This is a genomic window from Acinetobacter sp. (genome assembly GCF_036666595.1).
Classification (GTDB): Bacteria; Pseudomonadota; Gammaproteobacteria; order Pseudomonadales; family Moraxellaceae; genus Acinetobacter.
In genome coordinates this window covers 312,818-517,282 of sequence record NZ_JAVWVO010000001.1, presented here as the reverse complement: position 1 = coordinate 517,282, position 204,465 = coordinate 312,818, and the positions used below count along the sequence as shown (strand labels likewise).

The 204,465-nt window shown below is 41.5% G+C and carries 175 protein-coding genes, 9 tRNA genes, 1 other RNA gene and 2 pseudogenes (1 of these 187 running past the window's edge); 105 read left to right on the top strand and 82 right to left on the bottom strand.

From position 1 onward, the window contains the following. Positions 1-3: 3 nt before the first annotated feature. Positions 4-79 (top strand) — tRNA-Val (locus RR876_RS02450). 85 nt (positions 80-164) lie between these two features. Beyond that, the gene (locus RR876_RS02445) at positions 165-626 is read left to right on the top strand and encodes a DUF2750 domain-containing protein (RefSeq protein WP_004694470.1); all 462 of its coding nucleotides are present in this window, start codon (positions 165-167) and stop codon (positions 624-626) included. A gap of 17 nt (positions 627-643) precedes the next feature. Here RR876_RS02445 and RR876_RS02440 read toward each other — a convergent pair whose 3' ends face one another. The 4 genes from RR876_RS02440 to yccS all read right to left on the bottom strand — a co-directional run bounded on the left by RR876_RS02440 (position 644) and on the right by yccS (position 7,174). Beyond that, entirely contained in the window at positions 644-1,423 is a 780-nt protein-coding gene (locus tag RR876_RS02440) for a YdcF family protein (RefSeq protein ID WP_332481876.1), read from the bottom strand. A 95-nt stretch (positions 1,424-1,518) separates the two neighbouring features. Then, positions 1,519-4,182, bottom strand: a complete 2,664-nt coding sequence (locus tag RR876_RS02435; RefSeq protein ID WP_332481875.1) for a sulfite reductase flavoprotein subunit alpha — start codon at positions 4,180-4,182, stop codon at positions 1,519-1,521. A gap of 171 nt (positions 4,183-4,353) precedes the next feature. Continuing rightward, positions 4,354-4,914 (bottom strand): hypothetical protein, encoded by a 561-nt coding sequence (locus RR876_RS02430; RefSeq protein WP_332477436.1) that lies wholly within the window; start codon positions 4,912-4,914, stop codon positions 4,354-4,356. Positions 4,915-4,999: 85 nt separating this feature from the next. Next, the gene (gene yccS / locus RR876_RS02425; RefSeq protein WP_332477437.1) at positions 5,000-7,174 is read right to left on the bottom strand and encodes a YccS family putative transporter; all 2,175 of its coding nucleotides are present in this window, start codon (positions 7,172-7,174) and stop codon (positions 5,000-5,002) included. A gap of 141 nt (positions 7,175-7,315) precedes the next feature. Between yccS and RR876_RS02420 the strand changes: the two genes are divergently transcribed. Beyond that, positions 7,316-8,515: a multidrug effflux MFS transporter gene (locus RR876_RS02420; RefSeq protein ID WP_332477438.1), complete on the top strand. Its 1,200-nt coding sequence runs from the start codon at positions 7,316-7,318 to the stop codon at positions 8,513-8,515. 55 nt (positions 8,516-8,570) lie between these two features. Here the strand turns inward: RR876_RS02420 and RR876_RS02415 are convergent. Continuing rightward, positions 8,571-9,138, bottom strand: a pseudogene (locus RR876_RS02415) (nitroreductase family protein); the annotation flags it as partial. 496 nt (positions 9,139-9,634) lie between these two features. On the opposite strand from RR876_RS02415, the gene RR876_RS02410 reads away from it, so the two are divergent. The 3 genes from RR876_RS02410 to RR876_RS02400 all read left to right on the top strand — a co-directional run bounded on the left by RR876_RS02410 (position 9,635) and on the right by RR876_RS02400 (position 13,921). Next, positions 9,635-10,906 carry a DcaP family trimeric outer membrane transporter gene (locus tag RR876_RS02410; protein ID WP_332477439.1) on the top strand — a complete coding sequence of 424 codons (1,272 nt, stop codon included), beginning with the start codon at positions 9,635-9,637 and terminating at the stop codon, positions 10,904-10,906. Between the two features lie 234 nt (positions 10,907-11,140). Further along, entirely contained in the window at positions 11,141-12,370 is a 1,230-nt protein-coding gene (gene gltS / locus RR876_RS02405; RefSeq protein WP_332477440.1) for a sodium/glutamate symporter, read from the top strand. A gap of 75 nt (positions 12,371-12,445) precedes the next feature. Next, positions 12,446-13,921, top strand: a complete 1,476-nt coding sequence (locus RR876_RS02400; protein WP_004981107.1) for an alanine/glycine:cation symporter family protein — start codon at positions 12,446-12,448, stop codon at positions 13,919-13,921. A 54-nt stretch (positions 13,922-13,975) separates the two neighbouring features. Here RR876_RS02400 and chrA read toward each other — a convergent pair whose 3' ends face one another. Continuing rightward, the gene (chrA, locus tag RR876_RS02395; protein WP_332477441.1) at positions 13,976-15,163 is read right to left on the bottom strand and encodes a chromate efflux transporter; all 1,188 of its coding nucleotides are present in this window, start codon (positions 15,161-15,163) and stop codon (positions 13,976-13,978) included. 138 nt (positions 15,164-15,301) lie between these two features. Between chrA and RR876_RS02390 the strand changes: the two genes are divergently transcribed. Both RR876_RS02390 and RR876_RS02385 read left to right on the top strand, forming a co-directional pair. Next, on the top strand, positions 15,302-16,300 hold the full coding sequence (locus RR876_RS02390; RefSeq protein WP_332477442.1) for a patatin-like phospholipase family protein: 999 nt from the start codon (positions 15,302-15,304) through the stop codon (positions 16,298-16,300). A gap of 302 nt (positions 16,301-16,602) precedes the next feature. Next, complete coding sequence (locus tag RR876_RS02385) at positions 16,603-17,124, top strand: acyl-CoA thioesterase (RefSeq protein ID WP_058869179.1); 522 nt, start codon at positions 16,603-16,605, stop codon at positions 17,122-17,124. A 251-nt stretch (positions 17,125-17,375) separates the two neighbouring features. Here RR876_RS02385 and RR876_RS02380 read toward each other — a convergent pair whose 3' ends face one another. After that, the gene (locus RR876_RS02380) at positions 17,376-17,579 is read right to left on the bottom strand and encodes a hypothetical protein (protein WP_332481874.1); all 204 of its coding nucleotides are present in this window, start codon (positions 17,577-17,579) and stop codon (positions 17,376-17,378) included. Between the two features lie 474 nt (positions 17,580-18,053). On the opposite strand from RR876_RS02380, the gene RR876_RS02375 reads away from it, so the two are divergent. The 4 genes from RR876_RS02375 (at position 18,054) to RR876_RS02360 (ending at position 22,046) form a co-directional block, all read left to right on the top strand. Continuing rightward, on the top strand, positions 18,054-19,058 hold the full coding sequence (locus tag RR876_RS02375) for a GTP-binding protein (RefSeq protein ID WP_332477444.1): 1,005 nt from the start codon (positions 18,054-18,056) through the stop codon (positions 19,056-19,058). Positions 19,059-19,126: 68 nt separating this feature from the next. After that, complete coding sequence (locus tag RR876_RS02370; RefSeq protein ID WP_004981095.1) at positions 19,127-19,657, top strand: YaeQ family protein; 531 nt, start codon at positions 19,127-19,129, stop codon at positions 19,655-19,657. Positions 19,658-19,706: 49 nt separating this feature from the next. Then, on the top strand, positions 19,707-20,045 hold the full coding sequence (locus RR876_RS02365; protein ID WP_004981094.1) for an FKBP-type peptidyl-prolyl cis-trans isomerase: 339 nt from the start codon (positions 19,707-19,709) through the stop codon (positions 20,043-20,045). Positions 20,046-20,171: 126 nt separating this feature from the next. Next, positions 20,172-22,046 carry a diguanylate cyclase gene (locus RR876_RS02360; RefSeq protein ID WP_332481873.1) on the top strand — a complete coding sequence of 625 codons (1,875 nt, stop codon included), beginning with the start codon at positions 20,172-20,174 and terminating at the stop codon, positions 22,044-22,046. A gap of 33 nt (positions 22,047-22,079) precedes the next feature. Here RR876_RS02360 and RR876_RS02355 read toward each other — a convergent pair whose 3' ends face one another. Continuing rightward, positions 22,080-22,526 carry a GNAT family N-acetyltransferase gene (locus tag RR876_RS02355; protein ID WP_332477446.1) on the bottom strand — a complete coding sequence of 149 codons (447 nt, stop codon included), beginning with the start codon at positions 22,524-22,526 and terminating at the stop codon, positions 22,080-22,082. 337 nt (positions 22,527-22,863) lie between these two features. On the opposite strand from RR876_RS02355, the gene RR876_RS02350 reads away from it, so the two are divergent. Next, complete coding sequence (locus RR876_RS02350) at positions 22,864-23,340, top strand: hypothetical protein (RefSeq protein ID WP_228276916.1); 477 nt, start codon at positions 22,864-22,866, stop codon at positions 23,338-23,340. Between the two features lie 9 nt (positions 23,341-23,349). On the opposite strand, the gene RR876_RS02345 is transcribed toward RR876_RS02350, so the two are convergent. Genes RR876_RS02345 through RR876_RS02335 form a run of 3 tightly spaced genes read right to left on the bottom strand, consistent with a single transcriptional unit; the run spans position 23,350 to position 25,699 of the window. Beyond that, positions 23,350-23,934: a TetR/AcrR family transcriptional regulator gene (locus tag RR876_RS02345; protein ID WP_332477447.1), complete on the bottom strand. Its 585-nt coding sequence runs from the start codon at positions 23,932-23,934 to the stop codon at positions 23,350-23,352. Continuing rightward, complete coding sequence (locus RR876_RS02340) at positions 23,916-24,848, bottom strand: alpha/beta fold hydrolase (protein ID WP_332477552.1); 933 nt, start codon at positions 24,846-24,848, stop codon at positions 23,916-23,918. The genes RR876_RS02345 and RR876_RS02340 overlap by 19 nt, the downstream gene beginning before the upstream one ends. A gap of 53 nt (positions 24,849-24,901) precedes the next feature. Next, entirely contained in the window at positions 24,902-25,699 is a 798-nt protein-coding gene (locus tag RR876_RS02335) for a crotonase/enoyl-CoA hydratase family protein (protein WP_332481872.1), read from the bottom strand. 199 nt (positions 25,700-25,898) lie between these two features. Here RR876_RS02335 and pnuC point away from each other — a divergent pair, with 199 nt between their 5' ends. The 3 genes from pnuC (at position 25,899) to RR876_RS02320 (ending at position 27,396) form a co-directional block, all read left to right on the top strand. Beyond that, positions 25,899-26,474 (top strand): nicotinamide riboside transporter PnuC, encoded by a 576-nt coding sequence (gene pnuC / locus RR876_RS02330; RefSeq protein ID WP_332477449.1) that lies wholly within the window; start codon positions 25,899-25,901, stop codon positions 26,472-26,474. An 8-nt stretch (positions 26,475-26,482) separates the two neighbouring features. Continuing rightward, on the top strand, positions 26,483-26,752 hold the full coding sequence (locus tag RR876_RS02325; protein ID WP_332477450.1) for a hypothetical protein: 270 nt from the start codon (positions 26,483-26,485) through the stop codon (positions 26,750-26,752). Positions 26,753-26,886: 134 nt separating this feature from the next. Further along, positions 26,887-27,396: a DUF2505 family protein gene (locus RR876_RS02320; RefSeq protein ID WP_004694421.1), complete on the top strand. Its 510-nt coding sequence runs from the start codon at positions 26,887-26,889 to the stop codon at positions 27,394-27,396. Positions 27,397-27,466: 70 nt separating this feature from the next. On the opposite strand, the gene RR876_RS02315 is transcribed toward RR876_RS02320, so the two are convergent. Beyond that, positions 27,467-28,744: an MFS transporter gene (locus tag RR876_RS02315; RefSeq protein WP_332477451.1), complete on the bottom strand. Its 1,278-nt coding sequence runs from the start codon at positions 28,742-28,744 to the stop codon at positions 27,467-27,469. Between the two features lie 216 nt (positions 28,745-28,960). Here RR876_RS02315 and def point away from each other — a divergent pair, with 216 nt between their 5' ends. Beyond that, complete coding sequence (gene def, locus RR876_RS02310; RefSeq protein ID WP_004694417.1) at positions 28,961-29,446, top strand: peptide deformylase; 486 nt, start codon at positions 28,961-28,963, stop codon at positions 29,444-29,446. Positions 29,447-29,460: 14 nt separating this feature from the next. Here def and RR876_RS02305 read toward each other — a convergent pair whose 3' ends face one another. After that, positions 29,461-30,243: a helix-turn-helix transcriptional regulator gene (locus tag RR876_RS02305; RefSeq protein WP_279739591.1), complete on the bottom strand. Its 783-nt coding sequence runs from the start codon at positions 30,241-30,243 to the stop codon at positions 29,461-29,463. Between the two features lie 104 nt (positions 30,244-30,347). On the opposite strand from RR876_RS02305, the gene RR876_RS02300 reads away from it, so the two are divergent. Beyond that, a complete protein-coding gene (locus tag RR876_RS02300; RefSeq protein WP_332477452.1) occupies positions 30,348-31,568 on the top strand; it encodes an MFS transporter in 1,221 nt (406 codons plus the stop codon). A gap of 136 nt (positions 31,569-31,704) precedes the next feature. Continuing rightward, entirely contained in the window at positions 31,705-32,163 is a 459-nt protein-coding gene (locus tag RR876_RS02295) for a hypothetical protein (protein WP_332477453.1), read from the top strand. Positions 32,164-32,165: 2 nt separating this feature from the next. Here RR876_RS02295 and RR876_RS02290 read toward each other — a convergent pair whose 3' ends face one another. Then, positions 32,166-32,369, bottom strand: coding sequence for an amino acid transport protein (locus RR876_RS02290; RefSeq protein ID WP_332477454.1), 204 nt, complete (start codon positions 32,367-32,369; stop codon positions 32,166-32,168). An 83-nt stretch (positions 32,370-32,452) separates the two neighbouring features. On the opposite strand from RR876_RS02290, the gene RR876_RS02285 reads away from it, so the two are divergent. After that, a complete protein-coding gene (locus RR876_RS02285) occupies positions 32,453-32,821 on the top strand; it encodes an endonuclease domain-containing protein (protein ID WP_332477455.1) in 369 nt (122 codons plus the stop codon). A 102-nt stretch (positions 32,822-32,923) separates the two neighbouring features. On the opposite strand, the gene RR876_RS02280 is transcribed toward RR876_RS02285, so the two are convergent. Together RR876_RS02280 and metH are read right to left on the bottom strand one after the other, a co-directional pair. Continuing rightward, positions 32,924-33,925, bottom strand: a complete 1,002-nt coding sequence (locus tag RR876_RS02280) for a DUF2971 domain-containing protein (RefSeq protein ID WP_332477456.1) — start codon at positions 33,923-33,925, stop codon at positions 32,924-32,926. 253 nt (positions 33,926-34,178) lie between these two features. Next, positions 34,179-37,865 (bottom strand): methionine synthase, encoded by a 3,687-nt coding sequence (metH, locus tag RR876_RS02275; RefSeq protein ID WP_332477457.1) that lies wholly within the window; start codon positions 37,863-37,865, stop codon positions 34,179-34,181. Positions 37,866-38,292: 427 nt separating this feature from the next. Between metH and RR876_RS02270 the strand changes: the two genes are divergently transcribed. Then, positions 38,293-39,912, top strand: a complete 1,620-nt coding sequence (locus tag RR876_RS02270) for an inorganic phosphate transporter (RefSeq protein WP_332477458.1) — start codon at positions 38,293-38,295, stop codon at positions 39,910-39,912. Positions 39,913-40,000: 88 nt separating this feature from the next. On the opposite strand, the gene RR876_RS02265 is transcribed toward RR876_RS02270, so the two are convergent. The 3 genes from RR876_RS02265 to RR876_RS02255 form a co-directional block, all read right to left on the bottom strand. After that, positions 40,001-41,548: a hypothetical protein gene (locus tag RR876_RS02265; protein WP_332477459.1), complete on the bottom strand. Its 1,548-nt coding sequence runs from the start codon at positions 41,546-41,548 to the stop codon at positions 40,001-40,003. A 142-nt stretch (positions 41,549-41,690) separates the two neighbouring features. Then, the gene (locus tag RR876_RS02260) at positions 41,691-41,858 is read right to left on the bottom strand and encodes a hypothetical protein (RefSeq protein WP_332477460.1); all 168 of its coding nucleotides are present in this window, start codon (positions 41,856-41,858) and stop codon (positions 41,691-41,693) included. Between the two features lie 129 nt (positions 41,859-41,987). Further along, positions 41,988-42,605, bottom strand: a complete 618-nt coding sequence (locus RR876_RS02255; protein WP_026056446.1) for a rhomboid family intramembrane serine protease — start codon at positions 42,603-42,605, stop codon at positions 41,988-41,990. A 160-nt stretch (positions 42,606-42,765) separates the two neighbouring features. Here RR876_RS02255 and nfuA point away from each other — a divergent pair, with 160 nt between their 5' ends. The 3 genes from nfuA to RR876_RS02240 all read left to right on the top strand — a co-directional run bounded on the left by nfuA (position 42,766) and on the right by RR876_RS02240 (position 47,189). Beyond that, entirely contained in the window at positions 42,766-43,404 is a 639-nt protein-coding gene (gene nfuA / locus RR876_RS02250) for a Fe-S biogenesis protein NfuA (protein ID WP_332477461.1), read from the top strand. 224 nt (positions 43,405-43,628) lie between these two features. Further along, positions 43,629-45,659, top strand: coding sequence for a TonB-dependent receptor (locus RR876_RS02245; protein WP_332477462.1), 2,031 nt, complete (start codon positions 43,629-43,631; stop codon positions 45,657-45,659). A gap of 282 nt (positions 45,660-45,941) precedes the next feature. Beyond that, a complete protein-coding gene (locus RR876_RS02240; RefSeq protein ID WP_332477463.1) occupies positions 45,942-47,189 on the top strand; it encodes a class I SAM-dependent methyltransferase in 1,248 nt (415 codons plus the stop codon). A gap of 73 nt (positions 47,190-47,262) precedes the next feature. On the opposite strand, the gene RR876_RS02235 is transcribed toward RR876_RS02240, so the two are convergent. Beyond that, positions 47,263-48,264 carry a hypothetical protein gene (locus tag RR876_RS02235; RefSeq protein ID WP_332477464.1) on the bottom strand — a complete coding sequence of 334 codons (1,002 nt, stop codon included), beginning with the start codon at positions 48,262-48,264 and terminating at the stop codon, positions 47,263-47,265. Between the two features lie 15 nt (positions 48,265-48,279). Continuing rightward, positions 48,280-49,311, bottom strand: a complete 1,032-nt coding sequence (locus RR876_RS02230) for an alpha/beta hydrolase (RefSeq protein WP_148826457.1) — start codon at positions 49,309-49,311, stop codon at positions 48,280-48,282. Between the two features lie 310 nt (positions 49,312-49,621). On the opposite strand from RR876_RS02230, the gene RR876_RS02225 reads away from it, so the two are divergent. Further along, positions 49,622-50,236: a carbonic anhydrase gene (locus tag RR876_RS02225; protein WP_004981036.1), complete on the top strand. Its 615-nt coding sequence runs from the start codon at positions 49,622-49,624 to the stop codon at positions 50,234-50,236. Between the two features lie 30 nt (positions 50,237-50,266). Here RR876_RS02225 and RR876_RS02220 read toward each other — a convergent pair whose 3' ends face one another. After that, complete coding sequence (locus RR876_RS02220; protein WP_332477465.1) at positions 50,267-50,908, bottom strand: arylesterase; 642 nt, start codon at positions 50,906-50,908, stop codon at positions 50,267-50,269. Positions 50,909-50,919: 11 nt separating this feature from the next. On the opposite strand from RR876_RS02220, the gene RR876_RS02215 reads away from it, so the two are divergent. Beyond that, positions 50,920-51,648, top strand: a complete 729-nt coding sequence (locus tag RR876_RS02215) for an ABC transporter ATP-binding protein (protein WP_332477466.1) — start codon at positions 50,920-50,922, stop codon at positions 51,646-51,648. A gap of 1 nt (position 51,649) precedes the next feature. After that, positions 51,650-54,139 carry an FtsX-like permease family protein gene (locus RR876_RS02210; RefSeq protein ID WP_332477467.1) on the top strand — a complete coding sequence of 830 codons (2,490 nt, stop codon included), beginning with the start codon at positions 51,650-51,652 and terminating at the stop codon, positions 54,137-54,139. A gap of 30 nt (positions 54,140-54,169) precedes the next feature. Here RR876_RS02210 and RR876_RS02205 read toward each other — a convergent pair whose 3' ends face one another. Further along, on the bottom strand, positions 54,170-54,985 hold the full coding sequence (locus tag RR876_RS02205) for a rhomboid family intramembrane serine protease (protein WP_332477468.1): 816 nt from the start codon (positions 54,983-54,985) through the stop codon (positions 54,170-54,172). A 77-nt stretch (positions 54,986-55,062) separates the two neighbouring features. Here RR876_RS02205 and mtgA point away from each other — a divergent pair, with 77 nt between their 5' ends. Together mtgA and ppk1 are read left to right on the top strand one after the other, a co-directional pair. Further along, complete coding sequence (gene mtgA, locus RR876_RS02200; protein WP_004694386.1) at positions 55,063-55,737, top strand: monofunctional biosynthetic peptidoglycan transglycosylase; 675 nt, start codon at positions 55,063-55,065, stop codon at positions 55,735-55,737. Between the two features lie 110 nt (positions 55,738-55,847). After that, on the top strand, positions 55,848-57,932 hold the full coding sequence (ppk1, locus tag RR876_RS02195; protein ID WP_332477469.1) for a polyphosphate kinase 1: 2,085 nt from the start codon (positions 55,848-55,850) through the stop codon (positions 57,930-57,932). Positions 57,933-58,016: 84 nt separating this feature from the next. On the opposite strand, the gene oxyR is transcribed toward ppk1, so the two are convergent. The 4 genes from oxyR to rubA all read right to left on the bottom strand — a co-directional run bounded on the left by oxyR (position 58,017) and on the right by rubA (position 61,340). Continuing rightward, positions 58,017-58,919, bottom strand: a complete 903-nt coding sequence (oxyR, locus tag RR876_RS02190) for a LysR family transcriptional regulator OxyR (protein ID WP_004981021.1) — start codon at positions 58,917-58,919, stop codon at positions 58,017-58,019. A 13-nt stretch (positions 58,920-58,932) separates the two neighbouring features. After that, the gene (locus RR876_RS02185) at positions 58,933-59,871 is read right to left on the bottom strand and encodes an alpha/beta hydrolase (protein WP_004694383.1); all 939 of its coding nucleotides are present in this window, start codon (positions 59,869-59,871) and stop codon (positions 58,933-58,935) included. Between the two features lie 57 nt (positions 59,872-59,928). Continuing rightward, the gene (locus tag RR876_RS02180; RefSeq protein ID WP_332477470.1) at positions 59,929-61,107 is read right to left on the bottom strand and encodes an FAD-dependent oxidoreductase; all 1,179 of its coding nucleotides are present in this window, start codon (positions 61,105-61,107) and stop codon (positions 59,929-59,931) included. Positions 61,108-61,175: 68 nt separating this feature from the next. Continuing rightward, positions 61,176-61,340: a rubredoxin RubA gene (gene rubA / locus RR876_RS02175; protein WP_004694381.1), complete on the bottom strand. Its 165-nt coding sequence runs from the start codon at positions 61,338-61,340 to the stop codon at positions 61,176-61,178. A 515-nt stretch (positions 61,341-61,855) separates the two neighbouring features. On the opposite strand from rubA, the gene RR876_RS02170 reads away from it, so the two are divergent. After that, entirely contained in the window at positions 61,856-62,398 is a 543-nt protein-coding gene (locus RR876_RS02170) for an adenine phosphoribosyltransferase (protein WP_332477471.1), read from the top strand. 36 nt (positions 62,399-62,434) lie between these two features. Here RR876_RS02170 and RR876_RS02165 read toward each other — a convergent pair whose 3' ends face one another. Further along, entirely contained in the window at positions 62,435-62,941 is a 507-nt protein-coding gene (locus tag RR876_RS02165) for a YqiA/YcfP family alpha/beta fold hydrolase (RefSeq protein WP_004981014.1), read from the bottom strand. A gap of 277 nt (positions 62,942-63,218) precedes the next feature. Between RR876_RS02165 and lysS the strand changes: the two genes are divergently transcribed. The 4 genes from lysS to RR876_RS02145 all read left to right on the top strand — a co-directional run bounded on the left by lysS (position 63,219) and on the right by RR876_RS02145 (position 68,333). Next, positions 63,219-64,745: a lysine--tRNA ligase gene (gene lysS / locus RR876_RS02160; protein ID WP_332477472.1), complete on the top strand. Its 1,527-nt coding sequence runs from the start codon at positions 63,219-63,221 to the stop codon at positions 64,743-64,745. A 489-nt stretch (positions 64,746-65,234) separates the two neighbouring features. Beyond that, positions 65,235-66,149, top strand: coding sequence for a sulfate adenylyltransferase subunit CysD (gene cysD, locus RR876_RS02155; RefSeq protein ID WP_004694369.1), 915 nt, complete (start codon positions 65,235-65,237; stop codon positions 66,147-66,149). Positions 66,150-66,300: 151 nt separating this feature from the next. Then, the gene (cysN, locus tag RR876_RS02150) at positions 66,301-67,917 is read left to right on the top strand and encodes a sulfate adenylyltransferase subunit CysN (protein WP_332477473.1); all 1,617 of its coding nucleotides are present in this window, start codon (positions 66,301-66,303) and stop codon (positions 67,915-67,917) included. Positions 67,918-68,060: 143 nt separating this feature from the next. Beyond that, positions 68,061-68,333 (top strand): hypothetical protein, encoded by a 273-nt coding sequence (locus RR876_RS02145; protein WP_332477474.1) that lies wholly within the window; start codon positions 68,061-68,063, stop codon positions 68,331-68,333. Positions 68,334-68,452: 119 nt separating this feature from the next. Here the strand turns inward: RR876_RS02145 and RR876_RS02140 are convergent, their stop codons facing one another. Beyond that, the gene (locus RR876_RS02140; RefSeq protein WP_332477475.1) at positions 68,453-69,616 is read right to left on the bottom strand and encodes a sterol desaturase family protein; all 1,164 of its coding nucleotides are present in this window, start codon (positions 69,614-69,616) and stop codon (positions 68,453-68,455) included. A 242-nt stretch (positions 69,617-69,858) separates the two neighbouring features. Here RR876_RS02140 and RR876_RS02135 point away from each other — a divergent pair, with 242 nt between their 5' ends. From RR876_RS02135 to RR876_RS02110, 6 genes are all read left to right on the top strand, one after another. After that, positions 69,859-70,380 carry a PadR family transcriptional regulator gene (locus RR876_RS02135; protein WP_332477476.1) on the top strand — a complete coding sequence of 174 codons (522 nt, stop codon included), beginning with the start codon at positions 69,859-69,861 and terminating at the stop codon, positions 70,378-70,380. A 9-nt stretch (positions 70,381-70,389) separates the two neighbouring features. Beyond that, positions 70,390-70,698, top strand: a complete 309-nt coding sequence (locus RR876_RS02130; RefSeq protein ID WP_332477477.1) for a DUF3861 domain-containing protein — start codon at positions 70,390-70,392, stop codon at positions 70,696-70,698. 22 nt (positions 70,699-70,720) lie between these two features. Next, positions 70,721-70,981 carry a DUF2798 domain-containing protein gene (locus tag RR876_RS02125; RefSeq protein ID WP_332477478.1) on the top strand — a complete coding sequence of 87 codons (261 nt, stop codon included), beginning with the start codon at positions 70,721-70,723 and terminating at the stop codon, positions 70,979-70,981. Between the two features lie 218 nt (positions 70,982-71,199). After that, positions 71,200-72,192 carry an NAD(P)H-quinone oxidoreductase gene (locus tag RR876_RS02120; protein WP_332477479.1) on the top strand — a complete coding sequence of 331 codons (993 nt, stop codon included), beginning with the start codon at positions 71,200-71,202 and terminating at the stop codon, positions 72,190-72,192. A gap of 233 nt (positions 72,193-72,425) precedes the next feature. After that, on the top strand, positions 72,426-72,626 hold the full coding sequence (locus RR876_RS02115) for a hypothetical protein (RefSeq protein ID WP_332477553.1): 201 nt from the start codon (positions 72,426-72,428) through the stop codon (positions 72,624-72,626). 146 nt (positions 72,627-72,772) lie between these two features. After that, complete coding sequence (locus tag RR876_RS02110; RefSeq protein WP_183176273.1) at positions 72,773-73,678, top strand: WYL domain-containing protein; 906 nt, start codon at positions 72,773-72,775, stop codon at positions 73,676-73,678. Positions 73,679-73,815: 137 nt separating this feature from the next. On the opposite strand, the gene RR876_RS02105 is transcribed toward RR876_RS02110, so the two are convergent. Both RR876_RS02105 and RR876_RS02100 read right to left on the bottom strand, forming a co-directional pair. Next, a tRNA-Leu gene (locus RR876_RS02105) sits at positions 73,816-73,901 on the bottom strand. 10 nt (positions 73,902-73,911) lie between these two features. Beyond that, positions 73,912-73,985, bottom strand: a tRNA-Cys gene (locus tag RR876_RS02100). 152 nt (positions 73,986-74,137) lie between these two features. Between RR876_RS02100 and folD the strand changes: the two genes are divergently transcribed. Both folD and RR876_RS02090 read left to right on the top strand, forming a co-directional pair. Further along, positions 74,138-74,986, top strand: coding sequence for a bifunctional methylenetetrahydrofolate dehydrogenase/methenyltetrahydrofolate cyclohydrolase FolD (folD, locus tag RR876_RS02095; protein WP_332477480.1), 849 nt, complete (start codon positions 74,138-74,140; stop codon positions 74,984-74,986). Positions 74,987-75,251: 265 nt separating this feature from the next. Next, positions 75,252-75,938, top strand: a complete 687-nt coding sequence (locus RR876_RS02090) for a 50S ribosomal protein L11 methyltransferase (protein WP_332477481.1) — start codon at positions 75,252-75,254, stop codon at positions 75,936-75,938. Positions 75,939-75,963: 25 nt separating this feature from the next. Here RR876_RS02090 and RR876_RS02085 read toward each other — a convergent pair whose 3' ends face one another. Both RR876_RS02085 and RR876_RS02080 read right to left on the bottom strand, forming a co-directional pair. Beyond that, the gene (locus RR876_RS02085; protein ID WP_114837914.1) at positions 75,964-76,392 is read right to left on the bottom strand and encodes a hypothetical protein; all 429 of its coding nucleotides are present in this window, start codon (positions 76,390-76,392) and stop codon (positions 75,964-75,966) included. 171 nt (positions 76,393-76,563) lie between these two features. After that, the gene (locus tag RR876_RS02080) at positions 76,564-77,883 is read right to left on the bottom strand and encodes an MFS transporter (RefSeq protein ID WP_332477482.1); all 1,320 of its coding nucleotides are present in this window, start codon (positions 77,881-77,883) and stop codon (positions 76,564-76,566) included. 537 nt (positions 77,884-78,420) lie between these two features. Between RR876_RS02080 and glpD the strand changes: the two genes are divergently transcribed. Beyond that, positions 78,421-79,938, top strand: a complete 1,518-nt coding sequence (gene glpD, locus RR876_RS02075; protein ID WP_332477483.1) for a glycerol-3-phosphate dehydrogenase — start codon at positions 78,421-78,423, stop codon at positions 79,936-79,938. Positions 79,939-80,009: 71 nt separating this feature from the next. Here glpD and RR876_RS02070 read toward each other — a convergent pair whose 3' ends face one another. Continuing rightward, positions 80,010-80,378, bottom strand: coding sequence for a hypothetical protein (locus RR876_RS02070; protein WP_332477484.1), 369 nt, complete (start codon positions 80,376-80,378; stop codon positions 80,010-80,012). Positions 80,379-80,482: 104 nt separating this feature from the next. Continuing rightward, a complete protein-coding gene (locus tag RR876_RS02065) occupies positions 80,483-82,315 on the bottom strand; it encodes a phosphoenolpyruvate carboxykinase (GTP) (RefSeq protein WP_332477485.1) in 1,833 nt (610 codons plus the stop codon). 415 nt (positions 82,316-82,730) lie between these two features. On the opposite strand from RR876_RS02065, the gene RR876_RS02060 reads away from it, so the two are divergent. From RR876_RS02060 to RR876_RS02035, 6 genes are all read left to right on the top strand, one after another. Then, the gene (locus RR876_RS02060; protein WP_332477486.1) at positions 82,731-83,654 is read left to right on the top strand and encodes a diacylglycerol kinase family protein; all 924 of its coding nucleotides are present in this window, start codon (positions 82,731-82,733) and stop codon (positions 83,652-83,654) included. Then, on the top strand, positions 83,651-84,427 hold the full coding sequence (locus RR876_RS02055) for a metallophosphoesterase (RefSeq protein WP_332477487.1): 777 nt from the start codon (positions 83,651-83,653) through the stop codon (positions 84,425-84,427). Before RR876_RS02060 ends, RR876_RS02055 begins: the two co-directional genes overlap by 4 nt. A 194-nt stretch (positions 84,428-84,621) precedes the next feature. Continuing rightward, positions 84,622-84,912, top strand: coding sequence for a co-chaperone GroES (locus tag RR876_RS02050; protein WP_010326285.1), 291 nt, complete (start codon positions 84,622-84,624; stop codon positions 84,910-84,912). A 67-nt stretch (positions 84,913-84,979) separates the two neighbouring features. After that, the gene (groL, locus tag RR876_RS02045; protein ID WP_332477488.1) at positions 84,980-86,614 is read left to right on the top strand and encodes a chaperonin GroEL; all 1,635 of its coding nucleotides are present in this window, start codon (positions 84,980-84,982) and stop codon (positions 86,612-86,614) included. Positions 86,615-87,390: 776 nt separating this feature from the next. Continuing rightward, on the top strand, positions 87,391-88,656 hold the full coding sequence (locus tag RR876_RS02040; RefSeq protein WP_332477489.1) for an anaerobic sulfatase maturase: 1,266 nt from the start codon (positions 87,391-87,393) through the stop codon (positions 88,654-88,656). A 341-nt stretch (positions 88,657-88,997) separates the two neighbouring features. Continuing rightward, entirely contained in the window at positions 88,998-90,353 is a 1,356-nt protein-coding gene (locus RR876_RS02035; RefSeq protein ID WP_332477490.1) for an arylsulfatase, read from the top strand. A 111-nt stretch (positions 90,354-90,464) separates the two neighbouring features. Here RR876_RS02035 and RR876_RS02030 read toward each other — a convergent pair whose 3' ends face one another. Then, positions 90,465-90,941, bottom strand: coding sequence for a copper resistance protein NlpE (locus RR876_RS02030; protein WP_332477491.1), 477 nt, complete (start codon positions 90,939-90,941; stop codon positions 90,465-90,467). Between the two features lie 277 nt (positions 90,942-91,218). On the opposite strand from RR876_RS02030, the gene RR876_RS02025 reads away from it, so the two are divergent. Continuing rightward, positions 91,219-91,815 carry a 1-acyl-sn-glycerol-3-phosphate acyltransferase gene (locus RR876_RS02025; protein ID WP_010326291.1) on the top strand — a complete coding sequence of 199 codons (597 nt, stop codon included), beginning with the start codon at positions 91,219-91,221 and terminating at the stop codon, positions 91,813-91,815. Positions 91,816-91,886: 71 nt separating this feature from the next. Here RR876_RS02025 and RR876_RS02020 read toward each other — a convergent pair whose 3' ends face one another. The 4 genes from RR876_RS02020 to mrdA all read right to left on the bottom strand — a co-directional run bounded on the left by RR876_RS02020 (position 91,887) and on the right by mrdA (position 95,932). After that, a complete protein-coding gene (locus RR876_RS02020; protein ID WP_332477492.1) occupies positions 91,887-92,222 on the bottom strand; it encodes a hypothetical protein in 336 nt (111 codons plus the stop codon). Between the two features lie 164 nt (positions 92,223-92,386). Further along, positions 92,387-93,121, bottom strand: coding sequence for a sulfite exporter TauE/SafE family protein (locus tag RR876_RS02015; RefSeq protein WP_332477493.1), 735 nt, complete (start codon positions 93,119-93,121; stop codon positions 92,387-92,389). A gap of 196 nt (positions 93,122-93,317) precedes the next feature. Beyond that, complete coding sequence (gene rsmD, locus RR876_RS02010) at positions 93,318-93,884, bottom strand: 16S rRNA (guanine(966)-N(2))-methyltransferase RsmD (protein WP_332477494.1); 567 nt, start codon at positions 93,882-93,884, stop codon at positions 93,318-93,320. A gap of 2 nt (positions 93,885-93,886) precedes the next feature. After that, a complete protein-coding gene (gene mrdA / locus RR876_RS02005) occupies positions 93,887-95,932 on the bottom strand; it encodes a penicillin-binding protein 2 (RefSeq protein WP_332477495.1) in 2,046 nt (681 codons plus the stop codon). Positions 95,933-96,173: 241 nt separating this feature from the next. Between mrdA and RR876_RS02000 the strand changes: the two genes are divergently transcribed. The 4 genes from RR876_RS02000 (at position 96,174) to RR876_RS01985 (ending at position 99,089) form a co-directional block, all read left to right on the top strand. Further along, positions 96,174-96,692 carry a hypothetical protein gene (locus RR876_RS02000; protein WP_004980918.1) on the top strand — a complete coding sequence of 173 codons (519 nt, stop codon included), beginning with the start codon at positions 96,174-96,176 and terminating at the stop codon, positions 96,690-96,692. 63 nt (positions 96,693-96,755) lie between these two features. Further along, positions 96,756-98,072: a hypothetical protein gene (locus tag RR876_RS01995; protein WP_332477496.1), complete on the top strand. Its 1,317-nt coding sequence runs from the start codon at positions 96,756-96,758 to the stop codon at positions 98,070-98,072. A gap of 77 nt (positions 98,073-98,149) precedes the next feature. Further along, positions 98,150-98,809, top strand: a complete 660-nt coding sequence (adk, locus tag RR876_RS01990) for an adenylate kinase (RefSeq protein ID WP_004980915.1) — start codon at positions 98,150-98,152, stop codon at positions 98,807-98,809. A gap of 82 nt (positions 98,810-98,891) precedes the next feature. Further along, entirely contained in the window at positions 98,892-99,089 is a 198-nt protein-coding gene (locus RR876_RS01985; RefSeq protein ID WP_332477497.1) for a hypothetical protein, read from the top strand. Positions 99,090-99,100: 11 nt separating this feature from the next. On the opposite strand, the gene nth is transcribed toward RR876_RS01985, so the two are convergent. Beyond that, a complete protein-coding gene (gene nth / locus RR876_RS01980) occupies positions 99,101-99,811 on the bottom strand; it encodes an endonuclease III (RefSeq protein WP_332477498.1) in 711 nt (236 codons plus the stop codon). Between the two features lie 3 nt (positions 99,812-99,814). Then, positions 99,815-100,609 carry an RnfABCDGE type electron transport complex subunit B gene (locus RR876_RS01975; RefSeq protein ID WP_332477499.1) on the bottom strand — a complete coding sequence of 265 codons (795 nt, stop codon included), beginning with the start codon at positions 100,607-100,609 and terminating at the stop codon, positions 99,815-99,817. A gap of 346 nt (positions 100,610-100,955) precedes the next feature. Between RR876_RS01975 and gdhA the strand changes: the two genes are divergently transcribed. Then, on the top strand, positions 100,956-102,299 hold the full coding sequence (gdhA, locus tag RR876_RS01970) for an NADP-specific glutamate dehydrogenase (RefSeq protein WP_332477500.1): 1,344 nt from the start codon (positions 100,956-100,958) through the stop codon (positions 102,297-102,299). A 77-nt stretch (positions 102,300-102,376) separates the two neighbouring features. Here the strand turns inward: gdhA and RR876_RS01965 are convergent, their stop codons facing one another. The 3 genes from RR876_RS01965 to rlmH all read right to left on the bottom strand — a co-directional run bounded on the left by RR876_RS01965 (position 102,377) and on the right by rlmH (position 104,668). Continuing rightward, positions 102,377-103,159: a DUF4377 domain-containing protein gene (locus tag RR876_RS01965; protein WP_332477501.1), complete on the bottom strand. Its 783-nt coding sequence runs from the start codon at positions 103,157-103,159 to the stop codon at positions 102,377-102,379. 141 nt (positions 103,160-103,300) lie between these two features. After that, complete coding sequence (locus RR876_RS01960; RefSeq protein WP_005399833.1) at positions 103,301-104,077, bottom strand: class III extradiol ring-cleavage dioxygenase; 777 nt, start codon at positions 104,075-104,077, stop codon at positions 103,301-103,303. A gap of 108 nt (positions 104,078-104,185) precedes the next feature. After that, on the bottom strand, positions 104,186-104,668 hold the full coding sequence (gene rlmH / locus RR876_RS01955; protein ID WP_332477502.1) for a 23S rRNA (pseudouridine(1915)-N(3))-methyltransferase RlmH: 483 nt from the start codon (positions 104,666-104,668) through the stop codon (positions 104,186-104,188). A 146-nt stretch (positions 104,669-104,814) separates the two neighbouring features. Between rlmH and RR876_RS01950 the strand changes: the two genes are divergently transcribed. Beyond that, positions 104,815-105,756, top strand: coding sequence for a M20/M25/M40 family metallo-hydrolase (locus tag RR876_RS01950; protein ID WP_332477503.1), 942 nt, complete (start codon positions 104,815-104,817; stop codon positions 105,754-105,756). 245 nt (positions 105,757-106,001) lie between these two features. On the opposite strand, the gene RR876_RS01945 is transcribed toward RR876_RS01950, so the two are convergent. The 4 genes from RR876_RS01945 to RR876_RS01930 all read right to left on the bottom strand — a co-directional run bounded on the left by RR876_RS01945 (position 106,002) and on the right by RR876_RS01930 (position 110,150). Continuing rightward, entirely contained in the window at positions 106,002-106,382 is a 381-nt protein-coding gene (locus tag RR876_RS01945; RefSeq protein ID WP_332477504.1) for a VOC family protein, read from the bottom strand. A gap of 132 nt (positions 106,383-106,514) precedes the next feature. Beyond that, a complete protein-coding gene (lon, locus tag RR876_RS01940; RefSeq protein WP_332477505.1) occupies positions 106,515-108,944 on the bottom strand; it encodes an endopeptidase La in 2,430 nt (809 codons plus the stop codon). A 148-nt stretch (positions 108,945-109,092) separates the two neighbouring features. Then, entirely contained in the window at positions 109,093-109,683 is a 591-nt protein-coding gene (locus RR876_RS01935; RefSeq protein WP_332477506.1) for a 5-formyltetrahydrofolate cyclo-ligase, read from the bottom strand. A gap of 71 nt (positions 109,684-109,754) precedes the next feature. Beyond that, entirely contained in the window at positions 109,755-110,150 is a 396-nt protein-coding gene (locus RR876_RS01930) for a MerR family transcriptional regulator (RefSeq protein WP_332477507.1), read from the bottom strand. Between the two features lie 82 nt (positions 110,151-110,232). Here RR876_RS01930 and RR876_RS01925 point away from each other — a divergent pair, with 82 nt between their 5' ends. From RR876_RS01925 to RR876_RS01895, 7 genes and pseudogenes are all read left to right on the top strand, one after another. Then, entirely contained in the window at positions 110,233-113,187 is a 2,955-nt protein-coding gene (locus RR876_RS01925) for a heavy metal translocating P-type ATPase (protein WP_332477508.1), read from the top strand. A gap of 342 nt (positions 113,188-113,529) precedes the next feature. Further along, positions 113,530-114,441, top strand: coding sequence for a LysR family transcriptional regulator MumR (gene mumR, locus RR876_RS01920; protein ID WP_332477509.1), 912 nt, complete (start codon positions 113,530-113,532; stop codon positions 114,439-114,441). A gap of 345 nt (positions 114,442-114,786) precedes the next feature. After that, positions 114,787-116,041 (top strand): annotated as a pseudogene (locus RR876_RS01915) (NRAMP family divalent metal transporter). Positions 116,042-116,076: 35 nt separating this feature from the next. Continuing rightward, entirely contained in the window at positions 116,077-116,859 is a 783-nt protein-coding gene (locus RR876_RS01910) for a 5-oxoprolinase subunit PxpA (RefSeq protein WP_332477510.1), read from the top strand. Beyond that, the gene (locus tag RR876_RS01905; RefSeq protein ID WP_332477511.1) at positions 116,852-117,658 is read left to right on the top strand and encodes a putative hydro-lyase; all 807 of its coding nucleotides are present in this window, start codon (positions 116,852-116,854) and stop codon (positions 117,656-117,658) included. Before RR876_RS01910 ends, RR876_RS01905 begins: the two co-directional genes overlap by 8 nt. Before the next feature lie 33 nt (positions 117,659-117,691). Next, entirely contained in the window at positions 117,692-119,275 is a 1,584-nt protein-coding gene (locus tag RR876_RS01900; protein ID WP_332477512.1) for an urea amidolyase family protein, read from the top strand. Continuing rightward, positions 119,275-120,996: a biotin carboxylase N-terminal domain-containing protein gene (locus RR876_RS01895; RefSeq protein ID WP_332477554.1), complete on the top strand. Its 1,722-nt coding sequence runs from the start codon at positions 119,275-119,277 to the stop codon at positions 120,994-120,996. Before RR876_RS01900 ends, RR876_RS01895 begins: the two co-directional genes overlap by 1 nt. Before the next feature lie 285 nt (positions 120,997-121,281). Here the strand turns inward: RR876_RS01895 and ssrS are convergent. The 3 genes from ssrS to RR876_RS01880 all read right to left on the bottom strand — a co-directional run bounded on the left by ssrS (position 121,282) and on the right by RR876_RS01880 (position 122,403). Beyond that, positions 121,282-121,465: non-coding RNA, 6S RNA (gene ssrS, locus RR876_RS01890), on the bottom strand. Between the two features lie 99 nt (positions 121,466-121,564). Next, positions 121,565-121,849, bottom strand: a complete 285-nt coding sequence (locus RR876_RS01885; RefSeq protein WP_004694243.1) for a cell division protein ZapA — start codon at positions 121,847-121,849, stop codon at positions 121,565-121,567. Positions 121,850-121,851: 2 nt separating this feature from the next. Then, positions 121,852-122,403 (bottom strand): hypothetical protein, encoded by a 552-nt coding sequence (locus RR876_RS01880; RefSeq protein ID WP_332477513.1) that lies wholly within the window; start codon positions 122,401-122,403, stop codon positions 121,852-121,854. A 64-nt stretch (positions 122,404-122,467) separates the two neighbouring features. Here RR876_RS01880 and RR876_RS01875 point away from each other — a divergent pair, with 64 nt between their 5' ends. The 8 genes from RR876_RS01875 (at position 122,468) to RR876_RS01840 (ending at position 134,342) form a co-directional block, all read left to right on the top strand. Beyond that, on the top strand, positions 122,468-123,100 hold the full coding sequence (locus RR876_RS01875) for a UPF0149 family protein (RefSeq protein WP_332477514.1): 633 nt from the start codon (positions 122,468-122,470) through the stop codon (positions 123,098-123,100). Between the two features lie 80 nt (positions 123,101-123,180). Next, positions 123,181-124,503 (top strand): Xaa-Pro aminopeptidase, encoded by a 1,323-nt coding sequence (pepP, locus tag RR876_RS01870; protein WP_332477515.1) that lies wholly within the window; start codon positions 123,181-123,183, stop codon positions 124,501-124,503. A 669-nt stretch (positions 124,504-125,172) separates the two neighbouring features. Next, positions 125,173-128,721 (top strand): ESPR-type extended signal peptide-containing protein, encoded by a 3,549-nt coding sequence (locus RR876_RS01865; RefSeq protein ID WP_332477516.1) that lies wholly within the window; start codon positions 125,173-125,175, stop codon positions 128,719-128,721. Positions 128,722-128,796: 75 nt separating this feature from the next. Next, positions 128,797-129,594, top strand: coding sequence for an OmpA family protein (locus RR876_RS01860; protein ID WP_332477517.1), 798 nt, complete (start codon positions 128,797-128,799; stop codon positions 129,592-129,594). Between the two features lie 594 nt (positions 129,595-130,188). Then, complete coding sequence (locus RR876_RS01855) at positions 130,189-131,304, top strand: tetratricopeptide repeat protein (protein ID WP_332477518.1); 1,116 nt, start codon at positions 130,189-130,191, stop codon at positions 131,302-131,304. A gap of 161 nt (positions 131,305-131,465) precedes the next feature. Further along, positions 131,466-132,674, top strand: coding sequence for a 2-octaprenyl-6-methoxyphenyl hydroxylase (ubiH, locus tag RR876_RS01850; protein WP_332477519.1), 1,209 nt, complete (start codon positions 131,466-131,468; stop codon positions 132,672-132,674). Then, positions 132,671-133,915 carry an FAD-dependent monooxygenase gene (locus RR876_RS01845; protein ID WP_332477520.1) on the top strand — a complete coding sequence of 415 codons (1,245 nt, stop codon included), beginning with the start codon at positions 132,671-132,673 and terminating at the stop codon, positions 133,913-133,915. The genes ubiH and RR876_RS01845 overlap by 4 nt, the downstream gene beginning before the upstream one ends. Positions 133,916-134,090: 175 nt before the next feature. After that, positions 134,091-134,342, top strand: coding sequence for a hypothetical protein (locus RR876_RS01840; RefSeq protein WP_004694228.1), 252 nt, complete (start codon positions 134,091-134,093; stop codon positions 134,340-134,342). 131 nt (positions 134,343-134,473) lie between these two features. On the opposite strand, the gene RR876_RS01835 is transcribed toward RR876_RS01840, so the two are convergent. The 6 genes from RR876_RS01835 to RR876_RS01810 all read right to left on the bottom strand — a co-directional run bounded on the left by RR876_RS01835 (position 134,474) and on the right by RR876_RS01810 (position 139,801). After that, positions 134,474-135,130, bottom strand: coding sequence for a DUF2238 domain-containing protein (locus RR876_RS01835; RefSeq protein WP_332477521.1), 657 nt, complete (start codon positions 135,128-135,130; stop codon positions 134,474-134,476). A gap of 96 nt (positions 135,131-135,226) precedes the next feature. Further along, positions 135,227-136,615 (bottom strand): adenylosuccinate lyase, encoded by a 1,389-nt coding sequence (gene purB, locus RR876_RS01830; RefSeq protein WP_332477522.1) that lies wholly within the window; start codon positions 136,613-136,615, stop codon positions 135,227-135,229. Between the two features lie 57 nt (positions 136,616-136,672). Further along, positions 136,673-137,404 (bottom strand): high frequency lysogenization protein HflD, encoded by a 732-nt coding sequence (gene hflD, locus RR876_RS01825; RefSeq protein WP_332477523.1) that lies wholly within the window; start codon positions 137,402-137,404, stop codon positions 136,673-136,675. Between the two features lie 13 nt (positions 137,405-137,417). Then, the gene (gene mnmA, locus RR876_RS01820; protein WP_332477524.1) at positions 137,418-138,551 is read right to left on the bottom strand and encodes a tRNA 2-thiouridine(34) synthase MnmA; all 1,134 of its coding nucleotides are present in this window, start codon (positions 138,549-138,551) and stop codon (positions 137,418-137,420) included. Positions 138,552-138,555: 4 nt separating this feature from the next. Beyond that, complete coding sequence (locus RR876_RS01815; protein ID WP_058869272.1) at positions 138,556-139,041, bottom strand: NUDIX hydrolase; 486 nt, start codon at positions 139,039-139,041, stop codon at positions 138,556-138,558. Positions 139,042-139,324: 283 nt separating this feature from the next. Beyond that, entirely contained in the window at positions 139,325-139,801 is a 477-nt protein-coding gene (locus RR876_RS01810; protein WP_332477525.1) for a GNAT family N-acetyltransferase, read from the bottom strand. Between the two features lie 121 nt (positions 139,802-139,922). Between RR876_RS01810 and RR876_RS01805 the strand changes: the two genes are divergently transcribed. After that, positions 139,923-140,327 (top strand): MarR family transcriptional regulator, encoded by a 405-nt coding sequence (locus tag RR876_RS01805; RefSeq protein WP_332477526.1) that lies wholly within the window; start codon positions 139,923-139,925, stop codon positions 140,325-140,327. A 118-nt stretch (positions 140,328-140,445) separates the two neighbouring features. Here RR876_RS01805 and RR876_RS01800 read toward each other — a convergent pair whose 3' ends face one another. The 5 genes from RR876_RS01800 to RR876_RS01780 form a co-directional block, all read right to left on the bottom strand. Next, on the bottom strand, positions 140,446-140,988 hold the full coding sequence (locus RR876_RS01800; RefSeq protein ID WP_332477527.1) for a gamma carbonic anhydrase family protein: 543 nt from the start codon (positions 140,986-140,988) through the stop codon (positions 140,446-140,448). Between the two features lie 95 nt (positions 140,989-141,083). After that, entirely contained in the window at positions 141,084-142,232 is a 1,149-nt protein-coding gene (gene dacC, locus RR876_RS01795) for a D-alanyl-D-alanine carboxypeptidase PBP5/6 (RefSeq protein WP_332477528.1), read from the bottom strand. 117 nt (positions 142,233-142,349) lie between these two features. Further along, positions 142,350-142,736, bottom strand: a complete 387-nt coding sequence (locus RR876_RS01790) for a hypothetical protein (protein WP_332477529.1) — start codon at positions 142,734-142,736, stop codon at positions 142,350-142,352. Between the two features lie 190 nt (positions 142,737-142,926). Next, positions 142,927-143,301, bottom strand: coding sequence for a hypothetical protein (locus RR876_RS01785; RefSeq protein WP_317111719.1), 375 nt, complete (start codon positions 143,299-143,301; stop codon positions 142,927-142,929). Positions 143,302-143,648: 347 nt separating this feature from the next. Next, positions 143,649-144,137 carry a MerR family transcriptional regulator gene (locus RR876_RS01780; RefSeq protein ID WP_332481871.1) on the bottom strand — a complete coding sequence of 163 codons (489 nt, stop codon included), beginning with the start codon at positions 144,135-144,137 and terminating at the stop codon, positions 143,649-143,651. Positions 144,138-144,477: 340 nt separating this feature from the next. Here RR876_RS01780 and RR876_RS01775 point away from each other — a divergent pair, with 340 nt between their 5' ends. Further along, positions 144,478-145,242 carry a hypothetical protein gene (locus tag RR876_RS01775; protein WP_332477531.1) on the top strand — a complete coding sequence of 255 codons (765 nt, stop codon included), beginning with the start codon at positions 144,478-144,480 and terminating at the stop codon, positions 145,240-145,242. 183 nt (positions 145,243-145,425) lie between these two features. Here the strand turns inward: RR876_RS01775 and RR876_RS01770 are convergent, their stop codons facing one another. Both RR876_RS01770 and RR876_RS01765 read right to left on the bottom strand, forming a co-directional pair. Continuing rightward, entirely contained in the window at positions 145,426-145,701 is a 276-nt protein-coding gene (locus RR876_RS01770; RefSeq protein ID WP_332477532.1) for an antibiotic biosynthesis monooxygenase, read from the bottom strand. A gap of 8 nt (positions 145,702-145,709) precedes the next feature. Further along, positions 145,710-146,864 carry a catalase family protein gene (locus RR876_RS01765; protein WP_332477533.1) on the bottom strand — a complete coding sequence of 385 codons (1,155 nt, stop codon included), beginning with the start codon at positions 146,862-146,864 and terminating at the stop codon, positions 145,710-145,712. A gap of 247 nt (positions 146,865-147,111) precedes the next feature. Here RR876_RS01765 and RR876_RS01760 point away from each other — a divergent pair, with 247 nt between their 5' ends. The 4 genes from RR876_RS01760 to RR876_RS01745 all read left to right on the top strand — a co-directional run bounded on the left by RR876_RS01760 (position 147,112) and on the right by RR876_RS01745 (position 151,056). Beyond that, positions 147,112-147,816, top strand: coding sequence for a DUF1003 domain-containing protein (locus tag RR876_RS01760; RefSeq protein WP_332477534.1), 705 nt, complete (start codon positions 147,112-147,114; stop codon positions 147,814-147,816). Positions 147,817-148,288: 472 nt separating this feature from the next. Further along, positions 148,289-149,059: a 5'/3'-nucleotidase SurE gene (gene surE, locus RR876_RS01755; protein ID WP_332477535.1), complete on the top strand. Its 771-nt coding sequence runs from the start codon at positions 148,289-148,291 to the stop codon at positions 149,057-149,059. A 153-nt stretch (positions 149,060-149,212) separates the two neighbouring features. Then, positions 149,213-150,031 (top strand): peptidoglycan DD-metalloendopeptidase family protein, encoded by an 819-nt coding sequence (locus RR876_RS01750; protein ID WP_332477536.1) that lies wholly within the window; start codon positions 149,213-149,215, stop codon positions 150,029-150,031. Between the two features lie 95 nt (positions 150,032-150,126). Further along, positions 150,127-151,056, top strand: a complete 930-nt coding sequence (locus RR876_RS01745; protein ID WP_178896125.1) for a LysR family transcriptional regulator — start codon at positions 150,127-150,129, stop codon at positions 151,054-151,056. Between the two features lie 212 nt (positions 151,057-151,268). On the opposite strand, the gene rsmI is transcribed toward RR876_RS01745, so the two are convergent. After that, a complete protein-coding gene (gene rsmI, locus RR876_RS01740; RefSeq protein ID WP_332477537.1) occupies positions 151,269-152,114 on the bottom strand; it encodes a 16S rRNA (cytidine(1402)-2'-O)-methyltransferase in 846 nt (281 codons plus the stop codon). Between the two features lie 329 nt (positions 152,115-152,443). On the opposite strand from rsmI, the gene RR876_RS01735 reads away from it, so the two are divergent. From RR876_RS01735 to RR876_RS01725, 3 genes are read left to right on the top strand one after another with little or no spacing between them, the layout of a single operon-like run. Further along, positions 152,444-152,851: a YraN family protein gene (locus RR876_RS01735; protein ID WP_332477538.1), complete on the top strand. Its 408-nt coding sequence runs from the start codon at positions 152,444-152,446 to the stop codon at positions 152,849-152,851. 60 nt (positions 152,852-152,911) lie between these two features. Then, a complete protein-coding gene (locus RR876_RS01730) occupies positions 152,912-153,595 on the top strand; it encodes a BON domain-containing protein (RefSeq protein ID WP_005399779.1) in 684 nt (227 codons plus the stop codon). Then, positions 153,585-154,469, top strand: a complete 885-nt coding sequence (locus RR876_RS01725; RefSeq protein ID WP_332477539.1) for an alpha/beta hydrolase — start codon at positions 153,585-153,587, stop codon at positions 154,467-154,469. The genes RR876_RS01730 and RR876_RS01725 overlap by 11 nt, the downstream gene beginning before the upstream one ends. A gap of 41 nt (positions 154,470-154,510) precedes the next feature. Here RR876_RS01725 and nudC read toward each other — a convergent pair whose 3' ends face one another. From nudC to dnaQ, 3 genes are all read right to left on the bottom strand, one after another. After that, entirely contained in the window at positions 154,511-155,287 is a 777-nt protein-coding gene (gene nudC / locus RR876_RS01720) for an NAD(+) diphosphatase (RefSeq protein WP_332477540.1), read from the bottom strand. Then, positions 155,287-156,930, bottom strand: a complete 1,644-nt coding sequence (locus RR876_RS01715; protein WP_332477541.1) for a chemotaxis protein — start codon at positions 156,928-156,930, stop codon at positions 155,287-155,289. The genes nudC and RR876_RS01715 overlap by 1 nt, the downstream gene beginning before the upstream one ends. A 126-nt stretch (positions 156,931-157,056) precedes the next feature. Next, positions 157,057-158,478, bottom strand: coding sequence for a DNA polymerase III subunit epsilon (dnaQ, locus tag RR876_RS01710; protein ID WP_332477542.1), 1,422 nt, complete (start codon positions 158,476-158,478; stop codon positions 157,057-157,059). 209 nt (positions 158,479-158,687) lie between these two features. On the opposite strand from dnaQ, the gene RR876_RS01705 reads away from it, so the two are divergent. The 6 genes from RR876_RS01705 (at position 158,688) to RR876_RS01680 (ending at position 168,858) form a co-directional block, all read left to right on the top strand. Beyond that, positions 158,688-161,957 (top strand): LysM peptidoglycan-binding domain-containing protein, encoded by a 3,270-nt coding sequence (locus RR876_RS01705; RefSeq protein WP_332477543.1) that lies wholly within the window; start codon positions 158,688-158,690, stop codon positions 161,955-161,957. A gap of 35 nt (positions 161,958-161,992) precedes the next feature. After that, a complete protein-coding gene (locus tag RR876_RS01700) occupies positions 161,993-163,834 on the top strand; it encodes an extracellular solute-binding protein (RefSeq protein ID WP_332477544.1) in 1,842 nt (613 codons plus the stop codon). A gap of 21 nt (positions 163,835-163,855) precedes the next feature. Beyond that, the gene (gene yejB / locus RR876_RS01695; RefSeq protein ID WP_332477545.1) at positions 163,856-164,917 is read left to right on the top strand and encodes a microcin C ABC transporter permease YejB; all 1,062 of its coding nucleotides are present in this window, start codon (positions 163,856-163,858) and stop codon (positions 164,915-164,917) included. Continuing rightward, on the top strand, positions 164,917-165,930 hold the full coding sequence (locus RR876_RS01690) for an ABC transporter permease (RefSeq protein WP_332477546.1): 1,014 nt from the start codon (positions 164,917-164,919) through the stop codon (positions 165,928-165,930). The genes yejB and RR876_RS01690 overlap by 1 nt, the downstream gene beginning before the upstream one ends. Beyond that, entirely contained in the window at positions 165,905-167,494 is a 1,590-nt protein-coding gene (locus RR876_RS01685) for a dipeptide ABC transporter ATP-binding protein (protein ID WP_332477547.1), read from the top strand. Before RR876_RS01690 ends, RR876_RS01685 begins: the two co-directional genes overlap by 26 nt. A 119-nt stretch (positions 167,495-167,613) precedes the next feature. Beyond that, a complete protein-coding gene (locus RR876_RS01680; protein ID WP_332477548.1) occupies positions 167,614-168,858 on the top strand; it encodes an NADH:flavin oxidoreductase/NADH oxidase family protein in 1,245 nt (414 codons plus the stop codon). A gap of 8 nt (positions 168,859-168,866) precedes the next feature. On the opposite strand, the gene RR876_RS01675 is transcribed toward RR876_RS01680, so the two are convergent. Further along, positions 168,867-169,532, bottom strand: a complete 666-nt coding sequence (locus RR876_RS01675; RefSeq protein WP_332477549.1) for a glutathione S-transferase — start codon at positions 169,530-169,532, stop codon at positions 168,867-168,869. A 63-nt stretch (positions 169,533-169,595) separates the two neighbouring features. On the opposite strand from RR876_RS01675, the gene RR876_RS01670 reads away from it, so the two are divergent. Next, positions 169,596-170,204: a YiiX family permuted papain-like enzyme gene (locus tag RR876_RS01670; RefSeq protein ID WP_332477550.1), complete on the top strand. Its 609-nt coding sequence runs from the start codon at positions 169,596-169,598 to the stop codon at positions 170,202-170,204. Between the two features lie 76 nt (positions 170,205-170,280). Here the strand turns inward: RR876_RS01670 and RR876_RS01665 are convergent. From RR876_RS01665 to pyrC, 10 genes are all read right to left on the bottom strand, one after another. Continuing rightward, positions 170,281-170,356, bottom strand: a tRNA-Glu gene (locus RR876_RS01665). A 47-nt stretch (positions 170,357-170,403) separates the two neighbouring features. Continuing rightward, a tRNA-Glu gene (locus RR876_RS01660) sits at positions 170,404-170,479 on the bottom strand. 24 nt (positions 170,480-170,503) lie between these two features. Beyond that, positions 170,504-170,579, bottom strand: a tRNA-Glu gene (locus RR876_RS01655). A 132-nt stretch (positions 170,580-170,711) separates the two neighbouring features. Further along, a complete protein-coding gene (locus RR876_RS01650) occupies positions 170,712-171,617 on the bottom strand; it encodes an alpha/beta hydrolase (RefSeq protein WP_332478479.1) in 906 nt (301 codons plus the stop codon). 80 nt (positions 171,618-171,697) lie between these two features. Further along, complete coding sequence (locus RR876_RS01645) at positions 171,698-173,110, bottom strand: amino acid permease (protein WP_004694026.1); 1,413 nt, start codon at positions 173,108-173,110, stop codon at positions 171,698-171,700. A 109-nt stretch (positions 173,111-173,219) separates the two neighbouring features. Beyond that, positions 173,220-173,295 (bottom strand) — tRNA-Glu (locus RR876_RS01640). Positions 173,296-173,470: 175 nt separating this feature from the next. Next, a complete protein-coding gene (locus RR876_RS01635) occupies positions 173,471-174,901 on the bottom strand; it encodes an amino acid permease (protein WP_332481837.1) in 1,431 nt (476 codons plus the stop codon). 380 nt (positions 174,902-175,281) lie between these two features. After that, a tRNA-Glu gene (locus RR876_RS01630) sits at positions 175,282-175,357 on the bottom strand. Positions 175,358-175,377: 20 nt separating this feature from the next. Beyond that, a complete protein-coding gene (rnt, locus tag RR876_RS01625) occupies positions 175,378-176,037 on the bottom strand; it encodes a ribonuclease T (RefSeq protein WP_005399764.1) in 660 nt (219 codons plus the stop codon). Next, positions 176,022-177,056, bottom strand: coding sequence for a dihydroorotase (gene pyrC, locus RR876_RS01620; RefSeq protein WP_286407435.1), 1,035 nt, complete (start codon positions 177,054-177,056; stop codon positions 176,022-176,024). Before pyrC ends, rnt begins: the two co-directional genes overlap by 16 nt. 151 nt (positions 177,057-177,207) lie before the next feature. On the opposite strand from pyrC, the gene RR876_RS01615 reads away from it, so the two are divergent. Next, positions 177,208-178,470, top strand: a complete 1,263-nt coding sequence (locus tag RR876_RS01615; protein WP_332478426.1) for a GGDEF domain-containing protein — start codon at positions 177,208-177,210, stop codon at positions 178,468-178,470. A gap of 51 nt (positions 178,471-178,521) precedes the next feature. Here the strand turns inward: RR876_RS01615 and argG are convergent, their stop codons facing one another. Then, positions 178,522-179,865 carry an argininosuccinate synthase gene (gene argG, locus RR876_RS01610; protein WP_004694013.1) on the bottom strand — a complete coding sequence of 448 codons (1,344 nt, stop codon included), beginning with the start codon at positions 179,863-179,865 and terminating at the stop codon, positions 178,522-178,524. A 626-nt stretch (positions 179,866-180,491) separates the two neighbouring features. Between argG and lldP the strand changes: the two genes are divergently transcribed. The 14 genes from lldP (at position 180,492) to RR876_RS01540 (ending at position 199,292) form a co-directional block, all read left to right on the top strand. Beyond that, on the top strand, positions 180,492-182,159 hold the full coding sequence (lldP, locus tag RR876_RS01605) for an L-lactate permease (protein WP_171054209.1): 1,668 nt from the start codon (positions 180,492-180,494) through the stop codon (positions 182,157-182,159). A gap of 32 nt (positions 182,160-182,191) precedes the next feature. After that, a complete protein-coding gene (gene lldR / locus RR876_RS01600; RefSeq protein ID WP_010326372.1) occupies positions 182,192-182,935 on the top strand; it encodes a transcriptional regulator LldR in 744 nt (247 codons plus the stop codon). A gap of 2 nt (positions 182,936-182,937) precedes the next feature. After that, complete coding sequence (lldD, locus tag RR876_RS01595) at positions 182,938-184,092, top strand: FMN-dependent L-lactate dehydrogenase LldD (RefSeq protein ID WP_116762315.1); 1,155 nt, start codon at positions 182,938-182,940, stop codon at positions 184,090-184,092. Between the two features lie 332 nt (positions 184,093-184,424). After that, the gene (gene dld / locus RR876_RS01590) at positions 184,425-186,122 is read left to right on the top strand and encodes a D-lactate dehydrogenase (protein WP_332478427.1); all 1,698 of its coding nucleotides are present in this window, start codon (positions 184,425-184,427) and stop codon (positions 186,120-186,122) included. A gap of 190 nt (positions 186,123-186,312) precedes the next feature. Next, positions 186,313-188,349, top strand: coding sequence for an NADPH-dependent 2,4-dienoyl-CoA reductase (locus RR876_RS01585; RefSeq protein ID WP_332478428.1), 2,037 nt, complete (start codon positions 186,313-186,315; stop codon positions 188,347-188,349). A gap of 87 nt (positions 188,350-188,436) precedes the next feature. Beyond that, positions 188,437-188,527, top strand: a tRNA-Ser gene (locus RR876_RS01580). 440 nt (positions 188,528-188,967) lie between these two features. After that, entirely contained in the window at positions 188,968-189,915 is a 948-nt protein-coding gene (locus RR876_RS01575) for a LysR family transcriptional regulator (protein WP_332476941.1), read from the top strand. A 382-nt stretch (positions 189,916-190,297) separates the two neighbouring features. Beyond that, entirely contained in the window at positions 190,298-191,050 is a 753-nt protein-coding gene (locus RR876_RS01570; RefSeq protein ID WP_332476942.1) for a TorF family putative porin, read from the top strand. Between the two features lie 333 nt (positions 191,051-191,383). Next, a complete protein-coding gene (locus RR876_RS01565) occupies positions 191,384-192,643 on the top strand; it encodes a Zn-dependent hydrolase (RefSeq protein WP_332476943.1) in 1,260 nt (419 codons plus the stop codon). 82 nt (positions 192,644-192,725) lie between these two features. Further along, a complete protein-coding gene (locus tag RR876_RS01560; protein WP_332476944.1) occupies positions 192,726-194,126 on the top strand; it encodes an aminotransferase in 1,401 nt (466 codons plus the stop codon). Between the two features lie 191 nt (positions 194,127-194,317). Continuing rightward, positions 194,318-195,733 carry an aldehyde dehydrogenase family protein gene (locus tag RR876_RS01555; protein ID WP_332476945.1) on the top strand — a complete coding sequence of 472 codons (1,416 nt, stop codon included), beginning with the start codon at positions 194,318-194,320 and terminating at the stop codon, positions 195,731-195,733. Positions 195,734-195,855: 122 nt separating this feature from the next. After that, positions 195,856-197,202 carry an APC family permease gene (locus RR876_RS01550; protein ID WP_332476946.1) on the top strand — a complete coding sequence of 449 codons (1,347 nt, stop codon included), beginning with the start codon at positions 195,856-195,858 and terminating at the stop codon, positions 197,200-197,202. Between the two features lie 73 nt (positions 197,203-197,275). Beyond that, complete coding sequence (gene aguA / locus RR876_RS01545) at positions 197,276-198,379, top strand: agmatine deiminase (protein ID WP_332476947.1); 1,104 nt, start codon at positions 197,276-197,278, stop codon at positions 198,377-198,379. A 445-nt stretch (positions 198,380-198,824) separates the two neighbouring features. Further along, positions 198,825-199,292, top strand: coding sequence for a surface-adhesin E family protein (locus RR876_RS01540; RefSeq protein ID WP_332476948.1), 468 nt, complete (start codon positions 198,825-198,827; stop codon positions 199,290-199,292). Positions 199,293-199,310: 18 nt separating this feature from the next. Here RR876_RS01540 and RR876_RS01535 read toward each other — a convergent pair whose 3' ends face one another. Beyond that, the gene (locus tag RR876_RS01535) at positions 199,311-200,192 is read right to left on the bottom strand and encodes a LysR family transcriptional regulator (protein WP_332476949.1); all 882 of its coding nucleotides are present in this window, start codon (positions 200,190-200,192) and stop codon (positions 199,311-199,313) included. A 169-nt stretch (positions 200,193-200,361) separates the two neighbouring features. Here RR876_RS01535 and RR876_RS01530 point away from each other — a divergent pair, with 169 nt between their 5' ends. The 3 genes from RR876_RS01530 to RR876_RS01520 all read left to right on the top strand — a co-directional run. Beyond that, positions 200,362-201,879, top strand: a complete 1,518-nt coding sequence (locus RR876_RS01530) for a CoA-acylating methylmalonate-semialdehyde dehydrogenase (RefSeq protein ID WP_332476950.1) — start codon at positions 200,362-200,364, stop codon at positions 201,877-201,879. An 11-nt stretch (positions 201,880-201,890) separates the two neighbouring features. Next, positions 201,891-202,781, top strand: coding sequence for a 3-hydroxyisobutyrate dehydrogenase (gene mmsB / locus RR876_RS01525; RefSeq protein WP_332476951.1), 891 nt, complete (start codon positions 201,891-201,893; stop codon positions 202,779-202,781). A gap of 85 nt (positions 202,782-202,866) precedes the next feature. After that, positions 202,867-204,465 carry the 5' portion of an AMP-binding protein gene (locus RR876_RS01520; RefSeq protein ID WP_332476952.1) on the top strand. Its footprint extends 57 nt past the window's final position, so the window shows 1,599 of its 1,656 coding nt (coding positions 1-1,599); its start codon is at positions 202,867-202,869; its stop codon lies beyond the right edge, outside the window.

Below are 204,465 nucleotides of genomic sequence, written 5' to 3'. Positions count from 1 at the left end.
CAAGGGCGCTTAGCTCAGTTGGTAGAGCGTCTGCCTTACAAGCAGAATGTCGGCGGTTCGATCCCGTCAGCGCCCACCATATTCCCTTATCGTAAAAACCTTGCTTATCTCAAGCTGTTTTCATACACTTCTGTGCAATAATAATTTTAAAATATGACAGATTTATGAGAAACCCATATCAACGCAAAGCTGCGTCTAAAAATCAAAATACTGCTTACGATCCTCTTGAAATCTATCGTCTTTTTATCGAAACTATCGTGCATCAAGGCCATGTTATTGCCTTATATCAAGATGGCTGGGCTTTATGTGCTACGCCGACCGGTCAACGTTCTTTTGCGATGTGGCAGAGTAAAGGTTTAGCACAGCTTTTGGTGAAAGATAATTGGGCGGGCTACGAAATCCAGAGTATTGGTCTCAGCGATTTAGTAGAAAAAGTGATTCCATTCTTGCGTTCAGAAAAAACTACGGTCTCTATGAACTTAAGCCCCGAAGGGCAAAATGTGTTGGTTGCACCAGAAAAATTATTATTAGATATCAAAAACTATTTATATCAATTTTCAATGCAGAAGCCTGAATTATTTAAACAATTACAATTACCATCGCCACGAACAATCCGCCTTCATTAATACATGATGACTTCATTTTAGTATTCATTGAGTAGCCAACCACTCCAATACGCAAAATATTCACGTAACCATGCATTATAGCGAGTGGCAAGAGGTGTCTGAGCGCTGATCATGATGGGCGTTTGATAACCCTGACGTATGGCTATAGCACGGCTACGAGGGATATGAAAATCGCTGGTCACAATAGCAATCGGTTGCTGGAGAGAAATATGCTGTTTGGCTAAAATCTTTTTGCTATTGATCAGATTTAACTCAGTACTGGTGCTTTGATCTTCGGTGTAAATACGCTGTGCTGGGATATGGTGTACATCAATCAGATACTGCCGCATTGCTTCAGCTTCACTATTTTTTTGCTGAAAAGATAGGCCACCACTGACGACCATAATACTGTTGGGATATAGCTTAGCATAGCTTGCCGCTTGATCTAAACGGCTGGCCAATGTTGGACTCGGTTTGCCATGCTTCAGGCCACTCCCAAGAACTAAAATAGCGGGTGCACTGACATGAGGGGTATTTTGTTGATTTGAAAACCCTAAAAAGACGAAGAAAATGACTAAGCTAAAAACCCAAACAAAGAAAATAGCCCAAGTCCAACGCCATATTGATTGTCTGATTGTATTGGTTTGAATATAGGCGATAAGTTTAGGATAGGCCAGTGCATAAATGATTAGACCTAGTCCAATCAATAAGGGCAAGAGGGTGCCAAAATTAAAGCGGAGTTGTAAAACAAAATATAAGCCGTCTGCGAACAGTAATGACCCGATAATAAAACTAATGACTCTTTTTGATTTTTGCATACAGGCTTGTGGGTTATCGTTTACATGGATTCTAGCAAATTTATTCATGAAAAAACCGAGCACTGTGGCTCGGTTTTTTCATTTAGACTTAGTGTTTAGTAAACATCGCGACGGTAACGACCTTCTTGACGGAGTTGATCTAATTTTTCTTCGCCTAAGATTTCAATTAGCGCCGCATCGACATCGCTCGCCATCCCATTAATGCTACCGCAGACATAAATTACGGCACCATTTTCAACCCATGTTTTAAGCTCAGTGGCTTGTTCACGTAGTTTATGGTGTACATAAACTTTCTCTGCTTGATCTCGTGAGAACGCTAAATCTAAGCGTTGTAGCATGCCTGTGGTTTGCCATGCTTGAATCGTACTTTGATAGAAGAAATCATGTTCACGTTGACGCTCACCAAAGATCAACCAGTTTTGAGTGTAGTCTAGGCGTGTACGTGCATGGAGTAGACTCATTAAACCCGCGATGCCTGTGCCATTACCAATACAAATGATAGGACGGTTGTCATTGATCAAGTGGAATGATTCATTGGTACGAATACGTAGTGCGATAGGTTGCTGAAGCTCTGCATGTTGGGTTAACCAACCAGAACCTAAGCCCAGTTCACCTTCTGAATCTTGCTGTTGGCGTACGACCAAACGTAACACTTGTTGAGTCGGTACACTTGCAATCGAGTATTCACGTGTAGGTAAAGGGCTCAATTGTTCCAGTAAATGTTCCAAATTGGCAAAAGGTTCAACTTCTGTGTTGAGGTTCTTATCCCAAAGCGCTTGCTCAATCGAAATGGCTAAAGACTCAACGATGCTCTGTGCTGCAATATGATGCTTGTGCATAAAGGCTTGGATACGTGCTGTGCTGTTACCTGGTTGAACTTCAGCAATATCACCTGCTTGCCATGTTGCATCGAAGTTGGTTTTTAGCTCAATATTATAAGCATGTGCTCCGACACTATTTGGATTGAGCACTTCACGGTGTGCCAAAGTCCATTGATCAAAGGTTTTGTCAATATTCATGGCTTGAAGCTCAAGCTTGGTTGCAGAGGCAAGGGCATTGTTCCAACGTTGAATATCATTGTTATCTGCGTTGTTGACTTCAATGGTTGCAAACAAAGCATGTGCGCCATTGGCTTTTAACCAACTATCAATGCGATGCCCAAAACTACAATAGGAATCAGGATACTCTTGAGAGCCTAAAGCCAACACGGCATAGTGAAGGTGTGACAAATCCAAAGTTGTATTTAAAAATTTCTTTTCAAAACTACTAGCTAAGTCAGGTGCTTCACCGGTGCCATAAGTACTTGCAACAAAAAGCACTTGTTCAGCAGTTTTTAAGTCATCCTGTGTTAAGTGTTGTACAGCTTTAACGCTTACAGGTTGTTTTGCTTCTTGTAAGCTGGTTGCAGTACGCCAAGCGATTTGCTCAGAAACACCTGTTTGTGTTGCATAAGCAATGAGCCATGGTTTCGCATGTGGATCAATTGGAACATTCAACGCTCCACCACGGGCTTGCTGAGTGAGTTTCTTCTGCTTACGACGTTTTAGATACAGCATCCAACCCGTTACAAAGAACAGTGGCATCATCAGTGATGCAAACATGGCAAAGAATTGATAAATGGGGCCAAAGAAGCTACCGCGGTGCACAGGAAGCATACTGCTCATGATTTTTTCATTCAGCTTCTTCTGCTCATACAACTCCATTTTTTCAATTTTTGCAGTTTGATAATTGAAGACTGCTGAATTTCGCGCCCGCTCATGTTGTGGAATTGCATCTACAAATGAAAGCTCAAGTGTACCATCAGGCTTTTTCGGAATATTTAGGGTCAGGGTTGAATAGTCACGACCAACTTGTGCGTTAAATCCTGTCCACGTTTGGGTTAAAGCAATTTGTACTTGTTCTGGAGATAAGCCTTTACGCTCACCATGTTGTTCGCCTTGTCCACGTTCGCCACGTGCAGTGTGCTCACCTTGTGGGCCGCCACGACCTTGCTCACGTGATTCGCCACCACGAGCACCAGCCTGTTCGCCACGTGGGCCTTGAGCTACACCATTTGGACGGGCTCCTTCTTGCATTTGGGCCTGCGGACGTTCAACGCCGAGGACTTTAAACATGCCATCGCGCCACCAATCATAAGACCAGTACAGTCCTGTACAGGCCAAGATCAGATAAAAAATCACCACCCAAGTACCAACAACAGCATGTAAATCCCAAATGAAGTTGCGTCCTTTCAATTTAGGTTTAATAAAAAACCATTGTTTGATGGAATGACGCTTTGGCCAGCGTAAGTAAAGACCACTCAACACAAAGAAAATAAGCATGAGGGTACAAGCGCCGGTAATTTGTTTACCGACAGGACCGACAGTTAAATTACGGTGCAGCTGTTGAATAAAGTTAAAAAACTCACGGCCTTTAATTTCTGGTAAGACTTCAGCAGTATACGGGTTCACCATCATGTTATAACCACGACGTGCACCTTCTTTCTCGATATTAACTGTACTTGAAGTGGTTGGCTCTTGAGCAATCGTAATACTATTGATTTTGATGGCAGGATCTTGTTTTTGGAAATGTAGATACAGCTCAGCAGGGGTTAATTTATTGTTTTGTGTTGCTTGAACGGTATAGCTGTCTGGGTTCATCCATTTTAAGATTTGTTGTTCATAAGAATAGATGGCCCCTGTGACGCCCATAAGCGACAGGATAAGACCCGCAGTGATTCCCAAAAACCAATGCAATTGGAAAAATGTTTTTTTAAACATGGCGATACTTAATGGTGAGCGATTTGTTGTGCGGAAATTATACCTGAAGATTGAGAAGATAATATGGATTTAGAAATTAATATTTATTCTCATTATCATTTGTATTTGAGGGTTGAAGATGTAAAAAACCTCCAAAAGTTGGAGGTTTTTTACATAGGAGAAAGGCAGGACTTAAAGTGGCTGCGCTTCACCGACTGTTTCTTTTAAATGCTTACGAATCGTATTAAACGAGAAGTTTTTGCTATCCATACGTTTTGGCAGAATGTATGCACCTTCTTCGCCTTTTACTTTGAATTTAATCAACAAAAACTCAGGTGTGTTATACCATTCGTAGATGTCTTTCCAACCGATTGCACCGACACCTTCTTGCATGCCCATTTTCTGGCGCATAATCAGGCCGTGAGGTTGTACGCCTAAACGAATGCCTTTAATTTCCTGTACTGGAAATTCATTCATTTTGCGTTTCACATACCATTCTAAGCCGAACTTACGGACTAAAAGATAAGTTAGGACACAGGCGAGAGCAACCCAACAAAAAATGGTTGAATAATTTTTTAACAAAACTAAGCCAAGAATCGAAAGGGCTGTAACCACAGCCATGATGATCCAAGCTTTCATGCTAATTTTGTTTGTGCTACGCCAAATTTTTAATTGAGCATCGCGTTGTTCAGCCTCGGTGATTTCATAGGTCACAGGCTGTAAAGTATAAGCGTATAAATTTTTCGCGGTCATAGTGAAAGTAACAGATCTAAAACTGCAAAAAGTTTAGCATTATTTAGAGCATTTCAGTGAGTATATTGTTCCAAAATCATCCATATTATAATGAAGCCAATTCTGTGGCCTCATGATCCCGTTCGTGGCTTAAACTTTGCTTCAACCGACTGAACTGATTCAAGATGCTAAACATCAATGAAAGCTGCTGCAAAATAATCAGTGCCTTTTGATCTTCCTCATTATTTTGGCTTAAACGCTGACGTATGGTCTGTAGCATATTTTGCGCCGTTAAATCAGGCATTTCATCACGCAGTAGCGCACCTTGGATATTGTCAAAAGCGCGATCCATCAATTCTAAAATTTCTGGATCGTCAATTTTTTCACGATGAGCCCCCAAAGCAGCAATATAGCTAATAAAGGTATGATTGAGACACAAGAATTCAAACGCCAAACTTTTTTGCGTTGGGTCAAAGTCGGGCTCGGTGGCTAAAGTTGAAATGAGTGAAGCAACTTCGGCATCGGTATTGTGCGCCGCACGACGTACCACGCGATAATTCAGGCCGTTGTTGCGTCCAGACTTGTATTGTTCAATCACCTCAGCCAAATAATCACATTGAGCGGAAAGCGAACGGTAAATTGTGCGGGGTAAGCGACGAAACTTCCAGTCTGGGAAAATGAAACTCACGCCTAACCATGCCAGTCCACAGCCAATTAGGGTATCCATCATACGCGGAAGAGCAGCTTCGTATCCCATCCCATCTAAGTTGAAATTAATCAGCGCCAAGATGGTGATAAAAGCGGTGGCTTGTGCATATTGCTTACTGCGGAGCTCAAAGAACAGCACACCACTGATGACCAATACTAGAAGTTGTCCTTCAATCGAAGGTACAAAGTACAACACGGCATACCCTAAAATGATCCCGACCAACGTCCCTACGATACGTAAACGTAAACGACGTTTGGTTGCGTTGAAATTGGGCTGACTGACAAAGAGTGCTGTAAGTAGAATCCAGTACCCATATTCAATGTTGGTGACTTGAACAAAGATATACCCGACTAATAGCACGATAGATAAACGAATCGCATGTCGAAATAACACCGATTCTGGGGTGAGATGTTGTTTAATCCGAATCTTAATGTCATCCCAGCCTTTCAGGTCATCATCTTTGAGCTGGCTTTCGATATGCTTAGCTTTCTCAAGTTTAATATTGCGTTCAGTTTCTAAGTTACGTAGCTGTGCATCAATAGACTTTAAGTTTTGATACAACGAAAACAGAGCATTGACCCAAATTTGGTCGTATTGTTGTTCGTCTCTGAGCTTTTCTAATGATAAACGGAGGTTTTCAAAAGCATGTTTAAAGCGTTTATTATGGGTGTAGCTTTGACGGTTTAAAATGCTGCTGCTTAAGTCCTTACAGGCTTTGGCTTGTATAGATAGAATTCGTTGAAAGCGGAATAAGATATCGCTGTGTTGAAAAATTTTCGCCAGTTTTTGATAGTCAATATGTGCTGAATCTGCACGCTCGTGAATATCTTGCGCCACAAAATAATATTGCAGACTGCGGCGTGTATCCCGTTGTCCACGGTCACCTTTTAAACGGGTGAGTAAGGCGGTTTTCATGTCGTTGAAAATTGAAATTAATTTGCCATTTTCCAACGACAGTTCAATCATGCTCTGTTGATAGCTGTTGGCTGTCATATCGACATCAAACAGGTTGGATTTGGCAAACAGAAAATCGGCGAGTGAGGAATAACACTTCGATAGATTGTCTTGAACCTGACGAACGGGAAAGAGCAGAAAGCTAATGGTTGAAATAAAGCTATACCAAATTGCCCCAATCACCAGCAGAGACGGTTGTGTATACCAGTTGTCAAAAAGTCCGACGCCGAGCATGGAGTAAACGGAAACCACTAAACAGCCATAAGATATGGTGGCATAACGACGCCCCAATGAGCCCAGTAAAATCAGGCCAATACACGAAACTATCAGTCCCAGTGCAAATAAAATTGGGTGCGGGAATAAAAAGTAAATCGACGTTGCAGTAATGAAAAAGCCAATATAGGTAAAAATTAAATTCATGATCCGCACGGAAAAGCGGTCATCAATATCACTTAAACCCGCAGCAACTGCGCCGAGTGTCAGCGGAATAGTTGCCAGTTGAAAACCCATAAAATATGGAACAAAAGCAGTCCCTGCAAAAGTAATGACCATGCGGAGGTTATACATGAAGGTTGTATTATAAGTAGCCTGTTTTAGACTGGTCAGCCATGCTTTCAAAGGGCACCTTTGTTTGTCGCCTAGGGTTGGACAATTTTCAAATATGAGAATATGTGAAATTTCACCTGCTCTGGTATAAATCATACTATGGAGCGTGTAAACTTGTCTGCAAACTCTCCTTCCAAAACATAAATTAATCCTATGCCGACTACACAGGAAAAAGCGGTCTATTCCAACGCTTGGATTCTCTTACTTGCTTCACTGACTGCACTCGGTCCACTATCGATTGATATGTATTTGCCTGCTTTGCCACAAATGGCGAATGATTTTGGGGTAAGCACACAAATGGTGGCCAATAGCTTACCTGCGTACTTCTTGGGCTTGGCTATTGGACAACTGATTTATGGACCTGTAAGTGATCGAATTGGGCGGAAAAAACCGCTGTATTTTGGACTGAGTCTCTACATTATTGCCAGTTTACTGTGTGTGTTTGCAAACAGTGAGTGGAGTCTCATTGCCGCTCGGGTTTTGCAAGCCTTAGGCGGTTGTGTGGGCGTGGTGATTGCCCGTGCTGCGATTCGTGACCGTTTAGATATGCAAGCCTCAGCCCAAGCATTTGCCAGTATGATGATCGTGACCACCATCGCGCCGATTATTGCACCGAGTTTAGGCGCGTTGGTACTGAGTTTCAGTAGTTGGCATAGTATTTTTGCCTTTTTGATGGTCGTAGGCTTGGGAAGCCTGTGCTGCGTACATTTTTTCTTTGAAGAAACTTTAGATCCGAAGCGTCGTTTAAAGCTTAACTTTAATCAAGTTTTAAACCTCTACGGGGCGATTCTGCAAGATTCGAGCTTTAGACGCCCGATGTTTGTTGGATGCTTTGCTGGGGCTGTACTCTTTTGTTATATCAGTGCTTCTGCTGCCATTCTGATGGATGGTTACGGCTTAAGTCAGCAAGTTTTTGCCTATGCCTTTGGTGCCAATGCAGTTGGGATTATGCTGTTCTCAACCTTAAATAAGCGCTTGGCACAAAAGTTAAGTGTTTTTCAGCGCTTAAAATTAGGCAGTTTTTTGCAGTTGGCTGGTGTGGGGCTGCTGTTGGTAGCGGGTAGCATGACGCATGCGCCCTTATATATTGTATGTGCAGGGATGTTTCTCGCTGTTGCAGCAATCGGTTTTACAGGGCCAAATGCTATGGCGATTGCAATGTCTGAGCAGGGTGCACGTGCAGGAACAGCCAGTGCGATTATGGGCAGCATGCAATTTGGTTGTGGTCTACTTTGCGGCGTGATTCTTAATTTTCTACTCTGGTCGCCACTTTTGAATATGTCAATAGTCATGGCCATTTTTGTAGCTTTGGCTTTGTATTATGTGTTTAAGCTTGAGCAAGAAAAGGTTTAAAAAAAATTAAGTAATTCCAATGTATGAAAAAAGAGGCTGATTCTAGTCTCTTTTTTTATTTGAATGTATGCTTTAAATCGTAGTCATTGTTTAAGAATACTGCAAAATCTTCAACTGGCACGCGTGGTGTTATAAAGCGATTGACGATCTGCTCAGGATCCATATAACCCAATGCTATGCCACAGATCAATTCTTCTTTCTGTGCAGCACCAACTATATTCAGCACGATTGTTTGAAAATGATTCCATGCGGCTTGTGGCAAGTGCCTGAACCTCGTGCTTTGGCTACAATCATGACATTTTGCATCATCATGGCAATATCCATTTTCGCACCGATGCTCATGGCTTGATTGACTGTGAAAAATAGTTCGTCAGGTGCATCAAAAAAATTGCTCATTCCAAAGTTGCTGCTGTACCATTTTCGCTTTTTCACCTTTTTGAATATTAAGTCCGCCATACAACCTCAACCATTTTCACTGCGGCGCTCAATAAAAGCTGAAATCTATTTTTCAGGATGATGTGTAAAATTTACTTGTTATTCGATGTTTTTTCAGGATGTTCAGACAGTCTAAAAAGAGCATGATAGACCCGCTCAAGTAATTCGTTGGGCTTTTTCCCTGCGATCACACGTACTTTTTATGTAGTTGTGTATTGGTGCCTTAAGGCATTCAATGCACCATGCTCAATAATCGTCTGAATAGTTACACTTTTTTGGTGCAAAGGTGTGATTTTGACCCATCACTGAGCATAGGTGGTTATCGATTAGACTAAGACTTTAGTTATAAGAAAAAAGTATAGATCTCAAATAAAACTCAGTCTATATTTAAGAAAATATGAAGAATTGTTACTTAATTATTGCAAAAGTCTGGCTAAATTGTAATTTGATGCTTCAAAGCCAATCGCGAATAACATCAATTATCGTTCAAAATTGCTGGTATTAGACTTTAGTGGCAAGAGTAATAAAAGGTCATATCTTAAAACATCGAAATGTGCGATTTTTCATCTTTATAAGATTGTTCTATACATAAAGTGACCGAAATGGAATGGTTTTTGTATAGTAAATTTTACTGAAATGGAATTTTTGATTCACCACTAACAATGTAATAAAGGAAGTTTGTGTATGCGTTTAGCCCTCAATAAAAAGCCATTTATCGCTCAAAGCCTAGCACTTAGCGTGGCTGCTCTGATGATGACAACAACTCATGCTGCAACCAAAGAACAACAAGAACTCTCGCAATTACGCGCTGAAGTTGCAGAGCTAAAAGCATTGATGCAACAACAGCAACAAGTTCAACAACAGCAAGCAGTTCAGATTCAACAAGTGAAAGCACAGCCCGCTCCTGTAAAAGCTGAATCTCCACTGTCTTCGTTCAAATCTAAGTCTGGCGCAGACATTAACCTATATGGTTATGTACGTGGCGATGCAAACTACATTATTGAAGGTGCGGATGATGACTTCAACAAAGTTGCAAGTTCAGATGGTAAAACTAAAGACAAACTTCGTGCAACAGCAAAAACTACGCGTTTAGGTTTAGATTTCAATACCAATGTTGGTGGCGATAACAAACTTGGCGGTAAAGTAGAAGTGGACTTCGCTGGAACAAATGAAGCACTGCGTATTCGTCATGCATATTTGACTTATAACAACTGGTTGTTTGGTCAAACTACATCTAACTTCTTGTCTAACCATGCGCCAGAAATGATTGATTTCGGCACGAACGTGGGTGGTGGTACAGCACGTATTCCACAAGTACGTTATGGCTTTAATTTAGCACCTGCAACGAAATTATTTATTGCTGCGGAAGAAGGAAATAGCAATAGTGGTAGTTCAGATGCGGCAATTAAATATAGTGTACCTAACTTAACTGCGAAGTTGACGCAAGGTTTTGCTGATGGTAAAGGTTCTGTATCTGCACGTGCTTTGGTCGAAAACTACAAGTCTGCTAACGATTCTGATACTGGTTGGGGTGTGGCAGCAGGTGTAAATTATCAAGTAATGGATCCGCTAAAACTAAGTGCTGATGTGTCTTATGTTGACGGGAACAGTAACTACTTGTATGGCAGTAACTCTGCATACGTGGTTAATGCTGCAAATGACAAGATTGCACAAAATGAAGCATTCGGTGTACAAGTGGGTGGTACGTATAAATTCAACGAAAAATTACGTTCGACTTTAGCGTATGGCGCACTCTTTGCTGATGATGGTACTGATTACGCGCGTTTAAACACAGCTGCAAACGAAGAAGTTTACCAAGCATGGATTAACTTCATCTATTCACCAGTTAAGCCTTTGGACTTAGGTGTTGAATATATCAATGGTAAACGTGATACATTTGCTGGTGATAGTTACAAAGACAACCGTGTTGGCTTAATGGCGAAATACAGCTTTTAATTAATAAACTGTTTATAAAAACTTAAGATGCATGCATAATTCGCTTATGTATGCATTTTTTTGCTTGAACAAGAGTTAAATGTATTTGTTACAGGCTTAGATCTTACTCCAATCATATTTATCCAACAAAACCACTGTAAGAGACGATAAGTTTTTTGCGGTGTTGTGACATTTGATAAAGCTGAGTTATCTAATTTACAAATACGAGAGTGATTTATCACTTAAGGGTTTTTTATGGATTTAATATTAAATCCAACATATACGCTTATGTTAGCGGTGTTGGTGCTCTATGTGGGACGTATTTTAAATAAGTACATCCCATTTCTAACCAAATACAACATTCCAGAACCAGTTGCAGGTGGTTTAGTTGGAGCGGTTTTATTTTATCTAATTCATCAGTTTTTAGGTTATACCATTTCTGTAAATAAACCAATGCAAGATACATTTATGTTAATGTTTTTTGCGTCTATTGGTTTAAGTGCAAACTTTGCCAAACTGAAAGAAGGCGGTAAGCCATTATTTATTTTTCTAATCGCTATTTCGGTTTTCGTTTTGATTCAAAACGGTGTCGGTATGGCTGTAGCTTCAGCATTGGGCTTAGATCCTTTGATGGGCGTGATTGCAGGTTCAATTGCTTTGGTTGGCGGTTTGGGTACTGCTGGCGCTTGGGGACCAATCTTTGAGACCAAGTATGCTGTTGAAGGTGCACTACCAATGGGTATCGCGAGTGCGACATTCGGTATGGTTGTCGGCGGCTTAATGGGCGGCCCATTAGCACGTTACTTAATTCGTAAGCACAGCTTAGCATCACCATTAAATGCTGATGTACGCCAAGAAAATAAAGATGCTCCATTGACTGAAGGCGAATATGCTTTTGAAGCGCCTCAGAAAGTACGTCTAATCACTGCAGATAATGCGATTGTGACGCTGGGTATGTTTGCATTTGCTTTAGCATTTGCAGAGGTGTTGAAAAACCTTACGGTCGGTACGGCATTTGAATTGCCAACATTCGTTTGGGCATTAATGGGCGGTATTATTTTACGTAATGTCGTTGAGTCGGGTTTCAAACGAGAAATTTTTGACCGATCAATTGATGTCTTTGGTAATACTGCTCTAGCTTTATATTTAGCGATGGCACTGGTTTCACTGAAATTATGGCAGTTAGCAGACCTTGCAATTCCAATGATTGTATTGTTGGTTGCGCAATCGATTGCAATGTGGGTGTTTGCAGTATATGTATCATTCCGTGTAATGGGTAAAAACTATGACTCTGCGGTACTTGCTTCAGGTCTATGTGGCTTCGGTATGGGAGCAACGCCAAATGCAATTGCAAACATGCAAGCCATTACCAACATGTATGGCCCTTCACACAAAGCATTTTTGATTGTTCCTCTTGTAGGCGCATTCTTTATTGATTTGGTGAACGTTGTTGTGATCCAAACGATTTTGCAATTTTTTGGTTAATTTTTATTAACCTTTGGCCCTAGGAAACTAGGGCTTTTTTGCTTTTAAGCCTCTCACAATAATTAGGATATCGAGATGAATGATCAATTAAATGAAACATTACTCGGGTGGGTGAATACACTGAATGGACCTCTGTGGGACTTTTTGGTGATTTTCCTTGTTGCTGTCGGTGTGTTTTATACCCTGATTACAGGTGCAGTACAGGTTCGCTTATTTTTGCACAGCATCAAGGTCATGAAATCAAGCCGTAAGGAATGCGATGATGATCATGGCATTACACCTTTTCAGGCTTTTGTCACTGGGCTTGCAAGTCGTGTAGGTGTGGGTAATGTCGCGGGCGTTGCGATCGCAATTGCGATTGGTGGACCAGGTGCAGTATTTTGGATGTGGGTCACTGCATTTTTAGGCATGAGTTCGGCTTTTGTTGAATCATCTCTCGCGCAGTTATTTAAGGTGCGCGACCAAGAAAATAAACAGTTCCGTGGTGGACCTGCGTACTATATTACCCAAGGCCTGAAACAAAAATGGTTGGGTGTAGTCTTTGCCGTTGCGCTTATTTCAACCTATGGTTTTGTGTTTAACGCAGTACAGGCCAATGCGATTACTGGTGCGACAGCACATGCATGGGGATGGGATAAAGCCAATCTAGCATTTGAACTCGGTGGCATTCATATTGTGGTGTCTTGGGTTGGACTAGGTCTAGTCTTGCTGACCGCGATGATTATTTTTGGTGGGATCAAACGTATTGCCAAAGTGGCAGAAAGTTTTGTGCCATTGATGGCTTTGTTGTATTTGGCAGTTGCTTTATATATTGCCGTAATTAATTACGCTATTTTACCTGATATCTTCCAGCTCATTTTCTCGAAAGCTTTTGAGTTTGAAGCTGCTGCTGGCGGTTTCTTCGGTGCGATGGTTTCTATGGCAATGATGATGGGGATTAAACGTGGTTTATTCTCTAATGAAGCAGGTATGGGTTCAGCACCGAATGCGGCAGCTGCATCGGATGTAAAGCACCCTGTAAACCAAGGTTTGGTACAAATGCTCGGTGTATTTGTGGATACCTTTGTGGTGTGTTCATGTACAGCGATTATTATTTTGGCCTCAGGACTTTATCATGATGCGGGCTTTGAAGGCGTAGCGCTCACCCAAATGGCTTTAGAGAGTCAAATTGGTTCTTGGGGTGATGACTTCCTTGCAACGATTTTATTCATGTTTGCCTTTTCATCAGTCATTGGTAACTATGCCTATGCAGAAGGGAATGTGCAATTTATCAATAACAATGCCAAGGTGATGTTTGTCTTCCGTATCTTTGTTTTGATTATGGTGTATCTCGGTTCAGTGATGAGCGTGCCTCTCATTTGGAATACTGCGGATTTGTTCATGGGCATCATGGCCACCATTAACTTGTTTGCTATTTTGCTGTTAACACCATTTTTATTGATGCTGTTAAAAGACTATTTAGCACAGCTGAAACAGGGTGTGAAAGAGCCTGTGTTTAAATTGGATAACCATCCTAAATTTAAAGACAAAGTGAAATCAGACATTTGGTAATCTTTTAGCACATTAAAAAAGCCTCTACATTGATAGGGGCTTTTTTATGGCTATTTAACCGCTAAAGTAAAAGAACAGCTGATAGAGTGCAAAACTTAAAATCAGGCTTAGCCAAATCGGGAGTTTGGTTCGAAGCATTAAAATAACAGCGATTACAAAAACTAAGTCAGTCCAATGCTTGAAATAACTTTGTCCCATTTGTATCACTAAACACAGCAGTAAACTTACCACTGCCGCATTGATCCCAATCACGGCTTTCCGGATCGCAGCTTGCTGCATAAGCCAAGACCAATAGGGCAAGGTGGCAAATATTAAAAAGAATGAGGGTAGAAAGATTGCTAAAGTGGCTAGAATCGCATTCAGCCAAACAAATGGCGTTAAAGGTAATAAAGCACCTAAGTAACTGGCGAAACTAAATAAGGGGCCGGGCATGAGTTGAGCCAGCGCATAACCTAAGTCAAATTGTTCGGCAGATAAAATATGGCTGACGACGAAGTCTTGATGTAAAAGTGGCAAAATAATATGCCCGCCACCAAAAACCAAAGATGCTGCTTGGTAAAAACTAAACAGGCTCTGTGAGAAGAGTGAAGAAGATGAATGCCACACCATAAAAACTACAAAAGGCAAAACAAAGGCAATCAGCCAAAAATAAGCCTGCTTTGCTTGGACTTTTGCCTTTAAGCTGCTGTCCTGAAGCTTTGATGTCGAATCTGATGCGAAATAAATACCGACCAGAGCAGCAACTAAGATGACAATGGCTTGGCTGAATGACCATGGGGCAAAGTAAAGAAACAAGGTGCTAAGTAACATCAGCACATATTGCCAAATAGTTTGGCAGAAACTTGTCAACATTTGCCAACAGGCCCAAATCACCACAGCAAAAACGATCAACTGAATGCTATGTAATGTCGTTGCACTGAGTTGATTGAAGTACTGTTGACCCAGTACCGCAAGACCTGCCATGAGAAGCATAGACGGTAAGGTAAATCCGAGCCACGCCACACACGCACCGCGGTAGCCTTGGAGTTGATAACCAATGGCAATACCCACTTGGCTGCTGGTCGGCCCTGGGAGCAATTGTGCGAGAGCAACCAGTTGGGTGTATTCAGCATCACTCAACCACCCAAGTTGCTGTACAAAATGTCGGTGAAAAAACACCAAATGAGCAGCAGGGCCACCAAAAGACAAGCAGCCCAATTTTAAAAAGTGCAGAAAGATGCAAGTGAGATGCTGAGTGCGCATGTTGAATTATGCTGACAAATTGAAACAGATTATAATAGGCGAATATGACGCTTTTACGAAAAACAACAGTACTTAGAGTGCCGATTTTCATACACTATACTGCTGGAAAATTTCGCGCTATCTCAACTTCGGTGAATCATGTTGAACATTAAACTTAGCCTTATGTCGTTTACATTGCTCGCTTTAGCAGGCTGTCAAAGCATGCCCAAAGTTGCTCAAGAAACGCCGAGTCAGGCTTTTTCAGCCGAAACTGAGTCAGGGGAAGCCCAAGAGAGACTAAACCAGATCAATTTTAAACAGCTCAAAAAAGAACAGAACCGTCCAATTATTGCCTTGGTGTTGGGGAGTGGTGGTGCACGTGGTTATGCACATATTGGCGCAATTCAAGTTTTAGAGCAGTCGGGGATTCGTCCTGACTTTATCGTAGGAACCAGTGCCGGTAGTATCGTCGGCTCACTGTATGCCAGCGGAAAAAATGCCAATCAAATTCGTGATATTGCGCTGAATATGAAAGCAAATGACGTGCGCGATATTCGTTTGGACATGAAAGGTTTCTTTGATGGTCAAAAAGTTGAAGATTATGTTAATGAGCAAGTAAGCGATGTTCCACTTCAGCGCTTACCTATCCCGATGTATGTGGTGGCGACGCAGTTAAAAGAAGGCAAAAAAGTTGTCTTTAACTATGGCAATACTGGTCAAGCGGTTCGAGCATCGGTATCGATCCCGAGTATGTTCATTCCAACTAAGATTGGTGCTGATGAATATGTGGATGGCGGTTTAGTCAGCCCAGTACCTGTTGATGTAGCACGCAAGTTAGGAGCAGATATTATTATTGCGGTCGATATTTTGGCGCAGCCGATGTATACCGAAACCTCAAATGTCTGGGGGCTGTTTAACCAAAATATCAATATTATGCAAAAAAACCTTGCACAAATTGAGCTAAAAAATGCAGATATTGTGATTCAGCCAGACTTGCGCGAGAAAGTCCATATTTTTGATGTCAGCGGACGTGAGTTGACCATGCAAGCTGGGGCCGATGCAACCGTTGCGCAGTTAGGACAGATTCAAAAAGTTTTTACGCAGAAAAATTATAAGCAGAAATTGAATATTCCAAGTATTCAAGCACGAACGCATTGATCTGGCGCGATGTAGAAATAAAAGCCTGAATGGGCTTTTATACATCTCTATAACTTTAAATACAGTGAATCAGACTAAAAGCCATTTATGTGCTGCGAAAATATCACAACGTCAAGGTTTTTGAATAAATTAAAATTTAAAGAAGGCCTATAGATTCAAAAGCTTAGTCTTCTTTATATATTTTTTTTGAATGATACTTAAATCACTATAAATAATAATGATGGTTTTGTTACCAAATTTAGCGTTCAAAACCGATATAATAAATGTCACATATCCTATTATCTTACCAATTAGAGAACGCGATGTCCCCATTAGATCAAATTGCTGCGGCTGCGGATGACCAGTCTGAACTCACTATGTCGGTCTTAATGACACCTGATATGGCGAATTTTTCAGGAAATGTGCATGGTGGCACCATTTTGAAACTGTTAGACCAAGTGGCATATGCGTGTGCGAGTCGTTTTTCAGGAAGTTATGTGGTGACTTTATCGGTTGATAAAGTTAATTTTAAAGAGCCGATTCATGTGGGCGAGTTAGTGACTTTCTTGGCAAGCGTGAACCATGTCGGTCGTACTTCGATGGAAATTGGTATTCGTGTTGAAGCACAAAATATTCAAAAGCGTACAGTACGCCATACCAATAGTTGTTACTTCACCATGGTTGCGGTAGATGAAAATGGTAAGCCAAAACAAATTCCTGCGTTGAATTTGGACAATGACTGGAAGCGTTGCCGTTTTGAAGCCGCTGAACAACGTAAGGTCGCGCGCTTACAAGAGAACCATCATCCTTCGTGCAGTATTTATAAAAAAACATCACATAGTTAAGTTTTAAAAAAAAGATCTCCTACATAGGGGATTTTTTTATGTCTGACGTTTATGTTTTGAATAGAAGTCGATATGGGCAAACTACGCAAATTTGGCTTTTCTGCACTCGATGATTTCGAACTTTTATAGTGTACGTGCATATGCAAAAATAAAAAGAAACCAAGACAGGATATATCTTGGTTTCAAGTGACGCTAAAAAGTTGTTGCGATCCAGCAGGAGAGTAAAGCTACTAGATCTCGCAATATTTCAATTATTTAGCGGCTTTTTCTTGATTCGGTTGCTCTGCTGATGCTTCAGAAGCAGGTGCATTTGCACTTAAGTCCGTGGTTTCAGCTGTTTCTTGGGTTGATACAACAACTTTGTCTTCTTGAGCTGGCGCTTGCTGAGGTGCAGCAAAAGTTGCAAAGCTCACAGCTGTTAAAGATGTTGCAATAATTAAGCGAGAAAGTTTCATGGTTTTGGCATCCTTATATTTTATAGATAAAAATAGTTCAGACTGATCATCACATCAATTTGAACTGAGCTTCATGCTATCGCCTGAATATCTACGGTTCAATCGAAGCAACAATGTGAAAAGTGCACATTACCTAAAACTACAGATGATGAAAAAATGGTGAGCTTTAAGTAACAAGTAGAAGCTTTTTGTGAACAGATTGAAAGGAAATGAAGAATTAATGATCAATGAAGATGTTTGAAAACTCACATAAACTGTACAAAGCATGCGAATTAAGTGCAAAACCCTGATTTAGGTGTTGAGTAAAATGTAAGGAAGTTTGTCCAATACGGTGTAAATGAATGAAATGTCAGCCGATTGAATGCTGAGTGTTCGATGCCATGGATTTGAGATGAGAAAGTTGGCTATTTAAATTAAGATGGATGTCTATTTTATTGTGCTGTTTTTGTCATATTCCATGCTAGGTATAAAATTTTGAAACTGATGTCGATGCCGCAGGCGGTTCCTACGCATATTATTTCGGGCTTTCTCGGTGCGGGTAAAACCACTTTGCTCATGCATTTGTTAGGTCAGAAACCTGAACATGAAGTTTGGGCGGTTCTGATGAATGAGTTTGGGCAAATTGGCGTAGATCAACAGCTCATGCCGAAAACGGAAGGCTATGCGGTGAAAGAATTACTCGGTGGCTGTTTATGTTGTAGCAGCCAACTACCGATGCAAATTGCACTGTCTCGGTTGCTCTCAGAACAAAAGCCTGATCGGCTGTTTATTGAACCCACAGGCTTGGGACATCCAGCACAGTTACTGGAGCAACTGACCGAGCCACATTGGCACTCGACCCTACACATGCGTGCGCCGATCACGGTGCTGGATGGTTCGCGTTTACATGGTCATACATGGACAGCACAAAATCTCTATCAGGATCAATTAAAAGCGGCGCAGATTGTGGTGGTTTCTCATCAAGCTCAAATGCAAAAAGCAGATCAAGATGCTCTTGAAAAACTGCAAACTGAATATCAGCCTTATGCTCAGCAGTGGTTGATGGCAGAGCAGGGCAAGATTGAGCTTACGCAAATCGATTTTGAGTACATCGGAACAAAACGATTCAAACAGCCTTTACTGAACGTTCAGCAACAGTTGAAAGCGACTCAACAAGATTTTCCAGAGATTAAACAGTTGCCGTATCACTATGTAGAAACGGCACAAGGTTATAGTGTTGCAGGTTGGAAAATGCCGAAGCGTTGGGTTTTTGACTTTTACGATTTATTAGATTTGCTTTGCGAACAGCAAGATTGGCGACGGATTAAAGGAATTTTCCATACCAATCAGGGGTGGAAGGCATTTAATTTCAATCCTGAACAATTCAACTATCAAGATGTCGAAGAAGGGATTGATAACCGAGTTGAATTGATTGTTCAAAATGAAAGAGATTGGATGGGTTTTGAAAGCGCACTTTTTGCATGTCGCATTGAGCAATGACTTAAATTGTTTTAAGCAAAAAAAGCCGAAATCTTATATGCTAGTCGGCAAATTTGAGGATGGTATGTATGGCGCTTAAAGCTACAATTTATAAGGCAGATTTGAATATTGCCAATATGGATGTTCACCAATATGGGGACTATCAACTGACTTTGGCATTGCATCCTTCAGAAACTATCGAGCGTTTGATGGTGCGTTTGTTGGCGTTTGCACGTTTTGCGGATGAAGCTTTAGAGTTTACCAAAGATTTATTTGAAACCAATGAACCTGCGCTGTGGGAAAAAGATCTAACGGGTCAGCTAGTGAAATGGATTGAAGTGGGCAGCCCAGACGAAGATAAAGTGAAAAAAGCCAGTGCACGTTGTAAGCAAGTGGCGATTGTCACTTATGGCACAGCGGTCGATGAATGGTATAAGCGCAACAGTAAGTTGAAAACATTGAACAATGTTGAAATCTGGCAATTGTCGACTGCAAGTACTGAAGCGGTTCAAGCCCTGTGTGAGCGTACCATGCAACTTCAGTTGAATGTGATGGATGGTGAGTGGACCTTAATTGGTGACCATGCTCAAGCCATTATTGAATGGACGCAATTGCAATAAGCATGCAGTTTAACTAGATTTATTGATTGAATAGGTTGGGAGCGAAAACATGAGCGCAGAATTAGAAATTATTGATTTGGTTGTCGGTGAAGGCAAAGAAGCAGTCAAAGGTGCTTTAATCACCACGCATTATACGGGCTGGTTAGAAGATGGCACCAAGTTTGACTCATCTTTAGACCGTGGAAACTACTTTGAAACCGTGATTGGTACAGGCCGTGTCATCAAAGGTTGGGACCAAGGTATTATGGGCATGAAAGTGGGCGGTAAACGTAAACTCATCGTGCCGTCACATTTGGCTTATGGTGAGCGTAAAATGGGTAATATTATTCCTGCCAATTCAAATTTGATTTTTGAAATTGAATTGTATGATGTAAAAACACGCGATTAATCAGAATTAGTAATAATGAGTCAATTACAAGGATGTATTTGATTCATTTGTAAAAACACTTGGTTTTTAAGAAAAACATTTGTAGATTAATTCTTAGGCAGAGCGTATTTAAGGGAAGAGTCGCTTTTGTATAGCTCATTAAGCAAACAGCCGTTTATCTGGTTTATTCTCAGCTGTTTGCTAGTTTTAAGTTTGATACCTTCGACGTGGGCGCAATATGAAGCCGAACCCGCAGAGTATTATTTACATCAAAAAAATGTCAATGATATTCAATTTAGTGAAAAAACCACTAGTTATTTAAAAGGGACGTGGTTGTATTATGACCATGAACTGATTACTCGGGCCAATCCCAAATTAGTTTCAAAAGCAACGGAATTGCCGGTTTCGTTTAAGGAACTTACTGGCAGTAATATTGGTTACGGTACCTTTATTGCACATTTTAAAATTCCTGAACAATTTATTGGGCGAAGGCTCGCCATTCACATCCCCAACCAATCTGGAGCTTATCGGGTTTATCTCAATGGAGACTTTTTAGTCCGTTTGGGAGATGTTGCCGATAATGCAGAAGCACAACAAACAGAAAATGCACCGCGGATTGCTTATTTTGTTCCCGATCAGCCTTATTTCACCCTGAGCATACAAGCCTCAAACTTTAATAAGTTAGGTGGCGGACTTGAAAGCCCAATGCATATTGGCATTGCTAAAACGATTAATCGGCATTATCAGCAACTGATGATGAGTATCGCCATGATCTGCGGTGCGGTATTTGGTGTGGGTTTGTTCACCACCATGTTCTCTATTTTCCGTGGTTCGGATGAACGGAATAGTAAAGGTATTTTTGTCTTTGGCATTTTTATTCTATTTCTTGCCTTACATAATCTCTTTACAGCACCATATGCCTACACGACTTTCTTAGATATCAATTGGTTGTGGGGCATCCGCTTAGAATATTTATTTATCTATTTAGCGGTCATGTTCTTTTTGAGCTATATGTATTTGCTCGATCAACATTATTTACAGCATTGGATTTATACCATTTCCATGTTGGTTTTGACCTTGAATATCGTCATCACTTTATTATCCGAGCAGGAAGTTTTTGAGCAGTTGGCTTTTTATAGTGCATTTTTCAGTATTATTATTTTACTGAATTTTGCCTACGGTTTTTACATAACCTTAAAGACCAAACAAAAGTATTCGAAGCTTAATTTTTGCGCCGTGATCGTGTTATGTATGTCGTTTATCCATGACTTTTTGCTAACGCTACATGTGATTGATTCGATTCATCTCTCTTTTATCTCTACCAGTCTGTATGCACTTTTGGTGATGTTCCAACAATCACGTAACTATGCCTATCAGACCTACCATACCGAACGTTTAAATAATAATTTAATCGAATTGAATGATTCACTAGACCAAAAAGTGCAACAACGCACCTCTCAATTACATGATTTAAATGAAAAACTTGAATATCAAATTCAAATTGATGCTTTAACAGGCGCCTATAATCGGCGTGCATTGAATCAAGAAATACAGCAGCGCTTTGTTGAAACACAACAAGATAGTCATGCAACTCTGGTTTTTGCCATGATGGATGTTGATTATTTCAAAAATTATAATGATTACTATGGGCACTTAAAGGGCGACGAAGTTCTGCAAAATTTAGTGAAAGTGATTGGTGCAGTACTGCCACATAATGCCTACTTAGCACGCTATGGTGGGGAAGAGTTTGCCATTGTTTTATATAATGTCCCGATTGTAATTATTAGTCAGATTATGCAAACCGTTTTAGATGCGGTGCGTAGTGCGCGCTTTGAGCATCATAACCGCCTAGATGGCAAAGATTATGTGACTTTGAGTATGGGAGTATCGTGGATGGATCGTGAAACGAGTTATGCCAATATTCACGACCTTATGAAGGCGGCCGATTTAAAACTGTATCAAGCCAAAGAAGCGGGCCGTGATCAGATGAAAATGCCCAATGAATCATATGAAAATGAGTGATTTTTAGGTGAGTCATGCTTCGGTCAATCACCCTTAGCATATGAGTTTAACCATAGTCACCATTTTGGGATTTGAGATGTCTTGGACGTGGATTTGAAAGCCATGTTTTTGATAAAAAGAGCATGCCGTTTGGGTGCTTTCTAAACTCATTTGACGAATTTTTTTACGTTTAAGATGTTCAATAACGGTTTCTAATAAGGCTTTCCCAATGCCGCGCTGTTGTTCAGCGGATGAAATATAATTGAGTAAAATACGACCTTGATCACTGACCATAATAAACCCCACTACGCGCTGATTGAGTACATAGACCCAGCTGTCGTTATAGTGCATCCACATAATCAGGTTAGATTGGGTTTTATTTTCTAGCCAAATTTGAATCGTACTTTCATGGCGATGGTGGTCTTTGATACATGATCGAATACTGTCGTGCACGACATTTAAAATTTCAGGAATGTCCTGAAGTTGGGCTGCCCGTATCATCTTTTCTTCTTAGAGCTATAGAAACAGCTATTTCATGCTAGCGACTGTATTTATTAAATTGAATTACTGTTAGTACCGATGTAACTTTGTTGTTCAATCACACGAAGTTAATTATTTTTTATAGTGATTTTGTGAGTGAAAAATCACATATCGTGATGCCTTTCACATTCGTGCGAATATGTGTTGAATCACCAGAATTGGTCTGAGAATCAATATTCATTCACAATTCATCGAATTGAGCATTTTAGTTCATATGTAGTCTGCTTTAATTATTTTGATGTTTATTTGAGCGATAATGCTGTATTTTAAAAGGGAATATTTGTTACGAGAGCAGGGCATGGCGACATTTTTACTGATGATTTGCATACTCATTGCTTTGGTTGCGGCATCTATTATTGTAATCAAAATTCAAAAAAAGCACCGCTTTCTGAAGCGACAAAAAAAAGCGGTTGAATCGGAAGCAGCATCTGTGCAAATGGCAACGCATACCAATATAGCACCTCAGGTTGAGCGTGTTATTGAAGTTGAGGCTTATGAACAAGAGCTGTTCGATGACGTGGCGACTCTATTTCTAGATCAAGCGATATTGCTCACGGTCGAAGAAGATGCAACGCTGATGCAAAGCACCTTATTGGTCAAAATGCCTGCGAAAACCCAGACGCAAATTCGCAAAATGGATTTAAATGAATGGTCTATTTTTTGGAGTTTTTATGATCAGTCGCTTGAATACTATGTAAGTCGTTATGGTATGTTTTATACGCATATCGACCGTAGCGGATGCGAGCATAAAAAAAGCTATCGTACTCGGGATTAATCTCTTCGCTTAAGCCTCCACAGCATCCATCACAGCCATGGATAACTGTTTAAGAATTCGCTCTGCAACATGAGTTAGATAGAAGTCATCCTGTTTTAAGCGTGTCATTAAAATTGCGCCCTCATAATCGGCAACACTGATTTTAGCCAGTGCCTCAGCTTGAGCAATAGGCATCACTTGCTCAAAGTAGTGTAACAACGCCAACTCCCAATCTTGAAAAATCGATTGAATTTTGAGATGAATTTGTTCGGATAAATGTGGGACTTCCAAAGATAGCATCCCGACTAAACATCCTTGAACACCCGCACTAAAAAAGCTGACAGCTTGCTGGTGCAAGTGTTCAAAGCGCACGCAATACTCTAAGTGCGTATCACACAAAATGCTGAACAGTTTATGGTTTAAGTATTGCTGGCTGACTTGCAAAATATCTAAAACCAAAGCTTCTTTATTGGGATAGTAATAATAAAATGCTGCTTTACTGAGCCCACAAGACTTTGCTAGTAAATCCATACTGGTGCCTGCATAACCATGGGTTTTAAAGGTTTGCATGCAATGCAACTGGATTTGTTCTTTACTCAGTTTTTGTGGGCGCATAGAGCTTTAACATTCCGTAGGGTTGGTGATGATAAATAGCCATCAAAAGTGTTCAGCATATCTTCCCAGATGGCTTCGGCTCCCTGGCGGAAATATCCCATGTGTCCAATTTCTTTCAAGCCGTAGTCATTGGCTTCAATATTGAGGTAATGCATGTTCGCATGCCGATAATGCTGCATAAATGCATGCCTTGAGTTCGGTAAAGCCCAGTCATCATCCAGTGCTGAAACAGCATAGATTGGAGTTTTGACCTGTGCATATTGTTCCAGTAAGTGTTGTTGCTCTGGATCTGCAAAAAAGTAGGTTGGATTTTTACACCATTTTCGCCACTGTGTGTAGACATCCACAGGTAAATCGGTGCCCATTTTCAGCAGGCTCCAAGGCAGATAGCCCTTTAGTGCAACCATCGGCGGGAAAATAAGATTCCACATGACATGTACTTTCATTTTCTCCCGAAACGGCATATAGCCATGCCAACCCGCACCTGTGCCAAAGCAATACATCGCAGTGACTTGGTCATGGTTGCGGGTTAAACCGAGTGCTTGGCCTCCATAAGAGTGTCCAACCACAAAAATAGGTTTGTCATCTTTGCGGATAGAGTCAATGGCAGCCGACAAGTCTAGCTGCCCCCAGTCCAAATAGGACATGCTAAAACCTTTGAGTTGCTTCGGTGCAGAAAGCCCCACACCACGATAATCAAAAGTTAGGACTTGATAACCTAGAGCTACTGCATACTCAGCAAAGCGACGATAGAACTGCTGTGGTACTCCTGTTGCACTGGCAACAATGATGTTGGCTTTGATCGGCTCAGATGAGCGATAACGTGTGCCAACGATTACATAACCATCGGTTGCTGAGAATTTTACAGTATGTTTCTCTATTTGAGTCGAATCTAAATGGGCTGTGGCTTGCATCATCGTTTCTTCTTTTTGTTAAATCACTAAAGTGAGTTTCAAACTTTTGAGCTTTACTGTCCTTTAAACTGAGCAGGGCGGCGTTGTAGCATCGCCATGACACCTTCTTGGACATCTTGGGTTTTGAGTAGCGGGCTGAGGTGCTCTTGTAAATGTGCAAAGGCATAGTCTGCGCCGTGTTGTACGGCTTGTTGCGCAGAAGCCAGCGTGGCTTGAACGGCGAGTGGTGCTGCTTCTGCAATCGATTCTGCAAGGTTCAATGCTCGTTCTAATGCAGCGTTTGGCGTGGATGCTTCTACGACCTCGGTAATTAAATTGAGATCGAGAGCTACTTGCGCATTGAAGCTGTCACCTGTGAGTAAATAGCGCATAGCCTTGTTCCAACCCGCCGCTTGTATAAAGCGAACCGTTGCACCGCCAAAGGGTAAAATGCCTCGCTGTACTTCCATTTGGGCAAATTGTGTATTGGCATCGGCAATCACTATATCGGCATTGAGCATCAGTTCAATTCCGGCGGTAAAGCAAAAGCCTTGGACTGCCACAACCACGGGTTTGGTGCGAGGTCTGGAACTGGTGCCCCAAGGGTTAATTTGTGACGCGGGAAAGTCGAAAACGCCTGCAGTGAGTTTGGGTTGCAACTCAACCAAATCAAGCCCAGCGGTAAAGTGTTCTCCGTGCGCAAAAATTACAGCACAGCGCAGTGAAGGATCTTCCTCATATTCGCTAAGGGCCAGTGATAAGTCATGAATCATATGACTATCGAAAGCATTGCGCTTGGCTGCGCGGTCTAAACCAATTAAAAATAATGAACCGCGAACTTCGCGACTGACACGACCTTGTTGTTCTGACATTTTGATTATTCCTGCATCGTTTTATAAGTTTTTAAACGATTGTTAGAAAACTGTCAAAACTTATGCGTATTCGTTCTGTGACTCGACAGTTTGATCCGATTCCCCGAAAAAAGATCGACGTTTAGATTGAGTGGAATTGTCTTGCCTTTATTGAGTTTTTTTTCATAATAGCAGCACTTCTTTGAATACCAGTTGAACCATGTCTAGCCTTGAAATATTTGCAGTCATCATTAGCTTAATCGGGGTGACGTTGACCATTAAGCGCAATATGTGGTGTTGGTGGTTTAACTTCGCTGCTTTCTTGTTATATGCCTATTTGTTTTATACCTATAAGTTGTATGGCGAAACCATTTTGCAGTTTTTCTTTGTGGTGGTGAACTTTTATGGTTTTTATCACTGGTTCAAAGGTAAACAACAAGATCATGACATTCGGATTGAACCGATTACAGCTCGGCAAGTGATTTTGCAAATGCTACTTGCCGCTGCGGCTGGCGCAGTATTTGGCCTGAGCTTAAAGTATTTGACCGATGCTGCTGTACCGCTATTGGATGCGCAGCTCGCAGCGTTTAGTCTGTTGGCGACCTATTGGACCAGTCGTAAACATATTGCGACATGGGTGCTGTGGGTATTTGTCGATATTGTTTATGTCGGTATGTTTATCTATAAAGATTTGTTCTTGACCGCTGGCTTATATGCAGGCTTTGTTGGCTTGGCGGCTTTTGGATGGTGGCAATGGACACAGGTACGTCATAAACAACAACTGAAAAGTGTTTAGGCTGGGCAATGTTGATTGACTTTAAATACACACAGTTGGCTCAATTTGAGTCGGTCATCGAACGGTTAAAGGGAAGTCCACAGCAATATTTGGACTTTGCTTCGGTTGCAGATTTTTATCAGGCCACTTGGCTGGGTGATTTACCCAATAGTGCAAGTTGGACGGTCACAGGACTGGATGATGGGGCCGAGCATTTTGACATTCGCTTGGCCTGTTTTGAGCGCGTGGTTTTTATTTATATTACAGATGATATTGTCATACAGAATGGCGCATATTGATATCTAGATCAAGGTATAGTCGGTGCTGGAACATCGTCTATATTTGACCCTTCTACAGGATGACGAGATCCAGTTTTTCAGTCCTGATCAGGGCATGGATGTTTACAAAAACAAAAAATAAAGGATTTAATGCTATGGCACATCAGTTTGTAGTCAATGCCACCATCAACGGTGTTTCATTGGATGACTTCCGTCGACTCGCAGCTAATATCAGCTTACATGAAAATGTTTGTCGTCGTATTCCCGGTGAGAAGTTGGAAATTTTGGAGTCGAATAAAGTCGGCGATATTTATACCCTTAAGCGCGCGTATAATTTGGATGTCAATATTCCCGATATTGCGAAGAAATTTCTAAAAGATGCATTTCGTTTACAACGTACCGACGTCAGCAATTTAGTTGTGCTGAGCTCAGAAGTCCGTTTAGATCCCAACTTACCTTTAGAAGCTGTGTGTCAACGTAGTGTATCGGGTAATGATGAGCAGATTCACTTTCAACTGGAGTGGACGGTAAAAGTGAAAGTGCCATTAATTGGCGGCATGTTAGAAAAACATGCTGAAGGCGAAATCCGTAAGTTTAGCCAAATCGAGCTGGATATCGTAGAAGATGAACTGCGCCAAAATCTGCACGCAGAAACCTTAAGTTAAAGGTTTTGACATCGTATTTTCAAAGTAGCTTGCATAAAAAGAAACCCTTCGATTGAAGGGTTTTATCATTTTAGTGCTTCGTCTCGAACTGAGCTCGATAAACCAAAGCTGTGAAGAAGCAAACCAAACAGACCAGCCAAATATAATACATCGCGCCAATGTTGCTATAGAGGCTGAGCCATTGAACCAAAGGCAGTGTGATGCCTCCTGCAATGGCATAGGCGACATTGTAGGAAAACGAAATGCCCGAAAAGCGGATCGGAGCAGGGAACATTTTGACCATGCTATAGGACACAAGCCCTACCGTGCCTGAAAAGAATCCCAAAAGCATATACAGTGCAAACACAGTAGTTGGACTGACCGCACCTAAACTGTGATAGAAAATGGTTGCGATAGCGGCGACACCGAGCGAGCCAAAAATCAAGACCTTGGCTGCACCAAAGCGATCTGCCAATGTCCCAGCGAGTATACATCCCAGCATTTGCATGATGATTGCAGCACTTTGCATTTGAAAAGCATCGCTACGTTCAAATCCAAAGGTGCCTGTCAATAAGTTTGGCATGGCTAAAATCAGAACCACCACACAAGCAGTTAAGAACCAGGTCAAGAGCATGCCAATCACTACGGCAGTTTTATGACGGGCTAAGACTTGTTTCACTGGCATTTCTTTAGACAATTCTTTACGTGCTTGCATGGCTTTGAATACAGGCGTTTCTTTCAAATAACTGCGTAAATACAAGGCCACTAAGCCAAAAATACCGCCCACAATAAAGGGAATGCGCCATGCCCAATCATGTATAGCTGCTTCACTAAACTGAAGAGAAATGAACAGTGACATTAAAGCACCGAGCAAGATGCCGAGAGACAAACCTGCCGTAAGTAAGCCATTGGCAAAACCAATTTTTTCAGAGGGGACATGTTCAGAAACAAATGTCCATGCCGCTGGAATTTCTCCACCAATCGCGATGCCTTGTATTACCCGCATAAAGAGTAAGAGCAGCGGCGCAGCATAACCAATCGTTTCAAAGGTCGGCATGACCCCGATCATGAGGGTAGGTAAAGCCATGAGCAAAATAGACAAACTAAAGAGACGCTTGCGTCCGATGAGGTCGCCAAAGTGCGCCATGACTACACCGCCAAGTGGACGGAAGAAGTAACCTGCAGCAAAAATACCGTAAGTATTCAGCATGGCCCAAAATGGGCTGAGTCCTGCGGGGAAGAACAACTCAGAAATAATTTTGGCGTAAAAAACATAAATAACAAAGTCATAGAACTCAAGTGCACCACCGAGTGATGACAGCCCAAGGGTACGTTTGTCTTCTCTGGTCAAACGTGGTGTTGCATCCATGCGTATATTTCCAAAGCTGAATAAAGGTTTATATTTGATTTTAAAGAAGTCTTTTTTGAATGAATAATCAATCTTTCTTTACTGGGTGTGAACTAAAAATTATACATGAATCAACATCGTTGATTTGATGGTCAACGTAAATATATAACGCAGGCGAGATAAAAAGCTTATGATATAAAAAGAATAATAAATAGGTATAAAAATTAGGATTTGTGTATGAGTGTCATTTTACCTGTTGCACAACGCGGTGAAGATATTTTAAGACTCAAAGCTGCTCGCGTCGCAGATGCAGAATTTAATAGCGACTGGCTCATGCAGTTGGCTTCTGCCATGATTGCGACCATGTTGGAGCGGAGTGGTGTGGGCATTGCTGCACCACAAGTCTATATTTCAAAGCGGGTCATTATTGTGGCTTCACGGCCAAATTTACGCTATCCCGATGCACCTGAAATGGACGCCGTGGTGATGGTCAATCCTGAAATTTTAGAGTTTTCTCAAGCAACGACCTTAGGTGAAGAAGGCTGTTTAAGTGTGCCGAATGAACGCGGTCAGGTACAGCGTGCGCAAAGCATTAAGGTGCTGTATCACACTTTGACTGGTGAGGTAATGGAAAGCACTTTTGAAGGTTTTCCTGCGCGCATAGTGCAGCATGAAATCGACCATCTAAATGGCATTTTATTTGTCGATCGCCTGAGTGCTTAGGTGCGAGTGTCATTTTATTCATCTTTATATTTAAACTGTTGCGGGGTCTGTCCCAAATGACGTTTAAACATGCTACTAAATGCGCTCGGATTGCTATAGCCAAGAGATCTTGCAATCTGCGCAACGGATTCACCGCTGGCAATTTTACTTAAGGCATGGGCAATATGCATTTGCTGAACCCATGCCCGATAAGACAGCCCGGTTTCCTTTTGAAACATGCGCATCAAGGTTCTGGAACTGGTGCCAATTTCATCTGCCCAAGTGCTTAAATCTTTTAACTGATCGGGTGTACTTAACAGCGCTTGGCAAATATTCATCAAGCGTCGATCTTGCGGCCATGGAATTTGAATCGGCAACAGATTGGCTTTATGAATTTCATCAAAAATTAAAATCTGTAGAGATCGTGACAGTTCATCAGAGCTGATCAGCTCGGAAGGTGGAATGTGTTCAATCGCATTGAGACGGATGAGCAGTTCATGCAATAACTTGCTGACCCGAATAATAAAACAATGTTGCCCTAGCAGTGCAGCTGCATCTGCTTGAACCAATGCGGTATTGAGCTTAACTCGACTTAATGAAATCACACTGTGTTCGACATGGGTCGGAATCCATAGTGCACACATCGGTGGCACGATCCAAACGTGGTTTGGGGTGAACACTTGAATCATCCCTGTCGAAGCATATAGAAACTGCGCCCGCGAATGTGTATGCGCTGGGGTAATTTCCCGATAGGTATGCTCAGAAGAGAGTCCAATCACCAATTCGGACATTTCGGTTTGAATCAGAGAATTTGGCATGTGTGGTTTAAAATTGTCAGTTATACAATGATTATTGGAAGATAGTCTTATGAATGACAATTTACAATCAATGCTTGATGAAAAATACATGGAGTTTGCGAGGTATGTCGTCTTCAATTCAAATGAAAGAGGGTATGGGCGAAGCTACGATCAATGAGCAACCGCAAGGCATGATCATAAAAGTGGTGGGGGCTGTGGCGGTTGCGCATCTGCTCAACGACTTGATTCAAGCTGTTTTGCCAGCCATTTACCCAATGCTGAAAACCAATTTTTCCCTAAGCTTTGCGCAAGTCGGACTGATTTCATTGGTTTATCAAATTACGGCATCGCTACTGCAACCTTGGATTGGACTCTATACCGACAAACATCCGAAACCTTATTTGCTACCACTCGGCATGGTGGTGACTTTTAGCGGTATTTTACTGTTGGCATTTTCACCGAATTTTATCGTACTACTTATGGCCTCGGCATTGATTGGTGTGGGTTCCTCGACCTTTCATCCTGAAGCCTCACGCGTGGCGCGAATGGCTTCGGGCGGGCGCTTCGGCACAGCCCAATCGACCTTTCAGGTCGGTGGCAATACAGGTACAGCCATTGGGCCTTTATTGGCCGCGCTGATTATTGTGCCGTTTGGACAGCATGCCGTGGCATGGTTGATTGTATTTGCCTTACTTGCGATTTGGGTGCTGTTTGGTGTTAGTCGTTGGAGCATCAGCCACAGTAAGAAACAGTTAGCGGCACGGGCGCAACAAGTCCAAAGCAAACTACATGGACGTCAACTCGTCATCGCGCTATCGACTATTTGTGTGTTGATGTTTGCCAAATTTACTTATATCGCCAGCATCAGTAACTATTTTACTTTTTATTTAATGTACAAGTTCCATCTCAGTTTACAAAGCGCACAGTTGCATCTATTTGCCTTTTTGGCTGCTGTAGCTCTGGGTACATTTGCAGGTGGGCCGATTGGAGACCGAATTGGGCGTAAAGCGGTGATTTGGGTGTCTTTTGTTGGCATGGCACCGTTTGCTTTGATGATGCCGCATGCCAATCTATTTTGGACGACCGTCCTTTCGATTATTACTGGTTTAGTAATGTCCTCTGCCTTTGCAGCCATGGTGGTCTATGCGCAAGAAGCCGTTCCTGGGCGGGTAGGGATGATTGCAGGGTTGATGTTTGGTTTAATGTTCGGTGTGAGTGGCATCGCCGCAGCAGGTTTAGGATATTTGGCTGACGTCAAAGGCATTGAATGGGTGTTTGGTGTGTGTTCATTATTGCCTTTACTCGGTTTGGCAACTTTCTTTCTACCGAAGACTCAAGCAAACTAACTGAATATTGCTGACCTTCAGTTTTAATCGCGTTATCTTATCAAACGAAGATGGCGCGATTGCATTTTGGCCTGATGATTATTGTTATGTATAAATGCACTGGGGTTGTGTGTTTCGATTTTAGAGGATTGAAGTGATGACTGATCTTGATGGTGTACTCAAATTTTCATTCGGCGTAGATCAACTTTCATTTGAAATGGATGGACAGCATATACAGCTAGATCAAGGTTTAAGCTATATACAATCAAACAGTATGCGCCATGGGCTACTGGATGAGCTTGCGATTGAGTCGATGATTTATGTGATTGAAGAGCTGTTAGAATCCGTTCAGATGAAGTATGCCCAACCCAAGATTGCTACCACTTCAGATGTCTTATTCCAAAGAGTTCTAGCATTATTCTTTCCAGATCAGCAGCAAATTGACCGCGTGCAACTTGAAAGTGCTTTTAATACCATTGTTGAGCGAAGGGAATACTATGTGTCGAAGGTAGCCGATAACGGTCTTTCTAGTTTGATTTACTTTATTGTGCTGCGGGAGATGATGCATCACTGGAATGTGTTGGAGATTCAATTAAAACAGCTTGATTTTGAGTGAGATTAAAAGCGTAAAAAATAGGGAATAGCCGATAAAAGTAAGCCGATACCACCTAACAAAGCATTACTTTCAATAAAATAAGGGAAAACCATTAAAACGAGGCCTACAGTCAAAGGCACGGTCATTTTTTGCTTTTTGCTATAGAGAAAATAGCCTAAACCAATTGAGCTAAAAATTACGCCTAGAAAAAGTTGAGTGCTGTTCATGATGATGCTTCGTGCATTGTTATTCTCTGGCAGATATTATGCTAAGGTTATTATAAGAAGATATAAAAATTAAGAGCGTCGTAATGCAACTGTATAATAAAAACTTAAAACAGCCATCTCGTGATTTACGCAACAATATGACCGATGCTGAACAACTATTATGGCAAAGATTACGCCGTAAGCAAATTTTAGGATTGCAGTTTTATCGGCAGAAACCGATTCTTAACTTTATCGTGGATTTTTATTGTTCCGCAGCAAATCTCGTTATTGAGTGTGATGGCGGGCAGCATTATACAGCAGAAGGGTTGGAGGCTGATCGGGCGAGGAATCAAGCTTTGGCGCAGTTGGGGTTGAACGTGCTGAGGTTTGATAATAGGCAGATTTTGACTGAGATTGATGCTGTGGTGGAGCAGATTTATTGGATTGTGAAACAGAGGTTGGAATCCCCCTAAATCCCCCTTTGGGAAAGGGGGACTTGCCGTGAATTTGAGGGTGGTTTTTGATTCAAGGTACTTACCTCCTTTTTAAAGGGAGGTCAGGAGGGATTAATTCTTTTATAAATCATCTATTAATGAAAAATTTTCATTAGCTTCTTTTAGGTTGTAGTAATCTGTTTGATATAAACCTGTATCACTATTAATGTATTGAACATAAAAAATAGGATGATGTGGCGTACTTTTTGATGGGCTTAAATAAAGGTCGAGAACTTCATTACAGTTTGGTTCTCTTCTAGCAATTTCAGCTAGTTTTTGCAAATATGGTGAATATTTTTCATATTCTTGTTCGGAAATTTTTATAGTTGAAAGATGCTCAGCTATTGGTGCAATTGAATATTTGTATTTTATATTAGTTGGAAATTTATCTTCTATCTGTTTAGCTTCTAGTTCAAAAGAATTAGGTTTTAAATGCATTTGAAAATACTTTATTCTACGCCCTTGTAAGGTTTTCATTGTTTTAGAAATTGTAGATTTTGGTGTTTTGAGACCAAAATATATGGCTTTTACAGCCCTATAGTCATAAGTATTTATACCTTGATTCTCCGTGATGATTCTTAATTCTTGTTCGTACTCCCACCTCTGTGATTTATAACCAAGTATTTTTTTAATTAAAATATCAGGATCATTTTGACCTAAAAATTTAGAAAAATCTAAATTTGGAATTTTATCTGAATATTGAATATCAAAAAATCTATGTTTTGGATTTTGTTTTGACAAGAGTTGATCTAAATCATATTCAATACAAAACCCTTTATGACTATTTGCATAATGTGCCCAAAGAAGCTCATCATCATAACGTTTACTTAAAGAAAGTATTCCAAGTTTAGTATCTTTCATATCTATAATATTTTTTAAACTTTGTTCTATTAAAGTCAAATTAGTTCTATGTTGAGAAAAAATATTCTTAAGGTTATTAAATTGTTGCTGATAATCTTTAATGGATATAAACCCTTCGTAAGGATCATTGAGTTGTTTTGTATTTGAAGCCCAAAATGTATCATTTTTTAATGATTGTAAATCTCTTTTGAAAGAACCACCGCGATATTTGTACACAAGCATAAGCTAATTTCTTTTAGATTATATATTCGTATTTATATAATTGTTTTATATGAGATTACAAGAGTGGTATTTGTTCAACAATCCCTCCCAACCTCCCTTTGAAAAAGGGAGGAGCTGTCACGTAACAAATTGAATCACATGACATCCCCCTCTTTGAAAAAGAGGGGTTAGGGGAGATTAATTTTAAAAAAATCCCCTCAATCGAGGGGGGTATTCCCTCCTTTGAAAAAGGAGGGTGAGGGAGGATTCCTAATTAAGAAATCGAATCATCCAAATTCGGCGCTAACCAACGCTTCGCTACATCCAGTGTCCAGCCTTTACGCTTTGCATAATCCTCAAGCTGATCTTGAGAAATCTTACCCACATTAAAGTATTCACTTTCAGGGTGTGAGTAATAGAAACCACTCACAGAAGAAGGCGGCATCATTGCAAAGTGTTCAGTCAGTTTCGTACCGATTTTGTCTGTAGAACCTAACCAGTCAAATAACACCGCTTTTTCAGAATGCTCTGGGCAAGCAGGGTAACCTGGTGCAGGACGAATACCGACATACTTCTCTTTGATCAACTCTTCATTACCCAAAGTTTCATCGGCTTTATAGCCCCAGAACTCTTTGCGGATACGCTCATGCAAATGCTCAGCAAATGCTTCGGCAAAACGATCGGCCAAAGACTGAACCAAGATTGCAGAATAATCATCACCTTTGGCTTTATATTCATTCGCCAATTCTTCTGCACCAAAGATCGACACAGTGAACCCACCGAGATAGTCAGTATTGTCTTTCGAGGTGCTAATAAAGTCGGCTAAAGATAAATTCGGCTTGCCTGTGACTTTGTCAGACTGCTGACGCAAGTGTTCAAAAGTATGCGTAACCTTCTGAGCTGTTTCATCAAACACGCTGACTGTATCTGCACCTGTACGTTGTGCAGGGTATAGACCAAATACAGCACGAGCATCGAAACGGTTATTCTCAATCACATCTTTGAGCATGGCTTGTGCTTGATTATACAAATCCGTTGCCGCTTCACCGACAATCTCATCTTCTAAGATTTTCGGGAATTTACCAGCCAAGCTCCAAGAAATAAAGAATGGTGTCCAGTCAAAATACTCCACCAATGTTGCAAGTGGATAGTTGGTGAGGACATGTGTACCCATTGTATTTGGAATTGGCGGTACATAATTCACATCGACTTTAAAGCCATTTTCAACCGATTCGGCATAACTGAGTTTGGCTGCCTTCGGTTGCTTATTGGCTAAACGTTCACGAATCTTGGCATATTCAGCACGATGTTCTGCTATAAAATTACCACGCATTTCTTTCGAGAGTAGTGTGGTTGCCACACCGACTGCACGAGAAGCATCTGCAACATAAATTACTGCATCATTTGAATATTGCGGATCAATTTTTACGGCAGTATGTGCTTTCGAAGTGGTTGCACCACCAATCAATAAAGGAATGTCAAAACCTTTACGTTGCATTTCTTTGGCCACAAACACCATTTCATCTAAAGATGGCGTGATCAAACCTGATAAACCGATGATGTCACATTTTTCATCAATTGCGGTTTGCATGATTTTTTCCGCAGGAACCATGACGCCAAGATCAACGATGTCATAGCCATTACAACCCAAGACCACGCCAACGATATTTTTACCAATATCATGTACGTCACCTTTTACCGTTGCCATCAACACACGACCTTTAGATTGTGCATTGCCTTTTTCGGCTTCGATGTACGGATTCAACCAAGCCACAGCTTGTTTCATCACACGCGCAGATTTTACTACTTGCGGTAGGAACATTTTACCCGAACCGAATAAATCACCTACCACGTTCATACCATCCATCAATGCGCCTTCAATCACATCAAGAGGACGTTTGGCTTTTAAACGGGCTTCTTCAGTATCTTCATCAATATAAGTGGTGATGCCTTTGACCAGCGCATATTCGAGACGTTTTTCAACCGTTTCATTGCGCCATTCAAGATTTTCAGCTTCACGTTGCGCGCCAGTATGACCACGGAATTTTTCTGCGACCTCAAGTAGTTTGTCTGTGGCATTTTGACCTGACTCACCTTGGTTTTGGTTCAGTACAACATCTTCAACCGCATCTTTGAGTTCTTTTGGAATATCGTCGTAAATCGCCATTTGACCCGCGTTGACGATACCCATGGTCATGCCTTGCTTAATGGCATAGTAAAGGAACACAGAGTGAATCGCTTCACGTACAGGTTCATTACCACGGAATGAGAAAGATACGTTAGAGACACCGCCTGAAATCATGGCATGTGGTAGGTTCTGTTTGATCCAACCTGTGGCTTCAATAAAATCGACGCCATAGTTATTATGTTCTTCAATCCCTGTTGCTACTGCAAACACGTTCGGGTCAAAAATAATATCTTCGGCAGGGAAGCCAACATCATTGACTAAAACATCATAAGAACGTTTACAGATTTCACGTTTACGTTCTGCGGTATCTGCCTGACCTGTTTCATCAAATGCCATGACAATAATCGCAGCACCATACTGGCGACATAAACGTGCTTTTTCGACAAACTCGTCATAACCTTCTTTTAAGGAAATTGAGTTCACGACAGGCTTACCTTGGACGCATTTTAAGCCTGCTTCAATAATTTCCCATTTTGATGAGTCAATCATGATCGGCACACGTGAAATATCAGGTTCAGATGCCACGAGATTTAAGAAATGCACCATCGCATTTTGAGAATCGAGCATCCCTTCATCCATGTTGATGTCGATGATCTGTGCGCCTGCAACGACTTGTTGCTGAGCTACTTCCAACGCTTCGGCAAACTTTTCTTCACGGATTAAGCGTAGGAACTTTTTTGAGCCTGTAACGTTGGTACGTTCACCGACATTAACGAATAATGAATCATCATAGATATTAAATGGTTCTAAACCACTTAAACGACATGCAGGTCTAGTTTCTGGAATCTGACGTGGTTGAATGTCTTTAACCGCATTGTAAATGGCACGAATATGATCAGGCGTCGTACCACAGCAACCGCCTGTAATATTGATCAAACCACTTTCAGCAAATTCTTTAATGAAGGCTGCGGTTTGTTCAGGCGTTTCGTCATATTCACCAAAGGCATTCGGTAAACCTGCGTTTGGATGGGCAGAAACAAAGGTGTCTGCAACATCAGCAATGGTTTTCACATGCGGGCGCATCGCATCCGCACCCAAGGCACAGTTAAAGCCAATTGACAATAAATCACCGTGGCGAACCGAGTTCCAGAACGCTTCTGCGGTTTGACCCGTTAAGGTACGACCTGATGCATCGGTAATGGTACCTGAAATCATCAACGGCAGTTCATGACCGATTTGCTTAAATACTTCCTTGACTGCAAAAATCGCGGCTTTACAGTTTAATGTATCAAATACGGTTTCAATCAAGATGATATCTGCACCACCTTCGATCAGCGCATGCGTTGCTTCAATGTAGTTTTCTTTGAGTTCGTCAAAGGTGATATTACGGAACGCTGGGTCGTTAACATTGGGCGAAATTGAACAAGTACGCGATGTTGGGCCCAATACACCTGCAACAAAACGAGGTTTGTCTGGAGTTGAATATTTTTCACAAGCAGCTTTAGCCAAGCGTGCTGCTTCGCGGTTAATCTCGGGAACGAGGTCTTCCATGTGGTAATCCGACATTGAAACCCGTGTGCCGTTGAAGCTGTTGGTTTCAATAATGTCTGCACCTGCATCGAGGTAAGCTTCATGAATGCCTTGGATAATTTGTGGCTGAGTCAACACCAAAAGGTCATTGTTGCCTTTGAGGTCAGAAGCCCAATCTACAAAGCGCTCACCACGATAATCTTCTTCTTCGAGCTTGTGACGCTGAATCATGGTACCCATTGCACCATCGATAATAAGGATGCGCTCGGCAAGAAGTGCTTTTAAGGTGGCAAGTGTAGACATTCAAAACTCACAAACAGGTTTTCAAAACGTGCAATATTTTAGCAGAAAAGCAGGTTGATTGATGCCTAATTCAAGTGGTATTGGCTATATGGCAAATAAAAAAGGCTGATTTAGCTTTAGTTTTCACGAAAGTGAAATATAGACCCGCTATGTTAATAGATCAGAATAAATAGAGATGAAAAAATATTGATTGGAGCAGATTGTTACAGACAGCACAGCCAAATGTAAGAAAATAATTCAGCGTAATCCGCACCGAAAAATTAAATTTTGAGCCAGCACAGTGCGTTCAAGGCCTATAGGTGATTTACTGCTGATCTAAAATAAGCCAATTATGAAAAAATTGGCTTCATGTGACACGCATTTGTCATATAATTGTCACAATTAAATTGAACAATAGGGGATATTGATATCCTCTTTAGCCGTCTGCATGAATTCTAATATTCCTCCCGTCCAAGATCAGGTGCACGTGACACAGGTCAAGTCGACGAATGTGCACGTACCTACACCGAAATTTTTTATGCCGGTGTTTTTAACGGTCATTATTTCAACGCTAATTTATATTGGCTTTCAGCTTTCTGCTGACTTATCGCATGTTCCTGCACTGAATCTTTATTCTTTAATCCTTTTAGCGACGGCATTGTTCATTGCTTTGGGTTTTGAGTTTGTAAATGGCTTCCACGATACGGCCAATGCTGTTGCAACGGTCATTTATACCAATGCACTGTCTGCACCTGTTGCGGTGATGTGGGCAGGTTTCTGTAACTTCCTTGGGGTTATGGTCGCAAGTGGTGCAGTGGCTTACGGTATTATTGCGTTGCTGCCCGTTGAGTTGATTATGAATGTCAGCTCAGGCGCAGGTTTTGCCATGGTGTTTGCCATGTTGATTGCTGCGATTTTGTGGAACTTGGGCACATGGTTCTTGGGTATTCCAGCATCGAGTTCACACACTTTGATTGGTTCAATCTTGGGTGTGGGCATTATGAACTACCTGATGCATTCAGGCGGTGGTGCTTCGGGTGTCGATATGGATCAGGTGATTAAAGTCGGTAAAGCTTTACTGTTTTCACCAATGATCGGTTTTGCTTTTGCAGCAGTGTTGTTCTTATTGGTGAAAATAATCTTTAAGAAACAACTAGAACTGTTCCAACCACCTGAAGGCAACAAACCACCACCGCCACTGATTCGTGCCATTTTGATTTTCACCTGTACTGGTGTGAGTTTTGCGCACGGTTCAAATGACGGTCAAAAAGGTATGGGTCTAATCATGCTGATTTTGATTGGTATCGTGCCTTTGGCTTATTCTTTAAATAAGAATTTAGATTCACAGCACATTCAGTCATTTGCTCAACTTTCGGATCAAACTGCGGCTGTGATTTATCCGAATCATAACGATATTGCAGATGAAAAAGCCCGTACGGTGATCACGCAGTATATTCAAACCAAAGAAATGACCCCAGAAGTCGTACCTGCTTTAGCAAGTTTGACAGATCATTTAGGCGAGCGTGTTGGCCATTATGGAGATCTTAAAGATATTCCTGAAGCTGAAGTTTCTGCACTACGTAATGACATGTACTTAAGCACGACAGCATTCAAACGTTTGGATAAAGCGGATCAATTGCCAGTGATGTCGGAAGTGGACAAAAAGACAGTAAAAGAATATCGTAGTAACTTAGATTCATTCTTGCAGTACATCCCAACATGGGTGAAAGTGGCTGTGGCATTGGCTTTAGGTCTAGGTACGATGGTGGGCTGGAAACGTATTGTCGTGACTGTAGGTGAGCGTATTGGTAAAAACCATATGACTTATGGTCAAGGCATGTCAGCCGAGTTGGTGGCGATGACCACAATTGCAGCCGCGGATGGCTTTGGTATGCCCGTATCGACCACACACGTGTTGAACTCTGCGGTTGCAGGGACCATGGTGGCAAACAAGTCAGGTCTGAATTTTGCGACAGTGAGAACCATTCTTTCGGCTTGGATCTTTACCTTACCAGCAACAATCTGTTTATCAGGTGGTTTGTTCTGGTTGTTTCTACAGTTCGTTTAATCTGATTGGTAAAAACCAATGATAAAAAACGCTACTCAAGGTAGCGTTTTTTTAGCTCTGTATTTTATTGAAGTGGGTATTTAAGGTCTTACTTTTTCAGTAAAGCAAATACTTTGTTGAGTGGTAGCTTGTCTGCGGCAAAACCATAAAGTGCTGCAAAAGGCAGGGCAGTTCTAGCCAAGTAAGCTACACGCCATAAGCCACCGTGGTTGGCACCATGCATCATCAGCTCTAAAGGATGTTCAAGTTTGTTCTCTGGATTGGCTACAGACTCAGGATTACGCAGGTCATGGATCCATAAAGCCGCCATAATGGCATTGGTGGTTGCTGGCTTAAAGGCTTCAACATCAAACAAGCTCGCCCCATTAAATGCGGCTTTGAGCAGTGGATTTTTGGTGACTGAGTGTGTGGTGGTTGATGGTGCAATATTAATGCTGACCCGCTGACCTTCTGAGCGAGCAAGCGTTGCACGCCACTGCTGAATACGTTTAGCCAATGCATAGTTCGGCCCTTGTTCAATGACTAAGCAGTCGGTGATGCCATAAGACTTGTCATTATCCGACTCGACGAGCTCATGTAGGTTTTTCTTAAAAAATAGTTGTCCGCTGAGGGTTGAAATACTTTTGCTAATCATTTGCTGCGTTTTAGAGCGCCCACTGAACTTTTGCTCAGACGCTGTAATGACTTCCTCTGGAACTGCATAGACATCGGTAGGTGTACACATATACATCAAACTGGTATCTGCTTTTTGTGCACTGACATATTGCATGATCGCATCCATTGCAACGGAAACGCGGACATGTTTTTCACCATCCAAATAAGCAATCGCAGCCAAATCTAACTGATGTGGGTTTTGTACCAACCATTGTGCAATTTCAGGTACTTGTGTCAGTAGGTTTGCACCGAGTTTTTCTTTTAAAACAGCGACAGATGTTTCTGCACTCAGCGCTTCAACCGATGGGGCATATAGCGTGGCATTGCCGTGTTGAATGGTGTCTAAAATTTTGCTCCACACGCGTCTATTGGGTAAATCAACCGCCACAATATTGGCTTTCCATTGGGCTAACCATGTGAGTGGACCAGCTTCAGATGCCGCACCGAACAAAACCAGAGTACGGTCAGATAAATCAAACCATTCAGGATGCTCCACACAGGCAATCAGTGCTTCAGCGTGACTGGGTTCAATCACCCCAGCATCTAACCATGTTTGGATTTGTGCGAGTAAGGCGTCACCTTTGAGTTGTTGGCCTTTATAAGGCACTGACCACTCAGGTGCAGCATCACTTTCACCTTTGAGTTTGATGGTATGCAGCGCTGTAGTTTTAAGTGACATCACATCTTTGAGGAGATGTTTTTGCCCATCCCGATAAAACTCAAACACATTGTGTGCTTTGTTGAGTCCATCTTGCGCAATTTGAATTGGCGCAATTTGATTGCGAATCCCAAATTCAACTAAGGATTTAAAATAGTGTGGATAAAGTTTACGCCAGTTTTTTTCTGTAAGTGCGGCCACAGAGGTTTGGTGGTCAACATTGGCTAAAGCCTCGGCAATAATCTCTTTCCCTGTGCGTGATGTACTGACTTTTTTTGTTTTCGAGTAAATTGGAAATTGAAGACCGTCTAATGGATTGGACATGCAAGAAATCTCACTCAATTTTGCTATTTATATACAGTTGTAAACATTATCTATGCCAAATCAAATTCCTGCTTAGCATTTCATGACAAAATTGTGTGAATGTATGTAATAAAAAGCCTTCTCATAGAGAAGGCTTTTAAGTTTAGCAGCGACCTTTTTTGGCTTGTCCCGGGGGGCAGAAATCGCCTTGGCCATGAGGATAATAAGAACGATCAGGATCGACCACGATACTCCCTTCAGGGGTGTGTACCGCACAGGCTGTAAAACTGAGGCTGATCATCAAGGTTGCCAATATAGACATTATTTTCATCGCAATTTCCTTGGTTTATAGCTGTCCTGATGTTTATTGTAAAAATCAGGACCACCCATTGCTGTGAAAAAATGTTACTGAGCCAGTATGCATATTGATGCAAGCCATTTGAAACCTAGGGGCTCAGCTTTAAAAAGGTAACTGGGTTAATTTGCTCAGAAAGTGGGGGATAAGACGCGGCTCTAAAATTAAGGTCATGATGACCCCATAAGCAGCTCCCCAAAGGTGGGCGCTATGATTGATGTTGGAGTTGCCTTTTTTACCTGACCAGATGCTATAGGCCACGTACAACACTGCAAAAATAATCGCAGGCACGGGAATAAAAAACACAAAAATCAGCTTCCAAGGTTCAAACAACACATAAGCGAACAATACCGCAGAGACCGCACCAGAAGCACCAAGGCTTGCCCAGCGCACATCATTTTTATGTTTTAAATAACTGGGTAAAATGGCAAAAATTAAACCACCCAGATAAAACAAAATAAAGCCTAACTCATAAAAGTATTGGCGGTAAAAACTTTCAATAATGCTGCCAAAGAAAAACAAGGTAAACATATTGAACAGAAGATGCATACCATCGGCATGAATAAAGCCATGTGTAATAAAACGATCGTATTGTCCACGTTGCATCGCAGGAGGCCAGAAAATCAGACGGTTCATCACGTTCTGATTTGAAAAAGCCACCATAGAAATAATGACAGTAATAATAATGATCGTAACTGTATGATTAAAAGGTAAATCCAACATTTCTGAGATGTTCTGCATATAACTATCTTGTGGTCATAATGCCATTAAATTGAGCGAAAAGATGAACTTTCACAATAAATCCGACAATTTTGGTTGATTTTTTTTAATTACCCCGCATCTTCAGTTAAAATAGCAACTTCAGCTTGAGGAAATGATTGTTATGTCGACTGAGAACAGCAGCACTGCAGTTGCAGAGGAAATTCCAAACTTATTGATTACTCCAACTGCACAAGAGTATTTACGTGATTTATTAGAAAAACAAAATACACCAGGCATTGCTGTACGTGTATTTGTTGAAAATCCGGGTACACCACGTGCTGAATGTTGTATGGCATATAGCGCGCCTGAAGAAGTGATCCCAACCGATTACCGCCAAGATTATCCAGACTTTCCTGCATATATCGATACACAGTCTATTCCATATTTATTAGATGCAGTGATTGATTACAACAAAGACCGTTTTGGTGGGCAGTTAACTTTCCGTGCACCAAATTCGAAAGTGCCACGCGTAGGCCCTGATGCATCGATTGAAGAGCGTATTACGTATATTCTTCAGTCTGAAATTAACCCAGGTCTAGCAGGACATGGGGGTAACTGTGCATTGGTTGAAGTTGTTGAAGATGAAGAACATGGTTTAACAGCTGTACTGAAGTTTGGCGGTGGTTGCCAAGGTTGTTCAGCAATTGATGTCACGTTGAAACAGGGTGTTGAAACGACTCTGCAACAACACATTCCTGAGTTACGTCGTGTTATTGACCAGACGGATCATACGCAGGCAGAAGGCGCGTACTTCAAATAATTTTAAACCATTTTACTAAATAGCCTCCTTAAATTAGGAGGTTATATTTTATCTAAAGGTAAAATGTAACTGAGAATAATTATCAATATACATTGCAATATGTTTATCATTTGTTAAGATACCCTACGAAATTTACACAATCTCTCCTTCTTTTGTATTTGGGTGTATACGTTATGGGTAAGAATTTGACGAAATCAGCTCTGGCTTTGGCTGTGGTAGGGACAATGAGTTCATTAGCAATGGCAAATGAGGCCGAGGAAACTACAAAAGAAAAAGAAGCAGCACAGCTACAAACGATTGTTGTTTCTGCAACAGGTTCTGAGCAAAATATTGCTGATGCACCTGCGTCAATTTCTGTGATTACGGCTGAAGAACTAGAAAAAAAATCTTATAGTGATGTCACAGATGCCCTTAAAAATGTCCCTGGGGTTAATATTATCGGAAATGGTCCAGATAAAAGTATCTCTATTCGGGGTATGGGGGCTGACTACACACTATTTTTGATTGACGGAAAACCTGCGCAAGGTGGAGATGCATATAAAATTCGAGGTGGATATCCAGGTGCTCAAGTAAGCTATATGCCACCAGTTGAAGCCATTGAAAGAATTGAGGTCATTCGCGGACCCGCATCTGCATTGTATGGTTCTGATGCAATTGGTGGGGTCATCAACATCATCACGAAAAAGCATTCAGATAAACTTATTGCAAGTTTAAGAACAGAGTATATCAAAGCTGATTCTTCAAATATTGTAAATAATGATACCAAAAATACAACCGTTTATGTAAATGCTCCACTGATTGATAAAACGCTATCTTTCCAATTTAATGCTGGATTGATGGATCGAGATGAAAAGGATAATGCAGGTAAAACAACTTCAGTAAGTGGTGCAGATTCTGAATTTAAACGAGAAAATGTCAGTGGTAAATTTATATTTACGGCAAATGAACATAATACGATTAGTGCTGGATACTCTTATAGTTTACAGGAAAGGAATACAACTCCTGGCAAAAGTATTGCAGAAGGCACGCTCAATGCTATGACTGGTGTTATTACACCAAATACTGCAAGTGGTACAAAAATCGAAAGAACCAATGTCAATATTGATCATCAATTGAAATATGATGAGTTTGCTATTAACTCTTATATCACACGTGATAAAGATAAAAGTTTCACACAAGGCAACGAATTTGAAACGCTTGTAGCAAATACTCAAGGTGTATATTACTTTGCTAATAACTCTTTGACTGTAGGCGCAAACTATAAAAAAGAAAAAATTCATACTGATGGACAGCACAATGCAAGTAAGATAACAACAGACTTAGAAAGATATCAATGGGCATTATTTGCAGAGGATACTTGGCAAGCTACAGATGATTTGGCTTTAACATTCAGTGGACGTTATGATCACAACGAAGTATTTGGGGGTGAATTCTCTCCAAAAGCGTATGCCGTTTATAAATTGACTGATGGCTTAAACTTGAAAGGTGGGGTGACAAGCGGATATAAAGCACCTAGTCTTAGAAACTCATTCCCTGATTTTGCAGAAGCATCTATGGGCGGGGCGATGATTGGAAATCCTGATTTAACGCCTGAGAAAAGTCTAAACTACGAAGCTGGTGTTGCTTATGAGAATCATGATATTGGATTATCTGGAAGTTTTATGGTCTTCAAAACAGATTTTAAAGATAAAATCATGAGAACACCTACGCTAGATGGAAGTACAACAGCTGGAAGTGATTTTTATTTAAAATACCCGCAATTCCCTGTTAATACAGCCGGTTATACTACATATTATAATGTTGGTGAATCTGAAAGTAAGGGGATAGAGCTTACAACGGAATACTACATTTTAGATAATTTAAAATATAGACAGGCTTATACATATAATAAGACCGAGATCAAAGATGGTGCACGAAAAGGTGAAGCATTTACAGACTCACCTAAACATATGTTTAATGCTGGCTTAGATTATGATGTGAATGATCAAGTATTATTGTGGACACAAGTAAATTATAACGGTAAAACAGGCGGTAGTGAAGTAGGTGCACAAGGAAGTCTTGGGCTAGAGAAGAGAGCTTATACGACTCTTGATTTAGGTGCAGTGTATAACTATGATAAAAAACTACAATTTTTAGCTGGTGTTTATAATATAGCAAATGAAAAAAATAAAGAAGCTGATTTAACACTGAATAGAACAGATGAAAGGGATATAGATGGGAGACGATATAGCATTGCTATGAATCTTAAGTTTTAAAAGACCACTCGTAAAATATTAGTTTTAGCTTTTATTTACCCTATAAATCAAGAATATTTTTTTTGGTTTATAGGGGGGGTAAATTGTAATCTATATCAATCTTTCTAAATAAATTACAATTTCTTGAGATACAATGTTCCTCGTAGTAAATACTGTTCATCACTACATCTCTCATATTGGCTTATAGTGGTAGGTAGTATAAGTCGACTTTTATGATGCTAATCTTAATTTGATATTCTGAATTGGTATTCTCTCACTAACCAGCACTGAAATAGGACGACAATGAATAAGCAAAATGGTTATGTTTTGGATACCACATATCCAGTTTTCTTTTATAAAGAAATGCAACCACTTTGGTTAAAAACCATTGTTAGTTTTTTAGGCTTTCAAACACCAGATATTACAGAAGAATTTTCATATTTAGAATTAGGCTGTGCAACAGGAGTTAATTTAATCGTTGCAGCTATAAATAACCCACATGGAAATTTTGTGGGCATTGATTTTAATCAACAACATATTGAGAAAGCAAAACAATTAGCAAATTCAATTGGGGCTAAAAATATAAAATTTATTCATACTGATTTTGCACGTTTTTTGGTAGAAAATAAGTGTAAATTTGATTTTATTGTCAATCATGGGACATTTTCCTGGGTTTCGCCTGAAGTTCAAAAAAATATTTTAGACATCGTGGCACATTTTTTAAATAATACAGGTTTATTTTATTTACATTATATGTGCTATCCAGCAAGTGCTTCATTGCATTCAGTACAAAAGCTATTAAGTTTGGTAGATCATCATACAGATAATTCATCCTTAAAAAGTATAGAGCTAGGAAAAAAATTATTCGATGAACTCAATCGTGCAGATGCTTTTATTGATAATTCAAGAATAGATGCTATTGTAAGGACTTTAAATCAAGATCACTCATATTTAGTACATGAGTTTTTAACTGATTATTGGCAGCCCTTATATAGTGTTGATGTACACCAAATGGTTTTTCAAGCTACGCAAAGCAATTATATCGGTAGTGCAAATAGCATTGAAAATTTGGAAAGTTTAAGTATTCCTGCAAAGCTGAAAACAATTGTCGAAAATATTAACGCACCTGCATTGAAGGAATATGTAAAAGATTTGGCAAGAAATGCAAAACAGCGCATGGATGTTTTTCAATATCAACCACATATATTGAATAATGCCGAGCATTCAGAAATTATCAATCAGATAGAATTTAAACTTCTACCTGATGCACCCAAAAATAGCGATGTTACTTTCCGCACACCCATCGGTGATATTAATGCCCCACAAGAAGTTATTTCTCCAATGTTTGAGAGTCTGGTAAAAAAAGACATGCGATTTGATGAATTGTTAGATTTATCTGCTTTTAAAGATCAACCAATGTTCTTAATCGAAACAATTTTTCTTGCCATGAATGCAGGTTATTTACACCCAACTTTAACCCATATAGATCAAAATCAGGTGAGAAAGTTTAATGAGATGATGCAAAAGGAAGGGATTAAGATCAGAATGTAACGCTATTTTTAATGATAGAGTTTAATGTACAGGTCTTTGTAAATCTATTCTTAGATTAACTGATGGCACTTTTTTAGAGCTTTAAAATCGCTTGTGCTTGGTCAGAATAATAAAACTGTTCTAAATAATAACGTGCTCGATCACGTAAGTAATGTGATCGGATGAGCTCTTGAATAATAGGATTCAACAAATCTTGAAGTTCATTTTGAATTAAAGCTTCGTCGATATTTAAGTCACGTAGGAGTAAATCAAAAGGTCGTTCTTGGTTACGAATGTACCAAGCGTAAACACCATCATGCACCTGTTGCTGCAGATAGTCTGTTTGACGCATATGCTCCCAAATTTCGTGCCCCATAGCGACGGTTTGAGGCAAGTCCTGTACTTCAATATAATTTTTCAAAACTGATAAAGGCATATCTTTGATTTTGTGCCAGATGTTGGCTTGAAAGTGATATAGCTTTTCATCATTAAAGTTTTGATTTAACACCTGTTCGCTCATTTGACTGAGTTTTAAGATGTTCTTTTGCAAATAATGTCCGATGGTGTCATTTAGGTTTGAGTCTGTGACGGTTTCGAGTACCGATTTCCCCATTTTCATAAAACTAGAAACACCCGGCACACGTTTAGTCATCACCGAGTTGTTTAAATAGTCTTGAATCGAGTGCTGAATCAACTGGGTAATCATGGCTGAAAAAGCTGGGTTATTTACCACGGTTTTAATCAGGCGTTGACGGTGCCCACTTTTACTCGCGACATACTGCGCAATTTTATCGATGGTGAGTACAGGAATCACATCGGCAATTTTTGTTGATTCATTGACGGGATGAATTAAAGAAAACTTAATGTGCTCAGCAATTTGTGAGATTAGATGATCGGTTGCAGGTGTGGCTAGGATTTGTTTTTGCAACAACGCATTTATGTCTTCAAAGCTCCACAGTTGCTGCAAAGTTTGTTTTCTAAACCAGTGATAAAAGAGGGTGAATTCATTTTGTACGGTACTTGCTTGCGAAAACTCATGATCTAAAAAATTAAGATGAGCTTCAATGAGCTGCTCAATCATCGGGTGTTTCTGCATACGTACTCAACAAAATTAATTTAGTGGAATCAGTTTATCAGCCAATGGATTTTTTAACTTTTGTGTTTTTGCAAGAAAAGGCAGGTAGTGCTGTGCAACTGCTTGTTCTGCCTCCAAAAGTGGCATATGACCAACATTGTTAAGGATGACAGGAGCTTCAGCGCGTTTCAATAAGGATTTGAGCTCATTCGCCACTTCCACATTGATAATTTTGTCCTGCTTACCCCACAAAATGAGGGTGGGCGCTTCAATATTTCGGGTCACTCGAGCAAAGGAGTCAGTGGTATAAATTCGGTTCAAGGTCACCAATTGATCAATCACTTTACTGTTTTTTTCAGCCTGAGTAATTAACTGTTTTTCTTGGGCGCGTTTTAAATAATAGGGCATTTTGATTGGGGTTTGCATGACACGTTGCATCACGTCATCTAAATCGCCTGGTTTGCTCACAATCAAGTGTTTTAAGTATTGCGGGTCTTTGGCATAGTTGGTGTTTGCATTTTTATAAATGCCTGCACTGTTTAATAAAAACAAACTTTGCGTGTCAAAAGGGTATTGCGCGGCATATAGGGTTGCAATTGAACCACCGATGGAATGTCCTGCAACATTCAGCTTATCTTGTATGTGAATGGCCTCAACAAAACGACGGAGTCGCTCTGTGACATTTGGCATAGAGAGATCAAAATCATCAGGGACTTTGGTATCGCCGTTGGTCGGAAGGTCGGGGATGACTACGTGGTAATAGGGGGTTAGAAACTGTGCCACTCGGTTCCAATTGTCCCGATTTCCAGCAAAACCATGAATCAGCAAAATAGTCGGTTTATCAACTGCACCGCCTTCGTTATAACTCCAAACGATGTCATCCACTTTAAGTGTTTTGGTTTTTAAGCCAGCGGTGACGCGTTCTTGTAGAAGGTAGCTTTGTAAACTGAGTTTGTCTTTGATGATGGTATTTTCGACCGCATGGCTGGCGAAAGAAAATGACAAAGCTAAGGCGAATAGACCGGCCTTTAGACTTTGTTTCAAGACGGATTTTGAGCGCATCATCATGGTTCATCCTTAAACGGAGATGAATGAAAAAACTGACCGAATAAGATAAAAATGCTCTGATTTTGAATAGTTTTTATGTTTATTTACAGGTCTGTTTGATTCTAATAGCTTTCATGCAAATGTCATTAATTATTTATTTGAAAGGATATACTGCATTTGGATAAAGTGTGAACTGTATAACGATTTGTTTGAGATAAAATGCAAATTTAAAATCAAGCAAAAAAAGAAGCTGCTATGTTTTTTGCAAGTGACAATCAATTTCGCTGGGATTAAACTAGTCCAACTTAATAACAACCGAGTGGGAAAGGGAATGCTAACAGCTCAAGAAGCTTTAAGCCGTCTAAAACAAGGTAACCAACGTTTTGTCGCGGGTGAGACAACCCACCATAAGCAATTGTCTCACCAAGCACGAGCAGAGATGGCGGAAGACCAAAATCCATTTGCCATTGTACTGGGATGTTCTGATTCTCGTGTGCCTGCAGAAATGGTTTTTGACCAAGGTTTGGGCGATCTGTTTGTGATTCGTGTTGCAGGAAATGTAGTTGCACCTTCACAGGTTGGCAGTGTTGAGTTTGCGGCTGAGCGTTATGACTGTGCGGTAGTTGTGGTACTTGGTCATAGCCACTGTGGCGCGATTCAAGCCACCATTGACACTCTGATGAACCCAGATAGCCCACCTTCTGCAAACTTGATGTCGATTGTAAACCGTGTCCGTCCTTCGGTTGAAACTCTGATGCAAACTGAACTGAAACATGACTTATGCAAACTGTCTAAACATGCGGTACGTTCAAATGTATTTGCCTCTGTAAATCAGTTACGTCATGGCTCAGCTGTGCTTGAAAGCTTGATTGCCAAAGGCAAGTTACAAGTGGTTGGCGCTGAGTACTCACTTGAAAGTGGTGAAGTGGTTTTTTTTGACTTCTGATCAGCGGATATGATCAGAATAAAAGGCGCTTTATAAAGCGCCTTTTATGTAGGGATAAGCTAAATTTAATAAAATAGGCTGTGCTTTGCCATTTGGATGGACCAAATCTTTTTGCATCAAGCTGTTATTTCCCGCTACACCTTCCAAAAAGAAAGGCAGTAATTTCACTTTGTATTGTTGACTGACCACTTTGTAATTATTTTCAAATGCCTTGCTATAGGCTGTGCCATAGTTTGGTGGCATTTTCATTCCCAAGACAACCACGGTGGCATTGGCTTTTTGACTCTGTTGAATCAATTGCGCTAAATTTTTTTGAATCATCTGAGGTGGCTGACCCCGCAGTCCATCATTCCCGCCAAGTTCAATCACCACTACATTTGGCTTGTGTGTTTGCAACAGTTTGGGTAAACGAGCCAAAGCGCCACTGGTGGTTTCACCACTCACACTGGCATTGACCACTTTATGCTGTTTCGGATACTGTTGGTCTAACCGTTTTTGCAGTAAATTTACCCATGCTTGCTGTGGTTCTATGCCATAACCTGCACTAATGCTATCTCCTAAAACCATCACGGTTTTTGCCAAAACCCAAGTGGGGCTTAAGCACAGTGCAAGCAAAACCAAGTATGAACTGATACGTTTTTTAAATTTACGATTTTGCACGAATATTTGCATATAGGGATGTTATGACCCAAGTTCACAGTGATGTAAGCATCATGCCACAAGTGATTATTTCTGCCCAGCAACTGACACAAAAGATTAAACTTCCGCAAAAAGAACTGACCATTTTCTCAGATTTGAGTCTGAGCATCGCAGCAGGTGAACAAGTCGCGATTACAGGACGTTCAGGCTCAGGAAAGTCTACCTTACTGGGTATTTTGGCGACTTTAGATCAGGCCAGCAGTGGTGAGCTAATCGTTTGCGGTGCAAGTATTTCCAAGCTCAATGAAGAACAGCGTGCGAATGTGCGTTTGAAGCATATTGGCTTTGTGTTTCAGTCCTTTCAACTGCTGCCACACCTGACTGCGGTTGAAAATGTGATGCTGCCGTTACGGCTTCATGCATCCTTTAACTTCGCTGAAGCGGAGCAACGCGCTTTGAGTTTGTTGCAAAAGGTTGGATTAGAGCGACAGGCCACCCAAACACCGAAGGTACTTTCGGGTGGGGAGCAGCAGCGCGTCGCAATTGCCCGTGCGCTTATTGCTGAGCCAAAAATTATCTTTGCCGATGAACCAACAGGAAATTTAGACAGTCAAACTGCGCGAGAAATTGAGCAATTATTATTTCAATTGAACCGTGAGTTGGGTACGACCCTCATTTTAGTGACGCATGACCATACGCTTGCAGAACAGTGCCAGCGTCATTTTGAATTACTCGATGGTCAGTTGATCGAACATCCTCGAACGGGAGGATAAAATGAATTCTCTATTTCAGCCCTTACTGAAGCAAAGTTTTAAAAGTAGCGGCGTGTATTTATTGATTATTGCGTTGATTCTCGCGATCAGTGCAACGACCGCGCTGAAGTTTAGTAACGAGCAAATTCAAAATGCTGTAGCTCTGCAAGCCGCCGAGATGCTAGCAGGGGATTTGGTGCTAACAGACAGCCAAAAACTCGACCCGAAATGGAAAGCACAAGCGACAGCTCTTAATTTAAAACAATCCGAAGTCACTGTCTTTAGTTCAATGGCATATACAGATGATCAGTTTGTTATGGTCAATGTCAAAGCCATCGATCAAGCTTTTCCACTGCGTGGTGAGTTACGCATTCAGCCTGCGGCGAAGCATATTGCTTCAGGTGAAGTTTGGTTGAGTCAGCGTGCTAAGGATTTGCTACAGGTTAAACTGGGCGATCAGCTGAATATTGCAGATGGTACTTTCAAGGTGACAGGCTTGATTGAGCATGATTCCAATCAAGAGTTAGGCTTTTCTGGGTTCTCGCCGACGGTGATTATTTCTGAAGCGGATATTGCCAAGACCAATGCCATACAAGTCGGTAGTCGTATTGACTATCGTCTACTGATGGCAGGTACAGCACAAAATACCCAGCAGTTTGAAGCAAATTTTAAGAAGCAAAATGTAGCACCTATGGACGTAGATGCGGCAGCTCAAAGAGTCAATGCTGAAGAGCCACAAAACAGCTTACGCCTACGCAATGCCAGTGAGGGCAATACCCGTTTAATGAAACCAATTGCAAATTTGGACACTTTTTTGCAGTTGGCGAATATCTTAACGATTTTGCTGTGTGGTATTGCGATTGCTTTGACCAGCCAACGCTTTGTGCAACAAAACCAAGATCACATTGCCTTATTACGTTGTATGGGGGCTGCGAAGTCACAAATTCTCTGGGCTTACCTCAGCTTATTAGGTGTGGTGTTCTTGCTCGCTATGCTGGTCGGGAGTGCAGTAGGGGTGGGGCTGGGTTATGGCTTGTTACAGTTGATGTTACAACTGATTCCACACTTAAGTATTGCATTTTCAGCGTGGGATATGCTGCTCGGGCCGATTCCGATTGCCATGTTGACCAGTGCCGTAGTGCTACTGGGTTTTGTCTTACCGAGTTTTTGGGAGCTTTTGAATACGCCGCCGATCCGTGTCATTCGCAGTCAAGAAAAATCGGTTTCGTCTATGTTTTGGATGCTGCTCGCAGGAACGGCAAGTCTGGTGCTGTTTAGTATCGTTCTGACTGAAAACATGGTACTGACAGCCATGGTCATTGGTGCGATTATTATTCTGTGTGCAGTGCTATACAATGTGGTCTGGCTGAGTTTGAAGTTTATCCGTAGCTTGAAAAATGCGGTTTCTGCCTATGTTCGCACACCTTATCAAACTGCATTTCAGATTACCGCTTTGGCTTTGGGACTTAGTTTAATTACGGTCTTAGCCGTGCTACGCACTGATTTGCTAGAACGTTGGCAGCAGCAAATTCCTGCGGGAACGCCCAATCAGTTTGTATATGGTTTACCGCCTTTTGACATGCCTGAGTTAAAAGCACAAATTGAGCAGAACCACTGGAACAGTACGCCGCTCTATCCCAATATTCGAGGTAGACTGATTGCCAAAAATGGACAGCCTTTTGCTGCGGATTTGGTCAAGCAAAATAACTCCTTACGCCGCGAGTTAAATTTAACCCAAGCAGACAGTTATCCTAAAGATAATGTAATTGTCTCTGGAGCATCAAAACTCGCAGCAAAAGGACAAGTTTCGGTAGAAGCCAATACCGCAACAGAGCTTGGGATAAAAGTGGGGGATCAACTGACCTTTAGCTTACCTGAGGGTGTCATTCACGCCAAAGTGGCGAACTTAAGAATTGTAGAATGGGAAAGTTTTAGCCCAAACTTCTTCTTTATTTTTGCACCTCAAACTATGGATGAAAATGCGGGCAGTTATTTGGGCAGTTTCTATGTGCCTGAGTCTGACAAAGCGAAATTGGTTAGCATTATTCAGCAATTTTCCAATACCGTCTTTATTGATGTCAGTTTAATTTTAGATGAAATTAAGCGCATCGTGACGGTGCTGGTGCAGATTGTCACGATCCTTGCAGTTTTAGTGAGTATTTCAGGTATTTTGGTTTTAATTGCTTGCCTGAACTTACTTATGGATGAGCGTAAACGTGAAGTCGCATTGTTACGTTCATTTGGTGGTTCCAAGCAAAAACTCAGAACCATGCTCAGTCTAGAAATTGGCTTTATTGGTTTTATGGCAGGTGTGGTTTCTTGTTTATTTGCTGAAGCGATAAGTGCTGTCGCATGTTATCGCATGGGATTAGCCATTCAGCCACACTGGGAAATCTGGCTCATTTTACCACTGTTCATGACCTTACTCTGCGCGCTGATTGGGCGTTATCGCTTAAGTTATCTCAGTGATATTCCACCTTTACAAAGTTTAAGAGAGATCAATCAATCGTGATTGATCTCTTAATATGTTAAGTGTTGAATCTTAGAAATTGAGCTGTTGACGCATCATCATTAACACTTCTGACCATACGGGTTGAATATAGACCACAAGGTTTTGGCAGTGTAAGTAAAACCAATACGAACCGCAGGCTGCCAAAACAAGGCTCAGCGGCATAATCCAACGCTGCTGCGTTTTTTGGGAGAGATACCAAAGTGCCGCCAAAACAGCACCCATCAACATGCCGCCAATATGTGCGGCATTATTAATACCTGAAATCATAAAGCCCATGGCTAAGTTGATGCCCATCACAATGAGCAAAGTCTTTTTATCTAAAATAAAACGTTGCTGTGGGAGCATCGGCAGTAGCGATAGAACCGTCAGTGCTGCCCCCAGTCCCATGACCGCACCTGAAGCCCCTGCACCGACACGCGGCAAGAGTTCAGGGTTTGCTAAACCCACACGAATTAGTTCATAACTGTCTTGGATGGCGATATAACCACTGAGCAAGCTACCCATCAGGCCCGCAAGGACATATAGCGCAAGAAAATAGACACGTCCAAACATTTGCTCTAGCACACTGCCAAAAATATACAGCGCCCACATGTTCAACATGAGGTGAACCAAGCCAAAATGAAAGAACATACTGCTCAATAAACGCATTGGTTCAGCCAAGAAGGTGAGCGGTGCATAGTCTGCTCCCCAGCGTATGGCATCAGCCGTACTTGGATTGCTGACATCCATGCCATGCAGGACTTGCCAAAAAAACAGCCCAACATTCACGGCAATAATGACAGCGGTAATCCACCATAAATGTACGTCAAATTTTGTTTTGATTTGCGGAGGTGTAAGCTCGGTCATGCTATTCTTGCTAAAATTTTGCTATATTTGCCCAAGCTTAGCATGAATAAAAATGATTTTTGGAGTAAGCCACTGGCATGAAAGCTTTTATTGTTCGTAGTTTGTTAGTCGTTGTCAGCTTCGTGCTTTTGGTACAGTTGTGGATTTTTGCAAGCCTAGCGTGGTGGCGTTACAAGCCAGTGGAAACCACTATGTTTATGCGGATTGATTATTGGTCTGAGCCATCTAAGCCTATTCAACATGAATGGCGTGATTATGACGAGATCAGTGAGTACATGAAAAAAGCCATTGTTGCGGCTGAAGACGGCAAATTTATGCAACATCATGGTTTTGACTGGGATGGGATTCAAGCGGCGCTCGAACGTAATAATGACACGGGCAAAGTGGTTGCGGGTGGTTCCACGATTTCTCAGCAGTTGGCCAAAAACTTATTTTTATATAACAAGCGTTCATTCATTCGTAAAGGTCAAGAGGCTGTTGCAACTTGGATGATGGAACGGATGTGGAGCAAAGAACGCATCTTAGAGGTATATCTGAACTCGGTGGAGTTTGGCGATAATATCTATGGCGTGGAAGCTGCAACCCAACACTACTTTGGTAAAAGTTCACGTAGCTTAAGCCGTGAGCAGGCAGTCTTTTTAGCGGCCATTTTACCCAATCCGAAATACTACCAAGACCATCAAAATGACCGTAAGTTGCAAAACCGTGAGCGCATGATTCGAAAGTATATGCGCTATAGCGATATCCCTTAATTTGATTGATGTGAAAAAGCCTAAATTTATGGGCTTTTTTTTATGAAATTGTCACAAAATTGAAGCATACTTATCATGATAAAACGCATTCAAATAATCAAAGGTTAGCTATGAATACGGCAGCAAGCACATCTCCGATACTACAACCTGAATACGCGTATAACGATCGCTATATTAACCGTGAGTTATCGATATTAGATTTCCATTTACGTGTATTGGAACAAGCCGTAGATCCTTTACATCCGCTGTTAGAACGGATGAATTTCTTACTGATTTTTTCACGTAACTTAGATGAGTTCTTTGAAATTCGTGTTGCGGGCGTCATGGAACAGTTGGATCTGGGTAATGAAAGCCGTAGCCCCGATGGCTTAACCCCACGCCAAGTCCTCGACCAAATTTCGCAAACCGCACATGCCGCAATTGAACGTCAGTATCGTATTCTCAATGATGAAATTCTGCCGAAACTACGTGAAGAAGACATTTGCTTCTTACGCCGTGGGGAACTGACACCTGCACAGTCTTCATGGGTGAAGAAATATTTCCAAGAACAGGTCGCACCTGTCTTAACACCGATTAGCCTTGACCCTGCGCACCCATTTCCGCGTTTAGTGAATAAAAGTCTCAACTTTATTGTGACTTTGGAAGGGAAAGACGCATTTGGTCGTCAGATTGATTTGGCTGTTGTGCCTGCACCACGTTCATTGCCACGTGTGGTTCGTCTACCTGATGAACTCACAGGTGGAAAAGAGCATCATGTGATGCTTTCAGCCATTATCCATGAGCATGTTTCTGACTTGTTCCCAGGGATGACAGCGACAGGCTGTTATCAGTTCCGTGTGACCCGTAATGCCGATTTGGCGCTCAATGAAGATGTGGAAGACTTAGCCAAAGCACTGAAAGGTGAGTTAAGTTCACGTCGTTTTGGACGAGCAGTACGTTTGGAAGTCACACAAAACTGTCCAGAACATATCTATAACTACTTGCTAGATGAGTTTGATCTGCATCAAGAGCAGTTGTATAAAGTCGAAGGGCCGGTGAACTTGGCGCGTTTATTGTCCAATTTTAAACGCCCACATCTACGGTATGACGCACATATTCCTGTTATTCCTAAAGTGTTGAAAAAGTCGGAAAGCATGTTCTCTGCAATGCAGAAACAGGACATTTTACTACATCATCCGTTTGAGTCTTTCGCACCTGTGATTAACTTGTTACGTGAAGCGGCACGTGACCCACAAGTGTTGGCGATTAAACAAACCCTATACCGTAGTGGTGCAGACTCTGAAATTGTACAAGTCCTAGCAGAAGCGGCGCGTAATGGGAAAGAAGTTACCGCGGTGATTGAGCTGCGTGCGCGTTTTGATGAAGAGTCAAATATCGAAGTGGCGAATGTGCTGCAAGAAGCGGGTGCAGTGGTTGTTTACGGCATTGTGGGCTATAAAACTCATGCCAAAATGATTCTTGTGGTACGTCGTGAAAATAATAAACTCGTTCGTTATGTGCACTTGGGAACGGGTAACTACCATGCGGGTAATGCACGAATTTATACCGACTATGGCTTGCTCACGACCGATAAAGAGTTGTGTGAAGATGTACACCGTATTTTCCAAGAATTGACAGGTATGGGGAAAATGGCGAAGCTGAAAAAGCTACTTCATGCGCCATTTACGCTCCATGCACAACTGATCAATTTTATTGATGATGAAATTGCCAATGCCAAAGCGGGCAAGAAAGCACAAATTATTGTGAAAGTGAATGCACTAACCGAAGTGCAACTGATCAATAAGCTGTATGAGGCATCACAAGCAGGTGTGCAAATTGATCTCATTATTCGTTCAATTTGTTGTCTACGCCCAGGTTTGCCAGGGCTTTCGGAAAACATTCGTGTACGTTCGATCGTGGGGCGTTTCTTAGAACATACCCGTGTTTTCTATTTTAGTAATAATGGCGATGCGCGTATTTATGGCTCAAGTGCCGATTGGATGGACCGAAATCTATTTAATCGTGTTGAGGCCTGTTTCCCAATTGAAGATCCTGCTTTGAAAAAACGTATTTATCAGCAAGGTTTGTTGACCTATTTGCAGGATAATCAACAATCTTGGTTACTACAGGGTGATGGAACTTGGCTTCGTGCGACGCCAGCTGAAGGCGAAACCGAGCATAATGCACAGCGTTATTTGTTAGATGTGATTAAATAATTTTAGGGGTGCTTGGGTCTAAAAAAGATTCAGGCACAAAAAAAGGAGTCATGTTTGACTCCTTTTTTATGCACAAAAATAAGCTTAGTGCAGATCTTGAGTAATTTTTTGCAGGATTTGTAATAGCACATCAAATTCGCTTTGTAGTGGGGTGCTTTTACGTGTCACCAAAGCCAAGATACGGCTTGGAGCAGCTTCAATTTGTTTGACCATCAAATCTGGATTCGCTTTAATCATATTGGTATGAATTGCGATTTCAGGTAATAAAGTAAAACCAAGATCAGCCGATACCATTTCCACAAGGGTCGGTAAAGAACTCGCTTTTAAACGATGGTCATTCTTACGTTCACCAATTGGGCAGGCACTTAGAGTGTGGTCACGTAAGCAGTGGCCTTCTTCAAGCAACATTAAGCGTGAAAGGTCTAAGTCATCCAGCGATTTGGCTTGGCTTGCGATATCTGATTTATTGCAGACCAAAAACAAACTTTCTTTTGCGACTTCAGCAACTTTTAAGCCACGTGTATCAAAAGGTAGAGCCAAAACGACCATGTCTAAATTGCCATGTTCGAGTTTTTCTACAATTTTCTCACTTTGCGCTTCGTGTAAATGCAGTTGAATTTTAGGGAGTTGCTTATGCACTTCATCTAACAATTGTGCCAGAATAAATGGCGCAATGGTTGGAATAACACCTAGATGTAAATCACCAGTTAAAGGCTCGCTCATTTCTCGGCTTAAACGCATCAGGTCTTGAGCATCTGCCAGTAGAACACGAGCACGAGCAACGACTTGCTCGCCTAGAGGAGTTAAGCGCACATTTTGGCGATCACGCTCTACAAGTACGCCACCGAGTAGGCGTTCAAGCTCCATAATCCCGCCCGACAAAGTCGATTGGGTTACAAATGAACGTCGTGCAGCTTCAGTAAAATGCAGCGTTTCTGACAGTGTAACGAGATATGACAGCTGTCTTAAGGATGGTAATGCAGCCATAGTGTCCTAATGATTATGATTTAAAGTGTTGTGCAAATAATTCGCTAAGATTTGGAATGAAGTGCGGTGGGATATCATGCCCCATTCCATCAATTAATTCAAATTTAGCGCCCATAATTGCCTTTGCAACGGCCTTTCCGTGACTAGGCGGGAGTAAACGATCTCGCGAACCGTGTACCACAAGGGTCGGTTGTTGAATCTGTTTGTCCAGTTGCAATAAAGAACCTGTACATAATATTGCTAAAAACTGTTGAAGTACACCCGCAGGGTAATAACTTCGGCGATATAATTTGCGAGAAGTCTGAATTGACTCGATTGGATTGTGATAATCAGGCGAGCCAATGATCTTAAATACTTTCAAAGAGTGGCTCACAATTCCTTCTTCATCGGTCGATTCAGGTCGACCAATTAGACTAAAGAGTTGCTTTGGAAAAGGCGGTGGCAGTAAAGGTTGGTTGTTACTGGTGAACATCAGGCCGAGCTTTTTGACCTTCTGTGGATGACGCGCTGCTAGAATTTGCCCAATCATACCACCCATGGATGCACCAATCACATAACTTTCATCTAAACCTAAACGGTCTAAAAGCAGTGCCACATCGTCAGCCATGTCATATAAGTCATAAGGTGCACCACGGTTATCTAAACCTAAAGCAAAACGACCCATCAGTTTGAGGGTGTTTAAGCGTGGACCTTGATGTTTAATTTTTGAAGATAAACCAATATCTCGGTTATCAAAGCGAATGATACGAAAACCTTGATCAATCAGAGATTTACAGAAGAAATCAGGCCAAAATAACAGCTGTGCTCCTAAGCCCATGATTAAAACAATGGTCGGATGATGGTCTTCGCCACCGATTTCGACATGGAGTTCAATACCATTGCCTAAGTCGACTTTGGTTTCGCGCATGAAAGAGGTATAGGGTGAAAGATTATATTGGAGTGCGCTATTCATTATTGTAATCCTCACATAAAGGACATCTATTGTTATAAATGTCCTTTTATTTAAACTCTAAACCTGTGCTGGAATCAAGTCTGGAACCAGTTTTGTTAATGCTAAACGTTGTTTCGCTGCGGTTGCACCGAGCAGTACGAAGCCGCGAAGTGTACCTTGACTGTCTAGGGCTTTGGCAATCATGCCATCGTCTAATTCGTCAGTTTCCCAGTTCACCTCTGCATCGATTGGCGCAGGCAAAACAGTGAGCGGCGCAGCAGGAGTTTTTACTGCTACAGGCATAGCAGGGTAATGCACCGCAGTGATCTCGCCATTTAAGGTTTTGGCTAAAGCGCGTGCTTGCTGCATGATCGGCATGACATAAGGCAGCAAGAGTCCGTTCACTTCAGCACAATCTCCTACAGCGTAGATATGCGGCTGATTGGTCTCGAGTTGTGCATTGGTCAAAATCCCACGGCTGGTTTGAATATCTGCTTCTTTTGCCAGAGAAATGCTCGGTTGTAAGCCAATTGCAGATAAGACTACATCTGCAACTAAAGATTGACCATTGGCCAAGGTCACAACGTAGTCACCATTTTCAATTTTAGACACTTTTTCAACTGTGGTGCCAAGGACAAAATGAATACCCGTTGCTTCAAGGTTTTCTTTAAAAGCATTTGAAACATGCGCTGGCAATAAACGGCCCAAAGGCTGGTTTGCCAAGTCGATGACGGTAGCTTGATGGCCTGTATGTTGTAAATCATTGGCAAATTCGCAGCCGATGAGACCTGCACCTAAAATGACTACACGCTTGTCTGCACGTTTTTCAAGTTCTGCACGGAAGGCTTTATAGTCGTCTAGATTGTTTACAACTTGAATGTCATTGCTTCCATCGCCCGCAATGGCTAAGCGAATTGGGTTTGCACCTACCGCTAAAACTAATTGAGAGTAGGGCTGTGTAGATTCAGCACCATCTTTAACAAGAGTTAACTGCTGTTGTTCAGCATGAATCTCTTTCACCCAAGTATGCGTGGCAATTTGCATTTTCAGTTGCGTTGCCATTTTCTCTGCATCACCCAAAGCAATTTGTTCAGGTGCTTTGTTAGCAACAAAGGCATTGGACAAAGTTGGTTTTGCGTAGTTAGTCGCATCATCTGCACATAGCATAAGCAGCTCTTGTTCAGGGTTCAGCTTGCGAAATTCACGTGCTACAGCATAGCCTGCCATACCTGAGCCAATGATGACGATGGGATGCATAAGGTTCTCCAGAGATTATTTTAAAGACGTAAAAAAAGACCATGCTGCATGGTCTTTAACACTATGAATTAGATTTCAACCATTTCAAAATCGATTTTTGACACGCCGCAATCTGGGCAAGTCCAATCGTCAGGGATATCGTCCCATTTTGTTCCCGCCACGATGCCATCTTGTGGCCAACCTTCTGCTTCGTCATAAATCCATCCACAAACGATGCATTGATACTTCTTCATTTGACTCTCCAAAACGCTGAACAAGAAAGGGTTCAGCAAAATAATCCATTACGCAAGCTGCTATTCATTTGAGTGGTTAGCATACTTCGCTAATCTAAATTTTTACGCAGTTCTAATACGAATGTAAAGTAAATATCGGAGTTTAATGATTGAATCTATCGGCTAAAAGCGATGATCAGGACAAAACGTATCATTTAAAACCAGATCGTATTTTGCAAAAGTGTGCAAGATATAGATGATTGCATGTCAAAAAGATGTGTTTTTTCAATCGGCTAGTCTTTTAAAATCCTTAAAAATATAGACTATGGTCGTGATGCAAATGTAGAATTAAATTGCTATTTTAACATTGGGTGAATCTATACCTAATATTTATTAAAAAAATGATTTAATTAAAAACAATAGCTTACACAAATACTTGGGTTGTTCAGTCGGCTGCATAGCCAGTGCTTGACTGTTTTTTTAACAGATAAAGCTGTAAAATTCATCTATTCCTTTTCAAATTTTATTGATCTCCTATGAACAACTTGTCTACAACGTTGTGGTCGCACATTCGTACGGTCCAAGATTTTCCAAAACCTGGGATTTGCTTCTTCGATTTAACACCATTGTTTATGAGCAATATTGAGCCTTTAACCGACGCGTTAATTGCAAGTATTCCTGCTGAGCAGTTGGCGGAAGTAGACAGTTTTGTTGCTGTAGAAGCGCGTGGTTTTGTCCTTGCGAGCTTATTGGCACAACGCTTAGGTAAAGGTTTATTGTTGGTGCGTAAAGCAGGCAAGCTGCCACCACCAGTGGTGGGTGTGGGTTATAGTTTGGAATATGGATTAGACCGCTTAGAAATGGCAGCCAATACCCCGTCGCAAAAAGTGATTATTGTGGATGATGTTTTAGCGACAGGTGGGACATTAAAAGCCGTTAATCAGCTGGTGGCAAAATGTAATCATGAAGTGCTCGGTGCTAGTATTTTTCTTGATTTGCCTGATTTGCATGCTGACTTAGGTTTACAGATTTGGTCAGTGTTAGATGACAAATCGAAACCAGAATCTGTTGCTGCATAAGCACATTAAAAAGCCTTGGCATATCCAAGGCTTTTTTTATTTATATAAATATTGTTGTTCTAGATGTTCAATCAGTTGATTAATATTTTCAGGTTTAAGTAGTCGGTGATGTCCACCTTCAACCGCTTGAATCAACATATAATTTTCTAAAATTTCCTGTGCTGCATACATATCAATTAATTCATCTCCCAGCTCCAAGTAGGCCACTTGCGGTACATTGTGGTCTAAGTCAGTCTCATTAATACTCGGGTAATCATCACGAAAGTCAGGGGCTAAGCGTGGGTTGGCAATCACACATGGAATTTGATGTAGCAGCGACATTTTTAATGCCCAATATGCACCAATACAATGTCCAACAATAATCTCAGGTTTTATTTTTTCAATAATATCGTCGTAGAAGCTGGCTACGGTAGAAAAATTGAGATAGCGATAATCGATATCGATACAAAATTTCTGCTTTGCATCAATGGCATGGAACTTAGTGGACTCACGTGAGGAGTCTAATCCATGCAAAAACAAAATTTTAGATTCGCATCTGCTCATGATTTATCATTCAATTAAAAAACTAAATTATTTTATGAGTGGAGAAAAGTTTACTTTTCCACGATTTATAATGTCCATTGTAGAGGGATTGATCGTGAAATGAAGTTAGCTTTTGGTCTAAGAAATAGACAGACCTTTTATAGGGTGGGCGTCTAAGCTCTGAAATAAACAGGATGTATACTTTTTTATATACCGCGTGGTTTTTGATGATGCTCATTCGTCTGGAATTCTGCTATGCTATGCAACTTCCGTTTTTTAATACATATACGAGGCAGAGATGACGCAACAAAACGCTCAATCGACTTCTGAACAAGCCATTTCCGAAAACGATTTAATTGCACAGCGTCATGCCAAGTTAAAGCAGATTGAAGATCAAGCCAAACAAACGGGCACTAGCCCATGGCCAAACACGTTTAAACGTGAACATTATGCGCAAGACTTACAAGATCAATTTGCAGACAAAAGCAAAGAAGAAATTGAAGCAGCAGAGCGTGTTTATGTGTCTGTAGCGGGGCGTGTGATGTTGAACCGCGGTTCATTCATCGTGATCCAAGATATGACGGGTCGTATCCAGTTATATGTGGCGCGTAAAGAATTAGCACCAGAAACCTTAGAAACTATTAAGAGTTTAGATCTTGGCGATATTATCGCGGTGAAAGGTTATATTGGTCGTTCAGGTAAGGGTGACCTTTATGTGCATATCGAACATTTTGAGCTTTTAACCAAGTCGCTTCGTCCACTTCCAGATAAATTCCATGGTCTAAATGACACTGAAGTTAAATATCGTAAGCGTTATCTTGACCTGATTGTGAACGAAGAAACACGTAAGACTTTTGAAATCCGTGCCAAAGTGGTTTCAGGCATTCGTGCGTTCTTAACTGAACAGCGCTTCATGGAAGTAGAAACACCTATGATGCATGTGATTCCAGGTGGAGCGTCAGCGCGTCCATTTGAAACGCATCATAATGCTTTGGATATGCCACTTTTCTTACGTATCGCGCCTGAGCTTTACTTAAAACGTTTGGTGGTCGGTGGTTTTGAGCGTGTGTTTGAAATTAACCGTAACTTCCGTAACGAAGGTGTTTCGACGCGTCACAACCCAGAATTCACTATGATTGAATTCTATCAAGCTTATGCAGACTATAAAGACTTGATGGAACTTACCGAAAACATGCTTGAACGCTTAGCGCTGGACATCTTGGGTTCAACTGATGTGCCTTATGGTGAAGAGGTGTATAGCTTCAAAGGGCCATTCAAGAAAATCTCGATGTTTGATGCCATTCTTGCGCACAATCCACAGTTCACGCCTGAAAATGTCAATGACCGTGAATTCTTGGCAAAATTTGTACAAGAAGAACTGAAAGAACAGGTGAAACCAGGTTTTGGTTTGGGCAAACTTCAAACCATCGTATTTGAAGAAACTGTTGAAACTCAGCTACGTCAACCGACTTTCATTACAGAATATCCAGCTGAAACTTCGCCATTGGCACGTCGTAATGATCATAACCCACACATTACGGACCGTTTTGAGTTCTTTATTGGTGGCCGTGAACTTGCGAATGGTTTCTCAGAGTTGAATGACCCGATTGACCAAGCTGAACGTTTCCAAGCTCAGGTTTCAGAAAAAGATGCAGGTGATGATGAAGCAATGCACTACGATGCAGACTTTGTTGAAGCACTTGAGTACGGCTTGCCGCCGACAGCGGGTGAGGGTATTGGCATTGATCGTTTAGTCATGTTATTCGCTAATGCAGCAAGTATTCGTGATGTGATTCTGTTCCCACACATGCGTCATAAAAACTAAGTTTGATATGAACATAAAAAGCCCGCATTTATTGCGGGCTTTTTATGTTTTACGAATTAATCTCGAAATAATTGGAATCCAAACTTTTGGATATCATGTTTATATATAAAACAAACAAGATGGCCTGCATAGAGTTTGTTTTTTAGTCTTCTAGGTTGAGAGTTTGGTAAGTCACATACATAGAATCTAAATGAAACCGACTTTAGGGATTTGTAAATGTATTGCCAAGCAGAAACATAGATGAAAACTCGAAGCATGGAAGGGTGAACAGGCTGAATACTTTGAATGAAGTTGATGTAATATTTGAGTTTATTTAGGGATTTATGATTGTTGAATAAAACTTATAGATCTTATCAATTTTGTTTTATATGAGGTTTTTGCATATAAATATAATAAAACAAGCAATAGTGTGTATAACTAAATCTTTATAATGAATATATATTTTTAAAAGTGTAATAAGTACACGATTTTTGTGAGTTGGTGCTGTCAATGTCATTAAATGAGGAAAGACTTACTCATCTTAAACAGCTTGAAGCTGAGAGTATTCATATTATCCGCGAAGTAGCTGCTGAGTTTGAAAACCCAGTGATGCTTTATTCTATTGGTAAGGATTCAGCAGTGATGCTGCATCTGGCGCTCAAAGCGTTCTATCCTGCCAAACTTCCATTTCCGCTTCTACATGTAGATACGGGCTGGAAATTTAAAGACATGATTGCTTTCCGCGACAACATGGCAAAAACCCATGGCTTTGATTTGATCGTACATCAAAACAAAGAAGGGAAAGATGCGGGCATTAACCCATTTGACCATGGTAGCTCAAAATATACCGACATCATGAAAACTCAAGGCTTAAAGCAAGCACTTGATAAATACGGTTTTGATGCGGCATTTGGTGGTGCACGTCGTGATGAAGAAAAATCACGTGCGAAAGAACGTGTCTATTCATTCCGTGACTCGAAACACCGTTGGGACCCGAAAAACCAACGTCCTGAGCTTTGGAATCTTTACAACGGTAAAGTGAACAAAGGTGAAAGTATTCGTGTATTCCCACTATCAAACTGGACTGAGCTTGATATTTGGCAATATATCTACTTGGAAAGCATTCCATTGGTTCCACTTTATTTAGCTGCAGAACGTCCTGTGGTTGAGCGTAGTGGCACCCTGATTATGGTTGATGATGAACGTATGCCTTTAAAAGAAGGTGAAGTTCCACAAATGAAATCGGTACGCTTCCGTACACTTGGTTGTTACCCACTTACGGGTGCAGTTGAGTCAACGGCAAATACCTTGCCTGAAATTATCCAAGAAATGTTGCTTGCAACCAGCTCTGAACGTCAAGGTCGTATGATTGATCATGATGAAGCGGGCTCAATGGAGAAGAAAAAGCAAGAAGGTTATTTCTAACTGTTTATAAATCTCTCCCGACCTCTCTTTTTCTCAGAGAGGGGAAAAGCCCTTCTTTTGTAAAGGGGAAAGTCTCCCTTAACAAAGAGAGATTTAGAGGGGTTACAGAGATTAAAAACCGATTTCTAAAGAATATGTGGAGTTTTGAGCAATGTCTCATCAATCAGAACTGATTAGCCAAGATATCTTGGGCTATCTAAAACAACATGAAAATAAAGACCTATTGCGTTTTTTGACTTGCGGTAATGTCGATGATGGTAAGTCAACTTTAATTGGTCGTTTGCTTTACGATTCAAAATTGATTTATGAAGATCAATTGCAAGCGGTGACTCGTGACTCTAAAAAAGTTGGTACAACAGGCGATGCACCTGACTTGGCACTCCTTGTCGATGGTCTACAAGCTGAACGTGAGCAGGGTATTACCATTGATGTTGCTTATCGTTATTTCTCAACTGAAAAGCGTAAGTTCATCATTGCCGATACACCGGGACATGAGCAATACACGCGGAACATGGCCACTGGTGCGTCGACTTGTGATCTTGCGATTATTTTGATTGATGCACGTTATGGTGTACAAACTCAGACACGTCGTCATACTTATATTGCAAGCTTACTTGGCATTAAGAACATTATTGTTGCGATTAACAAAATGGACTTAGTTGAATTTTCTGAAGCGCGCTTTAATGAAATTCAGACGGAGTATGCAGGTTTTGTGGCGCAATTGGGTGACCGTAAGCCAAACAACATTATCTTTACGCCTATTTCAGCATTGAATGGTGATAACGTTGTCAATAAATCACCAAATACGCCATGGTACACAGGCGAAACTTTGATGGGTACGCTTGAGTCTGTGGAAATTAACCGCAGTTCGGTGACTAACGATTTCCGTTTCCCTGTGCAATATGTAAACCGTCCAAACCTCGACTTCCGTGGTTTCTGTGGCACGGTTGCGTTGGGTGATGTATCGGTAGGTGACAAAATCGTGGCTTTACCATCAGGTAAGTCATCGACCATCAAAGAAATTGTCACTTATGATGGTAATTTAGAGCGTGCTGTTGCAGGTCAAGCGGTAACCTTGACTCTGAATGACGAAATTGATATTTCGCGTGGTAACGTGCTTGTACGTGCGGATCAAGCTGCGCCAGAAATTTCACGTTCGGTCAATGCCACTGTGGTCTGGATGGCAGATCAACCGCTGGTGATTGGTAAGTTGTATAACTTAAAAGTAGGTACGCAAACTGTTCCTGCAAAAGTCACTGCAATTAACTACCGTACCAATGTCAATACATTGGAAAAGGTACAAGTCGATAGCCTTGAGCTGAACGCCATTGCTAATGTCACCGTTGAGTTTGATGCGCCTGTCGTATTTGATCGTTACCAAGACAGTCGTTATACAGGTTCGTTTATCTTTATCGATCGTTTAAATAACGTGACGATTGGTGCAGGGATGGTGGAAGAGTCTGTGGAATGGTCTGCACACAGCAACCCTGTCACAGCAGAAGACCGTGCTGCACGTTTAGGTCAAAAACCTGCTGCGGTAACTGTATCTGTGAAAGCACTTGAAAATGCACAAGTACTTGAAAACTTGTTAATTCAACAAGGTGTGGTTGCGATAGCGAAAACTGGTTTAACGGCAGATCAGGTGGCGCTAGTACGTGAAACAGGTGTGGTTGTTGTGACTGATCTTGTCGGCGGTACAGATGTCGCATTCACTCAAGATGCGGTTGAAGAGCTAGCTGATAAAATTGTGGAATTGGTTCGTCTATAAGAGATTGAGCTGATTTGAAGGAACCCACCCTAAGGTGGGTTTTTTTAATTCTATGTTAGGTGTTTAAATATTATTCAAATAAATAATGTGATATTTCAATAAAAATTCAGTGCTATAGAATGCCTCTTTTATAGAGGGGCATTATGAAAAAAATATTATTATTTATTGGTTTAACTTTAACTTTTGGTGTTGATGCCAAACAGGCCACGCAAAGTGATGAAGCGATTAAGCAGAAAATTATTCAACAATCGATACAAGCGTATTCTGGGAATTGTCCTTGTCCTTACAATACTGCAAGAAATGGAAGTCGGTGTGGTAAACGGAGTGCTTACAATCGAGTCGGTGGTGCTGCGCCACTTTGTTATCCAGAAGACGTGAGTGATCGTATGGTCAAAGAGTTTAAAGGGCGAGCGTAATTTAAGTTCGATTTACAAGGCTTGGAAAATGAAAGAAAACCTGCGGAGATACAGGTTTTCTATTTTGGTGAGGGATTAGACAAGCTTCAATTATTGAGATTGTTAATTGATTGGTTTGGTTAGGAAGTCTCATTATCTTTGTTTAAGCGCTTTTTCAGTTTATTCACATAACGTTTAAATGGCCAAGTAAACTGCTTCACAAAACTGTTTGGAATTTTATAGCCGACTGTGCCATATACACTGGCCAAATGATTAGGCATATAAATCGATTTAAAAATCACGTCATAAAGTGGAATAAAGGCTGCATAATTTTTATCAATCGCTGGCTTCTCAGAAGAATGATGCCAGTGATGAAATTCAGGTGTTGCGATTAGCCAGCGCAGATAGGGAAAGCGGAAACGTACATTGGAGTGAATAAAAATGGCATGGAAAGAAATAAAGACCAAATAAGCAAACACTGCAGACGTATGAAAGCCTAACAAGAAAATTGGTAAGGTTGCGATAAAACGGGTCATTAACACTTCAACGATGTGTAAGCGTGAAGAGGCTAGCCAGTCCATTTGTTCGGTTGAATGGTGAATGGCATGAAAGCGCCATAAAAAGTTCACTTCATGCATCGCACGGTGTAACCAATAGGTGGTGAAGTCCACCACAATTAATAACTCAATAAACTGAAACCAAATTGGCTGCGCCTGTACATAAGGCACAATCGGGTTGTTGGGAATGTGCGTGATCCAATACTGAATAGGCATGACCGTTAAAAACGAAAAAAGCTGAATGCCAATATGGCTAAACATGAAATATTTCATGTCTGTGACCCAGCCAACGCGCAGAATTTTCTGTTCAGTGTTCTTTGCAAAGAATCCTTCAAGTGGTATGAAAACTAAAGCAAGGATGATTAAGGTAATAACGAAATAATCAAAACCTGCATAAAAGGGTAGGGCAGGCAATGTCGGTGCTTTGATCAGTCCACAGCCTAAAATAGCTGCTAAAATGGTGATACACAAACCATAAAAACCATATTTATTCTGTTTAATGATCGCACTATAGGTACCAAAGCCAGCACTGATTACAATGCCAAACAGTAAGGTATAGTAGAAAACATCATAGTGTTTGCTATATAGCGGGCGTAGCTCTGGTGTGGTAAGCACAGTGGGAAATAAAAAACATAAAGCAGCAAAAATACCCAAAAAGCCTAAGGAAACAGAAAGAAATGCACTGATCTTGCCTTGCCCAGCATTGAGTTGTAGGTTTTCAAATTTTTTTCTAAGTTGATCTGTCATTTTAATTTAATTCTGAATTTTAGGAGTTTTGTCAAAGTTCACTTGAGGATGTGAGCATGCAAACATAGGTTAAATTTTAACGGTATTGCAACTGTTCAGCAATCTTATCTAAAAATATCAATTAATCCTTCACGTTTATCCATTTGATTTTAAATTTTGATGTTCTATTTCAGGACTTGAGGTTGCAATCATTAAAAAAATAACTAAGATATATCTTAATAATTTAAAGTTGTATCTTGTGTATGTCTAAAGCACAAAAAGTTGAACCCTTTACTGATTTGGAAATAGTGCCAGTGTTACGTAAACAGCGCCTATTTGAAGCGGGTCAGATGAAAATTTTAGCCTTACATCTCATTTCATTCGCGCCTAAATATGGCTATGACCTTATTAAAGAGGTGGGTGAAATTGTGGGAGGGGGTTATTGCCCAAGTGCAGGAACGATCTATCCAACCTTGAATTATTTGGAAGAGCAACAGTTTGTTCAGGTCGCGTTAGATGGCGCTGAACGCAAGCAATACCGGATAACAACCTTGGGTTTGAAGCATCTTGAGGCTGAGCAAGCAAGTGTGGAAAAGATTTTATCTCGTTTTGATACGCGTAAAAAAATTCAAAATAATGAACAATATCTTGATATTAAACGTGCGATGGAAAACCTCAAAGCTTCCTTAAAGCTCAAGATACAACACAGTGAGCTGAGCGCTGAACAAATTCGTGCTATTGCAGAACAAATCGATCAAGCAGCAGTGAATGTTGCACGTGTCTAGGAAAACAGAATGAAACAACATACTTATGAAGTCACACTCAAACACATTGCAGATGCTCAAGGCAACCCGTCGACCTATACCGATACTTTGAGTTTCAACACTTATAACCATGACGATATTTTTAAAGTGTTAGATGCGATTCAAAACAGTCAAATGCTGGATGATGAAGCAGCGAAATCATTTGCTGTTGGTTTAAAGCTCTTTAGTGAGGTGATGCTAGAGCATAAAAACCTTCCGCTCTTTAAAGATTTTATGCCACATTTTGGGCAGTTTATGAAAGCTTTAAAACAAACCGTTAAAGCGCAAAGCCAAAGCTAATTTTTATTTACTCAGGTCGATTATGTTCAACACGCTCCCAAAAATTCATATCAAACACTTAAATTGGTTAACGCCTTTATTGCTTTCAGGTCTAATGAGTGGTTCTATTTCTGGTTTTAACTTACTGCTAAATAAAGGCCTAGTGCATAATTTCTTCCATCTTTGGCTCAAAAGCTGGAGCTTATCTTGGTTGATTGCATTTCCTCTGATTATGGTGTTTTTGCCTTTGGTTCGTAAATTTCTAATGCAGTTTGTGTCTTTGCCTGATCAGCCACGCAACTGAATACCTGTGTTTTTCATCTGGCCCTAATCGTTCTAAGTAATGTTTGAGAGGGATGTTAAGTGCAGTCGCAGCTTGCTTTTTTATCAATGATCAGCGCTATCACGCAGCAAAATAGTCTTCAGACTATACATAAGTACGGTGTTCTTCATTTCAATTTATTTCTATGATCAAATAGGTCTATGAAACTTGAAAAATATCGTAAGAGTTAGGAATAAATCATGTCACAAGAAACGATGCAACAGGTCATTATTACAGAGCCAGGTGGTGTGGATAAGCTGGCATATGAAACAGTGACTATCCCTGAAGCAAAAGAAGATGAGGTCTTGGTTAAGGTACATGCGTTTGGTATTAACCGTCCAGATATTTTACAGCGTCAAGGTTTATATCCAATGCCGCCTGGGGTAACACAAGTACCAGGGCTTGAGGTTGCAGGTGAGGTCGTTGCAGTTGGAGCAGAAGTTACGCAGTTTAAATTGGGCGATAAAGTTTGTGGTTTGACCAATGGTGGTGGTTATGCGGAGTATTGCGTGGTTCCACAAAGTCAAACTTTACATATTCCAGAAAATGTAAGCTTTGTGGAAGCGGCGGCTATTCCCGAAACTTTTTTCACAGTCTGGGCGAATGTGTTCCAAATGGGTAAAGCCAAAGCAGGGGAAGTGGTGTTAATACATGGTGGAACCAGTGGTATTGGCACCACCGCACTCATGCTATGTAAAGCATTAGGTATTAAAACCTTTGCAACCGTAGGCAGCGATGAAAAAGTACAAGCCATTGCGAATTTGACAGATGCCATCAATTATAAAACACAAGACTTTGAACACGAGATCTATGAAAAAACGGAAAATGCTGGTGTTGATGTCATTTTAGATATGGTGGGTGCACCGTATTTAGAAAAGAATTTGAACTTGCTCCGCCGCGATGGACGTTTGGTTTATATTGCCTTTTTAGGTGGTGCAAAAGCCAAAGAGGTTAAGTTGGGGCAAATTATGATGAAGCGCTTAACCATCACAGGCTCGACCATGCGTGCACGAAATACGACTGAGAAAGCTGAGATTGCACAAGGTTTACAAGATCATGTAGCACCGCTATGGGCCAAAGGCGAGTGCTTGCCAATGATTTATCGAACTTTTGAGTTCGATCAGATTCAAGCAGCGCATGCGTGCATGGACACGGGTGAGCACGTGGGTAAAGTTGTGGTAAAAATTCTGTAATATTTCTATCGTATAAGAAGTAGAGCTGACGTCATGTTGGCTTTTCTTTTGTCTAAAAGTTTTCCAAACAATAAAAATAATGTACTGAAAACAGAAAATAATTTCACAAAGATTAAAAAATGACAACTGTTCGACACAACCTGTCAAAACTGCGGTGTAAATTTGCAACTAAATTTAAACCTGACAAATTTACGTGGTTTTAAATGAAAAATAAAACAGAAAAGAGGGTTGTCATGAAAATTGTCTCGACATCATATACACATGCACATGGTTTCCGTGCGCTTAAGCGCTTGCATAAGGCGGTTATCTATAATAGTGTTTTACCTGATGAGGTACATAAGCTATATAAAGCCTTGATTCATTTTGAGCGTTATATAGAGCGTTTAGCGCATCAGAAAACTGCAGTAAAGAAGAAGAAATCTAACAAACATTGATCACTTTTTTTGATAAAAACATGACATAGCTTGAAAGCTGATCATTTGTCTTTTACTTAATATTATTCAAATATTTATCTTGAATATAATGCTTAGGCATTTAACTATAAATAAAGACACAACATTGATTGTGCAGCGAGGGCAATATGAAGCGTAAAGCTTCAACACATGAACGCCTTGCGGAGCGTTTAGCAAATATTTTGACTAAATTAAATACTGGATATCAATTGGGGGTTGCTGAACTAGCACACGAATTTCAGGTGAGTACGCGAACGATAGAGCGAGATTTTGATCGCCTTAATACGTATTTGCCTTTACTTCAAGATGAATATACCAAGAAGTACTTTTTAGATCCTGTTTATCTTGGGCGCTTTAAGCTACAAGACATTCAAAACTTTGCTCAGCTTTCTGGGATCAGTGAGCTCTATCCATCTCTAGATATGTCTTTTCTACGTGGTCTGCTTGATGAGCGAGCCAATCAAGTGTTCTCTGCCAAAGGTTATTATTATGAAAATGCACAGCAATTTGCTGAACATTTTCAGGTTTTTGCGGGCGCGATTCATAAGCGTCAAAAAATCAGTTTTATTTATAATGATCGTTTGCGCCATGTTGACCCGTATCGCTTAATTCATCATCAGGGAAGTTGGTATTTGGCCGCAGCTGTAGCTGATGAATTACGAGCTTATCGTTTAAGTAAAATAGATCAAGTGGTTGTACATGAGTCGGAGCTTTTCGAACACCATTTAGAGGTTTTGACCCAATTAGAGCTCAGTGAGGGGATTTGGTTTGCAAAGCATAAGCAAACAGTGAAAATATCGGTGCGACCTGAAGTTGCCTTATATTTTAAGCAACGTTTGTTATTGCCAGAGCAACAAATCGTACTAGAAGATGCATCGGGTGGTTTGTTAATTGATTGTCAGATTTGTCATGAAATGCAACTTTTACCTTTGGTGCGCTATTGGATTCCATACATTAAAATTATTGAGCCAGCTCACTTTCAAGAAAAATTAGAACAAGATCTGCAACATTATTTATTACCACCCTTATCGTGATAAACGAATGAGATATTATTTTTAAGAGAGTCAATGTGCTCTCTTTTTTGTGGATTGTATTATGACTTTTCTGTAGGCATAAAAAAACCAGCTTAACGCTGGGTTCTTTATATGCACCATACTTAGAAGTATAAGAATGGTGCCCGAGGCCAGACTCGAACTGGCACGCTTTGTGGGCGGGGGATTTTAAATCCCCTGTGTCTACCGATTTCACCACTCGGGCTTTAACAAGATGGAGGCGGAGGTCGGAATCGAACCGGCGTCCACGGAGTTGCAGTCCGCTGCATGACCACTCTGCCACCCCGCCGCGTCTTGTTGATGCGTATATTAGCAAGCTCTGAAAAAAAAACAATAGTGCTTTCATTCGTATGCGCATAAAAACAGCATATAGCGAAAAATATTTAAAATTATCATGTATTATGTGCAAAATTGATTCATATCAACACTTGGAGATGTGCCGTGGCATTAGTTTTAGATGGTCGTGCATTGGCAAAACAAATTGAAGCTGACTTGTTAACTCGCGTTGAAGCGCTCAAAGCAAAATCAGGTCGTACCCCAATTCTTGCGACAATTTTGGTGGGTGACGATGGTGCATCTGCAACTTATGTACGTATGAAAGGAAATGCCTGCCGCCGTGTTGGTATGGACTCACTTAAAGTTGAACTGCCAAAAGAAACCACCACTGAACAATTGTTGGCTGAAATTGAAAAACTGAATGCAAATCCAGATGTTCACGGTATTTTGCTTCAGCATCCAGTGCCTGAACAAATTGATGAGCGTGCATGTTTTGATGCAATTTCTCTTGCAAAAGATGTGGATGGCGTAACGTGTCTTGGTTTTGGTCGTATGGCTATGGGTGAGGCAGCATATGGTTCTGCGACACCTGCAGGCATTATGACTATTTTGCAAGAAAACAATATCGAAATTGCTGGAAAGCATGCCGTTGTTGTAGGGCGTTCTGCAATTTTAGGTAAACCAATGGCTGCGATGTTACTTCAAGCCAATGCAACCGTAACGATCTGCCACTCACGTACTCAAAACTTAGCTGATTTTGTGAAACAAGCCGATATTATTGTAGGTGCGGTTGGTAAGGCTGAATTGATTCAAAAAGATTGGATCAAACAAGGTGCAGTGGTTGTTGATGCTGGTTTCCATCCACGTGATGGCGGTGGTGTGGGTGATATTCAATTGGTTGATATTGAAGATGTGGCATCTGCGTACACACCAGTTCCAGGTGGCGTAGGTCCAATGACCATTACCACGTTGATTCGTCAAACAGTTGAAGCTGCTGAAAAAGCTTTAGCTTAATTATTTTAAGTGGTCTAATGCTGCCTTGAAGCCAGTATTAGATACACGAAAACGTCATTCGCTGTTGTTTGAGTTAAGACTTTATTGTTTATTGAATGTTTCTGCGACTTTTTAAATAGATGGTGGTGTTTAACGAGTTCAGCGAATGACCATGGTTTTGCCTACTTTTGCCAAAACAAAAGTAGGTCTAGCCGAAGGCTAATTCCTCAATCCAAATCTTAGCTGCAAGATCCTGCAGTAAAAGCATAAAAATACTCAATAACTTATGAGCTGTACTTTCCAATTTCCCAGAGCCCCAGATCATTTACTTCAAGCCCTGCATGAAGTGATTCCACACTGTGAATTGCTTGCGCAACAGCTTCCTGAAACATCTATTTCTCTTTGGCTCATCCCTCCCGTATTTCCAACCGATAAACTGGATGATGAAATCATTCGCCGTATTTGGAATGAAACGCCATATTGGATCTTTTGTTGGGCTTCAGGCCTAGCCATGGCGCAGTGGTTACTGGCGGAGCCTCATCATGTCAAAGATAAGGTAGTGTTGGATTTTGGCGCAGGTTCAGGTGTGGTGGCGATTGCAGCCAAAATGGCGGGCGCAAAACGCGTGATTTGTTGCGATATTGATGCAGTTAGTTTAGATGCTTGCCGTGCCAATGCAGAGCTGAATAGCGTAGAGCTAGAGTATTTAGATGATTTATATCAATCAGAATTGGTTGATGTTTTATTGGCTGCCGATGTTTTATATGATCAATGCAATCGTTTCTTTTTAGATGAATTTTTAAAGTTTGCACCTGAAGTTTGGGTGGCGGATAGTCGTGTTAAAAATTTTAGCCATCCGAAGTACATGAAGCTCGATGAGCGTAGTGCCACAACTTGGCCAGATCTAGATGAGTCACCAGAGTTTCGCAATGTGAGTTTTTATCGAACTTTGAATGTTCAAAAAGGGCGCTAAGCCCTTTTTTATATATCAGAAGGTCTTAAGAGCAGGTATAGCGTACAACATGTAGTGTGCTTGGTCGTGCTTCAAGTGACTCACGTGTTGCAAAGTTTTCACCTTGGTGTAAGTCTGGTGTATTACTTAAGCCAAAAGTGGCCCGGGTTTGACCAATTTGGCGGCCATATTCGGGAACATCTGCTGCGGTGTTTGGAATTTCATTAATACTTAAAATTGCCAATTTATAATTTTTTTGTGAACCTAAAACTTTTTGGCAAGCACGTTGTAATTTATTTTCATCGAGTTGCTGGTTCTTACGAGCAGCAAGCGTATAAGCAAGGGTAGCACTCGATTCGGATTGATGTTCAATTTGATAGCCAACATTGCCATTGTATTGGCGAGGCGTGCTTTGACATGCAGATACTGCTAAAACGATACAGCTTAAGCCTAAAAGTTTATACGTATTTTTCATATAAAAAGTTCCTAACATTATTCTTGTTCTTAGTATGCCATACACAGGTGTAATTCACGATATTTCAATCGATCAAGTTTCGGCAAAAAATTGATCAAACATAAAAAATGCCTTCATTTGAGAAGGCATTTTTTATGTCTAGTTTATTAGCTTACACGCTTACTTTAAGCATCAATGATCGGTAATCATGCTGTGCTTTTTGGTGTCTTTCATAAAGATGTAAGTCAGTAGAGATAAACCAATCATGAAGGTGATGTAGTAAAAGAAGTAGTTTTCATGTCCTGCGTTTTTAAAACTCAACGCCACAAGTTCTGCTGTACCACCAAAGATGGTATTGGCAATCGCATAAGGCAGAGCAACCCCTAGTGCACGAATATGCGCTGGAAAGAGCTCTGCTTTGACGACGGCATTAATTGCGGTATAACCCGTTACAATCACCATACCGCTCATACATAGCATAAATGCGGTTGTTGGGCTGCTGGTTGAACCTAGACCGTTGAAAATTGGAATCGTGAACAGTACACCCAATACACCAAAAGTGATCATAATTGGTTTACGCCCAATTTTGTCAGACAGTGCGCCCACCGCAGGTTGTAATAGCATGAAAACAAAGATTGCTGCTGTGGTGATCTCTGTTGCTGTAGTTTTCTCAAAACCTGAGGTGTTGACCAAGTATTTTTGTAAATACGTCGTAAAGGTGTTAAATGCCAGTGTTCCACCCGCAGTCAGCATAATCACAGTGAACGCTTGCTTTGGATATTTAGTAAATAAAGCAAGTGCACTTGATTTTGGGCCACCATTTTTAGCCTGTTCTTGTGCATCTTTTGAAGATTGGGTTTCAACCAAACCACGACGAATCCAGAACACCACAATGGCAAGTACAGCCCCAATGAAGAAGGGAATACGCCAGCCCCATTCAGATAACTGTGCTTCGCTCATGGTGCGTTGTAAAATGATCAACACACACAGTGCCAAGAGCTGACCAGAAATGAGGGTCACATACTGAAAACTAGAGAAGAAACCACGATGGTTTTTACCAGCCATTTCCGTTAAATAGGTTGCGCTTGAACCGTATTCTCCACCGACACTTAAACCTTGTAATAAACGGGCAAAAAGCAATAAGGCAGGTGCGAGCATACCCACACTGGCATAGGTGGGTGCACAGGCAATAATCAAAGATCCCACACACATTAAAGATACAGACAGAGTAAGACCTGATTTACGTCCTTTACGGTCTGCATAAATGCCCATGATCCACGCGCCAATAGGACGCATCAGGAAGCCCAGTGCAAAGACGGCTGCAGCTTGTAAGAGTTTTACCGTGTCATCCCCTTCAGGGAAAAACTGTGGCGCGAAATATAAGGTAAATGCGGCATAGACATACCAGTCATACCATTCAACTAAGTTGCCAGCTGAACCACCGAGAATCGATTTTAAGCGGGTCTTTTTATCGATGCTTACTGGAGCAGCTTGGGGAGATAGATCAGTCACAAAAATTTCCCAAAGAGAAGTTCGGAAAATACATCTTTTAACTTTTTAAGTAGAAAAAGTTAAAACAATATATTTTAAGATTAAACAAAAAATTCTGTTTCGTTATACGCCCCTTATTCTTGGACTTCATTCGACTTTAGTCTAAATGTTGGTATGATTTATATGCTGTTAAGTTTTTCTAATGAATATCTTTATTTTAATGGGAAATTATAATTTTACTTATCTAAAACAAAGTCTTGTAAATTTTTAATGTGTGAATAGTCAATTAAAATACAAGGGGTTATGACGCTTTTTCTTTTGTGAAGAATGTTGTTTTTTTAAAGAGAAAATTATTTTTTAGCTTGGAAATTGGTCGATTTTTCACTGAATAGTCAAAATAAAAAATTAAATTGTAAAAACAGATGCGGTGATTAATTTATTTAAAGCAACGAATTTTCTCTGGTTTGACTGGCTTTGGAATATGACAAGATTGGATTTTGATGTTAAGTTTAGTGGGAAGAACAAAAATAACACAATAACTCAACGAGAGAGGTGAATATGCAAGACACAGATGCCATTTATGATATTGCCGTTGTGGGCGCGGGCATCAATGGGGTGGGCATTGCAAATGATGCTGTAGGCCGTGGTTTAAGTGTTTTCGTCTGTGAAAAAGATGATTTAGCCAGTCATACGTCTTCAGCCAGTAGCAAGCTCATTCATGGTGGATTGCGTTATCTCGAACAGAAAGAATTTCGTTTGGTGCGTGAAGCGCTATTAGAGCGTGAAGTACTGTTAAAAAAAGCCCCACATTTGATTCATCCTATGCGTTTTATTATGCCGCATTTACCTTATTTGCGTCCGGCATGGCTGATTCGTTCAGGCTTGTTTATCTATGACTATTTGGCAAAACGAGAAACATTGGAGGGTTCGGAGCTTGTTCATTTTAATGTCGATAGCCCCTTAAAAGATACGATTAAACGTGGTTTTGAATATTCGGACTGTACTGTGGATGACGCTCGTTTGGTGGTGGTTAATGCAATCCAAGCGCATGAGCTAGGGGCTCAAATTCGGTCCCAAACGCGATGTGTTTCTGCGGTTCAGCAGGAGGGTGTGTGGTGTCTAACGTTAGAGCATCAAAAACAACATTACCAAATTAAAGCTCGAACTTTAGTTAATGCAACGGGTGCATGGGTCACAGATTTTATTCAACAGCAACTGTCCCAAACCCCAAAGGCAGGCATTCGATTGGTTCAGGGTAGTCATATCATTGTGAAGCGTTTATACCCTGAACAGCATGCGTTTATTTTACAAAATGACGATCAACGCATTGTGTTTGTGATTCCTTATTTAGATGAATACAGCCTGATTGGTACTACGGATGTAGAGTTTGAGGGGGATGCAAATCATGTCCATATTACCGAGCAGGAAACGGCTTATTTGATTGATGTGATTAATGACCATTTCAAGCTTCAATTACAGCAAGAAGATGTGATCTCAAACTTTGCAGGTGTAAGGGCGCTGTATGATGATGCAAGTGCACAAGCCTCTAAAGTGACACGTGATTATGTACTGGCAATGTCTAAACCTGTTGCGGGTGAAGCGCCATTGTTATCTGTTTATGGTGGAAAGTTAACGACTTATCGCAAGTTGGCAGAAGCGGCTTTGCTACAGCTGAAACGTTATTTTCCACACATGAAAGCGGAATGGACGGCTGAGGCAAAACTCCCAGGTGCAGAAGGTTTTAGTTCAGTCGAGGTTTTATGTGCGGAGTTGATGCATGAAATCAAAGGGCTAGAGTCTCAAACAGCGCATCGTTGGGCAAACAGTTATGGTAGTCGAGTGTGGCATATGCTCGGTGAGAACAAAGATGTACAAACTTTAGGGCAGTCTTTTGGCCATGGTTTGTATCAGCAAGAAGTGGATTATGTGGTGAAACGTGAGTGGGCTGTCAGCAGTGAAGATATTTTAAAACGACGGACTAAACTGTATTTAAAATTTGATGCACTAGAAACTCAAGCTTTAGACATCTACTTGCAGGATTTACACCTGCGTCGTATGCAAGAAGATGCTGCATAGTGTTAAGTATGTGTAATGGATACAGTTGATTTCGTTCTATTAAAAAAGCCGCTATCGCGGCTTTTTTAGATTTAAATTTCGATACCACCGAGCTGTTTACAGTCTACAGGTGTTTTCCATTTTACAGCCGTTCCCCAAATGACTGGGCGGACAATACGCCAAGGCCAAAAGCCAAATCGTTGGCTGGCATTATAGTTGATGACGACATTACCACCGACTTGATGTGCACGCTCAGCAAAACGCGGATAGAGTTCAACCACGCTGCCATAAGTGCCTTTAGCGACTTTGATGCGCTTTTTGATTTCAAATTGAGTTGAATCAGGTGTGCCTTTGATTGCGCAAACATGAAGTGCTGGCTGAGTTGTTGCTACTTCTGTTTGAGCCATGACTAAGCTTGATAGACCCAGTAGACCAATTGTGAGTGTGAGTTTTTTAAGCATGAATTACCCCTTGATAAGTTTTTGTTGAGTTATAAAGTTTTAAAATTATAAATAGATTAAAAAAAGACCGCTTACGCGGTCTTTTTTTTGGCTTAATTTAAAGATTAAGCAGATTGCTTAACAGCATCTAAAAGTTCGTTTTGGCGAGCTTTAAGAGCAGCTGGTAGGCGTTCACCAAGTTTGTCGAATAGTTCAGTATGGCTTTCAAGCTCTTTGATCCATTGATCTTTGTCTTGAGAAGTCACAAGGTCAAACTGTGCTTTAGTGAAGTCAGAACCTGTCCAGTTCAACTGTTCATAAGTTGGAACTAAACCAATTGGTGTTTCAACTGCATCAGCACGACCTTCACAACGGTCAATAATCCACTCAAGAACACGCATGTTTTGACCGAAACCAGGCCATACGAAGTTGCCTTCAGCATCACGACGGAACCAGTTCACGTTGTAGATACCTGGAAGTTTGTTGCCCGCAGCTTTAGCTTTCGCTGCAACTTCTTCACCAAGCTCTAACCAGTGAGAGAAGTAATCTGCCATGTTGTAACCCGCAAATGGAAGCATTGCGAATGGGTCACGACGAACGATACCTTGTTGGCCAACAGCAGCAGCAGTTGTTTCAGAGCCCATAGTTGCAGCTTTGTAAACACCATCTACCCAGTCAAATGCTTCTGAAATTAGAGGCACTGTGTCTGCACGGCGACCACCAAAGATGAACGCTGAAATTGGAACACCTGCTGGATTCTCCCAGTCAGCATCGATAGAAGGACATTGACCTGCTGAAACAGTGAAGCGCGCATTTGGATGCGCTGCTTTTTCACCAGCAACATGGGGTTGGCCTTTCCAGTTTGTTAGGTTGGCAGGTGCTTCTTTAGTAAGACCTTCCCACCATACTTCACCGTTGTCAGTTACCGCAACATTGGTATAAATCACATCTTTAGTCAATGTCGCCATGCAGTTCGGGTTGGTCTTGGTATTTGTACCAGGTGCTACACCGAAGAAACCTGCTTCTGGGTTGATTGCGTATAAGCGACCATCTTCACCTGGTTTGATCCAAGCAATATCGTCACCTACAGTTTCAATTTTCCAACCTTCGTAGCCTGCTGGCGGAATCAACATCGCGAAGTTTGTTTTACCACAAGCAGAAGGGAATGCAGCAGCGATGTAATGTTTTTCGCCTTGAGGATTAGTCACACCAAGGATCAACATGTGTTCAGCCAACCAGCCTTGTTGACGACCCATAGACGATGCAATACGTAAAGCTAAGCATTTTTTACCTAACAATGCGTTACCGCCGTAACCAGAACCGTAAGACCAGATTTCACGCGTTTCTGGGTAGTGCACGATGTATTTTTCAGGGTTGCAAGGCCATGCAACGTCTTTTTCGCCGATCGCAAGCGGCGCACCAACAGTATGTACGCAAGGAATAAATTCACCGTCTGTACCAAGAACGTCATAAACAGCTTTACCCATGCGAGCCATTTTAGACATGCTAACTGCTACATATGGAGAGTCAGTTAATTCGATACCAATGTGCGCAATATGAGAACCTAATGGGCCCATAGAGAACGGTACTACATATAAAGTACGACCTGCCATTGAACCGTCAAACAAACCATTTAGGCGAGCACGCATTTCAGCAGGCTCTTCCCAGTTGTTTGTTGCACCAGCATCTTCTTGTTTTTCAGAGCAGATGTAAGTACGACCTTCAACACGAGCAACGTCAGAAGGATCAGAATTAGCAAGATAAGAACCAGGATGCGTTTCTTGGTTAAGCGCTTGCATTGTGCCGTTAGCGATCATCAAGTTGATATAACGTTGATATTCTTCTTCGCTGCCGTCACACCATTCAATTTTCGCTGGTTTTGTTAACTTTGCAATTTCTTCCACCCACGCAATAAGCTTAGGGTGACGAACGAATTCTGGTGCGTTCACTTGGGTCATGGTGAGGCCTATCTCAAATATGTACACGTTTGTACAAAGTACAATCTCAGCAATAAAATTTACTGCGGAGATGAAAAGATGAAAAAAAAGTGGCTGTATTAAAGCATAATTTGATAAAAAAAATAAGACCAAAGGCGTATCTAAATTATGAACAGTTCGATGGGGTTTCTTCATTTTAACGTTTAAAAAACAATAGTTTGATTTAATTTTTGGCTTTTATTTTGTGTATTTATTATATTTATGAGGATTATTCATTTAAGATATTAGTATTAAAATCAAATGCTTGTATTTATTTTGTGATTGAGATTTATTATTGATTAAATAAATGGTAGTCATTTGAATTTTACATAACAAAACTGTTAAGTGTTGAATATTTGGACAAAAATAGAGCAATTACTTCAAATTTAGGTGCAAAATGTCAGAGCAACTCAAACCTTTATCACTTATTTATAATAAAAAATCAGGTTTTCATGCCGCAAATAAAGATGAGGTGTATGAACAGTTGGTAGCAGATCTGAGTACCGCGGGTTTTGAAATACAGTCATTTGAGTTAAGTGAGTGCATGAACTTTGATCAGATGATGCAAGAGATTTTATTACGCCATCGTCAAGCGGAAAATGTAGGGGTCGTGGTTGCTGCGGGTGGGGATGGCACTTTAAATGCTGTTGCATCTAAATTGATGGGAACGGATATTCCCATGGGGATTTTGCCTCTAGGCACATTTAACTATGTTGCACGAGTGTTGAATATTCCGCTGGATTTATTAGAAGCAGCCAAAGCCATTAGTGAAGGCCAGCCACGTTCTGTACATGTGGCACAGCTGAATCAACATATCTATCTGAACAATGCCAGTTTAGGACTTTATCCTTTATTTATTCAAAAAAGAGAACAGTTTAATAAGCATTTTGGACGTTTTCCACTGCATGCGTATACCTCAGCATTGGATGTTCTCATCCGCGACCGTAAAGAGTTAAAACTTGAAGTAGAAGTCGATGGGCAACGCTATCCAGTGAAAACGCCACTGATTTTCTTTGGAAACAATCAACTTCAACTGGCTGAAATGAAACTACGTATTGCTGAGGCGGCTGAAGCTGGGAAAGTGGCGGGGGTGGTGGTGGCAAAAAGTGATAAGCGGACTTTGTTCAAGACCTTATGGCAGCTGATTAAAGGCAATTTGGATCAGGCTTCCGATGTCTATAGTTTTGCAGCAGATGAAGTGATTGTTCATTCAAAGCATAACAAGCTCACAGTTGCTGTAGACGGTGAAATTGTCACGATGACACCACCGCTGAAAATTACAGTACGTAAGCATGCACTGAATATCATGGTTCCCGCATGATTTTACATTTGTCGGATTTACACTTTGGGACTGAACGCGAAGCCTGTTTACAGGCCATTCGTTGGTTATGCGAGGAACATCCTTTTGAAGCGGTGGTGGTCAGTGGGGATTTGACGCAGCGCGCGCGGTTTATTCAGTTTTATGCTTGTCGACAGTTTTTAGACAGTTTAAAGCTGCCATATTTGGTGGTGCCGGGTAATCATGATATTCCGCTGTACCATGTGTGGAATCGTTTTTTCAGCCCCTTTGCACGTTATCAACTGTTTTTTGGGGGGATGGAAAACACCTTAGAAACTGAACACTTTTATGTTGTTGGGGTGAATAGTATTCGTCGGCGTTACCATACGCGTGGGCATATTTCACTGAGCCAAATTCAAGAGATTGACCTGAAGTTGCAGCAAGCACCAGCGCACAAAATTAAACTGATTGCCGCGCATCAGCCTTTTTATACGCCACCAGACCATAGTCATGGTGTGAAAGACTGTCCAATGCTTGGTCGTATTGCGTTGGAGCAATGGAGCCAGCATGGTTTAAATGGACTCTTACATGGGCATTTACACGACGCTGCTGTTTATGATTTGAATCAGATTTATCAACTTGGGGTATCGCATCCGGTGCTGGATATTCATGCAGGAACGGCAACGTCTTATCGTTTACATGCGGGCTTGCCCAATAGCTTGAATATTATTTTGCCGAATGCTGATGTACAACATTTGAGCTTTAACTCTGCTACCAATCGCTTTGAGTTGATGCAGCAAAATACCTCAGATTGAATTGAGTATCTAAACTTTGATGAGGTTTGCTTAAAAAGAGCGCAAAAATATAAAAATATTTTGTGTTTGCCCTTGAAGCGTTTTATTCCATCCCCACAAAAGTGTCATATCAAAATTTTGTTGATGGCCTAGGAATAAGAAGCCATCTTCACATCGTAAACAACGACATTTTGAAAATGTCTATGGAGCAAGAAATGAGCAAAATTCGTCCTTTACATGACAACGTTGTGATTCGCCGTGTAGAAAAGGAAACTAAAACTGCAGGTGGTTTAATTTTAAGTACTTCTGCTGCTGAACAGCCAGCTCAAGGTGAAATCATTGCAGTAGGCAATGGCAAAATTACAGACAATGGCGTTCGTGCTTTAGACGTAAAAGTGGGCGACAATGTACTGTTTGGTGCATATGCAGGCACTAAAGTTAAAGTTGAAGGCGAAGAACTTCTTGTGATGAAAGAGTCTGATATTTTAGCGGTTCTTGAAGGTTAATTCAGAACATTCATTTGCTGTTTAAGCAATACAATTGATTAAAATTTAAGAATATTTGGAGTTAAACATGTCAGCTAAAGACGTAAAATTCGGTGATTCAGCTCGTTCTAAAATGATCGCTGGTGTAAACACACTTGCAGACGCGGTAAAAGTAACTTTAGGCCCTAAAGGTCGTAACGTTGTGATCGACCGTTCTTTCGGCGCACCGCACATCACTAAAGATGGTGTAACTGTTGCGAAAGAAATTTCTCTAAAAGACAAATTTGAGAACATGGGCGCTCAATTGGTTCGTGAAGTATCTTCTAAAACCAATGACATCGCTGGTGACGGTACAACAACAGCAACTGTACTTGCTCAAGCAATTTTAAATGAAGGGATCAAGTCTGTAACTGCGGGCATGAACCCAATGGACTTGAAACGTGGTATTGACCTTGCTGTTAAAGCATTAGTTGCTGAAATTAAAGCAACAGCAAAACCTGCTTCTGATACCAAAGCGATTGAACAAGTGGGTTCAATCTCTGCAAACTCTGACGAAACTGTAGGTAAACTCATTGCACAAGCAATGGAACGCGTAGGTAAAGAAGGCGTGATTACCGTTGAAGAAGGTTCAGGCTTTGAAGATGCTTTGGACGTTGTTGAAGGTATGCAGTTTGACCGTGGTTATATCAGCCCGTACTTTGCAAACAAACCAGAGACATTAACGGCTGAACTTGAGAACCCGTTCATTTTGCTTGTTGACAAAAAAATCAGCAATATCCGTGAATTGATTACTGTGTTAGAAGCAGTTGCTAAAACAGGTAAACCACTTTTAATCATTGCTGAAGATGTTGAAGGTGAGGCTTTAGCTACACTTGTTGTCAACAACATGCGCGGCATTATCAAAGTATGTGCGGTTAAAGCACCTGGTTTTGGTGACCGTCGTAAAGCAATGCTTCAAGATATCGCAATCTTGACTGGCGCGACTGTGATTTCTGAAGAAGTCGGCATGACTTTAGAGCAAGCCTCTCTTCAAGATTTGGGTACTGCGCACAAGATCACTGTATCTAAAGAAAACACTGTAATTGTTGATGGTGCGGGTGATGCAGCTCAAATTGCTGAACGTGTTACTCAAATCCGTGCGCAAATTGAAGAATCGTCTTCTGAATACGATAAAGAAAAACTTCAAGAACGTGTTGCTAAATTGGCAGGCGGTGTAGCTGTGATCAAAATTGGTGCTGCAACTGAAGTTGAAATGAAAGAGAAGAAAGACCGTGTTGACGATGCACTTCATGCAACGCGTGCTGCAGTTGAAGAAGGTGTGGTTGCTGGTGGTGGTGTTGCACTGGTACGTGCTGCAGCTGCGCTTGATGGCGTAAATGGTGCGAATGACGATCAAAATGTAGGTATTAACATTTTACGTCGTGCAATTGAAGCACCACTTCGTCAAATCGTTGCCAATGCGGGTGATGAGCCTTCAGTTGTGATCAACGCAGTGAAAAATGGCGAAGGTAACTTTGGTTATAACGCTGCTACTTCTGAGTATGGCGATATGCTAGAAATGGGTATTCTTGACCCTGCGAAAGTAACGCGTTCTGCACTTGAGCATGCTGCATCTGTAGCAGGTTTAATGTTGACAACTGAATGTATGATTACTGACGTTCCAGAAGACAAGCCCGCAATGCCTGATATGGGCGGCATGGGTGGTATGGGCGGAATGATGTAATTCTGCCCCTAATTAAATAAGTGTTTGTAATTTATTCATAGTTACTCACATATATTTGAAAAATAAAAAGGTCGCTCAATGAGCGGCCTTTTTTATTGTACTTTTTGATGTTTCTGACTGTGTTAAAAAACAAAAGATAAGACGGAGAAGAGTTAGTGCATTAGGTATGAATGGAGCATTTAAAAATTCATTATCCAGCTTCGCTATTTATTAAAGTAGTCTATGTTGAAGTTCTAAAAGTGAAGCTTCACTTTTTATAAAATACGTCTTGTTTAGGTTCAACTGAATGGGGAGAGATTCGAGCGATTAAGTAGTTCAAGGATATAACGACCATAAAAAATTCAATTACCATTCTTTTGAGTGGTTTCTCTATTTTCAAAGTTTGATAACGTGCTCTACCAAGCGATGGGACTGTGTGAGATGGGTCGGTATTTTTCAGCATGCCTAAATTGGAATTAGCTGTTGATTTTTACTCTTACACAGTAGCTTTGCTGATGAAAATTAAGCTTAGGGATAAGACGAGAATGAATTATAAAACATTGAAACTATCAAAATATCCGCAAGGTCATCTAATAGCCTCCTTCCTGTTGCATGTCTAGTGGCAATAGTCACTCGGGTTAATCTATTCAAAATACAAAACGGCTCTAGTCTTTAGCAGATTTCATGCAGTGAATGGAATGAAATCACCAGATCTCTTTTCGCAAAATAACTTGTGTACATAGTTTTGTACAGTTGTGAATTTGTGCCCGAACGCTGAAAAAATGAGGACTTTAAAAATGCGAATGATACCTTTACAAGCTGAATATCCGCCTTTAAGAAGCCTGCAAGTGCAGGGACAAACCTATCGCTATCACGTGATGATCAAACCCACTGGGGCACAGTGCAACTTAGATTGTAGTTATTGCTTCTATTTGCATAAACAAGACATGTTACAGCAACCCAAAGTTCCGCGTATGTCTGAGTCGATGCTTGAGTTACATATTAAGCAATATATCGAAGCGCAAACGGGCAATGAAGTGGTTTTTAGTTGGCAGGGTGGTGAGCCGACGCTTATGGGGTTGGAGTTTTTTCAGCGGGTGGTTAAGCTGCAAAAAAAATATGCGAAACCTCATCAGCGTATAGAAAATGATTTGCAGACCAATGGCACGTTACTGGATGATGACTGGTGTGCATTTTTAAAACAGCATGATTTTTTGGTGGGTTTATCTATAGATGGGCCTGCCGAGTTGCATGATATCCATCGCTATAACAAAGGTGGAAAACCGACGCATGCCAAAGTCATGCAGGCTGCTGCGTTATTGCGCCAGTATCAAGTCCCCTTTAATGCCTTATGTGTGGTGAACCGTGATAATGCGAAACGACCGTTAGAGGTTTATCGTTTTATCCGCGATCAGGTGCAACCGCGTATGATTCAACTGATTCCAGGAATGGAAAGTGCCCAGTTTCAGCAGACGGCACCAGGCCATTGGAATCCTCAAGATTTACCTAAATTGGGCAGTTCAGCAGCGCATCCGGGTAGTTCAGACTCTGTGGTGACAGACTGGTCGATTGCTGCCGATGATTGGGGTATATTCCTTTCAACTGTGTGGAAAGAATGGTTACAGAAAGACTTTGGACAGGTTTTTATCGACCAGTTTGAAAACATGGTTTCGATGATGTCTGGTTATGGGGCGCAGAAATGTGTGTCGGGTCAAATTTGCGGGAAATCCTTGGCGGTCGAACACAATGGCGACCTCTTCTCTTGTGATCATTTTGTTTATCCCGAATATAAATTGGGCAACATTCACGAGATTCACCAAGGCGATTTAGTTTTTTCTGAGCGACAAAAGAAATTTGCATATGCCAAATCCAAGTCACTGCCGGAATACTGCCAAAAATGTCCATATCTTCAATATTGCTGGGGTGATTGCCCAAAAGACCGTTTCCTCAAGACCCCTGATGGAGAGGCCGGTTTGCATTATCTTTGCTCAGGCTTAAAACGTTTTTTTCATACTGCACTTCTATCTAAAAATGAAATCGCTAAACGGATACGACCGCATTAGGAAACTGTTGTCACTGGTTTTTAGAAAATGCTTTTTCTAAAAAATAAATGTGTAAGGCACTGATATTGTTTTACGTTTAGTGCCAATTGGGTTTGAAACAAGGATGAAAATTCGTTTTATACGAATGTGTTTAAGGAAAATACCATGCAAAAAAACTTAATTTCTCGCTCTTTAGCTTTGGTAGGTGGAGCATTACTTTCAACAGCACTTATGGCGAAACCACCCAATATTTTAGTGATTATGTCCGATGATGTGGGTTGACAGAACGTCAATGTTTATAGTCATGGTGTGATGGGATATAACACGCCAAATATTGTGACCGTATTGCTAAAGAAGGCATCATGTTTACTGACCATTATGCGCAGCCAAGTTCGACTGCTGGGCGTGCAGCATTTATTACAGGTCAGTATCCAATTCGTTCAGGTATGACCACTGTGGGCCGCCCAGGTTCACCTTTAGGGATTAAAGCTGCAACGCCGACTTTGGCAGAAGTGCTCAAACCGCTGGGTTATATGAATGGTCAGTTTGGTAAAAACCATTTAGGTGATCGCAACGATAGTTTACCGACGGTACACGGTTTTGATGAGTTTTTCGGTAATTTATATCATTTAAATACGGAAGAAGATTCGGAACAGTATGATTATCCAAAAGATCCTGAGTTTCAGAAGCAATATGGAACGCGTGGTGTATTGCATTGCTATTCGTCTAATGATGACGATGAAACTGTAGATCCGCGCTTTGGCGTAATGGGTCAACAAAAGTGTAAAGACTCAGGTCCTTTAACCCGTAAGCGTATGGAAACGGTAGATGATGAGTTTATTGCAGCCAGTGTCGATTTTATGAAGCGCAGCAAGAAAGCAGATAAACCGTTTTTCGTTTGGTTGAACCCAAGTCGTATGCATATGTTTACCCATTTACGTGACTCACATCGTTATTTGGCGGCGAAAGCTACTTCAGAAGACGATTTATACGGCAGCGGTATGATTGAGCACGATATGCAAGTCGGTGCATTGTTGGATGATATGAAGAAGATGGGTGTATTGGATAACACCATCATTGTTTATACCACCGACAATGGCCCTGAACACAGTGCCAAAAATCATGGTGGAACGACACCGTTTCGTGGTGAAAAAATGACGACCTATGAAGGGGGAGTCCGTGTTCCAATGATGGTGCGATGGCCGGGACATATTCCTGCAGGACAAGTGAAACACGGCATTCAGTCGCATATGGATCTGTTTACAACTTTGGCGAATGTCGCAGGGAATAAAAATGTTGTAGAGGAGATGAAAACCAATCGTAAGCAAATTATTGATGGTGTGAATAATCTTGATTATTGGACGGGTAAGACTACAGAAAGTAAGCGTAATAATTTCTTGTACTATCATGAGTCAACCGTACGTGCAGTTCGTATTAACCAATGGAAAGTTCACTTTGAAACCAGTGAAAATTATTACGACCAGTATCAAAAGCAAAAATTTCCAGTGATGTACAACCTTCGTCAGGATCCATTTGAGTCTTTTGATAGTGTGAGAGATCGTTCAGATATTCTTCAAACCAAACAATGGATCAATGAACCATTGCAGAAATTGCTTGGTTCACACATCAAATCATTGATGGACTACCCACCTGTACAAAAAGCTGCAACCTTTGATTTTAGCGAAATCATTAAACAAATGCAGACGCAAAAGCAGTAAATTATGAAAAAAGGTAGCTGAAGTAATTTGGCTACCTTTTTTGATGCTTGGGGAGTTCATGCTGTAACCTATAAATACGCAATTTAAATCATGCATCATGTTGTGAGAATTTTATTCTAGGGATTTGGTGAGTTTAAAGTTGAACTCAGGTTGATCCAGCACTTGGCCTTTATCGCCACGCATTTCAATAAATTGCGCACCAATATAATAAATACGGCTATCACCTGATGAGTCGAGCTGTATCAGTTGATCAGAGCCATTCAAAAATTGAAATGAGCCTTTCACTTCATTGACATAATTATTATTCGATTTGCCTAAAAATTTTTGTTTCAACACGAAATGACGATCTAAGGTCAGTTCAAGTTCAGTGTCGATCCCAGAACAATCGTGACAGGGCAGAATCCCTTGATATGTACCTACCCAATCTAAGGCATTTGCTGTGTCTGATGTATCTAACACGGTTGCGCTGGCACTGTCGTCCATAGATGCCGTGACGTTGTGATCTGGGGGTGGATTGTTTTCATTCGGTTTTGAGCATGCGGCTAACATGGTGAAAGATAGGCATAGTGCTAAAAAAGTCTTTTGCATATACAGCACCCGATATTATTCAATGTTTAGTTTTACATTACAGTAGTGCTGGAGACGAAACTGTGAAGATCTGTGAGTGCGTCTGTATCTTCAATAAAGAATACTATTCACGTATTTTTGTGTTTAATCTCAAAGGTTCTGTTTTTTCTTGAAATATTTGGAATTAAATAAAATATACGTTTATAGATTAATTGTTGTTTTATTGATCGTCTCGCCGTGTATTTGATCAGCAGCATTGCTAGAATCGGCGCGGATTTTCAGTAATGTGGTATTTTTTGTGTTCGAAAAGCTTGCAGAACAAAGTTTAGCCTTAATGGGGTGGCAGATTGATAATCATTGGGATTTGAATATCGATCAATGTGTGATGATTGCAGCGCCACATACCAGCAATTGGGATGCGTTGTACGCGCGTTTGGCATTAAAAGCCTTAGGTGTGCATGTCCGTATCACTATTAAAGACAGCTATATGAAACTGCCATTTGGGCCATTTGTTCGTGCAATGGGCGGGATAGGTATTGACCGTCGTCCAAAGCATGAAGGTGAACCACGTCCAAGTATGGTACAACTCATGAGTGATCTTTTTAAAGAACACCCTAAGTTGGTTATGTTGGTCACCCCTGAAGGGACACGTGCTAAGCAGGAACAGTGGAAAACAGGTTTTTACCATGTTGCAGTCAGCGCAGGTGTTCCGATTGCGCTGGCCTATATGGATTATGCGAAGAAAAAAACTGGAGTGGGTAAAATTATTTACCCTACTGGTGACTATGAAAAAGATATGGCTGAAATTATGGCATTTTATGCGCAAATTTCTGCTAAATTTCCTCAAGATTTCAGTGTCGATACTCGCTATCACAACGACTCAACTGTGTCTTAACTTCAAATTTAAGTCATATGAAATTAAAAAAGACAGCTTTCGAGCTGTCTTTTTTTATTGTTAACCGTATTTTAAGGGCTCTGCTGAGGATTGGGTAAAACCCCACCTAGCGATTGGCATGCGGCTGTATAACTTTGTAGCTGTGTTTCAATCACTTCAGGCAGTGGCAGGTCAAAAATTTGATCGCCCTGTTGATAGCTTTCTACATAGGCTTGAGCTTTTTGTTTACTGCTGGCAAGCACTTGTTCATGATAACTGGTCATGCTGCTGTGGTCGGCCTGATCGCGCTCTATATTTTGACAGTCAAAAGATTGGAGAAGTTTTTCGGCTTGTTTTATTTCTTTGGATGAGCTTATGGAGCAAGCACTGATAAAGCAAAGACTCAGTAGTGCAAGAGGCAGTTTCATATATGGTGAGCGGTGGGTTTGAAGGTGCGCCAATTGTATAAAGATTTTTGAACTTGGAGGAAGTCCAGTAGTGCCAAGTTGTTTAAAGATAAGCCTATTTTGACACAAAACACACAATTGCTGACCCAAGCCATTGCCAAAGTTCAGAGTCAGGTTTTATAGCACTACAGAAAGCGATAGCTGATACATAGAAAACAGCCTGAACTAAACAATAAACCCAGTACCGTATGTTTGAACTGCCGCTCAGAAATTTTATAAAACAATTGCGCGCCGAGCATGGCCGGTAGGCTCACACTCAAAAGTAAGATGCCCATATAGGGTAAATGTTGCAAGTTTAAATTTCCGCGGAGCAGATAGGTGAGCAGGGTGAATAGCTGAATGGCGAAATTAAAATGCCTTAAAATTGAGCGCTGTTGCTCTTTAGGAAGGTTTTTTAACATGACCCAAGCTGAAGGCAGTGAGCCACAAAAGCCTCCTAACCCACCCAATACACCCCCAAGAAAACCAATACTGCTATCGGCGTATTTTCCAGAGTTTTGAATGAAGCGAATCTGGAGATTAAGTAGCATCAATGGACACCAAAGAATCAAAAAAATCCCTAGAACCAGTTTAAAGGTAGATGCTTGAATGATGTCTAACAGATAGGTTCCCAATGGAACGCCAATTAGACCTGCAAGGATATAAGGTGCAACGAGGCTTTTATCAAGTTGAAAGGCAGATTCTGACTTTAAGGAAATTAGGTGACTCCAGACCGAGGCAAAAACCACCAAGGGCGCTGCGAGCTGAGGTGCCAAGATCCAGACCCAAAATGACATGGCGATTAAGGCAAATGCAAAGCCTGTGAGCCCCTGTACAAAACCCGCCACCATTGCACCTAAGATAAAGATCAACCAAGTCATATGCGATATATTTAAAATTTTAGCGAGTGTACGATTTTTCGTTTGGTGTACATAGTTTTTAGGCGTGAAAAATGACTGAAGCTTTAGCTTGATTTTGAATATGTATATTGATCTTCATGCATAGCGTAGCTCAGAACCACACTAATATGTGCTAAGGCAGCCTGATAAAGTCATTCAAAAGAGCGTAAAGTCCTAATTATGGACAAACCGCCACTTTCTTTTGATATAAGCTCGCGCGAACAGTCCCAGCTTTGGTACTCTTTATTTGCACCCACGACGTTGGAAGTTTTAACTGATTCAAATCTCGGTCGGCTTCCACATAAATATAGCCATTATTTTGAATCAGAGGATCAGCCAAGAGGGCCAATTCTTCCCATAGCTCTAGGCTATACGGCGGGTCTAAAAAGACCAAATCAAACTGTTCTTTTAAGGTGGGTAATGTTTGCTGTGCAGTCGCTACTTTTAACTGGGCACGGGACTTAGGTACTTTAAGGAGTTCCAAGTTTTGCGTTAAAAACTGTGCTTGACTGCGGTCAGGTTCAATCATCACTACTTTTGATGCACCACGTGATAAGGCTTCAAATGCCAACGCACCCGAACCTGCACAAATATCCAAAACATTACTATTTTGCACATCCCACATGAGCCAATTAAACAAAGTCTCACGTACGCGATCAGGCGTAGGGCGTAAACCTTCAATACTGGCAAAAGGCAGTTGACGACGTTTCCAGTCCCCTCCAATGATGCGGAGTTGATTTTTCATAGTTAGTCTGACTCCACAGGTGCAGAAGACGGTGTAGCTGAATGGCTTGTATTTGCCGCCGTTGATGCGGGTGCTGTATTTGGAGTACTGGTCGGTGCTGCTGCACTTGTCCCAGTTGTGATCGCTGGTGGAGTGCTACCACTTGGTAATTCACCCGGTTTAATCCCCGCCGTCATCAAACCACCACTAATTTGATGGTTTTGTGGACGAATTGGGTTTTTATGACGAGTGAGTAGCCAGTAGTCTAAGATCGGACGAGCCAGCTGTGCCGCAGAACCACCATGACGACCATTTTCCCACACTACTGCAATCGCAATTTCAGGGTTTTCCGCAGGTGCAAAGCCCACGAATAAACCGTGGTCTAACTGACGTTCGGTCAATAGGGCTTCATTGTAGCGCTTACCTTGAGCAATACTTTTGACCTGTGCCGTACCAGTTTTACCTGCAATTTTATACATTGGCGTGCGAATACCACGTCCAGTCCCTGTTTCAATGACATCGACCATGGCATCACGCATTTGTATCCAGTCTTGATCTGTGCCATTGAACTGGATTCTACCATCAGGCGCATTTAAGTCTTTATGTGGTTTCGCACCTTTACTGGTTTGTAAAACATGCGGAATCACATGTGAACCATGGTTAGCGGTAATGGCGGTTGCCATGGCCAATTGCAGCGGTGTTGCAGTAAAAGCACCTTGTCCAATACTCACTGAAATGGTTTCACCTTTGAGCCATTTGGCATCTCGGGTACGCATTTTCCATTCAGGGTTCGGGTAAAGGCCTGTACTTTCACTTGGTAAATCCACGCCAGTTTTTTCACCAAAGCCAAACTGCCGCATCCATGTGTTCATTTTTTCAATGCCCATACGGAACGACAGAATGTAGAAGAAGGTATCACAAGAGACCACTTGAGATTTATGCAAGTTGACTACGCCGTGGCCTGATTTTTTCCAGTCACGGAATTTATGCGAATCGCCCGGAAGGGTGAAATAGCCGTGATCGGAAATGGCCGTGCCCCAATCAATTAAGCCATAATGAATGCCACCTAAACCAAACATTGGTTTAATGGTCGAGCCGGGCGGATAAGCGCCTTGCACAGCACGATTATATAGCGGTTGATCGAGGTTATCGCGTAAACCACTATAGTCTGTATGACTAATGCCGGTGACAAACAGGTTAGGGTTAAAACTTGGACTTGAGACCAAGGCAAGAATTTCACCTGTACGTGGATCCATCGCCACGATTGCACCACGACGACCTGCAAGCTGCTCTGAGGCAACCGTCTGCAAGCCATAATCTAGTGAAAGATATAAGTCATTACCACGAACGGGTTCCTTGCGACCTAAATGGCGCAACACGTTACCGTGCGCATCAGCTTCGACAGACTCATTTCCTGGCACACCATGCAGCAAATCTTCATAGGAGTTTTCTACCCCAATTTTACCAATCAGGTTAGTGCCCGCATACAAATCTTTATTGATGCTTTTTAATTCTTTATCGTTAATTCGACCCACATAACCAATCACATGGGCAAACAGTTCACCATGTGGATAGTAGCGCGTCATCTGGGTTTCGATATTAACCCCAGGGAATTGATATTTAACTTCGCTAAAGCGAGCAATATCGTTTTCATTGAGATTAAGTTTAATGGAAACGCGTTCAGTTTTACGTGAGGCTTTAATACGACTGTTAAAGCGCTCAATATCATCAGGGGTGAGTTCTAAGATTGGCGTTAAACGTTCAATCGTGGCATCAATATCCGTCACATCCGCTCGACTCATCGTCGCGGTAAAGACAGGATAGTTATCTGCCAGCAGCACGCCATTGCGGTCATAAATATAACCCCGCGCAGGGGCTAAAGGTTGTAGGCGGATACGGTTTTGATCGGATGCAGTTGAAAACTCGTCAAATTGCACCAGCTGCAAATAGGCATAGCGAGTGACTAAAATCAGCAAGAAGAAAACCACAATACCCATGGAAATAAAGGTACGATTTCGAAAAATGCGCTTTTCTTGTTGGACATTTTTTAAAGGAAAGTGCTGTTTCATACCAAATCGACTTAAACACATGGATAAAGAGGAAAATACCTGCGCGCTATTCTAACGCATGTCACACTGTTTTGATATTTGTAATCGCGGCTTCTGCTTTTCATTTTTGCCTAAATTTTGACTTTATAGACATCAAAAATATAAATTGCTGTATATAAGTGTTTTATAAATTCTGCTACAGTCAAAATCCTGTAAAAAGGGACCAATTACTAAAATAACATTACGGATAATGGTGACAATAATGACAAGAATTTATCCAGTGTTGGCACTTGTTGCCTGTGCAAACGTAGCCTACGCTCAAGATAATTCCTTTTTGCCAGATGCAAAAATTCCTGCTGGCAGTGCTCAAACATGGAATGTAGGGGCTGGTGTAACGCAGAAATTACTGCACACCAATTTGGAATGGGTGAATCCTTATGGCATTGCATATGCAAAAGCTGGGGTATTTATCAATGATGATTACCCTGTAGGTGGTCAGCTGGGCTTTAGATTTCCAGTTCATTTTACTGGTAAAGATAAAAATGGTTATTATCTCGGTGTTTATGCGGGGCATATTGACAGCAAGAAAGTGGATGGCGAGTACGAATCTCGCCTTGGTGGTGGTGTAGATCTTGCTTATGTGTTACTGAGTCCTGAGCGAATCAGCACTTTCAGTGTGGGGATTGGTGCAGGGGAAAAACTCGAAGCCAAATCGGGCTACGTGGTTGCAGAAACTGAACCGAGACTACAATTTTCCTATACTCTAAGTTTCGGTTTATAGACACAATATCTTTTTTAAAACGCTATATAATTCAGTTAATAAAATTAAATATGGAAGTTATGCATGCTTGAGTACGTCAATCAGTTGTGGCAAACCTTTTTGAATCGACCCGATTTTTGGGCTGTACTCAGCATTATTCCTGTGACTGCTTTTGTGACTTGGGCGCACGTTTGGATGGCCCTGAAAATGGTCTTTTACCCGATTACTTTTTGGGGTTTTCATATTGGACCTTTGCCTGTGGGTTGGCAGGGCATTGTGCCCAGAAAAGCGGGGCGTATCTCAGGCATCATTACCGATAACACTTTATCCAAACTCGGTTCTTTGCGTGAATTTTTAGATGCAATGGATCCTGAGGATATGGCGCGAATCATTGGTGAGCAAGTTGGTTTTGAACTTGAGCACCTGATTGATGAAGTCATGATTGACCGCAATGCCGTACTTTGGGAAAACTTACCTTATTCGATTAAGCGTCGAATTTATGCACAGGCACACAAACAGCTTCCGGCTGTGCTCAGAGAATTAGTGACCGAACTGACTATGAACGTCGAGTCACTTGTGGATATGCGCGATATGGTGGTCAGCCAAATGGAAGGTGACCGCAGACTGATGGTGCGTATGTTCTTGAAAGTGGGTCAGAAAGAAATCAACTTTATTTGGCATATTAGTGCCCTCATTGGGATGTTCTTTGGTATCTTCCAAATGATTGTTTGGTTTGTGGTGCCATGGCATTGGACGGTCCCATTTTGGGCAGCGGTATGGGGCTTCTTAACCAACTGGATTGCGATTTGGATGGTGTTTAATCCAATTGAGCCACACTATGTTCGATACTTGCAACTGACTGAATTAACAAAAGATCGTAAGTTTCCATGGATTAAGCCTGTGATTCCACGCATTGGGACTTATAATGTGCAAGGCGCTTTCATGAAACGCCAAGAAGAAGTGTCTGATGTGTTTGCAAGTGTAGTCACAGAAGACCTGATTACGTTAAAATCCATCATGACTGAAATGATGTATGGCAATAAAAAAGACAAGACGCGTCGTATTGTTAAACGTCATATCAATCAAATCATGGAAACACCATTGGTGAGAACATCTTTACAACTGTCTTTAGGTCCACGTGAATACGCAAAACTGAAGACGGACTTGATTGATCGTTCAATTGAAATTACGATGGTGCCTGTATGCGACCCAGCGTTCAATGCGAGCCGTGCACAGAAAATCTATCAAATGTTTAGAGACCGTATTCGTGAGCTAACACCGAAAGAGTTTCAAAACTTATTACGTCCTGCATTTCAGGAAGACGAATGGATTTTGATTTTATTGGGTGGGGTAACAGGCTTCATTGCGGGTACAATACATTTGTTTGTAGCTTTCTTATAATTAGATGCTAAAAATATGTCGAATTTGTCGGCATGTATAAAGCGTCAAATATATTGTTTAAATGAGGATGTTTTTTTATGCGCATTATCTTACTCGGACCACCTGGAGCAGGTAAAGGTACACAAGCTCAGTTGATCTGTAAGCGCTACAATGTCCCACAAATTTCAACCGGTGATATGCTCCGTGCTGCAATTCGTGAAGGAACTGAACTCGGTCTACAAGCTAAAAGCGTGATGGACAATGGTGGTCTTGTATCTGATGAACTGATCATTGGTTTAGTGAAAGAACGTATTGCGCAACCTGACTGTGTAAATGGCTGTATCTTTGATGGTTTCCCACGTACCATTCCTCAAGCCGAAGCGCTTGAAAATGAAGGCATCAACATTGATCACGTGATTGAAATTGATGTTCCTGACGAAGAAATCGTACAACGTCTTTCTGGTCGTCGTCAGCACCCTGCATCGGGTCGTGTTTATCACATCGTTTATAACCCACCTAAAGTGGAAGGTAAGGATGACGAAACTGGTGAAGAACTGGTACAACGTCCAGATGACCAAGAAGCAACGATTCGTAAGCGTTTAGGTTCATACCACACTGAAACTGAACAGTTGGTTGGTTTCTACCAAGGTCGCGCAGCGTCTGGTGAAAATGCACCAACCTATGACAAGCTGAATGGCTTACGTCCAATTGACGAAGTACAAGCAGATTTGTTTGCGATTCTTGATCAAGACAAATAATTGCATGTTTTAAACATGGCAATGTTTTGACATTGAAAGAGCTCTAAGTCATATTAGGGCTCTTTTTCTTGATCCTGTTAAAATGGAGTCGCGTGTGGCACAAGTTGGAATCATTGTTTTAATTATTGTTGCTGCGGCGGTATTAGTGGGTTTGTTTTATATCAGCGTAAAAATGCTACGCGATGTCAGTAAACAAGAAAAAATGTCGAAGAAGCAACCAGAACGTCAGTTGCATCCGAAATTGCAGCAAGATTTAAAAGATAAATCCAATCAAAAATAAAAAACTGAACTTTACTGTTCAGTTTCTATGGTAATTGTGGAAATACGTGCTGCGCCAAATTCAAAACGATCTGGCCAGTTACACACATCTGAGACGATGCATTCATGACATTTCGGTTTACGTGCGATACAGCAGTATCGACCATGTAAAATCAGCCAGTGATGCGAGTCGACAATAAATTCTTTCGGTATGACTTTCACTAAACGGTGTTCGACTTCAAGCACATTTTTGCCGACAGCCAATCCCGTACGATTGCCTAAACGAAAAATATGCGTATCGACCGCCATGGTCGGTTGTCCAAAAGCAGTATTCAGCACCACATTGGCAGTTTTTCGCCCAACACCAGGCAAAGCTTCTAAATCGGCACGGTTGTTTGGCACGATACTGTTATGTTTTTCAATCAGTATTTTACAGGCTTTAATGACATTTTCGGCCTTCGCATTATATAAGCCTATGGTTTTAATATAGGTTTTTAAACCATCTACACCTAAGGCATAAATAGTTTCAGGTGTATTGGCAACTGGAAAGAGTTTATCGGTGGCTTTGTTGACACTCACATCCGTCGCCTGAGCAGACAAGGTCACAGCCACCAACAGCTCAAAAGGACTCGAATAATTTAATTCAGTTTTGGGATTTGGGCGTTGTGCACGTAAACGTTCAAAAAAGATTTGAATTTGCTTTTTGGTCATGTTTTTTACAGGTTTTCCGCTTGTCGTTAGCATGCTTTACGCTCCCTGTAACTGATGAAGCTGTTGGGTTAAGTCATCCAACAACAGACGTTTTTTTGCATCTTCACGAACGCTGAGTTGCTTTTCTAATTTTTTAATTTGTACGCGTAATTTTGCCAGCTCAATGGTGGATTTTGCATCAAGCTTTACTGCCATTTCTAGTTCTTTTTCAATAATCTGAATATCGGGCACAGCATCATTTTGGGCTGAAAATTGGGCAAATAATGCCGTATCAATTTCCGCACGAACCACTGGACCTTTACGGTGTAGACGCTGTTTTTCTTCACGTTGAATATGTGCGTAATAGCGTTGTCTTAAATCATCTTGCTCCGCCTTACGCAAGGTTTCCGTTGGTATGCCGTCTACATCTGGAATAAGGTCAATACAGTCGACAGGACAAGGCGGAATACATAGTTCACAGCCTGTACATAGGTCAGTCAAAATACTGTGCATAAGTTTACCTGAGCCAATAATGGCATCTACAGGACAGGCACTAATACATTTGGTACAACCAATGCATTCATCCTCACGAATGATTGCTTTCATTCTCTGTGGACGACCATCGGCTTGAATAGGCCAAACACTTTCTTCTGCAATTAATTCTGGCCGGTTTAGCAACTGAGCCAATGCATCGGCTACAGGCTGCCCGCCAGGTACACATTTATTGGCTGCTTCACCTTCGCTGATGGCTTGGGCATAAGGCAGACATCCATCACGATGTCCGCAGAGTCCACATTGGGTTTGGGGAAGGAGAGCATCGATATTTTGGATCAGGGAAATGTGCGAATTCATGCGTAAACCAATCCTGCAGATGAATTTGCAGAGATATTAGAAGAAATAGGTAGATCACTGAATTTTACCATGTTTTTTTTGATTAATCCTGTGTTCTAAAATGGTTCATTAACTGCATCATTTTTGAGCAAAAAAAGATTTTAAGCCTGTGTTTTCATTGGTGTTTTTTTATAAAAAATTCTAGGTATATTTTATATAAATAATTGTTATATAAATGATAAATATGTTTTTTGATAGAAATGTGTTGTGAATTGTTGGTAAAAGATATTTAATTGTTTGCGCCAAAAATTAACATTGTTTATAAAATTTGACCAATTTTGATCCATTTTCTGCTGAGGATTAAGCGTTGAAATATAACAGCCTTAATGAGTTTTTAGATTACGTGAAAACACGTGATGAACATCAACCCGAGTTTCTACAAGCGGTAGAGGAAGTCATGACCAGCCTTTGGCCGTTCATTGAAAAAAATCCTCGTTATGCAGATCACGGTTTGCTAGAGCGTTTGGTTGAGCCAGAGCGTGCGATTCAATTCCGTGTTTCATGGGTGGATGATCAAGGTCAAACCCATGTAAACCGTGCTTTCCGTGTTCAATACAACTCGGCGATTGGTCCATTTAAAGGTGGTATGCGTTTTCACCCATCGGTAAATCTCTCGATCCTAAAATTTTTAGGCTTTGAACAAACCTTTAAAAATGCGTTAACAACACTGCCAATGGGTGGTGGTAAAGGCGGTTCAGACTTTGATCCTAAGGGGAAGTCTGAAGGCGAAATTATGCGTTTCTGCCAAGCGCTAATGATTGAGCTATACCGTCATCTGGGTTCAAATACAGATATCCCTGCGGGTGATATTGGGGTGGGTGGCCGTGAAGTGGGTTATATGGCTGGCATGATGAAGAAGCTGAGTAATGACACTTCATCTGTGTTTACGGGTAAAGGTTTAACCTTTGGTGGTTCTTTGGCGCGTCCTGAAGCAACGGGCTACGGCACAGTGTATTTTGCTGAAGAAATGCTGAAAACACGTGGCGACTGCTTCCAGAGCAAAACAGTCACGATTTCTGGTTCTGGTAACGTAGCACAGTACGCTGCTGAAAAAGCAATGTATCTAGGTGCAAAAGTCGTGTCATTGTCTGACTCTGCGGGTACGGTATATGTAAAAGCAGGTTTTACCGATGCTTTACTTGCTGAAGTGATGGAACTGAAAAATGTGAAGCGTGGTCGTATTTCTGAGTTTGCCTCTAAGCATGGCTTTGAATACTTAGAAGGGCAGCGTCCATGGTCTATTCCATGTGATATCGCACTGCCATGTGCAACTCAAAATGAGTTAGATCAGGCGGATGCTGAAGTACTTCTTGCAAATGGAGTGATCTGTGTCGCTGAAGGAGCGAACATGCCTTCTACTTTAGATGCAGTAGAAAAATTCGTTGAAGCGAAAATTTTATACGCACCAGGTAAAGCATCGAACGCGGGTGGTGTTGCGACTTCTGGCTTAGAAATGTCACAAAATGCTTTGCGTTTGGGTTGGACTTTTGAGGAAGTCGATGAGCGCTTACATGCGATCATGAAAGAAATTCACCGTAACTGTGTGAAATACGGTACACAAGCAGACGGTACTGTGAACTATGTAAATGGTGCCAACATTGCAGGCTTTGTAAAAGTTGCAGATGCAATGCTTGCTCAAGGCGTATTCTAAGTTTATATACACTTAGAAAAATCCCAATAAAAAACCGAGGCTTTAGGCCTCGGTTTTTTTTCTAGGTCATTGAACGATTACAATGAACCTTTTACCGCTTCACGTTCAATAATCATGTCTTGAACATAAGCATATTTTGATTGGTCAGCCGCAGGGTTGGCAATTTCAAAACGTTTAACACGTACGATTTGACGCTCTTTCGGATTGTGGGTGAAACCATCAATGTGGTTATAGAATAAAGTCCAGTCTTTATCGACCTGTGTCTTTACTCCATTTTCAGCATATTTAATTTCACGAACTTGTAGGCATTCCATACGGGCAACACCTGTAGAACATGTTTTGGTTTCTGGTGAAATTTCTAAGAAAACAGTTTCACCTTGGCTTTGATATTTCGATTCAGCGGTTTGTTTACCCGTGAATACAATTTTTTCACCTTTTGCCGATACCACGGTCAGTGTTGGTGCATCAGGATCATTTAGGTTTAAAACAAACGGTGCTTTACGGTTGTCAAATAAATCTGCTGCGACACCTTCTTGAGCCATGGCTTTGGGTTCACATGCCATTTGAGTCGCCATCAGGTTACCCGTCACGATTTGATTATTCTCAACTTTCCAACTGGTACCCATACCGTTACAACTGGTTGCAATGCCTAAGCGGCCTGTTTTTTTGTCAAAGTTTAAAACCAAAGGTTTAGGAGCATCTGCGGTGTTCGCGCTCCAATGGTAGTTTGCGAGTGTTTGATCTGCATTTTGTTGTTGTAGTACAGACACAGCCAAATCTCCTACTTTTTGAATATCAGATGATTGGCAAGCAGCCAGTGCGAGTGGGAAAAGGGCAATCGCTAAATATTTTAATTTCATGGGTTACAAGTTCTTGATTTAAAATAACAAGATATATGATATCCGAAGTTCTTTTTAAAAGAATGAATACATTCGGTTCTTTTGGGTTTCAAAATGTATCCATAAATATTTTTTTGTTAATATATAAGTAAAATTTATACATTAATCGAAGCGGTAAATGTCCATGCCCAGTGCACCCATGGTAAAACTGCTATGTACAATATTAAAACGATGACCTGTACCCATCGCAAAAAATATTGGGGCAAAGTGTTCTAAGGTTGGGTGGTTACGACGGACAAAAGGAATCGATTCCCAGTCTAAAATGGCGTCAAAGTCCTGATGGCTAAGTTTCGCGACGACATGATTACGAAACGTCGATGCCCACTCAGGTACCGCTTGTGACTGACCATGCCAAGACAACTCGGCTAAGTTATGGGTAATACTCCCTGAGCCAATGAGCAAGACCTGCTGCTCGCGTAGTGGCGCAAGGGTTTGTCCAATTTTATAAATCTCCTCTGCCGACAGATTCATCGGGAGTGAAATTTCCACCACAGGGATGTCTGCATCTGGATACATATGGAGTAAAGGCATCCAAACGCCATGATCACGCGGACGAGTACTGTTTGCATGAGCTGAAAAACCCGCTTCTGCCAATAAATGTAGAATTTCTTCAGCTAGAACAGGTTGACCGGGTGCTGGGTAGCGAATGTCATAAAGCTCAGCAGGAAAGCCTCGAAAGTCATGCCATGTCTCAGGACGGACTCCAGTACTTACTTCAAGTGAGTTACTTTCCCAATGAGCGGACATAATCACAATTGCTTGTGGTGTCGGTAAGTTTAGGCCCAAACGATGTAACGCAGGCCCAACTTGCTCTGGATTCAACGCAAGCATGGGTGAGCCATGAGAAATGAATAAGCCGGGTAGCGTTTGTAAGTTCATTGTGAAAGCCTAATAGGAGAAGATGAAAAGAATTTTGTCAGATTCTTATCATCTGTGTAATGGGGGAAATATCAACGTATTGTTCCAAAAAAAGAACAATACTTGAGCTTAACCTGCACGATGATAAGGATGATTGTGGTTAATACTCATCGCACGGTAGAGTTGTTCAATCAGCATCACGCGAACCATCGGGTGTGGTAAGGTCAGTTTGGATAAAGACCAATGCCAAGCAGCTGCTTTGCGTACTGTTTCAGAGTGACCGTCAGGCCCACCAATAGCAAGCACAATATCATTGCCCTCCAGCATCCAGCCTTTCATGGTTTCTGCCAGTTTTTCGGTGCTAAACTCACGACCACCGACTTCTAAAGCAATCAACACTTCGTTGCCTTTCATCGCATTTAAAATGCTATCACCTTCAATTTGACGGTATTTTAAAATATCTGCTTCTGAATCATTTTTACCGCGCTTTGCCATTGGCAGTTCAATAATCTGCGTTTGCACAAAAGGTTGAATACGTTTGAAATAATCTTCAAAACCAGTCAGTACCCATGCAGGCATTTTTTGACCAATGGTCAGAATACGGATTTTCATAATGGGTCATGTATAAGGAGATGATTCATTATAACGGTGAAAGCAAGGCTTTGCAGTGAGACGAAACAAAATGCAATTGAATTCACTGAGCTAATGCTGCTTAATTCAACAGATGAGAGGAATAAGAAATACTTGGAATAATAACAATGTGGCTCAAAACTTTAAAAAAACAGGCTTTTTTGTTGATTGTTGTACTGGGTACTTTCACAGGGCAGGTATTTGCAAGCAACGTCAAAATGGCTGATGAACAAAACCTACAAGTTTATTTGGAGCAAGTGATTGGTCAGGGCAAAGCACGTAACTATAAAAACCTTGATGAACTGAACCGTGTCTCTGCATGGATCAAAGAACAAATGCGCTTATTGGGCGTTCCGTGTCACTATCAAAACTTTACTGCCAATCAGCAAATCTACCGAAATGTAGTGTGTAGTTTAAACGTCGGGCGTGCAGACCGCGTGATTGTCGGGGCGCATTATGATGTCTTTGGCGATCAAGATGGTGCAGATGACAATGCTTCTGGTGTTGCCGGCGTGATTGAAACGGCGCGTATTTTGGCAGAGCAAAAGGCTAAACTACCCAACAATGTGGACTTTGTGTTCTATAGTTTAGAAGAACCACCGTTTTCTAAAACTGAACAAATGGGCAGCTATGTGCATGCGAAATCGGTTCAGTCACAAAAAGATAAGATTAAAGGTGTGTATATTTTAGAAATGATTGGGTTCTTTAGCGAACAACCAATCCAAAGCTATCCTGTTGGCTTAAAGTGGATTTATCCAAGCCATGGTAATTTTATTGCGACAGTGAGTAACGTGAGCTCACGTGACTTAGGCGCAGGATATTGTGCAGCGATGCAGCAACTTGATCAGTTAGAATGTCAGCGTTTGGTTGCTCCGAACTTTGCCAATGCTTTTGATTTTTCAGATCATTTGAATTATTGGGAGTTTGATATTCCCGCAGTCATGATTACCGATACCGCATTTTATCGAAATGGTCACTACCATACCAAAGCAGACCGCTTAGCGACGCTGAATTTGACCAAAATGGCGAATGTGATCGATGGGTTGGCACAGCATTTATTGAAACCTTAATGTATTTTGAGCAATAAAAAACGCAGTTCCCAAGTAGCGAGAACTGCGATAAAAGGTCATCCGTCTGGAGAATCAGATGACCATGCAATTTCAAATCATCAATAAAAAGAAACATACAGCGCGTATCTGTTCTTATTATTTATATCGGGCTTTTTATCGATTTTTCAAGTCTGATGGATGATAGTGGAAAGGTTTAATACAAAAATTCAAACAACCTAAGCAAAAATTTGGGGGTTTCATCCGTTTTATGTCATGGAATGTAGGCCAATCATATTTCCTTCGCTATCAAAGGCCAGCACAATAAAACCATATTCACCAATGGCCGTTTTTGCTTCATGAATTTTTCCACCAGACTCAACAAGTCGGCTCGCTTCATTCGCACAATCATCACATGAAAAATAGATTAAGGTACTGTTTCCTCCTGCGGATAAGCCTAGCATTTTCACCAGTGCACCTGAAGCGCCATAGGCTTGCATGTCTGAGGGGAAAGCCCACATTTGCAGTGAATTATCATCCGCTGGTGGAGTTAATTCAGTTAATTGAATATTAAAAACAGATTCATAAAATTGTTTGGCACGAGATAAGTCATCCACATAAATTTCAAACCAGCCAATCGGGTTTTTCATTTTAGTTGTCCTACATGTATCCCTTGATCAAATTATTGTAGGAAATAAAAGCATAAAGATGTGTGGTGTTATCTACAGTAAATTGTAATAAAAAAGAGAGCCGAAGCTCTCTTTTTTATTAAAGATGCAGAATTAGTGGCGTGCAGCTTTTTTGCCTTCATCAACCGCTTTCACAATGGGCGCTTTGACCAAAGGCTCAGGCATAGAGGTCAACGCCAGTGGTAAAATCTCATCAATCGATTTCACCGCTTTAATCTCTAAACCTTCTTTAACATTATCAGGGATTTCGGATAAATCACGGACGTTGTCTTGAGGAATGAAGACCAGCTTAACTCCACCACGGTGTGCAGCCAGTAGTTTCTCTTTCAAGCCACCAATGCGCATTGCACGACCACCGAGACTGGTTTCACCTGTCATGGCAATATCTGGACGAATTGGGATACCTGTGAAAGCAGAAACCAATGCAGTTGTTAACGCTAAACCTGCAGAAGGGCCATCTTTCGGTGTTGCACCTTCTGGTAAGTGGACGTGAACATCGGTTTCTTCGAAACGTGTCGACTCGATACCCAATTCATCTGCACGGGTACGCACGACAGTCATAGCAGCGGTAATCGACTCTTTCATTACATCACCGAGTGAACCCGTGGTAATGAATTTACCTTTACCTTTGACCGCTGCAACTTCAATGGTCAACAACTCACCACCGACTGAAGTCCATGCTAAACCATTGACACGACCCACTTGGGCTTCATCTTCCGCCATACCAAAGTCAAACTTATGTGGACCTAAGTAGTCTGGAAGATTGGCCGAAGTCACATCAACTTGCAGGTTTTTCGCCTTTTTGCTGACCGCTTCTTTTACCACTTTACGGGCAATTTTAGAGACTTCACGTTCTAAGCTACGCACACCGGCTTCACGTGTATAACGTTGTACGATGTCACGAATGGCTTCTTCATGAACAGTCAATTCTTTCGCACGTAGGCCATTGTTCTTGATTGCTTTCGGAACAAGGTAACGCTCAGCAATATTGACTTTTTCATCTTCGGTATAACCCGGTAGACGAATCACTTCCATACGGTCAAGCAATGCTTCTGGAATATTCATGCTGTTGGCAGTACAGATAAACATCACTTCAGACAAGTCCAGATCAAGATCTAAATAGTGATCGTTAAACTTGCTGTTCTGTGATGGATCGAGTACTTCAAGCAATGCAGAAGCAGGGTCGCCGCGGTAGTCTTGTGCCATCTTGTCGATTTCGTCGAGCAAGAACAATGGGTTCTTCACACCAACTTTCGTTAAAGATTGCACAATTTTACCCGGCATCGCACCGATATAAGTACGACGGTGACCACGGATTTCCGCTTCGTCACGTACGCCACCGAGTGCCATACGTACAAACTCACGACCTGTTGCTTTGGCAACCGATTCACCGAGTGAAGTTTTACCTACACCTGGAGGGCCAACCAAACAAAGGATTGGGCCTTTGAGTTTTTTCACGCGAGATTGAACTGCTAAATATTCCACGATACGATCTTTCACGTCATCTAAGCCGTAATGATCGGTATCCAAAATTTCTTGCGCTTTGCTTAAGTTAATGCTGACTTTGCTGGCTTTATTCCAAGGCGTATCTAAGATAGCCTCGATATAATTGCGCACCACAGCCGCTTCACTTGATGCAGGTTGCATTGCTTTGAGTTTACGGAATTCGCTTTCGGCTTTTTTACGTACGTGTTCAGGTAAATCCGCTTCAGCAAGACGTTTTTCAATTTCAGCAACGTCATCTTCCGCGCCGCCATTCATGTCAGAAAGCTCACGCTGAATGACCTTCATCTTTTCATTGAGGAAGTATTCGCGTTGATTTTTCTCCATTTGGCGTTTCACTGAGTCGTGTAAAGTTTGCTCAATCTGTTGTTCTTCAGATTGTTGCAATAAATACGTCATCAGTTCTTGTAGATGTGCTTCAAACTCATCGTGCTCGAGGAATTTTTGCTTCACATCAATATTCAGTGGAACACGGGTCGCTACGAAGAATAACAATTGGAGTAAATCGTCAATCTTATTCGCAGCAGCAATCAATTCACGTGCATTGCGCAGCTTTGCTTCAGCATATTGAGCAAACAGGGCACGTAATTCTTGAACACGTGTTTCTTGCGTTGTTTCGTCAATGTGGACTGACATTGGGCTAAGCGCATGTTCTGCGGTTAGATAATCATTTTCATCAATGATTTTTTCTAGCTTTGAACGATGCAAGCCTTCAATTAATACTTTTATACAGTTTTCATCATTTTCATGATTCACAACTTGCACAATCTTCGCGACAGTACCGTATTGATATAAGTTGTCGTGATCAATTTCTTCTGAAAGAGAATCTTTTTGAGCAACTACAAATACTAGATTGTCACTGTTACGAGCCACATCAACTGCATTGATCGATTTTTCACGACCTACAAATAGCGCGATTTGCATGTGTGGATACACCACCACATCACGTAACGCTAAAAGTGGTAATACACTTGGAACCTGAGGCTCTAAGGTTTCTTGATTCATAATAATTTCAGACATGGGCACTCCTAATGAGTGACAACGGTGTTGCCATGTTTTTTATAGTGATGGGTATTTTAAAAAATACAAGGGCAGGTCAAAATAAATTGTATAAAAAATGACTAAATATGTGATTTTTAAGTATTCTCAACAGTCAAAAATGTCAATTTTAGCGCTTGAAGCGTAAATGTTGTTGAGGGGTAAGTAGTCCATCTAAAGGTTGATCCCATGTTTCTCGAATCAAGCGCTGTGGTACCAACTGGAAGTGATGAGCCAAACCAAGGCGAAATGGACGGTGATAGGGTGCAGAAGCCAAGGTTTTATCATAAAAACCTCCGCCCATGCCAATGCGTGTGCCATAAGGATCACAAGCCAATAAGGGCATGAGTAGCAGGTCTAAATGTGAAACGTGCTGACCACGTGTTGCCATAGGCTCTTGCATACCCAACGGATGGTGGGAAAAGCGTTTATTTTGGAATTGATTACGTGAAATTTTGACCCACACCAAGCGCTGGTTCATATTGCAAATCATCGGTAAATACACCGACTTTTTTTGATGAAAACAATATTCAATGATTTTACGGGTCTGAATTTCCCCAAAAGCATGTAGGTAGATCCCGACACGGGTGGCATGTTTGAATTCAGGCACAGGTCTTAGGCGCTGTAAAATTTGCAGTTCGGACTGCTGCTGTTGATAGGCGGAAACTTGTCTGCGTTGTTTGCGAAGCTGTTTTCTGAGTTGGGCAAGTTCAATCGACATGGTGAACGCAGTCCTGAGTATCGAAAAGGTGAGTGTTAAAGTGAGCGCCAAAGTTAAAAGATGGCATCTGTTTATGGCGTAGTCGTTGAACCTTTTTTCAGTTCTTGCAAAATTGGGCAGCAACTGTCTGTGGTGGTTTTACATTCAACCACCCAACTTGAAAGGCGTTGTTTTAATGCATTCAGCTCTTGAATCCGTTGATCAATTTTTTCTAGTCGTTGCTGAATCACTTCACGGACTTTTTCGCGATCATCCAGTTGTAAATGTAGTAGATCTTGAATTTCACTGAGCTGTAAGCCCGCATCTTTACCTTTTTGAATAAAGCTTAAAGTTTCAATATCTTGCTGACTATAATAACGATAGTTTTGTGTGGTTTCAGGAATGCGCATCAGACCAATGCGTTGATAATAACGAATCGTTTCCACATTCACCTGACAGTGTTTTGCCAGCTTGCCGATAGTGAGCATAAAATAATCTCCAAAAGGCTTGACTCAGTACCTAGGTACAGACTTTATGCTAACACAATCAAAAAATAAAAGGTGAGTCAGAATGAGTGAGCAACACAAAACGTCTTGCTGTTCTAAACAGAAATTAGCGCCGATGGTGGTGAATATTGATCCTGTCTGTGGGATGACGGTGGCTGAGGACTCTCCTCATGTGTATGAGCATCAATCAGTTCGTTATTTGTTTTGTTGCTCAGGCTGTTTAAAGAAATTTTCGGCCAATCCAGAGGCTTACTTAACATCAGAAAAAGCGCCCAGTGCTTGTTGCAGTCAATCCCAAACAGATATAAGCGATGCTTCATCTCAGGCGAAAGAGGAAAGTGCTGTAGTTACTTCCAAAGGTTGTGGTTGCGGATCAAAACCTGTGTCAGATGTAGAGAAGACCACATTTATTGATCCAGTATGCGGTATGACCGTAAAAGATTTAAGTAAACCGCATACCGAGTGGCAGGGGCAGGACTACTATTTTTGTAGTGAAAAATGTTTGCAAAAGTTTATTGCAACGCCAGAGGCTTATGTAAAGGCTGATTCTTCAAATTCGGCAGTGAAAGCATCAGGTTGTTGTGGTTCAACTCCGAAAGAGGTCGAGAAAAAGGTAGCCTGTTGTGCGCCCAAACCGCAAATAGAACCAGATACCAAATCTAGTTGCTGTACACCCAAGCCGAAAGCAGAAGCTGCCAAAAGTAGTTGCTGTGGGGGAGGAAAGCATGAACATAGTGCTCCATCTGGATCAACTGAGTTTATTGACCCTGTCTGTGGCATGTCGGTTGACCCAAATACAGAGTTAAAAACTGACTATCAAAAACAGACTTATTATTTCTGTAATCCTTCCTGCCTAGATAAGTTTAAAGGGGATCCTGAGTTTTATCTGATTCCACCCGATCAGCGTCCTGTGCCTGAAGGCGCTGCGGATATGGACTATACCTGTCCGATGGACCCTGAAATTGTACAAAAAGGACCGGGGACATGTCCGATTTGTGGTATGGCACTCGAACCGATGCAACCGACTTTAGATGATGCACCGAACCCAGAGTTGGTGGACTTTAGCCATCGCTTTTGGATGACCTTGCCGCTGACGTTGATTGTGTTTGTACTGGCGATGGGTTCACATATTCACAGTTTTATTTCACCGCATATTCAGCCGTGGATTGAGCTAGTGCTGGCGACCCCAGTGGTGCTGTGGGCAGGTAAACCTTTTATTGAGCGTTGCTGGACCTCATATAAAACCCGTAACTTAAATATGTGGAGCCTCATTGGTGTTGGGGTCTTGGCAGCTTATATTTATAGTGTAGTGGCAACGATTTTCCCAAGTGTGATTCCAATGGAAGCCAAAACTGGGCACGGCGTTGCCGTGTACTTTGAGGCGGCTTGTATGATCGTGTCTTTAAGTTTGCTCGGTCAAATCATGGAACTGAAAGCGCGTGCCAAGACCGCAGACTCACTGAAAGCCTTACTGAAACTGCAAGCTAACACGGCCAAGTTGGTTCAAAACGATCAAGTGGTAGAAGTTGATATTGGCATGGTCAAACAAGGCGATATTTTACAAATTTCGTCGGGTGAGCAGATTCCACTAGATGGTGTGGTGGTGGAAGGCAAAACCTATGTCGATGAAGCCATGATGACAGGTGAACCTGTACCTGTGAAAAAACAAGTGCATGACACGGTGATCGGCGGTACGGTCAATCAACAAGGCAGTATCCGTATTCAAACTACGGCGGTTGGGGCGAATACGACTTTGGCGAAAATGATTCAAACGGTGGCAGAAGCACAGCGTTCAAAAGCACCGTTACAACGTTTGGCCGATGTGTTTGCCAAGTATTTTGTGATTGTGGTGTTACTGATTAGTGTGTTGACCTTTGCCGCTTGGATGGTGTTTGGTGGTGCGCAATTTGACTTGGCACTGATGTGTGCGGTAGCAGTACTGATTATTGCCTGCCCATGTGCGCTGGGTTTGGCGACGCCAATGTCCGTGATGGCCACGACAGGGCGCGCGGCACAAAAAGGGGTACTGTTTAAAGATGCGGAAGCGATTGAAGCCTTAAGTAAAGTGAATACCCTGATTGTCGATAAAACAGGGACTCTGACGGAAGGTAAACCGAGTCTTAAAGAAATTCAGTTGCTCAGCCCACATGTAGAACAAACGCAAGTGGAACAGTGGATTGCCTCGATTGAGCAGTATTCAAGTCACCCGATTGCTCAAACTCTGACTCAAATTGTTCCTGCACAACAGTTGCTGAAAGTGGCAGACTTTGAGGATGTGACTGGCTTTGGTGTCAAAGGTCAGATTGGCGAGCAAACCCTCTATATTGGTAGCCAAAAGCTGCTTGAGCAACTCGGCATCACCTTAGATGATACTTTGCAAAGCCAGTTGAATCAGCAGCGTGCGACAGGCAATGTGATCAGTTTCTTAAGCAATAGCCAAGAAGTGCTGTCTTATATTGCTATTCACGATGCGATTAAGGTCAATGCTCATCAAGTCATTCAACAGTTGATTGATGATGGTATTGAAGTGGTCATGGCAACAGGTGACCATGAACAAAATGCCCAGTTGGTGGCTAAGGAATTGGGTATTCAACAAGTCTATGGTAACTGTACACCAACAGAAAAACTGGACATTGTGAAGAAATATCAGGCTCAAGGTAAGATTGTCGCGATGGCGGGAGATGGCATTAATGATGCACCAGCCTTAGCACAAGCCAATGTCGGAATTGCCATGGGCAATGGAACTGATATTGCTAAACAAACCGCACAAGTCACCTTGGTGAAAGGTGATATTCGTGGCGCAGCCGATGCGCTACATATGGCGAAACTGGGTGTGCATAATATGAAACAAAACCTTGCTTTTTCCTTTGTGTATAACGGTTTAGGTGTACCTGTGGCAGCAGGAATTTTCTATCCATTAACAGGGTTATTACTCACCCCAATGTTCGCTGCGGTGGCGATGTCATTGAGCTCATTGTCCGTAGTCTTAAATGCTTTACGTCTACAAAAGAGTAAATAAGCGCTTTTAGATTTTTACGGTCTCTTTTTAAGTTGAGTTTTTAAAAAAGCATCTTTTCAACAAAGGTGCTTTTTTTATGATAATTCGTGATGGAATGAAGCGCAGCGCGAATAAACATTGATTTTACAAGCGTCTTTTTTTGATTCAACTTGATTTAAAGAGCCTTGATCCGGTTAGACCGAGTAAGGTTGTAAAAGACGCAAAATTGATGTATTTGGGCAATGCATAGCGCTTGAATGAGCGTCATCTTGTGAGTCATTTTGAAATTATATGAAACAGGAACTTAAAAAATAGTGGCAACTGCCGTACTATAAGCGGGATGTAGTAAAGGCAGGGTTCAGGGTGAATTTAAAAAATCTAGAAGCGTTTTATTGGGTTGTGACTTTAAATAGTTTCAATAAGGCTGCTACAAAATTACAAACGACTCAGCCTGCCGTTTCACAAAAAATCACCTCTCTTGAAAATGATTTAGGTTTTAAAGTTCTCGATCGCAGCTTTAGACAGCTTAAACCCACCCATAAAGGCATGACCCTGTTTAAATATGCTGAAAAGTTTATGCGTTTGGAAACCGATTTGGTGGCTGAGTTGACTGAAAACCAACACCTCACAGGAACAATTCGTTTAGGTGTTTCTGAGACGATCGTTTATACGTGGTTGGTTGAATATATCGAAAAAGTACAAAAAGAGTTTCCTAAAGTTTCTGTGGAAATTGTGGTGGATTTAACCCCAAATTTGCAAGAAGGTGTGCGTACTGGGGATTTGGACATGGCCTTTTTGCTGGGCCCCACTTTGGCTTTTGAGTGTGTAGAGCAGGCACTGTGCGACTTTGAACTGAGTTTCTTGGCAGCTCCATCTTTTAAAGGTGGTGTGGGTCAAATGTCGTTTAAGGCATTAATGTCTCATACCATTTTAACTTACCCGAAAATTACCTATCCCTATAAAGAGCTCAAGGCCAAAATGAAAGAGCAGGCACTGGATGAGCCGCTGTCTATTACCAGTTATTCGCTTGCGACCTTATTGCGTCTTGCGGAGCAAGGTTTGGGGATCGCCGTTGTGCCGACCTTAACGGCCTTAAAGGAAATTACCGGTGGTCGTTTGGAAATTTTAAATACCCCGATCCAGCTCAAAACCTTTCATTTCACCTCGATTTATATGCAAGGAAATGATGCTGCCTTGAAAGAAAAACTAACCGATGTCGCAGTCACTGTTTCTGAAAGTGCAATGAAAAGACTGCTTGAGAAAATTAAAAAATAATTGAGGCACGCGCAGCCTTTTTACAAACAGTGTTGTTCTATCTCAAAACGTAATTTGTTTGAAAAACTATAAAAGCAGCTTATCGTGCGTGATAAGTAAAATTTATCATTAGATTTTTAATAAATAAAAAATAATAAAATACAGTTATTTAGTTTTAATAATGGATGTAAAAAGTCGTATTGTTCATCGTGCTTGCCTATGTTCTTATTTCAAATAGAAGATTTGATCCGCCATGGCTTTGGTTGGGCAACAGGGAATCTTTGTCAGTTAAAGGGATTTAAGAACAGAATTTGCAAACGAAATGATGTTCTTGGTTCAACTTGAAAATAGCGTTATTAAGCTCAAATGGACGAGGAACGCATTAAATATGTCTTTATTAAAATCTTCTTTTTTATCAGATCGCCAATGGGCCATTGTTGCTTCAATCTTCATGATGGCAACCTCCGCAATGGGACCTGGTTTTCTAACTCAAACCGCGGTCTTTACTGTGAAATTGGGTGCGGCGTTTGGCTTTGCCATTCTTGTGTCTATTTTGATTGATTATGTGGTTCAGCAAAATATTTGGCGTGTCGTAACACTGACGCAAATGCGTGCCTCGGATATTGCCAACAAAGCCTTGCCAGGTAGTGGTTACTTACTGGCTTTTCTGGTCATTTTGGGTGGCTTCTTCTTCAGTATTGGTAATATTGCAGGTGCGGCTTTAGGTCTCAATGCCTTATTTGGGTTAGACACCAAATGGGGCGGCATTTTAAGTGGTGCTTTGGCCATTTTAATTTTTGCTTCAAGAAAAGCCACGTTGGCCATGGATAAAAGCATGATCGTTTTGGGGTTGCTCAAAATCATCTTGATTATCATTGTTGCTGTCATTGTGATGCCACCTGTGGGCCAAGCTGTTCATCAAACGTTTGCACCCGACCAGATTGATTTTGCCATCATCACTACGATTGTTGGTGGAACGGTCGGCGGCTATATCTGCTATGCAGGCGCCCATCGTTTACTTGATAAAGGTGCGGTTGGCCCTGAAAATATTGATGAAGTCGCAAGAGCTGCAACCAAAGGTATTGTGGTTGTGGGCATCATGCGTTATGTGCTGTTTTTAGCTTTCTTGGGTGTAGTGGTGAGTGGTGCAAGCATTGATTTAGCCAGCCATGATGCCAATCCAGCAGCGCAAGCTTTTCAATATGCCGCAGGGACTTTTGGTTATAAATTATTTGGTCTGATTTTCTGGGCAGCAGGGATCAGTAGTACCATTGGTGCCGCTTATACTTCGGTTTCATTCTTTACGGCATTTAAGAAAAACCTCAGTCCAAAACAAACCAATTACACCACCATTACATTTATCTCTTTAGCTTTATTACTGTATGTCGTACTGGGCGCAACCCCTGCTGGACTGTTGATTTTTGTTGGTGGCTTTAATGGCTTGGTACTGCCAATTGGTTTGACTATTTTTGTTTATGTTGCCGCTTGCCGTAAAGATATGATGGGGAATTATAACTATCCAAAATGGTTACTTATTTTGGGTGTACTCACATGTATGTTGACATGGTGGATGGGCTATATGTCCTTTACCACAGTCTTTAATTATTTAACCAAACTTTAAGCCAGTAGACGGTGAAGTGATAAAGGAATTAAGCCATGTTTGTAGATTTAAATAGTGACTTAGGTGAAAGTTTTGGTTCGTGGAAAATGGGCAATGATGACCAAATTCTACCTGTGGTGACAAGTGCCAACATTGCATGTGGCTTTCATGCAGGAGATCCGCTGGGGATTTTAAAGACACTGCGTAAAGCTGTTGAATTAAATGTCACGATTGGCGCGCATGTATCTTATCCAGACCTCGTCGGTTTTGGTCGCCGCAATATGGATGTGTCACGTGATGAGCTGATTGCAGATGTGCTGTATCAAATTTCCGCGCTGGATGGTTTAGCCAAAGTGGCTGGTTCTCAAGTGCAATATGTGAAACCACATGGTGCACTGTATAACACCATTGCACACGATCAAGCTCAGGCCGCTGCGGTGATTGATGCCATTAAAATGTATAACCCAGAACTGGTTTTGGTGGCACTGGCAGGTTCCCACTTGGTTGAGCAAGCACGTGCAGCCGGCTTAAAGGTTGTATCTGAGGCTTTTGCAGACCGTGCTTATAACAGTGATGGCTCATTGGTTTCACGTCGTTTGGATGGGGCTGTTTTACATGATTCGGCCTTTGTGGCACGCCGTGTGGTGTCTATGTTGAAAAATGGCGGTGTTGAGTCGATTGATGGGGTATTTACTGCTATTCAAGCGGACACGATTTGCTTACATGGAGACACCGCGGGTGCTTTAGAGATGTCGGCTGCGATTAAAGCTGAACTGTTAAATCATCATATTGAAATTCGTCCCTTTGTTTTAAAGCATGAGGAAGTAGGCAATGTATAAGGATATCCAAGTCGATTCAGCGCAGCTTGAAGCCGCTTTAGCGGCACGTTTAAAAATCCGTGCAGGCTTTGACAAACCAACGGCGGGTATGGCTGCGGGCATGACACAGGTCAATATGATTTCGGTGCCTAAAGATTGGGCTTATGATTTTCTACTGTATGCACATCGCAATCCGCAAAGCTGTCCTGTTTTAGATGTGCTAGAGGAAGGTGTTTATGCCACAAGACTGGCAGAAAACTCAGATATACGCACCGACTTTCCACGTTATCGCATCTGGAAAGAGGGTGAAATGGTCGATGAAGTAACGGATGCGAGTGACATTTATCATGCGCATCCTGACTTGGTAACGTTCCTCATTGGCTGTAGTTTCTCTTTTGAAACAGCACTGCAAGAAGCGGGCATTGAAGTTCGTCATATCCAAGATCAGACCAATGTACCGATGTATTTGAGTAATATTCAGTGTCAGCCTGCGGGACGTATTTCGGGCAACATGGTGGTGTCTATGCGCCCAATTCCATCCCATCAAATTGCGGATGCCGTCAAAATTACAGCACGGATGCCAAGTGTGCATGGAGCTCCCGTGCATATTGGACATCCTGAAGGTTTAGGCATCCGTGATGTGAATCAGCCAGACTTTGGCGATGCTTCACGTATTGAGGCTGGGGAAATTCCCGTGTTTTGGGCTTGTGGTGTAACCCCACAAGCAGCGGTGATGAACTCAAAAATTCCTTTTGCCATTAGCCATGCACCCGGTCATATGTTCATTACTGACATTCCTGATCGTGCATGGATGGGTTAAGCGGCACTAAAGAACAATTAAAAGGATAGGCATATGCGTTTTTTATCGGTAAACGCGGATTGTTTTCTCATAGAGCTTGCCAGCCTAGAGGAAACATTGGCGTTGTACAATAAATTGCACACGATGCAATTGAATGGAATTAAAGACTTAGTCCCTGCTGCAAAAACGATTTTGGTATTTTTTAATGAAATCGAGACCAGCTTTAAAACACTGGTTACTTCGATTCAGACTGTAAAAATTGGTTCAGGCGGTGAGCGTAATGTCCAAGAGCTGATTATTCCTATCTGCTATACGGGCGAAGATCTTGCTCAAGTTGCAGAGTTACAAGGGCTTTCAATTGCCGATGTGATTTTGAAGCATCGTCAAAGTGTTTGGAATGTGGCTTTTATTGGCTTTGCGCCGGGCTTTGCTTATATGAGCAGTCCCGATCGACCTTTTACAGATATTCCTCGTTTAGCTGTGCCACGTAAAAAAATACCGTCGGGTTCTTTGGGACTGGCAGGACAATATTCAGGGATTTACCCGAAAGATAGTCCGGGGGGCTGGCAGTTGATCGGTACGACTGCTGAAAAAATGTGGGATCTAGAGCGTAAAAATCCAGCGCTACTGTTACCGGGGATGACAGTACATTTTGAAGATGTCACACATCAACCGACCACGGTTAGCGTACCACAGCAAGTCACTCGTACAGTTGAGCCCAAACACTCCATGCCTTTGTTTACGGTAACTGCACCAAGTTTACAGATGTTGATCCAAGATGAAGGGCGTTTTAACCAGACCAAGATTGGGGTTGGTGTTGCAGGGGCGATGGATGTATCGGCGATGCACAGTGCAAATCGAATTGTCGGTAACCCAACTCCGATGCCTGTGATTGAAGTTTTAAATGGTGGTTTGAAAGCCAAAATGCATCAGTCCGCAGTCATTGCGGTTACGGGAGCGATTTCAAATATCCACGTGAAATTTAGTGATGGACAAAAGACTGACTTTGGCAGTTATCAAGCGATTGCTCTTGATGAAGGTGATGAATTTCAGATTCAAGCACCGACGGCAGGGCTGAGAAATTATCTGGCGATTCGTGGTGGTATCGATGTGCAGTCTGTGCTGAATAGTGCCTCATTTGATAGTTTGGCCATATTAGGACCAGAACCTCTAAAAATGGGGGATACGGTTTATCAAGGACAGGTTGAAGTTTCAAATATCAGTAATACTGAAATTGCGAAGTTACACTTGCCCAAAGTCGGCGATGTAGTAGAGCTCGACATTGTGATGGGACCGCGAACGGATTGGTTCGAAGCGGAGAGCATTGAGCGCTTATGTCAGCAAGCTTGGCTTGTGACGAATGAAAGCAATCGGGTTGGACTGAGACTTTCAGGTGAGCAGCCGTTGCAACGCAAAATTACCCATGAGTTGGAAAGTGAGGGAACTTGTATTGGTGCCTTACAGATTCCACCCAGTGGTCAACCTGTACTGTTTATGAATGACCATCCTTTAACTGGTGGCTACCCCGTTATTGCGGCTGTGGCGAAGCACCATTGGGACTTGGTGGCACAGATTCCCGCAGGGTGCCAAATCAAATTTAAAAAAATGACCGAATTTACAGATTTTGAGAATGAATGATGATTACTGAAAAATTATTAATTGCAAACCGTGGTGAAATTGCCGTTCGTATTATTCATGCTTGCCGCGATATGGGTATTAGCTCAGTTGCGTTATATGCCGATGACGATATGGACAGTATGCATGTCGAACTGGCGGATGAAGCATGGGGTTTAGCGGGTGCAACTGCACGTGAAACTTATTTGAATATTCCAGCCATTCTTGAGGTTGCTAAAAAATCCAAAGCGACCATGGTTCATCCGGGTTATGGCTTTTTATCTGAACGTGCTGAATTTGCACAGGCAGTGATTGATGCAGGCTTAAAGTGGGTCGGGCCATCGCCAAGCGCCATTGAAAAATTGGGTGATAAAATTGAAGCACGTAAGATAGCTGCTTCAGTGGGTGCACCTTTAGTTCAAGGAACACAAGACCCCTTAAATAATGCTGATGAAGCCCTCGAGTTTGCAAAGCAGTTTGGTTTACCTATTGCGATTAAAGCCGCGTTTGGTGGTGGTGGTCGCGGTTTAAAAGTCGTTTGGAAACTGGAAGATGTAAAAGAGCTGTATGATTCGGCTGTACGTGAAGCGCAAGCTGCCTTTGGCCGCGGTGAGTGTTTTGTTGAGCAATACTTAGATCAACCCCGCCATGTCGAAGCGCAAGTGATTGCCGATCAACATGGCAATGTAGTGGTTTTAGGTACACGCGATTGTTCACTACAGCGTCGTAATCAGAAGCTGATTGAAGAAGCGCCAGCGCCTTTTATCAGTGATGCAATTTATGAGGAAATTTTAACTTCGGCTAAAAATATCTGTCAGGCAGCCAACTATGTCGGTGCAGGTACCGTAGAATATTTGCTGAGCCGTGATGGAAAGCTTTCTTTTTTAGAGGTTAATACCCGCTTACAGGTGGAACATCCTGTCACGGAAGAAACGGCCAATGTCGATTTGGTGGTTGAGCAAATTCGTGTGGCTCAAGGTCATGAACTTTCAATCAAAGAAACCCCGAAAGCACAAGGGCATGCCATTGAGTTTCGTATCAATGCTGAAGACCCTGCTCGTGGCTTTATTCCTGCATTTGGTGTATTGAGTTTATTTGAAGCATCGTTTGGTCAGGGCGTACGCGTAGACACAGGTGTTCGTACAGGCTCTTTGGTGTCGAGTCATTTTGATTCGCTTATGGCCAAACTGATTATCACAGGTCCAACCCGTGAAATTGCTATTGCCCGCGCTAAACGTGCGCTGAAGCAATTTAAAATTGAAGGGGTTGCATCAGTTTTAGACTTTCACCGTGCTGTATTAAATGAAGCTGATTTTACCGACACATTTAATGTCCATACTCGTTGGATTGAAAATGATTTTAAACAGGACTTAAAGCCAACGAAACGCAGTATTCCGAATCATCAACAGCCGATGTTACTCAGCTATATTGAAATTGATGGGAAATTACATCGTTTAGGCTTACCTGCGGGCATGTTTGCACAAAACCCTACAATGACGTCTCAAGACCAACCAGCTACAGAAACAGCAGTGAGTGCTGAACACTTACTTGCACCAATCAATGGCGTGATTAGCGCTTGGAAGGTAGAAAGTGGGGAACAGGTCGTAGAGGGGCAAGTGGTGGCAATTATGGAAGCCATGAAAATGGAAGTCCCTGTACTTGCACATCAAAGCGGGGTAATTCAGTTGATAGCTCAGCAGGGAGTGACCTGTCACGTAGAGCATATTATTGGATCGATTTGCTAAAAAATTAAATCATGTGAATGAACCTGATGCAGTATCCAGCTAAGTCAGGTTTTTCGTTTTGGAATTCTTAAAAATTGAGGGGTGGTTAGCTTTGTTTTATGGACAAATGAAGTAGAAAAATGGTTCGATAAAGATTTAATAGTCCAATAAAAGCGCTATTTAAAAGGATAGGGGGATTCAAGAATCACTTTGGTTAAGTTGGATAGTAGTGGGACTAAATTAAAATAATAAGCTTAAAAAATAAAAGTATTAGGGATGTATGTAATTATTATTTTTAACTAAATAAAGTACTCCGAAGATGCCGCTGCATGTGTCGTTACCCTGAACCCGATGAGTTCAAGGTGGACGCGACGTATACTTGCTGGGTTTCCCACATGAAAGTGGGCATACACTCTAAATATACAGAACACATCCATAAGTTTAAGTATCGGCAGGGGAATAGACCCGCTGGCGAACACCTCAGAGTTGCCTTAAGTATAACGAATCTCACGCTGATGGCAACTCATACACCGCTACGAACTGTAAACAACTGGAGTAAGTGTTGATACTTTATTCAATTCAGTCGAGTTTAAACAAGTTCTGCAACGTCATCGATAATATTTGCCAGTAATCGTTCTGCGTGTGCATACTCTTGCAGTGTTTTATTCATCGACAACACTTCTTGCATTAACTCTAGTGCCACCATAATGATAATTTTACTGGGTTCTACCCGTGGCGCTTTACGGCGAAATTCATCATATTTATCATTTAAAAGCAGAGCTGCACGTTCAAGGTCGGCTTTTTCTTTTTCCGTTGTGACTAAACGAAAGCTATGACCTAAGACACGTAATTCAACGGTAATTGGTTCGCTCATGATTAAACTTCCTCGCCAGCTTCAGTAGGGTGGGCAAGTTGTTGAATTTCTTGCGCGTGATGATCTTGCTCTGTACCTAAAATAGCCAAACGTTGGATAATGGCTTCGACTTTAGTTTTGGCATGCTCATTTTTTTGTAACAATCTTTCACGTTCTTGCTGAAGTGCTTGGATTTCTTGCTGAGCTTGACGCTGATCATTGTTCATTTTTTCTTTAATTGCACGTAATTCATTACGTTCAGCCAAGATTTCCTGAAAGCGATTTTTTAAATCCGTACAACTTTTTTCCAAACGACTATAACGATCGGCCAAAGCAGTCGCATCAGTATTTAAGTGTTGATATTGGGTCTGAGCGCTGCTTAATTGCTCAGTTAAGTCATCAATTTGTTCTTGTTTCTGGGTAATTAAGCCATTTTTTTGCACAACTTGAGAACGATGCTGTTCTTCAGCATCCAGTTTAGCTGCATTTAAAGTGCTATTTTCACTTTCAAAATGAGCAAGTCGCGTTTTTAAAACGCCAATATGCGCCTGTAGACGCTGTAATTCTTCTAACATATCGTGGTCGCACAGTGCTGCAAACAAAGGTAATATATAAGAAGTATAGAGATTGGATAAACGAATGCAAGACGATATTTCAGGTTGGTCAGAATGGCAGCCAAATTTTTCTAAAATTGAAGAGATTTCTAGCCCAAGTGAGTTACATGGTTTACTCACAGGTATCATTTGTGTAACTCAAGCGCCGAGCCGTGAAGAGTGGCAACACATCCTCACGACTTTGGAAATTCCAGAGTTAAGCGAAGAAGCTTTGGCTTTGTTAGCCGATGAAGCAGAAGATGTCGCACATGCACTTTCTGACGATGAGTTGGACTATTTACCGTTACTTCCCGATGATACTCATACGTTGGCAGACCGTGTACAAGCTTTGGCGGATTGGTGCGCAGGCGTAGTGCTGGGCTTTGGTTTGGCGTCTGGTCATATTCGCCCGGATGAAATGGAACTGATCGAACATCTACAAGATGTGGCGGCAGTTGAGTTTGAAGAAACTGATGATGATGAAGAGGGGGAAGAGAGCTATCAAGAGCTATACGAGTTTGTACGTTTAATTCCTGTGAGCTTATCTGTAGGCCGCAAAAAGATTGCGGTAGAGGAAAGTTCTCTGCTGAAACACTTTCATAACAAGCAAAAAATTGATCGTTCTGTAACAGAAGCGAACAATGTTGTAGAAATGTTTACGCCGCATCGCCCAAGCTGATTGGCATAAGACTTGCTGCGCGTACATGATAAGGTGCGCGTGGCACTTTTATTCTTTGGTATAAAAAAGACAGATCAAACATGAAACTAACGCAAGTGGATTTTCAGGAACGCCGTGACCGTTTGGCTGCACAAATGGGTCCGAACAGTATTGCTATTATTGCAACCAGTCCAGTGGCGATGCGTAATCGTGATGCAGACTATAAATACCGTACCGATAGCAGCTTCTTTTATCTAACTGGTTTTGCTGAGCCGGAAGCCGTAGCGGTTATTGAAACCTTTGCCGAAGACGATGAAGATGGGTACAGCTACAGTTTGTTCTGCCGTGAGCGTGACCGCGAGATGGAAATCTGGAATGGTTACCGCGCAGGTGTGGATGGTGCGGTAGACGACTATGAAGCTGACGAAGCGTATGCGATAGATTTGTTAGATGAAGAAATCATTGAAAAACTCTTAAGCAAAGAAAAATTATTCTATCGTATTGGGCAACAACCTGAATTTGATGCGCGTGTAGCAAAATGGATCACGACGGCCAATGGTGAGTCACGTCGTGGGACTGCTGCACCTGCACAAGTGATACAGCTAGACCGTATTTTAGATGAAATGCGTTTGTTTAAATCAGTACAAGAAATTGCATTGATGCAAACAGCTTCTGATATTTCTGCACAAGCGCATACTCGTGCCATGCAAACTGTTAAGCCGGGTATGATGGAATATGCTCTAGAAGCTGAACTGAATTATGTGTTTGGTCAAAATGGCTGCGTGCCATCATATAACAGCATTGTTGGTGGTGGTGAAAATGCCTGCATTTTGCACTATGTAGAGAACAACAAAGAGCTGAAAGATGGCGATTTGGTGTTGATCGATGCAGCGTGTGAATATGAATATTATGCTTCAGACATCACCCGTACTTTTCCTGTCAATGGAAAGTTCAGCCCTGAGCAAAAAGCACTTTATAATGTAGTGCTTGATGCGCAACTTGCCGCAATTGACGCAGTGCGTGTAGGGAACTCGTATAAAGAACCACATAATGTTGCTGTGCGCATCTTAGTGAAAGGTCTACTTGATCTGGGGATTATGCAAGGTGATATTGAAGAGATAATCCAAAAGGAAAGTTTCCGTCAGTTTTATATGCATGGTACAGGACACTGGCTGGGGATGGATGTGCATGATGTAGGTGCATACAAACAAGAAGGTGTATGGCGTGCTTATGAAGAAGGCATGGTGGTGACGGTTGAACCAGGCTTGTACATTGCGCCTGATGATGAAACGGTTGAGGCGAAATGGCGTGGTATAGGTATTCGTATTGAAGATGACATCGTAGCAACCCAAAACGGTCCACTGAATTTGACTGCGAAAGTGGTGAAGTCGGTAGACGAAATTGAAGCGTTAATGGCGCGATAAATATAATTTACTGTATAAAAGCCGATCATGTGATCGGCTTTTATTTTTTATAAGGTGTTTATCTTAAATAGGCTGAATTGTTAGCTTTAAAATCAGCATTAATTCGATGAATAGTCGATTTTATTATACTGTTATTTATGTCAAAAAATTAATCGTTTAAAATACAATCTTTGAAAATTCAGTTATTAATATCTAGTTTATGTCTAATCAAATCTCCAATAACCTCACCCCGAAAGGTAATATTTATTTACCTGGTTTGAGTTAAATAATAGATTTTTAAAAAAATGCGAATATAGAAATAATAAATTTAAAACAATAATATAGTTTGTTTTAAATAATCTTTTGGTACTAATTATCCCCAGAATTTCATTGGATGCCAAATGTTCCAGAATGAATTTTAAATGCTCATGATCTTTTATGATTTGAACTGCATCTTTTATTTTGATTAAGCATTCCTAAAATTAACAAAATATCCGTTATATGAAAGATCTGGTTTATGGGCTTGATGGTATTCATAGCCAGCTTTAACTTGGCAGCACTAGGGATTAAATAGCTTTTATGCAAAAAAAGATTAAAAAATTATATCTCAAGTATAGATAAATTATAAAAAATGAATATAATGCCCACCTTCTGCATATTTTGTCTCTTTATTATTTATTAATGTGACTTATGTCACAATGGCGGGTTGGTGTGAATAAAATTTATAAAGTAATTTGGAACGCTGCAATCGGTGCATGGGTTGCCGTTTCTGAGCTAGCAACAGCGAAAGGGCATTCGTCAACTCGTAGTAAAGCGGTTGCAAGCTCTAGTACTGAATTAACAATAGTGAAAACAAAAAAAACGATTAATTTAAGTCTATTAGCTGCAGCTTTACTTTCACTTTCACCACAACTGTATGCGGTGAAAGTAGGCAATGGTGATGATTCTTCAGCTTATTCTATTGCTATATCTGATCCAAATTGTGGTTCAGCAGTGACCAACATCTCAACCTCCATTGCAATTGGCTGTTCTGCTAATGTTGCTGCTGGTACTGGACAACAAGGTGGTATTGCCATCGGTGAAAATGCAAATGTGATCAATGATGGTATTGCGATTGGCCGTAATGCAAATGCAAATAGTGGCGATGACAAAGGTGGTGTTGCCATTGGTAATGACACTTGGGCGTGGGCGCACAGTGTTGCTATTGGCACAGGGGCAATTGCCGATCAAGCGCAAACAGATGTGGATAATGCATCAGTTGCAATTGGTGCAAAAGCCAATTCAGGCAATTCTGACGGTGGTGTTGCAATCGGTATTGCTTCTAAAATTGGAGATAATACTGGAGATACTGTCGCGATTGGCCGTAAGGCATCTGTTGAAGGTGGTGCTGAGAAAAGTTTAGCCTTGGGCTCAAACTCTTCTATTGCTGCCAATGCAAAAGAATCCACAGCTTTAGGTTTTGGTTCAAGAGTAGAAAAAAGTAGTGGTGTTGCTATTGGTAATGCCTCTAAAGTAACAAAAACGAATGCTGTCGCAATTGGTTCAAAATCAAATACCGATACCGATGCAACAAAAGAAACAGAAGCAACCATTGATGGCATAAAATTTGGATCATTTGCGGGTGCTGCAAGTCAGGCGGGTGATCAAGTTTCTTTAGGATCTGCCGGAGCTGAACGTCAGCTTAAAAATGTTGCAGCTGGTCAAATTAGTGCTGCAAGCACCGATGGTATTAATGGCAGCCAACTTTACAGAACCAATGTGGTATTGGGTAATGTTGCAAATAGCGCTGCAGATATTATTGGCGGTGGCGTTACTGTAGGTGATAATGGCAAGTTAACTGGGCCATTTAATGTCGCTGGTAATGACTATGCGTCTATCGCAGAAGCAATTGAAAAAAATGCTGGATCTGGTACGAAAACTAGCGTTGTGGAAGGCGACAACATCACAGTTACCGATGTCACCAACGCAGACGGCAGCAAAGAATATAAAGTTGCGACGAAGAAAGATGTCAGCTTTGATTCTGTGAAGCTGGGTGATACGACGATTAATAATGCTGGCCTCAGCATTAAAGACGGTCCAAGCATTACGGTTCAAGGCCTTGATGCAGGCAAGAAGAAAATCACCAATGTTGCCAATGGTGATATTAACAGTACATCGCAAGATGCAGTGAATGGTAGCCAATTAAACAGCACCAATCAAAATGTGACTAATTTGACCCAAACTGTGACCAAACAGGATGAGCAAATTACTAGCAATACGGGTGATATTGCCAACTTGCAAAACCAAACTTGGAAGATCCAAGCGAATGGTGATACTGCAAGTGCAGTAAAAGCCTCAGATACTGTTCAATTCTTGGATGGTGAAAACATTGAGATTAAGCGTGAAGCGAATAACCTAACAGTTGCGACGAAGAAGGACGTTAAATTTGACTCAGTCACACTTGGTGATACGCTCATTAACAATGCTGGCTTAAGCATTAAAGACGGTCCAAGTATTACGGCTCAGGGCATTGATGCGGGTAAAAAGAAAATTACCAATGTTGCCAATGGCGATATTAACAATACATCGCAAGATGCAGTGAATGGTAGCCAACTTCATAATACTGCAAACAGCATTAAAAACAGTATTGGTGGTAATACATCACTAAATGCTGATGGTGGTGTAACGACTTCAAATGTGGGTAATACGGGCAAGAACACCATTCATGATGCGATTGACTCAGTTAATAAAGCTGCAGCGGCGGCTAAAACTAGCGTTGTTGAAGGCGACAACATCACGGTTACAGATGTCACCAATGCTGATGGCAGCAAAGAATATAAAGTTGCGACGAATAAAGACGTTAAATTCGACTCAGTCACGCTTGGTGATACGTTCATTAACAATGCTGGCTTAAGCATCAAAGATGGTCCAAGCATTTCAGCGCAAGGCATTGACGCAGGTAAAAAGAAAATTACCAATGTTGCCAATGGCGATATTAAGAGTACATCACAAGATGCAGTGAATGGTAGCCAGCTTCATAATACTGCAAACAGCATTAAAAACAGTATTGGTGGTAATACATCACTAAATGCTGATGGCAGTGTAACGACTTCTAATGTCGGTAATACGGGCAAGAACACCATTCATGATGCGATTGATTCAATTAATACTAAAGTAAACAATGCTAATCAAGGTTGGAATTTAACAGCAAATGGAGAAAATTCAAGTGCTGTGAAATCTGGTGATACTGTTGATTTTACAAACACTGATGGCAACATCCAAGTGAGTAAAAACGGTAATCAAATTAAGATGGATTTGGCTAAAGATCTTAATTTAGGTAAAGACGGCAGTATTCAAACTGGTGATACAACGGTCAATAATGATGGCTTAACCATCAAAGGTGGTCCAAGTGTAACCAAAGATGGTATCGATGCTGGAAGCAAGAAAGTTACAAATGTCGAAGATGGTACGATAGCTAAAGGTTCAAAAGATGCTGTGAACGGTGGTCAGTTACATGATGCGATTAATAACGTGAATAACAATGTAACTAAAGCTAAAACTACAGTTTCAGAAGGCGACAACATTATTGTCAGCCAGTCTACCAATCAAGATGGTAGTACTAACTATAATGTTGCGACCAAGAAAGACGTCAACTTCGACTCTGTAAATACCAATAAAATTAGCGTTGGCGATGTTTCTATAGATAAAGATACAGGCATCAATGCTGGTAATAAGAAGGTGAGTGGAGTTGCTGATGGGTCTATTAGTAAAGATTCAAAAGATGCTATTAATGGATCTCAACTTCATACAAGTAATACTAATATTTATAACCACTTAGGTGGTGGCGCAAATTATGAAACCAATACCGGTCCGACTTATAACGTCGGTGGGGGTTCTCATAATAATGTGGGCGATGCTTTAAGTGCATTGAATAATCGGGACAATCAACTTGATCAAAAAATCACAAATCTAGGTGATCAACTAGAGCAAGTATTTACTAGCACAAATCAACGTATTGATAGTGTAGAAAAACGTGCAAATGCTGGTATTGCTGCTGCTATGGCATTAGAAACAGCTCCTTATGTAGCAGGTAAGTGGACTTATGCAGCTGCTGCAGCTCATCATAGTGGTGAAAATGCGGTAGGTGTGACTTTAAGAAAGACTGCTGATAATGGACGTTGGTCATTAACTGGTGGTATTGCTGCTGCTTCTGAAGGCGATCCGAGTTTCCGTATCGGCGTCAGCGGTGTAATTGATTAATACATAATCGATGAAAACTAAGGAAGGTTATTTTCAGCCTTCCTTATATATTTAACTTTAGAGATTCAATGATTTATGAAAAAAATTGTTAAAAGCATCATCGGTGGTGTATTGCTTGTAACTACAATGTCAATTTATGCTGAGATTGAACCAGTACAAACCCAGCAAGAAGTGGTTTTTCCAGAAATTGAAAATAGTTATTTGGAACAAGTCCAACGTTATGAGTATGCAGATGTAGCGCGTTTAAGTACTGATTTGACCAAGGATCAATTCCGCCATATTTTAGGAAATCCACATTTTAGTGAAGGGCTTTTCTTTGTTAAAAAATGGAATTATGTTTTAGATATCCGCAAGCCGAACACACAAGATTATAAGCGCTGCCAATTGCGTATCGATTTTGACAAAAAAGGCTTATCTGAACGTTTAAGCTGGAAAGGTGAAGCTTGTGAAGAGCTTATGTTGCGTTCTGAAAATATAGCCCCTGTTCCTGAGACGCAAATTGTTGATAAGACAGTTTCGCAGCGAAATGCTAATGTCCTTTTTAACTTTGATCGTTTTGATGAGCAGGCCATTCTTGAAGGTCCTCAAATTCTGGAGGGTATAGTTACAAATATCAAAGCTACGGCATCTCAAAATCCTGTGGTAATTACAGGTTTTACTGACCGTTTAGGTAATGTCGGCTATAACCAGAAACTATCACAAAAACGTGCTTCAACGGTTGCTGATTATTTAGTTAGATCAGGCATACCATCTGAGCGTATTCGTATCGAAGCAAAGGGTGTAACTGAAGAATATCAAAGCTGTGCAGTATCTGCACAGATGGAAATGGTGCCATGCTTAACACCAAATCGACGTGTGAATATTAGTTGGTAAGCCTTATATAGGACCAGATTTTAATTGAAGAATAGTGATGTTATTAAATTCTTTAATTGAAACCAAAAATTACCCCATCCTGTGATGGGGTAATTTTTTCTAGGCTAATGAATCGCGCTATTCAAAAAAACGTACTGAAGAGAACCGCTTTAATATTCTATATAGCTATAAAGTCGCTATTTAGTTACAGGACTATACAGCTAAGAGGACTAGTTTTATTTTGTACTTCGTGAGCAAGAGCTCTACGGAAAATATAGCGGCGGGATTGCATAAAAATTGGAATATAGATGACTGATAACTCATCTCGTATGGTTAAATTTATGGCTCAAGATTTATGAGCTTTTATTAATATAGAAAACTTATAAAGGCTGGCAGTCTAAGCTCTCATTAAATAAATATCTGAAATATTGATCCCACATCACATCTCTTGTGTGAAATAAAAGTTTAAGAAACTGTCATCTGCATAACTTTGGCAACAGGGCCTTAGGGTGGAAATACGTAAAAATATCCATTTCATTATAAAAAAGAAAATCTTTGAAGTAATATAAAATTAATTAATTTTATAGTGTAAAAATAAAAAATATGGGTACTCGAATGACAGGAATGGTGTTTCCATTCCAAGGTGATATTAAAGAAGTAAAAGCTATTATTTATAAATGGATGCAGCATGAAGTTGAAATTATTGATTCGTGTACAAATATTCGTATACACGAAATTGGTGGAAATTTCATTTTTGTCGATAACGTAGATATTTTTTATTCTGCTTACAATGATCCTGAGTTATGGCAAGAATTATTAGAAGATTTGCCCTCAAATGATTGGGTGGTTTTTTTTGAATGTGTAGATAGTTGTGATGGTTATAGTTATTTGATTTATAAAAACAATATGGAGGTTAGAAGGGTTTCGCAGGAAGAAGATGAGGATTTGTATTTTGAAGGAGAGATACAAGACTTTGAAAAGGAATGGCTTAATTTTTCAATATTTTATGAACATGAATATTTAGAAAAGGGTAAATTAAAGAGAGAAAAAATAATAGATTACGATTCTTCATCCAACTTTACAGAGGACTATTTTAAGTACTATCACATTGCTTCAAAGAATCAGTCAATGTATCACACAGCCTTGGCTCGCAGATTGTTGGTTGAGTTATTCGAAAGCTATTTAGGTTTTGATGTCATTGATTGTGATTATAAAAAGATTCCTGCATATGACCGAATTTTAAAGTGTGCACAAAGTGGAGATGTGTTAGCTCAGAATGAGCTTGGAAAGATGTACGAAAATGGGGAAGGGTTGATTCAGGATTATGCTCTAGCACAATTTTGGTATCAACAGGCTGCTGATAAGAAAGATCAATTTGGGCAACTTAATTTAGGTCTACTCTATCTTGGTGGTAAAGGTGTGCAAAAAGATTATCTGCAAGCATTGTTTTGGATAAATAAATCCGTCGCTCAAGGCAATGCTGATGCACAAACTGTTCTTGGTGAAATGTATGAAAAGGGCAAAGGGGTTGAACAAAGTTTTACGGAAGCTTCAAATTTATATCGGAAAGCAGCAAAGCAAAGAAATGCTGTCGCACCTTATAGGCTTGGCTTGATGTATGAGTATGGAAATGGTTTTGATATAGATTTAAAAATTGCAAAACGTTGGTATTATCAAGCTGCTAGTAATTTTAATGAAGATGCGCAAAAACGGTTGAATGAGCTTCCATGAAGTTTGGATTAATTTGAATAATGTATCATTCTAGTTCAACTCCAACCAACAATTGCCTATTTCATTATAAAAAAGAAAATCTTTGATGTAATATAAATCCATTAAAACTTATAGGTATTTGAAGTTTTTGACTTTAGGTACGCCATAAAAAGGATAGAAGCATGCAACAAGAAGTCATCATAGTCGGTGGTGGTATGGTCGGACTGAGTCTGGCGTTGATGTTAGCCAAAAAAAACATTGCGGTGAAACTTTTAGAGGCGATCAAATACCCAAATTATGATGATGTAAACCTTGCGCCATACCATTCTAGCTTTGATGCACGAAACAGCGCACTGTCTCGTCGTACAGTTCAAATTTACCAAGAACTGGGTTTATGGAACGCTTTACAAGAACATGCAACGCCTATTTTAGAAGTAAATATCACCGAACAAGGCAGCTTTGGTAAGGCTCGACTCAAAGCAGAACAAGAAAAAATCGAAAGCTTCGGGCAGGTCATAGAAAACGCATGGCTTGGTCGTGTACTACTGACGGAAGTTCAAAAACAACCATTCATTGAGCTGATTGATGGTGTACAAGTCACTCAACTGACCCAAGATGCCGATATGGCCTACATAAAAGCGAGTCGTGGAGAAGAACAACTGTCACTGCAAGCAAAACTTGTCATTGCTGCAGATGGGCGTGATTCATTCTGCCGTAAAGCCTTAGGAATAGGTGCTTCAGAACATGATTATGATCAGGTCGCTATCGTCACTACAGTGCAAACTTCAAAACCGCACAACCATGTGGGTTTCGAGCGCTTTAGTAGTTTAGGACCATTGGCACTGTTGCCGCTTCCAGGTGAATACCGTCGTTCAGTAGTTTGGCCTGTGAAAAAAGGCACAGAAGGTGAATGGTTGGGCGATGAAAATGACCAGCATTTCTTAGATGCTTTGCAAGAAACCTATGGCGACCGTGCAGGAAAGTTCCAAAAAACAGGTAAGCGTTTTAGTTTTCCATTATCACAAGTATTAGCAGAAAAGCAGGCCGTAGGACGCGTGGTCTTAATGGGCAATGCCGCGCATACCATTCACCCTGTTGCGGGGCAAGGTTTTAACCTGTGTATGCGAGATGCGCACGTCTTAGTACGTTATTTAACGGAGCAAATTGCGCAAAATACCGACTTGGGCGATGCCGCAATGCTGCAAGCCTACGAGGCTTCACGTTTGACCGATCAACAACGCGTAATTAAGTTCTGTGATTCAGTGGTACGAGGCTTTAGCAATAGCAATCCAATCTTAAAGTTTATTCGGAATACTGGTCTGGTCGCATTTGATACGATTCCAGGTATTAAACCCCTCGTTGCCAACTATGCCATGGGGCTAAAAGCATGAGTCATGTTCAAACTGATGTTTTAGATGTCGTGATCATTGGTGGTGGCTTGGTCGGTGGACTGACCGCTTTGCTTTTAGCACAAGGCGGTGTGCAAGCTACCGTACTGGATGCTGCACCTATTTTGGATGAACAAAAGACCTTAAGTGTTGCAAACCCACGGGTTTTGGCACTCAGTCAGGCGACGATACACCTACTTAAAACCGTTGATGTTTGGGACAAAATTGCCCGCCAGATGCCGTATAGCGGCATGAAGGTGTGGAATAAAAATGGCTATGGTGAAATTAACTTTGGTCATGAGTCCAAGCAGGAACCACAAGGCGAACAAGCACTCGGTTCTATGGTTGAGCCAAGTTTACTTAATTTAGCGATTCAACAGCAGATGCTTGCTGTACTCAACGATTACCGAACTCAGGTTAAAGTTGCTCGTGTCGAAGAAGGTGTTGGGCTATGGTATATCCATTTGGCCGATGGTACGGTGTTGAAAACCAAACTGGTGATTGGTGCAGATGGTGCAAACTCTTTTGTACGGGAACAAGCGTTTATCGATATCGATGTGTTGGACTACAAACAGGCTGGTTTAAGCTGTGCCATTCGCACTGCACAGCCTCATCAACACGTTGCACGTCAGATTTTTTTAGAAACGGGGCCTTTGGCCTTTTTACCAATGGCTAGTTTAAAACCAGAGCAAGCAGGGCATTGGCAGTCTATCGTATGGACGCTCCCCGATGATTATGCAGAAGAATATGCTGCACTTTCAGATGCTGAATTTACCCAGCTATTAACGCGAGAAAGTCATCACATGTTAGGCGAAGTGTTGGAAGCGACACCTCGTGCCACTTTCCCACTCAAAGCACGTGCTGCACAGCAATATGTTAAAGCAGGCTTGGCTTTAATTGGTGATGCGGCTCATGTGATTCATCCGTTGGCGGGGCAAGGTGTGAATATTGGTTGTCTTGATGCGGCTGTACTGTGTGATGTATTACTACATGATTTAGCACGTGGCGTGTGGGCACATGAGCAAACACTGAAGCGTTATGAACACCGCCGTAAAGGACAAAATGATGCCATGATGCATAGCATGTCTGCCATCGGTTGGATGGAAACCACACAACTCTTTCCTGTGGTGTGGGCGCGAAACTTTGGTTTGAAACAAGTTGAAAAACTGCCTGTATTAAAAGATGCTTTTATGGCACAGGCCAATGGTTTAGGCTTACTCAAAGAGACGCGTTATGCTGTCTAAGAAAGGAAGTGTTAATTTTTAGCCAGTCGTAAAATAAGATTACGATTTTGATTAAAAAAGATACGATTTTCCGTTGAATAAGACTATGCGAAAGGCTGAGAGCTTGTTAAATTTCAACATAATTGGAAACCAGTAATTCATGGGAACCTAAAATGTCATTTGTGGGGAGATTAAGATGACTGATTCAAATGATTATGATGATGTAGAAGACTCAGCAGTCGACGAAGACGAAGCTCAAGCAGCGGAAAAAGGCGCATCAGATTCTTCTGATAATGCTGCAAGTGATGGTGATGTTGCCGAAGCTGAAACACTGACGGTGACTGCAAAATTAAAACAACGCCAAGCACTTGAAGACGAAGTTGCGGCATTCCTTGCTCGCGGTGGCCGAATTACTGAAGTGCCAACAGATGAGTCTGCGAAAGACTAATAGAGTTAAAACACCACGTCTGACGTGGTGTTTTTTTATTGTGTTTTTAAAGCTGATGAACAAGTTACTTATGCTTAAATGAGTCCTGTAATAGTCGTGATTTGTTGTGTTATAGGGATGGCAGCAAAGGACTACTTTTTCAATAGGCAGGCTATGCCTGTGATGATTGCGCCAACTGTGGCTAAAAGCATGTCTTGATGCGCGTCCCAAATATCACCTTGTTGCCCATTGTAGTTTTCAGCATCTTCAGGCGATAAGCCCATCGCAATAAACCATTCAATCCATTCGTAAATGAGGCTACTTGCCATCACAAATTGAATGACCAGCAAGAATAGGGTGAGTTTAGAAAGTTGGGGTAACCACACTTGAAACAGACGATAGAAAAATGGGTATAGCAGTAGGCCATACGCTAAATGTACAAAGCGATCATACATATTACGCGTCCAACCTAAACTCTGGTTGAGGTCTAGGTTTAAATATTGGATTGACCATTCATTATAGGGTACATAAGAATATAGATAATGTGCACCGAGTATATGAATCAGCAAAAACCCAATATAAAGCATAAAGCTGATTAAGCTGAGCCCCAATTTATAAAGACAAATGATCAGCGTCACCAACATGAATACGGTTCCGACCTGATGCAAAATATAAGAGCTGAGTTCAAGGGGATGGATCGATGCGAAAGCAATGCCGACAGCGAGTACAGTGAGAGCAATCCAATGCGGCTTTTTCAGTTGATAGTCAATGTGAGCTTTCGTTGTTGTACTTTTCAGGATTGTCATCATTTTTATTGGTTTTTCAATTATGCATATGGGAGATTCTTGTTTGCATTATAGATAAAAAAGCGAAGCCGAAGCTTCGCTTTTTTCAATTTCTAAAAATTAGATTTTAGAAATTAAGTCAGCAACTTGTTTTGCTTGTTCAGCTGCATTACCTGTATAGGTTGCAGGTGTCATTTCCGCCAAACGTGCACGGTCAACAGCAGGAACAGCTTCAAGTTCATTACCATTGACGAAGTCAACCATCATGTCACGTGTCATAGCTTGACCACGAGTTAATGCTTTTAGTTTTTCGTATGGTTTTTCAACGTTGTAACGACGCATTACGGTTTGAATTGGTTCAGCGAGAACTTCTTGCGCATTGTTCAAGTCTTCATCAATACGTGCAGCATTGAGTTCAAGTTTCCCAATGCCTTTTGAACAAGCTTCAAAAGCGATCAAGCTTTGTGCAAAACCAACACCCATGTTACGTAGTACAGTTGAGTCTGTTAGGTCACGCTGCCAGCGAGAAATAGGAAGTTTTTCGCCAAGGTGTGCCAGTACAGCATTAGCTAAGCCTAAGTTACCTTCTGAGTTTTCAAAGTCAATAGGATTCACTTTGTGTGGCATCGTTGAAGAACCCACTTCACCATCTTTGAGTTTTTGCTTGAAGAAACCAAGCGAGATATAACCCCAAACGTCACGGTTAAAGTCGATCAAAATCGTATTGAAACGACGTAAAGCATCAAACAGTTCCGCCATATAGTCATGCGGTTCAATTTGAGTGGTGTACGGGTTAAAGCTCAAACCTAAAGATTCAACGAATGCTTGTGAGTGTGCAGGCCAGTTGATGTCTGGGTAAGCAGAAAGATGAGCGTTATAGTTACCTACTGCACCGTTAATTTTGCCTAAAAGCTCAACTTGTTTGAATTGTTTGATTTGGCGCGCAAGACGATATGCTACGTTTGCCATTTCTTTACCCAAAGTGGTTGGGCTTGCCGTCTGGCCATGTGTACGAGACAACATTGGTTGGTCAGCATGCTTTTCAGACAATGCCACGATTGAGTCAATGATTTGCTGCATAGATGCAACCAATACATCACGACCACTTTTCAGCATTAATGCATGAGACAAGTTGTTGATGTCTTCAGACGTACACGCAAAGTGAATGAATTCACCCGCATTTTTAAGCTCTTCGATGCCTTCAATTTTTTCTTTCAAGAAGTACTCAACCGCTTTGACGTCATGGTTCGTGGTACGTTCGATGTCTTTAATACGGTTGGCGTCGTTTTCAGAAAAGTCAGCAACAATTGCATCAAGTGCAGCATTGGTCTCAGCACTGAAAGCAGGCACTTCAGTGATTTCTGGACGGTTTGCAAGCGCTTGTAACCAACGCACTTCAACAGTCACACGAGCATGGATTAAACCAAACTCAGAGAGGAAAGGACGAAGCGCATCACATTTGCTAGCGTAGCGTCCATCTAATGGAGAAAGTGCGGTTAAAGCGTTCATAGCGATTCCTTAAACTTTGGAATTAAACGTAAAACTAAAAAGCCCGTCGATCATGTGTTAAATCACCTGATACTGTAAACGAGCGAGATCTTGAATATCTTTAAGCAACTTGCGTTTGCTAAACAGCATGCCCCATGAACTTCCACCGAGCTGACGCCATAAATGTGCCATTTGTAAGCCAGTGAAGAGGGAAGCGCGAATGCGGTTGGTATGCGATGAATCTTTAAATGCTTCTGCATTGCCCCGCACCATAATGCGAGGGTTAATTTGTCCTGCGGTGTCGACGTAGGTTTGTGCTAAGTTGGCAATGATGCTTGGATGTAAATAGTTGTTATCGAAAAAAGAAAGCTGTCTTAATATTTTTTGTTGGGACTGTTCAATAATTTCAACGAATTTGGGGTTGCTATACACTTTCTTTTCGAGTTGTAAGAGTGCCATGGCATAGGTCATGGGAAGTTTAGCAGTACATAATTTGGGAATTCGAGTTTTGGGTGAGGTGTTAAAGGGTTGGGTAATGCTACTTTCTAAAGTTTTTAGTCCTAAGGATATGTCCGCCAGCTGATGAAAGAAGTCTAAAGTTTGTCCGCTTTGGTTGCCCTTCGGTCGGATATTTAAACTGGCTTTAATCAACTGCTCTAAATAGAAGTTACCGCTTTCCCCAATACTTTGTTGACCGCTCAAGGCTGTCATATGCGTCAGTTGCGCGGACTGAAAAACAGCCGCCAACGCCAAAGCTCGGTTTTGGCGTTCGTTCAAAGTTTGAGGCTGTTGAAACGGTAACTCAGCCATGTCTTAAAATCCTTTAAATAAAATCAGGTTTAGGAGCATTGGTATGATGAATCACGCCACCGCCTAAACAAACTTCACCTGAGTAGAATACGACACTCTGACCCGGAGTCACAGCACGTTGGGGTTCATCGAACTCAACACGTACGCCACCTGGGGTAGTCGGATCATTAAAGATCACACAATCTTGGTCATCTTGGCGATAGCGCGTCCGAGAGGTACAACGGAAACCTGTTTCAGGAATATTCATTTCACCTGCGATCCAGTCAATCGTTTCACTCCAAAGTGTAGTACTTTGCATGAGTGGATGTTCATGACCTTGACCAATCACCAAACGGTTGTTTTCAATATCTTTATGTAGAACGAACCATGCGCCTTCAGCTACACCTTTCAAACCACCAATACCAATACCACCGCGTTGACCGAGCGTATAGTACATTAAGCCGTGATGTTCACCAACCTCTTTGCCATCATCTAAGACGATTTTTCCAGCTTGTGCAGGTAAGTATTGTTTTAAGAAGTCATTAAAACGACGTTCACCAATAAAACAGATGCCCGTTGAGTCTTTTTTCTTCGCTGTGACTAAGTCGTATTGTTCAGCAATCTTACGTACTTCAGGCTTTTCAATTTCCCCTACAGGGAACAACGTCTTATTAATTTCACGGCCATGCACAGCATGTAAGAAATAGGTTTGGTCTTTGTTTTTATCTAAACCACGCAGTAAAGGTGCGTATTCCTCACCTTTAGAGTTAGTCATAGTTTCGCCGCGACGTGCATAGTGACCAGTCGCAATAAAGTCCGCGCCCAATTGCATAGCATGATCTAAGAACGCACGGAATTTGATTTCTTTATTACATAAAATATCTGGGTTTGGAGTACGGCCCGCCGCATATTCCGCTAAGAAATGCTCAAATACGCGATCCCAATATTCCATAGCAAAGTTAGCGGTGTGTAGTTTAATCCCTAGTTTGTCACAGACCGCTTGAGCATCGGCTAAGTCTTCCATCGCCGTGCAGTATTCCGTGCCGTCGTCTTCTTCCCAGTTCTTCATGAAAAGACCTTCAACTTGATAACCTTGTTGAAGAAGAAGAGCAGCAGAAACAGATGAATCTACACCACCCGACATACCGACGATGACACGTTGTTGCATAGGACTAGGCATCCAAACTTGAAATAAGGGGAGAATTTTGGTGCTCATAAACGAGCGATAAAGGATATTTTTGACCCGCGAGTGCGTCTTGAACCGCTTTAATCACCAATGGACTACGTGCACGGGCTGTTTCGAGTAGTTCATCCAAAGTCATCCATACTGCACCCACGATACCTGTATCGAGTTCGGCGGTTGGATGGTGATGAAGCGACTGTGCTAAAAAGCAGAAACGATAATACGTGCGGTCTGGAAACATAGGTGGTGTATAGGTATAAATGCCTAATAACGCATCTATAGACACTTCATGTCCAGTTTCTTCCATAGTTTCACGAATGGCAGCTTCGATGAGTGTTTCACCTGATTCAACATGACCCGCAGGTTGGTTAAATACAGTGTGTGTCACACCCGCAGTATGCTCTTCTACAAATAGAAATTTTCCGTCTTTTTCAACAACAGTTGCGACGGTGACGTGAGCTGTCCAAGCGGTCATGTAAAAGCACCATGGGGTAAAAGGAGTATTCTACAAAATTTAGGCGGTGGTGGCTATGTTGAAAGCTTATTTCTTTGAGCGTTTGAAATAGGGAATAACTCACTATAAATGTTAGCTTATCCAGCTTGTGAAATAATGGTTAAATAATAGGTGTGTAACGTGAGCAATCCATAAAAAAGCCAAATCGGGTACGATTAGGCTTTCTTGGAAATTTAAGCGAATGATTTATATTAAAATAATAAATGGTTTTGCATAAACTGTATTATTTTGCTTTTTATTTTAGTTAAAGTTTTAAGCGAAAAATGAGTGAGTTGCGATCTGGGTATTGGTACACAACAGGTAGTTGTTGCTTAGGAATCTCCTCAAATCCTGCTTTACGATAAAATTGATGGGATTGAGTTGCTTTAGATGGAGTATCTAGAAAAATTTCTAAAAAATTATTTATTTCAGCAAAATTTAATAGCTCATCATATAAAGCCTTTCCAACTTTATGACCTCTATATTCAGAATTAACAAAAAACTTTTTTAAGATAGCCATTTGGGGTGTAAGTGCTTGAAGACCAATTGTTCCTATGAGTTTTCCATGATCGTCCAGCGCTAACCAAAAGTTCCCACCTGCTGTAGTAAAATATTGATGAATATCTTGAATGTCAGGTTGTTCCTCTAGCTGAATATCTACGTCAAATTCAATATTTTGAATATTGAGAATTAAATCAATAACGTCATCTTTAAACTTATCTGTATATTCAACAATTTTCATAGATCAACCAAAATACTAATAAATAATACGGGTATATACCCTTATATTAATGAAATTATATTCTTTCTACAAGACTTATACTTTATGTCAAACTAGATTCAACCTGATAAGACTAATTGGAATGATGATTTTACCCTGTTACAGTGCAATGCTACGTAGTGCTTCCCGACGCTTAGGGCATCGTTATAATTCTGCACTAGCTGAATTTGGAATCAATATTACTCAATTTTCTCTTTTATCAATGATTAAGAGAATAGAGCCGATCAGCCTAACGACTTTAGCAAAAATGATGGAGTTAGAGCGTTCTACAGTTGGAAGGAATGTAAAAGTTCTAGAGAAAATGGAATTTGTTGAACTTTCACAAGGTGATCAAGATCAAAGAGAAGTGATTTTAAAATTAACTCAAAAAGGTCATCAGCTTTTAACAAAAGCTCTTCCTCATTGGCAGAAGGTTCAAAAGGAAATCGAGGACAAGATAGGACAAGATAAGATTTTGGTTCTAACGGATATATTGAAGCATCTTTAATTGAGATCTGTTTCTCTAGAAAAGCGATATAAAGTCAAAATACCTAGATGCAAGATCTAGGTATGATTCATCATTCAATAGAAGTTCAACTTATGTACTTAATGAATATTCATAACGATCAGTCAGTGGAATGGCTATAATTACCTGAAACTTTGACATAGTTCTGTGCCGAATAAGGTAAAAATGCCAGTTCTTTTTCTGTCAGTGGACGAACTTTTTTGGCAGGACTACCGACATATAAGTAGCCACTCTCAAGTACTTTCCCTGGTGGAACCAGTGTTCCTGCACCAATCATGACATCGTCAGGGATGATGACATCATCCAAAACAATGCTATTGATACCGATCAAAACCCGATTGCCGATGGTACAGCCATGTAAGGTGACATGGTGCCCAATGGTGACATCTTCGCCAATGATTAAAGGCGAACCATTTGGTTTATCTGCTTTTTTATGGCTAACATGCAGCATAGCATGGTCTTGTACATTTGAGTTTTTACCAATCCGAATATGGTTTACGTCACCACGAATCACGGCAAAAGGCCATACAGAAACATTTTCAGCCAATACAACATCACCAATCACTATCGACATTTCATCGATATAGCAGTTGTTGCCAAGCTGTGGCGTGCTGTTCAAATAAGGGCGAATATTTTTAGCCATGTTGGTGTTCTGCTTTTATGTAGGTGCCCATTATAAAATAAAAAAGCACCCAGACCGAGGTGTGGATGCTTTAACTTAAGTCTAAGTGTTACTGCTTAGAATAAGTTTGAGAAGAATTGTTTGATGTGGTCAAGCATACGTGCAAAGAAACCTGCTTCTTCAACATCTTTTAGCGCCACAAGTGGTTTTTCAGCAATCACTTTACCATCAAGGCTTGCTACATATTTACCAACCACTTGACCTTTTTTCAAAGGTGCAGTCAGTTTCGGTTGAACCACCAGTTGTGTTTTGATTGCGTTGGCTTGGCCTTTAGGCATCGTTACGTTGAAGGTTTCAGCTAAACCAATTTGTACGTCACTTTCTTTACCAAACCATACTTTTGATTTTGCTAAAACTTGGTTCGCAGCTTGAACATTTTTAGTTTCAAAGTTTGCATAACCCCATGCTAAAATTTCACGTGTTTGCGTTGCGCGTTCTTGCATGCTTGGCGCACCAAAAATCACAGAAATCAAACGCATTGGGCCACGTTTAGCCGAAGTTGTTAAGCAGTAACCCGCTTCGTCAGTATGACCAGTTTTTAAACCATCCACACTTGGGTCAGTATAAAGCAGGGCATTACGGTTGCCTTGTTTGATACCGTTAAAGGTAAATTCTTTTTCAGAATAAATCGGATAATATTTTGAACTGTCGTGAATGATGTGCTGTGCAAGCGTTGCCATGTCTTTAGCGGTCGAGTAGTGACCTTCAGCAGGCATACCTGTTGAGTTCATGAAGCTGGTATTGGTCATGCCAATACGTTTTGCTTCAGTGTTCATCATGTGAACGAAAGTACCTTCGTTCCCAGCAATGTGCTCAGCCATAGCTTTAGATGCATCATTACCCGATTGAATGATAATGCCGCGTAACATCTCTAATGCAGTCGCTGTACCATTTAATGGCACATACATACATGATTCTGAACTACTACCACGACACCAAGCAGACTCGTTCATCCGAACTTTTTCATCTTCGGTTAGCTCACCTGTCAACAACTTTTGCTCAATAATGAAACTCGTCATCATTTTTGTCATTGATGCTGGTGCTAATTTTTCATTTTCATTTTTAGATGCGAGGATTTGCCCAGTCTCATAATCCATCAGCACATATGATTTATTATTTAGTTCTGGTGGTGAAGATAAGACAGTTGCTGCAAATGAAATGCTTGGTACGAGTAATGCCGCAGCAAGGGCGCTTTTTTGAATCATTCTAAGGGGTTCCGATTTCTTTAGTATAAGCACGAGAGCTTTGCATTTTAGGACAAAGTTCTGCCGACTTCTACGGGAGAAATCGGCTTATTTCAAAGATATTGTAACCAATTGGTATTATTTGCTGTAAGTGCTCAATTCTTTACAAATTTCTTGGTTTTTCGCTTTGCCTGCTTTTTTCGCATCGGCTTGAGCTTCGGCTAAAATAGGCTTAAATTTTTTCTCTTTGCTGAGACTTTTAAGGTATTCAGTCGGGTTTTTCTGTTGTGGTAAATACTCTTTGGCCAAAGTATTGTAGCCATTTTCAAACTGAGTCTGGTCTGAAACGAGACTTGGACAAACTTCTGACAGAACATAAATTGCAGCCAACTCTTGCTGCGTCACTTGTTGCAGTGGAGTCACTTCAATATTTTCGTCTTTATTGGCTGCATGAGCCGAACTGATAGCAATCAAAGAAGAACCACAAACTGCCAAAATTACTTTTTTCATTACATTCAAATTCATTCTAAACCCTAAGTGCATACATGTTGTTGCCATAATAGGATGAGCTTAAACAAATTTTAAGTAAATGTAAGCGCAAAAATGTATAGAAGCTGTTGAAGTCGCTTCATCGTTTTTACATTTTTCAGTCCAATAAAAAAGGATGAATAACCCTATTATTCATCCTTTTTGCGATGCAGATGTAGAACTTGAATTAACCTTCAAAGTTTACAACATCATCACACACTGACTTTTGTTCTGCTTTGTCTGTACCTTTTGCATCCGCACGAGCTTCTTTCAGAATCGACTGGTATTCGCTGTCTGACTGTAATTTTGCATACGTCATCGACTTATCTGAGTAGTCTTGTAAATAGGTTTGAATTAAAGTTTGAATGTTGCTTTCAATTTTAGGGCCTTGACCCACCAAAGCAGGGCAAAATTCGGTCATGACTTGTGCTGCTGCAATATCTTCTTTCACGATGGTGTTGGCTTCTTCTGTGCTTAATCCCTCTAGTGCAAAAGCAGATTGAGAGATCATGATAGCCATGCCTAATCCGAAGAAATTACGTAATGTTAAGCTTTTAATCATTTTTAAAATCACATATTTATGGTGGATGCGGAGACTCAATATATATATTTTCAGTTAGAATTCAATGAAAAGTTCTGACCAGTCATTTTTTGAATAAAGATTTTTGTTTTGGACCTTTTAATCGCCAATGATCATCACCCAAGAGATGTTAACTATTTTTAATCTTTCGTTTGGGCGGTCTTTAGGATGATCTGCTTGTTGGTGCAGGAATAATATTTAGGATAAAAAACGCTTACGATAGGTAAGCAGTGAACCAAATAGCCCTTAGATGAGGGCTATTGGACTTGATGTTCAAATGTTCAAATGTTCAAATGTTCAAATGTTCAAGAGTGGAGAGCTAAAAAGCACTATAAGCTTCGAATAGCTGTAATTTCATCTTGTGTAATGTCGAGTGACTCTAAGAATTTTTGATGCCACCTAACCATATCTTCTTTTGATAAACCCGCTGCGATCATAATCTCTACCCATTTGGCTTTATTCACGAACTTTTCTTTTAATAAAATGGACTTTTTCAATAACTCAATGATGGCTTTTTGATGAGCTCTTAAGTTATTGATCTCTTGTTCCAATGCACGAAAATGATTTTCCAAGATCTGCCCTTGGGATATGCTAAGTGGTTCTAAAAGCAAGCGTATATCTGAAATGGATAGTCCGTAAGAACGGTAAGAGATGATGCTTTTAAGACGCTCAATTTCACTTTCACCGTACCACCGGTATCCATTTTCAGCGATTAAGCTTAGTTTTAATAAACCCTGTTTCTCATAATAGAGAATAGTCGTTCTGGATAAACCGAGTTTTTTCGCTAAGCGAGATACAGTAAGCATAGTTTCCATCATTCGTTCATTGTTCCATTAGGCTAAACCCTTTACTTATAGACGGGTCAATCAGAAAAATATCGAAAATATCGCAAATTAAATTGATGCGAACAGAACATTTGTCATGGTTTATTTTACAGCTGTCTTTACGGGTAGCGAGTAACAACATGAGCTTAGGTGTTTAACTCAGCTCAGCTTTGTTTCAAGTCCATTTAGAAAGCGGATGAATAAGTCTATGGATGTTGTGTTATTGAAAGCCATAAACAGCCTCTATAGGAGAGGTCTTTGAAATTTAAGATTGGTTTCAGTTGTGAACACTATTATTCAGCATAGACAAAATAATAAGGTTTGGGTGTGTATCATGACTGAAGAAAAAACACTGCATAAGGTGCTGAGCAAGGTGCCTGAAGTCACTTTGCTGTTTTGGATCATTAAAATTGCGGCAACAACACTGGGTGAAACAGCGGGGGATGCTTTATCCATGTCGTTTAATCTGGGATATATCGTAAGTACGGGCATCTTTGCCGTTATTTTTGCAATATTCGTCGCAGCACAGATTAAGGCCAAAAAATATAATGCATTTTTTTATTGGTCTACAATTATTGCAACAACAACTCTAGGGACAACTATAGCGGACTATGTTGATCGTACCTTAGGACTAGGCTATTTAGGTGGCAGCTTAATCCTATTTGGCCTGCTTATTTTATCTTTATTGGTGTGGTACTACAGCAGCGGGTCAATTGCGGTACAGAGTATTCAATCTTCTAAAAGTGAAGCGTTTTATTGGCTGACCATCATGTTTTCTCAAACATTGGGCACAGCGCTAGGGGATTGGACAGCAGATACGCAAGGTTTGGGCTATACCAGTGCAGCACTTATCTTTGGCGGTTTGCTTTTATTGCTGACGATGCTTTATATGTGGACCAAAATTTCTAGAACTTTCTTATTTTGGGCTGCATTTGTACTCACACGACCATTAGGTGCCGTACTGGGGGATTTCCTAGATAAGCCCATTAGCCATGGAGGACTAGATCTGAGTCGATTTGGCGCTTCCTTTGTTCTATGTGCTTTTATTGTCTTTTGTTTGGTGGCTTTTAAACCCAAAGCAGCAGCTATCGCTCACTAAAAAGCTCTCAGCTTTAACACCTGCTCAATGCATGATGATCAATACAAAAACTGCTATTCTTCATCATGTTTTTTAGTACAGAACATTTTCAAAATTTATGATCTGAATAGAGATAGCTTTCATTTGAGGGCTATTTCAAGTTCTAGTCATAGAAGTGTCATTTTATAGCTAGAAACTTAAACCTTATTCACCCTCAGATATTTTGTACTGCCGTTTAATATTTTGCGTTTTCACTCCCCAAATGGATGAGGCTGTTCTACTTTGGTGATGCTTAAAACTTTTCATGCTATCAAAAACTTCTAGCACCTCCCAGATAAAAGGGTCGTGGCTTTGCTTGACCTCAAAAGAAATGCAGCCTTCTTCTTGATGAGTTAATTCAATATGTTCTGGAAGGAGTTTCATCACCAGATGGGCTTCTTCTTTAGACACACAGATTAACAGGCCATTGAGTTTAACCATAGGACTCCTTATTGATCTCCGACATTGTTAGCGTTTGTTTGTTTAGCCGAATTCATCTCATGTCTGACGCGACTAATCTGGTCATATATGACTTTGCGCATTCGGTTTATCGCACCCAGTGGCTTATGTTCAGCTAATGCATGCCATGGTGTAAAGGAAAGATTTTCACAAAACTTATTTTGCTCAGGGGTATCAAAAACTTGCTGAGGAATACGAATTGTGGCTACTTTATAGAAAGGGGCTTTATCTTCTTTCCATTCCGTCATCGAGTCTTCAACAGACATTGAGTTGGATGTTCGAGGTTGTACTAAAAACTCCATGCAGGCATCACGGTCTTGTAAGGTCGTTCGAAGTGCCTCTCTTAAAAAGTCCTTTTGAGGAGTAACTGGAATCGGGCTAACAACGCTTGAACATGCACGAGCAGAGTACTTTACTGCTTGACGATGATCGCCAACTCCTAACTGATAGGGCACCATAGACCAGTATCTGGTTTTCAGTGGATTTGAAATTTTATTTCTAGTGTTCAAGGCAATCCAAGTTCCTTTAGCTCCTAATGCAAAAGGGACATGCAGTTTTTTTAGAAATCGATCGCTATTGATATCTTGCATAAATGATAGATAACGAGCAGGGTCATTGGCAAAGAATACAGGGTGATTGATCATGATAAAATCTTGCGTAGGCGCAGGTTCATCTAAAAGGTTTTTCTCTGGCACGGCTAAAAGTTTGATCGCCATGCCGCGTGCATCTTTTTTTATATCCGCCTGTTTTGCATTACTCGATCCATTCGAAAAACGAATCCATGCTTGATAAGTTTTCCCCGGAATAAAAACACCATAAGCCATATTTGGAGGCAATGTCTCGTTTATCTTAAATTCTGCGCGTACGCAACCATGTGCTTTAGGGTGTGCATCACGTAGTGCGATATCTGTGGCATATTGTTTTCGGATCGTCATTTCAATGATATTCGCGATTTCTTTAGCAGTGGCGGCCTCATTCGGATAAAGACTTTCACTTAGACCATGATCTATATCTGGATACATAAAATTTTTGGAAGAACTCAACACTACAGAGGGTGTATTCGCATCTACATTAGCTGCGACACCTGTGAGTAATATGGCGTGAAAAAGTAGACCTAAACGCATAGGCCTTGCGGAGTTAGGCATTGATTGTCTCCTTGCTCTAAAGCTGGATTTTTTTTAATTTTTAGCCTGATGATATGAACTTGTTTAGCCTTATTTAAGACACAGAATCATGATTATATCTGTGGCATTTTTTTATTCATGGCTACTGTCTAGAAAAATCTTAATGAGGAGCTAATCTTAGAGGTGCTGAAAATTTGACATTGGTTCAAAATTTGTTCGATGATGTTTATCTCCCCAAAACCAATAATGATTATAAAAGAGAACGAGCATGAGCGAAAAAATTCAAAGTCATGAATGTTTAGTCTGTGGGCAGAAATTCCTCATTAAAAACCTCATTCCTATGGGGGCAATACGAAAATCTATTACCGAAGAAATTTCACATGATTTTCCAGAATGGTCGCCTCAAAGTTATATATGCCAAGCAGACTTAACCAAATATCGAATTCAGTATGTTCATTCCCTGTTAAAGTCTGAAAAGGGGGAAGTGACTGATCTTGAATATGAGGTGATTAAAAGTTTGCAACAACATGAAGTGATCACCAAAAATGTTGAAAATCAGTTGGATCAAAATTGGACTTTAGGGAAAAGGCTGGCAGATAAAATTGCGACCTTTGGCGGTAGTTGGGTTTTTCTCATGTGCTTTGCGACTTTCCTAGCCATTTGGATTATTGTCAATACAGTGGTCATGGTTACGCACCCTGCCGATCCGTATCCCTTTATTCTATTAAATTTAATTTTATCCTGTATTGCAGCGATTCAAGCTCCTGTGATTATGATGAGCCAAAATAGACAGGAAGCCAAAGACAGATTGCGCTCGCAAAATGATTATAAAATTAATTTAAAGGCAGAGTTAGAAATTCAACATTTAAATGAAAAACTAGATCATCTACTGATGCATCAGTGGAATAGGTTAGCCCAAATACAAGAAATACAACTGGATTTGTTATCCGAAATGAGTAAAAAACGCGAATAACTTGGTTCAACATACTCATACTTAAAGCGTGTTTTTATAATAGTGAGTCATAGCTAGACTCGCTCTCTTAGATTTTTTAACTCATTGCTTTATAATTCTTTTTTAAGTAATGGGGAAGTGGTTTTATAGGATCGAGAGATCTATATTTTTGAAGACGTACTCTCCAGTAAACACTTTAAAAGTGTGCTTAGCTTCTTCTGTTTTTAGGCTCTCTCTTTTTTGCACTCTGCTCATGCAAGATTAAAGTACTCACCCAGATCAATGATTTCATCTTTTCAGATTGCCTGATCTCAATGTATAGTCTTTCTGCATCGAGGACTCTATAGCTTTTTCTTTTCGCTTTAAAAATTTAGTTTTTTCAAGCTACCCGTAAATCTACCTGTTTTAATTGCAAATTAAAAAGACGAAGACGAGTATAAATTAGGTGTATAAAGCTTTTTACCGACTCATATAGATTTAAGAAGATCCATCAGTGAATATTTTAATAGCCAATGACGATGGTGTTTTTGCACCAGGTATTCAAGCGCTCGCACATGCTTTACGTCCATTAGGTCGCGTGGTGATTGTAGCACCCGAAAGTGAACGTAGTGGTTTTTCTAGTGCTTTGACTTTAGATCGACCCTTACGCCCAATCGAAATTGCACCGGATATGTGGGCAGTCAATGGTACACCCGCGGACTGTGTCTATTTGTCCATGAATGGCTTATTTGACTTTGAGTTTGATCTGGTTGTTAGTGGCATCAATAGCGGGGCAAACTTGGGTGATGATGTACTCTACTCAGGTACAGTTGGAGCAGCTTTTGAAGGGCGACTGATGAAACAACCAGCCATTGCGGTATCACTTGCGGGCCCTGAAGTGCGATCGTACAACCACCTAGAAGATTATCATCATGCCGCACAGTGGGTGCATGATTTTGTGAAGCAAGGTTTGCCCGCACTACCACCACGCCATATTTTAAATATTAATATTCCTGATGTAGCTGAGTTACAGGGCGCTAAAATTACCTATCAAGGACGTCGTCGTCAGTCTAAGCCGATTAGCAGTCATGTTGACCCGCGTGGTCGTCAAGTGTACTGGATTGGGCTTGCAGGTGAAGCAGTGATAGAACCGAAAAGAGGCTATGATGAGGTAGAGTCAGACTTTTTCGCCGTAGCGAATGGTTTTGTCAGTATTACGCCTATTCAGATGGATGCAACCAATTATGAAGTTTTGCATGCATTACAAGGGCAAATAAGTGCTTAAAAGACGCTACAGCTGAGCAATACAAGGAATGTATTGAGCTGTTTGTTATAACTTTGTGAAAATACGCGCAGAGATACTATTTTCACATACTTTTTTGCTAATCTTAGCGCAAATTAAACTTATTATTTTTTGTATTTTTAGAGAGTAAGATAAATGTCTGTGTTGGCTCAAATTCGTTTCATTGCAATTCCTACAGCACTGCTGAAAACTGTCGTGTTATCCACAGCTGTAGTTTCAACTGTTATTTTGAGTGGTTGTGCTTCTAAACCACAGGTTAACAATGCAACACGTTTTGCGAAAGCACCAGACTATTATACAGTTCGTTCAGGCGATACGCTGAGCGGTATTGCAACTCGTTATGGGCTGAGTTATACCTCTGTTGCAGACATGAATGATATTGCTGCGCCGTATCGTATTTATGTGGGGCAGTCATTACGTTTAAAAGGCTCGGGTAGCCCACGTACAACTACAACGCAACCTATTACACAAACCGCTCCAATTCAACGTCAAAATGTTGGTCTCCCGAGTCAAAATACGACCACCACAACCACAACAACTCCTGCTAAAGTACCGACCGCACCTGTTGTGAGCTCGAAAAGTTCAACTTTACGCTGGGTAAAACCAAGTAATGGCGCTGTTTTGCAAGGTTATAATTTAGCAAATAATGTAAAAGGTATTCGCTATGCTGGTAACCAAGGTGATCCAATTTATGCAGCAGCAGATGGCCAAGTGGTGTATGCAGCAGACGGATTGAAAGAATATGGGAACTTAATTTTGGTTAAGCATATTGATGGTTATATCACAGCATATGCACACAACAGTGCGATGAATGTGAAGAGCGGTCAAAATGTGACGGCAGGACAGAAAATTGCTGAAATGGGCTCCACAGGTGCAACGCGCACCATGTTAGAGTTCCAAGTACGCTTAGATGGCAAGCCAATCAATCCGACTATAGTTTTACCATTAAATTAAAAAATCTGGATGCAACGCAAAAAATTCACCGTATAATACAATGAGTTGTTTTTATCAAATAGATGAAAACTTCTCATGAATCCAGAGAGAATTTTATGTTAGATCAACTACGGGCAATGGGTGTTTTTGCTTGTGTTGTTGAAAAGAGTTCATTTAGTGGTGCTGCGCGTGAGTTAGGCATCACTACAAGTGCTGTGAGTCAGCAAATTCGTTCTTTAGAGCAAGAGATGGAAGTTGTTCTTTTACATCGCTCAACAAGAAAGTTGAATTTAACTGAAGCAGGCCAAGCTTTTTTCCACAGCTGTCAAGAAATGCTCGCCGCTGCTGAACGTGGCAAAATACGTATCAATGAATTGCGCGATGATCTCGTGGGTGAGCTGCGAATAGCCACTACGCCAGAGTTAGGTGCCAATCATGTGATTCCTGCTTTGTCGCATTGGATGTCTGCACATCGCGGATTATCTATTCATATTGAAGCAGATAATCATTATGTGGATTTGATGAATGGGCGAATTGATATTGCCTTAAGAATGAGTCCAACGGTTGACGATCAAAGCGTACATGTCGTGCCATTGGCGCGTGTGGAACAGATTTTGGTTGCATCACCGAGCTATTTGAATCAGTCTGCACCAATTTCACGACCTGAAGATTTGAAAAATCATGATCTTATTCCGATCACGATTATGAAAAATAATCATGATTTTGATTTTAAAAATGTGGTGACAGGTGACGCAGTTAAACTTGAGATGAAATCAAGAGTAGCCAGTAATAATATTCTAGTGACAAAGACTTTATGCCAACATGGGCATGGGGTTGCACGTATTTTATATTTGGATGTGCAAAAAGAATTGGTTAACGGTTCTTTAGTGGAAGTTCTTCCAGAGTGGAAGCTCCCTAACTTTACGCTATATGCCATCATTTCAAAGCATGAACAACAACCGATGAAGATCCATCGTTGTTTGGATGCATTGAAACAATACTTTTGCCAACTACCTGGCGGTCGTATTTACCAAGACGCGAGCTAATTCGATAGAGATTGTAATTGACGATAAGTCAACCCATACAAATGCTTATAAATTTTAAATGATATAACTACATAATTTGAGTTAAGCGGTTCACATGGATCCGCTTAACATGGAGAGCAGCAGAGAAAGGCCAAAGCACTTACGTCTGTTGCTCTTTATTTTTTTCCTTCAAAAAAAGCAATACTTTTATTTCAAGCTCAAGCTATCGAAGCCTATTCGGCCTGATCTTGTGTTAATTCTAAAGCACGTTGGTAAGCAATTTTCTTTTTGATGCCGGTCAAATCAGCCGCTAATTGTGATGCAGCTTTCACTGACAAATCTTGTAAGAGACGCGTTAAAAGTTGGTCGAGTTTTTCTTGCGCCATATCTTTCTCAGTGGTCGCGCCACCGACAACCAGCACAATTTCACCTTTTTGTTGATGATGATCGTTTGCAATAAATTCAACCAACTCACCTAAAGTCATCTTCTTGATGGTTTCAAAGGTTTTGGTAATTTCACGTGCAAAACCGACAGGGCGGTCCGCACCAAAGACTTTGGCCATGTCACTGACACTGTCTAAAATACGATGCGGTGCTTCATAAAAAATCAGGGTTTGCGTTTCGTCTTTGAGCTTTTCCAAACTTGCCAGTCGTTGGGTTTGTTTAGAAGACAAAAAACCTTCAAAGCTGAAACGGTCACTTGGTAAGCCCACTGAGCTTAAAGCAGCAATCGCAGCACAAGCGCCTGGTACAGGGATTACGCGGATATTATGCTCTTGTGCGGCACGAACCAATTTAAAGCCTGGATCACTGATAAGAGGTGTTCCTGCATCACTGATAAGCGCCATCTCTTCACCTTTCAACAAACGCTGAATAAGGATGTCAATTTTGTTGCTTTCGTTATGATCGTGGCATGCAGTAAGTGGAGTTTGAATATTAAAGTGTTTCAGTAATTGTGCTGAAGTTCGTGTATCCTCAGCAGCAATGATTTTGACTGATTTTAGTACATCAATTGCGCGGTAAGTCATGTCATCTAAGTGCCCAATAGGGGTTGCGACTACAAATAACTGGGCACTCATGGGTTTTCTCCGCGCTGCAAAATAATAAAAGGATGGGGTGAGTCGAGTGCTTTGGTGCATTCAACCGATACCGCGTAAGCATTCTACCTGAATTGTCCGTCGTGGCGTGAGCTAGAATGTAGTCTGCGATGGATTTGCAGGAGTCAGTAAGACATTCGGCTGAAATCTAAACGCCAAGAAGGCTTTAAAACACTGAATGAAGCGATATGATTGGTTCGGGAGATTCACAGCAGTGGTTTTAAACATCAAAAACTGAGATTTTTGATCGATATTGAGTTTTTCGAAATGTGCTCATTAAAAAATAAAAACAAAGTAGGGAAGATAAAGAGATGAAACTGGGACAATGGGCAGAGCAACAAGCTTTGGTTGTGCTAGAAGAACAGGGTTATGTTCATGTACAGTCAAATTATCACTCGCGCTTTGGCGAAATTGATCTGATTGTACAAAAAGGTCAGGAATTGGTTTTTGTTGAGGTCAAAGCACGTTCAAAAACGCGTTTTGCGCAGGCTGCTGAAACAATTTCCTATTCAAAACAACGCAAAATAGCAAAAACGGCCATGTTATTTTTACAAGATCATCCACATTTCCAGCAATATTATTGCCGCTTTGATGTGATTTGTTTTGATTTTTTTAAAGAAATTGCAAAAACCATACAGCAAGATTTTTCAAAATTCACTTATGATCAGCAATGGATAGAAAATGCTTTTACTTTTGATCAAGACTTTATTAATCTTTGAACAAAATCAAAGCTGAAATGCTGAATTAAAATAGTTTGAAAAGTTGAGGAGTCTTGCTGAGTGTTCAATCGTATTGCAATGACCGTATTATGCGTCGCAAGTTTATCTGGATGTGCAAGTTTCATTTCGGGTGGGACAGGAACAGCCGCTGTAGGAACAGAAAGTGGTGCACGTTCATTAGGGCAGGTATTTATTGACTCTTCAATTGAGCGTACTGCAAAAATTAACTTATATAAATTGGACAGTCGTTTTAAACAGTCACGTGTCAATATCGAAAGTTTTCATGGTAATGTCTTGTTAACAGGACAAGTACCTGATCAACACTTACGTCAGTTGGCTGAAGACAATGTACGTGCGATGTCGGATGTCAAAACCGTGCATAACTACATTACAGTTGGAAACCAAATTAGTTATAGCACCATCATGCAAGACACCTCAGTTACGGCAAATACACGTGGCTTGATCATGAAAGCTGCTGTTGTTTCAGATGCGAAAGTCCGTATTCACACCGAAGATGGCGTATTATATGTGATGGGACGTTTAAATGGTGCTGAAATTACCGATTTAAACCAAGTTTTACAGCAAGTGGGGAATGTGACTAAAATTATCACACTGGTGGATAATATAGAGCAACAGTCCCAAACGACCAGTGCGTTTGCGTCACCAATGATCAATTCAACACCGACAGAGCAAACGCCTGTTGCGATAGACCCAGACCAAGTTGAGCCAAATAATGTTCAATAAGCTTCAGCCTTTTGTTCAAAGACTGAATCGTTCGGTAGAGTATGCAAGATTACTCTATCGTGAGTTTCGTATTTATGATGTCGGTAGTTATGCCTTAAACCGTTTAACGCCGCGTAAGGGTTATTCGGTCCAAGAAAATGTAGCCTATGGGTTACGCGCGCGACACCGTTTAGATCTGTTTCGTACACAAACACCGCGCGAACACCGGCCTTTGATTGTATTTGTGCATGGCGGCGCGTGGATGCATGGTGATAAAAAAGATTATCGCTTTATTGGCGAAGCCTTTGCCAAAGAAGGCTTTGATGTGGCGGTGATTAACTATCACTTGGCGCCTGAGCATATTTTTCCTGCCTCTATTGATGATCTCAGTTTGGCTTTAAATTATCTCAATGTGCATCAGCTTAAATATCAAATTTCGACTGAAAAAGTGGTGTTGATGGGGCATTCTGCTGGCGCGTTTAATGTGATGTCTGCGCTCTATCATCCGAAACCGTATGAAATACAATGCCGTAGTCAAATTACCGCCATTATTGGTTTGGCAGGCCCTTATCATTTCGACTATAAAGGCGATCCAATTTGTGCAGATGCTTTTGATCAGAACAGACCTTATCAAGAAGTGATGCCATATTATTTCGTCGAGTCGAATACGGTTAAACATTATCTGTTGGTTGCAGAGAATGATGATGTCGTCGGGTTGAGCAATGCCGTTGATTTGGATCGTAGGTTGAAAGAAAAAGGCAACTACAGTCAACTTTGGACGGTGCCGCGCATCGGTCATATTTCAATGATTGGTTCGGTATCGAGTTTGTTTAGTCGTTACTTCACGACCAAGCAAAAAATTATGCAGGCGCTCGAGGATGCGCTTAAGCACTAATTGGGTTTTAAAATGAGTATTTGTAGGTATGGTGAGTGAGCTTAGAGCCACTCACGTGTATCATCTGCGACTGTTGTGCCTTGTGTCGCATGCATGATCATGGCATGTGCAATGCTGCCTTTGAACGGAATTTCAGGCAGTTGATCAAACTTAAAGAATTGAGCATCACTGATTTCTTCTTCTTGTAAGCAAAGCTCACCCGACGCGTATTCCGCTTTAAACGCAATCATTAAGTTACTTGGGAAAGGCCAAGGCTGACTCGCCAAGTATTGAATATTTTGAACTTGAATGCCGACTTCTTCCAAGGTTTCGCGGCGTACCGCTTCTTCTAAGGTTTCACCGACTTCAACAAAGCCTGCAATCAAACCATACATATTGCTACGGGTATTACGCGCATTTTTTGCCAGCAGAATTTCATCTGCACCTCGTGTAATGACGGTGATGACACAGGGTTGTAGCCGTGGATACTGATGATAACCACAGGCAGGACAGATCATGGCATATTCACTGGCATGCGCTTCTGTGGCGTGGCCGCAATGACTACAAAATTTATGATTGCGACGCCATTCTAGCAGTTGAATAGCTCGGCTGGCCTGTTCGAATTGTTCGGTACTCCAGAGTGGAAGCAACTGACGAATTGGGACGAGTTCTAAGCCTTCAGGAATCGGCTCATTGTCTAGCAGGTCTCGGGCAATCACTTGATCACCCGAGTGAAAACTTAAATCACTTGCTAGCTTTTCTACACGAGGCAATTGAAAGTTATGATCCACCAACAGTTGTTGTTGTTGGAAAATATAAGCAAGTGAAAGTTCTGACATTAGGCAACAGTCTTTAGTTTTTGGCTACTGTCCAATGCTACATCAAACATACTATGTAATACAGGCTGTTTGTTTTTTAAGTTATCAATCAGCATATCTGCACTTGCGAGTGCGTCCAACACATGATTCACCTGAGCGGCAGTGAGCGCAGTTTCAGCTGTGATTTGTTGTTGCACAAAATCTGCTGAAATATTCAGAGCAGTTTGACCATTTTCAGCGCCTAAGAACAGCATTGCGCCCGCAACTTCACGTAGTTGTGCAGAGGTGTTCTCAAGTGCAGTTAAATCTTGCTCTTGTTGATATTGCGCCAACGCTTGACTACTTAAGTCAATAGACGTTTTAGCCTCTGTCAACAACGCAGCATGGGCTTCATCTAAACGGTCTAGTGAAATATTCATGTTGTTGACACGAAGCTGTAGGCGGCTTGAAGTATGGTGACGTTCTAGCACTCCAATGGAGTTCATTGCCGATAAGATCACATTCATCAACTGTTGCGCAAAACCCTCATCTTTCAGCATATCTGCTTGACTAAGTGATGCTGCTTGACGATTTAAGTCATTATGCGCTTCATTTAAGTTCAACACTCTGAAGATGTTCGCCAAATCGACCAGTTTTGTTTGGAGCTCTTGGGTCTTTTCAGGCGTCATGTTTTGATAGTTGTACTCAATGTCATTGCGGATTTGCGACATTTCGGTGGTCACCAAATCACTAATGGTATGCATCGTGTCGAAATCAGGGCCATACAGATGACGACTGAAAACTTGAAGCTGCGTATCTGTGAGTAGGTCGTCACCAATATTGAGTTTGCCACGGATGTGTTGAGACACTTCGTCTTCTTGGCTGATACACAGGCTTAGAATGTTGGCAAAATCTGTGAGGCTGGCTTTAAAGCCTTCTGGCGCAGTAAAGAACTGTGCAATGTTACGTTCGATGCTAATCAGAGTACGTAAGCGTGGTTCATTAATGAGCAATTGTTCAATTTGATTGAGTGCAACATAGACCAAGTTCCAATACTGTTTACTCGGTGTTTGTTCTGCTAGACCCGCTAAATAAGTTCCCACCAATTTCATTGCTTGTAAATCAAGTTCGCTTTCTTCTTGCTTCAGCATTTGACTTAAAGACAGCTTGTACAGGCGGTGAACATATTGTGATTTTTCAAGACTTGGCGCTTGAGGGAGGCTAAAATCTGGGGTGATACAGTCCAGTAAGGACTCGATGTGTTGACCTTCTTGCGTTAAAGGCTTTGCCAATGCAATTTCAAGACGGTTTAAGGTATCGAGTAAAAACTGTGGAATTTTCACTTCTCTTAAGCAAATAAACTCAATATAGCGCTTCAGCATGGTTGTGCCTTCGCTGAGTGCAATTACATCTTGTGTATTAATTTGTGCAGGATTCCCCATGATCTTGCGCATAAGCTCTGCGGAATATTCAGCAATTTTGGCCAAGCTCGACATATCAATCAATGCAAGCACTTGAGCACATTGCTCAAATTGGTTTAATGCATCGTCAATCCCAAAAGGTAAAGTCTGATCTTCTGCTAAGGTGCTCACAGCTGATTCAACCAGCTTAATGGAGTTATCCACTTCATTTTTTATTATCAGCAGCGCCGTTGGATCAAAATGAATAGAGGTTTGGTAAGACATTGATCTGCACCTATCCTAGTGTTTTATCGTGTTTATATGCGGCCCAAAGAAGGCATAGCAACTTGTTCATCACTATAGCCTAACTGAAAAATCTTGTAATACAAAAGTTAACAAAAACTTTAGAATTTATTTGGCAAAAAGGCAGGGTGTGCCATGTTTTTCTTGGTATTGTTTGACCCAAGTCTCATGTGCTTCAAGCTCTTCTGCAGAAGGGTGAATTACCGCCAGTTCAATATTCAGTGCTTGACGCTGACTTTGCCCATTTTGTTGTTCACTATGCGATAGGGCATCCATATCAAAGGAAACCTGACCACCCGTCATAGCCAGGTAAACGTCGGCTAGAATTTCAGCATCCAGTAAGGCACCATGGAAGGTACGGTCACGCTGTGGAATTTCGTAACGGCGAACTAAGGCATCAAGTGAGTTTTTTTGCCCCGGATGCTTAGATTTGGCCATCGCGAGGGTATCTGTCACCGCACAAACTTCAGAAAGCGCAACAAATCCTGCACGCTTGAACTCCATGTCTAAGAAGTTCATATCGAAGCTTGCATTATGCGCAATGATTTCCGCACCTTTGAGATAGGTGAATAAGGTGTCAGCAATCTCTTGATACAGCGGTTTATCTTTTAAAAAGTCATCAGAGATACCGTGGACATTTTCAGAATCGCCCACAGGTTTTTTCGGGTTGATGTAGATATGAATAGAGCTGCCTGTGAGCTTTCGATTGACCATTTCAATCGCACCAACTTCAATAATGCGATCACCATCTTGATAATAAAAACCTGTAGTCTCTGTATCGAGGATGAGCTGTCGAGGTCCAAAGACCTCAACCTTACGTGGAGTAATCACAATTTGTGGATGTTGTTTGAGTTGTGTTAAATCCACACTTGCCACAACTTCAGGCGTTTGTTCAATAGAAGGCACTGTTGTAGCAAGTTCTGGTTCAGCGACTAAACTTGGCTCTTGTTCTGCAACGTCTATTTCACTTTCGGTTAAATCTTCGCTGTCATCGGCTTCTTCGTCATCAAAACCCAAACCAAAAGGGTCGTTTAACAACCAGTCGGGTTCAACTTTTTTTTTATCTACAGACGGTTCTGTTGTCGTTGTTTTAGACTGACGAAGTTGAGCCTGTGTTTGATCGGCACCGAGGTTTGCCAATTGATCTGCCATTTCATTACCTTCATGACCTGCATGGCCTTTGACCCAGTGCCAGTCGATATCACGGCCTTGGCAGGCTGCATCGAGTTTTTTCCACAAATCTGGATTTTTAACGTCTTTCCAGTTTTTCTTTTTCCAACCTGTAATCCACTCGGTAATGCCGCGTTTGACATAGGTTGAATCTGTCCAGACTACCAACTTCGCGTCGGTTGGACAAAAAAGAATGCCTTCAATGGCCGCGGTGAGTTCCATACGGTTGTTGGTGGTGTTGTCTTCACCGCCACACAGTTTATGTTCTTCAGTTTCTGTAATAATGTACGCGCCCCATCCCCCAAGACCAGGGTTTCCACGACAAGCACCATCGACATACAGGGTAATTGTTTGTGACATACACAACTTCCGTAAACTGAAAATTAAAACTAAGCGGGCACCATTGTATAACGCAAATGCACTAGAGAAGTGTATAAGATGCAGCTTTTTTAATTTCTTGTAACATTTATACTGATTTCAAGTTAAATTAACGCCTTGTGTCTGCGGCGTGCTTTACTACAATGGCAGATCTAAAAAATAAATTTTATACGAGTTGTTTGGATTTTCTTATGTATAAGTCAGCTGCCATTTTTGGCCAACCGATGTTACCGACATTATTTAAAATTACAGTACTCGGTTCAGCACTCGCGACACTTGGACTGGCTGGTTGCTCCTCGACGCAAAGTGCAACGCAAACATCTAAATCCAAACAAGTCGGATCGAACTACTTAGACGCAAATAGCCTAGATTCTTTAGAAGATTTACTTTCTGCAACCGACATGCGTGCGGTGGAAGGGGATCGACTGTTGGTGTTAAAGCACGGTGACGTTTGGAAGCGTATGACCGTGGGCTTTAAAATGAACAGCGATCATTGGAATCCGCGTATTGATGCACAGCGTGGTTGGTTCATTTCACGCCAACCGTATTTGGATCGTTTAAGTGCACGTGCTTCACGTTATTTGTATCACACTGTTAAAGAAGCGGAGCGTCGCGGTTTACCAACAGAGCTGGCTCTACTGCCTGTGATTGAAAGTTCGTATGACCCTGCTGCAACCAGTAGTGCGGCTGCTGCGGGCTTATGGCAGTTTATTCCAAGTACGGGACGCATTTATGGCTTAAAACAAAGTAGCCAATACGACGGTCGCCGTGATGTGGTGGAGTCAACGCGTGCCGCGTATGAGTTCTTGGGCAGTTTATATAACCAGTTTGGTTCGTGGGAACTTGCACTAGCGGCTTATAATGCAGGTCCAGGCCGTATTCAACAAGCGATTAATCGTAATAAAGCCGCAGGTTTGCCGACAGATTATTGGTCGCTAAAACTGCCTGAAGAAACCATGAACTATGTGCCACGGTTCTTGGCGGTTGCACAGATCATTAAAAATCCAAATGCCTATAACATCAATTTACCGCCGATTGCGAACCGTCCGCACTTTAGAGAAGTCACTGTGGGCGCGGTGAGCCTAAACGAAGTCGCGTCGATTACTGGTTTAAGTCGTGCTGAGTTATACCAGCTAAACCCCGGGCACAGAGGTGAATCAATTGATGGCACGAGTCCGATGCGGATCTTAATTCCTGCAGATTTGAGTCCTTCAGTGGATGTACGTTTGAAAAAATTACAGGGTGGTTCAGGCGGCTTGTGGGCATCTGCAAATACCAAATTGCCTGAAAATAACCAAACGATTCAACCAAGCAAAGTTGAACCGCCGACCTTAAACACCAAATCGATCACACCATCGAAAACTACACCACCTGTTTTAGCGACGACTACAACAAAAACTATAGCAGCGAAGCCTGCTACTTCGTCTACAGTAACGTCGTCAAGCAGTGCAGCTATCTCTACACCGCCTCGTGGTTCAACACCTAAGGGTTCTAATGCCCTGGCTGCTTTTGCTGCCAATAGCGATATTCCAAGTGCGCCGCGTATTCCCGTTGCGGTGACGCCAGAGACCCCTGTGAAACCAGTTTCCGTTGAACCACCAATTTCAGCAGCAGAGCGTGAGCAGTTAACCGCAGCAATTCAAGCTGAAGGTCAAAGCAAAACTGTCGATGAAGTTCTGAAGCCGATTGCAACACAGGCTGAACAAGCTGAAGTGGTTGCTGAAATTCAGGCTTTAGCCCCTCAAGGGACAGAAATTGTAGATCCTTTGGATGGTAAAATTAAGCTCACCGCAATTCAAACCAGTCAGTCTGTGGCTGAGCTGCAAGGCAAAGAGTTAACCAAAGGTTTTGCTTATCCAAAGTCTGTGGCTGACAATACCCGCTTAGATTCAGATGAAGTGAAACGTAATCAAGGCAAGAACTTTGTTAAGACTGACTCTGAAATCGTAATTGTGCCGCCAAAAGGTAAACGTTCAACCTATACCGTACAACCAGGCGATACTTTGGCGCTGATTGCTGCCAAAAATGGGGTGAACTGGCGTGATGTGGCGAAATGGAACCAAATGGATGCCAATGCCACACTTTATGTCGGTACATCGATTTATTTATATGATGCAAAACCACCAGCTGAAAAAGTTGAAGTGCGTTCTACCGTGAAAGCTGAGACTAAACCCGAGAGTTATACCGTTCGTGCCAATGATACCTTAACAGGCATTGCGGATGAGTTTGGTTTAAGCTTAAAACAGTTGGCCGACTATAACGGTTTAAGCGTGACGAGTGGTGTACGTGTGGGACAAAAGCTTTCTTTGAAAGAAACAGCTCAATCCCGTACTAAATTCAACGATGAAAAAACCAGCAGTCCAACCAAAGTGGCAACCCAGTCTTATACCGTGAAACGTGGTGAATATCTGAAATTGATTGCAGACCGCTATGCGCTGTCAAATCAAGAATTGGCAGATTTAACACCGGGTTTAAATGCTGGCAGCAACCTGTTGGTTGGACAAAAAATTAATGTGCCACTCAATGATGTCAAAAGCTTAACGACAAGTAGTGCCAAAGCATCTCCAGTTAAAGCCGAGCCACAATTCAAAGTTGAAAGCTATAAAGTACAACGTGGTGATACTTTGTATAGCATTGCATCACAGTCGAAGATGAGCCTGTCGGAGCTGGCTGATCTCAACAATCTTTCAAGCAATAGCGGCCTGCAAGTAGGTCAAAGTATTAAGATCCCTGCAGGTTCAACCGTGCCAGATACTTATACCGTTCAGTCGGGGGACTCATTAACTGCAATTGCTTCGAAATATAATTTGGGTATGGATTATATTGCTGACCTCAACAATATGAGTCGTACAGCGGGCTTACGTGCAGGTCAAAAGCTCAAATTAACGGGTGAAATGCCTGCTGTTGAAACGCCGAAAACGGTCGAAAAACAAACTACTTCAACTAATAACTCAACCGATATTCACGTGGTGAAATCGGGTGAAACCCTAAATAGCATTGCGCGTAAATATCACTTGCAACTGAACTATTTGGCTGAATTGAACAACCTGAGCCGTACGGCGAATGTTCGTGTTGGTCAGCGTTTAAAAATTGAAGGTGATGTTGATTCAGCTCCAATCAAAACAGAAACAGTGGCAGCAAAACCACCAGCAACTTCAGGTCGGGCAACTGAAGCTTATAAAGTGAAGTCAGGTGAGTCGTTAAACTCAATTGCAAGCCGTGCTGGGATGTCGGTGTCAGAGCTTGCCACTTTAAATAACCTGAGTCCGCGTGCGGGCTTACAAGTTGGGCAGACCATTCAAATCCCAAAACTTATTTCGCAGTACACAGTGAAACGTGGTGATACCTTAATTGGACTGGCAAGTCGTTATGGTATGGACACTTCGCAATTGGCTGAGCTCAATGACATTAAACCGAATACGCAGTTGCGCATTGGCGATGTAATTAAGGTGCCGAACTAATATTGAGTTGAAATGCTATTTCAGAGAAAGCCCCGATGAAGGTTAGAACAACACTCTTGCTGTTCAGCCTTGTAGCGATTCCATTAAAGGCATGGTCTGCACTGCAGACCATGCCTTTTATTGCACCTTATGGTACGCCTAAATACAGCCAATTGGATCATCTGCCTTATGCCAATGTGCAGGCGCCAAAGGGTGGCGAATTAACACGTGCAGTCATTGGGAGTTTTGATAACCTAAACAGCATGAATGGTCGCGGTACTGCGGTTGAGGGAACCAACTATTTATTTGACTCACTTATGAGTAGTTCTTTGGATGAGCCTGCGGTGATGTATCCGTTGCTGGCAGAAAAGGTCAGCTATGACCCGAAAAACTTTAACGCGATCATTTTTCATTTAAACCCGAAAGCACGGTTTAGTGATGGCAGTATTGTTACCGCAGCCGATGTAAAGTTCAGTTTTGATATCTTTCAAACCAAGTCCAATTTTGGCTTACAGATGTATTTGTCAGATTTAACCAAGACAGAAGTGTTGTCCAAATACAGCGTCAAAATGCATTTTAAAACACGAAATAATGTGGAAATGCCTTTGATTGTGGCCAGAATGCCAATTTATTCAAAAAAAGACTGGCAAGGCAAAGATTTCAGTCAAACTTCAGTCAAACCGATTTTAGGTTCAGGCCCTTACCTCTTAGAAAAAATCAATGCAGGGCAGCGAGTTGTTTATAAGCGTAATCCAAATTATTGGGCCAGAGACTTAAAGGTCAATCAAGGGCGCTATAATTTTAACCGCGTGGGTTATGTGTATTATCGTAGCAAAGATATTGCTTTTACTGCGTTTAAGGCGGGTTTATATACTTTGCATGAGGAAGAGTCCGCACGACAATGGGTGACTGCTTATAACTTTCCCGCAGCGAAACAAGGTCTCGTTAAAAAATATCGATTTAAGCATTTCAATCCGATACCGACGCAAAGTTTTGTGTTTAATACCCGCCGTCAGCCTTTTCAAGATATTTATTTTCGCCAAGCTTTAACCTATGCCTACGATTTCGAATGGCAAAACAAGGCGATGTTCTATGGGCAATATCAACGCCTGCAAAGTTATTTCTCTAACAGTGAATTGGAGGCCAAAGGTGAGCCTTCGGCTGCGGAAATCAAAATCTTAAAGCCTTATTTAACGAAATTACATCCTGTGCAGCGCGATGGTGTTTTAAAGAATTGGCGTTATTCAGCTTCGGATGGATCGGGTTATAATCGAAATAATTTGCTTATCGCACGACAGATTTTATTAAAAAACGGCTATACATATAATGCCAAAGGGCAATTGTTGGATCGGAAGAACAAGCCGATTCAGTTTGAGTTTCTGATTCAGCCGAGTGATGCTGTGCGTGAAATTACGCCTTTTGTTCGCCATCTAAAGCGCCTAGGAATACAGCTGAGGATTCGACAGGTTGACACACCGCAGTATTATGAGCGGATGCGTACTCAAGATTTTGATATGACCCTACAAACGATGCCACAGTCTTTGACACCGGGCAAAGAACAGGTGCAACTGTGGGGCAGTGCTTCAGCCCATCAGGTGGGAAATTATAATTATTCGGGTATTCAAAATCCGGTGATTGATCAGATGATCCAACAGTTGATTCAAGCGCCTGATCGTAAGCAAGTGGTCGTTCAAACGCGTATTTTAGATCGCTTGTTGCGTGCGGGTTATTATCAGATACCGACCTATGGTAAAGCTGATCAATGGTATGCCTATTGGAACATGTATCAAAAACCGGCACGGAGTCCACAGTTGCATGTCGGTTTGGATTATTGGTGGAGTGATGCCAAACAGGCGAAAAAGGTGAGTCAGTATTTAGGTCGGGCAGCCAAGCCATAAGCAGACATAGGGGTTTTTGAGATGCGTATGTATATATTCAAAAGGCTGTTGCTGATCGTTCCGACCTTATTTCTGATTTTGCTGATCAATTTTGCTGTGATCCAAATTGCACCCGGTGGTCCTGTTGAGCAAGCCATTCAACAAGCGGAAGCTATGCAAACTTTGGGTAATCTGGGCGGTGCGGGTGGAGGCTCAAATGTCTACCAAGGCGCGCAGGGACTCAGTGATGAAATGCTCGCAAAGATCAAAGCACATTATGGTTTTGATCAGCCCATGCATATACGCTTTTTTGAAATGGTGAAAAATTATGCGCAACTGGACTTTGGCACGAGCTTTTTTAAAGACCAACCTGTTACAGCATTGATTAAGGATAAATTACCTGTATCCGTGTCCTTGGGGCTGTGGAGTGCTTTGCTAATTTATCTGATTTCGATTCCTTTAGGCATCAAAAAAGCCCGATTCCACGGTACGGTGTTTGATCAGTCTACATCGCTACTGTTGGCAATGGCCTATGCGGTTCCTGCGTTTATTTTTGCAATTCTCCTGATTGTCTTTTTTGCAGGCGGTTCTTATTTCCAATGGTTCCCCTTGCAAGGTTTGGTCTCGGAAAATTTTGCGGATTTGCCGCTATGGGACAAAATTAAGGATTATTTTTGGCACATGTCTTTACCGCTTTTGGCGATGGTGATTGGTGGTTTTGCCACAGTGACTTATCTCACCAAGTATTCGTTTATGGAAGAGCTCAGCAAGCCCTATGTGCTGACGGCACGTTCTAAAGGTCTGACTGAGACGCAAGTGTTGTATGGCCATGTTTTTCGCAATGCGATATTGATTGTTGTCGCGGGTTTACCAGAAGCTTTAATCGCTTACTTCTTTGTGGGCAATTTATTTATTGAGATCATTTTTAATCTGGATGGTTTAGGCCTATTGGGCTTTGAGGCTATTGTGCAGCGTGACTATCCTGTGATTTTTGGCACCTTATTCATTTTTACTTTGTTGGGCTTGCTGCTGCGTCTGATTGGCGATGTGTTGTATCAGTTGATTGATCCGCGAATACATTTTGATTCGCAAGGGAGAGGCTGATGTCCCCCATTTTACAGGCAGGTTTCAAACGATTTAAGCAAAATAGGCTCGGTCTTAGTTGTTGTATTTTATTTATCTGTGTTTTTGTACTGTCTTTAGCCTCAGAGTTAATCGCGAATGATAAACCACTATTGGTCAAGTATGAGCAGGATTTGTATTTCCCTGTATTGAAACACTATCCTGAGACGACTTTCGGCGGTGTTTTTGAGACTGAAACTGAATATAAAGACCCAGTAGTACAACAGCTGATTCAGGCAAAAGGTTGGGCCATTTGGCCGTTGATTCGATATTCATATCAAACACCCAATGTAGACTTGATAGTTCCTGTACCGTCACCGCCCACGATGCAAAATTGGCTCGGGACAGATGACCAAGGTCGTGATGTTTTGGCGCGAGTATTATATGGCTTACGTGTCTCATTGCTGTTCGGTTTTATTTTGACTTTCAGTTCAGCTGTATTGGGCATTGTGATTGGAGCAGTACAAGGTTATTACGGTGGTTGGGTCGATTTAATCGGGCAGCGTATTTTAGAAGTCTGGGGTGGTTTGCCCATGCTGTTCATGGTGATGATTTTAGTCAGCATGTTCAGCCCAAATATCTACTGGTTATTTTTAATCATGCTGTTATTCAGTTGGACGATTTTAGTTCCACTGGTACGTGCTGAGTTTTTAAGGGCCCGTCAGCTGGACTATGTCCGTGCCGCGCGAAGTTTGGGTGTGACCAACCGAGCTATTATTTTTCGGCATATTTTACCGAATGCGATCAGCTCTAGCCTGTCACAACTGCCTTTTATCTTAACTGCCAATATTACAGCGCTAACCGCACTGGATTTCTTGGGTTATGGCCTACCGCCTGATGCGGCATCATTGGGCGAGCTTTTGTTACAAGGCAAGAATAATTTAAATGCGCCATGGTTAGCACTGTCAGGCTTTTTCAGCTTGGCCATTGTGCTTGCATTGTTGATGTATATCGGGGAGGCTTTGCGCGATGCATTTGACCCTAGACGCCAATAGAACAGCCTCCATGCTTGAAGTGAATGCACTGTGCATTCAAAGTGCAGAACGGGTATTGGTCGATCAGCTCAGTTTTGAAGTACGTGCTGGGCAGACTTTAGCACTGGTTGGAGAGAGCGGTTCAGGAAAATCGGTCAGTGCTTTAGCCTTGATGGGGTTATTACCGAAAGCATTGCAAGTACATGGCTCAGTGCTGTTAGACGGAAAAAATCTCTTAAAGTTGAGCGATGTGCAACTTAGGTCGATTCGTGGGCAAAAAATCGCGATGGTTTTTCAAGAGCCAATGACCGCTTTAAATTCTTTGCATCGGGTGGAAAAGATCATTGCCGAGACTTTATGGTCACAGGGTTGGTCTAAAAAGAAAGCGCGGCAACGAGTGATTGCCTTGCTAGAGGATGTGGGTATTCCAAATCCAGAAAGTGTGTTACAGCGTTTTCCTTATGAGCTGTCTGGCGGGCAGCGTCAGCGGGTCATGATTGCCATGGCATTGGCACAAGAACCTGATATTTTGATTGCTGATGAGCCCACTACAGCACTAGATGTCATGCTGCAAGTTCAAATTTTAGATTTGCTAAAGTCTTTACAACAGCGCCATCGCATGGCCATGATTTTGATTAGCCATGACCTCAATTTGGTGAAACATTATGCTGATGATGTCGTGGTCATCCATCAAGGCAAGGTCGTAGAGCAAGGGGCTGTTGCGCAGATTTTTGAGCAGTCGCAGTCTGCTTATACTCAAAATTTACTCAATCATTCTTTTGGTCAAGCTATTAGCATACAAGATGCAGTACCTTTGCTCCGCTTAAAACAACTTGAGGTCAAATTTTCGATTAAAAAAGGCTGGTTTAATCGAACGACCCAGTATCTTGCTGCGGTTGAAGCTTTGGATTTGAGCTTGGCTCAAGGGCATTCTTTGGGAGTGGTGGGGGAAAGTGGTGCAGGCAAAAGTTCTTTAGCACTGGCTGTAGTAAGGTTGATTAAAAGTCGAGGGCAGATCCAGTTTGGAGAACATGATTTAAACCAACTCTCGCAAAAGGCATTACGTCCGCTACGTCGTGATTTTCAAATCGTGTTTCAAGACCCATTCGCAAGTTTGAACCCACGCATGAGTGTTGAACAAATCATTGCAGAAGGTTTGACTTTAAAGCCTTTGTCTTCGTTTGAGAGGACACAGCGTGTTGAGAATGTCTTAACTCAGGTGGAGTTGCCAGTCGCATTTAAAAGCTATTATCCACATGAGCTATCCGGTGGACAGCGGCAGCGTGTAGCTTTGGCACGAGCTTTGGTGCTTCAACCTAAACTATTGATTTTAGATGAACCGACTTCGGCTTTAGACCGAAGTACGCAGCGTTCAATTGTGGCGTTATTACGCCGTCTACAACACGAGCAGGGCATCAGCTATTTGTTTATTAGTCATGACTTACAAGTGGTGCGAGCACTCTGCCAACAGGTTTTGGTCTTGCGTCATGCCAAAGTGGTAGAGTTGCAAGCCACTGAACAACTTTTTGAGCAACCGCAGTCTGACTATACGCGTCAATTGATTCAAGCCAGTCAGTATCAGTAAAATTATTTTGCTAAATAAAAACTTAGATAATTTGACAAAATCAATTGTCAAATTATCTTGACTGTAGCTAAAAAATACATAGAGTAAAAACACTAAAAAATATTAAAGGATGAATTTTCATGAGCCAGCTTGCAAGCGCAATCGACATTGGGCAGGTCCATTTTAAAAATAAGATGATTAAAGGGGCGATGAGTGAAGCACTGGCCAATCATGCAGGCCAGCCCAATCATTTGCACTTAGGGTTGTATGAGGCTTGGGCAAAAGGAGGCCTAGGCTGTGCCATTACAGGCAATGTGATGGTGGACTTCCGAGCTAAAAATGAGCCGGGCGTGGTGGTGATTGAAAATGAGCGAGATTTAGAGCAATTAAAGCAATGGGCTGCGATTGGTAAACAATATGGCATGGTGCAGTTGGTGCAGTTGTCTCATCCGGGCCGTCAATGTCCTAAGGGCTTAAACAAAGAAACCGTTGCACCTTCAGCAGTACCGTTTAGTCCAGCTTTATCAATGAGCTTCGGAACACCGCGTGAGCTACGTGAAGACGAAATTTTAGATATTATCCAGCGCTTTGCAACTTCAGCTGCAGTCTGTGAAAAAGTGGGCTTTGAAGGCGTGCAATTACATGGAGCGCATGGTTATCTCATCAGTCAGTTTTTATCGCCGTTGACTAATAAACGCCAAGATCAATGGGGTGGCTCTGCTGAAAACCGTATGCGTTTTTTATTGGAAATTTATAAAGCGGTGCGTGCGGCAACGTCAGCGCAGTTTATTATTTCGGTGAAACTTAACTCGGCAGACTTTCAGCGTGGCGGAATCTCGGAAGAAGATGTAATCGCGACATTTAAAGCGATTGATACTGCTGGGATTGATTTGATTGAAATTTCAGGGGGCAGCTATGAAGCACCTGCAATGGCTGGGGTCAAACAAGAAAAACGTAAGGCATCGACCATTGCTCGTGAAGCTTACTTTTTAGATTTTGCTGAGAAAATTCGTGAGCAAGTCCAGTGTAAGTTGATGGTGACAGGCGGTTTCCGGACTGCGGCGGGTATGAATGCGGCACTGGAAAGTGGAGTATGTGATTTTATTGGAATGGCACGTCCATTTGCGGTAGAACCAGATATTACAGATCGTTTAATTGCAGGACAAGATGTACGTTATGCTGTCGATAAGATCAAAACAGGCATTTCAATGATCGATAAAATGGCGATTATGGAAGTGATCTGGTATGCCGCACAATTTAAGGATATCGCAGAAGGCAAACAACCGAACCCGAAACTATCACCGCTTAAAGTGTTTTTTAATTATTTAAAAGGCAATGTGAAAGCCGTGATTAAAGGGCAAGTCAATTCTAGGAAGTCCGCTTAGGTCAAGCCTCACTGCGTGATAGACCAATACTGTTCAAAATAAGAAGCAGACCATTGCCCATGTGCCATAGCAGCATTGAAGGCAGGTCTGCTTTGTATTTTGGTGAAATAGTGTTGAATGGCCTGATACTGAGCAAACTGCGGTGTGGCATAACTGGCCGCATAGAGTGGAAACCACATTAAGATATCGGCATAAGTAAACACATCGCCTGCAAAGTATGAATGCGTGCTTAAGTGAGTATCAATTTCTTTAAGTTGTCGATATAGCTCAGGGTTTAAATAAGCGTGATTGAACGTGCTTTGAAAGGTTAAACTCACAAAGCGCACAACAAAAGGTGTTTGTTGCTTAATGTGTTGGAAAACTTGTTTCAATGCCAAATTGGGCATGAGACTAGCATCGCTATAATGGCTATAAAAACAAAAGTTCCAATACTGTGTATGATCATGGGGAATAATCAACTTCTGGTGTAGTTGGCATAAATATTCTACGATTGCACTGCTTTCCGTAAGTCGTATCGTCTGAGCATCATGTGGAATGTCGAGCGTTGGAAATTTCAGATTCGTTTGTCTAGCTTGTGTTGCATCATACAGCTTGAGTTCATAAGACAGCTCAAGTTCCTCAATTAGCCAAAGAATACGCTGTGAACGTGAGTTCTGAAGATGATGTAAGATCATAAATATTTTTTAGCTCTAAGTGATTGGTTGGATCTATAAAAAGAAGAATAAAGGAAATCTAGGATGAAAAATAGAAATGTTGTGATTTTAAGTGCTGTTTCACTGTTGGTAAGCCCTCAACTGCTATGGGCGAATATGTCCTATCAAACAGGGGATATTATTTTTCACGTCTCAAAGTCTCAACAAAGTTTAGGGATACAAAAAGCGACCAAGTCTCGTTATAGCCATATGGGTTTAATTGTTCATAAAAATGGAAAAGCATGGGTTTTAGAGGCAGTTCAGCCTGTGAAATATACGGCACTTCAGCAGTGGATTGATCGCGGGGTTGAGCGGCATTATGTGGTGAAGCGCTTTAAAACGAATTTGACTGTTCAGCAAAAGCAGACGCTAATCAAAAACGCAGAACAATACTTAGGTCGGCCTTATGATCTTTATTTTGAGTGGGACAATCGTGCGCTATATTGCTCAGAAATAGTCTGGAAGGCCTATCATGATGCTTTAGGTATTGAGTTGGCTCCGTTATCCAAACTGAAGCAATTTGATTTAAGTTCGTCTGAAGTCAAGCAACTCATGCAACAGCGATATGGGCAAAACATTCCCTTGAATCAAACTGTGATTGCACCACAGGCTATTTTTGCCTCGACCGCTTTAGTTGAAGTTGATCGTAAATAGACCGGCAATAAAAAAGCCCAAGTCATAATGCTTGGGCTTTTTTATGAGATGATTTTAGAAAAATCAATCTCGAATATGGCGTCCCTACGGGGATTCGAACCCCGGTTACCGCCGTGAAAGGGCGATGTTCTAGGCCTCTAGACGATAGGGACAGTACAGAAGTGATGTTTTAAAACCGATTACTTTTGATCTTAAGTAATGGCGTCCCTACGGGGATTCGAACCCCGGTTACCGCCGTGAAAGGGCGATGTCCTAGGCCTCTAGACGATAGGGACTTAAGAAAACTTTACTTCTGAAATTGGCGTCCCTACGGGGATTCGAACCCCGGTTACCGCCGTGAAAGGGCGATGTCCTAGGCCTCTAGACGATAGGGACGTTTCAGAGGTGGGCGTATATTAGGGCGAAAACAGAGGGGTGTCAAACGCTTTTCTCTAAATAATTCTAGTTTTAAGTGTTGAGTGCATAAATTTAAAACAATCTAGATAAAATGATTAAAAATCATATAATTTAAGTCGATTTTTTAAGCAACTTAAGCAAGTTATTGATGAACTCGGGGTGACGTAAATAGCCTTCGATCAGATGAGGATGAGCAAGATCGGTGGTGATTTGCTTGTTGATAATGGCGGGAGTAAAAGCAAACGGTTTTTGGTTCAGTGGAAAAGCACTCAGAAAATCAGCATCTGAATAAAAATTGATCCAATCGCCATATAAAACAGCAGGCCGTTGAATAGGTTGCTGTAAATGACACTGGATAACGCGAAAGGCCAGTGGTGAACCGAGGGTAATCAGTGTTTGAATCTTAAGTTCAGTGTGTTGAATTAAATAATTATAGGCAATCACGCTGCCTAGAGAATGGGCAATCACAATATTGGGTTTTGGACCGTGTAAGTGCTCATGCAGACGTGTATGCACGGTGTGGATGAAGTGTGGATTGGATAAATATAGATACGCTTCCATCAAAAAACGATGAATAAAGCTACTATGCAGCTCTGGAAAGTGGTTAATTAAACTGGCTAAGTCACGTAAGGCCAAATCTTTGCCGAGGAGGCTAATGTATTTAATTTTATTATTGAATGAGAGTTCGTCTGAAATGGTGAGCTGAGGGTTTTTAGAAATTTCAGCTTGATGTTCGATATTGGGTGCAGTGGTGTGCGTCAGGTGAATAGGATGTAAAAAGGAAAAAGGAGACCAATGTTGTGGCATGAGGGTGCTGGCGTTGAGGGTGTTTTCTAAATGCTGACGTGTTAGAAGATCTCCATAAAAGGCCAGTCGACTGTGCCGCTGAAGATAAGGAAGGTCATCTTCACGGCCAAGTTCACTCAGTACTTGTTGTAAGATCACAAGCCAATGTTGAAGCAGGGTACGTGCAGTCTTGTGCTGCTGATTCATCCCATGAATCCATACAATATTCATCAGGCATGCACCGATGATGTACTTGATAAAAACAGTATAAAAAAAAGAGCGACCGAAGTCGCTCTTTTTAACAATACGGATTAAGTTTTCTTGTGATAAAAGGTGTAATAACTCGCATAACATACTGCAATAAACAGTAAACAACCAAAGAAGCTAATACGCATACTTGGATCAAACACCATGCTGACGCAGGTGATAAAGCAGAAGATAAAGCCAAGGATTGGCACAATAGGAAACAGGGGTGCTGCAAAACCTAATTCTTCTTTTTTACGTCCTTGTTTATACCATTGGCGACGGAAGTTAAATTGGCTTAAGCAAATACTCATCCAAACTACGACCATGGTAAACGCTGCTATACCCAGTAAATTGGTAAAAATGGCTTCAGGTGCAAACTGCTCAGACAGTAAACCCGGCATACCGCCAATCATGGTCACGGTGACTGCCACATAAGGGACACCACGTGCATTGATTTTTGAGAATACTGCTGGCAATTGCTTTTGATAAGACAACGACCACATCATACGCGAAGCAGCAAATAGTCCAGAGTTCGCAGCAGATAGCAACGCAGTGATAATCACAAAACGAATGATATCTTCAGCATAAGGAATGCCAATGTGTTGGAATACGGTCACAAATGGACTGCTACTCACGCCTTCAGCTGCTAAACCTGCTTCTTGATGCGGAAGGAGCGAAGTCACGACTAAGATGGTACCCACAAAGAAAATCAATAAGCGGAAAATCGCAGTATTGATGGCTTTGGGTACATTCTTAGCAGGATCTTTGGTTTCACCTGCAGCAACACCAATCAGCTCTGTGCCAGAAAATGCAAAGTTCACGATCAACATGGTGGTAAAGATAGGGAACAAGCCTTCTGGGAACCAACCCTGAGCCGTTAAGTTGCTAAATAAAGGTGCAGCTTCATAGCCTCTGTAGCCAATCACGCCAAAAATAGCGAGTAGACCCAATAAAATAAAAATAACAACGGTGATAACTTTGACTAAAGCCAACCAAAACTCAGATTCAGCGAACCATTTGGTCGAGATCATATTTAAACTAAATACAAAAGCACCAAAAATTAGAGTCCACATCCACATTGAACTATCTGGAAACCACTCCTGCATGAGCAGTGCGGCAGCTGTAAATTCGGTTCCTAGCGTGACCGACCACGTTAGCCAGTACAGCCATGTGATGGTATAACCTGTACCTGGTCCGATATAGCGTTTGGCATAAGCACCAAATGAGCCAGACTCAGGCATATGAACAGCAAGTTCCCCTAAACACAGCATGACCATATATGCAATGATCCCGCCGAGGAAATAAGAAATAATGGCACCTACAGGCCCCGTTTGTGCAATGACTTCACCCGATCCTAAAAATAGGCCAGTCCCGATTGCGCCACCAAGCGAAATCATAACTAGATGTCGAGTACTCATAGCGCGTTTTAAAGGCGCAGAATTGCCCTGATGCGAAGCATCATTCGGAGATGAGTGCATAAGCGTTAATAAGTTCAGGAATGAAGCGGGCTATTGTAGTGAAAAACTGCAAATCTGCAATGAAATAATAGTAATTATGAATAAGTGTTGATCGGATAAGATCAAGAGATGGCGTCCCTACGGGGATTCGAACCCCGGTTACCGCCGTGAAAGGGCGATGTCCTAGGCCTCTAGACGATAGGGACGTTGCGAGGTGATGCGTATATTAAGGATTAAAGGCCTATTTGTCAAAAGGGTTTTTGCTCTGTGATGGTTGAAAGTTCAAACATTAGGCAAAACAAGTAATTAAATTGAAGGAATTTTTTATTGTTGCAAAAGTGAGCCCAAAAAATAAGCTTAAGCTCACTTTGCTGAAGGTGCTTAGTTTTTATTGTGATAGAGCCAATAGTAACTGGCATAGCAAGCCACCATAAAGAGCAAGCAGCCAATAAAGCCTGAAAGCATTTCAGGGTCGGCCGCCATACTTAAGCCTGTTGCTGTACAGCAGATAAAGCCTAGGATCGGAACCAACGGATACCAAGGGGTACGGAATTTCAGCTCCGATAAAGCCCGACCTTGCTTTAACCATTGGCGACGAAAGTTAAACTGACTCCAGCAAATACTCATCCAGACAATTACCATGGTAAAAGCTGCAATACCCATTAAGTTTTTAAAAATGACATCTGCACCAAATTGCTCAGAGAGCAAGCCCGGCAAGCCACCAATCATGGTGACCCAAATGGCAATATAAGGCACCCCAGATTTACTTACTTTAGCAAAAAGCTTGGGCAATTGGTTTTGTGAGGACAGGGCCCACATCATGCGTGATGCAGCATATAAGCCTGAGTTTGCGGTTGATAATAATGCCGTGATAATTACAAAACGGATAAAGTCTTCAGCATAAGGAATGCCCATTTGGGTGAATACTGTCACAAAAGGACTGCTGCTTAAGCCACCATGCCCGCCCACTTGCAAGCCGGTGTTGCTATAGCTGAGCAGTGAACTGATGACAATGATAGTACCAACAAAGAAAATAATGAGGCGCCAAACCGCGGCATGAATGGCTTTGGGCACATTTTTTTCTGGGTTTTCAGTTTCACCTGCGGCAATGCCAATCATTTCTGTGCCATTAAAGGCAAAGTTCACAATTAATAAGGTGGTAAACAAAGGAATAAGGCCATTTGGTAGCCAGCCTTGTGCGGTTAAGTTGTTAAATAAGGGTGCCGATTCATATCCCTGAAAAGGGATGATACCGAAAATACAGGCAAAGCCTAAAAGAATGAAAATGAGTACAGTTGCGACTTTAATCATGGAGAGCCAAAACTCAGACTCTGCAAAAGCTCGGGTTGAACTGAGGTTTGAAATCAGAACGCCACTGGCAAAGATTAACGTCCATAACCAGATCGATGTTTGTGGGAACCATTCCTGTACCAAAATGGCTGCTGCGGTAAATTCGGTGCCGAGTGTTGCCGACCAGCCGAGCCAATACATCCACGACACCATATAACCTGTGCCAGGGCCAATATAACGTGTTGCAAAGGCACCAAATGAACCAGAAACAGGTAAATGTACTGCAAGCTCCCCGAGGCAAAGCATGACCATATATGCGATCAACCCCCCAATAATATAAGCCAGCACAGCACCGAGAGGGCCTGCTTGAGAAATCACTTCGCCTGAGCCCATAAACAGGCCTGTACCAATGGCACCACCAAGCGATAACATGATTAGGTGGCGTGTGCTCATGGCACGTTTTAATGAGGTATTTTGAGGTGAATCCGTTGAAGACTGCGAAGGCGGCGTTGCAGATTGCATAGAAAATCAAACAATGGGCTTAAAGTTATATTCTAGTTTTTAATAAGATGAAAAATCACGTGAATTGAAATTTTCTGATGAACTATCGGTATTAATTTAAAAAACAAATGTTTAAAGTCAATTTTTTTAGTGGTCAGGTGTTGGGTAAGAAGAGCTGTTTTCAGCACTTGAATGTAGTTCTTGTCCAATAGGGGCTTGTTTGGTGTTATTGGTCCCTTGTTGGACAAACCATAGGTAAAAAATAGAAGGCGATAGAATCAATAAAAAGATTAAAAATTTCTTAAGCATGGCAATCAACTTTGAAAAGCACGAAGCATCGTATAGCGAGTGCATGGTTAAAATTGAAATGAAAAGTAGTGTTTTCTAGAAATAGAATAAGATGGCGTCCCTACGGGGATTCGAACCCCGGTTACCGCCGTGAAAGGGCGATGTCCTAGGCCTCTAGACGATAGGGACGTTGCGAGGATGGCGGTATCTTATTGATCCGCCACCAGAGTGTCAAGTAGGTGTGGCGCGAGTTTGTTCAAAATATAACAGAACAGTTCAGCGGTCTTTTGAGTGTCGTATAAAGCCGAGTGAGCCTCTCTACCATCGAACTCAATCCCTGCTTGAATACATGACTTCGCAAGAACAGTTTGACCAAACATCACAGCACTTAAGGTGACGGTGTCAAATACAGAGAAACTGTGAAATGGGTTTTGATTTTTAGTCCCTGTACGTGCAATCGCTGCTTGTACAAAGCCTAAATCAAAGTGGGCGTTATGACCAACCAAGACCGCATGTGTACAGTTCTGTTGGCGACGGACTTCATTGACGGCTTTAAAAATACGTTTTAATGCTGTTTTTTCGTCTTCAGCCATGGCCATGCGCATGGGATTAAAGGGATCAATACCAATAAAGTCCAGTGAGCGACGGTCTAGATTTGCACCTTCAAAGGGGTTGATATGCGCATGATGTGCAGGACCCGGTACAAATTGACCTTCTTCATTATAAATAATCGGAATTGCAGCAATTTCCAATAAGGCATCGGTCTGTGCATTAAAACCTGCTGTTTCGACATCGACAACAACAGGTAGAAAACCACGGAAACGCTGACCAATTATTGGCAATGTTTCATTTGTCACACTTTTCTCCATTGAATGGTTTTACCCGCATACAGCGGAATAATTTGTTCACCATCCAAATAGTCTAAACTCTCAGGGATGACTTGGTCTTCTTTTACCAGTGTAATTGTTGAAGTATTGCGCGGTAGACCGTAAAAATCTGCACCAAAGTGGCTGGCAAAACCTTCAAGGCGTTCAAGTTTACCCACTTGATCAAATGCTTGAGCATAAAGTTCAATTGCCGTTGGTGCGCTGTAGCAGCCTGCACATCCACATGCATTTTCTTTGGCATTTTTAGAGTGTGGTGCACTGTCTGTGCCTAAGAAAAACTTAGGGTTGGCACTGGTTGCAACTTCGAGCAAAGTTTGCTGATGCGTTTGACGTTTTAAAATGGGTAAACAATAGAAATGCGGTTTAATGCCACCAACCAACATATCATTACGGTTAAACAGTAAATGCTGTGGAGTAATGGTTGCAGCGACATTGCGGTCTTGTTCTAAAACAAAGTTGGCCGCTTCACTGGTCGTAATGTGTTCTAAAACCAATTTCAGTTTTGGAAATTGTTTTAGCAACGGAGAAAGAACTTCGTCTAAGAAGCGCTTTTCACGGTCGAAAATATCGACATGATTGTGTGTGACTTCACCATGCAAAAGTAATGGAACCTGATGCTCTTCAAGTTGCTCAATAACAGCATAGACTTTACGAATGTCGCTTACACCATTGTCTGAGTTGGTGGTCGCGCCAGCAGGGTAGAGTTTAATCGCATTTACAAACTCAGAGTTTTTAATTTTCTTGACTTCTTCAGGTGAAGTTGTGTCAGTAAAATACAACACCATACGTGGGTCGAAGGGATTACCTTCTGGTACGTGCGCCATGATGCGTTCACGGTACGCATTCGCTTCCTCAACCGTTTTAACAGGCGGTACGGTATTTGGCATACAAATAGCGCGTGAAAACTGTTGGGCTAAATCGGGAACAGTACGTTGTAATGCAAGACCATCACGAAGGTGAGCGTGCCAGTCATCTGGCTGGAGAATCGTAATCGTATTCAAGGCGATTTCTGTCAAAGAAATAAAACAGATGATAATGCATATGCGCCAAAAATGGTAATGACAAATAAAGGCATCTTGTCTGATTATTATGATTTATCTTTGTAAATTTGTGTTATTTTTAAGCAACTACAAGAATTAAATCTGGTCTGGTATGGAATATAAATACAACCTCGCCAAACTTCAGTACGATAAAGAAAAAATGGAAGAGCTGATTACACGACACAACCGTCGTATTGGTCAGGTTTTTCCTCAGAAATTAGAACAAGAGTTTTGGCGATTAAACTTGGAGCGCGCGCGTCGCAATATTAATGACTTTCTTTGGTCAGGTGTTTTGGCTTATTTTATTTTTGCCATTTTGACGATTCCGGGGGATTACTGGATTATTGAGCAGTCTCATTTTAAACAAGATTTTATTCATTGCTTACTGGGGTTGTTAAATGGTGCAGTTTGTCTTTTGTTCCTTTATATTTTTTCACATTTTGTCAAACTGAAGCCTTTTTTTGCCTATGCAGCCATGTTTGCTGTGTTTTGGGCTGTGGTCTCGACGACTTGGTTGACCATGTCGGTGCATACCGAAGCTTTACGTCATCAAGCGATGATGATTATCTGCATGATTTATGTCTTGGGGTATTTGCTGACTGGGGTAAAACCAGGATATGTTTTTATCACTGGTGTAGTGGCCGCTGGAGTTTCATTTTTAGTCCTCATTTCGACGCTGGTCAAGTTTGATGCGATCGTGATGGGGCGTGTAATGTTTGGTAGCTGTTTGCTGGGTTTTATCATCAGTCGTATGATTTACGCCCGCGAGCGCATCATTTTTTTAAATATTCGCCGCGCTAAAATTAGTGAAAAAATACATCGAATTCATACCTCAGAATTGCTGCATTTGAGTCAGAATGATGAGCTGACGAAGATCTCAAATCGGCGTAATTTTGACGAAATGATGGATACTTATTATGAGCAATCACGTCAGGATGAAACACCTTTATCCATTTTGTTTATCGATGTTGATTTTTTCAAAAAATATAACGACTTTTATGGTCACCAAAAGGGCGATGATGTGATTTCATCGATTGCAAAATCTATTAAAAATGCGATTCGGCATATGGATTTTGTGGCGCGTTATGGCGGCGAAGAGTTTGTGGTGTTATTACCTGAAACCGATGCACATGGTGCTTATGCGGTGGCTTCAAATATTTACCGAGCGATTGAGCGTTTGGAAATTCCGCATGAAATGTCTGAAGTGTCTCCATTTGTCACCATTAGCTTAGGGATTACAGTTTTTAAAGGCGAGGTAGATTTGAGTAAAGTCGAGTTACTGGGGATCGCAGATCAGGCTTTATACCGCGCCAAGCAATTGGGGCGTAATCAAATTTATTATCAGCCTTTAACCACATCGACGTGTATAGAATAAATCGCTGAAATAAAAAACCGCCCATAAGGGCGGTTTTTTATTTCAATAAACTTATTTGTTTTTGTCTTTTAACTGAGGAACAGCAGAACCAGTACCGACTGCTAATAAACCAGTATTGGTATAAATACCAAGTTTCGCACGAGTATCGGTAATGTCCAAGTTACGCATAGTTAACTGACCAATACGGTCCATTGGCGTAAACATTGAATCGCCTTTCTCCATCGTCAAGCGCTCAGCTTCATAAGTGAGGTTTTCAGACTCAGTGTTCATGATGGTGTAGTCATTACCACGACGAAGCTCTAAAGTTACTGTACCAGTGATAGCTTTCGCAACCCAACGCTGTGCAGTTTCACGAAGCATTAATGCTTGAGAGTCGAACCAACGACCTTGGTAAAGCAAACGACCTAAACGTAGACCGTTGATGCGGTACTGTTCAATTGTGTCTTCGTTATGAATACCAGTCACCAAGCGCTCATAAGCAATATGTAGAAGTGCCATACCCGGTGCTTCATAAATACCGCGAGATTTTGCTTCAATAATACGGTTTTCGATTTGGTCAGACATACCTAGACCATGACGACCACCAATACGGTTGGCTTCAAGAATGAACTCAACAGGGTCTTCGATACGTTGACCATTGATTGCAACAGGGAAGCCTTCTTCAAAAGTAATCGATACTTCTTCAGCTTTAACTTCTACATCGTCTTTCCAGAATGCAACGCCCATGATTGGGTCAACAATTTTGATCCCTGCATTGAGGTATTCAAGATCTTTTGCTTCGTGGGTCGCACCCAACATGTTTGAGTCAGTTGAGTAAGCTTTTTCTTTTGACATTTTGTAGTCAAAGCCGTTGTCGATCAAGAATTGCGACATTTCAGCACGGCCACCTAATTCATCAATAAACGTTTGGTCTAACCAAGGCTTATAGATTTTAAGTGCAGGGTTGGTCAACAAACCATAACGGTAGAAACGTTCAATATCGTTTCCTTTATAGGTTGAACCATCACCCCAGATGTTGACATCATCTTCTTTCATTGCGGTAACAAGCATAGTCCCTGTTACTGCACGACCCAATGGCGTCGTGTTGAAATACGGTACACCACCAGTTGAAATGTGGAACGCACCACATTGAATCGCAGCAATACCTTCAAGTGCAAGCTGTAAACGGCAGTCAACTAAGCGAGCTTTTACTGCGCCATACGCTTCCGCTTTTTTGGGAATCGCATCATAGTCGTCTTCATCAGGCTGACCTAAGTTTGCTGTATAAGCATAAGGTTCTGCGCCTTTTTGTTTCATCCACAAAAGTGCAGCTGAAGTATCTAGACCACCAGAGAAGGCAATACCAACTTTTTTGCCAACTGGGACATTCTGCAAGATAGTTGCATTATCAGTCATTGTTAATCCTAACGATATAAATATAGGCACCGAGAATGGGTGGCCTGAAAGAATACATATGGTCGCGATTGTAGCACTTTTCCAAATGGTTTTTCTAAAAAATCATAGGGCTTTAAAAATATTAAAGCTCATGTGCATATCGATACTGTTTAAAAAATTTTGGATAAAATCGGTTTCTATATTGTGTGCTCAATTTTTGTCTTTTTAGGAGATGTTTAAGCTGTAAATTAATCAGAAAAGAGGTGAAATTAGTTCGGGTTTAAATTGGTATGACCTATATTGTGTGATTTTTCCATTTTTTGAGTATTAAGCTGGGTTTAAGTTGAGTGATTATTTTTTATATTATTAGACTAAAGTCTAAAGTTGGCATTATTTTAATAAAAATATCAGCAAAAACAATGATATTTATTTGATTAAAATATGATCTGGTTTATAAAGGTAGCCTATATTGGTCATACCAATAATAACTTTTAATTGAAGTTTTACTTCATTTTAAATCAAAATAAGCCAACTATAAGTCATTATTGGTTTGTTTCTCTTTACAGTTGCTCATATTGGTCTGTCCAATATTGGTAAAAGTACCAATAATGTGCTCAAAATTAAATCTTAGTAAGCATTTCAAGGAGATGACAATGCTTCAATGGCAGCAAATGTATGACCCGATGGGGAATATTTGGATTTCAAGTCTAATAGCACTGATTCCGATTATCTTCTTCTTTTTGGCGCTCGCGGTATTTCGTTTAAAAGGCAGTGTGGCGGGTACGATCACCGTTGTACTTGCACTTCTTGTCTCTTTATTTGCCTATAAGATGCCGGTGCTGATGGCATTCGCATCGATGGCTTATGGTTTCCTCTACGGTTTATGGCCGATTGCATGGATCATTATTGGTGCGGTATTCCTGTATAAAATTTCAGTGAAGACAGGCCAGTTTGACATCATTCGTTCTTCTATTCTCTCAATTACTGAAGATCAGCGTTTACAAATGCTGTTGGTGGGTTTTGCTTTCGGTACCTTCTTAGAGGGTGCGGCAGGCTTTGGTGCTCCTGTGGCGATTACCGCTGCGCTATTAGTCGGTTTGGGTTTTAAACCTTTATATGCAGCAGGTCTCTGTCTAATTGTAAACACTGCACCTGTGGCTTTTGGTGCGATGGGTATTCCAATTATTGTTGCTGGACAAGTGTCTGGTGTCGATACGATGGAAATCAGTCAAATGGTGGGCCGTCAGCTACCATTTATGGTGCCAATCGTATTGTTCTGGATTATGGCAATTATGGACGGCTGGCGCGGTGTTAAAGAAACATGGCCAGCAGTTGTGGTGGGTGCAAGTAGCTTTGCAATTGCACAATACTTAACTTCTAACTTTGTCGGTCCAGAATTACCTGATATTACAGCTGCAATTGCATCCTTGGTTTCTTTAACAATTTTGTTTAAATACTGGCAGCCGAAGCACATTTTCCGTTTTGCAGATCAAGACGCAACGATGAGTGAAGATGTGGCTGCACAAAAACAGCAAAAATACACTGTAGGACAAATTGCAAAAGCATGGTCTCCATTCGCGATTTTAACTGTGATGGTGACGATCTGGAGTGTAAAACCGTTTAAGGATTTATTTGCCAAAGATGGTGCATTGCATGATCTCGTGATTTCAATCAAAGTGCCATTTTTGCATCAAATGATTCAAAAAATGCCACCAGTGGTTGCTGAAATTAAAGATTATGACGCGATCTATAAGTTTGATTGGATCTCGGCGACAGGAACTGCGATCTTTATTGCAGCATTGATCACCATTGCCTATTTGAAGATGAAACCGAAAGATGCTGTGGTAACTTTTGGTGAAACCCTGAATGAATTGAAAGTTCCCATTTATTCAATTGGTATGGTGTTGTCTTTTGCATTTATCGCAAACTATTCGGGTATGTCTTCGACCTTGGCTTTGGCCCTTGCACATACAGGTTCGGCATTTACGTTCTTCTCGCCTTTCTTGGGTTGGTTGGGTGTATTCCTCACGGGTTCAGATACTTCTGCCAATGCACTGTTTTCAGCACTTCAAGCCACTACGGCTCAGCAAATTGGTGTGCCAGAAGTTTTACTGGTGGCAGCCAATACCAGTGGTGGTGTGACCGGTAAAATGATTTCGCCTCAATCGATCGCGATTGCATGTGCGGCGGTAGGACTGGTTGGTAAAGAGTCTGATTTATTCCGTTTTACCTTAAAACACAGTATAACGTTCACAATTATGATGGGTATTATGATTACCCTACAAGCTTATGTGTTCCCATGGATGATTCCATAACACAAATTGTGTATCAACGTTAAGGAAAGCAGATGAAAGTCTCCGATAAAGCTGTACAAAGCCTGCGTGTATTGATTGAACAAAGCAATATGCAAGTTGGAGACCGTCTGCCTGCTGAAAGAAAACTGTGTGAACAGCTTCAAGTCTCTCGCTCTTCTTTAAGAGAGGCCATTTCGCAGTTGACCAGCATGGGTATGTTGGTCAGCAAAGTAGGGGCGGGGACTTTTTTAAAACAATTACCAGCAACTTGGTCCAGTTATCAAATCGTACAACCGATTAGTAATTTGATAAGTGAAGATCCTGCCTACCGATTTGATGTGCAAGAGGCGCGCATTATTTTAGAAGGTGGAACAACTTGGTATGCAGCACAACGCGCAACCCAAGAAGATCTGGTGAACATCAGACATCATTATGATCAGATTAACCATTTTCAGGCTTTGGGAAATGATGACGAGGCGGCTCGTGCAGATGCGAAATTTCATTTAGCGATTGCTGAAGCCTCTCATAATTTGGTTTTGATTCAGATGATGCGTGGTCTGTTCGATTTGTTGCAGTTCAACGTCGCTTTGGGACGTCGAAAAGTATATAGCGAAGCACACCGTTTTGATCAATTGCATGATCAGCACTTTCAAGTCATGAATGCAATTGAACGTCGTGATCCAGAAGCTGCACGTAAGGCAGTCTGTGGACACATTGAGTTTGTAGTACAACAGGTGCGAATGATTGATGAAGAAGAAGCTCGTCGTCAGCGCGCCAGTCGATTAAACAGGATATAAGCATGATTATTTCTTCTGCCAATGACTACCGTGAAGCGGCACGACGTCGTTTACCGCCATTTTTATTCCATTACATCGATGGTGGTGCGTATGCAGAATATACCCTGAAGCGCAATGTAGAAGATTTATCAAAAATTGCTTTGCGCCAGCGTGTACTGAACGACATGTCACAGTTAAGTTTAGAGACCAAACTGTTTGATGAAACTTTGTCGATGCCTGTTGCATTATCTCCTGTCGGTTTAACAGGCATGTATGCACGCCGCGGTGAGGTTCAAGCTGCGGTCGCTGCAGATAAAAAGGGTATTCCGTTTACACTGTCTACCGTTTCAGTATGTCCAATTGAAGAAGTGGCGCCTGCAATTCAGCGTCCAATGTGGTTCCAGCTCTATGTACTACGTGATCGTGGTTTTATGAAAAATGCCTTGGAACGTGCTAAAGCGGCAGGATGTTCAACGTTGGTGTTTACCGTGGATATGCCTGTTCCGGGGGCGCGCTATCGTGATGCCCATTCGGGTATGAGTGGTCCAAATGCAGCAATGCGCCGTTATATGCAGTCGTGTTTCCACCCACACTGGGCGTGGAATGTCGGCATGATGGGACGTCCACATGACTTGGGCAATATTTCTAAATATTTAGGCAAACCTACAGGTCTAGAAGATTATATTGGTTGGTTAGGTTCTAACTTCGATCCGTCTATTTCGTGGAAAGACCTTGAGTGGATTCGTGAGTTTTGGGATGGTCCAATGGTCATTAAAGGAATTCTGGATCCTGAAGATGCTAAAGATGCAGTGCGTTTCGGTGCAGATGGGATTGTGGTTTCAAACCACGGTGGTCGTCAGCTTGACGGCGTTTTATCTTCTGCACGTGCACTTCCTCCAATTGCAGATGCAGTCAAAGGTGATATTAAAATCCTCGCGGATTCCGGTATTCGTAATGGTTTAGACGTGGTACGTATGCTGGCGTTGGGTGCAGACACGTGTATGCTTGGTCGTGCCTTTGTTTATGCTTTAGGTGCAGCAGGCGGTGAAGGTGTTTCAAATCTTTTAGAATTGATTGATAAAGAAATGCGTGTTGCTATGACCTTAACAGGTGCAAAAACCATTGCTGATATTACTTCGGATTGTTTGGTACGTTTAGAGCGAGAGTTGGCTGAGTAAGTTTTTAATAATTTCTATTGTATGAAAATGGATAGTGTGAAGTTGTTTTAATTCACAATGTAAATCTCCCCTAACCCCTCTTTATAAAAGAGGGGGGAATGTTGCAAATTAATTGATTGTAAAATTTGCAATACTCTCCCTTTGTAAACAGAGGGGCTTGTTTTTACTTGAATTGATCTAGGTAAAAGAAAAGTCCCCCTTGGGAAGAGGGGGTATAGGGGGATTTCAAATATGGAATTTATCTTTGCACTTTGAATTCGAATATAAGAAGTTAAATAAATGAATAAATAAACATTATTCCTTAATTAAAATTTGGAATAGGAAAACTCCTTATGCAAACTCAATTATCTCCACAGCAAACTATTCAAAAACTCATCACCATTGTGGGTAAACAACACGTTTTAACTGACGATAAAGACACACGTTTATACCGCCAAGGTCGTCGTTACGGTGCAGGGAAAGTACTGGCTGTTGTTGCACCAGGGTCATTACTGGAACAGTGGCAAGTACTGCAAGCGGCTGTTGATGCAGATTGTGTTGTGATTATGCAAGCAGCCAATACAGGTCTAACTGGTGGTTCAACGCCTTTTGGTGATGACTATGACCGTCCTGTGGTTCTGATCAGCACGCGTCGTTTGGTTGGCATTCAGGTCATTAATGACGGTCAGCAAGTGATTTGCCTACCCGGTGCAACACTAGATCGACTTGAAAAAGAACTGGTGCCATTTAATCGGGAGCCACACTCGGTGATTGGTTCATCGTGTATTGGTGCTTCGGTTTTAGGTGGTGTCTGTAATAATTCGGGCGGTGCTTTGGTACGCCGTGGTCCTGCTTATACTGAGCTGGCATTGTACGCTCGTGTCAATGATGATGGTCAGTTAGAGTTGGTGAATCATCTAGGGGTAAATCTTGGAGAAACACCTGAAGAAATTCTAAGCAAGCTTGAAACGAAAAATTATCAAATCGGCGATATTATCAATAACTCAGGCTGCTGCGCATCGGATCAGCGTTATGGACATGATGTTAAACAAGTTGATGAAAATACGCCGGCACGTTTTAATGCCGATCCGTCTCGTTTATATGAAGCATCGGGTTCGGCAGGTAAAGTGTGTGTTTTTGCCGTACGTTTGGATACCTTTGAAAAAATTCCAAGTCAAGTATTCTATGTCGGTACAAACTCACATGATGATTTGACTGCAATTCGCCGTTTTTTACTAAAAGATTTGCCGCGATTGCCGATTGCAGGGGAATACATCCACCGTGTGGCTTATGATATTGGGGCGGAGTACGGCAAAGATACTTTTATGTTCATTGAAAAACTCGGCACAGCCAAAGTACCTGCTGCATTTGCAATGAAAGATAAGGTCGATGCGTACTTAGAAAAATTTGGTATGAAAGGACTGTCAGATAAAGTCCTGCAATTGATCACCAAATTTTTGCCTAGTCATTTACCGAAACGGATGAATGCTTTCCGTGATTTATATGAACATCACTTGGTTATTCGGATTGAAAATCAAGATGTCGAGCAAGTTGAAAGCTTTTTAAGACATTATTTCCAAGATAAAACCTCAGGTGATTTTTTCCACTGTACCGAGGAAGAAGGACGTAAAGCATTTTTACATCGCTTTGCAGTTGCAGGTGCAGCAATTCGCTATCGGGATACACACCGTTCAGAAGTTGAAGATATTGTAGCTCTGGATATCGCATTGCGTCGTAATGATCGCGAGTGGGTGGAAACCTTACCCAAAGAGATGGATGATCTGATTGTTCATAAACTCTATTATGGTCACTTTTTATGTCATGTGTTTCATCAGGACTATATTGTGAAAAAAGGCGTGGATCCTTTGGCGATGGAACATCAAATGTGGCATTTACTGGATGCTCGTGGGGCAGAATACCCAGCTGAGCATAATGTCGGACATTTATATGTAGCAAAACCTGCGCTACGAACACATTATGAAAAGCTTGATCCAACCAATAGTTTTAATGTAGGTATTGGACAAACCAGTAAGTTGAAGCATTGGCAGTAAAGGATATTGGTCTAAAAAAACTAAACCAGTGACGGCAACATCACTGGTTTTTTTATTGCCCTATGTTTTTGAGAGCTCAGCTGAATTGACCGGAGATACCAAGAATTTTTTATAAATTGTCATCCCAATATTTTAAAAAACAGCTAAAGTAGTATGCAACAAGTTGCAAAGCCAAAGATAAGGATTCATGATGACAACCAATAGCTATGCACATATTTTAAAACCCTTACATTTGGGTTTTACCACCATTAAAAACCGTGTGGTGATGGGCTCCATGCATACGGGCTTGGAAGATCGTTTTTATAATTATCCAAAATTGGCAGCATACTTCGGTGAGCGTGCTAAAGGCGGTGTTGGTCTGATCATTACAGGCGGGATTTCTCCAAACCGTCAAGGTTGGCTTCTTCCTGCGGGCGGTACGATGAATACGCTGGGGGATATTGCTCCGCATCGTTTAGTGACACATGCAGTACATAAACATGGCGCAAAAATTTTAATGCAAATTTTGCATGCTGGACGTTATGGCTACCAACCTTTTGTGGTTTCTGCCAGTCCAATCAAGTCGCCGATTTCGCCTTTTAAACCGCGTCAAATGTCTGAAAAGCAAATTTTGAATACCATTGATGACTATGTTAACTGTGCCAGTCTTGCCAAAAAGGCGGGCTATGACGGTGTGGAAATTATGGGTTCAGAAGGTTATTTACTGAATCAATTCTTAAGCCGTCATGTGAACCAACGTGAAGACCGTTGGGGTGGGCCGATTGAAAACCGTATGCGTTTTGCGGTCGAAATCGTCAAAGGGATACGTGCACAAGTCGGTGAGAAATTTATTATTTGCTTCCGTTTGTCATTGCTGGATTTGGTGCATGACGGTAACACTATGCAGGAAGTAATTACTATTGCGCAAGCACTAGAAAAAGCAGGCATTACCTTATTGAATACAGGGATTGGCTGGCATGAAGCGCGTATTCCAACCATTGTGACTTCGGTGCCACGTGCTGCTTTTGTTGACTATACTGCGGAAGTGAAAAAGCACGTGGCAGTGCCAGTGATAGCTTCAAACCGTATCAATATGCCAGACACAGCGGAAGAGATTTTGGCTTCGGGCAAAGCGGATATGGTGCAAATGGCGCGTCCGTTATTGGCTGATGCTTTTTGGGTGAATAAAACAGCGACCAATCGTGTCGACGAGATCAATACATGTATCGCTTGTAACCAAGCATGCTTAGATCATACTTTTAAAAATCAGCGTGCTACTTGTTTAGTCAACCCGCGTGCAGCGTTTGAAACAGAGTTGGTTTATTTGAAAGCGAAACAAGCGAAACGAGTTGCTGTTGTTGGTGGTGGTGTCGCAGGTATGTCGGCCGCGACGGTTGCAGCCAGTCGTGGACACCAAGTGACATTGTTTGAAGCAAGTCATGAAGTGGGTGGACAGTTCAACTTGGCAAAAGTTGTACCTGGCAAAGAAGAGTTTCATGAAACCATTCGTTATTTCAAAGTACAGCTTGAAAAAACTGGCGTCGATTTACGTTTAAACACCAAGGTGAATCGTGAGCAGCTTGAGCGTGAAGGCTTTGAAGAAATTATTATTGCAACAGGTGTTGTGCCACGTGCATTACGTATCGAAGGGAGTGATTCACCGCAAGTCTTGTCTTATGCAGAAGTGTTACGCGGCGCACCTGTCGGTCGAAAAGTTGCGGTGATTGGTGCTGGAGGGATTGGTTTTGATGTGTCTGAGTATTTATTGAAACCAGAGCATCAACCTCAGCCACAACCGCTTGCAGATTGGCAACGTGAATGGGGCGTAGATCCAAACCCGAATTATGTTTCTGAAGGAGGCACGCAGGCCGCAGAAGTTCATCCGCCTGTTCGTGAGATTTATTTATTACAGCGTAAAACCTCTGCACTTGGAGCAGGTTTGGGCAAAACTTCGGGCTGGGTACACCGTGCACAGTTGAAAAAGCATGCAGTACGTATGTTACGTGGAGTTCAGTACAAAGCTGTGACTGATGAAGGGCTTTGGGTGGATATGGCAGGACAAGATCAATTGCTACGTGTCGATACCATCGTTGTGTGTGCAGGGCAGGAGTCTGTAAAGGATATGATGCCAAGTGCTGAGCAAAATACACTAGCGAATTATCACATTATTGGTGGTGCTAAACTGGCGGCTGAGCTAGATGCGAAGCGTGCGATTCGTGAAGGTGCCGAAATCGCTTCGAAATTATAAACTTTTGATGAAACAATATGCAGTTGATTGCTTTGACGGTAAGTTTTACTTGTCATCAAAACAAAAGCTCCGTATGATGGCGCACATGGAAGCGTGGCAGAGCGGTTTAATGCACCGGTCTTGAAAACCGACGAGGGCTTATACCCCTCCGTGAGTTCGAATCTCACCGCTTCCGCCAAATTTGAAAAGCCCTCTGTAGTTACAGGGGGCTTTTTTTATTTCGTTTTTTTTCTCACAAACTAATCCATATTACTGCTAAAAATCTAGACGTATGATCTAAAGTCTCAACCTATAAGAGACAGGTGGCATCACTGAGGTCAATATAATTGGCTCCGAGTATGTACTTCCAAATGGCTCTCGTCTATGAACCTAAAAAAGGGCAAATTTTGCATAGCTCTGTTTTCTAATGCATACGGCTTTTCTGCAAAGTGGAAGAATTTTTCAACGTTATTTTAAGAGTTTCTTTTGAAAAATAATGGGGTTCAAAATTCTCTAGAAACAGGTTTATGCAATGCACTGGGAAAACATTGGCATCCAGTGCACGCTAAAATAAAAAATTAGGTTTTTATATTTTTGATATGATCAAAATGAAGTTAATGAAATCGCAGCAGATGAGGTATGGGGATGAGACCAAATGTATTGCTAGACAAATGTAATTGGTCTTTGCTTCGTATCTTCCGTGTGATTGTTCAAGAAGGCAGTTTGAACAAAGCCGCAATTAAGTTGTGTTTAACCCAGTCAGCCATTAGTCAAAGTTTAAAAAGACTGGAGGAGCAGATTGGCGAAACATTGATTATTCGAACGGGAGGAAAGTTCTATTTAACCGCGACTGGAGAAATTGTATTTGAAGCAAGTATGATGATTTATAGTCAATTAATGGACTATGAGGAACGGTTAAATACAGAGAAAAATAGCTTATCTGGTACGATTAAACTTCTGGTTCTAAGTCGTATTGAGTCCACACGTTACGACCAATTACTACATGATTTTCATCAAAAATACCCATTGGTTGATTTCCAAGTGGATGTTTTGAAAAGTAAAGAGATCCACCAGTTATTGTTGCAAAAAATCCCGGCACTTGGGATTGGAATTAATCAGTCACAGCATCCGAAATTAAATTATCAAACGTTAATTAATCAAAAATATGCATTATTTTGCAGTGATAAACACTCACTTTATACAGAAGACATTCAAAGTATTGAACAAATTAAAGGTCATGGGTTTATTTCTTTTCAGAGCGAACAATTAAATGACCCATCATCACCATTAAATGAAGTGAGAGAAATTATTTTAAAAAATAATCGATTATTAGTAACCACAAACAATATGGATGAAGTCATTCGCTTTATTCAAAATGGTATTGGTATTGGTTTATTACCAAAAAACATCATTGAAAAAAGCAGTCAATATCATTTATTTAAACAGCTTCCACCTTTTCCTCACGTTTCTATTATCCCTATTTCATTGGCATGGCATAAAGATCGCGAGTTATCTTTACTGGAACAGTATTTTATAAATGATCTCAGAAGTGTATTTAATGTAAATCATTCAAAGAATAATGAATAAGAAAACTAGATACAGAATTGAACCTATCTCTTCTACGTAAGTAGGATCAGATCATTGATAACGAGAAAACTGCTGTTTGAGTGAGCAATTTTTTTAAATGGATTTTATCCAAGAAACAGGGTTTAAGTTGTGAAAAACGATCAAGTGATAGTGGCAGATTAAGCACTATTTATAGTTTTACCACCTAAAAAATAATAAGAATTTATATGCATATGCACTAAGTTTAGCCAGTTTTATTTTGTATTACTATGTGCAATCAAACTTGAGTGTTGAGTGGAATGGTTCCTTTCGATTTCCATGAATTGGTTCTATGTTTTTGTAAAAAAAGAACAACAATAAAAACGCAACAATAAAAATCATGGAATTGATGGGAAACAACACGATGAAAAACAAGCTGGTCTATGCTTTATTGGCAACACTCGCCATTTCTTATACACACGCAGAAACGACTGAAGAATCAAGCCTCTTTAACAGTTTCTCTACAAGCGGGAGCGTTGCTTTTTTAACGGATTATTATTTCCGAGGCTATTCACAAACACAGGGTAAGCCAGCAGTACAAGGATTTTTAAGAGTTGATCATGATTCAGGGTTATATGCCCAACTTTTTGCATCGAATATTCAACTCGATATTGGCAGTAGCCTAGAGCTAGATTATTACGTGGGCTATGATTATTTCGTAAATGATCAATTTAAGCTCAATGTTCAATATTTAGATGTCAATTACCCCGGAACAGAACAAAGCATACCTGATGCTGATTATGAAGAGTATTCAGTTGCTGCATCTGGGTTAGGTTTATTGAAAGAAAATGATGAATTGAATTTTTCATTCTATTATTCCTCAGAATATACATTCCAAACAGGAAAAATGCTGCGTTATGAAACCAGTTATCGATATCCTGTTGCAGATAAATGGAATGCCTATTCTCAGGTCGGTTATAACCAGTTCTCTAGTAAAGCAGCTTATGATGTTTTGTGGGCTACAGATCAAAAAGATTCTTTTTACGATTATAAAGTGGGTGGAAACTACAGTTACCATGACTATATTTTTGATCTGTATTATGTCGATTCGAATATTAATAAAGCATTATCCAATGCCGATGATGCTGTAGTTTTTAGTTTAACAAAGTCTTTTTAATGATCGATTTTTATTCATTAAGTTTTGAAACTTAGAAAAGCATAAAGCGGATTACTCTAGAGCATTAGGGTGATCCTCTTTTTTTGCATAAAATTTTTTATAGAAGGCAATTTTAAAATGTCATGCCCAGCATTTTTTATGATTGAACTGCTTATATTTTTAGGTCATTAGGAAAGCGATCAGGTGCTGAGTTATAGGGTATAAGTTTTACTAATACGGTAGTTTAAAATTTATCACTTGTTGGTGTTGTCATTTTTTTTTAGAGTGAATTTACAGAATGAGGTGTTACTCAACTCCCCATAAAAGTATTTCTAAAATGGATGTTGCTAAGAAATGAAAGCGAATGCAGAACGATTGTGGCAAATGCTAATGGAAATGGCAAAAATTGGTGCAACAGATAAAGGCGGAAACACACGTTTAGCTTTATCTGATGAAGATGTTGCTGGGCGCTCTTTGCTGATTGAATGGGCAAAAAAGATTAATCTTTCAATCCATTATGATGAAATTGGTAACTTGATTTTAAGACGCGCAGGGCTTTCGGCGACGGCATTACCTATCGTTATGGGGAGTCATTTAGATACTCAGCCCAAAGGTGGACGTTTCGATGGCATCTATGGTGTTTTGTCGGGCATGGAAGTGTTACAGCGTTTGACGGAAGAAGGCATCCATACCCACCATCCTTTGGAAGTGGTGGTGTGGACCAACGAAGAAGGTGCACGTTTTACTCCAGCGATGATGGGTTCTGCGGTATTTACTGGGCTTTTACCGAAGCAAAAAGTCTATGAGAGTACAGATAAACAGGGTATTTCGGTTTATTCAGAATTGGTCCGTACAGGCCAACTGGGAGAAACACCTTTAGCGCGTCCATTTAAAGCATATTACGAAGCACATATTGAGCAAGGTCCTGTTTTGGAACAAAGCCAAGTTGCGATTGGGGTGGTTACTGGTGGGCAAGCCATTTTATGGTTAGATGTTGAAACCAAAGGTAAAGCAGCACACGCAGGCACAACACCAATGCATATGCGTAAAGATACCATGGTGGGTTCGGCGGCGATGATTGTGGAATTAGAACACAATGTCCGTAAGCGCTTCCCAGAGGGCTTGGTCACCTTTGGTGAAATGCAAGTAGCAAACTCTTCACGTAATACCATTCCAGGTAAAATTCAATGGACTATTGATTTGCGCAATCCGAATGATGCTGCACTGAAAGATATGGAAGTCGAGACACGCAAGATTTTGCAAACTCTGGCAGAGCAGCATGATTTAGACATAAGCATTTCACAGCATTGGTTAAGTCCTGCGACTTATTTCGATAAGGCATGTGTCGAGACAGTACAACAAGCTGTAGATACGCTGGGCTATTCTAATCAGACCATTGTGAGTGGCGCCGGACATGATGCCATTAATATTGCGAAGCATTGTCCAACGACGATGATTTTTATTCCATGTATTGATGGGTTAAGTCATAACGAGGCGGAAGATGTGTATGCATGTGATGCAGCGCAAGGTGCTGATGTGCTTTTGAATGCCATTCTAAATTATGATGCCATGCAGGCAAAGACATCAGAAACTCAGTGTGCTCAAGCAGTTTAAAAGACTATTGCAATTGATGAATAAACCGTAAAATGCCGCCTCCAGGATTGGTGTGTGGCGAAGTGTTAAGGAAGGACAAAAAATGAATTCTAAATTACCTGTAAATGTTGATATTCAAGATATTTGGCAAAAAGACAAAGACCATGTGATTCACCCATGGACAGATTTCACCACATTTAAAGAAGAAGGTTCTTTAATTATGTCAAAAGGTGAAAATGTCTTTGTTTATGATGTACATGGCAACAAATACCTCGATGGTATTGGTGGCTTGTGGTGTGTCAACGTCGGTTATGGTCGTCAGGAAATTGCTGATGCGGTATCGGCACAAATTATGGAACTTCCATATTTCTCTCCATTTGGTCATCAAACTACTGCGCCAGCGGCTAAATTGGCCGCGAAATTGGCTGAACATGCACCAGAAGGTCTAAATCATGTGTTTTTTGGTTGTGGTGGATCAGTGGCAAACGACACTGCAGTGCGTTTAATTCACCATTATTTCCATCAAATTGGTCAGCCTTCAAAGAAAAAACTGATTGCACGTAAAGATGCTTATCATGGCAGTACTTATATCAGTATGAGTCTGACAGGCATTGAGGCCGATCATATTGGTTTTGAAATTCACAACCAATTGGTGCATCACGTTTCATGTCCAAATCCATACCGTAAGCCTGAATCTCAGTCGATGGAAGATTTCTGTAATGAAAAAGTACAGGAGTTAGAAGATACGATTTTGGCACTGGGCCCAGACAATGTTGCAGCATTCTTTGCTGAACCGATCATGGGGGCAGGTGGGGTGATTGTTCCACCAGAAGGCTACCATGTTAAAACTTTAGCGGTATGTAAAAAATACAATGTGTTGTATGTATCGGATGAAGTGGTTACGGCATTTGGTCGTCTAGGTCATATGTTTGCTTCAGAGAAAGTGTTTGGCATTGTTCCAGATATCATTACTTGTGCTAAAGGCTTGTCTTCGGGCTATTTACCTTTGGGTGCAACCATTATTTCAGATGAAATTTATGACGCAATTAGTAAGCCACATCACGAAGGCGGTTTGTTAACGCACGGCTTTACCTATTCAGGTCATCCTGTGAGCTGTGTGGCTGCGCTAAAAAATATTGAAATCATTGAACGTGAAAACATTTGTGAACATGTTCAAGATGTTGGTGTCTATTTTGAAGAACAGCTTAAAACTTTAGCTGATTTGGAAATTGTGGGCCAGGTTCGCGGCAAGAAATTCATGATGTGCATTGAAAACTTGCGCAACAAAGAAACCAAAGAGTTGTTTGAAGGTTCAGTTGGTGTCGGTAAACGTATTGCCAATCACTGTCAAAAATTAGGCCTGATTGTACGTCCAGTGGGACACATGAATGTCCTTTCTCCACCGTTAATTTTAACGCGTGAGCAGGTTGATTTCACAGTCAAAACTCTACGCCACGCAATTCAAAATACGATTCAAGAGTTAAAAGCTGAAGGTCATTTGTAAGGTTTAACGACCATTCATTTCTATGACAACCTGATTCAAATGAGTTGGGTTGTACAGAAGTTGTTTGTCTGTAAATCGCTTTGAGGCGGACATACTAGCCCCCAATAACCCCAAAAGACCCAATGTGATGTGCCAAATAAGAAGCTGACGAAGTTTCGCATGATGACATCAAACTAAGGGCGAGTAAAACGATGAAAAATTATATCAATGGACAATGGACTGCAACGACGGGTAACGCCGAAATAGCGGTGATCAATCCGCGCAGTGAACAAGCGCTGGCAAGTTTTGTCACAGCCTCTACTGAGGATGTTGATGCGGCGGTTGACGCTGCAAATCAGGCTTTGGCAAGCTGGAGTAATACCAGTGCAGCAGAACGCGCAGTATGGCTGAATAAAATTGCAGATGCAATTGAGCAGTCAAAAGATAAGTTGGTCGAACTGTCGCATAGCAATAATGGTAAGTCGCTCGGTCAAGCCCAAGTTGATGTCGATAACAGCATCAAATGCTATCGCTACTATGCCGATCTCGTGCAGAAATTTGCATTTACCAAAACCAGTGCAACGGATCATGGTACGGAATTAACCCATCAGCAAAACCCTGTTGGGGTCGTGGCTTTAATCACGCCGTGGAACTTTCCTTTAATTACCAGTGCATGGAAAATTGCACCAGCTTTGGCGGCGGGTTGTACCTTGGTATTTAAACCTTCCGAATTGGTGCCATTACCAGAACTGGAATTTATGAAACTGTTAAGCCAAATGAATTTCCCACAGGGAGTGTTCAATTTGGTGTTGGGTGATGCAATAGCCGCTGAACATTTGGTCCGTCATCCAGAGGTACAAAAAGTATCGTTTACGGGCAGTACCGAAATTGGCATTCAAGTGATGCAAGCTGCGGCAACGTCAGTCAAACGGGTCACCCTTGAGCTGGGCGGCAAGTCTGCATTTTTGGTATTAGCAGATGCTGACATTGATGACGCTGTAGAAAAAGCTGTGGGTGGCATGTTCTATAATGCGGGACAAATGTGTTCTGCCATGTCGCGTGTATTGGTGCATGAATCAGTTGCTGATGTGTTCTATCAAAAGCTTAAGCAAGCGACAGAGTCCATTTTGCTCGGTCAAGAAGCTGAAGGCCAGTTCAGCATGGGGCCAATGACCACACATAAACAATTCAAAAAAGTGCATGAGTATTTAGCGCTGGCGGAACAAGAACAACTGACGGCATTGATTGATGTAAATAACATTGCATGTCCTGCTCAGGGTTTTTATATTCGCCCGCAAATCTATATTGATGTACCAACCAACAGCCGTCTGTGGAAAGAAGAAGTTTTTGGCCCAGTCATGTGCTGTCGCACATTTGGCACTGAAGATGAGGCGCTTCAAGTGGCGAATGATTCAGACTTTGGTTTGGCTGCAACCATTATGACAGGATCGGTCGAGCATGGTAAAAGCATCGCGAAGCGATTACGAGCAGGCCATATCTGGATTAACTCTTTCCAAATGATTCACCCAAGTTCTTTATGGGGCGGTTTTAAAAAGAGTGGGACTGGGCGTGAGCTGGGTGAGTCAGGAATGCAAAGCTATTTAGAGGAAAACGTCATTACGATCTAGATGTAGTGTTCACAGGTGATTGAGAAGGAAAAGGATGTCCTTATTCAATACATGTGCTGTTCGGTGATGGAACCATTGCACTTAAGAAAGTGCGTACATAAAGAGCTACAGGAGTTACAAGCATGGAATGCGAGAATCATCAAAGGAGTCTTTCCCTTTGGCAAGTGGTTGTCATTGGGGTTGCCTATATGGCACCAGCTACGGTATTCGATACATTTGGGATTATTTCAAGAGTGACCGAGGGTCGGGTCCCTTTAGCCTATTTGCTGGCGCTGGTGGCCATGCTGTTAACTGCATTAAGTTATGCGCGTTTTAGCCGAATATCCGCAAAGGAAGGTTCAGCGTATACCTACACCACCGAAACTTGCGGTAAAACCATGGGTTTTTTTGTTGGTTGGTGCTCTTTATTAGATTACATGCTCTTACCCCTCATTAATGCCTTACTTGCTGCATTTTATTTAAATGCGCTAATGCCCGATGTGTCTTATACCGCTTGGGTAATGATCATGGTCGGTTTGGTCACGCTGATTAACAGTTTTCGTATCAATATTCTGGCTAATTTCAGCTTTATTTTTGTGGCGGCCACTTTGGTCATGATGCTGGTATTTATTTTCTTGGTGGTGACAGGCATTGGTAACTCACAAGGCTATAGCGGTATTTTAACCACCAAACCTTTATGGAATGGCAATACTGAAATGATGTCCTTGATTTCAGGCATTTCTTTGGTGTGCTTTTCTTATCTAGGTTTTGATGCTGTATCAACCTTGGCCTCTGAAACGAAAAATCCAACCAAGACCATTCCGAAAGCCATTATTTTAACGACGTTAGTGGGTGGTGGAATTTTTATTACAGTGTCGTGGTTTGTACAGCTGTCCTTTCCGTCATTGTCGCAATTTAAAAACCCAGATGAAGCCTTACCTGAAATTGCCTTGTTTGTGGGTGGTGCAGTTTTTCAGTCAGCATTATTAACCGTACAAATTATGAATGCCTTTGCCTCTGGCTTAGCAACCCATGCTAGTGCTTCACGTTTAATGTACATCATGGGACGTGATGGTGTTTTTAATAAGAAGATCTTTGGTGCCATCAGTAAAAAACGCGGTACACCCCTATATTCAATCTTCTTTGTGGGCATGATTTCTTTATTGGCTATTTATGTTGACCTTGCGACAGTGGTGAGCTTCGTCAGCTTTGGTGCATTGATTGCGTTTACCATGGTGAATTTTTCGGTCTTTATGAAATTTTATATGCTTAGAAAGGAACGTCTAGGGCTTAAGAATGTGTTTATGAACTTATTTTTACCTATAGTGTCCGTACTTTCGCTGCTTGGTTTATGGATCAATTTAGAGAAATCAGCACTTGAGTTTGGTGGTATTTGGTTATGTGTAGGCATTGGGTTGGTGCTGTACAAGAAAATTAAAAAGCAGCCGATTTCCATAGGGACGCCAGCCGAGGAAGTCTCCAACGGTTAAGGAAGTGTCAGTGAAGGACTTTAATTCACTCATTTAAAATGTAGAAACATGCAAAATTGTAGAGAGAGTAAAAATGGAATTTGTAGTTGAAAAGCAAAAAACAGTAAAAACGCCAAAACAGCAGGGCTATTGCATGCCAGGTGAATGGGCAGCTCAAGAAGCAGTATGGATGATTTGGCCGTATCGTACTGATAACTGGCGTGACAATGCACAGCCAGCACAACAGGCTTTTGCCCAAGTTGCAGCGGCTATTTTACAAAAGACGCCTGTATTGATGGCTGTTCCTGTTTCAGAAATGGAAAAAGCACGCAAAACTATGCCTGCAGAAGTGACATTATATGAAATGGAAAGTGACGATGCGTGGACGCGTGATACTGGACCTTCGATTGTTAAAAATGCACAAGGTGAACGTATCGGTATTGACTGGGTATTTAATGCTTGGGGCGGAGAAGAAGGCGGCTTGTATTTCCCATGGGATCAAGATCAGCTCATTGCCAAGCAAATTTCTGCGATGCATGAGCTGGATAGTTTTTCTACTCCTTTAGTGCTAGAGGGTGGTTCTATCCATGTGGATGGCGAAGGTACACTCTTAACCACAGCAGAATGCCTGCTCAACCAAAATCGTAATCCAGATTTAACACAAGACGACATTGAAAAAATTTTACAAGAGTGTTTAGGCGTCACGACTTTCATTTGGTTACCAGATGGGGTGTATAACGATGAAACAGATGGGCATGTAGATAATATGTGCTGTTTTGTTCGCCCAGGTGAGGTGGCATTGCACTGGACTGATGATGAAAATGATCCTCAATATGCACGCTCTATGGTGGCACTAAAGGTTCTAGAAAACACCCTCGATGCGCAAGGTCGTCGCTTAAAGGTTTGGAAACTACCTTCACCGGGCCCACTGTATGCGAGCGAAGATGAAACCAACGCTGTACAAAAAGGCAATGCGATTGAACGTATTGAAGGCAATCGTTTGGCAGGCTCTTATGTGAATTACCTGATTAGTAACCAACAAATTATTTTCCCATTATTAGATGAACGCACAGATGAGCAGGCAAAGGTACTGTTCCAGCAGATGTATCCTGAGTATTTAATTACTGGTGTACCAGCGCGTGAAATTCTGTTGGGCGGTGGTAATATTCACTGTATTACGCAACAAATTCCAGCCTAAAGCTATAAAACGGGAGAGTTCTATCCCTTCAAATAAAGCCATGCCCATGCATGGCTTTATTTTTTGTCATTGATTTTGCAAAGCTAAACATATTCATAGTATTACTAAAATAAATGGAAGGTCTGGGGCTGTTAGTATTTCTACGGCTTTAATTTGGCTTTCAAAACCACCGCGCTAAAAATCAACAATGGTCGCTATTTGAAGATATCAAGATGATTGCACTGCGTGTTAGTAGCCAAAAATAGGCTATTTGCAGTATGTAAAACAAACCACATAGTTGATCCAGAGTGATAACCAATTATAAGTAAGTAGAGAAATATGTGCTGAAGCTTCCTAATTTATAACTGTTTAAATAGATATATTTCAGTATGTTAGTTTGAGTTTTCATGTGCTTTATATAAGGGAGTTGCTATAATCTTGCCCGTCTATCTTGGGGGATAGTGATGTGTTGAGTCGTATTTTATTGGGTTTTCTTTGTGTATTGTGGGGAGGATCTGCGTTTGCCGAATGGACGTTTGTGAATGCCAATTATGATCGCTCACAATATGTTTATGTCGATTTTGATCGAGTTAAAATGCTTGATACGAGTCGTAATGAAGTTGAATATTGGGTCAAATATCTCATTAAGAGCGACAAAGAAAAAGATGGCTTGGAGTTAGGGGATTACTCACTCGCGCTATACAGAGTTGGCTGTGACAATGAAGTCTATAGTATTCGGTCATCTGCCAATTTTAAAAAAAATGGTTCCTTACTCAGTAGTCAAGACTATGCAACAAGTCAGACTCGACCGCTGATTCCCAATACTGCTGTGGATTATACCGCCGAGATGGTTTGCCACGTTTTACCGCAACGCCAAAAAGTCGATCGTTTGGAACAACTGGCTCGACGCATTGCGACGGGGGAATATAAATAAGAACCTGCTGTGGATGATTTAATCCATCAGCATGCCTTGTTTTAAGTCGGCTTGTTTACGCAAATAATCCCAGACCAATTTAATCCGTGGTTCGTGTTGTAGGTCGACAAACGTCAGCATCCAAAAGGTATGCGTGAAGCGTACCTGCTCAGGCAGTACTTGTTCTAAGTCAGGTTGGTCATGCGTCAAAAACTGCGGCAAAATGGCCAATCCAGCCCCTGCATTGACCGCGATTTGTTGGGCCAAAATACTGCTACTGCGAAAATTCGCGGTTAGAGGAATGGGTAGGCGTTCCAAGCAATACAACTCCGAACTATAAATCAGATCATCAATATAATTGACAAAACGATGGGTTGCTAAATCTTCCATCCGCTGTATAGGTGGATGCTGTGCCAGATAACGCTTGCTCCCATAAATTTTTAAACAGTAATCGGTCAGTCGGGTAATGATGTAGGGACCTGATTTTGGACGGTCAATTGAAATCACAATATCTGCTTCACGATGCGACAGTTTGATCATCTTCGGTACAGGAATCAGATCAATAGTGAGTAGTGGAAATTGCAATGACAGTTCGGCCAATAACTGGGTTAAAAACGCCGTGCCGAAACCCTCAGGTGCTCCAATGCGCACACGACCTTCAAGAGGCTGTTGTGGTTTTTGAATTTGCAAAAAGGCCTGTTCCATTTGCTCTACGCGGGGCACCAGAGCCATCCCATCAACGGTGAGTTCATAGCCTGTGGCTTCACGTTTAAACAGTGGTGTGCCTAAAGCAACTTCTAAAGACTGTACCCGCCGTGCCACGGTACTGTGCTCAACCCCAATAATCCGTGCTGCATTGGTCAGGGTTTTAGCGCGTGCCAAGACCAAAAAAAACTGCAGATGATCCCAATCTACTTTCATTTTTTATTTTCCACATCCTGTGCAAAATTGCACAACCATCGTGCACCAATATGCATTGGTGGTCAAAGTTTTCTTTGCTAGTCTGAGTTGAAAAGCAGAAATTGAATATACGGTTTAAGTCGTATGTTTCAACAGTGACACAATAAAAATGAATGCCTATGGAGAGGTTATGAATACGGTTTCTAAAATCCAAATTACTACAGCTAAACTTTTGATTAACGGTGAATTTGTCGAGTCAAAAACCCAGCAATGGCAAGACATTATCAACCCTGCAACCCAAGAAGTGATTGGCTTAGTCCCTTTTGCAACACCTGAGGAAATCCAAGCCGCGATTAGTTCAGCAAAATCTGCTTTTGCGAGCTGGAGAGAAACTCCAATTCAGGCGCGTATGCGCATTATGCTGAAACTACAGCAACTGATTCGTGACAATGCCAAGAAAATTGCACAGGTACTCACAGCTGAACAAGGTAAAACTTTGGCCGACGCTGAAGGTGATATTCAGCGTGGTTTAGAAGTGGTGGAACATGCGTGTTCGATTGGCACGTTGCAAATGGGCGAATATACCGAAGGGGTGGCACGTGGCGTAGATACCTATACCTTGCAACAACCTTTAGGTGTATGTGCGGGCATTACGCCATTTAACTTCCCTGCAATGATTCCTTTGTGGATGTTCCCAATGGCAATCGTCTGCGGCAATACCTTTGTTTTGAAGCCATCTGAACAAGATCCGCTCTCCACCATGATGTTGGTCGAGTTGGCAATCGAAGCAGGTATTCCCGCAGGCGTACTGAATGTAGTGCATGGTGGCAAGGAAGTGGTGGATGCCCTGTGTACGCATCAAGACATCAAAGCTATTTCTTTTGTCGGCTCAACTGCTGTCGGTACGCATGTCTATAACTTGGCAGGCCAACATGGCAAGCGCGTGCAATCGATGATGGGCGCGAAAAACCATGTGGTGGTGATGCCTGATGCCAATAAAGAACAAACCTTAAATGCCATGGTCGGTGCAGCATTTGGTGCGGCAGGGCAACGTTGTATGGCACTTTCGGTTGCAGTCATGGTCGGTGACAGTAAACATTGGATCAATGAATTGGTTACAAAAGCCAAAACCTTGAGCGTGAATGCGGGCCATGAGCCGAATACGGACATTGGTCCTGTGATTTCACCGCGTGCCAAAGCCCGTGTGATTGATCTGATTAACAGTGGTGTAGAACAAGGTGCTGAATTACTGCTGGATGGTCGTGATATTCAAGTCAAAGGCTATGAAAATGGCAACTTTGTCGGGGCCACGGTGTTTAACCAAGTCACGACGGATATGCGCATTTATAAAGAAGAAATCTTTGGTCCAGTTCTGACGATTCTTTGTGTCGAGACGTTGGATGAAGCGATTGAACTGGTGAATGCCAATCCATTTGGTAATGGCGTGGGCTTATTTACCCAAAGTGGTGCTGTGGCCCGTACTTTCCAAAACCGTATTGATATTGGTCAAGTGGGCATCAATATTCCAATTCCAGTTCCTGTGCCATTCTTTAGTTTCACAGGTTCGCGTGGCTCAAAGCTCGGTGATTTAGGCCCTTATGGCAAACAAGCGGTTCAGTTCTATACACAAACCAAAACCATCACCAGCCGTTGGTTTGAAGACAGCCAAGAAGCAGGGGAAGTCAATACCACCATCAGTTTACGCTAAGGAGTAGCGAGATGAAGATAGCTTTCATTGGTTTAGGGAATATGGGCGGTTCGATGGCACAGAACCTGCTCAAAGCAGGGCAAACAGTGTTGGGCTATGATCTGAGTGAAAAAGCCTTACAACAGTTTGCTGAAAGTGGTGGGATTATTTGTGACAGTCCGCAAGCTGCGGCCGAGCAAGCAGATGTGGTGATTAGTATGTTGCCCGCAGCCAAGCATGTACGTGACGTGTATTTGGGTGAAATGGGGATTCTGGCGGTGATGCGGGCAGGTAGTCTCTGTATTGACTCTAGTACGATTGACCCGCAAACCATTAAAGATGTTGCTGCTGAGGGCTTGAAGCATCAGATTCAAGTCTGTGACGCGCCTGTTTCTGGTGGCACCATTGGTGCTAAAGCGGGCACCTTGACCTTTATGGTCGGCGCTGATGATACAACTTATGAGCGCGTGCAGCCGATTTTAAGCTTTATGGGCAAAAACACGGTGCACTGTGGTGCGGTCGGTGCAGGGCAAATTGCTAAAATTTGCAATAACATGATTCTCGGAATTTCTATGGCGGCCGTGGCAGAAGGCATGGCTTTGGGCAGCCGATTGGGCATTGATACACATGCATTGGCAGGGGTGATCAATAGTTCAAGTGGCCGTTGCTGGAGTTCTGAAATCTGTAATCCTTGGCCAGACATTAGCCCGAATGCACCCGCAGGACGTGGTTATACCGACGGTTTTGCCTCGCAACTCATGCTCAAAGATTTAGGTTTGGCCATTGAAGCGGCAGGCCAAGTCAAGCAACCTGTACTACTTGGTGGTTTGGCACAGCAGTTGTATCAACAATTGTGTTTGCAAGGCAATGCGCATTTAGATTTTTCGAGCATTATCCAGCAATACTTACCCCGAGAAAGTTGATTGCAAAGAAATGAAAGGGTGCAATGAGTGCACCCGATAAAAACCCCTTGTCGTGAATAACAAAAAATGTGACTGAGGTGAAAGGATGACTTCAAATTATCAACAAGCGCAGCAAAGCTTTGATTTACAACAGGCTGCGCAACGGTTTCTATCAGGTTCAGTCGATGCGCTGAATGCGTGTTATGAGTGCTGTGATCGACATGCTTTGCCAGGGCAGATTGCCTTGTTTTGGCAGGGCAAAGATGGTCGTAAAGAGCAATATACCTTTCGAGAGTTACAACAACGTGCCAGCCAATTTGCTAACTTTTTAAAGTCGCAAGGGGTGACTAAAGGTGACCGTATTTCTGGCTTATTACCACGTACGCCTGAGCTCATTATTACCATTTTAGCGGCATGGCGAATTGGTGCAGTCTATCAACCTTTATTTACTGCGTTTGGCCCAAAAGCCATTGAGCACCGTTTACAACTGGCTCAGAGTAAGTTAGTGGTGACTGATGTGGGTAATCGTGACAAATTACAGGAAGTAGACGGTTGCCCTGCCATTGTGACGGTCACAGGAGCCAAAGGCACAGGGCTGTATCAGGGAGATTATAGTTTCTGGGCAGAGATCAATCGCCAATCTGATCAGTGCGAATTGGTGATGATGAACATCCAAGATCCGTTCTTGTTGATGTTCACTTCAGGCACGACAGGCCCTGCTAAACCTTTGCAAGTGCCACTCAAAGCACTGATTGCATTTGGGGCCTATATGCAAGATGCGATTGGTTTAAGAGCTGAAGATTCGTTCTGGAATATTGCCGATCCGGGTTGGGCATATGGATTGTATTACGGCATTACTGGCCCGCTCCTATTGGGTCATCCGACCATTTTTTATGAAGGCGCATTTACTGCCGACAGTCTATGCCAGATTGTAAATGACTATGGCGTGAATAACTTGGCAGGGGCACCCACAGCCTACCGCATGATGATGGCGGCCGATCCGAAGCAAATGGCGAAACTCCGTGGCAAATTCCGTGTCGTCAGCAGTGCAGGTGAGCCATTAAATCCTGAAGTTTTTCGCTGGTTCAAGCAAGTATTAGATGCCCCGATCTTTGACCACTATGGACAAACCGAAGTGGGAATGGTGGTGTGCAATCATCATGCGCTAGAACATGAAGTCCGTGCAGGTTCGGCAGGTTTTGCCAGTCCTGGTTATCGTGTCGTGGCACTAGATGAACAGGGCAATGAATTGGGTGCAGATACACCGGGAATTCTCGCGGTAGATATCAGTCAATCGCCACTGATGTGGTTTGGTGGCTATCAAGAAAGCCGTAAATCACCCTTTATTGGACATTATTATTTAACCGGTGACACTGCTGAAATGCATGCCGATGGCAGCATGAGTTTTGTCGGACGCAGTGATGATGTGATTACCACGTCGGGTTATCGCGTGGGTCCCTTTGATGTTGAAAGTGCACTGCTAGAGCACGCTGCAGTGATTGAAGCAGCTGTGATTGGTGTGCCTGATCCTGAACGAACCGAAGTGATTAAAGCTTTTGTGATTTTATCTGGTGAAAGTGCAGCCAGTACAGAACTCGAAAATGAACTGAGCCAGTTTGTGAAAAAACGCTTATCTGCTCATGCTTATCCGCGGTTGATTGAGTTTGTGACTGAACTTCCAAAAACACCAAGTGGGAAGATTCAA

Coding starts and splice junctions, on each gene's coding strand:
- RR876_RS01750 (WP_332477536.1), top strand. CDS start 149,213: ATGTCTGTGTTGGCTCAAATTCGTTTCATTGCAATTCCTACAGCACTG.
- RR876_RS02430 (WP_332477436.1), bottom strand. CDS start 4,914: ATGACCGCGAAAAATTTATACGCTTATACTTTACAGCCTGTGACCTAT.
- RR876_RS02385 (WP_058869179.1), top strand. CDS start 16,603: ATGTCCCCATTAGATCAAATTGCTGCGGCTGCGGATGACCAGTCTGAA.
- gltS (WP_332477440.1), top strand. CDS start 11,141: ATGGATTTAATATTAAATCCAACATATACGCTTATGTTAGCGGTGTTG.
- RR876_RS02180 (WP_332477470.1), bottom strand. CDS start 61,107: ATGCATCCCATCGTCATCATTGGCTCAGGTATGGCAGGCTATGCTGTA.
- glpD (WP_332477483.1), top strand. CDS start 78,421: ATGCAAGACACAGATGCCATTTATGATATTGCCGTTGTGGGCGCGGGC.
- rnt (WP_005399764.1), bottom strand. CDS start 176,037: ATGGAGAAAAGTGTGACAAATGAAACATTGCCAATAATTGGTCAGCGT.
- ubiH (WP_332477519.1), top strand. CDS start 131,466: ATGCAACAAGAAGTCATCATAGTCGGTGGTGGTATGGTCGGACTGAGT.
- adk (WP_004980915.1), top strand. CDS start 98,150: ATGCGCATTATCTTACTCGGACCACCTGGAGCAGGTAAAGGTACACAA.
- RR876_RS02055 (WP_332477487.1), top strand. CDS start 83,651: ATGATTTTACATTTGTCGGATTTACACTTTGGGACTGAACGCGAAGCC.
- RR876_RS01960 (WP_005399833.1), bottom strand. CDS start 104,077: ATGAACTTACAAACGCTACCCGGCTTATTCATTTCTCATGGCTCACCC.
- RR876_RS01790 (WP_332477529.1), bottom strand. CDS start 142,736: ATGAATTTGAATGTAATGAAAAAAGTAATTTTGGCAGTTTGTGGTTCT.
- RR876_RS01715 (WP_332477541.1), bottom strand. CDS start 156,930: ATGTCTTACCAAACCTCTATTCATTTTGATCCAACGGCGCTGCTGATA.
- RR876_RS01570 (WP_332476942.1), top strand. CDS start 190,298: ATGAAAAACAAGCTGGTCTATGCTTTATTGGCAACACTCGCCATTTCT.
- RR876_RS02440 (WP_332481876.1), bottom strand. CDS start 1,423: ATGCAAAAATCAAAAAGAGTCATTAGTTTTATTATCGGGTCATTACTG.
- RR876_RS01705 (WP_332477543.1), top strand. CDS start 158,688: ATGTATAAGTCAGCTGCCATTTTTGGCCAACCGATGTTACCGACATTA.
- RR876_RS01985 (WP_332477497.1), top strand. CDS start 98,892: ATGGAGTCGCGTGTGGCACAAGTTGGAATCATTGTTTTAATTATTGTT.
- RR876_RS02085 (WP_114837914.1), bottom strand. CDS start 76,392: ATGAAAAATACGTATAAACTTTTAGGCTTAAGCTGTATCGTTTTAGCA.
- RR876_RS02140 (WP_332477475.1), bottom strand. CDS start 69,616: ATGACAGATCAACTTAGAAAAAAATTTGAAAACCTACAACTCAATGCT.
- RR876_RS01975 (WP_332477499.1), bottom strand. CDS start 100,609: ATGAATTCGCACATTTCCCTGATCCAAAATATCGATGCTCTCCTTCCC.
- mnmA (WP_332477524.1), bottom strand. CDS start 138,551: ATGCAACAACGTGTCATCGTCGGTATGTCGGGTGGTGTAGATTCATCT.
- RR876_RS02135 (WP_332477476.1), top strand. CDS start 69,859: ATGTCTAAAGCACAAAAAGTTGAACCCTTTACTGATTTGGAAATAGTG.
- lldR (WP_010326372.1), top strand. CDS start 182,192: ATGAAAGTCTCCGATAAAGCTGTACAAAGCCTGCGTGTATTGATTGAA.
- RR876_RS02345 (WP_332477447.1), bottom strand. CDS start 23,934: ATGCGCCCACAAAAACTGAGTAAAGAACAAATCCAGTTGCATTGCATG.
- RR876_RS02315 (WP_332477451.1), bottom strand. CDS start 28,744: ATGGATGCAACACCACGTTTGACCAGAGAAGACAAACGTACCCTTGGG.
- RR876_RS02400 (WP_004981107.1), top strand. CDS start 12,446: ATGAATGATCAATTAAATGAAACATTACTCGGGTGGGTGAATACACTG.
- RR876_RS02325 (WP_332477450.1), top strand. CDS start 26,483: ATGTTGATTGACTTTAAATACACACAGTTGGCTCAATTTGAGTCGGTC.
- ppk1 (WP_332477469.1), top strand. CDS start 55,848: ATGAATACGGCAGCAAGCACATCTCCGATACTACAACCTGAATACGCG.
- lldP (WP_171054209.1), top strand. CDS start 180,492: ATGACAATGCTTCAATGGCAGCAAATGTATGACCCGATGGGGAATATT.
- RR876_RS01805 (WP_332477526.1), top strand. CDS start 139,923: ATGATGATTTTACCCTGTTACAGTGCAATGCTACGTAGTGCTTCCCGA.
- RR876_RS01930 (WP_332477507.1), bottom strand. CDS start 110,150: ATGCTCACTATCGGCAAGCTGGCAAAACACTGTCAGGTGAATGTGGAA.
- RR876_RS02365 (WP_004981094.1), top strand. CDS start 19,707: ATGAGCGCAGAATTAGAAATTATTGATTTGGTTGTCGGTGAAGGCAAA.
- cysN (WP_332477473.1), top strand. CDS start 66,301: ATGTCTCATCAATCAGAACTGATTAGCCAAGATATCTTGGGCTATCTA.
- nfuA (WP_332477461.1), top strand. CDS start 42,766: ATGTCGACTGAGAACAGCAGCACTGCAGTTGCAGAGGAAATTCCAAAC.
- RR876_RS01910 (WP_332477510.1), top strand. CDS start 116,077: ATGTTTGTAGATTTAAATAGTGACTTAGGTGAAAGTTTTGGTTCGTGG.
- metH (WP_332477457.1), bottom strand. CDS start 37,865: ATGTCTACACTTGCCACCTTAAAAGCACTTCTTGCCGAGCGCATCCTT.
- RR876_RS02255 (WP_026056446.1), bottom strand. CDS start 42,605: ATGTTGGATTTACCTTTTAATCATACAGTTACGATCATTATTATTACT.
- RR876_RS01745 (WP_178896125.1), top strand. CDS start 150,127: ATGTTAGATCAACTACGGGCAATGGGTGTTTTTGCTTGTGTTGTTGAA.
- RR876_RS01535 (WP_332476949.1), bottom strand. CDS start 200,192: ATGAAAGTAGATTGGGATCATCTGCAGTTTTTTTTGGTCTTGGCACGC.
- RR876_RS02290 (WP_332477454.1), bottom strand. CDS start 32,369: ATGAACAGCACTCAACTTTTTCTAGGCGTAATTTTTAGCTCAATTGGT.
- lon (WP_332477505.1), bottom strand. CDS start 108,944: ATGTCTGAAATTATTATGAATCAAGAAACCTTAGAGCCTCAGGTTCCA.
- hflD (WP_332477523.1), bottom strand. CDS start 137,404: ATGGCTGAGTTACCGTTTCAACAGCCTCAAACTTTGAACGAACGCCAA.
- RR876_RS01645 (WP_004694026.1), bottom strand. CDS start 173,110: ATGCACTCATCTCCGAATGATGCTTCGCATCAGGGCAATTCTGCGCCT.
- dnaQ (WP_332477542.1), bottom strand. CDS start 158,478: ATGTCACAAACAATTACCCTGTATGTCGATGGTGCTTGTCGTGGAAAC.
- RR876_RS01855 (WP_332477518.1), top strand. CDS start 130,189: ATGACAGGAATGGTGTTTCCATTCCAAGGTGATATTAAAGAAGTAAAA.
- RR876_RS02000 (WP_004980918.1), top strand. CDS start 96,174: ATGACAAGAATTTATCCAGTGTTGGCACTTGTTGCCTGTGCAAACGTA.
- RR876_RS02235 (WP_332477464.1), bottom strand. CDS start 48,264: ATGCAGAAACACCCGATGATTGAGCAGCTCATTGAAGCTCATCTTAAT.
- RR876_RS02050 (WP_010326285.1), top strand. CDS start 84,622: ATGAGCAAAATTCGTCCTTTACATGACAACGTTGTGATTCGCCGTGTA.
- RR876_RS02350 (WP_228276916.1), top strand. CDS start 22,864: ATGGCGACATTTTTACTGATGATTTGCATACTCATTGCTTTGGTTGCG.
- RR876_RS02225 (WP_004981036.1), top strand. CDS start 49,622: ATGCTAACAGCTCAAGAAGCTTTAAGCCGTCTAAAACAAGGTAACCAA.
- RR876_RS01935 (WP_332477506.1), bottom strand. CDS start 109,683: ATGTCGATTGAACTTGCCCAACTCAGAAAACAGCTTCGCAAACAACGC.
- lldD (WP_116762315.1), top strand. CDS start 182,938: ATGATTATTTCTTCTGCCAATGACTACCGTGAAGCGGCACGACGTCGT.
- RR876_RS02305 (WP_279739591.1), bottom strand. CDS start 30,243: ATGCCAAATTCTCTGATTCAAACCGAAATGTCCGAATTGGTGATTGGA.
- RR876_RS01925 (WP_332477508.1), top strand. CDS start 110,233: ATGAGTGAGCAACACAAAACGTCTTGCTGTTCTAAACAGAAATTAGCG.
- RR876_RS01900 (WP_332477512.1), top strand. CDS start 117,692: ATGCGTTTTTTATCGGTAAACGCGGATTGTTTTCTCATAGAGCTTGCC.
- RR876_RS02130 (WP_332477477.1), top strand. CDS start 70,390: ATGAAACAACATACTTATGAAGTCACACTCAAACACATTGCAGATGCT.
- RR876_RS01780 (WP_332481871.1), bottom strand. CDS start 144,137: ATGATGGAAACTATGCTTACTGTATCTCGCTTAGCGAAAAAACTCGGT.
- RR876_RS01945 (WP_332477504.1), bottom strand. CDS start 106,382: ATGAAAAACCCGATTGGCTGGTTTGAAATTTATGTGGATGACTTATCT.
- RR876_RS02370 (WP_004981095.1), top strand. CDS start 19,127: ATGGCGCTTAAAGCTACAATTTATAAGGCAGATTTGAATATTGCCAAT.
- RR876_RS01810 (WP_332477525.1), bottom strand. CDS start 139,801: ATGAAAATTGTTGAATATACAGATAAGTTTAAAGATGACGTTATTGAT.
- RR876_RS02410 (WP_332477439.1), top strand. CDS start 9,635: ATGCGTTTAGCCCTCAATAAAAAGCCATTTATCGCTCAAAGCCTAGCA.
- nth (WP_332477498.1), bottom strand. CDS start 99,811: ATGCTAACGACAAGCGGAAAACCTGTAAAAAACATGACCAAAAAGCAA.
- RR876_RS02030 (WP_332477491.1), bottom strand. CDS start 90,941: ATGCAAAAGACTTTTTTAGCACTATGCCTATCTTTCACCATGTTAGCC.
- RR876_RS02335 (WP_332481872.1), bottom strand. CDS start 25,699: ATGTCAGAACAACAAGGTCGTGTCAGTCGCGAAGTTCGCGGTTCATTA.
- RR876_RS01865 (WP_332477516.1), top strand. CDS start 125,173: ATGTCACAATGGCGGGTTGGTGTGAATAAAATTTATAAAGTAATTTGG.
- RR876_RS01835 (WP_332477521.1), bottom strand. CDS start 135,130: ATGATGACAATCCTGAAAAGTACAACAACGAAAGCTCACATTGACTAT.
- purB (WP_332477522.1), bottom strand. CDS start 136,615: ATGAACGCTTTAACCGCACTTTCTCCATTAGATGGACGCTACGCTAGC.
- RR876_RS01700 (WP_332477544.1), top strand. CDS start 161,993: ATGAAGGTTAGAACAACACTCTTGCTGTTCAGCCTTGTAGCGATTCCA.
- RR876_RS01845 (WP_332477520.1), top strand. CDS start 132,671: ATGAGTCATGTTCAAACTGATGTTTTAGATGTCGTGATCATTGGTGGT.
- pepP (WP_332477515.1), top strand. CDS start 123,181: ATGAAACTAACGCAAGTGGATTTTCAGGAACGCCGTGACCGTTTGGCT.
- RR876_RS02205 (WP_332477468.1), bottom strand. CDS start 54,985: ATGACCGAGCTTACACCTCCGCAAATCAAAACAAAATTTGACGTACAT.
- RR876_RS02020 (WP_332477492.1), bottom strand. CDS start 92,222: ATGAAACTGCCTCTTGCACTACTGAGTCTTTGCTTTATCAGTGCTTGC.
- RR876_RS01680 (WP_332477548.1), top strand. CDS start 167,614: ATGAGCCAGCTTGCAAGCGCAATCGACATTGGGCAGGTCCATTTTAAA.
- nudC (WP_332477540.1), bottom strand. CDS start 155,287: ATGTCAGAACTTTCACTTGCTTATATTTTCCAACAACAACAACTGTTG.
- RR876_RS02230 (WP_148826457.1), bottom strand. CDS start 49,311: ATGATGATGCGCTCAAAATCCGTCTTGAAACAAAGTCTAAAGGCCGGT.
- yejB (WP_332477545.1), top strand. CDS start 163,856: ATGCGTATGTATATATTCAAAAGGCTGTTGCTGATCGTTCCGACCTTA.
- RR876_RS02065 (WP_332477485.1), bottom strand. CDS start 82,315: ATGACCCAAGTGAACGCACCAGAATTCGTTCGTCACCCTAAGCTTATT.
- chrA (WP_332477441.1), bottom strand. CDS start 15,163: ATGCGCACTCAGCATCTCACTTGCATCTTTCTGCACTTTTTAAAATTG.
- RR876_RS02320 (WP_004694421.1), top strand. CDS start 26,887: ATGGCACATCAGTTTGTAGTCAATGCCACCATCAACGGTGTTTCATTG.
- RR876_RS01775 (WP_332477531.1), top strand. CDS start 144,478: ATGACTGAAGAAAAAACACTGCATAAGGTGCTGAGCAAGGTGCCTGAA.
- RR876_RS02285 (WP_332477455.1), top strand. CDS start 32,453: ATGCAACTGTATAATAAAAACTTAAAACAGCCATCTCGTGATTTACGC.
- RR876_RS01685 (WP_332477547.1), top strand. CDS start 165,905: ATGCATTTGACCCTAGACGCCAATAGAACAGCCTCCATGCTTGAAGTG.
- mmsB (WP_332476951.1), top strand. CDS start 201,891: ATGAAGATAGCTTTCATTGGTTTAGGGAATATGGGCGGTTCGATGGCA.
- rsmD (WP_332477494.1), bottom strand. CDS start 93,884: ATGAAAAATCAACTCCGCATCATTGGAGGGGACTGGAAACGTCGTCAA.
- RR876_RS01675 (WP_332477549.1), bottom strand. CDS start 169,532: ATGATCTTACATCATCTTCAGAACTCACGTTCACAGCGTATTCTTTGG.
- cysD (WP_004694369.1), top strand. CDS start 65,235: ATGTCATTAAATGAGGAAAGACTTACTCATCTTAAACAGCTTGAAGCT.
- RR876_RS01670 (WP_332477550.1), top strand. CDS start 169,596: ATGAAAAATAGAAATGTTGTGATTTTAAGTGCTGTTTCACTGTTGGTA.
- RR876_RS02260 (WP_332477460.1), bottom strand. CDS start 41,858: ATGAAAATAATGTCTATATTGGCAACCTTGATGATCAGCCTCAGTTTT.
- RR876_RS01965 (WP_332477501.1), bottom strand. CDS start 103,159: ATGAAATTAAAATATTTAGCGATTGCCCTTTTCCCACTCGCACTGGCT.
- RR876_RS02220 (WP_332477465.1), bottom strand. CDS start 50,908: ATGCAAATATTCGTGCAAAATCGTAAATTTAAAAAACGTATCAGTTCA.
- pnuC (WP_332477449.1), top strand. CDS start 25,899: ATGTCTAGCCTTGAAATATTTGCAGTCATCATTAGCTTAATCGGGGTG.
- mrdA (WP_332477495.1), bottom strand. CDS start 95,932: ATGAAACAGCACTTTCCTTTAAAAAATGTCCAACAAGAAAAGCGCATT.
- mtgA (WP_004694386.1), top strand. CDS start 55,063: ATGAAAGCTTTTATTGTTCGTAGTTTGTTAGTCGTTGTCAGCTTCGTG.
- RR876_RS01905 (WP_332477511.1), top strand. CDS start 116,852: ATGTATAAGGATATCCAAGTCGATTCAGCGCAGCTTGAAGCCGCTTTA.
- RR876_RS02435 (WP_332481875.1), bottom strand. CDS start 4,182: ATGTTTAAAAAAACATTTTTCCAATTGCATTGGTTTTTGGGAATCACT.
- RR876_RS02040 (WP_332477489.1), top strand. CDS start 87,391: ATGCGAATGATACCTTTACAAGCTGAATATCCGCCTTTAAGAAGCCTG.
- RR876_RS02145 (WP_332477474.1), top strand. CDS start 68,061: ATGAAAAAAATATTATTATTTATTGGTTTAACTTTAACTTTTGGTGTT.
- lysS (WP_332477472.1), top strand. CDS start 63,219: ATGACGCAACAAAACGCTCAATCGACTTCTGAACAAGCCATTTCCGAA.
- argG (WP_004694013.1), bottom strand. CDS start 179,865: ATGACTGATAATGCAACTATCTTGCAGAATGTCCCAGTTGGCAAAAAA.
- RR876_RS02070 (WP_332477484.1), bottom strand. CDS start 80,378: ATGCTTAAAAAACTCACACTCACAATTGGTCTACTGGGTCTATCAAGC.
- RR876_RS01895 (WP_332477554.1), top strand. CDS start 119,275: ATGATTACTGAAAAATTATTAATTGCAAACCGTGGTGAAATTGCCGTT.
- RR876_RS02125 (WP_332477478.1), top strand. CDS start 70,721: ATGTTCAACACGCTCCCAAAAATTCATATCAAACACTTAAATTGGTTA.
- RR876_RS01560 (WP_332476944.1), top strand. CDS start 192,726: ATGAATTCTAAATTACCTGTAAATGTTGATATTCAAGATATTTGGCAA.
- RR876_RS02165 (WP_004981014.1), bottom strand. CDS start 62,941: ATGAGCAGATGCGAATCTAAAATTTTGTTTTTGCATGGATTAGACTCC.
- RR876_RS02265 (WP_332477459.1), bottom strand. CDS start 41,548: ATGTCCAATCCATTAGACGGTCTTCAATTTCCAATTTACTCGAAAACA.
- RR876_RS02060 (WP_332477486.1), top strand. CDS start 82,731: ATGTCAGAGCAACTCAAACCTTTATCACTTATTTATAATAAAAAATCA.
- RR876_RS01880 (WP_332477513.1), bottom strand. CDS start 122,403: ATGTTAGAAGAATTACAGCGTCTACAGGCGCATATTGGCGTTTTAAAA.
- rsmI (WP_332477537.1), bottom strand. CDS start 152,114: ATGAGTGCCCAGTTATTTGTAGTCGCAACCCCTATTGGGCACTTAGAT.
- oxyR (WP_004981021.1), bottom strand. CDS start 58,919: ATGGCTGCATTACCATCCTTAAGACAGCTGTCATATCTCGTTACACTG.
- groL (WP_332477488.1), top strand. CDS start 84,980: ATGTCAGCTAAAGACGTAAAATTCGGTGATTCAGCTCGTTCTAAAATG.
- RR876_RS02015 (WP_332477493.1), bottom strand. CDS start 93,121: ATGACTTGGTTGATCTTTATCTTAGGTGCAATGGTGGCGGGTTTTGTA.
- RR876_RS02270 (WP_332477458.1), top strand. CDS start 38,293: ATGAATTCTAATATTCCTCCCGTCCAAGATCAGGTGCACGTGACACAG.
- RR876_RS02340 (WP_332477552.1), bottom strand. CDS start 24,848: ATGCAAGCCACAGCCCATTTAGATTCGACTCAAATAGAGAAACATACT.
- RR876_RS01565 (WP_332476943.1), top strand. CDS start 191,384: ATGAAAGCGAATGCAGAACGATTGTGGCAAATGCTAATGGAAATGGCA.
- RR876_RS01575 (WP_332476941.1), top strand. CDS start 188,968: ATGGGGATGAGACCAAATGTATTGCTAGACAAATGTAATTGGTCTTTG.
- RR876_RS02215 (WP_332477466.1), top strand. CDS start 50,920: ATGACCCAAGTTCACAGTGATGTAAGCATCATGCCACAAGTGATTATT.
- RR876_RS02240 (WP_332477463.1), top strand. CDS start 45,942: ATGAATAAGCAAAATGGTTATGTTTTGGATACCACATATCCAGTTTTC.
- RR876_RS02170 (WP_332477471.1), top strand. CDS start 61,856: ATGAACAACTTGTCTACAACGTTGTGGTCGCACATTCGTACGGTCCAA.
- RR876_RS02035 (WP_332477490.1), top strand. CDS start 88,998: ATGTTTACTGACCATTATGCGCAGCCAAGTTCGACTGCTGGGCGTGCA.
- RR876_RS01770 (WP_332477532.1), bottom strand. CDS start 145,701: ATGGTTAAACTCAATGGCCTGTTAATCTGTGTGTCTAAAGAAGAAGCC.
- RR876_RS02185 (WP_004694383.1), bottom strand. CDS start 59,871: ATGAATAGCGCACTCCAATATAATCTTTCACCCTATACCTCTTTCATG.
- RR876_RS01760 (WP_332477534.1), top strand. CDS start 147,112: ATGAGCGAAAAAATTCAAAGTCATGAATGTTTAGTCTGTGGGCAGAAA.
- RR876_RS02390 (WP_332477442.1), top strand. CDS start 15,302: ATGTTGAACATTAAACTTAGCCTTATGTCGTTTACATTGCTCGCTTTA.
- RR876_RS01875 (WP_332477514.1), top strand. CDS start 122,468: ATGCAAGACGATATTTCAGGTTGGTCAGAATGGCAGCCAAATTTTTCT.
- RR876_RS01735 (WP_332477538.1), top strand. CDS start 152,444: ATGAAACTGGGACAATGGGCAGAGCAACAAGCTTTGGTTGTGCTAGAA.
- rlmH (WP_332477502.1), bottom strand. CDS start 104,668: ATGAAAATCCGTATTCTGACCATTGGTCAAAAAATGCCTGCATGGGTA.
- RR876_RS01650 (WP_332478479.1), bottom strand. CDS start 171,617: ATGAATATTGTATGGATTCATGGGATGAATCAGCAGCACAAGACTGCA.
- RR876_RS02380 (WP_332481874.1), bottom strand. CDS start 17,579: ATGAAACTTTCTCGCTTAATTATTGCAACATCTTTAACAGCTGTGAGC.
- RR876_RS02120 (WP_332477479.1), top strand. CDS start 71,200: ATGTCACAAGAAACGATGCAACAGGTCATTATTACAGAGCCAGGTGGT.
- aguA (WP_332476947.1), top strand. CDS start 197,276: ATGGAATTTGTAGTTGAAAAGCAAAAAACAGTAAAAACGCCAAAACAG.
- RR876_RS01885 (WP_004694243.1), bottom strand. CDS start 121,849: ATGAGCGAACCAATTACCGTTGAATTACGTGTCTTAGGTCATAGCTTT.
- RR876_RS01860 (WP_332477517.1), top strand. CDS start 128,797: ATGAAAAAAATTGTTAAAAGCATCATCGGTGGTGTATTGCTTGTAACT.
- RR876_RS01690 (WP_332477546.1), top strand. CDS start 164,917: ATGTCCCCCATTTTACAGGCAGGTTTCAAACGATTTAAGCAAAATAGG.
- RR876_RS02245 (WP_332477462.1), top strand. CDS start 43,629: ATGAGTTCATTAGCAATGGCAAATGAGGCCGAGGAAACTACAAAAGAA.
- RR876_RS01995 (WP_332477496.1), top strand. CDS start 96,756: ATGCTTGAGTACGTCAATCAGTTGTGGCAAACCTTTTTGAATCGACCC.
- RR876_RS01815 (WP_058869272.1), bottom strand. CDS start 139,041: ATGACCGCTTGGACAGCTCACGTCACCGTCGCAACTGTTGTTGAAAAA.
- RR876_RS02210 (WP_332477467.1), top strand. CDS start 51,650: ATGAATTCTCTATTTCAGCCCTTACTGAAGCAAAGTTTTAAAAGTAGC.
- RR876_RS01550 (WP_332476946.1), top strand. CDS start 195,856: ATGGAATGCGAGAATCATCAAAGGAGTCTTTCCCTTTGGCAAGTGGTT.
- RR876_RS02300 (WP_332477452.1), top strand. CDS start 30,348: ATGTCGTCTTCAATTCAAATGAAAGAGGGTATGGGCGAAGCTACGATC.
- def (WP_004694417.1), top strand. CDS start 28,961: ATGAGTGTCATTTTACCTGTTGCACAACGCGGTGAAGATATTTTAAGA.
- RR876_RS02420 (WP_332477438.1), top strand. CDS start 7,316: ATGCCGACTACACAGGAAAAAGCGGTCTATTCCAACGCTTGGATTCTC.
- RR876_RS01555 (WP_332476945.1), top strand. CDS start 194,318: ATGAAAAATTATATCAATGGACAATGGACTGCAACGACGGGTAACGCC.
- RR876_RS02355 (WP_332477446.1), bottom strand. CDS start 22,526: ATGATACGGGCAGCCCAACTTCAGGACATTCCTGAAATTTTAAATGTC.
- RR876_RS01840 (WP_004694228.1), top strand. CDS start 134,091: ATGACTGATTCAAATGATTATGATGATGTAGAAGACTCAGCAGTCGAC.
- RR876_RS02295 (WP_332477453.1), top strand. CDS start 31,705: ATGACTGATCTTGATGGTGTACTCAAATTTTCATTCGGCGTAGATCAA.
- dld (WP_332478427.1), top strand. CDS start 184,425: ATGCAAACTCAATTATCTCCACAGCAAACTATTCAAAAACTCATCACC.
- RR876_RS02445 (WP_004694470.1), top strand. CDS start 165: ATGAGAAACCCATATCAACGCAAAGCTGCGTCTAAAAATCAAAATACT.
- dacC (WP_332477528.1), bottom strand. CDS start 142,232: ATGATTCAAAAAAGCGCCCTTGCTGCGGCATTACTCGTACCAAGCATT.
- RR876_RS01950 (WP_332477503.1), top strand. CDS start 104,815: ATGTGGCTCAAAACTTTAAAAAAACAGGCTTTTTTGTTGATTGTTGTA.
- RR876_RS01615 (WP_332478426.1), top strand. CDS start 177,208: ATGGAATATAAATACAACCTCGCCAAACTTCAGTACGATAAAGAAAAA.
- RR876_RS01785 (WP_317111719.1), bottom strand. CDS start 143,301: ATGATTAAAAGCTTAACATTACGTAATTTCTTCGGATTAGGCATGGCT.
- RR876_RS01800 (WP_332477527.1), bottom strand. CDS start 140,988: ATGGCTAAAAATATTCGCCCTTATTTGAACAGCACGCCACAGCTTGGC.
- RR876_RS01635 (WP_332481837.1), bottom strand. CDS start 174,901: ATGCAATCTGCAACGCCGCCTTCGCAGTCTTCAACGGATTCACCTCAA.
- RR876_RS01585 (WP_332478428.1), top strand. CDS start 186,313: ATGACAACCAATAGCTATGCACATATTTTAAAACCCTTACATTTGGGT.
- RR876_RS02110 (WP_183176273.1), top strand. CDS start 72,773: ATGAAGCGTAAAGCTTCAACACATGAACGCCTTGCGGAGCGTTTAGCA.
- RR876_RS02115 (WP_332477553.1), top strand. CDS start 72,426: ATGAAAATTGTCTCGACATCATATACACATGCACATGGTTTCCGTGCG.
- RR876_RS01725 (WP_332477539.1), top strand. CDS start 153,585: ATGTTCAATAAGCTTCAGCCTTTTGTTCAAAGACTGAATCGTTCGGTA.
- RR876_RS02280 (WP_332477456.1), bottom strand. CDS start 33,925: ATGCTTGTGTACAAATATCGCGGTGGTTCTTTCAAAAGAGATTTACAA.
- rubA (WP_004694381.1), bottom strand. CDS start 61,340: ATGAAGAAGTATCAATGCATCGTTTGTGGATGGATTTATGACGAAGCA.
- RR876_RS01765 (WP_332477533.1), bottom strand. CDS start 146,864: ATGCCTAACTCCGCAAGGCCTATGCGTTTAGGTCTACTTTTTCACGCC.
- RR876_RS01530 (WP_332476950.1), top strand. CDS start 200,362: ATGAATACGGTTTCTAAAATCCAAATTACTACAGCTAAACTTTTGATT.
- RR876_RS02090 (WP_332477481.1), top strand. CDS start 75,252: ATGAGCTGTACTTTCCAATTTCCCAGAGCCCCAGATCATTTACTTCAA.